The organism is Treponema sp. Marseille-Q3903 (assembly GCF_014334335.1).
Classification (GTDB): Bacteria; Spirochaetota; Spirochaetia; order Treponematales; family Treponemataceae; genus Treponema_D.
Map to the genome: position 1 here is coordinate 2,017,452 of NZ_JACSEU010000001.1, position 187,007 is coordinate 2,204,458.

The following is a 187,007-nucleotide window of genomic DNA, read 5'->3' on the forward strand; positions in this document are numbered from 1 at the left end:
GAGAAAATAAAGTCATAAAAAGGTCATATTCGGGTAAAAAAAAGTCATATTTCAAAGAGAATATTTGTTTGATACGCTCAGGCTGGCAGTATATGATTCAATTACAGATAAAATGTCATTAAATTTATATTCAAAAAATAATAAAAAGAAATGCAGTTTTTTTGTATTGTCGCTATTTTTCTATTATTACTCTCTAACTGCTTTGAGCTAGTAAGGCTGTTCTCAGATGATATCACTATAAATTCTTATACATGTATAAGTGGCATCATAATAAATTCAGCTTCGTGCATTATATTCAGCCTGCTGATAATTATTCCTGCTCGTTTTGGACTGCTTGCACTTGTCTCTGTTACTTACGGACTCTGGTTACTGTATGTTGATTCATCCGGTGTAATTCCTGATAGCAGTTTGATGACTGTTTCGGAGGCGAAATAATAAGTCTTGCAATGGACACAAACATGAAAGAAGAGCTTTGTATTTCTGCTCTGAATGCAGCCTTCGAGATGAGAAAGCCGCATTCAGGAGTGATAATTCACAGTGATGCCGGAAGCCGGTACACAAGTGAGGCATGTAGTAGTAGGAGAGTTGAAGACAAAATCAAGTAAAAATATTTTCAGGAAATTAAACGAGTATTTTAAGAATTTGCAGGATAAACAAGAGGAGATTATGAAGAAACATAATTCATTATCAGTTGAATATGATGAATTGGAACATCTGAAAAACAATATGAATGAGTATATGGGGAGAAATAAAACTAAAAAGGAAAAGGAATCGGTGATTGGTTCAATTAAGAAACATCGGAGTGAAGAAAGAGAAATATCTAAAGAAAAGAATAAAATATCGAAAGAAGCTGAAAGATAGGTCTATTGTCGGTGTGGCCTTAGGACTGCACCGGCTCTTTTTATTTGGGGGATATGTTTAAGAGTTTTGTTTTATTGAGCCTTTGGTAGATAAAAATTTAAAACACAAGAGTAGGATTATATAAAAATAGGGAAATAGGCAAACTATGAGAGGACACAGGAAGTTGAAATATACTTAAATTTTATTGGTAAGTTTGAAATGCCGAAAAAAGAGCCTGTAAAAGAAGAACTTGAGGAATTGGAAAAACTAAGGAAAAAGAGAGAAAAGAAGCGGGAGTACAATTATAGGTATATGAGGAAGCTAAAAGAAAGGTGAGAGAATAATTTATAAAAGCTCTTGACAAAATAACAGATAAAAGATATTTTAAAAAAAACCGAACGGTCGGAATTTAATAAAAAGGTGTATCAGCTATGGCGAAAGAATATAATGCAAAGGCTACCATTGAGGCTATTTTATCCGCATCAGCGAAGCTGTTTTTACAAATGGGATTCGATAAGACCAGCATGATGGATATTGCAACAGCTGCCGGAATATCCAAGGGGGCTATTTATCATCATTTTAAATCGAAGGATGAAATTATCAAATCTGTTATGGAGAAGCAGGAACAAAGTGTAAAGGGTACAATAGAAAACTTTATGGAAGAGACCCGGTTTTTGAGTGGAAAAGAACAGTTGCAACTTATTTTGGAGAAAAATATCGAGAATCAGGAAGCACATTATTTAGATGATGCAATGAGTGTACGCATGAAAAGTGCAGAGTTTGTCCTATCCTACATGCAATCTTGTGTCAATAAGGATTCTAACTTTGTTTCAAAAATTATTAAGAGAGGAATACAAGATGGCTCTATCGTTACAGATTTTCCGGATGAATGTGCGGAAGTTTTTATGCTATTGCTCAATGTGTGGTGTGATCCGGCTGTTTTTGATTGTGATGGTGAGAAGTTATCCTCGAGACTCGGATTTTTACAATATATGATGAAGTCGATAGGCATCGATGTATTCAGTGATGAACTTATTGAAAAATCGTTGGAGCTATTGCAAAAATTATATCCAAAGGAGGATAAGACCGATGAATCATCATTTCATTATAGAAACAAATAACCTGACAAAAACTTTTGGCGGTAAGGAAGTAATTAAAGCTTGTAATATGCATGTAGAAAAAGGTACGATTTATGGTTTTTTAGGTGCGAACGGAGCGGGGAAAACAACGGTATTCAAACTTCTCTCAGGACTTCTTACACCGACTATGGGAAAATTACAAATGTTTGGAATAGATAATCTTTCAACACCGAGTGATATGTTATCACAGATTGGTACTTTGATAGAAACTCCCATTTTTTATGAACATTTGTCGGCAGCAGAAAATTTGCATATGCATCTTGCCTACATGGGCAAGGAAGGTGGGAATGTAGAGGATGTCTTGTCAAAAGTCGGATTAAAGGATATTGGTGTTCAGCCGGTATCTACTTTTTCCTTGGGGATGCGTCAGCGTTTAGCGATTGCAAGAGCAATTATCCATAAACCACAACTATTGATTCTGGATGAGCCGATTAACGGACTGGATCCTATGGGAATTAAGGAAATGAGGGACTTATTTTTGTACCTTGCAAAAACAGAGGGTATGACATTACTGATTTCCAGTCATATTTTGACAGAAATAGAGCATATTGCGGATACAATAGGGGTTATTGTCAACGGAACGATAGTGAGAGAGGTCTCGATGGATAAGGTGAAGGTAGAGTATCCATCAGGTCTGGAAGAGTATTTTATGGATATTATGATAGGGAGAAAAGAAAATGAAAACGCTGATTAGATTGGAATTAAAAAAGAATAACATCAACACTTATATCTTAGCGGATATTATCATAGCGATTACGATGATTGGTTTCCTTTTTCTTTTTGCATATGCCCCTTTGATAGAGCCGGATGATAAAGACATGGCAATTTTTGCAGGATATGATAATCTTATTTCTCTATTTTGTGTTTTTAACATGGCAGTATTTTGTGTGATGTCTGCAGTGATGTATTGCAGGTTTGTTATTGAAGATTATTCGGGTAAGCGACCTATTTTACTTTTTTCCTATCCGGTAAGTCGAAAAAAGGTTGTGTTATCCAAACTTTTGATTGTGTGTGGATTTACGATTATATCAATGGTTGTCTGTAACTTTATTGTTTTTTTGATATTCGGTATCACTGAAAATTTCATTCATCTTGTAGGAAACAACTTTACAGTTTCTATTATCTTGAACATTGTTGAAAATACCATATTGATGTCAGCGATAGCTGCAACTATCGGAGTGATAGCAGTAGGAATCGGATTTATCAAAAAATCAGTGCCGACAACTATTATTTCTGCAGTTTTCCTTGCTTCGTTAATGTGTAATATTGTGGTAAATGCAAACCCTAATCGAGCAGCGATGTATGTGTTAGCAGCGGCAATGGTAATGATTGGTATCTTGTGTTCGATATTTTTGATGAAAAAAATAAATAAGATGGAGGTTTTATAATGGAACAAAAAATAGAAGAAACAGTGGACAATTTTCTTGATGGAATGGCATCAGAATTGTATTTGGGAAGTGTATTGTTTGGATTGTTGCTAATCCTTGTTGGAGCAGTGTTGTTATTCAAAAAAAGAAATTCAAACAATAACAAATTTGTTTGTTATGCTTGTATAGTAATAGGATTTCTCGCTATTGTAAGTGGACTGATGCAGATGTAATCCGCTGAAAAAGGGGTTATTGAATGCGTATCGGCTCTACATGAGACCAGACTATTTGCGCTACAAGACAGGATAAAAGTATGTATATCAAAAATCGAAATTCCTATGCTTACAGTACGAGAAAATACTGAGAGAAGACGAATGCTGAAAACAAAAAAGAATGTAAATTTTTAATATGCTTATGGCAGATATAAGAAAGATACGGATTGATCAAAATAAATGCGTCGGTTGCAGAAAATGTATAAAAATTTGCCATAAGCATGCGCCGGTTTACGTACCGCAAAATGGAATACTGGAAATCAACGGTCACAAGTCCCTTGCAAGCATAATGTAAAATCATGGTATAATAAACACATGATTGAAGTTGCAACAAAAGTAAAAATCCCGTTTCTCTGGGGAAAATCTGTTTTTAGAAAATCAAACTGGTCAAATATAAATCCGTGCTATTATTACCGTATGATTCGCAAACCGTTTTATTTTCTTACTGTTTTTATGCTGATTTTTTCTACGCTCGGCATACATGCTCAAACGCCGAAAATCCATTCTCCGCTGTACGGAATAACGCTTGATGCACTTTCAGCGTCTTCGATAAGCAAAATCATCGATGCCGTAAAGGCACTGCCCGTAAAACCGACAGCCCGAGTTGTCATCGACGCCGGCGCAAACCATGAGGATTTAGCTCCGCTTCTGGCGAAGCTTCACGAAGTTTCTTACATTTTGCTTTGCCCGTGCGATTCATTCGACATGAAACTTTATGAAACCGTCGAATCCTATACGGCGCGCTTTGCGGACTGCGTCGAACACCTTGCGCCTTATACCGATATTTGGGAAGTCGGAAATGAAATTAACGGTGAAGGGTGGCTCGGAGGAACGGATGAGCTGACAGGACGGAAAGCTTATGCGGCATGGAAGTATGTGCACGAGCGCGGCTTTACTGCTGCACTTACAGCCTATATGTTTAAGCCCGGCAGCCAAAGCATGACGATGGAAGAATGGCTTGAAAAGTTTATCCCCTCCGATATGAAAAACGCTCTCGATTACGTATTGGTCAGTTATTACGACAAAGACAACGAAGGCTTGCACGAAGATTGGGACGATATGTTTGACAATTTATATAAGATGTTCCCGAATTCGCTTTTGGGATTCGGCGAATGCGGCTTTGCAAATCCGCACAGCATCGGCAGGTCTTTTAATGCGCAGGCTGACGCTTATTACCGCATGAAGCCGTACAACGACCGGTACATCGGCGGTTATTTTTGGTGGTACTGGCAGGAAGATTGCGTTCCGCACAAGAAAAACCCGCGCTGGCAAAAAATCGCCGATAATTTTTTATGGATGAAAGAGAATTATTAAAGATATGAGCATATAGAATGAGATTGAGGAAGTCTTTCCGTGAGTGCCTGTAATGAAAAGTCATGATATAATAAGCGCATGATTGAAGTTGCGACAAAAGTAAAAATCCCGTTCCTTTGGGGAAAATCTGTTTTTAGAAAATCAAACTGGTCAAATATAAATCTGATAGTGGGACCGAACGGTTCGGGTAAAACTATTCTAGCCTCGAGCCTCGCAGAACAATTTAAATCTGCAGGCTACAGAGTTCGTTTTTTAAAAGCCGACAGACAGTACAACAATCAGATAGTGATTTTACGAAACAGCGAAAAAATCCGCGAAAAAATTGAAAAAGTTCTTTCGAGCATGTTCGCAAAATCTATAAAAATGATAGAGAACATCGACAAAACGATGATTCCGATAGTCGAGAACAAAGCTTGGAACGTTGAATACACTCTTGAAGACGCCGAATGCCACGGGCTTCGAGAAATAATAAGCCTCCTTGTGACACTTTACGATTCAGATTCAGATGACTGCCTTTTTATAGATGAACCTGAACTTCACCTTCACCCTCAATTTGAGACTTTTTTTATGAACGAGATAAAAAAACAAGTTTTACACACAAGCAGACGAATGTTTTTTTTGATATCTCACAGCCCATACTTTATAGACTTGAGAACTCCTGAAGATTTAATCGGAGTTGTATGCTGTCACGTAAACAAAGTCCCGACGAGCATCGAAGAGCTTTCAGAAGATGATGACGCATTGTTCCGCAGGTTTTTACCGAGATTCAACACATATCACAAACAGTTTTTCTTTTCAGACAACCAGATTTTCGTAGAAGGATACACAGACCAGCAGATGTTTTCGTATCTACTTGGCTATATAGAAGATGAGTACAGCGCAGCCGGAACCGGAATCATAGATGTTGGTGGAAAAGACGAACTCGGGGTTTTCTGCAAAGTGTGCTCGCTGATAGGGACGAACGGACGAATTATAACAGATTTAGATTCCCTTTTCAGCGGAAAGTTGAGAGATGTCTTTTGCAAAGATCAACGAGTCGTAGGCTGGCTTGAAAAACAAAAAGAAAAACAGGAAAGTTTTTACAGACAGATTTTCAGCCAGAAGGAAATCGCACAGGAAATCACCCTTGAAAAACTGATATACAGACTTGAACGTTATCTTGTGAACATCGGACAAGAATTGCCGGAGTATGACAAAAACTGTTCGGCAAAACTTCAAACTTTTTTTGAAAAACTATATCTTTTACAAGAAAAGCACGAAAATGCAGAAAATGTAGACACATACAAAACAGTTCTTCTTCAAGGAGTGAATACAGCCGGAGATGAACTTTCAAAATATTTATCTAAGGTAACTGCAAAAACACTTCCATTGATAAAAAACCTCGCCACATTCATACTTGCCGCCGCAGAAGCCGCAAACGTTTACATTCTTCCGAGAGGCTGCATAGAGCACTACTATTCGCAGACAAAATTATTATACATGCCAGTCTCAGGAAAAGACAAATTGTTCAGATATGAACTCGACTTTATACAATCGGCGCACCGAAAATCTGTACGAAAGAATTATAGAGAGCTGATTGAGCTTTTGGAACGAATCACAAATAAATCTTAATTGTCTCATTCAGCTGTTTTGCAACTCTTCCTTTTCTGCTCATAAATTCTCTATTCTTGAAACTCGCAAGTTTATACTTTATAATTGTAAAGGGTATTTGACAGATTCGGAACATTCTGTCTTTTTTTGGGGAAATTCTAAATGGCTTATGTAAAAAATCTATTTGATTCTAACTTTATTCAGTATGCGAGTTACGTAATTCGTGATCGTGCAATTCCTGAAATCACTGACGGTTTAAAACCTGTTCAACGGAGAATAATCCATACACTCATAAAAACTGATGACGGACGTTTTACAAAAGTTGCAAACGTTTGCGGAAAAGTTATGGCATATCACCCTCACGGGGACGCCTCTATTTACGCTGCTCTTGTAAATCTTGCAAATAAAGAGCTTTTCATAGATAAGCAGGGAAACTTCGGAAACTTGTACACAGGAGACGGAGCGTCTGCCCCTCGTTACATTGAATGCAGGCTTCGTTCTATCACACGCGATATATTAAATACAAATCCGAGAATCACAAAATATGTCGACACTTATGACGGCAGAGATGTCGAACCTGTTTTTTTCCAGGCAAAACTGCCTTTAGTTTTGATACTCGGAGCCGAAGGTATTGCGGTCGGCATGAGCACGTACATTTTAAGCCACAATATCCACGAAGTAATCGAAGCAGAAAAAAAGTGCCTGCGTGGCGAAAAATTTAAGCTTTACCCTGACTTTTCAACAGGCGGACTTATAGATGTCAGCGACTATCAGGATGGGCTTGGAAAAATCGTCGCTCGAGCGAAGATGGACACGAGCGATGATAAAAAAATCGTCATCACAGAGCTGCCTTACGGTTCAACTACAGAAAGTTTGTGCGATTCGATTGAAAAAGCCGTAAAAAACGGAAAAATCAAGGCTTCTTCAATTCAGGACTACACTTCAGACAAAGTAAATATAGAAATTAAACTTCAGCGCGGTGTTTACACAAAAGACGTTGTAGACGCCCTTTACGCATTTACTGAATGCGAAAAAACAATTTACTGCAATCTGCTTGTAATAAAAGACAACATGCCTGTTCAGATGACATGCACGCAAGTTATTGAACATCATTCAAAACAGCTTGTAGGAATACTCAAACGAGAGCTCGAAATTGAAAAAGAAGATTTGATGGAAAAACTCCATCTTCGCACACTTGAAAGAATATTTGTCGAAGAACGTATCTACAAAAAAATCGAAACACAAAAGACAGAAGAAGGCGTAAATAAAGCTGTAAAAGACGGATTTAAGCCGTTTAAGGCCGAACTGATTCGTGAAATCAATGATGACGACATTGATCATCTTTTGAGAATCCCAATCAGAAGAATTTCTCTCTACGATATCAGCAAAAACAAGCAAGAAGTGACCGCAATCAACAATCGAATCAAAGAGATAAACAGGCTGCTAAAACACCTTGTAGATTATGCTATCGGCTGGCTCGAAGCGATTGAAAAAAAACTCAACACGGAATATATAAAGCGCCGCACAAAGATTGCGAATATCGATGCAGTTGATGTAAAGGCTGTGACAAAACGCGACCAAGCTCTAAAATACGACGAAAAAACAGGATATCTTGGAATCGGGGTTTCAGGCGGTGCGGAACTGTTCAAAGTCACCCCTTTTGACAAAATCCTCTATGTCCGAAAAAGCGGAATCTATTCAGTTTCCGAGACACCTGACAAACTGTTCGTAGGCCCCGAAATGCGTTACTGCGGATTTGCCGATAAGGAAAGCCTAAATAAAGTACTGTTCACAATCCTATACCGCGACCCTGAAACTAAGTTTGTATACATCAAACGGTGCAAGATTCTTGCATACATAATGAATCGCGACTACTTTTTTGCACCTGAAGGGATGGAAGTTCTCCACATCGATACACGTAAGACTTTCTTATTCCAGTTGAACTACGTAAAAAAAGCACGCGTAAAAATCTTAAAAGAAGTTTTCAAGGCAGGCGATTTTGAAGAAAAATCTCTAAAAGCAAGAGGCGTTCGCATATCTGCAAAAGAAGTTCAAACAGTCGATATTCAGCAAAATAAAGATTGACCAACAGAAAAATAATGCTTGGCAAAAAAACAATTAAAGTAGCGAGTATTGTTTGATGGATATTCTTACAAAACAAATTCAATCTGAAGAAAAAATAAAAGGCTCTCTATTTCTCTCGGAACTTTTTCCGTGCGGCACTCAAGCCGATGCGCGAGAAATAATAAAATCACAAAAAATTAAATATCCGGATGCGTCGCACGTAGTCCACGCTTTTATAATCGGACAAAACGGTGAAGTGATGGGAATGAGCGACGATGGGGAACCTTCAGGCACGGCGGGCAGACCTGTTCTCGACATATTGAAAGGCAGAAAATGCACAAACACGTTGCTCTCTGTTACACGATGGTTCGGAGGAACGCTGCTTGGAACAGGGGGACTTGTAAAAGCATATTCGGGAGGAGCAAAAAAAGTTATTCAGACGGCAGACGAACAAAACGCCTTTGAAGAACTCGTGGAAAAACTTCAGTTTTGCTTTTCAACAGATTATTCTCTCTACAAGGCTATTAAAATTGCGCTTGAACAGTTCCATATCTACAATCTTGCGGAAGATTTTATGACTGACATTTTGATAAAAGGCGAAATCCGCAAAGACGAATTCCTCATCCTTGCGGAAAAATTGAAAGATATGTCGAATGGAAAGATAAAACTTTAGGTAGCAAAAACAAAAGTCACGATGGCAGTCTGCCGAAACGAGCGGGCTCAACGTGTTTCAGCTTTTTTTACAAATATTCTTTCAATTCTTCAAGCGTAGAGGAAATCCTCCAGCACATTTTTTTTATCGCTTCATCAGGCTGAATTTTGTCAGGCACCATGATTGTTTTTAACCCAGCCGAAAAAGCGCTTTTGATACCATTATAGCTGTCTTCAACCGCAGTGCATTCTTCTGGTTCAAGTCCAATCATTTTACATGCGCGCAAATAAATTTCCGGGTCCGGTTTGCTGTGCTCAACGAGGTCTCCAGTTATTCTGATTTTAAAAAAATCAATCAGTCCAACAGCAGTCAACTGTCTTTCCACAGAAGCCCCACGAGTAGAAGACGCAAGCGCAATTTTGTATTTCGGCGAAAGGTATTCGAGGATCTCCCTCGCATAATACATCAGAGGAATGCCGCGCTCCTTTTCAATCTGATGAAAAAAAACAGAAGTGCGTTCAAGAAATTTTTCTGAGTCAAAGTTTTCACCGTAAAAGTTTTTTAGAATTCTGACCGTATCGTTGAGATTAGAGCCACGGCATTTATTGATCTGTTCCTCTGTGACAGTTATACCGAATTCAATAGCCGCTTTACGCCATGTCTTGTCGGAGATTGATTCCGTATCAAGAATAACGCCGTCCATATCAAAAATAATTCCTTTCAATTTATTCATAATTAAATAGATATCACACTTTTTGATTTTTTTATATACAAAATCATTTTTTCATGCGGTGTTTTTTTATCTTTTATTGTGGTATATTTTGCAGCATGAAGCGAATGTTTTTTTTATTTTTTTTGACTTTTGCAGTTGCGTTTGCGCTATATGCTCAGGATAAAACAATTTATCTGTGGCGAAATGTAAAAGGAATGGAGAAAGAGTATTCGGTTATGTTTATGCACAAAGCTCTCAACTCAGATGCACGTGCAGATGCAAAAGTTCCAGTCGTGATTGTATGCCCCGGCGGAAGTTATCATCATCTTGGGCTGTACAACGAAGGATATTGTTCATCAAAATGGTTTAGCGAAAACGGAATAACCGCTTTTACTCTCAAATACAGGACCAACGAAAGCCTATATAATCATCCGGCGCAGCTTGAAGATGTTCAAAGAGCGATTCAGATTATCCGTGAAAATGCTGACGAATTTGGAGTCGATAAAAACAAACTTGGTGTAATCGGATATTCTGCAGGAGGTCACCTTGCGGCGATGAGTGGAGCATTTGCAGAAACTCACAACGAACTCGAAAAAATCGGAATTAAAACTGATGTAAGCCTCAGACCTGATTATATCATGGCAATCTATCCTGTAGTTTCGATGCAAGACGATATTGCACACCGTTGGTCAAGAAACAGTTTGCTCGGATACGGCAAAAAAAAACAGACTCAAAAGCGAAAAGATGAGTTTTCTATTGAACTCAATATTCCTGACAATATGCCACCGTCTTACATAGTAGTCTGCGAAGATGACCACGTAGTTATCCCAGAAAACGCAAAACGCCTGTATGCAGCGTGCAAATCAAAAAACATTCAAAACTGCCGCCTCGCAGTTTATCCATGGGGCAAGCACGGATTTGGAATGCTCAACAACGACTTTATGAAAGAATTCCACTGGAACGATGCTCTCAAAGACTGGCTGATCGAAATCAATGTTTTAGAAAAGTAATTGAGATATTATGCCAAAATCGTTTTTATTTGTTTCAACTGCGGCATTTTTGATATTTTTACACATCATATTGTGCTATTTTATCCCAAGTGCGATTTCCAAAACTTCATGGACATCGCTGACCGGTATAAACTTAATTCCAGCTTTTACGTGTTCAGGAATTTCTGTCAAATCACGTTCATTAGCCTTTGGAATAATGATTGTCTTTATATTGTTTCTCCTTGCAGCGACAGTCTTTTCTCGCAACCCACCGATCGGCAAAACCTGCCCTGTTAAAGAGAGCTCGCCTGTCATTGCAAGATGAGCTTTGATTTTTTTACCGGTAAACAACGATACAAAAGTTGTAGCCATTGTGATTCCGGCGCTTGGACCGTCTTTTGGAGTTGAACCTTCAGGGATGTGAAGATGAACGATGTTTTCATCAAACCACTTTGATTTTTTTTTGCCGTTATCAAGGGCAAACTTACGAGACCAGTTGAAAGCGATCTGACTAGATTCTTTCATCACGTCTCCCATCTGACCTGTGAGGACAAGTCCGCCTTTTCCTGCAAAGTGAGTCGATTCAATTAAAAGAGTGTCGCCTCCCATGCTCGTCCATGCAAGTCCGATTGCAGTTCCCGGCACTTTTGCTTCTTTTAGTTGGCTCTCATCAAAATCGGGTTTTCCAAGATACTTAAAAAGATCTTGAGAATCTACAGTAATCAATATTTTTGAATAGTCTTTATCACCATCAGACGGCTTTGACTCGTTATCTGTCAGCATTTCAGTTACTATTTTGCGGTGAATCTTGTCTACCATTTTTTCGTAATTGCGAACGCCGGCTTCTCTCGCGTATTCTTCTGCAATTTCAAGAAGCGCATTTTTTGTGTATTTCACCTGATTTTTCTTCAAACCGTTTTTTTTCAAGTTTTTTGGAATAATATATTTTTTTGCAATTTCGATTTTTTCCTGATCAATGTAGCCGCTCAGATGAATGATTTCGGCTCGGTCGAGTAAAGGAGCTGGAATGGAATCTAGCGAGTTTGCTGTCAAAATAAAAAATACATTTGAAACATCAAACGGTAAATCAAGATAGTTGTCCCGGAATGAAACATTTTGTTCAGGGTCAAGGACTTCGAGCAATGCAGAAGCAGGGTCTCCATTGTGGCTGGAACCCATCTTGTCTACCTCGTCTATCATAAAAACAGGAGTGTTGCTCTTTGTGATTTTCAATCCTTGAATTATCTTCCCCGGCATTGCCCCAATGTAAGTTCGCCTGTGACCTTTTATTTCAGCTTCATCTCTCATGCCTCCCACAGAAAATCTGTAAAAAGGCTTGTTCATCGCATTTGCAATAGAACGACCGACAGACGTTTTTCCAACACCAGGAGGCCCTACTAAGAGCAGAATTGAACCTTTGCTGTCGCCTTTCATCTTTCTGACTGCAAGATATTCGATGATTCGTTTTTTGACATCATCAAGCCCATAGTGATCATCTTCAAGAACTTTTTTTGCACGAGCAAGCTCGTAATTATCTATGGCAGGCTCTTTCCATGGCAACTGAGTTACGAGCTCCAGAAAATTGCGCGTTCCAATATACTCAGAAGAATTCGGATCCATCAGATTAAATTTTTCAAGTTCGCTGTAAACTGTTTCTTTTATTTCTCCTTCAAAATTAAACGAATCAATCTTCTTTTTATATTTAAGATAATCAGTATCATTTCCATCGGGAGTTTCGCCGAGTTCTTCCTGAATAGCTTTCATTTCTTCGCGGAGAAAATATTCACGTTGATTCTTTTCGATTTTTTCATTCAGCTCGTTCTGAATCTTTTTTTGGACACGCAAAAGTTCCTGTTCCTTTTTGATATAGACAAGCACTTGCTCCATTCGCTGGCGAACGTTTGTAGTCTCCAAAATCTTCTGCTGTTCTGATTTATCTATATTCAAAATTGAAGCAATAAAATCTGCGATTTTTCCGGGATTATCGATATTGACCATGTTTAGCCGCATCTCTTCGCTGAACAACGGATTATTTTCGCTGATTTCTTTCATCTCGCTTATCAGAGCACGGGTGAGCGCTTTTACTTCAAAAGTCGACGCTTCATCATCATCAAGATAATCGACAGCTACAGCCATCGGTGAAGAATTGTGAAGCGATTTTCTGATTCTAAATCTTTTCACAGTAGATATGAAAAGGTTTACTCCGCCATCAGGAAGATTGACCTTTTTTATTATATGAGCGACAGTTCCAACTTTGTACAAGTCTTTGACAGTCAGATTTTCAGAATCATTTTTTGCCATAACGATTCCGACAAACCCGTCTTTCCCGTATGCTTCTTCCGCAACATGCACATCGTCATTTGAACTTATCATCAGCGGCGTAAAAATTCCGGGAAATATCGGACGCCCTTGCAAAGGGATAATCGTGAGTTTATTTGGCAAAATCTGTTCTGCCGGTATTATTGAGTTTTCTTTATTTTCGTTAGTATCGTTCATACAATTAAATATAACAACAAAAGCGGGAAAACGGCAAATATTTAGAATCGCGAAAAAAAATACCTTCGAATTGCTTCAAAGGTATTTCGGCATTTTTTTATGAAATTAAACGGATTTTAGACTTGCGCTTCGGCAATTTCAGCGCGGGTTCAGCTGGTTCAGCGCAATTTATTTAGCAACGTAATTTCCGTGTAATTTCCGTGCAATTTATTTATCGAAGTATTTATCAAAATCTTCGTCCGAATGCATTTTTTTGTCGTTTTTTTTGTTTGTTCTGCTGCGGCTTCCAGATGATTTTGATTCATTTCCCGAATATCGATTCGCTCTCTTAAGTTTATCGATTTCTTCATCGCTCGCATTTTCAAAATCCTGTGCATCAGAATAAGGCATTACAACACATGCGATGATGTATGCAATAACACCAAGTCCATTGATGCAGGCAACAATCACCGCAACAATACGAACAATAGTTGCATCAATATTGAAATATTCAGCGATACCGCCGCATACTCCATCAATCATTTTATTTTTTCTAGATTTGCATAAACGTTTAGCCATTTTCACACTCCTATTTATTAAACCCTATTTTTACAGTTCCCATTCCAACATTTACAGAAAAATGATTTTCTCTTTCAGGCTGACTGATTTTCTGGGCAAAACCACTTCTTTTCTCTCCATCGAATTTAAAATCGCCAAGCCCAATTTTTGCATCAAACGAGTAATCGGAAGCTTTTCCATCAAGTTTTAAGTTGATACTTCCCATCCCGCAGTCAATATTTGAAACACCTTTTATAGTTCCTTTGAATTTCAAGCTGCCCATTCCACATCTAAAATTGACCTTTCCGCCATATAGATTGGAAAGAACCACGCAGCCCGCCCCAACATCGATGTTTGCATACTTACTTTTCAAAACGATGTCTTTTGCAGTAAAATTCCCAGCCCCCACAGAAAGCCTCACGCGTTCCAAGTCTGCATCAGATGGAATTGTCACTAAAATTCTCGGGACAATTCTAAACCTCCTCTGATGGTTCCAAAAATTCAAGTTCAAGCGGCGTGTATTGCTGATAGTTAAAATACCATCTCCACTTAAATAGCAGTTCATAAAATCTTTTGAAATACCGCGCGTCTCAACAGCAAAGACATCACCCGGAATTGCAACGACATCGGCTGCACCAAAATTCATAAAAAGGCTGTTGACATTGTCTTTTGGAAATTCAAAATAAAGCGATTCAAAACCTTCGTAATCATAATCATCTTTATCTTGATTTTCAGATTGCTCTGAGTTCTCTGTTTTATTCTTTACAAGTGCATTCGCAAACTTTTCACTTATTGTCTTTGCAAGTTCCGCAGGCTGCCCAAGCTCCCGAATAACTTTTTCATCATCATTCGCTTCTTCAAAATAATCTGAATAATACTGAATCGCTTCCGCCTGTTCATCGGCGCTCAGTGCAAGCAGATTTTTTTTAAGCTCGCTCAAATATTCTTCCCTATTCATCATAATCTCCAAAAATCGCTTAATTTTTATTTGAATTGACTCCCATAAGAATTTTGTCAATTTCCTTTCTAAAAGTACACCACTCTCTTCTGTATTTATCAAGCAGAATCATTCCATTTGAAGTGATTTTATAATACCTTCTGTTTCGCCCTTGAAACTCCATATCGTAAGTTTCAAGATAACCGTCTTTCTGAAGGCGACGCAAAACAGGGTAAAGCGTACTTTCCGACACATCCATAACTTCTCGGACATCCTGCGTTATTTTATAACCGTAAGTCCCTTCTATACTCACTACAGAAAGAACGACGGCATCTAACAATGCAGAACCCGCAGTAAACATCATTTAAGCCTCCATATCTTCTTCACAATAATATTATTTACATCAACATATTATATATAAAATAGTATTATGTCAATTAAAATATTGTTTTAAAATAAAAAAATATCCCGTAAATTAAACAGGATATTTTTTATAAAACCGGAATATGCTTCGACGAGATTTTATTTCATAGAACCTCGCCAAATTTTGCAATGTTTCGATAAATTTTAAGCGCTACATTCCGTATGTAGAGATGAAAACTCCTGCTGCAATCGCAGTTCCGATTACTCCAGAAACATTTGGACCCATCGCGTGCATCAAAAGGAAGTTCGAAGGATCTTCAGACATTCCTACTTTATTTGAAACGCGGGCTGCCATCGGAACGGCAGAAACTCCGGCAGAACCGATGAGCGGATTTATCTTTTCTTTGAGGAAAAGGTTCATGATTTTTGCCATGATTAAACCGCCCATTGTTGCGATTGAAAATGCAACTAAGCCAAGCAGAATAATGCCGAGCGAGTTCAAATTCATAATTTTTTCAGGAGTCATCTGAGAGCCTACTCCAAGTGACAAAAGAATAGAAACAATATTCATCATTTCGTTTTCAAGTGTCTTAGAAAGACGCTGCACTACTCCGACTTCTTTTATAAAGTTTCCGAATGCAAGCATACCGATTAAAGGAGCTGCAGGCGGAAGCAAGAGAATTGTAACAACAAGCAATACTAACGGGAACAACACTTTTTCAGTTTTAGATACAGGTCTGAGCTGGCTCATTTTAATTCTGCGTTCTTTTTGAGAAGTCAAAAGCTTCATTATCGGCGGCTGAATCATCGGTACAAGAGCCATATATGAATACGCAGCAACAGCAATCACTGCCATCATCTCTGGAGCTAGTTTTCCAGATACGTATATGGAAGTAGGACCGTCTGCACCACCTATGATGGCGATCGCACAAGCTTGCTTCATGTTGTAGTCAATACCCGGGATAAAATTCATCAATGCAACACCGAACAAAGTTGCAAATACTCCAAGCTGAGCAGCACCACCGAGCAATGCAGTCTTAGGATTTGCGATAAGTGGACCGAAGTCTGTCATAGCTCCAATTCCCATAAATATCAGCATTGGGAAGAATTCGTTTCCAACACCGGCAGAATATATTATATGAAGCATTCCGTCAGGACCATCTCCCATGCCGGCTCCAGGAATATTTACAAGGATTGTACCAAATCCAATCGGAATAAGAAGAAGTGGTTCAAATCCTTTTGCGGCTCCAAGGTAAACGATGAGAAAACCGATTGCGAGCATCAACAACCGCTGCCAACCTGGAACTGGATGAGCTGAAAGTTCTCTAGCTGTTTTTAAAGATTGTTCAGCTTTGATTATTTCCATCTGCTCTCGAAGCTCTTTTTCTTCTCGAACTTCTTCAGGAGATGGATTGTGAATCATCTTATAGATGCCGGTATTTTTTGCTACATTAGTAAAAAAACTCATGACATCTATATTTCTTATACCTTCAGAACCCTTGATAATTGTAGAACCGGCAGACTTTGCTCTTCTGCCGTTGTACGTTTTTGAAGCGCCACAACCTGCAAAAGAAAGAACCGCAGCGATTGCTATCACGGCAAACGAAATCTTAAGAGCTTTGTTTACGCTCTTTTTATTGTTATTCAATTCTGTTTCCATTTTTCACCTACTGAATTTCTGCCAAAGTTGAGCCTTGAGCTATCTGAGAGCCTGTAGCAGCAACAAAATGAACTTTTCCGGCAGCACCGGCTTTGATTTCCAGCTCCATTTTCATTGATTCAATGATAATGATTGTCGTATCAGGTTGAACTGAAGCACCTTCAGAAACTGCGTATTTTAACAATGTGCCCGCAACTGGAGCCGAAACTGCTTTACCTTTTCCGCTTGCAACAGGAGAAGCTGACGGAGCGGCAGCAGGAGCCGGTTTTGGAGCAGGCGCAACAGGAGCAGCCTGAACGACAGTTCCGCCGAGGTTAGCCAATGTTTGACCTGCTTGTATTTGAGCTCCCGGCTGTACGGCAAATGAAATTTTTCCATCAGCTGGAGCTTTTACTTCAAGTTCCATTTTCATTGATTCAATGATGATAACTGTGTCGCCTTTGTGAACTTGAGCACCTTCTGCAACAACATGTTTAAGCATCGTTCCGGCAACTGGAGCTTTGATTGCTTCCCCGCCTGATACAGAAACTGTAGTTGAAGGTTGAGCAATTGCAACAGGAGAAGAACCGGCAGCACCGAATGTTACGTTGTAGTTATTTCCGTTTACGTTGACGCTCATGCTGTCGCCGGCAGGACCTGTAGTTACGTTGTAAGCAGTACCGTTTACAGTGATTGTATAAGAACCGCCTTTGTTTTCCTTTGCAGGAGCGGCTTCTTTTTTAGCAAAAGTTGCAGCAGCATCTACCGGACCGTTTGCACGGCTTGCAAAGAATTTTGGAGCAACGTTAGGGAACATAGCATAAGTGAGGACATCTTCATCTGTTCCGTTACCGCCGTTCTTCTTTGATTCTTCAACCATTTTGTCCCATTCTGGAGCAATTTCATCAGCCGGACGACAAGTCACAACTTCTTTCATGCCGTTCTGTTCAAGAGCTTTTTTAACGAGTTCCTGATTAGGTTCAGCCGGTAATTTTCCGAATCTTCCGACAAGAAGATTTCTGAAGTCCTGTGTCATAACTTTGTAAGGTCCCATCAGAACGTTCATAACAGCCTGAGTTCCGACAATCTGTGATGTTGGAGTTACAAGAGGAACATATCCGATATCTTTGTGCACACGCGGGAGCTCTGCGAGAACTTCGTCCATCTTGTCTCCTGCGTTCTGCTGTTTTAGCTGTGATTCGAGGTTTGAAAGCATTCCTCCAGGCACCTGAGAAAGGAGAATACGTGTATCGGCACCGAGGAATTTAGATTCAAGTGAAGAATAGTGAGTACGAATCTCTCTGAAATATGCAGCGAGTTCAAGCAAAGCCTTTGTGTCAAGCCCTGTATCCAAGTCTGTACCTTTCAACATTTCAACAACTGTTTCAGTAGGTGAATGCGATGTTCCCATAGACATAGACGAAATTGCAGTATCGAGCCAATCAGCTCCGGCTTCAGCACCTTTCAACAAAGTTGCAACAGAGAGACCTGTCGTAGCGTGAGAGTGAATCTCAACAGGAAGGTCAACTTTTGCTTTTATTGCTTTTACCAAATCGTAAGCAGCGTAAGGTTTGAGCAATCCCGACATATCTTTTATACAGATTGAATCAGCTCCAAATTCAGCATAAGTTTTTGCAAGTTCTGCATATTTTTCAATTGTGTGATACGGAGTAACAGCGTAAGAAATAGCCATCTGTACGTGTTTTCCGGTTTTTTTTGCAGCTTTTGAAGCGCATTCCATATTGCGAGGATCGTTACATGCATCAAAAATACGAAAACAGTCGATACCGTTTTTAGCAGCAGCTTCAACAAATTTTCTTACAACGTCATCAGCATAGTGACGGTAGCCTAGCAAGTTCTGTGCACGAAGCAACATCATAATTTTTGAGTTAGGCATTGCCGCATGAAGCTTGCGAAGTCTTTCCCACGGATCTTCGTTCAAAAATCTGATACACGAGTCATAAGTCGCTCCGCCCCATCCTTCTACAAATTTATAACCGATTTTATCGAGCATAGGAGCTGCAGGAAGCATATCCGCAGTAGTCATACGTGTTGCGAGAAGACTCTGATGAGCATCTCTGATAACAAGTTCAGTAATTCCAACTTTAGCCATATTATATTCCCCTTAAATTACGAGTTTAATGCCTTGTCATGCACGGCAGCTGCGATTACAGCAACTATTGAACCATCATTTCCAGCACTTGAGACTGGAGCCGAAGCCACCGGTGTGTCTTTTGATTCTTCTTTATCAAGTTTAAATGCGTGTACAAAAATTTTAAGCAAATTCATACAGCAGATAAGAATGATGATAAAACCAAATACAACACCCATACCTAGCAATGTCAGAAGTCCACTCTGACCAAGCATTTCCGTAATTGTCATTTTTTATCCTCAAAAAAAATATTCCAAAAAAATCGGCATTTCCGCCGATTTTAATAATTTGATTATATATAAACATTTTTTTTTATTCAATTCACTTTTGCCGATGTCAAACAAATAGCCGTTTCCTATCAGACTTTTTCCGACACTTTTTTCATTCTATCTTCAAGCACACGTTTCCCTCATACGATTTCGGTTCTCTTTCAGTTTTCATTGTGTTTTGCTGAAAATCGTTTCAATCCATACGCTCCTATTTACCTTTTATTTGAAAAAAATATTTGATATAATAATTTTACGAAAATGTCATAAAAGGTTACGTATGTATATAAAAGATTTCATTTTATTCGGATTGCTGCTTGCAATCATAGGATTATATATTTTTGCATGCATAAAAAAGAATGCATCGATAGAAAAGCTAACTTCAGTGCTTTTAATTCCTTTTTGCAGTTTTCTATGCATTTCGATATTGGTCAATTATCTTCCTGATTCTTTTCATATAATAATCATTTCCGTCTTTGCGCTTTTATTTTCATCTGCGGCGGCTTTCTTTTTTATATTTGAAAAAACTGATGACAATAAAGCGTTTATCTATCGGCTGATTGGAATAGTTTCATTCACAATCTGTATATTATTCTGGCTCAATCTATATTCGACTATTTTCTATATATACAAAGTGCCAGAATGGCTGAACATATCAGCTGCATTTTTTTACTTTGTGACTGCAATAGCAATATGCGTTTTATGCGGAAAACAAAAGATTTCTTATTATGCAATTTTTATTGTGATTTACATGACTGCGCTTTCGCTGAACCACTTTGTTTTTGTAGCGCTGTTCCTTGAACATTCCATCAGGACAGTTCCGCTAGCAGCAGGCTCCTTGTGCACAATTTCATTTGTGATTCTAGAATATATAAAATACACAAAAAAAGAATATAAAATAAGCAGAAAAATAGAATTCGTAATCCTCGCGGCTTCTCAATTTTTGATAGCCGGCTCAAACATCCTGATGATAAAATAATCAAAAAAAATATTTGAATAATTCTCGCTGCCTGATAATGCTAGATTTTTAGTTTGCACTTTTTTTAATTAAAAAGATCGTCCCACCCGTAGAGATTTCCTTTAGAGAGTTTTCCTGTTTTTAACGATGATGACAACTTTACAAGCGATTCTACAGCTCCGACTGCAAAACCTTCTCGGCTTCGTGCCGTGTGCGTAAGTTCAATTGTGTCAGCCGTCCCGTCAAAAAAAACTTTATGAGTTCCGGGAACATTGCCGCAGCGTGTTGAACTTACATGAAGCTGATTTTGAGAAGGACGCTGATGAAAAGAATCTGTCACAATTTCCGATTTTTCAGAATAAGAAAGCTGAATGCGCCGTGCGATTTCCAATGCAGTTCCCGAAGGGCTGTCCGCCTTTTGATTGTGATGCATTTCCCATGTCGCCACATCGTAGTCTTTGTAATCATGCATGATTCTCGCTGCTTCTTCTACGATTTTATAAAACATATTTACACCGATAGAAAAGTTTCCGGCAGTCATCACGGTTCCGCCTACAGATTTTGCGTATTCAGCGATTTCTTTGTATCTGTCATTCCAACCTGTCGTTCCTACGACGAGCGGCAATTGAAGAGGAAGAATAGCTTTTATATTTTCTATCACGGAAGACGGGTGAGTAAATTCAATCACACCTTCTGCTCCGCTCGACTTTACACTTCTGGCAACAGCGCCTGAATCATTTTCAGAAACTTTTACGGAAGCGTCTTGAGCATAAACATCGATCGTTGCGACAACTTCGTGACCGGCTCGTTTTGCACACTGTTCAATCATGTGCCCCATTTTTCCGTATCCGACAAGTGCGATTTTCATTGCAAACTCCTTTAGTTAAAATAAGCAGCGTGGAGAATCTGCACGGTTTTTTCCGCTTCATCATCGTCTACAATCATGCTGATGTTGACTTTGCTTGCCCCTTGAGAAATCATCTGAACGTTGATTCCTTCGTCTGCGAGTGCATCAAAACCGCTTGCCAAAATTGCAGAGCTGTGGGCTGCGTCGCATATAATTGTGACAATTGCTTTGCACTTGCGGACTGCAACCTGACTTGCCTGCTCCAAATCTAAAATCAATCCAGCCGGTAAATCATTTTTTGAATTAACTGTGAGCGAGACAGAGACTTCTGAAGTTGCAATCACATCTATAGAAATATTCCATTTTAAGAAGTTGTTGAAAATATGTGCGAGAAAACCTGCCGCACCGAGCATACGAGAGCTGACAATGTCTATCAGCGTTATATGTTTTACAGTTGTGATTGCACAAACAGGAGGAACTTTTCCAGTGTGCTTTTCAACTATGATAGTTCCGGGACTTTTTATGTTGTAAGAATTTTTTACTCTAACCGGGGTCCCAACTTTACGAACCGGCAACATAGAGCGAGGATGAAGCACTTGTGCCCCAAATATAGCGAGTTCCTGAGCCTCTTCATAAGTCACTTCGGGCACCGGTTTTGCATCTTTTACAACGCGCGGATCTGTCGTCATAATTCCGTCGACGTCTTTCCATGTCTGAACTTCTTCAGCCCGCATTGCGGCCCCTATCATAGTTGCAGTTAAATCAGAACCGCCTCGTCCGAGTGTCGTGATATTTCCCTTAATGTCTTTTGCAATAAACCCTGTCACAATTGGAATTTCGTTATCTTGACCGTTTTTGTAAGCATTCAAATGATGTGGAATATTGTCCCAAACTTCGTCCAAGAGTTCTGCCGCCATAAAGTTGCTGTCAGATTTTATTCCGATATCCCACGCATCATAGAATTTTGCAGGGATTCCTTGAGACTCGAGATAAGCAGCCATCATCCTTACAGACATTCTTTCGCCGAATGAAACAAGATAGTCGCGAGAACGTTTACTGACTTCTTTAAGCATTGAGATTCCTGTGAGAAGCTGTTTTAATTCGACAAGGAGAGCTTGAATGGTATCGATTTTGATGCCGAGTTCTCCGGCAGTTTCTTCGTGAAGTTTTGCAACTCCTCCAACATCTACAACAGATTCAACAGCTTTATCGGCTGCTTCAAGAAGATGATCAGTTGTGTCGCCCATTGCAGACAAAACAACAACAGGACGTTTATCCTGATACGCTTGGATAATAGAAGCAACGTGTTTGATTCTTTCAGCGTTTGCGACACTTGAGCCGCCGAATTTCATTACAATCATAAGATGATTATAATGATTTGCAATGCCCGATGGAAGTATCAGGCATGTACAAAGGATATTCCATTCGCCACCGGTGGAAGTTTGTCACCGGTGAAATTTTGTCGCCTGTGAAAGTTTATCATCTGTGGAACAAAACTTTTTGATTTGGGATATCTACATCTGACACTTTAAGTTCAATCTTATCGTTTAGATTCACATCATCACAATTTTTAATTGTCGCCTGCATGTCGATAGAAGGGATTAAAAACAACGCATCTGTTCCCCTCTTATCTATGCAGTAGCCGTCAAAAACATTGTCGGGATTTTGTAAAAGATAAATCAGCTTCCAGTGTGTTTCGCTGAATCTGCTAGCTTTGCGAGCCGCAACGGACGCTTCATCGCCGGCAGAAACTTTTTCAAGCATTTCGTCTTTTGTCATAAGGCGGTGACCGGCCAGAAAAGCGCGCAACTGTTCGTGAGCAATCAAGTCTCCATAGCGGCGCAACGGGGATGTCACCTGACTATAAAACGAAACTCCAAGCCCTGCATGAGGAGCTGGAGTGATACCAACCGAGCGGCGGCGCATGCATTTCACTCGTGCAAATTGACCTGCCCAGCCGCCGGGAAGATTGTCAGGAAATTCAGGAGATTCCTGACTGACATACGGAAAAGGGATCTGATTTTTAAAGGCAAAACACGCTGCACCTTCGCCTGCAAGAATCATGAGTTCCGCAACCATATCGTTAGAGCTGTATTTTACATCTTCTTGAACTGTGACTTTTTTTGTCTCGCGGTTTACTGTTATTGAAACTTCGGGCATCTGAATAGTCACTGCTCCTGCCTTTTCTCGGCGCTCTTTATTTTTTTCAGCAATTTCAAAAAAAGGCTTTAACTCAGAACTTTCTTTATTTTCTTCAGCATTTTTGTAAGTAAGCCTTTTGACGTTGATTTTAGTTTTGAAAACGGCACAATCTTCTATCTGGCTTTCATCATCTAGTTTAATTCTAAAAGATAACGCACGGCATGCTGTCTTTAAGCCAAGAGCATAATCTTCAAGGCAACTTTCGGAGAGCATTCTGGAAGTGCCTTCAGGAATATACAAAGTCGTACCGCGATTTCTCGCTGCAATATCTATTTTAGAATCAGGAGCAACTGAGGAAGCAGGGTCTGCGATGTGAACCCAAAGATATTCTCCGTCAAAAGCAACTGCATCATCAGGGTCTGCAGAATCTTCACTGTCGATTGCATAAGCCGTTCCGGGAACTTCGAGGCGTTCTTCTTCTGGCATAGAGCCAAGCTGCTCTTTTGCCGAGTCAAAGCTGAACCCAAATCGTGTAGGATACGGATTTTTTGTGATATCCCAGATTCCCGTATCTATAAGAAGTTTATGAGCTTTCTCTATCGTCAAAGAGATTCCCGCTTCTTGCATCACTTTGCATTTATCTGTCTTGCAAAGAGCAAAAGCTTCAACTTCACCCATGTATTTTGCATCGTCAGGAAGGTCGAGTTTTTTATTTTTCAACCGTGTTATAAATGCGGAGTGAATTTCCGCTTCGTGTTCTTTTTCGTAGTTTTTTTTATTTATTGCATCGATTTCAGATTGTGTTCGCGGCGTAAAAATAATTTTGCCGTTTTTAAATTCTTCGGCATTTAAGACAAAATGAGAGTTGCTTAATACAGCCGAATAAAATGCCCAGCTTGAATCTGCATCAAAACTTCCGCGTGCATATTCAGCGAGTTCGCAGATTGACAATGGCGCAGTCGCCGTAGATATGTCACTCTGCAAAAGTTCGTAAGTTTCGTCTATCTGATTTTGAAGTTCACTGTCTGAAAAATCAAGCACAGTTTCCAAAGAAGAACACGGTCCTTGGTGAAGGAGGACGACATCTTTTTCGCGGACTTTTTGCTCTCCGTAAACTGCTTTTTTCCCTGTGGAAGTTGCGCTCTGCGTGCAGAATTTTATGATATATTTTTCACCGTCACGGTCGGCAATGACTGCTGCCTGACTTTTGTAAAGTACAACTGCTAATTTATTCATTTTGCCATTTTATCAGAGATTTTAAGATTTGTCTTTGGGGCGATGTCGGCATGCCGGAAATCAGCGCAACGGAGACTTCGTTTTGTTCAATATCTGAAATCTACATCTGCAGAACAGATTCATTTGTATAAAACTCGTTAATTTGATAAACTCTCTTCTATGGTAATATCTTCTATTGACTTAAAAAACGGACATGTCGTTCAACTCAAAAACGGAAAAGAACTTGTACTTCAGCGAGATGACGCTGATGATTTAATCAGTAAGTTCGACATGTATGGAGAAGTTGCAATAATTGACCTTGATGCAGCTCTCGGAAACGTCGATTCAAAAGGAAATACTGTAAACACTGAGCTCCTAAAGTCTCTTTTACACAAAGGAAATGTTCGCACAGGCGGTGGAATAAGAACGGTAAAACGAGCGCGAGAGCTCATAAGTCTTGGAGCGGAAAAAGTTATAATCGGTTCAAGCGCATGGAAAACAGAGCCAAAGCCGGGCGAATCTGTGATAAATGAAGATTTTTTAAATGAACTTGAAACTGCAATTGGAAAAGACAGAATAATTATTTCCGTTGACTCTATAAACGGGAAAATTGCGGTAAAAGGCTGGACACAAATTGTCGACATCTCTCTTGTTGAAGGCGCAAAACAAGCCGAAAAATTCTGTTCAGAGCTTCTTTTTACTTGCGTTGAAAGAGAAGGCTGCATGCAGGGAACCGACATCGATTACGTTCGTCAGCTTCGAGATGCAGTCAAATGCCGTGTAGTCGTTGCCGGCGGAGTTTCCTCTGTAGAAGAAATCAAGCAGCTCGAAAAAATGAACTGCGACGTCCAGCTTGGAATGGCTCTCTATACAGATAAAGTGGACTTGAAAGATTCATTTATCGCATGTCTTGATTTTGAAAAAATGCCTTTAATTCCGGTGATTGCGCAGAGCGTAAACGGTGAAGTTTTGATGCAGGGATTTGCAAATGAACAAGCCGTTCGGAAATCTTTTGACTGCGGAAAGTTGACGTTTTGGAGCCGTTCACGAAATGAGATTTGGACAAAAGGTGAAACAAGCAAAAACTTTCTCAACATCGTAAGGATGAGAGTTGACTGCGACCGCGATTGTATCCTTGCGACAGTTATTCCTGACGGTCCTTCATGTCACACAGGAAGTTGGACGTGCTTTACGACAGCTCCCGACGAAAAATCAAGCATGGGCAGATTGTACAACATCATCGCCGACAGATTTAAAAATCCAAAACCCGGCAGTTACACAGCAACTTTAGATGCAAAACGCGTGCGTGAAAAAATAGAAGAAGAAGCGGAAGAGCTTTGTGAAGCAGAAGGAAAAAATGAAGTTATATGGGAAGCAGCCGATTTAATGTACTTTGTAAACGTCCTGATGTATAAAGAAGGCGTAACATGGAAAGATGTCTACGACGAACTTGACCGCAGGCACAAGGAACATTAAAAATACAAAAACAATAATTCAATAAAAGAACGGAGATAAAATGATAAAGATACAAAATATAAATGATGTTGAAGAAGATTTTTTTAAGCCCCGCGCTTTTGAAGATTCTAATGAAGTTGTGATGTCGGTTCTTGAAGAAGTTCAAAAAAGAGGAGATGCCGCACTTCGACTTTATGGACAGAAATTTGACGTAGCTGTTCCTGCACAATTTGAAGTTCCGCAGGCTGAATTAAAAGCTGCCGCAGAAAAACTCAAAATAGAAAAACGAGATGTTTACGACGCTATCGTCTATTCCCACGATTTGGCATTGCGTTTTGCAAACTTGCAGCGCAAATCATTTAAAGATTTTGAAGAAGAACTTGCGCCCGGTCTTATCACAGGTCAGAGGATAATTCCAGTAGATACGGCAGGATGTTATGTTCCAGCAGGACGGTTCCCTCTTGTTTCAACCGTTATCATGACAGTAACTCCGGCAGTTGCCGCAGGAGTAAAAAATGTAATCATCTGTACACCGCCTCGCGTTCACCCCGATGATGCAGTTGAAGCCGGAAAAACAGGAAGCGGAATATCTGGAAAAGCTTTCGTCGGAGGAAAACCTTATGCCGATGAAGGAATAATGGCTGCAGCATACATCTGCAAAGTCAATCACCTTTATGCGGTAGGCGGCGCACAAGGAATTGCAGCTATGGCTTACGGCACGGAAAGCATTCCTCAGGCAGACGTAATAGTCGGACCTGGAAATAAATTTGTAGCAGCAGCAAAACGCGCCGTATTTGGCACAGTTGGAATCGATATGGTAGCAGGACCTACAGAAGTATTGATCATCGCAGACAAATCAGCAAATCCTGAATGGGTTGCAGCCGATTTACTTGCACAGGCAGAGCATGACACTGTTGCACAGCCGATACTCGTGACAGACAGCGTAGAGCTCGCTGACAAAGTCAGAGAAGCAATTGAAGCTCAGCTTGAAACCCTCACAACAAAAGCGATCGCTCGCAAAAGCATAGACAACTGCGGACGCATCATAATAGTAAACAATATTGAAAATGCTGTGGAAGTTGCAAACAGAAAAGCACCTGAACATCTTGAAATCGCAATGGAAAAATCAGAGCTTCGGGACAAAATCGAAAGCGAATTGCACAATTATGGCTCTCTTTTCATAGGACATTATTCTGCAGAAGTCTTTGGAGATTACGCAGCAGGACTGAATCACACTCTTCCAACATCAGGAACGGCAAAATACACAGGCGGTTTGAGCGTGCGGATGTTCTTAAAAACTGTTACAACACTTCGTGCCGAAAACGGAAAGGCGGGAATGCTAAAAAGCGCAGCAGCCGCATCTTATCTGGGAGATTGCGAAGGTCTTTCAGGTCATGCGCGTGCCGCTAGAATTAGGATAGAAAAATGATTTTAAAAATAATAAAACTTGGTGAAGATATTTTGAGAGAAAAAGCCGAGCCCGTCTCGGAAATCAATGACGAAATTCGCAAGCTTGCGGACGACATGTTCGAAACAATGCTCGATGCAGATGGAGTTGGACTTGCCTGCCCTCAAGTCGGAAAAAAACTCAGGATGTTCGTTATCATTGCAGACGACGACGTTCGCCGAGTTTTTATCAATCCTCAGATTATCAAAACTTCTGAACAAGTTTGCGACTACGAAGAAGGCTGCCTGAGTATTCCTCAAGTTTATGAAACGATAACTCGGCCACAAAAAGTGACAATTCAAGCTTTCAACGAAAAAGGTCGTCCGTTTACGCTTGATGCCGACGGTTTTCTTGCACGCATAATTCAGCATGAATACGATCACCTTGAAGGAATTATGTATATTGACCGCGGTGACAAAAAATTCGCGGAAAAAACTATTGAACAGTTCAAAAAGCGTGCAGAACGCGCCGCAGAAAAATCAAAATTAAAAGAAGCAAAAGCAAGAAAAATCGCTGCAAAAATTGCGGCAAAGGAAGCAAAAAATAAATAAATGAAAGTGTTGTTTGCAGGAAGTCCGGCCGCAGCCCGCATTACATTGCAATATCTCTACGAAAAACAATCAGAATACGATTTTAGTATCGTAGGCGTTCTTTCAAATCCTCCGACGGCAAAAGGACGCCATAAAACTTTAACCCCGACTCCTGTTGCCGAATTTGCTGAAGAAAAAAATATACCGGTTATCACTCCTGAACACCTTGACGAATCTGCACGCAACGCAATTCAGCCGCTTGGAGCAGATTTTTTAATCAGCTTTGCTTATGGTCATATTTTCGGGCCGAAATTTCTTGAAATGTTTTCACTCGGAGGGATAAATCTACACCCTTCCCTTTTACCAAAATACAGAGGCTGCACGCCGGTAACAGCAGCGATATTAAACCGAGATAAACAGACCGCCGTTACCGTCCAGACTCTTAGCCTAAAAATGGACGAAGGAAATATCCTCGCTCAAACATTGGTGCCTCTGTGCGGGACGGAAACAGGCGAATCGCTTTTGAATTACTGCGCATCAGAAGGCGCCAAATTAATCTGCGAAGTTATAAAAGAAACTTGTAAAGAAAAAAAATTGCCTTTGGGAAAAGTCCAGCACGGAGAGCCGTCCTACACCGGAATTATCACAAAGGAAGATTGCAAAATCAACTGGACAGAATCTGCACAAGTGATCGAAGCAAAAATCAGAGCATTTTATCCCGAACCTGCATGCTGGTGCGTTTATGATGGACAACCGCTCAAGATACTCGCTGCAAAGGCAATTTCAACAGACACGATGTCCTGCTCGTCAGATACAACGACCCCATCAGACTTGTCAAACTCGTCGGGCTCACAAATTGCGGCAAACAATGCAGTTGCAGGAACTGTTTTAAACTACGAAAAAACGACCGGAATAAACATCAAAACAGGCGACGGCGTTCTGTGCGTTCAGCAATTACAAAAACAAGGAAAAAATAAGATGGATTATAAAGACTTTATCAACGGTGCACGCGATTTTATCGGCACTGTTTTACAATAAACACTCTGGAGAAAAAAAATGAAAAAAATCAACTTAAAATTCAGTTTTAAAGATACTTATGAAAAGCTTCAGTCAAATGTATGGGGAATTCTCGCATTTTATGTTTCAGCTTTGATAATCATGGCGGCAATAGCTTTTACGGTGTATTTTGTGAATATAAAAAAGCCTGAAAAAGTGCTTGTTCCAAACGTTCAAGGCAAAAAGCTTGAAGACGCTCTCATCGAAATGCAGGTAAAAGAGCTCTATCCAAAAATCAACATGCGTTATTCTGACACTCCGGGTGATGAAGGCACAATTCTTGAACAATCTCCGAAAGCCGGCGCAATTGTAAAAGGTTACAGCAGAGTTTCTCTTGTCGTAAGCCGCGGCGTAATTGTAGATAAAATTGATGAATACATAGGAATGAACATCGACGAGCTCAAGCTGAAACTTCAGACACTGTTCGCCGGTCAGACTCGCCCTCTGATTGTTCTGGCAGAACCTCAATATAAGCCCGATGCTTCTGAAGCCGGCACGATTATTGAACAGGATCCTCCTGCAGGCACAAGCATCTCAGAACCTGTCACTGTAACTTTAATTGTAAGCCGTGGGCCAAATTACGACAACACAAAAGTCCCTAATCTCATCGGACAGAGCGTAAACGATTTGCTCCAGACAATCACGAGGAGCAAACTCGTATTTGACATCACAGCGCATAAATCCGACGATTCAGAAAAACCCGGCACAGTTGTGAGCCAGCAGCAGTTTGACTCTGAATATGTGCCAAACTATACAAGAATCAGCGTAGAAATGGCGATGCCGTCTAAACCAATTGAAGACAACATCTACGGAATCTTGACGGAAACTCTTGCAAATTATCCGTATCCTGTTCCGATGAAACTAGAAGCAGTCCCTTACGAAGGCGAATCTTATACGATTTTAAGCTTCAACCATCCGGGTGGAAATCTCACAATTCCTTACGCAGTGCCAAAAGGAACAACGCTTGTTCTCTCAGTCGTAGATAAAGTTGTCGCAAAAACGACAGTAAACTGATATTAAAAACGAAGTTAAGCAGGTAGATTATGAACCAGCCGTTGATTTGTATGACGCTTACAGGACGCACTCTTGAAGAAGATGTAAATCTTGTAAAAAAATATGAAAAACAAGTTGATATCGTTGAGCTCCGCGTAGATTGCCTTTCTGAAGACGAACAGTTTTATGCAAGACGATTCCCGACAATGATACAGCTGCCTTGTATTTTGACTATCAGGCGCGATATTGATGGCGGTAAATTTACGGGTGGAGAATTTTCAAGAACAAACCTTTTTGCCCGTGCCCTTGCTTTTGCAAATGAAGACAAATCTCGAAACTTTGCATTTGTAGATTTTGAAGACGACTATCATATCCCAAGCATTCAGGATACGGCGATGGCGTTCGGAATAAAAATAATCAGAAGTACACATGTGATGAATCCTGTTGAAGTGAATATCAAAGGCAGATATGAAAAAATGCGCAAAACAGGATATGAAATTCCAAAGATTGCGTTTACACCTCGTTCGCTCGATGATGTTACAAGCCTCTTTTCGCAATCTAGAGAAATAACTGATTACGAACATATTTTGTGTGCGATGGGTCCGGAAGGGCTTCCGTCAAGGATTTTGGCAGCTTTTTCAAATTCATTTTTGACGTATGTTTCTCCTAACGAGACAATCGACTGCATGAAAGATATCGGGCATATCGACATGCTTACGCTGACCAATATTTATCGTTTTAAAAATATTTCAAAAAAAACTAAATTATTTGGAATAACAGGTTGGCCGCTTATTAAAACTTTAAGTCCCAAAATCCACAATGCGGGCTATCAAAAGCACAACATCGATGCAGTTTACATTCCAATAAGAACACCAGACATTTCAAAGGCTTTGAATTTTTGCGATCGCATGAAAGTAAACGGGCTTTCGGTTACAATTCCGCACAAAGAATCTGTACTTTATTATTTAGGGGAGCAGTCACCCGAAGTTGTACAGATTGGAGCTTGCAACACGATTGTAAAGAACGGCGACAAGTGGTGCGGTTACAACACCGATGCGACAGGATTCCAAAGAGCATTGGAAGAATTTATTGGCTCAGAAAAAATCAAACGTCGCAAAGTCGCAGTGATAGGAGCAGGAGGAGCGGCAAAAGCTGTCGTATATGCACTAAAACAGATGGGGGCAAAAGTCTGCATCTTCAACAGAACAGAAGAGCACGCTCAACAGCTTGCAGATAGATATGGTTTTAATTACTGCAAATTAGACACCCATTGCATTGAAAAACTTGACGAATATTCTTCACTGATAATCCAGACAACTTCAGTCGGAATGAATTCGGAAGATAAATCAAGCAATGAACTCGACCCAATTTTCTTCTACAAATTCCGTGGAGACGAGATGGTTTTTGATTTAATTTACACCCCATCTACGACGCCGCTAATGTTGAGAGCATCAAAGAAAGGATGCAGAACTTGCAACGGATACAAAATGCTTGAATATCAGGCGTACGAACAATTTAAGCTTTTTACAGGAAAAGAATATTAAAAGTATCGATTTGGAAAGCGATTTCGCAATAAATAGTATCAGACAAAATATACAAGCGGGGTAAAAGATGGCACTTTCACAGTCAGAGCAAAAAATATTGGTCGCAAACACGGCGATTGACACATTGATAGAAAAAGGACTTATTTTCAGCGGAATGAAAATTGGGCTTGGGACGGGCTCAACTGCAATGCCGGCGGTAAAAAGACTTGCCGAACACATAAAAGACGGCACTTTAAAAGACATAAAAGCCGTAGTGACAAGTTTTCAGACACAAAACGCATGTCAAGATTACGGCATCCCGGTTTATTCAATGAACGACAGGGCAATCGGCGGAAAACTCGACCTTGCAATCGACGGCGCTGATGAAGTCGACCCTGAATGCAGCTGCATAAAAGGAGGCGGAGCCGCACACGTCCGAGAAAAGATTGTTGAATACAATGCAAAAGTTTTTGTTGTGATTGCAGACTCTTCAAAATCGGTAAAAACAATCGGAACAAAATTTCCGGTTCCTGTCGAAGTGATTGCAGAAGCTAGAATCCCCGTTGAAAATGCTTTGAATGAACTCGGCGCAGTCTGTGTGCTGCGCGAAGGTGTTAGAAAATGCGGACCTGTCATCACAGACAACGGAAACCAGATTCTCGACTGCACGTGGAAAACTCCGATAAATGTCGCTGAAATGGAAACCAAAATCGATGAAATTTGTGGTGTCGTAGAAGTAGGACTTTTTTCAAAAAATAAGCCTATCGTCTTCATTTCAAAAGAAGACGGCTCAGTCGAAATCAGAAACCTAAAATAAATGTTCCCACCGTTTCCGCAGGAAATTGCACATCATTATTGCTGTAATTTGATTTCCCAAATTGAAAAAGGAGAAGCCATGTTGCAGCAAATTGCACAAGAGAGTACGGAACGAGCCGGACAAGGGCTGATGATAGGCTGCCTTGTATGCTGGAATCCAAATACAAAAAGCCGCGTAATCCTCTATGCAGTCAGCGGCAGCAGCAAAATTCCAGTCACTAAAAATCATGCACAAAACGAGATATTCGTTCCCTCACTAGTCTCTCCTGAAAAAATCAACAAAGCGCTTGAGAAAAATGATTTAAAAATCCATCAGCTTACAGACAAAATCAATGAAATTGCAAAAAAACTTCGTAATGAAAAATCACTTGCTGCTGATGAATTGAAAAAACTACAAAAGAAAATAGCCGCAAAACGGACAAAACTGACAACTCAATCGCTAAAAAAAGTTTTCTCGTTATATAATTTTACTCGCTTTGACGGCAAAAAAGTATCGTTGAATCAAATAATAGAAGAGCACAAAAACAAACTTCCGCCGACAGGAACAGGAGACTGCTGCGCTCCAAAACTTTTATCTTATGCATTTGAAAACGGATTAGAACCTGTAAGCATGGACGAAGTTTTTTACGGCAGGAGCGCAAAGTCAAAAATCAATGGACAGTCATATCCGCCATGCGACGAAAGATGCGGTTATATACTGCCGTCAATTTTGGGAGTGGAGATTCTTTACAGAGACAACGACATAATCGTCATAAATAAACAGTCGGGTTTACTTTCAGTTCCGGGAAAAGAAAGCAAAAAATCTGATTGCGCCGAATCGAGAATAAAAAAATTGTTTCCGTATTGCATAACGCAGCCTGCAACACACCGGCTAGACATGGAAACGTCGGGAATATTGATCCTCGCATTCAACAAGGAATCTCATAGAAATCTAAATATGCAGTTTTCGCAGGGCAAAATTAAAAAAAAATATGTTGCATTGCTCGACGGCATTTTGCACGGAAAACAAAATGGTCATCTGGAATTAAAATTTAGACTGGATGCGGACAACAGACCATACCAGATTTATGATGAAGTGAATGGAAAATTGGGAATTACCGACTGGGAAAAAATACGCGTTCAAACGCTGATAAATCCTGAAACAGGACTCAAAAAAAAAGTGACAAGGATAGAGTTTTTCCCACAGACAGGAAAAACACACCAACTCAGGCTTGCAGCAAGCAACAAAAAAGGACTCGGCATGCCAATAGTCGGAGATACACTTTACGGCAGATGCCTAAAAGGCGAGCATTTGATGCTGCATGCAGCCCACATTGAATTCATTCATCCGACGAGCAAAGAGTTGATGACGTTCGACTGCCCTCCAGATTTTTAATACTACATTGATATGGAATAAAAGACAATGAGGATATAAAAAAAGCACGACTATAAAAGCCGTGCTTTTTTTAATTTAACTGATTAAATTACAATTAGAAGTTGATTTTTGATTCAAATCCAACGTTGAATACTTTGCTAGCCAATTCATAAGATGGAGCAATTTTCCATGAAGCAGCACCAACTTTTCCTTCAACATCTACACCAATCTTTGCTTTTTCATCAGAACTCAATTTCATTAAGTTCAATGATACAAAGTATGCTTTGATAGATGCTACATCCATAGTATATTTAACTTCTGCAGCACCACCTACAGCAACTGAAGATGGATCTACTTTGAACTGAACTGGTACACCAACTGCCCAAGACAATGCATCAGCACTACCTTTTGCAGATACGAGAGCATTCAAAGTTGTAACCATTTTTGCACCTGTGTTGTCAAAAACACCCTGTACATCGGCAACAGCTTCGATATCACCGAATTTTCCTTTGTAACCAACACCAGCGCTAAATTTTTTGAAACTTGCTTTAGCACCAGCCAAAACAGCGATTTCACCGAAATCTGCTTTGTATCCAACTTTAGCTCCAAGATCATTAATTTTAGCATCTATCGATTTTGCTTTTATTACAAAGTCATCCTGAAGAGTAACATTGAATGTAAGTGCATCAGCAACATATTCAACACCATATCCACCTGCAAATCCATCGAGATATTTCTCGCCTGTTGCTGGGTCGAACAATCCGAGTCCGTTTTCACGGAAAGAGAGTTTCAAGTTGTCAATTGGTTTGAACCATACTTTGAATTCCTTAAATTTAACTTCACCAGTTGCTGCTCCTATATATTTGATTCCAGCACCAGCTTTGTCAGAAGAAAATTCAAGTTTGAACAAATCTTCAACATTGTCAAGTTTTCCAAGAAGTGTAATTGTTTCTGCACTGTCATATTTGAACAATGATGATTTTACACCTACTGTTGCAGAAACATCTGCTGCAAATACAGAAGCTGTCAAAGTAGCAGCTGCTGCTAAAATTCCTATGATTTTTTTCATCTGAAAAAATCCTCCTTTTTTTTATGGGTTCTACAAGCCAACGACTTTTTTACGTATCACCCTCTTTTTCTAACAATACTAACACGAGCACGCAACGAAGTCAAGATTTTTTGCATTTTTTCCTTACAAATCAAAGCAAATATTGCACTGTAGCGCTCGAATCAATGTTATTTATAACAAGTATTTTACCGTAATATTTTGTTTTCGGCAGAAAAAGATTCAACGATAAGACTTTTTTAGAAAAAATCTATATAATCAGCGGTATGGCTAACAAAAGATTAGATTACAGCGTTGTCTATTGCGATGATGATTTTATTGTGCTGAACAAAAGAAGCGGACTTTTGATTGCGGCAGACCGTTACAATCCCGAAGAACCGCGTCTTGATTTGCTTGCCGAAAAAGAATTTGGTAAGATTTATGCTGTTCACAGAATCGATAAAGATACATCAGGTTTGATTGTCTACGCGCGAAATCTTGAAGCTCAAAAAAATATTTCTATGCAGTTTGAAAAACGCGAAGTTCAAAAAATATATCATGCGCTCGTTTACGGTCACCCGATGTGGCAAACTCTACACGTTGATATGCCTCTCCTACCTGATGGAGATGCCCGTCACCGCACAGTTCCAAGCAAGAAATATGGAAAACCTTCTGTTACAGACTTCAAATTGATTGGCAATTGCGGGCCTTATTCATGGCTCGAAGCAAGGCCTAAAACAGGACGCACGCACCAGATTCGCGTTCACATCGCTTCAAGCGGTTTTTCAATTGTCTGTGATCCTTTATATGGCGGAAACCAAAAACCTGTTCGTTTGAGTGAAATCAAAAAAAAATGGAACGGAGACGAAACTGAAGAACGACCGCTGCTGAAAAGACTTGCACTTCACGCTTATAAAATTGAATTTGCACATCCTTCAACAGGAGAAAAAGTCAGTTTTACTGCTGAATATCCAAAAGATATGGAAGCGACGCGCAAGCAGCTTGCAAATCTCTTTAATGTTGATCCGCTTGCATAACTTGTGTATTTTTCCGGAGAGCTCTTGATGAAACGCTTTTTTTTGATATTTTTTGCTGTTTTCTTCTATATGTATAATTTATCTGCATTTGATGATAAAAAAATCAGGTTTGATTTTTCAACTTCGTATCAGCTGTTAAATGGCTTTATCAATGAATATGTATTTGACAAAAACTGTCTTAATACAGACAACAAAGAAAGTGAACTTGATTGGGATGTAAAAAATATTTCAGCGATCGGGTTTGGCGCCGATATTTTTTTATTTGAGCATGGATTTGCAGGATTATCAGGAAAATTCGCCGTTTCCCAAAAAAGCGGCATCATGCAAGATTATGACTGGCTCAATTCTCTTGCATTGATTGATAAAAATATTCCAGATTCATGGTACAACAACCCTCACACAGAGTTGACAAATTATTCAAAACACGATAATCACCTAGCTCAATATCACTCATTTGAAGCACGAGTTGGATGGAATTTCTATCTTCCATTTGAAATCACGCTTTCTCCGTTTGCCGCTTATCAATACGAGTTTATTCATTTTGATGGCTCTGACGGTTATAGCACGTACAAAGAAGATAATTGGAAACAAAAAGATTTTTATGGAAAAGTGATTTCATATAAACAAGAAGCGAACGCATTTTTATTCGGACTAACGGCAAAGATTGATTTTATTCCGAAAACATCAATAAAATCTACAATCATGATAAGCCCGAATCTTACAAAACTAGATACTCTTGATTTACATTATCTTAGACAAACTGCATTTTTAGACAGGATGAAAAACGTTTTCCAATTGCAGGCAAACATTGAGGCTCAATATCTCTTTACAAAATATATGAAAGTCGGAATTTCTGCCTCTGTCCAGTACATTCCGCTTTCTAAAGGTCTAGACTACACAAGAAGAATAACTTCAAAAGGCAACTACGCGGAGACGAGGTGGAGCGGTCCGCTAAAAAATGTTTTTGGCGGCACATCACGCTTTTTGTGGTCAACCGGAATTACATGCACTTTTTCACTCTGACAAAAGTTATGCGGCGCTGTTCGACATCTTCTGCTGTAAAAATATTTTTATCTTTTATAATAAAGTTTCCTGCCGACGGCAGATAGCCGAACTGTTCGAGCAGCCAGCCTCCGATTGTATTCATATCTTCTGATTCTAGGTTTAATTCTAAAATATCGTTTACATCTTCTATCTTCATATCGCCCGGCACGATAAAAGTATTTGGAGAAATCAACTGAACTTTATCTTCCGGTGCTGTATCGTCGTATGAATTTTCATCGGTCATGTGACCAAACACCAAGTGAAGAATATCTTCTATTGTAATTATTCCTTCAGGCTGCCCTTGCTCATCTAAAACAACTGCAAACTTGTGTTCACTTGTGCGAAAAATTTGCAGAAGTTCAAGAACGTCCATCGTGCCCGGAACAAAACGGACGTCGCTTTTCATTCTGCCGGCATAGCCCTTGCCTTTGTCTTCTGTGTCGGAACCAAACATTATTTTTTTATAATTGAGAACTCCTACAACATGTTCGGGAGTCTTTTTGTAAACTGTCAGCGTCGAAAAATCTGACGATAAAAATTCCTTTATCACTTGCTCATAAGTTGCAGCTTCTTCAATCATGCAGACTCTTGAACGGTGTTTCATCACGTCGTTTACAAGGAGATTGTTGAACCTTATTATTTTGTACAGGAGTTTGCTCTCGTCTTTTTCTATTGTGCCTTCGTTCGAACCGACGTCTATCAGAGTTTTCAGCTCTTCTTCTGTCACAATTGCCCCTGCCGGTTTCATAAACTTTTCGACTAAAACTACAACTTTATGCGACAATTTTTCAAAAAGCCATACAATTGGAAAGAAAATATATTCAATAACAAGAAGAGGAATTGACGAAAACTGTGCAACTTTATCTGGATATAGACCGGCAGCTGTTTTTGGAACAATCTGACCGAATGTCGTGATGAAAAAGGCGGTGACAAAAGGTGCGATTGCAGAGCCTTTGCTGCCAAAAACGTTTATTGCAAGCGCAGTAGCTATCGCCGATGCAAAAGAGTTCAAAAAGTTTGTACCGATCAGCACAGTTGTCAAAAGTCGATCCATATTTGACTTTAATTTTGCAATCACAGCTGCATTTTTTTTACGCTCTTCAATCATGCTGCGCAACTTTAATTTTGGCAGCAAGAGATACGCCGTTTCGGAAGATGTAAAAAAGCCGACACACAGCAGGAGGAAAAACAGCAGCAATAATGTATGTACGTTCACTGTTCCGCCTCCAAAGTTTTTTTGATATTGAGTCTTTCTATTCTGTGTGACTGGATTTTTTTTACAGTAAACGTCCAGCCGCCAAAAGTAAGGGAATCTCCTTGTTCCGGCATTCTATCTATCTGCTCTGCAAACCATCCGCCTATAGTTTCGTTTATACTCGATTCAAGGGCAATGTGCAGGTCTTCGCTTAAATCTCGGAGCAAAACAGAGCCGTTTATTTCAAAATCAGATTTATTTTCTACTTCATCAAAATCAAAAACTTTGCCGCGGAGAGAATCGTCTCCAGGCAGCGCAAAAATCTCTTTTGCAATGTCTTTTTCTGTGATAACTCCGTCTGTACCAGAATATTCATCTACGATGATTGCCATCGACTGGCGGCTGTCAAAAAGGAGCTCTTGGACAGACGTTATTTTTTTTGTTCCAAGTATAAAAAGAGGCGGACGCATAACTTTTTGAATATTAAAGTTTTCTTGATTGTCGCGAAAAGCTATCATATCTTTTAGGTAAATTATTCCGATTATGTCGTCGATAGACTTCCTGTAGACTGGAAAACGCGTGTAGCCAAGCCGCTGGCACATTTCTACAATGTAGCGATAGTTTGCATCACTGGCGACCGCTTTTATTTTTGTGCGAGGGACCATGATATCTTGAGCTTCAAGATCTGAAAATTTGAAAACTTGCGACATCATTCTGTTTTCATTTTTTTTAAGCACTCCGTGCTCAGAACTTATGTCGAAAAAAGTTTTTATCTCAGACTCCGTATACGACGCTTTTTTTGTTTTTGTCTTTATTCCAAAAATACGTAGAACACAACGAGCTATAAATGTCACAATCATGACGACAGGACTCATAACCCAGACAACAACTTGAACAAAAGGAGCAAGCGCATAAGCTATCTTATCAGGGCAGCGTGTAGAAATCGTCTTTGGAGTGATTTCACCGAAAATCAAAAGTAAAATTGTCGCGATAAATGTTGCAATTCCAACTCCTTTTTCGCCGACAAGCTCAAGCGCAATTGAAGTTATGATAGACGAAATCATGATATTTGCTATATCGTTTGAAACTAAAACGGAATTTATAAGCCGTTCTCGGTGATCTAAAAGTTTTCCTGCGATCATCGCTCTTTTATCTTTATTTTTTCTGAGGATTCTGAGACGGAGTTTGTTCATCCCAAGAAACGAACTCTCCGAAACCGAAAAAAGCATAGAAAATATAATCAAAACAATGAGGATTATAATCAGATTTACCGGAATCCCTTGCCCCGAATTTTCCATTTTAATCAGTTTGCTCCTGAGGAGGTGTTTTGACGTAATCTATAAACCTTTGAATCGTAGAAACTTTGTCGCTTTCAGGATTTGCGTCGATAGCTTTTTGAAGAGTCTTTTCGATGACATCATCCTTTGCAGATTTTGTCAAAGCAAAAATAGATGCAGCGGAAAAATAAGCATCTTGCCTGTCATCGGGCGTAAGATATTTGTTGTCGCAGATTGAGATGTATGATTTTGCAGCCCCGACAGCATCGTTTTCAAAAAAACACCTTGTAGATTTTGCATCAGCTTTTGCCATAAGGTATTTGCTCAAATTGCCTGTTGAATTATTTTTGTCGAGAGAGAGCATTTTTTCTGTGATTGGTTCAAAAAGTGGAAGATATTTATCAGGGATTTCGTCAAAAAGAGTCTGAATTGCAGCGATTTTTTCTTTTTTTGAACCTTTTTTTGTCTTTTCAATTTTTTTTACAAAATCTGAAACACGCTCCTCTTGCGAAGTCAAAAGAAACTCTAGTTCTTCAACTGACGAGACTGGAGCTTGTTCATAAAGTTCTGCTATAAAATATTTTTCCTTCGTAAGAAGATAAAAAGACGGGGTTGATGTTACGTCCATGAGGCTTGCAAATATGACATTTTCCTTGAGCAGCTTAAAGTAAGATTCAGCCGCTTTACGTTGCTTTTTTGAACTGTTTTCTTCGACTATAGTTTTCCGATTCGTTTTTGCCGAAAAATCCATGTGGGCTACGGAATACTTTGATGCGATTTTTTCTTTGAAGTTTTTGTCTTCCATCACATTTTTTATAAAATTTTCGCTTTCGTCGTCGTCTCCGTCCATAGTTATGATCAAAAAAATATTCTGATTGTTTTTTAGCGCATTTTGAGAGGCTGTAGCGATATCTGCATAGCAGCCGTTTTCATCAGCTACATTTTTTTTACAGCCTGCAAATAAAACAATTGAGAAGATGGCTATCGTTAAAAGTCTTTCAATATTTTTCATTTTTGTCCTTATTTAATCATTCAAAATTACATTATTTAAAATATGCGACTCCAGCCGCAAAGATATTTTCGCACGTAGTTTCAGATTCGTTTGTAACAGTGTTTCCGACAACGTTTTTGAACAAATCAAAACTTGAACCGTTTGCTTCAAAGCCGATTCCGCGTTCCGAATGCCCCATCTTTCCAAGAACGTGTCCATCGGGAGATGTGATGCCTTCTATTGCAAACGCAGAGCCGTTTGGATTATCAGGTTCTGTCATTGCAGGATTGCCGAATTCGTCGACATACTGTGTGAATACCTGACCGTTTTCAAAAAGTTTTTTTGCAGTCGCTTCTTCGCAGACAAAGCGCCCTTCTCCGTGAGAAACTGCAATCAAATGGTTGCGGCTGTCTATAACGCTTTGATGAAGCGCCCATGGACTTGCAGCAGAAACAATCCTAGTCCGAACAATTCGTGAAATATGGCGGCCAAGACGGTTGTAAGTGAGCGTCGGCATATCTTCTTTCATATCGACTATTTCTCCGTAAACTGCAAGACCTGTTTTTACAAGTGCCTGAAATCCGTTGCATATTCCAAGAACAAGCCCTTTCCGTTTTTTTAGAAGATTCATAACTTCATCTCTGATGCAGCCTGCCCTCAAAACATTTGCGATAAATTTCGCAGAACCGTCAGGTTCGTCGCCGGCAGAAAATCCACCGCTAAGCGCCAAAATCTGTGTATCTTTCAACTCGCGTTCAAGCTCGCTCAGCGATTGCGCAAGCATATCCTGATTTTTGTTGCGGAGAACTAAAATTTTTGTATCTGCTCCTGCAAGATTGAATGCACGTGCCATATCAAATTCGCAGTTTGTGCCGGGGAACACAGGGAGCAAAACTTTTGGGTGCGATGAAGGCTGAACAAATGCAGGGGCTTTTCTTATCTCGCTCAGCGATTGATGAACAGAAGTTGCCCATTTTGGAAGTTCCGTCTGAGGAGTCTCGTTGCTTACTCGCGGAAATACATTTTTAAGTTTATCTTCCCAAGCAAAAACCAAGTCTTCAAGAGGAATTTCTACACAATGATTGGTCTTGCCGCCGAGTTTTGCATTCAAGATTTTTATACTGCGTTCGGAAGTCGTCTTACCGATTAGAGACAAAGTTCCTTCTCTGAAACCTGCCCCGTCAGAAGCGCTTGAAAAATCTTCAGAAGTTTCAATGATGATGTTTCCGTACGTCGGAACAAACAGTGAATTTACATCAGCTCCGTCGATTTCCGCACCTATCATGTTTCCCATCGCCATCTTTGTCACTGCTTCTGCAATGCCGCCAGCCCCAACAGGATACATCGCCTTAATTTTGCCTGCCCGATTCAAATCATAGATGATGTCTGAGTTCGCAAGAAAAGTGTCATAATCTGGGGCAAGAAGCTTTGAATAAGGAACGCTCACCATGTATATTTTGTCACCGGCAGTTTTAAAAGAACCGCTTGCGATATTTTTTGCTTCATCGTGTGTCACCGCAAAACTTACGAGTGTGTGAGGCACGTCGATATCTTCAAAAGTGCCTGACATGGAATCTTTACCGCCGATTGAAGCACATCCTGATTCAATTTGAGCATCTACAGAGCCGAGCAATGCGGCTGCCGGGTATCCCCAAGTTTTTTCATCTACAGCTCGTCCGAAAAATTCCTGAAAACTCAAACGGCTTGTACGAGCTTTTCCGCCAAGACACGTGATCTTAGCAAGCGACGATAAAACAGAAATTTTTGCACCGTGCCATGGCGACCACTGCCCAATGCGTGGGTCAAAACCATAAGACATAATGCTTACAGTAGATGTTTCACGAGGAGACACAACAGGAATCTTTGCTGACATTCCCGCTTCAGGAGTATTTTGATATTTTCCACCGTAAGGGAATAATACAGTTCCAGAACCTATAGAGCCGTCAAAGCGCTCACCAAGCCCGCGCTGTGAGCAGCATGCAAGATCGTTTATATTTGCTTTCCACGCATCTGTAAGATGGTTTTTTACGCAGTTTTCGCATTTTACATGCTTGTTAAGCTCTCGGGCAACACATTCCAAAGGATTCGAAAGAGGTGATGCATCAGGCTCGGAAGGACTTTCTATCAATGCGACTGCCTCGTGACTTGCACCGGCAGAATCTAAAAATTCGCGTTTAATATTAACAATTGTTTTGCCGCGCCACTTCATCACAAGGCGATTCGTATCTGTAACGACAGCGACGACGACTGCATTCAAGTTTTCTTTTTGCGCAGCTTCAATAAATTTTTCAACATCGCTTTCGCGGACAACGACAGCCATTCGCTCCTGTGATTCGGAGATTGCAATTTCAGTGCCGTTAAGACCTTCGTATTTTTTAGGCACTGCATCCAAATTTATATCTAAGCCGGAAGCTAACTCACCTACAGCGACAGAAACACCGCCTGCTCCAAAGTCGTTGCAGCGGCGAATCATCAAACTGACTTCTTTATTGCGGAACAAACGCTGAATCTTACGTTCTTCAACGGCGTTTCCTTTTTGAACTTCGGCGGCAGCAGTTGTAACGGATTTTACAGTATGAACTTTTGAAGAACCTGTTGCGCCTCCAATGCCGTCGCGCCCTGTTCCGCCTCCGAGCAAAATTATGATATCGCCAGGTTCAGGGCGTTCTCTGATAACAAAATTGGCAGGAGCTGCTGCAATCACAGCTCCAAGTTCCATCCTTTTTGCAACGTAGCCGGGATGATAGATTTCTTCGACCAAACCTGTTGTAAGACCTATCTGGTTCCCATAAGAAGAAAATCCCTGCGCGGCTTCTCTACAAAGTTTAATCTGAGGCAGTTTCCCTTTCATCGTATCGCTCAGCGGGACAGTCGGGTCAGAAGCCCCTGTTATGCGCATTGACTGATAAACCCACGAACGCCCCGAAAGCGGGTCTCTGATTGCACCTCCAAGACAAGTAGCAGCACCTCCAAAAGGCTCTATCTCTGTAGGATGGTTGTGTGTTTCGTTTTTAAACATCATAAGCCAGCGCTCAGTAGCTTTAGGGTCTGCCGAATCTAATTTTTTGCCGTTTTCATCTGTCGTATAATGTACGTCGATATAGACAGAGCAAGCGTTGTTTTCTTCCGAAACTTCCATATCTTCAAGTTTTCCGTGCTTTTTAAGATATTTCATTCCAATCACAGCCATGTCCATAAGGCAGACATGTTTATCTTTTCTGCCCACATACAAATCGGTGCGCATTTTGTTGTATTTTTCGAGAGAATTTTTGAACAAGCTAGAATAAGAGCCATCTGCGATTTTTATATCTTTGAGTTCTGTCAAAAAAGTCGTATGGCGGCAGTGGTCAGACCAGTATGTATCAAGCACGCGGATTTCAGTTTCGACAGGATCGCGCTTTTCGCCCTTAAAATAATCCTGAAGAAATTTGATATCCGAAAAATCCATCGCAAGACCCATTTTATTCCGATATTCTTCAAGAGTTTTATCGTCCATTTTGATAAAACCGTCAACGACAGGAATATCGAAAGGCTCTTCGACGTGAAGTTTTAAAGTTTTTGGGATTTCGTCATCGGTTGTGAGACGAGAATCGACCGGATTTATCAAATAATTTTCGATTTTTTTAATTTCAGCATCGGAAATACTTCCGCTTAAAAGCACAACTTTTGCACAGCGAACAGACGGCGATTGAGATAAAGTTTTTATATTTTTTAAACCGGCTCGGAGCAATGACAAACACTGCTCTGCACTGTCTGCACGCTGATCGTACTGACCCGGAAGAAATTCCCACACGATTTCACGGACGCTTTCATTTTTTGGAAGTTTTTCGTAAGTAACGTAATCGCTCTGAGGTTCGGAAAAAATACGAGTAGCGGCAATCTTTGCAATATTTTCACTTACATTTTCAATATCGTAACGATTAAAATAACGAACTGCCGTGACGCTCGAAATCCCTAGAAATCCATTGATTTCAGATAAATAACGCTTTGCCTCGTTTTCAAAACCGGGCTTTCTTTCTACATAGAGTCTGTACATTCTTTAATAATAATGGATTTTAATAGAATATACAATGAATGAAGTTTTGGTCGCACAGACCCCGCCTACAAAGTTTGATTATCGGCGGAGCCCGCTGTTTGCGACCGATTTATAAAAGTTTGTTTATAAAATTAAAATCTATAAGTTCCTGTAGTGATTGTACCGCCGTTGCTGTATATATCGAAATTTACAGACTTTTCAGCTGATGCAAGCTCTTTATAGAATTCTGCAACATTTGTAACTTTTTTACCGTTTACAGCTGTGATGATGTCACCATTTTGGAGACGCATTGAAGCCGCAGGAGATTTTTCCTGAACGTTTGTCACAACAACTCCTTTGAGTTTCTTGTCGTCAATCTTGAGCTGCGTCTTTATGTCATCTGTCAAAGAACCGGCAATAAAACCAGGCCAAAGTTTACTGTTTGTGATATCAGCTTCTTTTGCGCGCTCTTCAACTTTTACTGAAATATCTGCAATGCGTTTACCGCCGCGAATCACTCCGAACTTAGCTGTCGTGCCTGCTTCGAGCATACCGACATCGCGGACAAGCTGATTTGTATCTTTTACAGTTTTGCCGTTAAGGGCAACAATGTAGTCGCCAGGTTTAACTCCGCCTTTGAATGCAGAACCGTTCGTAAACACCTGAAGTGCTAAAGCTCCGTCGATTCCATCTACGCCGAGCTCTTTTTTATATTCATCTGTAACATCGCCGAGAGAAACTCCAACCCAGCCGTAAATCACTTTACCGTTTTTGATAAATGAATCTATTGCGCTTTTGATGTTGTTGATTGGAATTGCAAAACCAAGCCCTACAGAACCGCCTGAAGAAGACGCAATCCAAGTGTTGATTCCGATAACTTCACCGTAAATGTTTACAAGCGGACCACCCGAGTTTCCCTGGTTTATTGCAGTATCTGTCTGAATGTAGTCACTGATTGCAGACATCTGGCTCTCTGAACGGCCGATTGCGCTTACAATACCTTGAGTAACAGACTGGCTGTATCCTAGAGGTGCTCCGAATGCAAGACATATATCACCTGGTTTTACTTCATCTGAATTACCGAGAACTGCGACTGGAATTGAGCTGTCTTTTGCCTCAAATGAAACAAGCGCTATATCCATCCGTGAATCTGCGCCGACGAGCTTTCCATCGAATTTGCGACCATCGTTCATCTTGATGCTGATTTTTGAAGCAGCTCCTGCAACGTGGTTGTTTGTAAGCACATAAAACGTATTGCCTGTTTTACGAACAATTACGCCGGAGCCAAGCCCTTTAGACTCATATTCGCGTTTACCATCATCTTTTTTCTTGCTGTCATCGCCGGAATTCGGACGACCGAAGAAATACTCAAACGGATTTGTCATTCCAGCAAAAGGATCTGTATAAGTTTTTGTTTCTGTGATATCAACTTCTACGACTGCCGGCAACATGCTCTGACTGATAGATCTGAATGAACTTTGGAGAGCTTCAACTACGCTTAGCGAAGCATTGCCAGACTTTTTTGACGGCTGATCAGCGAAAACCGACACAGTAAAAAGCGCAACAATCGCAACAGTTGCAAATAATTTTGTGATTTTTTTCATTTCTGTAAACTCCTGTATCTTATTTAAGAATGAAAACTGTTTTCTGTTCTTTATAAAATATAACTACAAAAATAAAAAAAAGTAACAAAAAATCAATGAGGTTTTTTGAAATTATCAAAATGAATATAAAATCAGGCTGCTCACCTATTTTGCGTAATGAAGGTCTGTCAAAATTTCCGTGTGGTCTTCAAATACAGCAACGGTGTGCTCTTCATGGCAGCTCACTTCGCCGTCTGCGGTGACAACAGTCCAGCCATCATCTTTGTCTGCAATTGCAGCGGTACCTAAGTTTATCATCGGTTCAATTGCGAGAACCATTCCCGGTCTGATTCTTGGGTTTGCACCATGAAACGGACAATTTGGAATACTAGGATCTTCGTGAACTTCAATTCCAACTCCATGACCGCAGTATTCGGAAACTACGCCGTAACCGTGTTTCGTCGCCAAAGAATAAACAGCATTCGATATATCGCTGATTCTGTTTCCTGCAACGCACGCTGCAATCCCCGCATAAAGGCATTCCTCAGTAATCTGCTGAAGTTTTCTAACTTTTGGAGGAACATTACCTATCAAAAGTGAATGAGTTGTATCGCTGATGTAACCGTTTTTATCGATTCCGACGTCGATGCTTACAAGGTCTCCGTCGCAAATTATTCGTTTTTTAGAAGGAAGACCGTGTATGATTTCATCGTTGATGCTTATGCAGATTGCGCCCGGAAAATCTTCACGCCACCAAGCAGCTTTACCACCGTGAGAAAGCATGTATTCTTTAAACATGTCATCTACATCTTTTGTTGAAAGCCCGGCTTTAATTTTTGGTATAAGTTCATTGAACATATCTGCTGTCAGATGACAAACTTCTCTGATACCGTCAATCTGTTCTTTTGTTTTTAAAATAATCATAAAATACCTCTGTATTACGAAAGTACAATATCACTTTTAAGATAAAAATACAATTTTTATGATTTTTTTATTTTATTTTTTTTTGAGTCTGTATGTTATTAAAACATCAGTTTTTCTGCTTCGTTAAAACAGATTTCAGCTGTAGAAAGATCTCCAAGTCTGCTATATTCTTCACCCATCTTGCGAAGAAAAAAAGCGTTTTCTTTCTCTGAAAAGCCAAGTTCTAGCGCACGTTCGTAAACATCAAGGGCAAGCTCATCAGAAATAACGCCGTCAATATTGTTGCGAAGAATTGCCATAGTGAAGTCCATCACTTCTGGAAAAAAAATATAAAAATAATTAAAAGAATATTCCATCTTTATTATCTGTTCCAAAAGTATGATTGCATCGTAATATTCACCGCGGATTACAAGTTCTTCTGCAAGAATGTAGCCGTAATCCATAAAATCTTCCCGTGTAAACCATTTTTTCAGACTAAAGTCCACGTAATTCATCTGCATGCGCTTAAACTCTGCGACAGCTTCATCTTCTCTGTGATGCATCAACGTCCAAAATATGAGTTTTGAACGGCTTTCTTCGTCTTCGCGGGCAACAAGCCAGTCATAATAATTGAAAGATTCAGAATCTTTGTGCTGATTTTTTATCTTGATAAAAAAAGATTCGTCAAAAATGCTTCGTTGGCGGGCATTTGAAAGGACTCTATATGCTTTTACAACTTCGTCAAATTCGTCGCTTCTGGAAACATCTCCGGTTAAATCAGGATGGAGGAGTTTTGCTTTTTCGCGATACGCTCTCTTTATTTCTGCAATTGTCGCATTTTTCCGTACACCGAGTACTTTGTAAAAGTCTTTCATGAGTTTTGTTTTTGTAAAGATGAAAAGTTATATGAAATATTAAAAAATTTTGAACTGTTTTTCAATATCAGGCTGCTGAACAACGAGGACGGGAATTTTTGAATTTGCCAAAAGCTCTATCTGATCAGGTGAAAAAACATTTCTCTGCAGCGAATCTTTATCAACTCCACCGATTAGAATTACATCAGCATTAAAAGCATCGGCAGCTTTGATTATTTCCGTATAAACTCCACCGCAAAGCAACTCCGCTTCCGAGTCGACGCCTTTAGCCTTCGCAAGGCTCGTGATGTAGTTCAATGTATTTTGACCATCCTGATGAAGTTTTTCTTCAAAATCGAGGCGTTCATCAGATACAAGAAGTTTGTTCATTGCAAGATATTTTAAAGTTGCCGTATCAACGACATAAACAAATTTGATTTCAAGGTCATAACTGCGCGCCATCATAATTCCATACATAGCTGTATGAACTGCTGACATTTTGCCATTTACTGCGACCAAGATTTTCTGATAAAAGTTGTTCTTTGCCATAAAATTAAATTATTTTCTGATTTATTCTAACACAGCAAATTATTTTTTGCCATTCTTCTTTTTAAGTGCTTTTAAAACAAAAACATTTTCACGTTCACGCTCTTCCAGCACGTTTTCAATATATTTCCTTGTTTCCTCTGTCTGAGGAATAATCAATTTATCGAGGGCGTTTACGCGGCGCTGAGTTTTTTTGACTTCGCCTGCAAGCCGCCAGACAATTGTCCGTATAGACGCCAACTGAGTCAGCAGTGCAAGAAGCTCAAAAAGTTTGTCGATTGTGGCGTCAGTATTTGCATAAGTTCCCAAAAACGAGTAAAAGAGCTCTTTTCGTGGCATCGTCACATCAAGAGTAGAAAAAGGCATGCCACCGATTGTGACTTTCTTTTCCAAAATCTCAAAATCGTAGTGAATTCCTTGCGAAAGCCTTTCTATCTGGTCGGAACCTTCTGTCAAAAACATCCTGCGGAACGCCGGATATGCTTTTGCAATGACTTCATCGAGTCCTTTTTCAAGGAGTTTTACCTGCTCAACAAGGTGCATGAGTTCACGCACAAGAATTTCTCGTTTTTCTTCAAGAAGCTCGTAGCCGTTTGTAGAAATTGCCAACTGTTCTTTCATAGCGAGAAGATTCGATTTTGTAGGTGCTAAGTTTAACCTTGCCATTTTTATCCTTGATCAGTGTAAATATGAATTTCTCAACTCATATACTTTGCTATGAACTCCGGCTTTATACGAGTCAACTCAGATGATGGAAGCTCTGCAAGAATTTTCCAACCTATGTCCAATGTCTGTTCGATCGTGCGGTCTTCGTATTCGCCCTGACTGAAAAATTCTTCTTCCAGCCGTTTGCCAAATTTAAGATATTGTTTATCCAATTCTGATAGCTCTTCTTCACCGATGATTGCAGCAAGATTTCGAATCGACTTTACTTTAGAGTAAGATGCAAACAACTGACTTGAGACGTTTGCGTGATCTTCACGTGTCATTTCCGGACCGATTCCGTCTTTCATCAAGCGAGAAAGCGATGGAAGCCCTGCAACAGGCGGATACAGACCTTTTTGTGTCATTTCCCTGCCAAGTACAATCTGACCTTCGGTTATATATCCAGTTAAATCCGGGATCGGGTGAGATATATCATCGTTAGGCATTGTAAGAATCGGAATCTGAGTGATTGAACCTTCGCTTCCTGTAACGCGACCTGCACGTTCATAAAGTTCTGCAAGATCCGAATAAAGATATCCCGGATAACCTTTACGACCAGGAACTTCTCCTCGTGTTGTAGAAATTTCACGGAGAGCCTCGCAGTAGTTTGTCATATCTGTCATCACGACAAGTACATGCATTCCTTTTTCAAATGCGAGATATTCTGCCGCTGTCAGTGCACAACGAGGCGTAATTATTCGTTCGATAGAAGGTGCGTCTGCAAGCGACTGAAACATGACCACATTTGAAAGTACACCAGACTCTTCAAAAGTATCTACGAAAAATTTTGCAACGTCATATTTTATACCCATACCGGCAAAAACCATTACAAACTGTTCGTCGCTGTTTCGCAGTTTAGCCTGTCTGATGATTTGTGCGGCGAGTTTATTGTGCGGAAGACCGTTTCCCGAAAAAATAGGAAGTTTTTGTCCGCGAACAAGCGAGTTCATACCATCGATTGCAGAAATCCCAGTCTGAATAAAATCACGCGGATAAATACGAGCATATGGGTTCATCGGGTTTCCGTTTATGTTTCGTTTTTCAGAACTTATGATTGCAGGATACCCGTCGATCGCTTCTCCAAGCCCGTTGAACACTCGCCCAAGAAGTTGCTCTCCTACCCTCAGTTCAAGAGGTTTATCGAGAAACTCAAATGAAGATTCTTCGAGGTCGAGACCTGTAGTAGAGCCGAAACTCTGAACAACTACTGCGTCTTCAGAAATATCAACAATTTTACCGATTCTCTTCTCTCCGCGTCTGTCGCGAATGCAGACTGTTTCATTGTAAAAAACATTTTCCGTGCGTTTCATAACAACGATTGGTCCGTCTACTGAGGTCACACCTCTATATTCTGTTCCTTTCATTCTACATTCCTACTTTATAAAGTCGTTCAACTTCGCCAATCTGCTTATCAAGATTGCCTTTGATATCCTGTATTTTTTCGAGCTTGTCGTTCGGAATTGTCATCTTAATACGGGTGATTTCTTCGCAAACAGGAAGTGTTGATACTTGCTGTAAAGTTGCACCGCCTTTTATGCAGTTCAATGCCCGCTCATAGTATTCCAGAATCAATTCGAGGATTCCAATCTGTTTGTCTGTCGAGCAATATTTATCAACATCGTCAAACGCATTTTGCTGAAGAAAACCGTTCTTTATCATATCAGCAACTTTGAGGACAAGGCGGTCTGTATTTGGCAGAGCATCCGGTCCAATCAGCCGGACAATCTGTTCAAGTTTATTTTCGTTTTTAAGAAGTTCCAATGCTTTTTGACGAAGTGTTCCCCAAAGCGGATTGTGAACTTCCCACCAGTCACGAACTTCATCAGCATATTCCGAATAGGAATCTATCCAACCGATAGCAGGATAATGACGCGCATTTGCAAGTTCTCGGTCGAGAGCCCAGAAACAACGGATAAAACGCTTTGTGTGCTGGGTGACAGGCTCTGAAAAATCACCACCAGGTGGAGAAACAGCTCCAATTACAGAAACAGAACCTTCTTGACCTTCCAGACTTATCACGCGTCCTGCTCGTTCATAAAATGAAGCGAGACGTGTCGGCAAGTATGCAGGAAATCCTTCTTCAGCAGGCATTTCTTCCATACGTCCAGAAAGTTCTCGAAGAGCCTCCGCCCAACGAGAAGTCGAATCTGCCATTATAGCGACTGCCATTCCCATATCGCGGAAATATTCTGCAAGAGTAATCCCTGAATACAGAGAAACTTCGCGAGCCGCAACAGGCATGTTTGAAGTGTTTGCAATGAGAATTGTTCTTTCCATAATAGAACGACCGGTTCTCGGGTCAATCAATTCAGGAAATTCAGTGAGAACTTCTGTCATTTCGTTGCCGCGTTCTCCACAGCCGATATATACGATTAAATCAGCATCACACCATTTTGCAACTGCATGCTGAGTCATTGTCTTTCCGGTTCCAAAACCTCCCGGAATTGCAGCAGTACCACCTTTTGAAAGAGGAAAAAAGACATCGATTACACGCTGTCCTGTAATCAAAGGCTCCGAAACTCCAAGTTTTTGTGTAAATGGACGAGGCTGACGAACAGGCCAATATTGAGAGAGTTTGATATCTTCCCCGAGTTCTGTTGTAGCAATCACGTCATCTACAGTGTAGTCGCCGGTTCCTTTAAAAGAAGCGAGTGAACGCCCACGTATATAAGGAGGAATCATAATTTTTTCTGTAATAGACTCGGTTTCTTTTACAGTTCCGATAGACATTCCGGGCTTTATGGCAGTCCCTTTACAGATTTGTTTTCCTTCAGAATCATCTCCTGCCTCAAAATGCCAAACTTTTTTTACATCAAGAGGGTCTGCTCGCTCTCCCGGAAGCAAAAAAGCACCGGAATTTTCATACATAGCTTGAAGCGGACGCTGAATTCCATCGTAAATGTTTCCCACAACGCCGGGTCCAAGCCTTAAAGAAAGTGGACGTTCTGTACACACAACTTTTTCGCCGATGTGCATACCGGTTCCGTCTTCGTAAACCTGAATCGTAGTGTTCCCTTTATTTTGACGGATGATTTCACCGATAAGTTTTTTTTCGCCTACATCGACAACATCATAAAGTCCGCAACCGTCAAGCCCTTGAGCGTAGATGACAGGACCTGCAATACGAGTGATCTTTCCTTCAATCATAGGTGTCCTCCAAACAAAGTATCAAACAATTCCTCTCTGTTTTCATCAAGAATGTGACTCAAAATTTCGCTCATTGTAAGACTAACCCTAAATGATTTATCTTCTGCTTCTAGAATAATTCCTTCTGGAGTTTTAAGGCCGCAGTCGTCTTCTATTATTATTTTTCCAAACTGCGTCTGCCGGCAGCTCAAAAGTTTTTTTCCAAGCTTAGATTCAAGAAACTTTTTCGCATCTCCAATATCAAATCCGTAAACAAAAGCATTGACTTTTTTATCAGACTTAAAATCGTAGTTTTTGCAGACAAGTCCTAATTTTTTTTCAACCGAAAGCTTTCCAATATATGCATCGATATTTTTTAAAATCTGATCGTTTACAAATGAAACTTCAAAACGTTTCTTTTCAAGAGGAAAAAAAGCTTTTTGGTCTTTTTCAAAATCTGCAAGTTTGTTTGCGTAAAACGATTCTTTTTCTGCCTTTGCTTTTTGAATATTTTCATCAACAGAAGCCAGAAGATTTTCGCAATCCGAATCTGCTTTTCTAAGGATTTTTTCTGCCTTTTTGCGGGCATCTGACTGAATCTCTTTATCCAGTATGTCTGTAGATCTTAATTCCTGCATAAAACTTTCCTACCTACCTAAACCTGTACACCGATTGCTTCGCGAATTGCGTCAAGCAAAGACCTTTTACCTTCAATGTGCCCGTTCAATCCCGGTATTTCAACAATCAGAGGAAAATTACCTGTTTTTTGCCACGCGATTTGTTCATCTTCAATCTGACTGGCAGCATGTTCCGTGAGAATTAGAACACGAGGTATTTCACCTGTGGGAACATTTGAAATTCCGCCTTTGCCTATGACACGGTTAAAAGCATCTAAAACTTCCTGACGGGTTTCTGCAAACGTACCCGATACCCCAATCATCTTGAAAGCGAGAACTAATTCACGCTCTCCGATAATATAATATTTCAATTTATGTCAGCTTTATAGAAAAATCGGACTATCTGAATAAGATAAGAACCCCAACAAGCATTCCCCAAAGACAAATACCTTCAGCGAGCCCTACGAACGGAAGTGCTTTACCTGAGAGTTCAGGATTTTCACTCATCGCACCCATAGCAGCGGCACCGATTTTACCTACAGCCATTCCAGATGCAATACAAGCAAGTCCGACTGCAATAGCAGCAGCGAGATATTTGATTCCGCTTCCGCTAAAACTAGAAGCGCCTTCAGCTTCTTCAGCAAACAAGCATGCACCGCCTGCCAAAACTGTCAAAAACGAAAGAAATTTTTTCATATTAACTCCTTTGCCGGCACTCGCCGGGTTATCTTAATTATCTATTTCTGCTTCAAACACAAACGGTTTGAATTCGCTTCCTGTTTCATGGAAGAATTTGCTAAAAAATTCATAATACTGAAGACGTATCACCTGAATTGCGACAATCATTCCTTCAAGAACAATGATCAATGCATTTCCTAAAATCATGATCAAAATTCCACCTGGAGAAAGGACTCCACCACACATATTTGTCAGCGTCAATATTGTAAAGTTTAACACGGCGTGCGAAAGCGCAAAAGCACCGACACGCACAAAACTTATTGTATTCGATAAATATCCTGAAATAACTTCGATTATTTCAACAATACTCGAAATAAAATAAGCGCCAAAACCGTTTTCAAATAACTCTTTTTTACCTTCAAGTTTGAGCGCAAAAGGTTCAGCAAAAGCTGCAAAAAACAATGATACTGCAATTATAACAATATCATAAACCGCAACTGAATGATGCGCAATCACAATGCGCAAAATCAACGCAATCACATACCAAAAGAAGATTGCACCGGCAAGTCCATTTTTCCCGAACAACGCCTGAGCATATTTTTTTCTGATTATATTGTTGATGATGTTGAGCAAAAGTCCGCACGTGTTTATCACAAAACCGATTGCAACTGCGGCACCAAAAACGCCGAACATAACAAAAATTGAATTAGGGTCAGAAGAAGGCATCAGCTTTAAAATCGGAGCATGTGGAGTTCCAAAGAAGCCTGTCACCCATTCAGCAAAAGGTTCGAGGACTTTTTCAGTACCAAAAAATTCACCTGTCAAAAGTCCCATAATTGAGCTTGAAATACCGATCGACATAAAAATCGGAGCAAATTTGTTCCATCTGCCGACTTTAATCACGTTTCGCATCATCAAAATTCCGAACAAAACAAAGAACATTCCCTGTCCAAAATCTCCGAACATGATTCCAAACAAAATCGTAAAGAAAATAGCTACAAACGGGCTCGGGTCAATTGTCCCATAAACAGGCGAACCATAAGAAAAAATCATTCTTTCAAAACTTTTTACGAATTTGCCGTGTTCGAGTTTTACAGGAACATCTTCTATTCCGTTCATGACGGCAGGAACTTCATAAGGCTCGAATTCACGGATTGCAATTCGCCCTTCGGTAAGATCTTCGAGTTCTTTCATATATGCTTCTGCTTCGCCTGCAGGAATCCAGCCTGTAATTCTGTATACTAATTCCGTAGATTCAAGATTCCGTTTTATACCTTCAATCTGGACTGCAATTGCAAAGCTCGCTGCGAGTTTTATGAAAGACTGTTTGTGAGTTTCTGCAAAATTCTTTTTTTGGATTTCGAGTTCTTCAATCGCACTCTCTGATTCGATTTTACGTTTTTTTAGCCCGTCGAGGACATTCTGAGGAACGCCCTTAAAATCAGGAGGAATCTCCATAGTAACAAAATCGTATTCTTTTAGAATTGAATCGAGGGCAAAACGACCTTTTTTAGAAGATGCAATGAGCAGATGAGATTTATCATCGCCGAGAGGAATTACAACTGCGTTTCCTTCAAGCGCGTTTTTAAGGTCTTCGTATTTTCCGGAAGAAATTTTACCGATTTTGAGTGAGAGAAACGAAAGGTGCTCGAGTTCTGCATACGAAACTTGAAGATTCGAAAAAGCCATCGCTTCTTTATAAGCATCTTGAATTTTTGAAGCCGATTCTTTTGCTTCTGTAAGCTGTTTGGAAAGATTTCGGTACGATTGAATTATATAACCGGCACTTTCTCGGTCTTTTTCAGTCGGAGATGAACTTTTTGCAATAATTTCAGAAACTTCGCTGAGGTCGATTGAAAGATCCGAACATGCCGACTTTATTTCATCATAAAACTGGCTGTCTACATCTACAAATGCGTTTTCATCGCTCTGATTGATAGCATTGCGTGACTTTTCTTTTTTCTGAAACTGAAAACTGCCTTTTTTCCCAATATATTCAATCACCGCTGAAATATCTTCTTTTAGAACCATCAGCTCAAGCAGCTTCATTTCTGCAGTTCTAGCCATAAATTGCTCCTCCATCAGTTGAAATGCCGACAGATGACATCGCTTCACTTGCATTTATATTCAACCTAAGACTTTCAACAGCCGTACGAATACAACGAAGTTCGTATTTTTTAATTTTGTACCAGCCAATCAGCGAACATTCAGTCATCGGGTACTGATGAAAAACTTTTAAAGAAAGTCTATTCAAAACTACCCTATTTCTGTTTTCAATCCATGTAGGATCAATTTCCCAAGGTTCTCCCTCTACGTAAGGATTGATCAGATCTTTGTATTTCCAGTTTGACCATGTTTCGTAGTTATCCAAAGGCATGTCGAGCACGCTCAATGCAGGTCCCGCGATAGGATCATCTGAACTAGGTTTGTCGGTTACATAAATGAGTTTATCAGCTATATCTTCTTTTGCCATCTTGTAGTAAATTCGCAGGCGCAACGCCCAGATTATATTTTTAATTGTATATTCGTTTTCGTAAATTTTCAAAAGAACTTCTCTGATTTCGCCTTTTTTTTGAATCACAGAATTCCAAAGATGGCGGATAACTTGAAGGTCAAGTTTAAATTCCATCTTTTGCTGCTCATGAACATCCGGAACACGGTTATACCATGAGTAAGGTGTGTCTTTTGTAATTTTTGCGATATCAGGCCATGCTGTAAAATCAAGCTTTGTCATCCCCTCAAGGTCTACAAGAGCAGGCGGCGTTTTTTGACCGTTTGAAAGAGCGTCTGAAACTTCTTTGAGATTTTCCGCTTCATAAATACAAAGTTGGTCTATAAGGAGAGGGTCGGGTTTGTCGTAACATTTTACAAAATATTTGTATTCGCTAATGAACTTAGTGAAAGCCTCGCTCTCAATCTGCTCTGCAAGCATGACTTCAGGAATAATCGGAACAGGAGTTTTAAAAATCATTGTCCACAATCCGCTTAAAGATTTTTGTTCAAAAAGAAGGTGCGTGCGAGAACCTATAAAAGAATGTCCTAAAATGCCGCTTGCCTTTGCGTAAACAAAAGCTCCTGCCGACTCTCTGTCCATAAATACTTCCTCAAATTAAGCAAAAAGCAATTTATCGAGCAGAGCAAAAAATTTCTGCTGTTCCTGATTTTTTGATTCAAGCGTTTTCTTGTATGTTTCAATTTCAGATTTGTATTTTGATTTTATTTTTGAATATTCAGACTGATATTTTTTTTCAAGTTCCTGCGCAACTTTGTCGTAAGCGGTTTTAAATTGCTCATTGTATTTTGCACGAGCAGCGGCACGCCTTTTATCGGCTTCTGATGTGGCATCGTTTATGAGTCCAGATGCCTGCTTTTCTATTTTTAGAAGGTGATTTATTGCATCAAGTTCCGGATTATTTTCTGCCATATAAGAACCTCCTGCTTATACTCAAGAAACAATAGAAATTATCAAATCATAAACTTCCTGTGAAGACTTTGAATTGACAACATTTTTTACAAAGTCAGGGTTGTTGATTAATTCGAGGATATCTCGCAGCACTTGCAAGTGAATTTCAGTATCATGCTCTGCAAATAAAATTTCAAACACGATATTTATATCAACATCAGCTCCGCTTATTTTTCCGTTATCTTCGATTGCATCGAACGTCACACCATCGCGGCTTACTCCGATTGCAATTGCTATGTTTTTTATATCGCAAACAGCATGCGGAACAGCCACGCACGGAAATATAGCGGTGCTCATTTTTTCTTCACGTTGAACAAGAGCGTTCATCGCTTCCGTTCTATCTACATCATGATGATTTGCTATGATAACTTCGAGCAACTCTGCAAAGCATTCTTCGTATTCAGAGCTTTTGAGGTCGAGTTTTATGCATGAAGGACTTATAAGACTACCGAGCATAATTATTCAGCATTAGCTCCTTCTGCCCACCAGTTGCTGTCTGCCGCAGGAGCTGTAGATTCTGTCTCAGTTCCAGACTCAGATTCAACAGAAGTTGCAGGAGCGAGATCTTTGTCAAATTTTGGTTTATTGTTCATCAATGCAAGTCCCAAAGTGAGAGCAAAAAACAAAAATACTAATACAAGAGTTGTTTTTGAAAGAACACTTGCAGAATGAGAACCGAATGCAGCCGTACCACGACCACCGAGCAAACCTCCCATTCCGTTTTCGCCATCGTCTTGGATTGAAACCAAAAGAACTAAAAGCAAACTAACGATTACGAAAATTACTAAAAGAACAACACCAATTGTACTCATTTTTTATTTCTCCATATTTCTTTTCAGATAAAAATTAGATTAATTTTATTAAATATTCATTGTTTGGTCAATGGAATTAAAAAGCTTTTATCTATAGGATGACAGCGCATTCAAAACAGATAAACTGTTTCCGACAAAAAAAACGTCACAGAAAAAAAAGTCCATGACGTTTTTACATCGACGTTTTTACATCGGTGTTTATAAAACTGCCGATATCGCTTGATTAAAGCACGCAGATAGGCACAAAAGTTTCAGCTTTCAAAGAAGCTCCGCCAATCAGACCGCCGTCAATATCAGGCTGAGCCAGAAGTTCAGCAGCATTTGACGCTTTCATTGAACCGCCGTACTGAATTATAACTTCATCAGCAACTTTCTGATTGTAGAGCTTTGCGATATATCCACGGATAAATTTATGAATAGCCTGAGCATCTTCGGGAGTAGCTGTTTTTCCTGTTCCAATAGCCCAAACAGGTTCGTATGCGATTGTAACTCTTTTCATCTGATCTTCTGTTACTCCGGCAAGCCCTGCAGAAAGCTGAAAAGCGCAAACTTGTTCAGCTTCGCCTGCTTCACGTTCCGCTAGAAGCTCACCGATACAAAGGTCAACTTCAAGACCGTCGTTCAAAGCCTTGCGAACTTTTTTGTTGATAAGTTCATCAGATTCACCGATTTCGTGGCGGCGTTCAGAGTGACCGAGAATCACACACTGGCAACCAACATCTTTCAACATAGTTGTAGAAATTTCTCCTGTATGAGCGCCATTCGAAGTTGCAGCACAATCTTGAGCCGCAAGGATTATATTTGAACCTTTTACAACTTGAGCAACTGCATCTAGGTATACAAAAGGAACACCAATCATGAATTTATTTGTTTTGCCTTTTAACTGAGCAACCAAATCTTTTGCCAAAGCAACAGCTTCTTCTTTAGAAGTGTTCATCTTCCAGTTTCCTGCAATATAATGTGTACGTGCCATTTAAGAACTCCTTTATAATTGATAAAACTAAAAAAATAAAATTCAGTTGAGCGAGCCTTGATTTTTACAAAACCCGCTGCAACATAAAAAAACTATTTTGTAGCCAAAATAGCGATTCCCGGCAATGTCTTTCCTTCGAGGAATTCAAGAGAAGCGCCTCCACCAGTAGAAACGTGGCTCATCTTATCTGCAAGATTAAACTTGTTTACAGCAGCGACAGAGTCACCACCTCCAACAACAGTCATAGCACCGCGTCCTGTAGCGTCGGCAACAAGTTTGGCAACAGCAGCAGTTCCTTTTGCAAAAGCGTCAAATTCAAAAACCCCAACAGGACCGTTCCATACAACAGATTTTGCAGTAGAGATAACTTCTTTATAAGATTCAATAGTCTTTGGACCTACATCCATAGCCATAAGATTGTCAGGAATATCAACACCGTCTACAGCAACAGGAACAGCGCTTGCATCAAATTTGTCTGCAGCGACGTGGTCAACAGGAAGGACAATTTTTACATTTTTAGCAGCTGCATCAGCGAGCAACTTTTTAGCAGTATCGATAAAATCATCTTCAACAAGAGAAATACCTACTTTATGCCCCTGAGCTTTGAGGAAAGTGTAAGCCATACCGCCGCCGATTATGAGGGCAGACGCATTTTTCAACAAAGATTCCAAAACGGCAATCTTAGAAGAAACTTTTGCACCGCCGATAATTGCAACTTGAGGTTTTGGAGGATTTTCAACCATCGGCTGAATATATTTCACCTCTTTTTCCATAAGGAAACCGCCTACAGACGGAACAGGCATAAATTTGGCGATAGAAGCAGTAGAAGCCTGGTCGCGGTGAGCAGTACCAAAAGCATCGTTTACAAAAATATCACCGTAAGAAGCAAGTTCTTTTGCCATTACATCGCGTTCGGCAGGATCTTTAGAAGTTTCTTCTTTGTGAAAGCGGACATTTTCGAGCATTGCTACAGCCCCATCAGGAAGTGCGTCGATTGCAGCTTTTTGTCCAAGAGCGTCCGGCAAGAAAATAACATTTTTTCCGAGTTTTTCTGCAAAATATTTTACAACAGGTTCCATGCGGTTTTTACCGTTGATAAACTTTTCAGTATCGGCATCAGTCCATGTCTTACCTGCTTTTTCAGCTTTTTCCTGAGCTTTTTTTACATCTTTTTTAGGGTCTCCAAGGTGACTCATAAGAACTAACGAACGCGGGTGCTGTTCAAGAATATATTTAATAGTCGGAAGAGCAGCCATAATGCGAGTATCGTCCTGCACAACTCCGTCTTTCATTGGAACGTTAAAGTCAACACGCATAATAATACGCTTGCCTTTCAAATCAACATCTTTAACTGTTTTAATCATAAAAACTCCTTATAACTTCCGCAATTCCGCATTGCGGCATCACCCCAAATAGAGATGTTTTTACATATTGATAAGTTTAACTATAATGATTTTAATTCGCAATTTCAATCAAAATTCCTTATAATAAAAATATGTTTAATCCGACCGAAATTATTTTTTCCGTGACAACAGCTTGCAACCTACATTGCCCACATTGCTTTGTGAACAAAAATCCGCAAAAATTGAGCATTGAAAAATCTATCACTTTTATACAAAACTGCCTGGACTCGCACAAAACCGACAAAACACTTCCAAAAATAGAAAAAATCGGATTCACAGGCGGCGAACCGTTTTTGTACACCTCATTTATAGAAGAAATCGTTAAGTTTTCAGTCAAAAACGACATGATGTTCGACCAAATCATGACAAACGGCGACTGGTGGAAAACAGAAGAAGAACTGAACACAACGCTCAAAAAAATCTACGACGCCGGCTACGATGGAAAAATCGGAGTCAGTTGGGACTCATTTCACGGACAAGATTCAAACAGAATCGTCACATTCGTAACCGCAGTTCAAAAAATTTTCGGGCAAACTTCAGTCAACATTCAAACAGTAGATAGAACAGAAGAAAGGGAAAGTCTTCCCCTGTCTCCAGCCCACAAGTGGTCTTGCGCCACCCCTTCTAACGGGGTTTCACCCCGTAACGCCCCGGATTTTTCATTGCTGCCAAAAGATATCCCAATCTACCATCTGCCGCAAACATTCCTGTCAAACGATAAAAGGGCATGGAATTCAAAACATTGGTTCAAAGACGACTATTGCGAAGGACCCGGAAACATACTTTTTGTTCACCCAGACGGCAATATCGCGCCGTGCTGCGGATTTGCAAATGAAAATCAAGAACTTTTCATAGGAACAATAAACGACAGCTTGGAAGAAATTATGCAAAACGCAAAAAACAACAAAATGGTAGAGATTTGCTTTAACAAAGGACTCTCAAAATACCGCAAAGAGCTTAAACGACAGTTAAAAAAAGAAGGAACAAAATACCTCGGCAAATGCGGCGATATGTGCTCCTTTTGTGATTTTGTGTGCAAAAAAATGCGCTAGCAAACGCTAGTTGGCGGAGCGAACAAGGCGGAAGCCAAAGTAGTAGTTGCGGCCGTACGTGTAGTAGTAGCCCCGACTAGCAACCTTAGCGTATTTGGCGTTGATGTACCAAGAACCGCCACGATAACAACGGTAGAAACCCGACGACGCTCCTGTGTTTGGTGTGGCGTTCGATATGTCTTCGTACCAGTCCCAGCACAATTCCCACACGTTCCCGCTCATGTCATAAAGTTCATAGCCGTTCTTTTTCTTTGTTTTCACTTCCCTCGTTCCTGTAGCGCTTGTGTTCAATTTATACCATGCGACATCATCGCTGTTGTCGCTTCCGGCGTAGGTGTAGTTCTGTCCGCCGCGGGCAGCCCATTCCCATTCCGCTTCTGTCGGAAGCCTGTAGCCGTCGGCAGTAAAGTCGCATGTAGCGGCGTTCCATGTAGCGTCGTCTGAATTCGGAATTGCGCCCCAGTCATCAGGGTTTGTAGAGCCGTTGATTTTATAGCATGGGGTGAGGCTTTCTTTTATCGAAAGCTTGTTGCAGTACACGAGTGCATCATACCAGCTGACTTGGTTTACAGGATTCTTGCCTGCAGCTTCTCCCGTAAGTTCATGTCCGTCCTTGTCGTGAGCCTTTGCTATACTCGGGTCGCTTCCGATTACCTTTTTGTACTCAGCCCTTGTCACTTCGTGGTCGCTCATGAAAAAGGGTTTTATCTCCAGCATTCGTCCGCTCACAAACACTCTTGAGGATGGTGTCCAAGTCTCATCTCCTCTTATTGAGATGCCGGGGACTCTTACAAAGTTCTCTGGAACTGCTGGCGGAATTGTTGGCTCAGGTGTCTCTGGATTAGGGGTCTCTGGATTAGGGGTCTCTGGCTCAGGTGTCTCTGCACCAGGTTTCTTTGTGTCAGTTTTTTTTGTGTCAGATGCATTTGTGTCAGGTGTTTTACCTCCGTCAGTGGAGATCCAGCATCCTGTAATTCCTATCACCGCGACGACAACCGCCGCAAGTATTCCGATTTTTCTTAAACAGGTTCTCATATTTCCTCCTACGTAAGTTAGTTTTATGTTAAACCGCAAGTTTGCGCACAACTTGTTGGCTTGGAAAACCTATTAAAAACAAAAAAAACGACGTACCGCGAACGCATTTTCTCACGCTCGGACACGACGGTCTTTTTCTTCTATATAAAAATCATTAAAGAAAGATTTATCTGTTCTGTTCAAGATTATGCTCTCCTCAAAACCCTTGTCAACATTTTTTTCAATATTTTCATATTAACACTACCTTTCGAATTTTGCAAATGGTAAAAAAGCGGCTGTTTTCAGTGAATTGGATTTTTTTCACTTACAGGGGCATTTTCTTCAAATCCAAAACGAAAAGAATATGAGTTACAGTTTCATTGTCATTTCCTTTGAAAACTGCATTTCTCGAAAGTGATTTTTTATCATAAATTTCATAAATCAAAAATCTATCTGATTTAGGTGCTGAATTTGGAAACGGCGTCAGATGATTTATGCGTATACGTGCATTTTATTTCTTTCGGTGAAACCGAATCTGATTCTTTCCGCACCTTAGCTGCACATTACCGCAAAAAGTCTCCGAGTCCCAGGCAGAATAAATTACGGGTGTTAGATTTTATTTATATTAAATTATTATAATCTCTTTTTGCGTAAAAAATATGTACATTATAGACCATGTTTTTCCCTTATATGAGCAACCGCATCTTCAACAGAAGAATATCTGCGCTTTTCATGTCCTGCTTTGCTTCTTCAAGTTTACCATAAACATTGGAAAGAAAAAGATTTTTTTCATAGGTTCCCTATGATTCTTTTGTCCAGTCTTCGACTTTCAGTCCGGGTATTCGGGAAAATTCTCTTATATTATTTGTAACTACAGTAAGATTTCTTGCTAACGCTTGGGCGGCAATCTGTGTATCAAAAGGTCCGATCGGAATACCTTTGTTTTCAAGATAGGCTCTAATCATTCCGTATGTTTCCGTGTCTTCTGTAGTAAAATCTATTATGTTAGTAAAATCTGCACAAAAATCCAAAAGCGCCCGGCGATTCTTTTCTCTACATTGACTTTTTGAAACACCGTACTCCAATTCCGCAATCGTGATAGCGGAAAGAAACAATTCTTCTTTTTTACAGTTAAATATTTTTTTTCCAAATACTGATTTTTATTTTTTATGAGGAAAATACAGATATTTGTATCCAGCAAATACATTAAACTTTAAAATTCCCGTTTTTGCATTGCCGGTTGATTTCTTCCTTCCGACATAAAATCATCGGAAAACTCGGAAAGACTTCTTTTAAGATTTTCCCACTTGCTTTCTTTCGGCGTCAGAATTATTGATGAACCGATTTTCTTGATGAATAATTCGGAAAAATCGATATGAAATTCTTTAGGGATTCTTACTGCCTGGCTGTTTCCGCTTGTGAACACTTTTGTACAAACCATATCATCACCACCATATATATTGTAGTATATACGAGGGAAAGCTTATCGTCAAGTTTCGTTTATCACAGTGGAAAAGATCTCTACAACTCCATTTGTTCTGATGTAGGACACAAAAACAAAATGAGGGAACTGATGCAAAACCTGCATAATGCATGGGAACTGCCGGAAGAAAAAGATGAAAAGGGTCAGGAAGATTTAGAAAAATTTAATGCGCTGTTTGAAAATAAAGGAGACTAGTCCAGCCAGGGCTGGTACTTAATGTAATCACCTTTTTTTGTTAAACGAACAGCGATTACTGTTACTGCCACTAAAATAATTAAGTTAAACATATAAGTACCTCATCCTTTCTTTCTGACTTTATTTTAAATAAAAATATCATTATTTGCAATTGTTTTACATCAAAGACAAATCAGACATCTATATATTTCTTTTTTATATAAAACAATTCTTCTTTTGATAAAAACTTATTTCCAGCAAACTCCGTTTTTACGATATAAGGCATAAAATCAATTATTTTCATAAAACTCTCTCCATTAAAACCCGGATCATAATAATTGAATATACTGCTTAATGCCGTCCCATGAGTTCCTATGACAATATTTTTATCCGCATATTTTTGAAGAATTTCATTCAGAGCTTCGATATTCCGTTTTTGCACATCGCCAATAGGTTCGCCGTCAGCTTCTGCAAAAGCAAAATCTTCCCATCTTTTTTTTAAACATTTCGCGGTTATTACTGTTTTTCCCCGCCTTGCGTTCGCTCAATCGCTCATCAATTTCAATGCAGCTTATGTCCGGCGTCGCAACATTCCCACGCTGCAACCTACCGTACTCCCAGTACACCGTCTCACTAGTTACATAGATTCGTTTTCAGATATGAGATAAAATAAATCGAATTGAATTGCAAATCCCTGTTTGCAGAAATTAAAAACCGGAAATCAGGAGGCATTTATGAAAATCGAACACATCGCCATGTATGTAAATGATCTGGAAAAGGCACGAGATTTTTTTACCGGATATTTTAACGGACGAGCGAATGCCGGTTACCACAATAAAACTACAGATTTTCGTTCGTATTTTATAAGTTTTGATGGTGGTGCTCGGCTGGAAATAATGAACAAGCCCGAAATGTCGGATCCAAAAAAACTTCCGACACGCACTGGGTATGCACACATCGCTTTTTCAGTCGGCAGCAAAGAGGCAGTAGATGAACTGACCGAAAAGCTAAGACATGCGGGATTCAGCGTTGCAAGCGGTCCTAGAACAACAGGTGACGGATATTACGAAAGCTGCATCGTTGCGTTCGAAGACAATCAGATTGAAATCACAGTGTAGTGAATAAGAAAAAAAGCTGTATCCGCAAACTGTTTTTCACGGTACCGATGTAAGCATCAATACGACACAACATTGGAACATTTTCTGCAAATTTTTGCGGTTTTCACTGTGTTCTTACAAATGGAAAATCACCGTCAGTTTTTAGATTCTTCCAACAATTCTTTATAGAGGCCTTCTTCTTTTATCAGCTCCCCATGCCTGCCGCGCTGAACAATGTGCCCGTTTTCGAGGACCAGAATTTGGCCGGCGTTGCGGAGGTTTGTCAGCTTGTGAGCAATCATGATGACGGTTTTATCTTTGAGCAATTCCTGTAAGGCGGCTTGTATTTTGGCTTCGTTTTCCGCATCGACATTGGCGGTAACCTCGTCCAAGAGCACAATCGGAGTATTTTTAAGAAAGGCACGGGCAATCGAAATGCGCTGTTTTTCTCCGCCCGAAAGCCGCAAGCCAGCCTCTCCGATAACCGTATCGTAGCCTTTTTCAGTTTGCATAATAAAATCGGTGCAGCCCGCACGCTCAGCCGCCTGATACACTTCCTCCAAAGAAGCATCTTCCCTGCCGAGTTTGATATTATTCAATATCGTGTCGTTAAACAAAAACACATCCTGAAACACAAAGCTGATATTGTGCAAAAGGTTTTCGTAATTGAGTTCTTTAATATCGGTGCCGCCGATACTGATACGCCCCTTTTTTATATCCCAAAAACGGGCAAGCAGATTCACAATAGTCGTCTTGCCGCTTCCCGAAAGACCTGCGAGAGCGGTTACCGTTTTTTCGGGAACTGAAAAGCTGATATTGTGCAGCACCTCTTTTTCGGCGTACGCAAAAGAAACATCTTCAAATTGAATATCGAAAGCGTGCGGTTTTTGAGGATCGAGCAGCAGGTTCCCTGAAAGGTTTTGCATTTCCGGAACAGCTTTGATGGCATTCATACGGTCGATTGACTGCTGAGTCATTTTAGAAAAGATACTGAAAATCCCCATCGCTTCAATACCGCTGAATAAACCGAAAGAGGCGGTCATCATCAAAAAGATGTGTGCAAAAGAAAGCGTTCCCCGTAAAAAAAGCAGGGCGGAAGAAAAAACTATTCCCGCCGTAACAAGCCGTAAGCAAAACTGAAAAAGAGAGCCGACAGGAATATGAGCGAGTTCCGCGCGGACGGAAAAATCCCGTAAATTCTTTACCGCTTCAGCCGTTTTTGAAAACCGCTTTTCCGCCATGTTGTATATTTTAAGCACATGGATCCCGTTGATAAATTCAACAATATCGGCGGTAACTTTTCCGATAAAGTCCTGCCGGTTTATTTTTAATTTGTCCTGCAATGTAGATAATTTTTTATACATGTACCATACTGGAACAAACAAAAAAGCGGTGAGCAAAAAGATGCGGTAATCGAAGGCAAGCAAGACAGTAAGTCCGATAGCAAAAACAGGAATGCCCAGAGCGATTTTTTCGATAACGCCCATGCCTTCAATTTCCAAAAACGCCGCATCGGAAGTAATGGTCGAAACCAAGTCGCCCGTGTTTTTTTTATTGAGAAAGCCGAGCGATACCTTGCGTAATCGTGTCCCTAAGTTTTTACGCTCGCGGCACATTGCCTTATAACCTGCCCCACCGCGGAAATAGAGCGTAAAGTAACGCAGTACAATTCTAATAAAAACCGCTGCCGCCATAACGCCGATGTACCGGTACATACTACGGACATCAAGCGTTCCCAAAGCGTCGGGATTAAAAAGCGGTACGGCGTTTACGATTTCAAAGGCGATGATAAAAGGTATCATTATAAAAAAGCCGTCGATAAAACTTAATACAACGGAAAAAACAATTTCCTTTTTTTGGTTTTGCATAAGGGCCAAAAAAGCCTTCACCGTTTTTAGCATGGAATCTCCTACAGGTTACTCCGATTTTAATTATTCTCCCGCCCGGCGTCCATGAAATAAACGAAACATTGTCTACCGGCGATATATTTTGGCTGAAAACGAATGTGAGGGACAATAAGCAGAATTATATTTTTTAATTATGATATTATGATTATGGGCGTGCCGGTTTACGCCGTATAATTATGTACCGGCGGCGCAAACCGTCGGGCTTTTCGCTTGTAGCTTTTTGCCATTACTGCATTATAGAGGCAGTGTTTCTCCTCACGTCGAAAACTGCTTTTGCCATGTATCAACGGCAAAAAGGCTACCGCTGCAATCCCTCACGCTGTCCAAGAATTGACACCCTTGTCAATTCTTGGACGCGAGTTTTTTGAGAAGTAAAAAACATCGCTGCTGTGTGGAACCACAGACATCCTTGTCCGTTTGGGAAGGGGATATCTGCGACCTCGCTGAACATGAGGTTGCTTGGAACCAGCGGTATCCGTGACAAAAATCTGCACAACAGACGAGTTTATGTCAGAACCGCCATCTTCTGTGAAATCTGTATAATCTTAGTTTTGATCTCGTATGAGCAATATACGTATACAATAAGTTCTATTTTTCTTCGTTATAATACACTTTGTTGAATTTACCTTTTGTATCCGTACCTTGTTCGATGTTTTGAGTGTTATTTTCTTCTAAGTTTTGGTGTTTCAGAATCAGGTCTGTTTTTAGGCTCATCGATTTTTAGTAGTAGAGGCATAGGAAAATCGACCCCAACAAGTAATGCTTCGCCTTCGCCAAGTATGGGTAAAAATGATAGAACATTTCTATTTGCAGAAGAAGCGGCATTCTCTACTGCTTTTTTATCCAAATCATTAATTAGGCGATGAACAATAAAAGTTCCCATTTGGCTTAATGTTCCAACAGGAATATCTCTCGGCATTTGTGTAGATAAACAGAGAAATAAGCCGTATTTACGAGCCTCTTTAGCAATCAAATCAAATGCATCAAGTGAGTGTATCTCAAAAAATTCATCTTTCACACCTTTATTTAAAAATTGGTGAGCCTCATCTAAAAATAATACAACAGGATTTTTTACGAAGTCTTTACTTCTTGCTTTCTGTAACAGATATGTTGCCAAGGCATTCGAAACAATCTCTTTAGCAGAAAAAGATGATGGAATATCTTCAAAGCTGATCCGTAATATTGCACCTGTTGATGAAGATAAAAAGTCATCTATAGTTTTAATTATTGAAGAAATATTTCCTGGTATATTATTAAATCCGAGTAATTTTTTAAAAATATCTGTATTCAGAAGATCTGTTATGCGTGCAATAAGAGAAGTTTGATAATCGTATGTCTTTTTATCTTCCCCTCCAAATATTGTTATATCCTGATAACCGTTAGGATAAATACACTCTTCATGAATTTGTCTTACTAAGAGATGTATGTCAAAGTTGCAGTAATTGTCTTCAATAATATTTATATTCTCATCATACAAATTCCTATAAATAGATTTTTTGGTACCTGCTTTTACATATACGTTATTTTCTCCTTGTAACTGTTTTATCTTTAATGATCGAATCGCTTCTAATAGAATAGGTCGTTGTGATTGCCCTGTCGGTCTTAATAAATAGAATAAATCAGGAATAGACAGTTTTTGATATGGAAAATAAGAATTCACACCTAAAATATATGAATTATTTGTTAGATTTTTATATTCTCCTGTTGCATCGATCAAAATGACTTTATTCTTTGTATACTCAGTTATTCCTTCTATTAGTTTTGCTACTGTCCAGCTCTTTCCTCCACCTGTAGTACCGATAACAGCGCAATGACGTCCAAATAAAGAATCCAAAGAGACATTACAGAGAGCATCATTTGCAGTGAGTTTTCCTATTGGTGCATATGCGACATCTATATTGTTCTCTTTTTTACCGAATTCCTTAATATATTTTGAAATCTGCTCATCAGAACAGGCATATACTTTTGCTCCTATATGAGGATAATTGGAGACGGTTTTCTGTGTTTTATTTGGTTCAAATAGATTAAATGTTAAAAGCAATTCCGCCTTACCGGATGGATGAAATAATGTTGTATCATCGTATATTGCTTTTTCGTTTATTTCTTTTCGTTCACTATCCGGTAAATTTAATTCGATAATACGTGCAAGGAAGCCATATTCTTCTCCTTCAATTACGATAAACTTACCGACATTTCCACCTGTAAAATTTAATCCTTCATGATAGAATGTATGTAATAAATTAGAAGAAGGAAAATGAATCTTTACATATTGAGCTGTAATTTCATTGATATATCCTAGAAAATAGTTATGGTTAAATGGTTTCATTTTTATCACCTTCGTATTTTTCGGAATATGTTTCATTTTCTGGATAATTATTAGAAAAATTTTTAAATGAATCAAATATAATTGTCACATTTCTTTTAATTATTTTATGTTTATCGTCCTCAAAAAAATCTTTTAGACCTTCTCTATCAATTGAACCATCTTCAGTACCGCTATAATTAATGATCACTAATTGAAAACTGGGGTTTTGATTTACTGCTTCTAAAATTACATTTTTGATATGTTTATCTTTAAAGCCGAAACCAATAACGATTAATAAAATATTTTCTTTCCGTAGCGCTTGTTGGAATCTTGACATCATTTCAAAATAAGGTTGTTCGTAGGAACTCTCATACTTATTTGAGGCCGGATAAATAATTAAAGGCTGCTCTGGGTTTGCAGTTTGTATAATTTTTTCCCCTGTTTTCTCCCAATTCAAGGAACCGTGTAATTTATATAAATGAAAAACTCTTGAAACAAAACTGTCTTCTTGTTTTAATCTTGTTCTTTCCCTATTTACAATATCATAATCAAAATATCGTCCTGAAAATTCTCTTGGTTCGGTAAATGAAAAACCGTCTATAATTACAAAGCCTCCGGTTTGAGCGGCTTGTTCAAATAGGGTATCATAATTCGTAGTAAATAGTTGAATCCGTGAATCACTTGATTTCCGTGCAGTAATTTTATCAAGAAATAGTTTATGAGGAGCCCCTTCCTGTAACGTTAATGTACAAGCTTCCGCTATTTTCTTTTCAAGAGCAGTAATTTTATCTGAAAATGCTTCATTTGAGCTATTAAGTTTTTTATGTAAGATAATATGAGATAATAAATTTTCAATATCTTTATGCTTATAGAAATCTCTTTCCTTTAAATCCGTTATATCATTTATAAAAGCATCAATTTCAGACAAACAATATTCCCAAAGTCCGTCACGTATTTTGCCACGCTTCGTTTCATCAGCTCCATTATCCAAAGATGTCCCTGCTGCAGATAATATGACAATATTCTGAAAATGCCTTTTAAAAAAATTATTGTAAAACTTGAGTTTTTCTTTATTAGCCGCCTGTTCGATTGGAGTGGAGATATTGGTTGCCAATTCAAATGCATCAGTTTTATTATCTGTAGAAGAGATAATTTGACCGTCCACATAACAATGTGTATCATCATACGCTATTGTTTTATCTTTTCTAATGACTATTTCTTTCATTTGTTTTCTCCAAACTAAAATCTTATGATTTTACCTTCAATAACATCGTCCATCATCTTAATGGCTTCTTGTTCTTTTAAGTAAGCCTGATAACGAAGATCATTTGCTTGTAGTACCATATTGTTTATCTCTTGTTGTTTTAATTCATTTTTGAGTAGAGGAATTTCTACATCCCCAACATGATGTATATCAATTTCATCTACAACAGCTCCATATGTATGCTTTTGAATAAATTGCAAACCATAATCAGTACTTAACCAGCAATACAAATAACCGGCGATTTCTTTATTTGCAGGAAATACTCTTATCATATGCTCATTTGCAGCCCAGTTTTCCCAATGCTTAGGTACAATAGATACTTTACCAATTGTACCGCTTCGAGTTATAAGAATAGTATTTTCTTTTAAGAGGAGTTCTCTTCCCAATCTTGTTCCATGTAATGTTGTAGACAAATATTTTTCTGAGGTAGGATTTAATTCATTTATATGTTTGCCTCCTATGAATTTTGTACCATATTCATGCCCCTCAACATATGTTCTTTTAAATCTCATTGGTAAAATAATTGAATCTGAAATAGCTTTATCCTTACATAGAAGAATATTTTTCGCTGTTTTTTTTAAAGTATCTATTATTGAATTACATATTGGTACATGATACGAACAATCCAATCTCAAATCCAAACTGCTCAGCCGAGTAGTATAATTACGCAGGTCAACGGTTTTATCAAAATATGTTGGCTTTAGATCTTCTATTGGCGGTAGTTGTAATTCTTGATAAAGTATTTTTTCTGCATTTTCAATAAGGTCATTTGATTGATCTCGTAAATTATACGAAGTAATAATTAACTCGTGTATATTCTGTTTTATACTTTCGGGAGCATCGGGAATAATGATATTCTTTAAGTGTTCGGGTTCTATTTCATCAATCACAGCACCAAAGGTATTTGCTTTAATAAGTGTTTTACCAATTGTTGTTTTCAAATAAGAATAAATATAGCCTCCAAAAGCAATAGGTTCAATTCTTATTGCATGTTCGCTAACTAATAGTTTTGATAATGTTTTATTAACAAATGTAACATTACCTATAGTACCTGAGCGAGAAAGCAGTATGCACCCCTCTTTAACAGAGAATTGAGAAGATTCAGTTTTTATTAGAAACTTGAGCGGTCTAGGATTAATATCTAACATTTCTGAACTTCCAATAAAGCCTTGCGAACCTATTACAGTTTTGTCAACATAATTACGTTTTTTACGATTCCCGTAAAAGGCTTCTTTCACTAATCCACCATCTCCCCAAAGGTGTACATATCCGTATAGACAATGCTTTACTTTTGATTTTGCTGCTTTAGCATTAAGGTTAAAAGCACTTGCTTCAAGACGGAGTTTGTTGTATTGAACTTCAGATAGAGAAACGGAAGTATATTGTAATGGTGTAGGAGATAAAGGATTTTCAATCGGTTTTTCTTCATGAAACCTGTTTAAAGCTAAGTTATCGGCTACCATGTAATGCCTTCCTGCTTTTTCCATTTAGCAAAAACATCGGCAACCAAAACAGTTTGGTCATTTACGCCTTTTACCTGATGTGTTTCTCTGCGGTAAACTACATTTCCGTCCGAATCTTTTTCGGCAATGTTTTCTTCTTTCTCTACCATAATAAGATTACCTTTTTCATCCCGCTTAAAAATAGTATTGCCGCGTTTGTCGTGTCCGATATGGTCTATCATGGTCATAAATATGTTGTAATCAATTATTTGGCCGCTTTTTTCTTCTTCGTCCATTTCTTTTTGTGTTTTCTTTTGAAGAAAGAGAATCGAACATTGAGTTCCGTTACGCGGCTGGAATGCATCGGCGTGTAGGTCTATACTGGCAATGATGCGAGTTTTACAAATCAACCACTGGCGGATATACTCCAATCCGGGAGCGCCGAGAATGCTGTCGGGCAGCACGATTGCACAACGCCCTCCCTCTTTGAGCAATTGCAATATGCGTTCGATAAATAACTGCTCGGGCGGTACGCTACTTTGCAAGCGTGCGGTTTTATGCCAGTTACCTTTTTCATCTTTTTGCCAGATATGTCCTAAATCAAATTGCTCCAATATCTGGGTGTCTTGTATGGGAATCTTGGAACCGAAGGGCGGATTTGTAACAATCACATCGAAAAGACCGATTGTTTTATGATTTAGAATGGTTTTAGAATCTACTTCGAGCGCTGTTGCCAGATATTTTTTTGTTTCTTCTGCCCATTCTTGCGGCGGAAGCAAGGTATTGAGTTGTACAATATTACCACTGCCGTCATTATTCATCACCATATTCATTTTAGTAGCTTTTACAAGGTCAGGATTAATATCAAAGCCGAAGAAGTTTTTTGCAGCTGTTTCTGAAATCTTCTCATTGTAAGCCTTTAGAATATCATGATTCCATTTTGCCTTTTCGCCATACTGTTCTATAAACCGTTTTTGCAGGCGTTCAATTACTTTATTCATTGCTGTAACTACAAACCCGCCCGTACCGCAGCTGCTATCCAAAACTTTTTCGGTATCTTGAGGGTTAATCATGTCAACTGCCATTTTCATTACATTGCGCGGAGTAAAAAACTCTCCGCGGTCTCCCCGTAAGTTTGCTCCCACAATTTCTTCATACGCTTTTCCTTTAATATCGATGTTCGTATTGAGTAAGGCGTATTTTTGGAGTTCTGCTACAAGAAAAGTAAGGGTACGCGGTGTAAGTTTTATGCTGTCATTCTGATCAAATATCTGAGCATGTTTCTTTTTTACTGCTTCAAATATTTTCGTAATTCGTTTATATACCGTTGCTTGACCGTCTTTATAATTGCGTTCTGTTGAAGTTGTATAGAATTCAATTGGATCAAGAACATTGTGTTCATCATGAATTTTACAAAAAATAACTTTTAAGAATTCAAAAAAAGCAGGCTGCTTTTGCAGCCCTTCATATACATAAATAATATTATGACAAGTGCGGAAAGTAAACAGCAGATTATCATCAAAAGCTTTCTTTAACGTGTTGCGGTTGGGTCTTTCATTTTCATCAGCACTTCCATCTGCTGAAGGAATATCATTATATTCATCCCATACAAACATACCTTTTTCGTCAATAGTTTTTCGGAAAACGGTCTTGTGCAGCCCATTTGTCCACATACCCCATTCGCAGTTACTACATGATGACATATAGGTTTTCAGCTGTTCCGTGCCGTTATCCTTGTCAGTCGGTTTTATGGCTTCTTTTTTGCATTCGATGATAAGAGAAACACGCTGTTGATCTTTTTTTTCATCTTCAGTTGTGCCATCAGGAAAAATAACGATATCAGCTCGTTTCCTGCCTGACCCCATTTGTATACTATATTCAATAGCTATGCGTTCTTTAGCATATTTATGCTCATTTACTAACCGCTTTTCAACTGTTTGACGTACATACTCTTCAGGGGTCTCGTTTCGAATTGTCCCATCTACATAGTCACGTATTTTTCCTTCAGGAATGATTATTATCTTTTCCATAAATATATCAAATCTTACCCTAGAATAAAATGCCCAATTTTAGTGCATTATACCCATTTTATACAAAAAAACAAAGAAGGTATAAGGCAAGTTTCAAAGATTTCGCATTATAGAGAGGTAAAAATGCTTCAAGACCGTTTTATCATTCATTAAAAAGTCTTTTTTATGATTTATACCGTATTTTTTGATAGTCAACACTATAAAATCCCTTTTACCGTCCTTTACTCTCCCCTTTCCAGCTTCCAGTTCCGGCTCTGCACCTGCGTTTCCCACAGCTTTGCATACAGCGGTGATTGCTTCAACAGTTCGCCGTGTGTTCCCGTTGCAGCGACCGTTACGTTATTCATCACGATAATTTGATCGCAGTCGGTAACTGCTGATAACCGGTATGCAATTACAATGAATATTTAACCAGACCTCTCAAATTATGCGGTCTGGTTAAACGCCGAGTTTGCGCAAAGCGCAAACATCGCTTATTAACGTATGCGCTATCGCGCATGAATTCGTCCGCCTCCAAAATTGATATTTTGTTCGGCTATCGAATTTTAAGGATTGTTTTGTCTTTACATAATTCTTCGAGCGACTTTTGAATTTTGTGCTGATTTTCCATATCAGCATAAGCGGTTGCTTCGTCAAGAATCAGTATCAGTGCGTTCCGCAACAGAGCACGGGCAATGATAATCCACTGCCGCTGCCCTCCCGACAATTTTGCACCATCGTCTCCTGCACTCGTATTGTAGCTATCCAACGGCTTAATGTTGCCGTTATTTTCTTAGATGAAAGACCCTTAAAGGTGAAGACTCGCAAATTATTTTTGAAACGCTCAATTCTTTAGGAAAACCGCTCACTCTATCCGATTTAATCAGAAATTATGTCTTGCTCAATATGGACTGTACGCATCAATCGATCATGTATGAAACAATTTGGTATCCAAAAATTGAACTACAATTAACCGGCAGTACGTCGGACTTTTTTCGAGATTTTTTACAGTATAAAAAATCTACTTCTATAAAAGTTGTAGGTGATAATAACACAAAAGAAGTTTATGCAAACTTCAAAAACTTTGTCGAAGAATCGTATGCTAATCATAAAGCTTTTATTGACGACATCGTAAAGTATGTAAAACTTCATACTTGTATTATACAAGCAGAAATCACTGATACTATTTCACCAGATAAAATAGAAGACAGTCAAATAAAGGAACTGTTGAGGAATTTTTTTCATGATATAAAAACTGAAGCATTCAAACCGTTTATCCTTGGGCTGCTTTATTATCATCAAAATCAAACAAGCACTATAATATTTAGTGATGATAATTTTATAGCGATATTGCAAATCATTAGAACGTATCTAATACGGAGACGAATAGCACGGCTAACGCAAGGAGAAAATAAAAATATCGTACTTCTCTGCAATCGAATACATGATCTCGTGCAAAAGAAAATTTAAATGATCGATTTATTATCAAGTATGTTTTATAAAATGAGACTTCCGAATGATGATGAAATGCGGCAAGTCTTGATGATTTCAAAATTTTATGAAGATTTTAAAACCTATGGAAAATTTATTCTGGGGAAAATAGAAGAACACAATGCAAAAGTCCCGGTTGATTTTAGAAATGCTAAAATCACGATAGCACACATTATGCCGCAGACGCTCAATGATGAGTGGAAAACAATGCTTGGAAAAATTATGAAAAAATACATAAAAAATATTTGCATAATATTGGAAATCTCATTCTAATTCTAACAGAGTTTAATAGTGAAATGGGGAACAATCCCTTCAAAGATAAAAAAATACAATTACACACCTCTTCTTTATATTATAGACTGGAAATGCTTAACAATGATGCTTGGAATGAGGATAGTATAAAACAACACCAATCAAATATGATTAATTGGTTCTTGGAGACATTCCCATTACCTCAACAATATCAAGCAGCTTCTAACTATGATAGAAAAAAAACTGATGTCACAACCTTTTCTCCTATAGATGACGATGCCGGTGATTGGGCAGAGGGAAATAAACCGGCAAAAATGATAATCAACGAGAGCGTTTTTAATGTCTCGACTTGGCAAGATGTTTTCATAAAGTTTATTACATTTATGAAAGAAGATAGCAGATATGATTTTCAATTTATCCTTGATAATCAAACTGACTTATTCAATCGCGAAGGTGTAATTCTACACTGGGGTTTATTAAAAACGATCATAGACAAGAATTTAGATCTAACCACCCGATATAAATAATTTGATGGGCTATTCCCGGATAAAATCTCAAACCTTAAAGGTGATATGCTGTTTATTCATACCAATATATCTGCAGCAACATGTATGAATCGTATCGCAAGCATTATGACCAAGTTTGATATGCCGAGAGAATTTGTGATTATTACTCTAAAGTAATATAGGTTTGCAACGGATTTTGACGACCTTAAATATTTCTTGTTTTGATACCGCTTAAGTGATATGTATGTAACTATTGATAGTCGGTGTGCAATTACAACCCAAACGATGTATGTTTTGAAAAAAATAATTATGCACGTTATGATTATACAGAGCAAATATTCTTCTAAAATAGCTATCGAAAAACCTTCATTGCTAAAATTTTTCTGTATGAAAATATGAATGCGAAATCGATACTTGGTTCGTTGCTGATTCCTGCAGGAATCCTTTGTATGGTGCTGTAAAGATGGTACACTGTTTGCATATCAAGATTGTGGTAGCATAATCCAATCGATCATTTCCGCTTTTAGTTGGTGTATCAAAATCGAGACGGTAATTATAATTTTTCAATGGTGATTATATCTTTTTTTAGCACTGGTCAAAAATATAAGGGGTATAGGACTCCGTATCTGCTCTGCAAATACTCTGTTTAGGCAGGGAAATCCGTTTTTGACCGCAGCACAGTAGACAGGCTGTATACTTCCAAAAGTGTCAGCCAGACTTGACAAATATTTGAGTTCCTTTTAATATTAAATTATAATTCAGTATTGACAAAAAAGATAACGTTTCAAATGCGCAGGTAGTATGCAGGTATTAAAAGAAGAAGTCAAGGATAGAATTCTGACGGCTGCGGAAAAAATATTTTATGAACAAGATTATAGAAGCGCCAAGCTGACGGATATTGCAGAACAGGCTGATATTCCCGTTGCGCTTATTTATACCTACTTCAAAAACAAAGAAGGATTATTTGATGAAGTAGTCGCAGGTATGTTGGATAAAATCATTAAGATGATGGAAGATGAGGAAAAGATGGAGACCGGAAGTCCCTATGAAAGATTTAATCGGGGCGGAGCATCTCAACTTCCCAAACTGTTAAAGAGTAGAATAAAACTCATCATTTTGATCGACAAGAGCTCGGGAACGAAACATGAGAATGCAAAAGATATGTGGGTTAAACGATTGGAACAGCATATAAAAGACGGTTTAAAGAGATATTCAAAAACCAAGCACGATCCCATGCTTGCTCATATTCTGGCAAATAATTATGTTGAGGGACTTATGGAAATTGCACGGCACTATAAAAATGAAAAATGGGCAGAAGATATGCTCTTTGTTCTTAATACGTGTTATTTTAACGGCGTGGAATCACTTTAATATAGAAGAGCATTTATTTTAGGAGCGTTCAACCGCTCCTTATTTTATCTATCAATATTGAATAAATATTCAATATTATTCGGTTTTGAAGGTAAACGAATATACATGCGCACTATAGATGTAGAGAGGAGTAGATATGACTGAAAAGGAATTAAAAAAACAGGTAACGGGTAAAACCTTTTTGTCCAATGTGCTGCTTGCACTTAAAATAGTGTTTGACTTACTACCGCAGATTTTATTGGTATTGGTGATAAGCAGCCTATTTTCGGGCAAAGCGGAAAGGGAATATTTTAAAATGATTGCCGGAGGTATTTTCATCTCGTTTATGCTGAAGGCGTGTTGTAATTATCTTGCCGTAAAGACAGCTCATGACAGGGCTTTTAGTACATTGACGGAATTACGGCTTGCCATAATTGAACACCTAAAAAAATTGAATTTAGGCTTTTTTAAAAAGCATACTACCGGCGAGCTTACAAGCATCGTTGAACACGATGTAGAGCAGGTTGAAATATATCTGGCGCATGGTCTTCCGGAAATTATGGCGGCAACTCTGCTTCCTGTTCTGGTTTTTATTACAATGCTTTTTATAGATTACCGGCTCGCATTAATAATGATTGCAGGGGTACCGCTCATGTTCCTTGTACAACAATTATCTGCAAAGACCATGCAAAAAAGATTCCAAATATATTTTGAACGAGAAATGCAGATGAGGGAAGATATGATGGAATATGTAAAAAATATTGCCGTCATAAAGGCATTTGCAAAAGAAGAGTGTTTTAGCGGCAAGACTTTGGATTCCGCACGCTCTTATGTGCAAGATGTAAAAAAGAGTATGGGTGCCGTTACGGGTCCGATGGTGCTTATAGATATTTTTATGGAAGCCGGAGCGGTATCGGTTATGATGTTAGGAAGTATACTGCTATTACATAACAATATTTCTACCGCTCAGTTTATACTGTCCGTTATCTTATCTTCGGTGTTTGTGTCAGCAATAAGTAAAACCGCAACGCTCCATCATTTTTCCATCGTGTTTACTGAAAAGCTCAAAAGCATAGCGGTAATTCTCTGTGCTCCTCTTGCAAAAGAAAAGATCAGCGAAAAACTGAAAATGGGGGATATAGAATGTAAGAACGTACATTTTAAGTATGAAAAAGACGGCTTTGCGTTAAAAGATATTACGGTACAGTGTAAAGAAAACACTTTAAATGCGCTTGTCGGGCCGAGCGGTTGCGGTAAAAGCACTCTTGCGAATCTTATCATGGGTTTTTGGGATGTTGATTCAGGCGTGCTCACAATTTCGGGCAAAGATATTTCACGCTATGATACGGACAGCATTTCCGCTCTTATCGGAAGTGTTCAGCAGGAAGTAATTCTTTTTAATATGAGCATCTTTGAAAATATCGCGATCGGTAAGGCGGGCGCTTCCCAAGCGGAAGTGATAGAAGCCGCTCAAAAAGCACGATGTCATGATTTTATTTCCGCCCTGCCTCACGGCTACAACACACGGGTCGGAGAGATGGGCGTAAAACTTTCGGGAGGAGAAAAGCAAAGAATATCCATTGCTCGGATGATTCTTAAAAACGCTCCAATTCTTATTTTAGATGAAGCGATGGCGGCGGTTGACAGCGAAAACGAAAAACTCATAAACGAGGCTATCGAAGAATTAAGAAAAAATAAAACGGTTATCACGATTGCGCATCACCTGAACACCGTACAAAACGCGGACAAAATAATCGTTATGGATAAAGGCCGCATACTGGATTCCGGCACACATGAAGAATTGATTTTGCGATGCACCTTTTATAAAGAAATGGTCGAAGCCCAAAACAAAGTCGACAACTGGAAAGTGTCGGGATAATTCATAATTAGGAATTAGGAATGCTGATGAGGAATTAAAGAGATAGCTAATTTAAGAATTAATTTTGAGCTGAATATCTCTATAAATTCCCATTAACTGTTTCAATATAAAAATAAACCTAGCCATAAAAGGCAGGGTTCTTAGGGGCGGCAGCCCTAAGCGGTTCTTTTGAAAATAGGAGGGGTTATAGGGGAGGCAACAACCAACGAAGTTTCGAGGTGAAGAAATCTTTTATCCGAAAAAGTGTCTTTCCTCCCCTAAAAAGGAGTATTTATGTATAAAGAATTATTTGTATTTTTGAGTAAGAGGGGAAAAATCGATGTATGTATTTCTTCTCTGTTTTTTACCTTGTACGGATTGAGTTCCGTAGGGATGTTACTTACGGTGTTTTCGATTTTGTTTAAGATTGCTGCCGGGACTAATGTGCAGGGACTCTACGGGGCTTTTGCAATGCTGATAGGCTTGGTCGTTTTTAAGGGCATTTGCAATATGATTGCCGACTTAAAAAAACACGGAGCCGGCTTTGATGTGGTGCAGCAAATACGGGAGCGGATGATTGTCAAATTAAAGCTGTTTAGTTTGGGATTTTATACGAATGAACGGCTGGGAGAATTAAATACAATTCTTCATAAAGATGTGGACAATATGTCGATGGTGGTAGGGCACATGTGGCCGCGGATGTTCGGTGATTTTCTCATTGCTCTTGCGGTATTTATAGGCCTTTGCTTTATCAACCTTAGTGCAGCCATTGTTATGGCCGCGTCGATTCCGATTTCGCTTGCCTATCTTTTTTACACAATTAAGGGAGCAGAAAAAACGGAACATAACAATAATTCCGCACTTGCCGATATGGTGAGTTTATTTGTCGAATATGTACGCGGTATTCCGGTGCTCAAAAGTTTTTCGCATAATAAAAGTCTGGATAATGAACTTTTTGAAAAGACTAAAAAATTCGGAGAAACAAGTAAGGCTGCGTCCCGTTTTAAGGCAAGACAGCTTTCGGTTTTTTCGTTTTTAATTGATGCTGGGTATTTTGTTCTTTTTATTTATTCCGGTCTTGCCGCATTACGCGGAAGCATTGATGTACTCAGCTTTATGATTATCGCAGTCATTTCAAAAGAATTTTATAAACCTTTTGCAGCGATGGAAACGCACTATATGTATTATGTGTCTGCCGTAGATAGCTATCACCGCTTGGGAAAAATTCTTCATGCCGAGGTAATAGCCGATAAAACAGATGGGGTTACTCCTGCACAAAACGATATTGTTTTTAAAGATGTAGAGTTTTCTTATGAAGAAGATGAGTTCAAAATGAATGGAGTAAATTTTTCTGTTCCGGAAAAAACGATGACCGCGCTTGTAGGAGAATCGGGAAGCGGTAAGACGACGGTTACGAATTTGCTGTTGCGCTTTTACGATGTGCAAGGCGGAAGTATTACGCTCGGCGGAATTGATATACGAGATATTCCCTACGATGAACTTTTGGATCGCATCAGTATTGTTATGCAAAACGTGCAGCTTTTCGATAACACCATCGAGGAAAATATCCGAGTAGGAAAAAAAGGAGCAACGAAAGAAGAAATCATCGAAGCTGCAAAAAAGGCAAGGATTCACGATTTTATTATGAGCTTGCCGAAAGGCTATGAAACGGATATAGGCGAAAACGGAGGTCTCTTATCCGGCGGACAAAGACAGCGGATTTCCATTGCACGAGCATTTCTAAAAGACGCTCCGATTTTAATCCTTGATGAGATGACCAGCAATGTCGATCCCGTAAATGAGTCTTTAATACAGAATGCCATTACCGAACTTGCAAAAAATAGAACGGTCATAGTGATCGCTCATCATTTAAGGACTATTCAAAAGGCAGATCAAATCCTTGTCTTTCAAAAAGGCTGTCTTATCGAAAAAGGAAAACACGATGAACTTTTGGAAAAAGATGGGTACTATGCTCGGCTGTGGAAAACACAATACGGGAGCGGAATGTGCTCTCGCTAAAAGATATTTCGTATAAAACAAGGACAGGTCTTCTCATTCTCGACAATATAAACCTCGAAATAAAAAAAGGAGAATTTGTTGTCATTACCGGAAAAAGCGGAAGCGGGAAGAGCACACTCGGCTCTGTTATCAACGGCCTTATCTCGCATTACTATGACGGAGTATTAACGGGCGAAGCTTATCTAAACGGAAAAGATATACGCACTATGGAGCTTTCACAAATAGGCAAGAAGGTAGGAACTGTATTCCAAGACCCAAGAAGTCAGTTTTTTATGTTAGATCCATTTAACGAAGTTGCTTTTGGTTTATGCAATATGCGTTTGAACAAAGATGAGATAAAACAGCGCGTCACAAACAGCTTACGGATTTTCGGGATAGAAAACTTAAAAGAAAAAAGTATTTTTAAACTATCCAGTGGAGAAAAACAGAAAGTGGCGATTGCATCGTGCTATGCTATGGATCCGGATGTCTATTTATTTGATGAACCTACTGCAAATTTAGATATACAGTCTATTTTTGATTTAAAAGACATTTTAAGAGAATTGAAAAATAATGGAAAAACCATAATCGTATTGGAACACAGATTGTTTTATCTTACAGAGTTATTGGATCGTATCATTGTGCTTAATGATGGAAAAATTGAAGGAGAATATTCATCCCAATCCCTCATAGATATACAGCGAAAACATCGGGATATTAGAAGATTGTATTTGAATGATTTGAAAGTGGTCAACCACAATGAGCAAAAGATTATGAAAACTCCGATCTTGGAAGTTAAGAATCTTTCATATTTTCATTCAAAAAAAGAAAATACCGGTATCTTAAAAGACATATCAATTACTGCATTCGGTAATGAGATTATAGGAATTATAGGTGAGAACGGAGTCGGCAAAACAACTTTTGCAGGAATTTGTGCGGGTTTATTAAAGGAAACAAGCGGCACTGTCTTTATCCAAGGTAAAAAATATGTCTATAAAAAAAGATTAGGGAAGGTCTATTTTGTTATGCAAGATTCCGATTTTCAGCTTTTTGCGGAAAGTGTAAATAAAGAACTCAGTATTGGAAAATCCGGTGCAATGCTTACAGACGAAGAAAAAGCCGCTATTTTGTCAAGGTTTGAAATTCTTGATTTTAAGAATAGACACCCGATGACCCTATCAAGAGGTCAGAAACAAAGATTGACTATTGCAACTGCGGTAAGCAGTGAAAGTAATGTAATATTTTTTGACGAGCCGACGAGCGGCTTAGATAAAAATTCAATGGACTTAGTATCAAATAGCATTTTAGAAATTTCCGATACCAATAAAACTCTTTTTATAATCTCGCATGATTATGAATTTTTATTATCCGTTTGTAATCGAATTGTTTATTTCAAAGATGGAAGTATACAAGCTGATTTTAAGCTCAATAATGATACTAAGAAGAAACTTTGGGAACTTTTAAGTAAAGGTAGGTGATGAAAATGAATGTAAAAAAAGAGTTGGATCCAAGAACGGTTCTTGGAATTGTATTTATTCTCGTTATGCTGGGACTCGCTATAAATAAACCTTTACCGTCACATGTTTTACTGATTATTTGCAATATATATTTGCTAACTGCAAAAGCATATTGTGAATGTATTTTGTATAGCGTGATTTATATAATAATTGCAGGATTGATGTTTTATATTCACCATATTCCCAACACGACAGTAGCATTAACAATTGTTTCGATAAGCTATTTTGTTCATAAGTTTATCATTGCTATAATGATGATTGAATTTTTGAAGAGAAAGACTTCAATGCCGTATGTTATATCTGCTATGCAAACAATGAAGTTTCCCAATGCTATTGCAATCCCGTTTATTGTCATATTGAGATATATGCCAACGCTGAAAGAGGATTATAGACACTTAAAAGATAGTTTAAAAATAAGAGGACTTCGGACTTCAGGAGTGCAGTTTTTTATTCATCCTATCCGCTCACTGGAGTTTATGATTGTTCCAATTTTATTCAGGAGCATTCGAGTAGCGGAAGAACTATCAACTTCGGTTTTGCTGAGAGGAATTGAAAATTATAAAAACAGAACAAATATCTATCCGCTCAAATTTACAAAAACGGATTTTGCATACGGATTATGTACGGCTATTGCTGTAGGTGCGGTATCGTACTTACAGTTTAGTAATAGGGTGGAGTTTATGTTTTAATGCGACAAGGATTGAAGGGGCGGCTTTGCCGTTCCGCAGGAATGGAGCGATAGCGGAACCCCGAAAAGCCTGTTTTTTGCGATGTGTCGCAAAAAGTCGCCCTAAAAATACAGTATGATAAAACAAAATATTCAAAGCAAATATAAATGTAAGGAGAATGTCATGGAAACAACGACAAACAAACTAAACGCCAAAGATTTTATTTTTATCGGAATCTTCGCTGCGGTTGCACTATTAATTTTCTTTATTACGGGAGCACTCGCTGCATTAACGCTTTTCGGAACGATAGCCAATATCCCGATTACGCTGTTTTTTGTATCGATAGCATTTATGCTGGCGGCATCAAAGGTAAGAAAAACGGGCGTCTTTTTTATTATGGGGATAATTATCGTTTTACCGGGATTTATGGCGGCAAACGGAATAGGCGTCGGCCTTTCAATTATCGGCTGGTTCATTGCGGAGATTCTTGCGTCAACGATGAAGTACAAAGATAAAAAAGCAATCATATTGCCCTATGTGCTGGGCTCCACATTGCAGACAGCCTTGTTCACCCTGCCTATGTATATTTCGCATGGAGAATATTTTATGCAAAGAAAGGAGATTTTACATTTAACGGATGAAGCTTTACAACAGTATTTGCAGGTTGTGGGTTCATGGCAGATGTACGGTTCAATGATTGCATTGACGATTATAACAAGTTTCGCGGGAGCGTGGATTTCTATGCGGATATTAAAAAAGCATTTTGAAAAAGCGGGAGTTATTTAAAAAGTAATATTTTAATTGTTTAAGTAGAAGACCACTCATACATACTATCTTTGCCGCTCGCCACCGCATAAAGGCAGCGGCTTCATTAATTTTCCCGTTGGTGGGAAAAATAGAAAAAATTTTAGATGAACGTTCTATTGACCAAAATGTAAAGATTTGATAATCTAATTATCAAAAATATCATGATTATCATTTTTAAGGCTATGGGGAATCTAGATGTCTTACTGTTCGGATATAACAAAAAATAGAATTTTAGAGTGTGCTAAAAAAGAATTCCTGAAGAAAGGCTTTGATAAGGCTCAGGTAGGTGAAATTGCAAAAGCGGCAAATGTAACTACAGGTGCGATATATCGTCATTTTAAGAACAAAGAAGATTTATTTTTCACACTGATTGAAGATGTATACAAATATACTTTAGAAGTTGTGGTTGAGGTTGAAACCAAGAATGAGAGTGAAGATTATAAGACGCTGTTAGCGCAAGATGAACACATTGTTATTGAGGCCATGTTTTCCGAGGCAATGAACTTTGTAAATTATATGTATGAACATTTCGAGGAGTTTAAGCTTATTTTTGAATGCAGCAAAGGCTCAATGGTTGAAAATTTTGTTGAAGAAATTGTCAACAGATACACGAAAAAAAACATGCGGTTAATACACTCTTCCGGAAATAAGAAATTGGGAATTGATAAGATTGAGGAATTTGAAGTTTATATGCTTACGAGAGGATATATCATTTCTTTGTGTGGATGTATCATACATAACATTCCACACAATTATGCAAACAGATATATAAAAAGTATTGTTGCTTTTCAATATTATGGTTGGAACGGCTTGCTAAATTTCAACACCCGAAAATAACCTTTCTCGTGTCAAGGTTAGTAGGAACTAAGTATCTAAGTATAGAGAGGAATGTTTGTGAAAAATAAAAAAAATAATGCAATCGCGTTACTGATGAAGTATGCAGCGGATAATAAAAGAGCATTATACAAATCAATATTTTCTGCAACTATAGGTGAGTTGTTCGGAATGATACCATTTCTTGCGATAGCTCAATTAATAGAAAAAATATATGTATCTGAGGCTTCTGTTAGAACTGCTTTGCAAATAACTGTAATAGCCTTATCTGGACAGATTTTAAAAGGAGTATTTACATTATATTCAACGCTGACTTCGCATAAAGCAACCTATCATATTTTGAAAAATATAAGAAGTAAGGTCGCAGAAAAAATGCTAAAGGTACCGATGGGCGTGATGATTGATACACCGACAGGGAAGTTTAAGAATTTAATGGTAGATACTATATCGAAACTTGAAGATTCTATGGCTCATTTTATGCCTGAGATAACATCAAGCATAGTTTCGCCTATATTTTTTTTGATTTTAATTTTTACTCTGGATTACCGAATGGGCTTTGCATCTTTACTTACGATTCCGTTAGGTATGCTCGGCTATATAGGCATGATGAAAGATTACAAAGTGAAAAGTAAAACGTATACGGATGCTCAAAATAATATGAACAGTACATTAGTCGAATATGTAAACGGCATTGAAGTGATAAAAGCATTTAATCAAAGTGCGGTCTCCTATGGAAAATTTACCGACGCGATTAATTTTTTTCATGATAGTACACTGAGCTGGTGGAAGCAGAGTTGGTTATGGTCAGCTTTTGTTCAGGCCGTTATGCCGTCAACTTTACTTGGAACGTTACCGGTCGGCGCATATTTATATATGGAATCAGAAATATCCTTATCAAATTTTATTGTATGTATTATTTTACCTATCGGCTTTATTGCTCATTTGATGAAAATCGGAAAATATTCCGAACAATTTAATATGGTTAAAGCAAGTTTAGAAATTATAGAAGATTTTTTATCGAAAGACGAGCTTGTCAGACCAAAAGAGAAAGTGAATTTTGATGATACTTTATATCGATTTGAAGATGTGTCTTTTGCTTATGATAATACGGAACTAGTACTGAAAAATATCAATTTTGGAATAAAACCTCATACAGTTACGGCAATCGTAGGAAGCTCAGGTTCCGGTAAATCAACAATTGCTAAGTTGATGGCTGGTTTTTGGGATTCAACAAAAGGAACGATATATTATGGCGGAAAAAAAATATCAGAGATTCCCTTTGAACAACTGAGTGGTGAAATAAGTTATGTCTCTCAGGATAATTTTTTGTTTAATACAAGTGTAAAAGAAAATATCAGAATAGGAAAGCCGGATGCAAATGATGAAGAAATCATGGAAGCAGCGAAAGCTGCAGCGTGCCATGATTTTATTATCGGATTGAAAGATGGCTATAATACAATCGTCGGTGATGCCGGAGGTGCCCTTTCCGGCGGAGAAAGACAGAGAATTACAATTGCACGAGCAATATTAAAGCAGTCAAAAGTGATAATTTTAGATGAAGCGACTGCCTTCGCAGATCCTGAAAATGAATATTTGATTCAGAAAGCGATAAATAATCTCATAAAAGGTAAAACACTGATTGTTGTTGCTCACAGACTTTCTACAATTATAAATGCAGATAACATTTTAGTGATGAAGAACGGTGAGATTGTAGAAAGAGGAGTTCATAGAAGTCTGTTAAATAAAAATGGAGAATATGCATCATTGTGGACAAATTATATCAGCGGCATAGATGAAGATATGGAGGCATAAATGTTCAATATTGTAAAACGAATATTTCAAATAGCAGGTAAGTATCGCTCCAGTATCATTATAGGTCTTATCTTCGGCGCATTAAAGTCTTTTTTTGCTTCTTTTATGTTACTTGCGGTTTTACTGATAATGATCAATCTTGAAAAATTAAACATGACTATTATTATGCAAGCAATGTTAATAGTGGGAATAAGTATATTAGGGAGATTTATATTTCAATATCTTTGCGATAGAAAATTAAGTGCATCTGGGTATGAGATTTTCAGAGACAAGAGAATTGAAATAGGAGAAAAATTAAAGAAAGCACCCATGGGTTATTTTTCGAAAAATAATTTAGGGACGATTCAAACTATTCTAACAACAACAATTTCCGATTTGGAAGGAATGGCAATGCTTGCGCTGAACTTTATTGTAGGTGGATTTTTTCATGCTTTCGGTATGACAGTTATGCTATTGATATTTTGTATTCCAGTAGGAATAATTTCTTTGATAACAATTATTCTCGGAGCATTTTTACTTGGAATAATGGCACAGAAAGCTGAAAAATATTCATCCGTTATGCAGAAAGCAGGAGAAGAACTGGTTATTGACTCTATCGAATATATCAGAGGTATTTCCATTCTTCGTGCATTTAAAAGTGGCAAAGAAGGTAAAAACAAAATCGAAGAAGCTTTTAGTAAAAAATGTAAAGTTGACATAGAAGTAACAGAAGCTACCGCCTTGGTAATGAAACTTTACGAAATGGTTTTTAAGGTAGCAAGCTGCGTGTTGGTTTTTGTTTCTGTGATTTTATATTTAAATCACACTATCCCGCTTTCTTATTCACTGATGTTTATCGTATCGGCATTTTTAATATTTATGGAACTGGAACTGGTGAATAATGGTGCATTTCTAAGTAAATTGCTAGCAACTTGGCTGGATAGGCTCGACTATATTTCGAATATCCCTTTATTAGATAAGGACGGCAAGGATATAAGCTTATCGTCTTACACTATAGAGTTTAAGGATGTTAGCTTCGGATACAATGAAAGGAAAATTTTAAAGGATATACATTTAAAAATAGATTCAAAAAGCTCTTTGGCAATCGTCGGTGTTTCGGGCTCAGGGAAGACAACCCTTTGCAATCTGATAGCACGGTTTTGGGATGTTCAGAAAGGTGAAGTTCTTATAGATGGAAAGAATGTTAAAGAGTTTACTTCTGAAAGTTTATTAAAAAACATCAGTATGGTTTTTCAAAAGGTGTATTTATTTAATGACACAATAGAAAATAATATAAAATTCGGTAACCCTAATGCTTCACGCGCTGAGGTTATAGAAGCTTGCAAAAAAGCACAGTGTTATGATTTTATTATGAGCCTTGCGGACGGATATAATACGGTTGTCGGAGAAGGCGGCTCCACATTATCAGGCGGAGAAAAACAGAGAATATCTATTGCAAGAGCAATTCTTAAAGATGCTCCTATTGTTATTCTTGATGAAGCAACCTCGAGTGTTGATCCTGAAAATGAATATATGCTAATCAGTGCGATAAAGGAATTAACCAAAAATAAAACGCTTATCAGCATTGCGCATAGATTATCTACGGTAAGAGAAGCCGATAAGATTATTGTTATTGATAAGGGGAGAATTGTGCAACAGGGAAATCATAACGAATTGATTAACCGAGAGGGAATATACAGACATTTCATTGAGATAAGAAAAAAATCAATCGGTTGGAAAATATAAGTGATAAAATGAAAGATACTATTATTGATTTTAATAATGTGAGTTTTAGTTACGGAGCAAAGACAGAAGGTTGCCTAAAAAATATAAATCTTAAAATAAGAATGGGTGAATTTGTGCTATTTACGGGAGCGTCGGGTTCCGGGAAGACAACTGTTATGAGGTTAATAAACGGTTTGATTCCTCATTTTTTTGAAGGAAACTTATCAGGGCAGGTGAAGGTCTTGGGGAGAAGGATAAAAACAAGTTCTCCCGGTGTACTTGGCAGAAATGTCGCATCCATATTTCAAAATCCGCGGAATCAGTTTTTTACAACAAATAGCACTCATGAAGCTGCATTTGCCTGTGAAAATTATGGAATCGACAGAAACGAGATAATAAAGCGAGTAGAAGCTGCTTTTAGTGATTTTAAGGCTGAAAATCTTATGAACAGGGATATGTTTTCTTTATCAAGCGGGGAGAAACAAAAAATAGCGATTATTGCAGCAAAAACTCTCAATCCTAACATTTATGTATTCGATGAACCATCAGCAAACTTAGATATTCGTTCAATTATACAATTAAAAGAGTTTATGAAGAAACTAAAAGAAGCGGGACATACGGTAGTTGTTTCGGAACACAGGTTGTTTTATTTGACAGATTTATGCGACAGATGTCTGATAGTGAATGACGGGAAGATAGTTAAAGACATTCCCGGAAATGATATAAAAAATATGGATAACGGTGATTTAGAAAAATGCAATCTAAGAACATTTGATTTAAATACAATCGAATTTTCTTTGGAACAGAGAGAAAGCGGAAATAAAGAACACGCTGATTTTGAAATTGACAATGTATCATTTTCATATAAAAGCTCCTTATCCATTCTTCAAAAGTGCAGTTTGAAGGCTAATTATGGAGATACCGTGGCTATTATCGGGCATAACGGTGAAGGCAAAACAACCTTAGGAAAAATTATTGCAGGCCTGCTTAGAAGTGAAACAGGACAATTCTTTCTTGATGGTAAACAAATAAAACAAAAGGAACTGTATAAAAGTGTGTATTTCGTAATGCAGGATGCCGACTATCAATTATATTCCGATTCTGTGGTGTCGGAATTAAGATTAAGCGGAGAAGTTCATGGTAATATAGATGATGACGAAATTGAAAATACAATGAAATTATTAAATATTTTTGAATTTAAAGACTATCACCCTCAGGCACTTTCAGGCGGACAAAAACAGAGAGTAATTATCGCAGCAGCTATGACTTCAAATAAACGGATTATTGTTTTTGATGAGCCGACTTCGGGACTTGATTATAGTAATATGAGAGCCGTTGCAAAAGCAATAAATACTCTTCGCGAACATAAAATATTGAATTTTGTCATTTCACATGATTTGGAATTTTTAAGCAAGGTCGCTACAAAAGCAGTATTTGTTGAGGAGGGAAAAATAAATAACACTATTCGACTAACTGATAATTCTGATTTTAAGATAATAAAAAATTTTTTGCTGCAAAAAGAGGTTGAAAACTATGCTTAAATCTTGTAAACAGCACGGGGTAAGATATGATCCCAGGATTAAGCTGTTGCAGGTGTTGTTAGTAGGGATTCTGGTTTTTGTATTAACAGGGAAAAAATATGAAATATCATTATTCCTTTCGGTTTTTACTTTTGCAATGTTGAGCGGTCTTTTTAAGACCGGTATAAAATTCCTAGTTATATACAGCGGGCTGTTTCTTGCAGCTGAAATCAGTCCGTTGTTTATTGCCACAACTATACATTATTTTGTTTTATGTTTTATTACGATAGCATTTGCGGCTTTGAATTTGGCTAAAACTACCGATATTTCAGAAATACTGGCTGCACTTCATAATATGAAAATTCCGTATTATATCAACATTCCTTTGGCGGTAATCCTGCGATTTTTTCCTACCATAAAGCAGGATGTCATTTGTATTAGGCAGGGCACTAAAACAAGAGGGATAGACATCTCAGTATTAGGTGTATTAAAGCATCCGTTTAAAATATACGAAATGATGATAATACCACTCTTGATGAGAATATTGTCTACTGCAACAGAATTGGCAGCCTCTGTTGAAACAAGAGGACTTGGTATCTCATGTAAAAAAACAAGCTATACTGAAATTCATTTCAGTATATTTGATGCATTGTTATTAATAGCAATGGTAACATTTTATACAGTCATTATTGTTATGAAAATGAAAAATTATTAAACTCCAAGGAGGACTGAATAATGAAAGAAAAAAGAAGGTTTCAACTCAAAGATTTGATTGTTACCGCATTAATGGTTTTATGCTCACAGATTTTGTATAGAGTATTATCATTTCTGTTTATATCACCATATACCTTGCTTTTTGCTATTCCTATCTGGGCAATCATAGGAGCAATCGCTTATTTCCTAGTACCTACTAAAACAAAAAATCCATGGATGATATTACTGTTTTGTGTACTTACCAGCCTGATAGGCTTTTATCCGCCATATATAATCAGCTGTATTACCGGTGGAATTGCTGCAATGCTGATCGCAAAAATAAAAGGCATAGGGGATTATATAGGTTTAACCGTAGGATATATGATATTTTGTGTACTTGCAGGATTTGGTGGAATGTATGTACCGTTCTTATTTTATGCGGAACAGACAATTACTTCTTATAAGGAACTATTTGGAGATGAATACTTAGATATTTTAACTAAAATAGTTTCACCAATCACAACAGTAATAATGCTTATTGTTATAGCAATCTGCGCGATTATTGGTGCAATGATTTCAAAAAAGCTTCTAAAAAAGCATTTTGAAAAAGCAGGGGTTATTTAAAAAGTAATATTTTAATTGTTTAGGTATGAGTAATCTCTAAAAACCGTAACCCCCATTTGCCTGTTCTGTAAGGAATGATTATTATAGGCAATCTCTAAAAAACGAAGTTTTTAGAGGTTCCTTGAATATCCCACAGCCGCCGGTATAGTCCCTCTTGTGCAATCAGCTCTGCATGAGAGCCGCGCTGACTGATTGTTCCGTTTTCCAGCACGAGAATCTGATCGGCGTTCTGTATAGTAGAAAGTTTATGTGCAATCATAATCACTGTTTTGTTTTTTAAAAGTTCCTGTAAAGCCGTTTGAATCAGCGTTCCTTAAAATGCAACAGTTGAACAAAGTTTGAACTTTGGAAACTGTTGCATTCGTGCGCGATAAGCGCACATATAATACTGCGATGTTTCGGCTTCGCCCGAAACTCGTCGTTTAACAAGGCGGTGCTATTTTAACCGCCGAAGTTAAACATTCGTCTTCCGCATCGACATTTGCCGTTACCTCGTCCAAAAGGATAATCGGCGCATCCTTGATAAGAGAACGCGCAATGGAAATACGCTGCTTTTCTCCGCCGGAAAGTCGTGCTCCCGCCTCACCGATAACCGTGTTGTAGCCATCTTCCATCGCTTCAATAAATTCCGCACAGCCTGCACGCCGTGCTGCTTCACGGACTTCTTCAATCGTTGCTTCCGGCCGGCCGATGCGGATATTGTTCAGCACGGTATCATTAAACAAAAACACATCCTGAAATACAAAACTGATATTCTTTAACAAGTGTTCGTACGAGAGCATTTTTACCGCCTTGCCGCCGATGCTGATCTCCCCGTGCCCGGGCAGGATATCCCAAAAGCGGGCAATCAAATTCGTAACCGTCGTTTTGCCGCTCCCCGAAAGTCCGACAAGAGCCGTCGTCGTTCCTTCCGGTACGCAAAAACTAACATCTCGCAATACCGGCGTTTTATTGTATGCAAAATTCACATGCTCAAAACAAATATCGTACCGCTCAAGTTTTTCCGTGCCGGAAATATCTTCTAATTTAGGAATCGTCTTAATTTGATTCATCCGGTCGATGGACTGTTGCGTCATCTTCGCAAAGATACTGAATATACCCATCGCTTCGGCGCCGGTAAAAAGACTGAACGAGGCAAGCATCAATAAAAAGGCTTGCGGAAATACGAAGTCCTTGTGCAATAGAAACAGTCCGGAAAGAAATACAATTCCCGTCGTAATCAGCCGAAAACATAATTGATACATGCCCATCGGCGGGATATGAACAAATTCTCCCCGCACGGAAAATGCGCGCAATCTTTCATAAGCGTCTTGTGTTTTGGAAAATTGTTTTTCCGTCATATTGTAGGATTTCAATACGGGCAGTCCCTTGATAAATTCAATCGTATCCTCCGTTACCTGTCCGATCAATTTTTGCCGATTTAGCTTGAGCGCATCCTGCCGTGTTGCAAGATATCGGTAGGCAAACCATGTCGGGATGAGCAAGACAAGCACGAGCAAAAAAATACGGTAATCAAATGAGAGGCAGATCATAAGCGCGATGACAAATACCGGAATGCCGACTGCAACTTTTTCAATGACACCTATGCCTTCTATTTCTAAAAACGCTGCGTCCGAGGTAATCGTTGAAACCACATCGCCCAAATTCTTTTCGTTAAAAAAACCGAGCGGAACCTTCCGCAATTCCTTCCCCAACGTTTTGCGCTCTTCCGCCATACACTTATACCCCGCGCCCGACCGCAGATACGAAACAAGGTAGCGCAACACAATGCGGGCAAAAATACTCGCCAGCATAATCAGCGAATACCGGATCATTACCGGCATCGTCAAAGCCTCCGCAACGTCATGATTAAATTCCGGCATCTGCGCGGTAATATGGAACGCTGCCAGCAAAGGAACTACAATCAGCCAGCCGTCAAAAAAGCTCAACACAAGCGAAGCATACAGTTCCCTTTTTTGCCCGCTCATCAATTTGATAAAATCCCGCACCGTTTTTAACATATTGCCTCCCCGATTCCCCTCTCCAGCTTCCAGTTCCGGCTCTGTACCTGCGTACTCCACAGCTTTGCATACAGCGGTGATTGCTTCAACAGTTCGCCGTGTGTTCCCGTAGCGGCGATCGTTCCGTTATTCATCACGATAATTTGATCGCAGCCGGTAACCGTTGATAACCGGTGTGCAATTACAATGAGCGTTTTGTCTTTACACAATTCTTCGAGTGACTTTTGAATTTTGTGCTGATTTTCCATATCAGCATAAGCGGTTGCTTCGTCAAGAATCAGTATCGGTGCGTTCCGCAAAATCGCACGTGCAATAATAATCCGCTGCCGCTGACCTCCCGACAATTTTGCACCATCATCTCCCGCACTTGTGTTGTAGCCATTTTCAAACGCAATGATAAACTCGTGGCAATATGCTTTTTTCGCCGCTTCAATCACTTCCTCATCGGATGCATCGGGATTCCCAAGCCGTATATTTTCCATAATCGTCATGTTGAATAAAAAGGTGTCCTGCGTTACATAGTTGACCCGCTGCATCAGCTGATCCAAAGATAAATCTCGATAAGCAACACCGCCTATTGTTATACTTCCTTCCTGTACATCCCAAAAGCGTGCAATAAGATTAGCGACGGTCGTTTTACCGGAACCTGAATGTCCGACAATCGCGGTCTTTGTTTTTTCAGGGAACACAAGCGAAATATCATGCAGCACCTGCACATCTTCATACGCAAAAGAAACATGATGCAGCGCAATTTCGTTATTCGGTATTTCACCGGCGGCTGTATCGGGTTCTTGTAATTCGGGAGCAGCGAGAACTTCGTTGATGAGACGTTCGCCGTTTTTAATGTAATAAAAGTTATCCATAAATTCCGTGAACTTTAAAAGCGAAGTGCCGATCCCGACAGATACTAACACGGAAAACAAATACAAGTGTGCACTCAAACTGCCGGCGCAATATAAAAAGCCTCCGACACTCAGTACGCTTGCCAAAAGCGAGGAGAGTAAAACAATCGAAGGAGATGCTGCAACGTACATTCTGTTATAAAGCCGCAGCGTCGCCGTTTTGTATTCGTCGATGGATGTTTCATAGTGGGAAAGCGCCGCATCTTCGCGCCCGAAGATTTTGATTTCCTTATTTCCGCGGATATATTCGATAACCCTCCCGTTCATATTTTCGAGCATGGTATAATAGGTGTCCGCAAATTCATTCATAATGCCGATATACATCGGAAGATAAAACAGCAGCGTCAGCGCCGCGGGAACCAACACCGAAAGCCCCATCCGCCAGTCAAAACTGAAAAGCAGCGCGATAACACTGACAGGCAGTAGTACGTTTGAAGTCGTTTCGGGGATTGCGTGCGCAAGCGGATATTCGAGGTGTTCGAGGGTGTCAATCAAGAGGCTGTGAAAGTAGCCGCTCCCTTTTGCTTGCATGTAGCCGAGCGGCATACGCATCATTTTTTCCGTAATGGAAAGCCGCACTTTTTTCAAAATAGAAAACGCAGTCTTATGCGAAAGAGCGGTTGAAAGACAGTGCATCAGGATTTCGAGCGCAAGCGACAGCAAAATCAACAGCGCATACCACAACACTGTCTGTCCATTGCAGCCCTGCACAATACGCAGCAGCAGCCGGTACACCGCATAATACGGCAACAACCCGAAAAACACGGAAGCAATCGCCATGGCCACAGAAACACTATAAACCGGAATATGCTCTCTTATAAAATCCTTAAACTGCATGGTTGGCAATCCTCTACTCCATATCCTTAAAATGCCGTTTTAAGATGAGCTTTCCGATATAGATACCTGCAATACCTAAAACGATAGCGGATACTATGCCGATAACGGCGAAGGTTCCGGTAAAATAGTGTACATACTCAAGTATCTCTTCCCGGCTCATTCCCATTTCCTGCCACTTTGCCAGTTCCCGTTCCAAAAAGAAAAGAAAAGGGAACACGCCTCCGGTAAAATATGCAGCCTGCGTAAGTCCGTGACCGATACCGACCGAAAGCGTTTTGAACCTTGTTTTTGTAATAATCACATCGGCTATCAAACCTGCAATGACAACAAAAATCAGACAGTTAATACTTCCCATTCCGGTCAGCGTAAAGAGCGCGACACCCAGTCCTGCCAGCAGCGTCAACACGCCGAATCTCCGCACAGTCTTTACAACAAAAAGCACGATAGGCCCCATCAAAAGTCCCGTCATACCGGGCGCAAACACATGCATAACGGGGATAGTAACGGCTGTCAGCATTCCGACCCCATAAATAACGGCTGCATAAATTGCGGCCATTAAACCGATTAAAACAAAGTGTTCCATAAAATTAAACAGCCGAAGAAAGTATGAACTTTTGAGGCTGTTTAATTTATGCACTTTTGTAAGGCGCCAGCCTGAAAAAGCGCAGACAATAGAGCCGTTTTGTGAAAACAAAACGGTTAGTGTTTTTAAGCGGCGCTATTTAAGCCGCTTAAAATAAACGATGATTTTCCAGTGATTGGTTTTTGTTTCCATACCTTTATAACCTCTCTTTAAGAACAAACCTGTTCAGAAACTTCAGTTTCGGAACAGGTTACCCTGTAATGCGATGTTCTAAATCGTGCTATTTGTGCGATTTAGAACTCGTCGACCTGTTCGACAACAAAGTTATCGAACAGGTCGAATATATTCCAACTGCATCGAACCGTTCAATTGAAAATCTTCCTTACGATGCAACGGCTGAACAAAATGTGAATTTTTGAGGCCGTTGCATTCATGCGCGTCAGCGCATACGTTTAATAAGCGATGTTTGCGATAAGCAAACTCGTCATTTAACTTTGGTTGCGCTATTTTAGCAACCAAAGTTAAATCTTCGGTTATTTGTCCGTCTTCCAAAAGAACCGCTCTATTGCAGGTGTTTAAAATGAATTCATAATCATGCGTGATAATAACGGAGGCGTTTGTCTTGCCCGTTATCGAATCGATTAACGCACAGACATTTTGCATACTACCGTAATCCAAACCGCTTGTCGGTTCGTCAAAAATAGTGAGCCGCTTATTTTGTAAAAATGATGCAGCGACTACCAAGCGCTGTTTTTGTCCCATCGACAGTGTTGTCGGATGCTGTTCTTGCAGCGTCGAAAGATCAAGCGCTGTAAGAACGCTTTGTATCCGGTTTTCCCGATCGGGCAGCGCTTCGTTACCGAGCAATAGATCATCATATACGCTGCACCCGAAAAGCTGAAAGTCTACATTTTGCATCACATACCCGGCGGTCTTACTGCGTACCCTAGCAGGGAACGCTCTTCCGTCCAACAAAACGGTACCGCTCTGTTCCTTTTTTAATCCGCACAGGATTTTCCCAAGCGTTGTTTTTCCGCATCCGTTTTTACCGATTAAAGCAATCTTGTCTCCGGGATATATCGAAAGATGTATTCCTTTTAAAACCTCAGCATTTTTCCGATATCCAAAATGAATATCGTGCAGTACAACCAAGGCTTCGTCTTCATGCTGACGCCGCGGAGCGGGCAGCGTATTGCGGTGATTTTGAAATACATGCAAGCCTCGAAGTCCTCGTTTGTGGAACTCATCATTACCGATAGTGCGTAACGAATCTTTTTCATATTCCCGTACTATGGTTCCGTTTTCCATTACGATGAGCCGGTCGCAGAGTTCCGCCAAATAATGCAGCCGGTGTTCGATGATGAGTATCGTGTAACCTTTTGATTTTAGCTGTGCAAGTATTTGTGTAAGCAATTCAACGGATCGATAGTCAAGATTGGAAGACGGCTCGTCCATCAATACAACGCGCGTATCCAACATTAAAACCGAAGCGATTGCAATTTTTTGTTTTTCACCTCCGGAGAGTTCCGAAAGCTTTCTGTTCAAAAGCGGTTCCAGCGATAGCAGTTTTGTAACACGGTGCAGCCGCTCTTGTATTTCCTCTTTTTCTATACCGTAATTTTCGCACGGATATACAAGATCGGAAAGCACATCGGTGGTAAAAAACTGGCTTTCGGGATTTTGAAAAACGGAAGCTGCAATGTTCGATATATCGCATATGCGCATCGACGAAAGAACTTTGCCGTTTAATGTAAGCGTTCCGTTTATTTCTCCTTCATAAAAATAAGGACACAGCCCGTTCATACAGCGAAACACGGTCGTTTTTCCGCAGCCGCTTTTTCCGGTAATAACAACCAGTTCTCCTTTTTTGATAGACAAGGATACGTGTCGAATTGCCTGCGCCGCGGCACCGTTATATTTGTAGCTTACATCATTCAGGTTGATCATACGCGAGGCTCTCATTCAAAATAGTTTTGCGTACATACTTGCCGTCAACACTGTGATTACAGCGAGCGAAAACACGGCATCTACCGGCCGGAGTTTGACATCAAAGTACGAGGTTTTTTTACCGGTGTTTTCAATACCCTTAACCAACGCCGCACAGGAAAGTTCTTCCGCAGTCTTTAGGCTTTTAAACAACATCGGCACGATTATAAATTCCATCGTCCGTATCGGATGAAGCATAGCCGAACGTTTTGAGGTGTACAAACCTTTCAGTTTCATCGCATCGATAATAACCAGAAAATCATCTTTTATTGCAGGAAAATAACGAAACATCACCGCTATGCTGAGGATAACGCCTCGCGGAAGCCGCATACGGTCGAGAGCCATTGTAATTTCCGAAATATTTTTTTGTTTTTGAATTACCGTTCCCAGCAGCATAAATGGAATAATCCTCTGCACGATAAAAGCGACTATTCCGATAACGGAAAAAACTGCGGATTGAAACATCGGAACATGCACATGCAAAATCAGTTGATAATAGGAAAAAAGTACTGCAAACAAAACAGTGTAGCACAACAAGACACCGTATCGCATTTTAAGACAGCCTGTTCTAAAACTGAAGTTTCCGAACAGGTTTAATTCTGTTATGACCGGCACTGCCGCCGCAACGATAAAAGAGCAAAGAGTTACCTCCGCCTTTCCTGAAATCAGCATAAAAACCATAATCACTATGTCTAAAAAAAGAAGCGTTCTAACATCGAATAGAGAGGTTTTGTTTTCTTTCATACTAAGCTTTTCCGCATATAGCAATTTTTTATACATCATAGCCATACAAGTTAGATATGACTATCAGGATATCGAAACATTGTCTTTTTGCCATATTTTTTGGCTGTGAGCAAAAGCAAGTGGGAGGGAGATTTGTTTTACCGTCATTATACAGATTATTAATGGATGCCTCGCACATAGCATTATTCGGCTATTTATTGTATAATATAAGAGGTAGGAGGTTATTATGAATCGTAAAAGTTTTTGTGAAAAAGATGGAATTGTAATTACATATACCGATAACGATGTATGTTTTGAAGATTCTAAAACAGCCGAAGCTATCTTGCTTACAAATAAAGGGGAAATAATCCATTCTAATTTTGATGTAGAAAAAAATGAATATTTTAAAAACTATCTAACACAGATTTATCAGTCGATAACGGCATTCCGCAATCTTGACGCACTGGAGAGCGCCTGATACCCATAGCGTAGAAGTACAATTTTATAATTGATTATATTAGGAAACCCTAAAATTGACTAAAAGCTATCAAAGTTTTATAGAACATACCGGCAGCACACTTACCAAAAAAGGCGCGCTGCTGAACAAGTGTTTTGACACATACCAATTTTCATCCGAGTACGGCAAGGGGTATACTGCCTTATATCAACTCGATTCCTATGCGAGTATATGCATTGCGGAGCATTCATACACCAGAGATTTTGAATATTCCGTGACAACAGAGGATTCTATCGTCATACAGCAGTACGATTCTATCGATTCTGACCGACGTTATTCGCATGGAAATGTTTCATCGGGAATGCAGTATATCGATTATGCACCGGGTAACCAAACCTATCAATATGTCATCAAAAAAAACGTTCCGGCAAAGGTGATCAGTGTTCAGCTGTTGCCGGATTATTACGAAACATATCTCAAAAAAGAGTTCGGTATAAAAGGTATCGATTTGAAAAAAGACCTACAGGTGTTTCCGCACGGTGTTGTAATTCCTGAAATTGCAGCGATATTTAGCAAGATACGCAGCTTTAACGGGACTGAACTCAGCACACGGCTATTTTTCAAAAGCAAGATCGATGAACTTACTGCAATCCTTATTCAAAAAGCGGAAGAATTCAGTTTGCCGGAAAACAGGAAAATTATAGCTTCAGACAGGCGTACCGTTACAAGGATTACGGAATATGTGAATACTCATTTGTCAAAAAACTTTTTATTGTCCGAACTGGCAGCCGAGGCATATATGAGCGTTTCAAAATTCAAATATGTGTTCAAGGCAGTCACAGGGCAAACGTTTTCCGACTACATAAGGCAAAAAAAGATAGAAAAGGCCTGTGAACTTTTAACGCAAAGCAATCTCTATGTTGCGGAAATTGCTTATCGACTCGGCTATAAAAACGCAGGAAGTTTTTCTGTTCAATTCAAAGAATACACAGGTGTGCTGCCGTCTGATTACCGTATCTTGGGAATCAAATAGTAAAAAATACAGCTATAAATGCGTTTGAAAATCCCTTTCACATCACAGCTTTAAGTACACAATCAATTCAACGGGTTCGCGAGCGGAATATATGAAGATACATTTCCGCCGTATTTCACACAGGCTTTGAATTCAAGTTTTTTTATTTATTTTTCCCATTTAACAAATTTTCGTTGTATAATACAGAAGTGAGACTGTTCATCTATTCATTGCAGCGGGAAATAACTCAAATAATTTCTGATCATCTTTCAAATGAAGGGCATTTGTGTTTGACGTTTGACGAGCAATCTCATTTATATTCAACAATCAAAGACTTAAAAAAACACCCTGACTTATTGATTTTGGATTTCCGCGTCTTCAATCATGATACATTCAATATATTTTCATATTTTGAGAGATTCGAAATAAAACTTCCCGTGCTGTTTTACAATGATCCATGCCTCACGAGGACAACACTTGCGGAACACTGGAAATCTCAGATTGATTTTTTGCAAGGCTGTTACATAGATTTTGACGAAGAAAAATATATGCCGCTTTTTAAAAGCCTTCAAAAACTGATAGAATCAAAGGAATTCAAACCGTACATCGCCTTGCTTCAAGAGCCTCAGCCTGTCCCGCAAGAATTTATCCGCGATAAATATACGCTAGATTATTTACAATACAACAAAGATGACTCGATACTGAATTTTAAAGAAAGAAACAATCTTTCAAACAGCCTTTTTTATCTTTTATCGATATTGCAAAAAAATAAAGGGATTTCTCTGTCGTTGAAAGATATCGCAGAATTATACAAAAAAGATGATAAAAAAATAACGGTTGAATCACTTAGAGTTTTAATTTCAAAATTGAAAAAGGCAATAAGAACTGATAGAGACTGCAATTTTCTTATAAACAAAGAACTCGATAGATATAGATTTGTAAAATATAAAAATTAAACAAAAAAGTTGCCGGAAATTATTTCGGGAGCCATCATAAAATCAGCTTAACTTGCAAACGTGCAAAGGCATGTCAGTGCTAGAGACGGGAGTTATGTGATTAATATTTCAGGGTCTTTTTGAACCATTTCTTAAAACAAACCTTGCATCTGCTATCTTCAAAATCGCAATCATTATAATTAATTTTAAGCTCAATCAAGCTTGGGTATCACTTCTTGGATAAATATCATTAGAAGACAATGAATTAGCGGGAATGAAAAACAAATGAATTCCTTTTTTATCACTATCATTTAGAATTAGCTACCAATCATTGTGCAAGAAATCTATATTGGGGTTAGCCCAGAATTTTCGCCCATATGAATTATTTTCTGATGAAAATGTTATATTCCTATATTCTTTACTTTATTAAAATAGCCAGATTCCTTTTGGAAGTTTTGAATCTTTTGAATTCGTTTTTTTCTTCTTCAGTGCCCTTTGTTTTAAGTCTTATAAATCTTCAAAAGATTTTGATGTTTTTGCTGAATTTGTTGTTTTTGTGGTGGCAATTATATCTCCATACAAATATCTAAGTCCTCTTTTAAAAATCCCTCAAGCAAATCGCTTATATCACTGAACATACATCGTACAAAAATATTTGCCGCATCGCCCGGATTTGTTCTTTTTATTGTACCAGCCATATTCAGAATCTACTTATTGAATATTTATCCAATTGTAACCACAAGAATAAAATATTTTTACCTTATTTGCGATAAGCAACCTCTGTGTGCATTTCTGCCACACCCATTCAGCGACTGAAATATGACGGAAAATACAAGTTTCCCCTATTTACAATTTATTTTTGTACTACTGTAAGATTTACAAGCCAGCGTTCTTTTTTCAGCCAGAAATATGCGATGACAGCTTTTACAAAGTCGGAAAGTTTTACGATTGCGTACATTGCAACTGGTCCAAGCGACGTAAGTCCGACCAACAAAAACATCCCACCGACAAACAAGATATTTGCAACAGTGTCACATACAACTCCCATCACTGTATCTCCGCCTGTTCTGGAAATTGCATATTGTCCGTTTAAGTAAGCCCATAAAGGAAGATATGCCGCTGCGGTTATTATCAGGCCTCGTGCAATTCCTTGAGAATTCGAACTTAAATTCTTAAATACAAAAGGAACTAAAAAAACTGTAGAAAATCCGATAAACATAAAAACAATACCGAAAACTGAAGAACCAGATAATATCCAGTTTTTGTATCTTCTTGCTTCTTTCAGTTTGCCCGCACCTAGTTCCTGTCCCAGTATGACTGACGTTGCTGTTACTGTTCCAGCGAAACAGATAAAAAACAGATTGGCTATTGCAAATCCTGCCGACATTCCTGAAACGACTTCTGCACCGCCGCGTGTGTTGTATAAAGCGTTTGATACGGCTTCCGAAACCGCCCATGTCAGTTCCGAATACAAAATCATAATTGATTTTTTAATTATCGTTCCGAACAAATGAATTTTTATTTCAAACAATTTGAATATGTTGAATAAAAACGGAGGCTTTTTGATAAGCACATACACGATAAACAAAACAAGTTCCACTGCGCGAGCGATAACCGTTGCTATTCCAGCCCCTTCAACTTCAAGGCGAGGCGCACCGAGATTCCCGTAAATGAATATCCAGTTAAAAAATGTGTTGACGAGCGTTGCTATAATGGAAATGATTAAAGGCGGACATACAATTTCTATTTCGCGCAAAGAAGACGCTATTGACTGTGAAAAAACGGTAAACAAGCCTGAAAATGCTACTGCGCGTGAATATTTTACAGCCTGGTCGATAATCACGTCAGCATCTTTGTTTACGGTAAGCATTATGCCAAAAAGATTTCGCGGCGCAATCAATCCGACTATCACAAATACGATTCCTGCAAATCCTGTGAGCAAAAGTTTAAATCGTAGGCTCTGCTGCATTCCCTCTTTGTCTTTTGCGCCGTTAAATTGCGACATAAATATTCCGCCGGCTGAACAAATCGTAGTCGAAAGAATCAAGAAGACGAAGATCAGCATACCGGCAACGTTTACGCCCGCCATTTTTACGTCTCCGAGTCCAGCTACCATAAAATTATCAATCAGAGAAACGAAGTTTTGGATTAAAAGCTGAGCCATCACTGGAAGAGCGATAGAAAGGGCACGTATATAAAATTGCATCGTACCGAAATATTTATTCTTTACCATAGAACCTCGTTGATGTTGCCGCATTATATCGGCAAAAAATGAAAAAGTCAATTTTAGCCAAGTCGGGGAAAACTCTAAATTTAAGCTGAAACTTTATTGCATATTATGCGTTTATGATATTTTTTTCAAAAAAATCGATTGCGTTTTTAAAATCGTTTTCGTTCGGGCAGCCTTTGTTTAAGCCGCCGATGAGCTTGAATGGTCCGAAAGTGTCAAAGCCTTTGCATCCGAATACACCAATGCAGATTTTTCCACTTTGCTCGGTTCTTTTTTGCAGCGTTTTATCAAATCCCGCATTTGGAGCGCCGGCGGTGTAAATAAAAAACAGTTTTTGAACGCTGCTTTTTAAAGCTTGTTCAAACAGAGCATTGATAGGTTTTGCAAATTTAGAGTAAAAAATTCCTGAAGCAAAGCCGATTGCTTCATAACGCGTAAAATCAGCGGGGCTAAAATCGGCAGCTTTGATAAGCACTGTTTCGGGGTATTTTTCCTTTATTTTATTCAAAACCTTTTCAGTATTTTTATGATGCGTTGAACTGTATACGATGCATACGTCGCTCATGTCATAATTCTCCTTCACCCGAATATAAAAGAAAATCACTAATTAAGTCAATAAATATCTTATTTGCACAAAAGTCCATAATCGAAATAAAAGTTTTCGTCGACTGAAAGAGAAGATTCATCATGCATTAAAAGCTGGAGCCGCTATCTGTCTACAAAAGCTCTAACCCCCGTCTCTAGCACTGACGTAGCCCTTGCACGTTTGCATGCTGTGCGGATTTATGGTGGCTCCCGAAATAATTTCTGGCATTTTTTTGTTTAATTTTTATATTTTACAAATCTATATCTATTGAGTTCTTTGTTTATAAGAAAATTGCAGTCTCTATCAGTTCTTATTGCCTTTTTCAATTTTGAGATTAAAACTCTAAGCGATTCAACCGTTATTTTTTTATCATCTTTTTTGTATAATTCTGCGATATCTTTCAACGACAGAGAAATCCCTTTATTTTTTTGCAATATCGATAAAAGATAAAAAAGGCTGTTTGAAAGATTGTTTCTTTCTTTAAAATTCAGTATCGAATCATCTTTGTTGTATTGTAAATAATCTAGCGTATATTTATCGCGGATAAATTCTTGTGGGACAGGCTGAGGCTCTTGAAGCAAAGCGATGTACGGTTTGAATTCCTTTGATTCTATCAGTTTTTGAAGGCTTTTAAAAAGAGGCATATATTTTTCTTCGTCAAAATCTATGTAACAGCCTTGCAAAAAATCAATCTGAGATTTCCAGTGTTCCACAAGTGTTGTCCTCGTGAGGCATGGATCATTGTAGAACAGCACGGGAAGTTTTATTTCGGATCTCTCAAAATATGAAAATATATTGAATGTATCATGATTGAAGACGCGGAAATCCAAAATCAATAAGTCAGGGTGTTTTTTTAAGTCTTTGATTGTTGAATATAAATGAGATTGCTCGTCAAACGTCAAACACAAATGTCCTTCATTTGAAAGATGATCAGAAATTATTTGAGTTATTTCCCGCTGCAATGAATAGATGAACAGTCTCACTTCTGTATTATACAACGAAAATTTGTTAAATGGGAAAAATAAATAAAAAAACTTGAATTCAATGCCTGTGTGAAATACGGCTGACATGTATCTTCATGTCGGAGAAAACGCAATCACATGCTGCCAGAGCTTTCAAAAAAAAGCCAAGTCATACATGTTGGACGATTTGTTCCTTAAACTTCAAAACTATAATCGTCCATCAGGCTAGTTGTTGAAGACTCGTACATATCTTCGTTACAGTCTCTGCAACCTTCGCTTCCGGTATATTGCTTAATTTACCACACGAGGAATCTATTGTAAACTTCAAGTCATTCAAAAGATTGATAACTTCATCGGGAATACCGGTGTCCTTTCTATTGCCAAAAATGATTATATAGTTTTTCTTTCCTGTATGCTGAATATCCATATAAAAAGTATATGCAGCATACATAAAGCCATCCAATACAGCGCAAGGCTCGTCGTAGGATGTTGATTCATAATACAATAAAACCGATGTTTTTCCATCTAAATTGACGCGGATCAAAAAATCACATCTTTCTACTATAATGCGAATCGAAAAAATCAGCAGCAGCCAGATTAGGTCCATCTTCACTAAATGCGATAAAGACAAATCAATGTTAAAGAAAAATATACCCCATCGGGTACTCCGCTTAATATTCGCTTAACCTATGACGGGCGTACCACCGTTGCCCGGTTAAAGTGGTTAGATGAACTTCTCTATGTATATTTTTCCGCACGTCGGGGTATTTTGATTTTTTTCCAAGTTATATAATCTTTTTTGACCTTCATATCTTTTAGCTTATTCCATGAGTCCAAAGCATCTCCCCTTGTTGCATTTTTTTCATTTGCAAGATATTCACTTATAAAATTGTTAAATTTGCAGGATGGAATTTGCGGAAGCTTTCCTTGAGTTTCGTTTAACCGAATATACTCACGAACGATATCATCATAAGTTATTTTTTCACCATGAGAAAGTTTATTTTCAATCCAGCGATTAAGCCAATACTTTGCACCCAATTTCGGTTTTAGTTCAGGAACACGTTTATCCATTTCACTATATATGAATTCCCATGTTTCTTTTGTGTTGCTAAAATCTTCAACATAACTATGATTATTCAATATGTCTCTGTGCCGGCTTTTACTCCGATAACTATTCTTTTTATTTACTGTTCCGGTTTCAAGAAAATGAATAATCATCTCTTCAAGCTGATCTTTTCGTGTTTTTGAATCAAAAGGAATTCCAAGCGATTTTGCTAACGCTTTGAGTTCGCTCATGTACCAATATTTATTTTCGAATTCTTTTATTGTCATAGAGCTTTTTTCTTATGTGCCGTGATTATTGTATCACTGTATGCATTAACAGTTATCATAATATCCTCGATACTTATATACCAATTTTTTACTTTTCTGATTATTGAACTTCTCTTATCAAGAATTTTATTTTTACACCGCTCAATAACATCTTTGGTATCTAAATCAAGATTACGTTTTATTCGCTCAATACCCATTCCAGTTGTATGATTTTTTTCTTAATTTTTATACAGAATTTCAGAAATGTGTTCAATAATGATTGTATATCCGCATATTATTTTATTTTGCATGCGACAGCATGTCCATCTAACAACTGGTTGTACCGCAACGGGCTTGACCCGTTGTCGGCTACGAACCTTTGTTATGTGATTATTTCTTATAATTCCTACAAGCTTCTTCTACTTTCTTAAAATCAATTACAATTTTTCCTACAGGAAACTCTTCTTCAGAAGAACTACATTTTTTTTCATAAAGATTCTTTGCAGTTTTCTCAATTTTATCTCGGTTCTCTTTACAGAAATTATATTCAGCAAGCATAAGAAGTTTATAACTAAAATCACCTTCATCATTGATTTTGTAAAGTGAAAGCTCGGATTCAGGAACCGGTATCATGCTGTTAAAGCGTAGTGTACCGTACAGCTTTTCCTTGCTTCGAAGATATATCGTTGTAAGATTATTCTTTTTGATTTTTCCATTCTCATAATCCTTGTCTTTTGGCGATGACATTGGAACGAAATATTTAAATCCGTTTATTTCCGTAAGAATTCCAACATATTTTCTGTGATAAGTTCGTTCCTGAGGTTTTTTCTGCATTACATGTCTTTCTATTTTCAAAAGATACTCAACATATTCATCGCTTACAATGTAAAAAATATTGTCTTCTGTCATGCGTTACTCCAATAAAAAAAGGCGACTATTAAAGTCGCCCGTTAAGTTCTCCAGTTAGGGTCGGAGCGTACCCAGTTTAAGTTTTCCGCTCAGAGTCGGAACGTACTCAGTTTAAGTTTTCCACTTAGGGCAGGAATGCTCCCAACAGTTTTAATATAACATTACAAGTTTATGCCGTCAAGTATTATCTCATTCAACTGTAGGCATTCAGCTTATTCAACTTTCCTCGAAATATTTTTATTTGCCATGCTGAATTCCTTTTATGCTGAAAATTAAGTCGAACTGCGGTACAACTTGAACTCCTGCAGAGACAGAAGTGTACTCAAATGTACCTGTGTACCTCAAGAAAACATCGTTCGCATATTTTTCTATTGCAGTCAAATCGTAAACACTGCGAATATATATCATATCTCCATGGAAATTTTGAGCAAGGAAGGTTTCGTTGCCTGTCCATTGGTGGACAGAAACATCATTTGCAAGATATATACAGTTTCTGTCAAGACCATAAGGATTTAAAATTGCAGGCAATTCTTTTAACTGAATATTGTTGTTTTTAGCAAGCAATTTCGCAATCTCATTGTATGCTGATTCGTTAAAATATGGTTGGTCATAATTTTCTTTTATATAATCAGCAATTACATTTACGTTTTTTGAGGCAACGACCGCTTTGAATATTTTTGCTTGTTTTTCTTTTTCCAAACGGTCATTCTGTGCAGCCCGCTTTTTTAATTCTTGCATAACATTATATTCTTGTAAGATTTCATTAAGTGCCAGCAACTTTTCTTCTTCCGTAGAAATATTTAAAACAATTTCTTCTTTATTTATTGAATCGGATTTATTTGCTCCAAATTTATGCGATGTAAGAATTATTTCTTCTGCAGCTTCTGTATTTTCTCTTGTTTTATAACCCTTTACTATAATCGGAATCTCAAAAATACTATCATCAACTTCTGAATTGATTTTCTTTATCATCTGTCTGAAATAATCAATGTCTCCGAGTTTTTGTTTTTTCTGAAAACTATGATTTTTTATCCACTCGTTTTGGTTTTGAACTGCTTTTTCTTCAAAAAGTTTGTTGTAAGTTTTGTTTCTGATATCAAGTCTGAAATTCCAGGCAAACAAGACTTCCCAAAGAGCTTTTATGTCATTATCAAAATAAATATTCGTTCTAAGTCCGGCTGTTATTTTTTCGCCCATATAACCGACAAAGTCTTCAAAAATTAGATTATTATTAATTGGCTATAAAGAAGCCCTGCTTCCATTACTATTGGAATCATCGGGAATGCACCATGAATTCCACCTCCCAAACTTATATCAAAAAATTGTCTCTTTGTTAGGGCAACTGCTGAATATGAATTTTTTAAATAGAATCCAAATACATTATTTTTTTCAATGGTAGAGCCGTATCCATAAATAAAATTTGCTAATTTAAAATTTATTAAAAGATTTCCATTCGCACCACCACCAAACTGTGATTCAATGTCTGTACCAGAATATTTTTCTTCAAAAGCAAGAAAAATCTCGGGACTGACTGTAAAATCAATAGACGGCTTATTTCCGAGATATTCCGCAAAAAGCGAAACAGTTACAAAAATTTCAATTACTTCAAGAATTAATTTCTTTTTCATAAAACGCACCTACCTTATCTTAAGACTTTTTTGTATATGGTTTGTCGATTTTTCAATTAATTTATTAAATTCACAGATTGCAATTTGATTTTTTTCTTTGAATGAATCATAAGATTCTTGCAAAAAAATAGCTGATATTAAATCTCCATCTATGATTTCATCTTCATTAGGATCTTTATTTTTCAAAAAATCATTATGAAGTTTTCTGATTTTATCCAAGATATTACAATAATCTTTCCGACATTTCTTGCTTGCATAAATGCTGAATTCCGATTGCATATTTTCCAGAACCGACAACATCTTGCCGCTGAATTGTTGATACGGTTCTCTTTTCAATAAAAACAGAATATTTAGAAATTTCAAATACAATTCTTTTTGACGGTCAAATACTTTTTTATGCTTATAATCTCTTAATGCAAATTTTACAGTTGCATAAGCAATTATAATAGGAAAAATAAAATCTTTGAGGAGAAAGCAAACTATTTCCATGAGCAAATCCCAGCTTTGTCGCAAATCCACAAGGTTCAGAATGAACGAGAGGATTTGCGGCAAAGGGCTTTTTCAAGTCCTTTGCCTAGTGTACACTAGGCAATTTTTTCGCATGAATGTGCTAACTTTATTCTATTATAGGTACTATTAGCATGTTTATCAAGTAATAGATAGTACATTCGTGCTATTTTTGTTTTATGTTAGACTTTTGGTTAAGAGTAAAAGACAAGTTAGATTTTCAAGACTCAACACAAAGAGATTTAGCTCAAAATATAAATGAAAGTTACAATACATTGCAATCATGGATAAATCGCGATAGACTTCCAAACGCAGAGCAAGCCGTTAAAATTGCAGAAGCCCTTAATACTTCTGTAGAATTTTTAGTAACCGGAAAATCTAATAACAGAAAAAATGACCATTCAAAAACTGTAAAACTACTTGAACAAGCTATAGAAAATTTACAAAAAGAAATGCAGTAAAACTACGATAAGCGCCCCAGTGTGGGCGTCCACATAACATTCGCTTATCCTGCATTTGCGCCTTTACCGATGCGTATAGCAGCGGCAAAGTTGGCGCGAAAGTTGCGGTGCCGTATAGGCACTTTAAGCAACTTTCGTGACAAAACAAATGTCAGCGTTGAAGTGGGTGTTAGGCGTTTTTTATAATCTCCTCCAGTTTATTTTCACTTACAAAACCTTTTGCTCCACCTGATTCTCCAATTTTATATGATGCAAAATATACGGCTTTTTCAAGACACTGATGAGGTTTTAGTCCTTTTAAATAATAATGAACAAAACTGGAAAAAAGAGCATCTCCTGCTCCAACGGTATTTACTACAGGACGCGTGTATACACTTTTTACAAAATAAAACTGTTCTGTTGTTCCGTCAAAAAGCAAGGCTCCTTTTTCTCCTTGCCCTAAAACAATAACGTTATTTTTATATTCATTATAAATGGATATAACAAAATCTTCAGGACAACACGGCAATCCCTCATCGCTCAAAAAAACGACATCTGACTGTTCTAAAAATCTTTTATTATAAGAATCGTGAATGTCTGTTAAAATATGCACATCTGTAAAAACTGGTTTTCCAATTTTTTTTGCATTTTTTATTAACTCATCGTTAAAATTAATATTGCAAATAACTATTCCATCACAATTTGAAATATCATGTTCGATATTTTTCAAAGAAATGCATCGTTCCTGAATATTTTTCAAATCACAATATACTTTCCGCTTTCCCTGATCGTCAAACATAACGACGGATGTACATGTAGCATCAAGCTCTTGAACAATATTTTTTGTAGAAAGGCATATTTTTTCTAAATTTTCTTTTATGAAATTTCCAAAAGGGTCTTTTCCAATAATTGAAACCGGAATAATTTCATCTCCTAATACCGAAAGGGCGTTCATTACATTATAAGCAACTCCGCTTATGTCAAAATTGACTTTATTGAATGAATACTCAATCGGACAATAATGGATAGGGAAATTCCCAATAGCAATGTTCGTTTCTATGTTGATTAATCCGCTTACTAAAATTTTCAATGTATTATTCCTTTTGTATGTCTTTTGCATATCCGCCGCCATTGCTTATCCTGCATTTGTGACTTTGCCGATGCGCATAGCAGCGGCAAAGTTGGCGCGAAAGTTCATAAAAACGGACACGGATGTTCATTCTTAATAAGGCGACCGCTCAAGCAACTTTCGCGCAAAAACAAATGTCATGTTGAAGCGAGTGTTAGACGTTATCCATTTCTTCAATCTGTCGTATTAATTTTTTACTTGAATCTTTAGAACTTGTATCATAAATCCAGTTTTTATCAAATGTAGAAATTACTTCATTATTTCCACCACTTGTTACTGCAAGACTAAAGAAACGGCATTTCTGTTCCTGTTGTACTTTTATTTTTCCTTCCAATTCGACACCTAATTTCCCCATCACAAAGTCTGAAATCATTAGAACATCGGCATTTTTCCATTCTTTTTCTTCAAGCAGTTTTACAGAATGATTAAGTGCAGGATTTGCGTCTGTACCGCCGTTAAAACTCATACGAAGAAATTTTACAAGATTTGTTATGCCATCTGTAGAATTAAAAGAACTTAAATCCATTGTTTCAATTCCCGTAGAAAAAGAAATTAAATAACACCCCCGTTCTTCTTCAAGCGATTTTTGTGCTAATGCAAAAGCTACTGTTTTTGCAACTCTTTCCGGAGTCCCTTGCATAGAGCCGGATGTGTCAACGCAAATAATCATCGGTCCTTTATGCTCTATTGTTTCTCCAACTTCAACTTCTTCAAGTTCCTCATGTGTTTTTTTATATTCAATATTTCTGGTATAAGAATATGATAAAAGTTGTTTTTGAGCATATTTCATTTTAAATATTTGACGTGTTGAGGGATTATTGTATAATGCCAGTTCCGATGGTAATGCATCCAACAAAGAATCGGAAAGTCTTAGCCCTGCAATTTCTCCTTTATAGGCCGGTTCAGGATTATAAACAGTTTCTACCACAATTTTAGCACGTAATTCCTTATGAAATTCCTGTTCCTCCTGATGGTGACGACCAATCATTTCAGCAAGTGCAGTCAATTCTTCATCATCTTGTAAAAGTTCCGCATACTTCTCAAGAATATCAAAACCATTGTCATTTAATTCTCCTTGTGCTAAGTCCCAAAGTCGTCCGAAATTCTTTGTAAATGATTTTAACCGCTCAAAAATCTTCTTAAATTTTTCGATTTTTTCATAAAGTTCTTTCAACAATATTTTTCGTTGCTTTTCAATTTGTGCAAGCTCCCAATCGGTTTTTCTACGAATAAGTTCTTTTTGCATTTCCGCTTTTAAATTACGGGAAAGAATTTGATTTTCTTCTGCAATCGCTTTTTCCGACTTTTTCTTTTTTTCAGTAGATATATTTTCTTCAAATGAATTTTGGTAAAAATCTAAATCAATATTCGGTTTATAAGTTTTTACCGATTGAATTTTATTGTAGCCAGAAATATATTTTTTGATTCCTATTTGTAAATCTTTAGGAAAAACAGGATCAATTTGCTGATTAAAAACAGTTTCGTCGACAAAAGGATTTTCTTTTTCCAGAATTTTATTTGTCTTTTCCGTCCATTCAACAATATCTTTTTTTATTGATTCTTCTAGTGAAGTTTGAGATTTTGCAAAATTAAGCAACTCTTGTTGTAAAGAGTCAGTGGGATTTAATACGGAAAGAGCGGCTTTACTCAAAGCATTTTCTTTTGAATCTGTAAAACTAGGGTGAAACTGTCCATTGTGATATGAACTTTGAACGGAATCGACAAAACTTTTTCTCTTTTCTTCCGTGCTGAATGCAGTTCCGAATTTTTCTTCTCTGCGAATATCCTTATTTTGCGAATATGATTTTTCAATGTTTTCAGAAAGCTCTTTTTTAGCACTATGTAACCAGCTAAATACGTTCTTATATATTTCATTAATAGCAGCCGGATTATTTTTTGTAGAATGTGCAGTATCATTTCTTGCGTATTTTACCGCATCACTATAGAAAGAAAATTTCTTGTAATTTGTCGCTGCAACTGCGTTCCCAAGTTGAATTATATTGAAGAGAAGCGCATCATTTTCTTCTTTTGTGAGTTTTTCATATACAGGACAAGACTTATATTTTGATTGAATTTCTTCAATGCGTTGCAAAGCTTCCTGTGAAAACTCGCGAGAACGATCAGAAATTTTATTTTTCATAACGATTCTTCTGCTTAGCCAATTCAAGTTTTAAATCTTCAAGTTTTTTCTTTTCGTCTTCAATTTTTGAAGTAATAATTTCTTTAAACGATTGCTGAGCAAAAAGGTTTTCATTGTAAGGTTTTTCGATCTCTGCCCGAAAATCTTGCAAAGAGCTTAGTTCCTTTTCAATAGAATTGGCAATCGGAGCATATTTTTCCAAATCAAACTTTTCTTTTGTGGCGGTATATGCAACATTATTATTGAAGATAACATCATCTTTTACAATCCCCTCTTTTTGATCAATAACGGTATTTGTTTTTATTTTTATCGAGTTATTTGGATAATTTCTATTCTTCATAATAAAGTTTTTATCAATGTCTTCGTAATAATCAATAGTCCTTTCATTCCTTAAATTTGGATCATTTACATCATAATAATAACGTCGTTGATAATTTTGTGCATAATAGTCATTATCAATTAACTCCTTCGATATAAAAGCAATATTTTGTTTGTCTATTTCTGCTGCATAAAAATTCCTATTTCCGATTCTTTTTTCAACAGGTTCTTCATGTGTAGTCTGCTTAAGTTTCTTATACCAAGTAGAATCAACATCATTCTTAAAAATTTTTATCTGTTCTTCAATATCATCAATAGCAGTCGTACATTCCAAACCGTGTGCCTGTACGATTTCTTTTACAATCGACTTCACCTCTTCTCGTTGTTTTGGTGTATTCCAAATACAGTAGGTAATAAGTTGCATATCCATCAAGTCAACTTCCGTGCGATCACACAGGAATGCCGATGTTTTAAGAAGATGAATTATTTTTTTCCATCTTCGATCAGAAACATAAAATTTTTCTTTTTCTTCGCGATTCTTTTCATGATTCTTTACTTCAAGTTCACGACGGATTTCCGTGATCACATCTTTTATTTTATCGGTAAGAATTATGCCATTGATTTTTTCAGACCAAGTTTGCAGTTCTTCAATTGTTAAAAAACTAGACCTCATATTTTCGGGAATAACAAGTTCTTTCCCCGATTTTTCACACAAGTCAAAAAAAGATTTCTCATTTTCTAAAGAAACCGGATTTACCATAGTGCGAATAATAAATCTATCGTAAAGCGCTTCAAGGCCTGCCTTTTCTTTCGGCAGTTCATTCGATGCTGCAAGCAAAATCTGTAGCGGAACTTTCTCGACGTTGTTTCCATTACGGAATTTCTTTTCATTTATAATCGTTAAGAGAGTGTTTAAGATTGCAGGTCCGCTTTTCCAAATCTCGTCAAGAAATGCAATATTAGCCTCCGGTAAATATCCGTTCGTGTTCTTTTCGTAAATGCCTTCGTCGAGACCTTTGAGTTTTACCGAACCGAAAATCTCGTCTGGAGTTGAAAATTCGTTCATCAAATATTCAAAATATTTTGTTCCTTCTTTAAATGCGTGATGAATTCTTGAGCTAATCATACTCTTTGCGGTTCCCGGAGGACCGAGAAAAAAGATACTTTCGCCGGCAACTGCACTAAGCAATGCAAGACGAATAGCTTCTTCTTTTTCATAAAGACCTGTATTAAGAAAATCAAGGAGCTTTTTTATTCTTTGCCGAACCGATTTTAATGTTGATTCGGAATGCACTTTTTGTAAATCATTAGATTCCATATTATCCTCTTTTTTATTTAAAATTTGCGGCTCACAGAGCCGCCCATTGTACGGACGCTCAGCGTCCGTACAATGGGTGTTTATCCTGCATTGCGTGCTAGTATAGGGTCTGTCCGCAATGTCATGTTGAAGCTAGTTTAGGTATTTTTTTTTATTGATGATAATGTGTACCGCACTGAACAATATACAATTTATTATCTTCAACTTTATATACAAGTCTATTTACCGTATCTATTCTTCTGCTCCAATACCCTGATAATTCATGCTTTAATGGTTCAGGTTGTCCTTTTCCCTTGTCGATACCATTTCTTTCAATATCTTTAATTAAATCATGCGTGCTTTTTATCAATTTTTGTTGGTGCTTGTTAAAAAGTTCGCAATAATCTTTCCATGCAATATCAGACCAAACTTTTACCATCACTAGAGTTCCTTCAATTCATGGATTTGACATCTCCCGGTTTCAATCTGATTTATGCTTTTACGCAAATATCTCATATTTTCTTCTGAATAAATATACGGATCTTCGGATGCTTTCAGCGCAAAGGGCAGTCCGTTTTCTCGAATTGTAGCCTTTACAAAAGAATTTATAGCCGAAGAAATATTGATTCCCATAGAATCACATATTCGCTCAAAAGTTATTTTATCATCATTTGTAATTTTTGCCGATATTGTAGTCATGATTAATACCTCTTACTACAATATACTACATAAGTTTCTAGATATCAACTATTAAACCTTTTAATAATCAAATTTTCGGTATTCCATTTTTCCGGTCGGTGTTACACAGCGAAGCAAAGCTATCATTTTATGACCTTTATGTTTTTCTTTCTTCTTCTGTATTTTTATTGCATATTTTTCTTTTTCATTTTTCTTACTTAATATCCTTATTTACATAATAGCCTCCCGGACGTAATTCCTCGCACGCCGAATGCACCATTCCCCACCCTTGCCCTCTAATCAGCATTTCCGTAAAATAAAGTCATGGATTTTGACAATAAAACAGTTTATATTCTTGACAGCTACGGACTGATTTTCCGCTGCTACTTTGCTTTTATAAATCGCCCGCTGACTAACTCAAAAGGCGAAAATATCTCTGCGCTTTTTGGATTTTTTAGAAACCTTCATTATATTTTTCAGCATTACAAACCGGCGTATCTTATTGCAGCGATGGACAGCAAAACTAAAACCTTCCGTCATCAAATGTACTCCGAATACAAAGCTACAAGAAATAAAACTCCTGATGATTTGCACGCTCAGATTCCGTGGATTTCTGAAATTTTAAAAGCGCTCGGAGTTCCTGTGATTCAGTGTGACGGTTACGAGGCCGACGACATAATTGCAACTGTTGCAAAAAAATGTCAGGAACAAGGAAGATCATGCCGCATTCTATCCGGCGATAAAGATCTCATGCAGCTTGTAACGGAGACGACTCAAATTCTGAAACCAGAATCGGGAGCAAACACGTGGAAAGTTACAGGAATTGAAGGCGTTCAAGCTGAATGGGGAGTTAAACCTGCTCAACTTTTAGACTTGCTCTCTCTTTATGGGGATTCCGCAGACAACATTCCTGGAGTTCACGGAGTTGGTATAAAAACTGCGGCTAAGCTGATTGAAGATTACGGCACTCTCGACGGCATATACGCTCATATCGATGAAATTAAAGGCGCAATGCAAAAAAAACTTATCGATGGAAAAGAAAATGCATATTTCAGCCAAAAGCTTGTCAGGCTTTGCGATCAGGTGCCCTGTTCAGAAATTGACGCTCTTATAAATTCAAAAGAATTTAAATACGATTATAACGCAGCCGCAAAACTTCTAAAAGATTTTGAAGCTTTCGTCGTTTCAAAAAGCTATGCGGAGATTGCTATCGGTGAAAATGATGATTTTGCAATAAAATCGGAAGAAAGGGGGTCTAAAACGGCGCACGAACAGCCGAAAATCGAAAGCGAGCACAAATTTCTTGAAATTCATCAGAACGACACATCGGGATACAAAGCGCTCACAGAACTCACCGAACTTAAAAAATATGTTGACGAAGCGATAAAATCAGGCACAGTTGCGTATGACTCTGAAACGGACAGCCTTGACACTCTCAACTGCAATTTAATCGGTTTTAGTCTTTGTTATCAAAAAGGAAAAGCAGTTTACGTTCCGATTCAGCAGAAATCAGGCGACTTGTTCACACAGGCAAATCATAACTATATAGAAGAAAAAGACGCATTAGATGAGCTCATCAGATTGTTCGGCACTGAAAATATAAAAATCATAATGCACAACGCCAAATTCGATATAAAAGTCCTGGCGACACGCGCAAAAAAATTGCAAAAAACTGTAAATATCGCAAAAGATTCTCTAGCCGACACAATGATTCTCGCATGGCTTATAAATCCCGAACGTCTTGGCAAAAACGGTTATTCTCTCGAATATCTTGGCGAGACAGTCCTTGGCTTGAGGGGAATAGAATATTCAGATATTGTTCAAAAAGGGCAGACATTTGCGCAAGTTCCTCTTGAGTCTGCGTACAAATACGCCGCGGAAGATGCCGATTTTACATTTCAGCTTTACGAAAAACTAAACGAGCTGAAAAAAAGCAATTCTCATATAGAAGAACTTTTTAAACTCGAAATGAAGATTCTCCCGATTTTGACAAAAATGGAATTAACCGGCATTCACCTTGACACTGCGACTCTTCACGCATACAACAAAGAGCTGTCGCAGGGAATTTCTGATGCCGAAAAAGCAATCTACAAAGAAGTCGGTCACGAGTTCAATATCGCATCTCCAAAACAACTTCAGACTGTTTTGTTTGAAGAGCGAGGTCTAAAGCCAGGCAAAAAGACAAAAACCGGTTACTCAACAGACACTTCTGTACTCGAAGAGTTGGCATATTCAGATACTGTTCCGAAAATGATTCTTGAATATCGCGAGATGGCAAAGCTCCAGTCAACTTATGTTGAAACTCTTCCAAAACTCACAGACTGCTACGGACGTATTCATACAGACTTTGTTCAAACAGGCACTGCGACAGGCAGGCTTTCATGCCGCGACCCGAACCTTCAAAATATTCCGGTGAGAAACGACGCCGGTCGCCGCATCAGGAGCGCTTTTACAGCCCCAGAAGGAAAGGTTTTAATTTCCGCAGATTATTCACAGATTGAACTTGTTGTGCTCGCCCACTTAAGCGGTGATAAAAATATGTGCCAATCATTCAAAGATGGAACAGATGTTCATAAATCAACTGCTGCACTGATTTACGGAGTTCCGGCGGAACAAGTTACGCCTGATATGCGGCGCACTGCAAAAACAATCAATTTCGGTGTAATTTATGGAATGAGCGCTTTTAGGCTTGCAAACGACCTCGGAATAAGCAGAACACAAGCGAATCAGTTTATCGAAAGTTACTTCAGGATGTACTCCAGCGTAAACGATTTTATAAACAGCACTGTGCAAAAAGCGGAACAAACTGGGTATGTAAAAACAATTCTCGGTCGCCGCCGTCCAATCATGAATATAAACAGCAGGAACAAAGTTGAAAAATCGGCTGCCGAACGAATTGCTGTAAACACTCCTGTTCAAGGAAGCGCCGCAGACATTGTAAAACTCGCAATGATAAACGTTTCAGAAGCACTCTCCCAATCAAAGTCGCAGGCTAAACTTTTGCTGCAAGTTCACGATGAACTTATATTTGAATGCCCTGACGATAAACCGACGATTGAAAAAACAATTTCCCTCATCAAGGACAAGATGGAAAACGCTATAAAACTTTCTGTGCCGCTTAGGGTGAGCATTGAATACGGAAAAAACTGGGGTGAATTTCATTGATAATCAATAATCATGGTTTGGAGGTGCGGGCTCGAACTGCGAGAAAGCGAGCGTGCACTGATTCGGGTTTAAGTGCGGGCTTGTATTTATGTTTGGACTCGGGCTGCAAGGGAGCGTGCTGATAAAAAAAATGAACGAAAAGCTGCTGAAAAAAATTGAAAATGTAAACAAAGAGCTCATCAAATCTCACTCGGTGATTGCAATAACTGGACAGATTGCTTCGGGGAAGAACTTCGTCTGTTCCCAATTTGAAAAATTCGGCTGGAATTGTGTAGATGCGGACTCTCTTACCCACGAAGCAATAAATATTGCAGCTCCAAAAATCATAGAAGAATTTAAGCGATACGAAGAGCAATTCAATGTAAAAATCACAAACGAAGACGGCTCAATAAACAGGCGTGCGATTGGCAATATTGTCTTTGCCCGCCCGGAGCTTTTAGCAAAACAAGAAGAAATCGTATATCCTATCATCACAAAAATGGCGGAAGATTTTATCTCTGCACACGGCAAAGTCATCATAAACGCAACTGTTTTGTACAAAACGCCAATTTTATTAGACAGATGTCAGGCAATCGTATACATAAAATCTCCGGTTTTTAAACGGATTTTCCGAATCAGACGCCGCGACAACCTTCCATATAACCAGATATTTAAACGCCTAAAATCTCAAAGGAATCTTTTGAGCAAATATAAGATAACGGGAAAGCAAATAATTGTCATAAAAAACTAAAGTAAAATTTTGAAGTTCCGATAAGTTTAATAAGGTGGCCGGTTTAATATCGGTGCAAAGAGGAAATTTATGGAACAGAAAAAAACTTTATGGATTATCGCCGCTGCAGGTGCTTTTTTATTAGTTGTTTTAGGTGTACCGGCTATCATTTACAACCCTTCAAGAAATCCGACACCTGCATATACAAGCATTTCTCCTGTAGAAAAAAGAAATACTAACAGCGGTTGGACAAATAGTGCTGAACAAGTGCCTGTTGCTCCTCCTCAGGCAGAAAAAGTAAGCGACCTCGTAGTTCTTGCCGATAACGCAACAGTTTTAAGTAAATCTCCTATCACAACTGCGGAAACTGACTCTGCAACAAACAGCGGAACGACGATTGACTTAAATGCTCTTAAAAGTGAATTGACAAACGAAGTTTCAAAACCGCAGAATATCAACATCACTGTAAATATCCCAGAGACGAATTCAGCGACAGTAAAAAGATCTACAGAGACATCGGAAAATAATAAGGCGATTAAAGACACAAAAGACGTATATGTAAAATCAGAACCTGTAAAAGTTCAAAAAGCAGAAACGAAAAGCACAGCGAAGACTGCAACAAAAAACCCGGCAGTAAAATCTGCCAGTCCAGATACGACAAAAACTCCTGAAAAGAAAATCACTCAGTTTTGGGTGCAAGTTGCCGCTTACAGCAATAAAAAAGGTGCGGAAGCAGCTCGTTCAGCTTTAGATGCAAATAAAATTCCGTCAGATATATTTACGTATCGAGACAACAAAGACAAACTTTTTTACCGTGTCCGCGTCGGTCCATACACTACAAAAAGTGAAGCTGAATACTGGCGAACAAGAATCTATGCGATTTCCGAATTTGCAAAAGCCGAAAGCTACATCACAAGCACGGTAAAATAACACTTCTGATTATTTTCGATTTTTTTTCTGAATAAACTTCCTATTTTCGCATATCGCGGCAAATTATATAGTATGAAGAAAACTATAAAAGCCGCGTTCTTTTTTTTTACGCTGATGTGCTTTTTCGGCAATGCTGTGACTATGTTCTGCGAAGATTCTGAGCAAAACTTATTTGACCGATACACGCATTTTTTGTTTTATGGCGACAGCAATTTAAATTTCGGTTCAAAAATATCTCTTCCATTCGGCTCTTTTTTACTTGCCGAGAATCTAAATGAAATGAATTTCGGCTGCGAGTTTAACACATTCAAAATTGAAAAAACTTTTCCAATCACGATGAAATGTGGAAACTTAAGTTCGGGAGGAATTATTTCAAAAATGAAAAATCCGCTTCCGTCGTCTTCAGTTTCACCATTTTCTTCAGGGATATCGGAACCTTGCTGCGCTACTTCGTCTCTTCCAAGTTTTACAAATTTCAGTAATCCTGTAAGCTCGTTTTTTCAATTAGGTTTTGAAAACAAAAATCTATTCGTAAAATCAGCTCGGGTAAACTGTTTTTATTCGCCGGATAAAGAAGTCATTGTATTTTCATCTTTGATTAAAACAGATTTTCTCAACGATTTATTAAAACTCTCCGCATCTACAGCCTGCGGAATATCTTCATACAATGAAAACAACGATTCTTCATGGTTTTCGGACGAAATGCGTTATCATTCGGGAAAACACGCCTCTTCAATGCTCCAACTTTCAGCTCAGATTCCAAATCTTTTATTTGGCTTTCAACTTTCTGTTTTTGAAAATCAATTTGGAGTATTAGATATTGCGTACCGCGCAGACGTAAAAACAAATATAAAAAAACTCAATTTATTCGCGACCGCATTTTACAATCCGAATCAAAAACTGCTCACTTTATCCGACAAAAAAATCGACAAATGCTTTATTTTAAAAAATGGAATTCAATATAAATTCATGCTCAAAAATAAAATTCCGCTGTTTGTAAAAACCGGACTCAGTTCTCATCTTGATTTAAAACTTCTCAAAGAGGAACATCAATTAAAAATCGGGGCAGGAGTTCAGATTACATCTTTTCTTTTTTCGGCAGGATTGAATATTTTGTGCGACACGAATTTGAACACGAAAAACTCATCTTCGCCATCGATGAACTTAAAAAGCACATCTGTCTCAACTCAAGCGTCATTTTATATAAATGACGCCATTACAGGATTGTCTTTTTCTATTGATTTCAATCCGTCAAAAAACTTTGATTCTCTGACAATAAAATATAAAGCGTTGATAAAAGCCTCTTATTCAAAGTTTTCTAAAACATATGGAAATGCCTGTTATTCATGGCAAACAAAAGACGGAACTTTTATTTCAAAAAAACTCTCTTTATCATTAAATACAAAGCACTCGTACAAAAAGTCGGAGCTTCAGCTCAAATTATCAGCCGATTTTGAACTGTAAGTGTTTTGCGAGATTTCAACATTTTTAGCTTCTTTAAGTTCTCTAAAGAATAAGGTTTTTCAACATTTTGACCTTTCAGCAGTTGAATTTAAGGTGTTTTTTCATTATGATGTGTTGAATATTATATTTTTATAATTTTGTGATTATTTTATTTTTATAAGAGGTAACAATATGGCTTTGGATATTTCAAAAGTAAGAAATATCGGTATCAGTGCCCACATTGACTCAGGAAAAACAACAACTTCAGAACGTATCTTATTTTATTGTAATAAGATTCATACAATTCATGAAGTTCGTGGTAAAGATGGTGTTGGTGCTGTTATGGATAACATGGAACTGGAGCGTGAACGTGGTATTACAATCCAGTCGGCAGCTACACAAGTTCAGTGGAAAGACTACACTATCAACCTTATCGACACACCGGGTCACGTTGACTTCACTGTAGAAGTTGAACGCTCACTGCGCGTACTTGATGGTGCTATTATGATTCTTTGTGCTGTTGCAGGCGTTCAGTCGCAGTCAATTACTGTAGACCGCCAGCTTAAACGTTACCATGTACCACGTGTAGCATTCGTAAATAAGTGTGACCGTCAGGGAGCTAATCCTCTACGTGTTTGCGGACAGCTTCGCGATAAACTCGGTCTCAATGCACACATGATGGAACTGCCAATCGGACTCGAAGACAAACTTGAAGGTGTTGTTGACCTTGTTGGAATGAAAGCTATTTATTTTGACGGACAGAGCGGAGAAGATCTCCGTATCGCAGAAATTCCGGCTCATTTAGTTGATGATGCTAAAAAATATCGTCAGGAAATGATTGAAGAAGCTTGTAACTTTGACGACGCTTTGATGGAAAAAGTTCTCAATGGTGATGAACCGACTGAGGCAGAAATCATCTCTGCTCTCCGAAAAGGTACACTCGCTGAGCAGTACGTTGGTGTATTCCTCGGTTCTGCACACGTAAACAAAGGAATTCAGCCGTTGCTCGATGCTGTTGTTCGCTATCTTCCATCTCCTGATGAAATAAACAACGTTGCTTTAGACCTCGACAACAACGAAGCTGAAGTAAAACTTAAGTCTGATGACACGCTTCCAACTGTTGCCTTAGCATTTAAGCTTGACGACGGACAATACGGACAGTTGACATACACTCGCGTTTATCAAGGAAAAATCAAAAAAGGCGAAGAGCTCTACAACACTCGTACACGCAAAAAATTCAAGGTTGGACGACTTGTCCGCATGAACTCTGCTCAAATGGAAGATATCAGTGAAGGCTGTGCCGGTGATATCGTGGCTTTGTTCGGAGTTGATTGTGCTTCCGGCGATACATTCGTAGACAGCGGAATCAACTACTCTATGGCTTCTATGTACGTTCCTGCTCCTGTAATCTCTTTGTCTATCACACCAAAAGATAAACAAGCTGCTATGCAGATGTCTAAAGCTCTCAACCGCTTTACAAAAGAAGATCCTACATTCCAAACTTATACAGATGCAGAATCCGGTGAAACAATCATCAAAGGTATGGGTGAATTGCACCTTGCAGTATATGTTGAACGAATGAAGCGCGAATACAACTGTGAAGTTACGACAGGCGCTCCTCAGGTTGCTTACCGTGAATCTATCACAGGACACGGCGACTTCAACTACACTCATAAGAAGCAGACTGGTGGTTCCGGTCAGTACGGTCGTGTTGCAGGATTTATGGAACCTGATTCAGACAAAGACTACGAATTTATAGACGCAATCAAAGGTGGTGCTATTCCTAATGAATATATCCCTTCTTGTGATAAAGGGTTCCAAAAAGCTATGAAAGAAGGCTCTCTGATTGGAGCTCCTATCGTAGGTGTAAAAATAACAATCAATGATGGACAGTATCACCCGGTTGACTCAAATGATAACGCATTCCAGATTGCAGCTATCGGAGCTTTCCGTGAAGGTTACATGAAAGCTAATCCTGTTATTCTCGAACCGATCATGAAAGTTCAGATGACTGCTCCTACTGAATTCCAGGGAAACTTGTTTGGTCTTATCAACCAGCGTCGTGGTGTAATCATTGATACGACTGATGAAAACAACACTTCAACGGTAAATGCCGAAGTTCCTCTTTCTGAAATGTTTGGGTTCTCAACTATTCTCCGTTCTTCAACTCAGGGTAAGGGCGAATTCACTATGGAATTTGAAAAATACGGTAAAGTTCCAAATGCTGTATCAGATGAACTCCAGAAGAAATACAAAGAAGAAAAGGCAGCAGGTAAAAAATAACTTGATTATATAAAGTTGCAGTTCATTTTACTGCACTTCAGGAGACATTATTTATGGATAAAAAAGATTTAATCGCTCACAGCCCTGTTCGATATTTTGACGCCACAAACGCCGGCTTGAAAGCTGGAGAAATGGGACTTATAACTGCTAAAAAAGGTCTTGGAAAGACTTCAGTTCTTGTTCAATTCGGAATTGATAATCTTTTGAATGACAAAGCTCTCGTTCACGTTTCATTCGATCAGCAGTCCTCAAATGTCATAGCATGGTACTCAAGCGTTCTTTCAGAAATCTCTAAAAAGAGAAATGTAAACATTGCAGATATCAACGAAGACATCGTGCGCAATCGTATGATTTTCAACTTCAACCAGGAGACTTTCAAGTTGCCAAAAGTTGTAAATCAGCTAAAAGCGCTGAAAGGAGGCGGATTCAACATCGCTTGTGTTGTTGTTGATGGGCTCGACCTTGCAAAAGCATCTAAGGAAGATCTCGATTGTTTCGCAGATTTTATCAAGTCTGAAAAGATGACTGCATGGTTCAGCTATACAAACGAAGCTCCAACACTCAAAGCGACGCTTGATAGCGATAAACTCGATGATTTTGCTACAGTTGCTCACATTGAAGCAGAAAGCAAAAACATCAGCCTTACACTTCTTAAAAATGGTGATGGCAAAGTAAACCTTGACGCTAAGACTTTGTTGATGACTAAATAACATTGTCAGAATAAGGACTAAAACAAAAATCCGATTCTTTTGTGGACTTTATTGTTCCATCGAAGATCGGATTTTTTTTATCTATCGCATATCTGCAAACTTAATGGCAGACTTCATGTGCGAACATCATCTGCCGGCAGCGAGTTTTATAGCTTTATAGCGTGATTTTACTCTTCTTTCCAAGGAAATAAAAAACTTTTCCATTTTCTTGGGCCTAATGCCTGACGGTCATCATAAATCAACTCTTCCCACGGAATCTGTTTTCTTTCGTGTTTTGTTTTTAATTCAGGATGTTCTTCAAGGTAATCATATTTATACAGGCGCAAACGCAACGCATTTGTATCTGCAATCAAAATTCCTGCCATCGACGGAAAGAACCCGATGAACACAATTGAAAGCGCAAACAAAACGATATTGTATAAAGCCATAGCGATTGAATAGCCTGTGTTGTCAAACATTATGATAAATGATTTCTTAAGGCATTTCTTAAAATTGTTGTGCATGATAGAACGTATCGGTATAAACCACTGTAAAGCGAGGAAAATAAAGATATCTATCCAAATCAGCAAAATCCCAACGCAAAATCCGACAAGCGACTGAGTTTGAATGACATAATAATGAATCGAGAATCCCGAAATTATGAGTATCAGAGATATCATCAATCCGAACAAAGTCGCATCTTTTAAAACACCAGGAATTGCCTTAAAATAATCAAGCAGATGAATACCGTTAAAATCAGCTATTTTGGCAGCAGTCTCTCCATACGCAAATGTAAAAATCGACATTATGATAAAACTTAAAATAACCGGAATTACAATAAGATATGAAAGATTTTGAGGTATTTTTGCAGCAAAATAATTTAGAAAAACAACGCCAAAACCTACAAAAAGGAAAGTAACATTTGCGGTCAGCACTGAAAAAAGATTATCCCAGCCATCGCAAAAATTTTTTTTAATCAAAAACCCAAACATATTTAAATTTAACAATTATTCTAATTTAATACAAGGATTTTTGATGCTAAAATATGACTATGGATATAAAATCTTCTATTTCACTTTTATCACATATTCATTCTATAACAGCAGATTTTCTCATTGAAAAGTTAAAAGAAAAAGGATTCCCAGAGTTCGCTTCTTCGCACGGAAATATTTTGTTTCAGCTGAGCATAAAAAGTGAAATGACAATGGGTGAACTTTCTGAAAAGATCAATCGCGACAAGTCTACTACAACTGTGCTTGTGCGTAAACTTGAAAGAGATGGGCTTGTTTGTAGAAATAATGATGAAAATGATAAGCGCAACAGGCTGATCAGCCTCACTGAAAAAGGAAAAGAGTTTAATTCTGCGATAAATGCAATTTCAAAAGAGTTGATAGAGACTTTTTACAAAGGTTTTTCCGAAGAAGAAAAAAAACAGTTTTTTGAATTTTTAAAACGAATTGACAATAATTTCAGCTCATAAGCCGAGCAGTCCCTTTCAACATTTTTATGAAAAATTATTGACATTCTCTGATAGTTACACTATTATGACATTAGCTTATAAACAAGCTGATAAACTCTCTCCGATGTTCAGCAACGCTGAACGGCAAGATTCCCTTTTAGTGTTACTATCTGGGAATCTTGTTTTTTTAACACAATTTTCTTTCAGATTTTAAATTTATTGATATGACATCTCCATATATGTGTTATACTGTTAACTATGAATGAAAATAAATTAACAGGAATATCAGTTCCTCTCGGTGCACTGTACACGAAGGACAATCAGGTTATTGGAGAATTTCCTGATTTGCAGCCTTTTTGTGATTATTGTAAATCTTGCGGAGTGTCTATCATTCAGCTTTTGCCTGTAAACGACACTGGAACTCAAAGTTCACCTTACAGCGGACTTTCAGCTTTTGCTCTTCACCCAATCTATATCCGAATAAAGGATATCCCTGAATTTGCAGAAGTTTACAAAAAAAATGAAAAGTTCAAAAATAAATACGACAGTTTTATCGCTGAGAATAAATACTCGCTTCGTTACAATTACGACGCAATTTCAAACAGAAAGACGGAACTTCTCAAATTACTCTATGAAGAAACGGAAACCGGCAAAACAGGAAAACCGAGCGACAAGCTTTCAAAGTGGATAAAGTCAAATCAATGGGTAAAGACATACGCTGTCTACAAAAACCTAAAATGGAATTACATGCAAGCTTCATGGAAAAGCTGGCACGAAAATGATCAGCATAAATCTGAAGAGCAAATACTTGAATTGTGGAATACAAAGGCCTTCAAAAAGGAGCATTTGTTTTTTGTATGGGTTCAAGAGATTGCCGATTCCCAATTTGAAAAATCTGTTTCATATATAAAAAAAGCCGGCATCTTGCTCAAAGGCGATATGCCTATTTTGATGAATGAAGATTCCTGCGACGTCTGGGCATCGCCGCTTTACTTTAATCAAGCTCTGCGCGCCGGCTCCCCTTGCGATGGTGAAAATCCTAAAGGTCAAAACTGGGGCTTCCCGATATACAATTGGAAAAACCTCAAGACTGATGATTACTGCTGGTGGAAAGAAAGACTTTTAAATGCTTCAAAATATTACGATGCATACAGGCTCGACCACATTTTAGGATTTTTTAGAATCTGGGCAATTCCGGAAAGCGATTCAAATGCATTAAACGGTCACACTGAGCCATATTCTGCAATCAAGAGAGAAACTCTCTATGAACTTGGCTTCGACGATGACAGAATTCGTTGGTTAAGCCAACCTCACATTCCAACTTCTGCAATAGAAAGAATTACGAACAACTATGACGTTGCAATTCGGATTCTTTCGACTCTGTGTGATAGGATTGGCTCTGAAGAATTGTGGCGCTTTACGCCTGCTGTAGAAGGCTCAAAATATATTCAAGGCGCAGATTTGACAGAACTTTGCAGAGCAGAGCAAGTTCAATCTGTAAAAGAAAAGCTGATTGAATATTGGTCGAACAGGACACTGATCGAAATAAGTAAAAACAAATTTGTTCCTCTTTGGACATATTATAACTCGACTTCATGGAGCACGCTGAACGATAAGGAAAAAAATGATTTGCAGGCATGTTTTTGCGAGCTAAATTCTAAAAATGAAAAACTTTGGCAAAAACAGGCGGACGGAATATTTTCTGCTCTGACTAAATCGGTAAAAGGGGTATTTTGCGGCGAAGACTTAGGTGTAAATATAGATTGCGTTCCGACGACAATGGAAAAACACAAAATTCTTGGATTGAGAGTAATTCGCTGGTGTCGAGAATGGGCAAAAGATGGGCAACCGTATATCCCGCTCTCTGATTACACCCCACTTTCTGTGGCGACAACATCCGTTCACGACTCCTCCACAATCCGTCAATGGTGGGCTGACGAACACAGAGAAGAATTTACGCCGGAAATCGCAGAAAAAATCATGAAAGAAGCAGCTTCATCCGCAAGCATGTGGTTTATTCCGCCGATTCAAGATTTTCTATATATGAACAAAAAATACTGGCTTTCAAATACTACAGATGAGCGAATCAACGTGCCGGGAACTGTTTCCTATTTCAATTGGACTTACAGGCTTCCTGTTTCACTTGAAGATTTGCTCGAAGATAAAGATTTGATAAATAAAATAAAAAATATATCAAAAAGATAAGGTTAGGTAAAAGAATGCGACTCTCGTACAATGAATTTCATGTCTCAAAAAAAATCCGTGATTTGTGCAGTTTTGATGAAGGACTTTTTGCTTCTTCAGGAAACGTTGTTTTTGCAAATTTGAAAAACGTCCGCGAATTCCAACTTTTGATAAACAATGTATTTAAATCGCGTGGAGAAGAAAACAAAAAGCTTTCTGCTGGTCAACTCAATGCAATGGGGCTTATTGACGAAATTCTTCACATGGTTTGTATGATTTATCGCCGCGACAAAGTTCCTTCATTTATGAAAGACTTGCTTTCAAACCTCGATAAAGAATTCGGGCGAGAAAATATGGATGCATTCTTTCTCGATTTTATGAAGGAATTTCCGCCTGTTGAAGTTTACAAAGGAAAATGCACTTCGGAACAATATCTAAACAGAGTTGCAGTTGAGCCTAACACAGGAGCTGAACGCACAAACCGTGAACAGACTCTCGAAGAACTTATTCTTCTTCACCTTGCAAACGAAAACCCTGCATTCAAACCTTTCATAATCATGTTTGATGAAGTGGAAGTTGCAAAAAATAAGCTATATGCAAAAACTTGGGCGAGCATTCAAAAGTTTTCCAAGACAAAACCTTTTTTTGGTCCGTTCAACAACGACATAATAAATGTTTTGCGCGAGCCTTATATGTTCGCTCCGTACAGCCTGAAAGGTCAGCTTGAATACATCTTGAAATACTGGACTTCGATTTTCCCTGAAGGTTGGCTAAAAAAACTTCTTGCAGGAATGGATACAATTTCCGAAGAAGAAAAAGCTTCATGGCGCGGATTTGGAAGCGGAGAGTTGCCTGACATGTTGCCTTATTCTTTTGAGAACTTGATGAACGAATATGAGCGCTTCAGTGCAGACGCTTCATGGATGCCGAACGTAATTTTGATGGCAAAAACCGTCCTTGTCTGGCTAGACCAACTCACAAAGCAATACGGTTATCAAATCACAAGGCTCGACCAGATTCCCGACGCAGAGCTCGATCGATTACGTGACGAAGGTTTTACAGGATTATGGCTGATTGGGTTGTGGGAACGAAGCAAAGCCAGCAAACGGATCAAACAGATTTGCGGAAATCCTGAAGCTGCAGCGTCTGCATATTCCCTTTATGACTACAATATTGCGCAAAATATAGGTGGCTGGGACGCTCTTTCAAATTTGCGTCAGCGGCTTTGGCAGAGAGGAATAAGACTTGCTTCCGACATGGTTCCGAATCACACAGGAATGGACGGAGAATGGGTGATAAATCATCCTGACCGCTTTATTCAAAGGCGAGACAATCCTTTCCCTCAGTATACATACAACGGAGAAAATCTTTCGCAGGACTCAAGAGTTGGAGTTTACCTTGAAGACCATTATTACTCCCGAGAAGACTGCTCTGTAGTTTTTAAGCGAGTAGACAATCAAACAGGCGACACACGCTATATTTACCACGGAAACGACGGAACAGGACTGCCGTGGAACGACACAGCTCAGATTGATTTTTTGAATCCTGAAGCTCGAGAAGCTGTCATGCAGGAGATTCTCCACGTTGCAAGAAATTTCCCAATAATCCGTTTTGACGCTGCAATGGTTCTTGCCAAAAAGTCTATCCGCCGACTCTGGTATCCTGAACCGGGACATGGAGGAGACATCGCAACACGCTCCGAAACAGGTTTGAGCACGCAGCAGTTTAATGCGGCAATTCCGAACGAATTCTGGCGTGAAGTTGTAGATAGAGTCGCAAAAGAGTGCCCAGATACTTTGCTGCTCGCAGAAGCATTCTGGATGATGGAAGGCTACTTTGTTAGAACTTTAGGAATGCACCGCGTTTACAACTCGGCATTCATGAACATGCTGAAAAAAGAAGAGAACCAAAAATATCGCGATACCGTAAAAAATACAATCACTTTTGATCCACAAATTCTTAAGCGTTACGTAAACTTTATGAACAACCCTGATGAAGAAACGGCGATTGCACAGTTTGGTGACAACGACAAGTATTTTGGCGTATGTACATTGATGATAACTATGCCGGGTCTTCCGATGTTTGGTCATGGTCAGATTGAAGGTTTCACTGAAAAATACGGTATGGAATATACAAAAGCATACAAAGACGAAAAACCAAACCAATATCTTGTAGACCGCCACTGGCATGACATCTTCCCACTTATGAAAAAGCGTTATCTTTTCAGTGGGGTTGAAAATTTCTTGTTTTTCGATTTGTGGGAAGACGGTCATGTAAACGAAAACGTCTTTGCATATTCAAATGGAGCCGGAAACGAACGCTCAGTTGTATTCTACAACAATAAGTACGAACAGGCACACGGATGGATAAAACAGTCAGACCCATACGCAGTAAAAACCGGAAAAGGCGACGAAATTGTGATGATGACAAAATCGATTTCCGAAGGTCTCAACCTAACAGCTGAAGAAGACAAATATTGTATTTTCCAGGAACACAAAAGCCGTCGGTGGTTTATCAGAAAGAGCAGAGATATCTGTGAAAAAGGTTTGTTCATAATGCTCAACGGTTTTGAATACCAAGTATTTATCAACGTTCAGCAGATACAAGACACTCCTGACCACAGATATAAAACTTTGTGCGATTTTTTGAATGGAACAGGATGTGAAGATATTGAAACCGCTATGCAGGAATTGCTCTACAAGGATTTGTATTACGCGCTTAATGCATTTGCAAAAAATGCGCTCATTCCGATTGTAAAGGAATTCAATCTCACTGATAAAACTGAAGTTTCTGAAGAAAATAAAGATTCTTCAAAAAAAGCAAAAAAGACACTTCCTCACAAAGTAAACGTAAAGGAAATCTCTGAAATTCTTAAAGATTCAGAACAAAGCGCTATCGATTTCTTTGATACCGCTCAAAGATTTTCTTCATACAAAACAGATTCAAAAAAGCAGTACACATTGTTCAAAAACAGGGTAACTATGCTTGCAAAAGTTCACAATGCAGATTTACTCAAAAATCCTACGGATATACAAAAAGCGCTTTTGAAAGCCGCAGATGTACAGACATTTACAAAGCTCATAATTCAATCTGATTGTACGATTGAACTTCCTCTTTTGTTGTGGGCATTCATTGGAGATTATGCGGAAAATGGCTGTGCTATTGAGTGGAATTTTGCGCGCAAGTTCAACGAATATCTTGGCAGTGAAAAACTTACATCAAAAGACAATCGATATGCTTTTCAAAAATTATTCATGATTGCAGATGTGGCAAAAAGAGCGAGCGCATTGAAAAGTGAAAAAGAAAAATCATTTGAAATCGCAAGAACTCTTGTTCAGGGCAGATACGCTGGAATATTGAGCGGCGCTAACAATTTCAACAATGTATGTTGGTTCAATAAAGAAATTCTTGAAATCAGCCTGAATGTTACAACAATGTTTTTAGCTCTAAATGCAAAGGAATCTGATTTTGCTGATGTGCTTAAGCTCTACAAATCGTTGTGTGCTGCAAAATTAAAAGCGGCATACAAGTGTGAGCTGTTCGTAAAAGAATTTGATCATATTGAGAAAAAGGCTTCAGATAAAAAAAGCGTAAAAAAGACAACCGCCAAAAAGCCAACTGTCAAAAAGGCAGCTGCCAAAAAGCAAAATACAAAAAACTCAAAGGACGAAAAAGCAAAGGATAAAAAAGCAAAAGTAAAAAAGACAAAATAATTTATTTGCCGCCGCAAATTTAAACTTTTTTTGCAGGCGGCAAATAAACTCGACTGATGAACTTATTGCATTTATCAAAGTGATTTAATGATTTCTTTTAGTTTATTGCTGTCGGTTGCCGATGGCTTGTTTAGTGCAAAAGGCTTCATTGCAGATGCAATCTCCGGGGTAGCTTCAGGAGATTCGCCAATCACGTGGCGGCAATAGTCAGCAGAAAGAGACGGATGATTGTATGCCATCAAGACAAATGTACCTTCATCCTCATACATGTTATGCTCATTTTCTTTTATAACAGCATACGCAGAAGCTGTTCCAGGATCCGCAAAAACTCCGTACTTCATGTACAATTCTTTTGCAGCTTTTTCACGTTTGCGTTCGTCTATTTCTGTCGGGAATACAAAGTTTCGCATCATCAATTCATTGTGTCCAAAGAATGATTCAAGGCGCTCGAGGTTTGCAGGAATTGCAGGATTCGCATCACCGCGTTTATTCATATCTACGACAGAGTCAAGCACAACAGGCATTCCGGCAGGATTGCGACAAAATTCGATTGTGCTCGGAACATAAAACCCGTTTACAGGAAGTGCAAATCGCCAGCTGTAAAGACCTGCCATCAGAGTTCCGTAGTTTCCTGCATCCATTGCATAGAAAATATCGCCATTGACTTTACTTTTAATTTGAGCGAATGAATACGGAAAGAAAAAAATCTGGCTTAGCAGACGACATACGTTAGTTGTATTTGCAACTGTAAGTCCGTATTTTTCAACAAACTCTTTATCTGCAAAAACTTTACTGATTTCAGCTTTTATCTCGGCTTCAGTTCCTTCCATTTCTATCGGATAAATATTTCCACCGTTCCATGCAAGGCTCTCTTGATCAAGTCCACGAACAGTTCCCTTTTTGTATACAAGAACAGCCTTGATATTTTTCTTTCCCTTAAGAATTCTTGAAAGAAGCGCTCCAATGCCGCCGTGTGTAAAATTAAGAAAGATTGCTTTTCCGCCGTTGAGCTGAAGTGTCGCTTCAAGATAAGAACAGAGATATGAAACGCCATAATCACGGTGATATCCGGTAAATCCGTGATAGAGCTCCATCAGAAATAACTTATCATCAAGCTGGCGAACTTTTGGCTCTACAGGGAACGCTTTTGTCGCAATAGTTTCACAAATAATTGGAGAAAATTCATCTTTAATCAACGCAGAAGTAAGAGCACCTGCAATAGAAGTAAAAGGTGTATTCTCATTGATATAGTAGATCCAGCGACGAAGATCTTCTATCATGCTCGGGACAAAAACTCCGCCGTCATCGGGAATACAGTCTCTGACTGCCTTAGAAAAACTTACTGTTAAATCACTATTTCGAGTACTAGTAAATTGCATATTATAACCCTACCCTAAAAAAATAAATATAACAATATTTTATACTAAAAAAACTAATTTTAACTGTAAAAACTCATCGAAAATCAATCTTCAAGACCTGGGATATGTTTTTTTAGCTTTTTCATAAACTCGTCACCTGAAACGCCTTCTTTGATACAAGCAAACATGCAGTTATCACCGGCAACAGTTCCGAGCACTTCATCCATATTTAAATTGTCGAGGGCATTACAAACTGTGTTTGCATGACCGGAGAACGTTTTAATCACTACGATATTACCACTAAAATCGATGCTGACATAACCGCGCAAAAAATCCTGTACGTAAATCGCTTCGCTTTCAGCATTTTCTCCTTCTCCAGGAAGAGCATACATGTACCCGTTTTGTCCGTCTGGCACTTTTGCAACTTTTAGCAACTTCAGATCTCGGCTTAAAGTTGCCTGCGTTACATCGTAACCTTCTTTAAGCAATAAGGACTGAAGATCATCTTGGCTTTCAATTGTGTTATTTTTGATAAGATTTTTGATTGCCTTAAGACGTGACTGTCGTTCTTTCATTTTCCTCTATCATCCTCTGTTAAATTGCATAAATATACTATAAATATACTTTTTTTTGTATAAAATTGCAAGAAATAAAGACTTTTTGAAGTGTAAATGAAAATCGGTTTCAGATTAAAGACTATCAATAACCGTCCGACATCTCTCGGTTAGCGTCTTTTTTGCAAAGCTCATCATAGACAAGCGAACGCCTGCGCAAATCTTCTTTAAGCGTCTTTGGGAATGGCATGTTGCGCCAGAAAATTCCACGAACATCTTTATCAAGACGCTGAACACCTGAAGACTCCTTTGTCATCCATAAGATGTAGTCTTCTATAAAGAATTCTTTTAAATCGCCTTTAAGCTTGAGTTGTTCAACATGCTGATAATACTGCCCGGTAAGACCTTCTTCCATCCAGTAGTATGATGCCTTTTCCTTTGCAACTTGCCATCGCAAATCGGCAACAGCAGTAAGGACAGCAATCTTCAAATCTTTTGGATACATTGGAACTACAATACGTCCGCGGCTCGTTACACGGTTGTACCTGTCGAACGGTTCCCAGCAAAACCCTCTGTCACCGTATGTAGGAACAAGAAGAACATAAGGCACAATCCTGTTAGGAATATTTTTATGTATACGCTGAAAAGCACCTGGGTCTAGCGATTCAACCCAACGAAGCACATCTATTACATTTTCACGAGAACCGGTGCCGCGTTCCGTACAATGATAAAATTCGCGTGTAAAAATCGGGAACTGATTACCGCGTCGCCCGATTGTCATTTTTGCCATCTGTCGGACAGTTTCAAACTCAATTTTGACAGCTTCAGTATCATTTGTAGCAGCTACAGTGGTGCCGCTCGCATTTATCTTGTTTTCAAGGCTGTTGAACGTTTCTTTAGATTCCTTAAACTCCTCGAACACTTTTGAAAGTTCTTTGTCATTTTTAGAGAGCCTGTGAAGAAGCGCTGTTATATCTGACAGAGACCTTCGTTGCATTTCGGAATAACCTTGTCTGTGAGGTTCAAGCCCAAGAATTGTCTGATGGTCACAAAGATCGTCAATCTTATTTTTGAGTTCAGCTTCGAGCATGCTTCTTTCATTTTCTTTTATGCTCAAAAGATTTTCAGCGCTCTGCAATTTACCGGAATTTTTAGACTGAAGCTGCATAAGCCTAATCTGCTCTGCTGATGCAGCCTGATCCGGAGTCATGTTTACAGTTTTTGTCTGGCGCTTTTCATCTGTTGCAGAATTTCCCATTCTCCCTGATGCAATCTCATTAAACCATTCATCGACATAAAGAATCGGTTCTCTTTCAATGTTCTCTACAAATATTTTTGAAAAAAATTCTTTTGATTCTTGTTTAAACAAAGACGGCAAAAGAACTCCAAAACGCACAAGCATTCTCTTAGGCATCGGGACGTTCGGATTGTTCATTTTTCCAACCATGCCGCGCAAAAGTTCCCAGTAAGCTGTCACAATCTGCTGACGGTAAACAGCACGGTCTTTAGGATCCTGACACGTAAGATACTTTGATAAAACTTGATGGACGCGCTGCGCAGACTGATTTTCACCGGTAAGTGCAATTTTATAATATTTTGTATCATTGAATACATCAGATGGAGTATCATTTGTAAACTTAGTTATCGGCGCAAATTCTTTTACAGACAAATCTACATTGTGAATCGATTTTTTCTTAGAGCTTTGCTCATCATCCATAGGTTCAGAATTTTTACTAAAAGAAAGTTCTAATGCTGACTGATTTGTATAATTTTCAGCAGATGACAAAATTGCTGCGATATCCGGATCTAATTCTTCACTCATCAATAATCTCCCAATATGTAGTACATTGAATTATATTCCATAAACCCCTTATTCGCAATAACGAAGAGAATTTTAATTTGCCGTATTTTAAATTACTTTTCGGGATTCCGTTTTTTGATAATATATTGATTGTAGCCGTTTGCATTTAGTTTTTCTTCGATTTTAGGAACATCTTCTGCTCGCACGCCTTTTATGACAACACGATATATAGATTTTTTTGTGTTTTTTTGAAATATGATGTTTGAAAATCCTTGTCTCGCCAATTTTTTTGCAAATTCTACTGCATTTTCACGGGTAGAAAATGATGCTATTTGAAAATCCCAGTAAGTGCCTGCCTCTAGTTTTTCAGATGGAACCTTTTTCAATGTTTCAAATGTTTCAGCTGATATTTTTGGGACTTTTACTCCAAATCTTTTCTGCATGATTTTATCCGCTTTAGATGCAGTCTGACGGCTGAGATTTGTATCAGGGCCAAGTTTTACAATCTCTATCTTTACATGAATTGTCCCGGCTTTTATCATATCTAGTTTTTTTGCGGCAGCTAAAGAAAGGTCAAGTTCGCGGTTTGGGACAAATGGTCCACGGTCATTGACACGAACTTGCACAGATTTTGCGTTTGCAAGATTTGTTACCTTTAAGATTGAATCAAACGGAAAGTTTTTGCTCGCACAAGTCATGGCATTCATGTCGAAATATTCGCCGTTAGATGTTCTTTTCCCATGAAAATCTCCGGCATAAAAAGAAACAATTGCATCTGATTTATAGACTTGTGCCGCGACGTTTGACGAAAATACAATAAAAATAAAGCAAAGAAAAATCTTCAAAAAAAAACGCATATTTTATTATCGGCATGTTGATTAAAAACCAAAAAAAATATATATTATGACTAGCTTCTGGGGAATTAGCTCAGCTGGCTAGAGCATCGGCTTTGCAAGCCGAGGGTCAAGGGTTCGAATCCCTTATTCTCCACTTTTAAACTGAAAGACTTTTTGGCTTTCAGTTTTTTTTTATTTAAAGTTTGCGATAGATTAAAGGCAGATATAGACTTAAACAGACGAATCTGCTTGTTTAAGCACTAAACGCCTTGCCGAATCGTTTTTGTAATCTTTTGTGCACTGCGGGAATAATCTTATTTTCCAATTAAAAATATTGCAGGGATTTTAGCAAAGTCGGGGAGTTTTTCCTGTTTCCATTTTGCGATTGTCATTGTTTTTATGTATTCTTGCGGGCAGGTGATGCCGGCAGCGACGCATAACTTTGTCTGCGGTCTCAACGCACTTACAATCGTCTCAAACATTTTTGCATTTCTATATGGCGTTTCAATAAAAAGCTGCGTTTGGTCTTCATTCCAAACTTTGTTTTCAAGTTTTTTAAGAGTTTTGATTTTCTGCCCGTCTTCGACAGGAAGATATCCGTTGAAAGCAAAACTTTGCCCGTTTAATCCGCTTCCCATCACAGACATGATTATCGAAGAAGGACCAACAAGAGGAACTACTTTATAACCTCTGCTCTGAGCAATCGCAACTACATCTGCACCCGGGTCAGCGATTGCAGGGCACCCTGCCTCCGATATTATTCCGACAGGTTTGTTATTTTTTAACGGTTCAAGGTATTCTGCAATGAATTTTCGGTCTGTGTGACGGTTTAATTCGTAAAACGTCAGCTCATCGATGTCTATCGATTTTTCAACTTTTTTTAAAAAGCGGCGTGCAGAACGTATATTTTCAACTATAAAGTGTTTTACGTTGACTATGACGTCTCTATTGTATGACGGCAAAACTCTAGTGATTTCAGTTTCTCCCAACGTGACAGGGATGAGATACAGTGCAGTTTCTATTTTTGATTCCGTCTCCATTTCTACTCCAGTTTCTCTGAGGCTTCTTCCCAAACTGCTGTCAATTCTTCTATTTTTGAGGACAGCTCCGATATTTTATGCTGAACAGCTTTTGCCTTTTCGTTGTTGCTGTAGACTTCCGGTTCAGCCAATTTTGCTTCAAGTTCCGCTCTTTGCTCTTCTAAGCTATCTATTTCTTTTTCAAGTTTTTCAATTTCACGTTCGATTTTACGTCTTTCCGAATCCCGTTTTTTCTGTTCTTCCCATGAAAGCTTTGTGTGCGATTTTGGAGAGTCTGTCGCTATTGTGGACTTTTTTGCGGCTGATACTGAATCATTTTGCCCTGAACATTCTTGTTTTGCAATCTGTTCCTGATAAAATTCATAATTGCCCGGAAATGTTTTAAACTCGCCCGGCTTTAATTCAAGAACATGCGTAGCAAGCTGCTCGATAAAACCTCTATCATGGCTGACAAAAACAACTGTGCCACCAAAATCACGAAGGGCATTTAAAAGGACATCTTTTGAATGAATATCGAGGTGGTTTGTCGGCTCATCTAAAACAAGAAGGTTCACAGGGCTCAAAAGAAGCTGGAGAAGTGCGATTCTCGATTTTTCGCCTCCGCTCAACATGTCGAGCGACTTGTAGACATCATCGCCTCGGAACAAAAAAGCACCGAGCATATCGCGGATTTTTGGAATCAAGTCTAAAGGAGCGCGAGATTCAATATATTGGAGTATATTTTCATTGCCTCGAATTGTCTCTGCACTATCTTGACTAAAATAACCAATCTGAACACCGGCGCCCGGAATAATTTCACCGGAAAAGTTTTTGTCTTCGCCGGCAATTATCCTGAGCAATGTCGATTTTCCAACTCCGTTTCTTCCGACAACAACAAGACGCTGCCCATTTTCCAATGTCAGTTCAAGATTATCTATGACATTTTTATTTCCATCGTATGATTTACAAATATCTTTCATGCGCAGAACAAGGCGCCCGCTGTGAGGAGCCGGTGGAAAATTGAAATGGATTTTTTTTAGCGATTCTGGGATTTCAATCCTCACCATTTTATCAAGTCGTTTTTGATATTCCTGAGCTTGAGCTGCCTTTGTCGCTTTATATCCAAAGCGAGTGATAAAATCTTCGAGTTTGCTGATTTCTTGCTGTTGCTGTTCGTATTCTGCGATCAAAGTTTTTAGTTCAACTTCACGGACTTTTTCATAATGTGAAAAATTACCAGGATAACGTTTTAACTCGCCGTTGAACAATTCGTAAACTTCGTTGATTGTCACATCGAGAAAATATCTGTCGTGGCTGACAAGCAAAAATCCGCCTTTGTAATTTTGAAGAAATTGTTCAAGCCAACTGCGCGCTTCAATATCAAGATAGTTTGTCGGTTCATCAAGAAGGAGAATATCGGGATTCTGCATAAGAACTTTTGCAAGGGCGATGCGCATCTGCCATCCGCCGGAAAACTCTTCTGTTTTGCGATTAAAATCTGAGCGAGAAAACCCAAGCCCTAACAGAACAGACTCAGCTGCCGCCTCACGACGATACCATCCGCTGTCTTCGAGAGCTTGAATCAACTCAGACTGCTGAAAGACAAGCGCATCAGTATTGCCATTTCCTTTTGCAAGTTCTTCACCTATTTTATCAATCCGATGTTGCATTTCATAACCGAATACAAATGCTTTATCAGCTTCTTCTTTAAGGGTACATCCGGTATGCATAAGACCGTTTTGAGGCAGATAAGCGATTCTCGAATCTTTTTGAACGGCACGATTACCGCTGTCGGGTTTAATCAATCCCGCAAGAATTTTAATAAAAGTAGACTTTCCGGCTCCATTTGCACCAGTAAGGGCGGCCTTTGAACCGGATTGAAGATTGATAGTAACGTTTTTTAGGATGTCTCTATCACCGAATGCGAAAGAAAGTTGCGAAAACTGAACAAATGCCATAAAAACCCTGTAAAATGTAAATTCTGATGCTTAATTTTTCTTAAAATAGATGACAATAGGACTCGAGCCGCGCTCTTTCACCTGATTTCCTTTGAATACGGCTGATGATGTATCTTCAAGCCTGAGAGCTCCGTCTTCAATTTTATACAAAAAGTTTACTTCTTTTTGCATTCCGTCAAATTTAAGAGTGAGGACGCCGTCAAAAGAAGATGAAAGGCTCTTTGAAAGAGAATATTTTACACTTGCAGAGCCGCTGTTTTTTGTGCCACCCGCAATGATAAAAGGAACGAGAAGTTTAAATCCTGTCCATTTGAATGAACCATCATCATTGAACGTAAGTTTACCGTAACTTGAACTTACAAACTCAGGACCGTGCATAAAAATCTTGTGATAAGATTGTGAGCGACGTTCTTTCTCCTCAGCTATAATATCGTTGATATTTTCACCGATTGGGACGAAGTTCAAATCCTGAGGTTTTCCGCTATCATCTGTATAACGTATAATTATAAAATTTTGATTTTTGTAAATGATTTTTACAGGAACATCGTTAAGAGAATATTCATTTTCTCCTGTTTTTAAATAACCGTTGAAGTCCCAAACTTGATGAACTTTGCTCGTGTTGAGATTTATTTTTTTGTTAATGACATCAATCTGAAATTTGTAAGAAAGATGGAACAATGAAAGATCTATTATTTTAGTATCTATCATGCTCCTAAAATAATCAGGATACCATATCTGACTACAGATTACGTCCCAGCTATCATCTACGCTTTCTTCCTCTGTAATCTGATTGCTGCCGATTCGCTCGCCTTTTTCATCAGTTTCATATAGATTTAGGTTATATGAAAAACACCAGCCTGAAGTCCCGTCATCTGTAAGAATTTTGTACCAGTCGCCTTTAAGAGCCTCATTTCCAACCATAGGAGCTTGCCCTTTGCCTTTGTACAAAATTTTTATTATTTCACCTTTGCGAAGACGGTAAACTTGTTTTGCAGTATTTACAGCTTCTGCACGGCAAGGAAGACCGTCGAGTTTGACAGACGCATAAGTGTGCGCATTCTCCGAATATTTATTTAAGACAGCTTTGACCTTTCTTTTTTTTACAGGTTCAGTTAGCCGCCACAAAGGGACTTCAACTTTTTCTCCGTCATGATTTCCGATAACATAAACATGGGAAATATTCGATTTGATGTAAACAGGGACAATGTCTCCGCTCTGAATATTTTGTTCAGGAATATTCCATAAAACAACAGAATATCCCATCACTCTTTCAGAACAGCTTGTAATAAAAAATACAGTAATTAAAGAAAATAAAAGCGATAAAAATTTTAGATTTCGTTTCATAACAGTAAAAAATCAGTCAATAAGTTACTGGCAGTATTTGGAACCGATCCTTTTTGACTTACTGACTGATTTTACCTGAAAACAACTTATCTTTCAATCAGTCGGATTCAAATCGCTTTTTTCACCTTTTGACACTTTTTCAACATCGTTGCTTTTGAAAGAAAAGATGTCGTACAAAGCAAGAGCAATTCCCGCAATAATATTAATAATTCCTATAATCCTTATAATCGCCTGACCTAGAGTTTTTGGAGAGAGGATGATGAGAATTACGGCAGAACCAATAAGGGCAAGGTTTTCGAGATAATATTTTTTACGGTCGATTCCTGAATCTTTAAGAAGAGAAGCGGCGTAAAAACCTGCAATTGCAGCGAGAAAAAGATAAATGATAAGAAGCCAGAAAACCGCCGTCCATGCTGAAAATCCAAATGCAAGTGGAAAAATCACTGCCATCAACCCGACAATGATACTGACAATGCTCTTTACGAGGATTATAGTTTTATAAAAACTTGAACCGTCAAAATCGCTTCCATCGAGGATATTTCTTGTAAAGCGAATCATGTATACGCCATACGCACATGAAGCAAGCCCGAACATCCATACGACAAGCCTAACCCAAAATACAGGAAAAACTACAATAAGAATACCAATAACAGCAAGAAAAATTCCTGCATACAAATACCATCGTTTCATTATCTTCTCCCATAACTTTAAAGTATATGATATATATAATATAACTGTCCCCATACATAAATTCAAGTTTTTAAAATATTTTTCTTTTTATATTGACACAAACAGTTAAAGAATATATTCTAGTATTCACTATGGAGCGATACCAAAGCGGTCGTACTGGGGCGGTCTTGAAAACCGTTGATCTTCACGGGTCCGGGGGTTCGAATCCCTCTCGCTCCGTTTCTGCTGGAGGTGTGGTAGAGCGGTAATACAACGGATTGCTAATCCGTCGGTTCCCCAAAGGGCCGGGCAGGTTCAACTCCTGTCGCCTCCGAGAACTTCTGCCACGCTACACATCAATAGTTGAAGTTTAGTTTAATAAGAGATTGTAGCTCAGTTGGATTAGAGCACCACCCTGCGGAGGTGGGGGTCGCACGTTCGAATCGTGTCAGTCTCAAAGAGAAAGCTCGTCTGTGGATGAGCTTTTTTTTATGTCTAAATCATTGGGTTATTAGGATTTAAGGCATTTGGTACATAGATTTCAGTGCTCCCTACCATTTTGGAACGGGCACTAAAAACCACATAAAAGACGATTTCAGTAAAAACTTCAGAAATCAGTTCAGAAAGGTCAGCCTTTTGTGGTTCTACATAATTACGATGCAGGAGTTTTTTATTTGCCCTTTTTATCTCTACTAGAATAGTTCCGGTTATTACAATGCGGTTTTCGTTGACCCAATCAGCGGAAAGAAAGGCACAGACAAAAGCACCCACACAAAAGACAAAATTTAGGCAACAGTCATTGCAACTGTCTTTGTTGAACGTGGATGCCCAGAGCTAGAGGAAACTCCAGAGATTTTACACAAGACGTATCTTCAACAAGATTAAACCTTAAAGACATTTGCGAACGCGTGAATCAGACAGAAGCTCTGGAACTCATTAACATGCTTACTGCAAAATACAACCTTCTAATTCCATCTGCAGCAAATCCAGAAATTAAATCGCAAATCACCACTCCCACAAAAGCAGAAGAACCGGCACAAAAGAAGCGTATTGTTGTTGTTAGGAAAAAGCCTGCTGAAATTACAGAACCTGTTCTTTCCCCAGCTCCTGTTTCAAAAACAAAAACAGAGGGCATCCCGCTTTCAGACTTCCTGCTCAACTTCTGGGATTTTGAAAAATCAGAATTTATCAAACGCTATATAGCACACGGCCATAACATGACAAAACGCCATACAGACAATATGCTCAGCCTTGTTAGAAATTACTGGCAGGCATATTTTGGTGATGAAATAACAGTACAGGAACTGGACCGCGCAACCTTGGACGATTTTTTTTACCTGAACACATAAAAGGGGCTGAAAGGCGGCACTGTAAACAAAGCTATAAACTGCGAAAGCCGTGCTTTAAGATACCTCTTTGAAAACAAAAAGATTGACTCAAATCCAATGGCTGGAATCGAGCGCTTTAATCCAGAAGAAGCAGAACGCGGTATTCCAACAGAATCTGAAGTACGACAACTTCTTAATGCAGACTGGTCAAACGAAGCATACTTCCTTGCGTTTAAGCTTGGTGCATTCTGCGGTTTACGTGCCGGAGAAATCAGCGGACTTCGTGTCTGTGACCTGGATCTGGATGCAGACCTCATACATGTACGCCATAGTTGGAATGATACAGACGGTTTGAAATGCCCTAAAAATTCGGATGTTCGAGACTTGCCAATCGACCATCGAACATTAATGCAGCTTACAAGCCTTGCAAAAGAAAATCCAAATTATAGCGATTTAAGCTATGTATTCTTCTCACCTGTAAAACCCGAACAGCCATACTGGCCGTCATATTACGTTGACGGACTTTACGAAGCCCTTGAAAAAATCGGCATAAGTGAAGAACAGCGCAAAGAAAGAAAAATCGTATTTCACAGTTTACGACATTTCTGTGCAACAGTTCTCAGCCAGAAAACAGACTTAAAAACCGTACAGGCAGTAATGGGACACAGAACCGAATCCACAAAAGTTCCAACCACATCCATATCCATACGGTATTCATTATTAGCCTCGCGAACAGCTTTAGGCTCCTCTCCAAGACCTTCCTTTCTCCACATCGCATAGCCCTGAATCAGCCAGTTCAAAATTCCTGAGTTTTCAGCAATTAGTTTTTCAGTAAGCTTTTTATCTCTTTGTTCCGGCGGAATAGTCACAGTAAATGGAATCATTTTGATACGCCGCCAGATACCGTTATCAGCACCACGGATTTTCGGCTTATGGTTAGTCGCCATAAAAATCTTGAACGTCGGCTTAAAGCTGAAATACTCACCATAAAGAAATCTTGCCGTCAAATCATCTTCACCGGTAACTGTCTTTATCAGACTTTCGCTCATCTGCTTTCCCAGTTCAATCTCGCTGGTAGTAACAAGCCGAGCACCTTTTAATCGTGCAAGGTCATTGCTCTGTTCAGAGTTCTTTTTCATAAATGTCTCAATCATTGTGCTGCAGGCGTAGTCACCAAATAGATATTGAAGCACATTCAGGAATGTAGATTTACCATTTGCACCAGTTCCCCACAGAATAAAAAGACACTGCTCACTAACATCACCGCTAAGAGCATAGCCCATAGCTTTTTGAAAAAGTCAATTTTCGTATAGTTTAAAAACACCCTGAATTTAAGCAGCTGTACAAGCAACTGCTGATTTTTCCCTGTAAACTGTTGGTGGTCAGCCGCCTGGATTTACAGTTAAAATTCTTTTTCTGTTGCAATATGTCATCACGTATCTGAAGATGATTTTCTTTACCTGTTCCAGCGTCAGTTTTGCTGTATTGATTCTGTACAGCTTTTCTTTTTTCAGCGTCGCAAAGAACGATTCCATTCGTGCGTTGCCAGGAAGCTCACCCCTGATTTGCAGCTTTCGGGCAAAGGATGCTAGAAGAGCTGTATTCAGAATTACAACTTAAATAATTCAAAATTTGAACAACTTGTACGTTTCCATTTTATGCTATATAATAGAAATACTATATAAAATTAGGAAGAATGTGTGTGAAAAAGGTTCTTATTACTGGTGCTAATTCTTATATCGGAACAAGTTTTGAAAAATATGCATCCGAAAAATATAAAGATGAACTCGCTGTTGAAACCATAGATATGATTGATGGCAGCTGGAGACAGAAGTTTTTTTCTGCTTATGATGTTGTTTTTCATGTAGCCGGACTTGCTCATGCGGATGTTGGAAATGTTTCTGAAGAAGTAAAAGCAAAATACTATAAAATAAATACAGACCTTGCTATTGAAACATGTAAAAAAGCAAAAAAGGATGGTGTTAAGCAGTTTGTTTTTATGTCTTCAGCAATTATCTATGGTGAATCTGCACCTTACGGAAAAACAAAACTCATAACAAAAGATACAGAACCTGCTCCTGCAAATTTTTATGGTGATAGTAAGTGGCAGGCAGATAAGGGAGTTCGAGAACTCGCATCTGATAGATTTGCTGTAACAGTTTTACGTCCACCAATGATTTATGGAAAAGAAAGTAAAGGAAATTACCCTGTTCTTTCTAAAATGGCAAAAAAACTGCCGATATTCCCAAACGTACATAATGAGCGTTCTATGTTATACATAGAAAATCTTTGTGAATTTCTATGTCAGGTTATGATTTTGGGAAAAGATGGTGTTTTTTTGCCACAGAATGCAGAGTACAGTAGCACCAGTGAAATTGTAAAAATAATAGCTAATGTACGAGGACATAAAATTATTGTAAGTAGAGCCTTTAGCTGGATTATTTCAATTACTTCACATATTCCTGGAAAAATAAGAAACCTTACAAATAAAGCATTTGGAAATTTGTCCTATGATTTAGAAATGAGTAAATATGACTTTAATTACCAACTTGTAAGCATTGAAGAATCCATAAAAAGGACGGAATCATAATGAAAAAGGCTCTAATGCTTGCATCGGTTGCATCAATGATAGATCAATTTAATATCCCGAATATTAAGCTTCTTCAGGAGCTTGGCTATAATGTTGATGTTGTTGCAGATTATACTAATCCTGGAAATATTTCTAAGGAACGCTCGGAAGATTTAAAGCATCGACTTAATGGAATGGGTGCAAAGTCAATTGATATTCCAGTACCTCGTTCTATAAATCCTTTTGTTGTAGGTAAAGCTTACAAGCTTGTAAAGAAATTAATTACTACAGAGCATTACGATTTAATTCATTGTCATAGCCCGATTGGTGGTGCTATAACTCGAATAGCTGCAAAAAAAGAAAGAAAAAATGGAACTAAAGTTATTTATACTGCACATGGATTCCATTTTTATTCAGGAGCACCTCTCAAAAATTGGCTTGTTTACTATCCTATAGAAAAAGTTTTAAGTAAATATACAGATATTCTTATTACTATCAATAAAGAAGATTACAAAAGAGCAACTGATAAGTTTAGGGCGAAAAAAACGGTATATGTACCAGGTATCGGAGTTAATACAGAGAAATTTGAGACTACATATAATGGAAAGAAAGTACGAGAAGAACTTGGGATTTCCAATTCTGATACAATGCTTCTTTCTGTCGGTGAGTTAAATGGTAATAAAAATCATGAAATTGTTATAAAAGCTTTGGCAAAACTTCTGGAAAAGCCATATTACGTTATTGTTGGTAAAGGAATAAAAGAAACTTATCTTAAAAAATTAATAAAAGAACTTGGCTTAGAAAAGTATGTAATTTTAGCTGGCTTTCATGAAAATGTTCCAGATTTTTATGATGCAGCAGACGCATATGTTTTTCCTTCTTTTAGGGAAGGATTATCTGTTGCTCTTATGGAAGCAATGGCAAGCGGCTTGCCTGTAGCATGCAGTAAGATTAGAGGAAATACAGACCTCATTGATGAAAACGGCGGTTTCTTTTTTGAACCTGGAAATGTCGATTCAGTTTCAGAAAGTTTGGAAAAGATATTAAAGGCTGATAAAAAAGCAATGGGAAATTATAATCTTGAAAAGATTAAAAACTTTGACTTGTCAGTTGTAAGTAATGCAATGAATGAAATATATTGGTGAGGGGGACATAACTAAAGAAAATTGTCAGCAGAGCATTAAAAAGAGGTGAACTTGGTATACCAATAAACGCTAAAGTAATACTTTCTTTTGGAGACCTATCTGTAAGAAAAAATCATAAGTTTGTTATTAAAGATTTTAATGAGATAAATACACCTGATGTTTATTATATTATTGTGGGGAAAGGAATATTAAAAGAATAACTTGAGGAAATGATGCAACTAATAGATTAATATTACCAGGATGCAGAACTGATATTGCAGAGATTTTGCAGGCATCAGATTTATTTATTTTTCCAAGCATATAGGAAAGTTTACCAGTTGCCTTATTATGGGGGCAATGACCAGAGTGTTGCCTTATGCTTGCAGCAGAATACGAGGGAATTCTGATTTTATTGAAGATGTAATTTGGATGTTTACTTATAATTCAGAGAACAATGCAAAGAAATTAGTAGGGAGATATATTAAAATTAACGATTTGTTTGATATAAGCAGAAAAAATATAAATAAGATGAGAGATTTTAGTATTAGTACAGTAAATGAACAGATGAAAGCTATTTATAGACTAATGACTTAGGAGATTACCTTGAATAATAATGAAATTTGTATAATTCGAGCAAAATTAAAGAAGGATTACGTTTATGATGCCATATCTCATTATGGCTATTGTATTCACACCCCATACAGGGGAAATAGATTGTTCTTTCGTATTATTAGAGAAATCTGGTTCAGAGCAAATTTACCTGGAAAGAGTATTTGGTTTAAATACAAAAAAGCAGATATGCCATTTAAGTTTATAATTCTTTTTGATCCTCTTATAAGACAAGATTATATTGAATGGGTACATAAGAAATATCCAGAAAGTAAAATGGTTCTTTCTTATGAAAACCGTGCTGACAAGACTATAAACCCAGAAACAGTTCCTTTATATGTTGAAAAATGGTCATATGACAAAGATGATTGCAACAGATACGGAATGAAATGGAGTGGACCATTATTCTTTATGGAATATAAAAGAAAAAGGAGTCAAACCCCTAAATATGATGTTCTTTATGTTGGAAGAGATAAAGGGCGAGCGGAAAAACTTTTAGAATTAGAAAAAGAATTTAATAAACAAGGTCTTAAAACATGCTTTCATATTTGTGCAGACAGACAGTATTTACGTTTTAAGAAGAGATTCTATAAACCTGTCTTAGATTATGATGATTACCTGGATTTACTTGTGGAATCTAAGGCTATTCTTAATATAATACCTGATGGACAAACAAGTGTAACACAAAGAGAAATGGAAGCCGCTTTTGATGGAATAAAATGCATAACAAATAATAAAGGAATAAAACAATTTTCTTTATATGATAAGAGTATATTTTTTATACTAGGTGAAGATAGCATTAGTAATTTAGCAAAATTTATTAATTCAGAAATAAAAATTTTTGATAACGAATCTTTAGCAAAATATGATTTTACTCAAATAATAAAACAATTTATAAAAGGTGTTTGCTAAAATGGCAGTATTATTCTTAATCATATTATTTCTAACAGCCCTTTTATTCCCAAAATCTAAATTTGTTTATATAACAATGCTTATTTATATGTGGATTGTATTTTCTTTTAATATTGGTGCCCCAGATCGAAATATGTATGAATGGATTTACAATGAAAATATTGCCAGTGCATTTGAACCTGTTTTTACATTTTTAATGTTTATATCTAGAACGTTTAATTTTGGGTATGTAGGGTTTCGCATGCTTGTGGCTGCAATATATTTATTATTTTTACATTTAACATATAAAAATGTTGAACAGTATAAGACTATGGCATTATCAATTTACATGATTTCACCTTTTCCTTGGCAAGTCTCAGGAATTAGAGCTGCATTAGCTTGTACTATCGTTATGTATGCTATTTCTTTTTTGGTAATAAATCCTAAAGAAAACAGACTTAAATTTTTGTTTTTTTTAATAATGGGAACTCTTGTACATTATTCTTCTATACTTTTCATTATTTTATTATTTCCGAAGAAGAGGTCTTCAACAACAAGAATTATAATATTTACTATTATCGCAATTTTGGTGACATTTTTATTCTTAAACTCAACAATTTTATTCACAATAGTATCTATGGTAACAGATAGAGAAAAAATTATAGTATGGCTAAAAGGTGGTAAAAATATTGAAGGATTTCCTAATTGGAAAGGTTTTACAGCCGAATTAATTTTATTGATTGGAAATTTATATTTTACAAAAAGAGCTAAAGATATTATTGCCAGATATGATATTAATGGAGCAAAGACAATAATTGCTAAATATATATTTGACATAAATATAATTTCAATTTTATTTATACCTTTTCTAAGGATCAATGATACTTATACAAGATTACTTTTGATAATGCATGGAATCAATATTTTTTCATATACAATGGCAGCTTTTGCTTTACAAGAAAAAAAACTTCAAAATATCGAAAGGAAACAGCCTTTTGTTTCTAAACCAAGAGTTGTATTTAATAAATTCGCATTAATTATACCGCTTTGGTCATATTTTATTGCAATTTACCAAAATCTTCCTTTTAGGGGGACTTCAATGTCAGTGCTTGAATTTTTAAATAAAGTACAGTTTTGATAAATTTAAAAGGTTAATACAACAATGGATAAACAAACTTTTGCATCAAGTGCAATTTGGAAAATAGCTGAGGCTTTTTCAACAAAAGGTATTTCTCTTATAGTTTCAATTGTTTTGGCAAGAATGCTTCTTCCAGAGGATTATGGAATTGTGACATTAACAGCTGTTTTTATTAGTTTGTCTACAATTCTTGTACAGAGTGGTTTAAGCACAGCATTAATACGAAAAGAAAAGGTAGATGATATTGATTATAATAATGGATTTTTAATGGGATTTGCTATAGCCATTATATGCTATGTTTTGTTCTTTTTTATATCTATTCCTATTTCTAACTTTTATAAAGAACCTTTACTTATTCCTGTTTTAAGAATTCAGATGATTTCCCTATTTTTTGTTGCATTTGGAAATATACAAACAGTTATTATTACACGGGAATTTAGGTTTCGAGAACTATGTATTGCAAACATCATCGCAAATACTATTAGTGGAATAACAGGTTTATTTTTAGCTTATAAAGGATTTGGAGTATGGGCACTTGTAATTTATTCTTTACTTCGTGATTGCATTTCAAATCTTGTAATTTTTATAAAAATAAAATGGCTGCTAGGTCTTAAATTTGATTTTTCGAGGTTACCAAGCCTGTTGAATTTTAGTTTTTGGGTCTTAAATGCTACTTTAATTGATTTCATAGGTAATAATTATTCAAATACATTAATGGGGAAAAAATATTCTTTATCTGAATTAGGTTTATATGGTAAAGGAAATCAAATTCCAGAGATGATATGTTTATATACTTTTGGAGCTATCAGTAGTGTTCTGTTACCTACTTTGTCACAATATCAAAATGATACTGAAAAACTTAAATATGTCTGTAAAAGATTGGTTGAAATGACAAGTTTTATTATTTTTCCAATGATGTTTGGGTTAGGACTTGTTGCATCAAAATTAGTTCCATTTTTGTTTACAGAAAAATGGATTGCAAGCGTACCAATTTTCATTTTTGCCTGTGTTTATTATGGAGTAAATCCGTTAAGATCAATAAACATGCAACTAATTTATGCATTAGGCAAGTCTAAAAAAGGATTACTTATTGAAACTATACGTGCAGTTTTACTCATTCTTGGAGTAACAATGTGTATTTTTGTATTCAAAACCAGCATTTATGGTATTTCTTGTATAGCAGCGCTTGTTGCATTAATAAATGCAGTGATTACACAATATTTTGCTAAGAAATATATTGGATATGGCTATTTAGAATGGATTAAAGACATGCTTTCGTCTTTTTTGTTATGCATGGGTATGTCAATTGTTGTTTTTGCTACAGGATTCCTACCAATTAACAAATATTTCCTTATGTTCATACAAATAATTACCGGTATGCTTTCATATATACTTTTATCATTTATTACAAGAAATCGAAATTATTATGAAGTTAAAAATATTATAACTGACAAGATATTTCATAGAAAATCAACATAATTGTTGAAAGGAGTATTATATATGCGAACGTTGCAAATATTAAAGACATTATGGGACTGTAGAAAAGAAATCCTTTTAGATTTTAAAATTAAAATAGATTTGATAGCATTCCAAAAAGAATGGAGAAAAAATAATCCAAACAATTCCACTGTTGCAGGATGTAAATTTAATTCTGATAAAGTTGAAATAGGAGAATACACATACGGAACTTTAAACATACATTGCTGGGATAATCCTGCAGAGCATTTAAAGATTGGTAATTTCTGTTCTATCGCAGAAAATGTTCATTTCCTTTTAGGAGGAATGCATCCTACAGGTAAAATTACTACCTATCCGTATAGGGGGGGGGGTAATGAATATGCCATCAATTGAACCGACACATACGAAAGGTCAAATTATTATTGAAGATGATGTTTGGCTATGTTATGGAGTTACAATTCTTTCTGGAGTTACAATAGGAAAAGGAAGTATAATAGCTGCAAAAAGTATTGTTGCAAAAGATATTCCACCGTATTCAATTGTAATTAATGGAGATGTAAAAAAACGAAGATTTTCAGATGAAGTAATACAAAAATTACAAAATATAGATCTTCGAAAAATAAAGAAAAAAAAAGAATTGCAGGAAATATCTTTTATACTTGATACAGATATAACTGAAACAAATATAGATACAATAATTTATAAAATTCAACAGGAATAATATGGCTAATATACTGTTTATTTATCCAAGAAAGATGGTAACTGCTGAAGATATGTACAATATCTTTACATCAGAAGATGCTATAAAATATGGAATGAAAGCTCGTTTTGTAAAAACTTGGGAAGTGAATAATGAGTTGCTTGCTTGGGCAAATGTACTTATTTTTGTTCGAAACCTTGATTTATTGGCACAATGGATTCTGGTAAAAGCATGTAAAAAGGGTTTATTTATTATTCAATTTTTTGATGATGATCTTTTAGGTCTACCTCGTTCTTCTGTTAATAGAGTCCAATTTCTTTCATGGAGAAAAAAAGCAGTAAAAGAAGGTTTTAATTGTACAGATTTAATTTTATCGTCAAATAATCTGCTCGCAGAAAAATATTCAAAAATGATTCCATCTGGTAGATTTGTGAATATTGATACTGTAGTAAATCCTAAGAAAATGATTCCATTAGCCAAAAGAGAACAACACTATACTGAAAAGGAAGTTAGACTCGTATTTGCAGCAGGTGCTAATCATGAAAAAGTTTTTGAAAAATTAATAACACCTATTCTCCCAAAATTAACAAAGGAATGCGGTAAAAAAATCTCATTTACATTTTTTGGTGTACATCCAGAAGTAACAGATTCGCTAGCTGAAATAAATATAGAATACATTGGTGCTATGCCTTTATTACAATATAGAAAAAGAATACAAGAAGGTTATTATGATATTGGAGTTGCACCTCTAGAACATAATGATTTTACTCAATATAAATATTTTAACAAATTTATTGAATACACCATAGCAGGTTGTGTTGGCATATACAGCAAAGTACCACCCTATACATTAGTTATAAATGATAAAGAAAATGGTTTTTTTGCAGAAAACACTTCAAAAAGTTGGTATGCAGCACTAAAACTGGCGATTGAGGATGAACTGTTAAGAAGAGAATGTTATAAAAACGCATATACTCAAATAATAACTCATATGAATGCTAATTCAATATTTTCAAAATTTTATCATGATATACCTGAACTTACTTCTGTAAATCAAAATAAGATAAAAATAAAAATAACTGGTACAAAACTGAAGTTTATGTTTGTCAGATTTTTGGAGTGTATATACCTTGTTTTAGAATATATTAGATTAACAGGTATAAAAGGTGCTGTTAATAAAATTATTAGTTATCAAAAAGATATGAAAAATGCCAGGAAAGAAAATCTTGGTTAACAATTTCTTTATAAGGAATAGAATATGAGTAAATTATTATTTATATATGAACGCGACATGCCTACCGTTAGTATAACAAGAGATGTATTTACGCATTTAAAAAATTATCCTCAGATTTCATCAGATTTTATATATTTATCCGATGTAAAGAAAACAGATATCGATGTACATGATGTAATCATATTTATAAGACCAGACAATGCTTATAGTTGGAAAATTGCAGGAAAAGCGAGACTCTCTGGTCACGTAACTGTGACATTTTGTGATGATGATCTTTTGAATCTACCTAAAACTAATCCTGCCATACCATGGAGAAAAAAAGGTTTATTAAAGGCTTTGGCAAATTCTGATGTTATCTGGTCTTCAAGTAAATATATTCTTGAAAAGTATTGTAATCTTACAGCAGGAAAAAGAACTGCGATAACAGATACAATTATTCAGCCAGAAGAAATAGAGGGAATTACAACACATAAAAATGAAAAAATCAAAATAGTTTATGCCGCAGCACCAAGCCATGCAGAATTATTTGAAAAATACATTACACCCATTGTTCCAAAACTTTCCAAAGAGTTTGGCAATAAAATATCCTTTACGTTTATAAGCGTACATCCAAAGGTAGAAGGGATTGATTGTGAATATCTTCCGGGAATGCCACTTTTAGAATACCGAAAATATATGGCAGAGCATAGGTTTGATATAGGTTTAGCACCTTTGCCAGAAACAGAATTTTCAAAATGTAAATATTTCAATAAATTTCTTGAATATACAACACAAGGGGTATTAGGTATTTATTCAAAAACAGAGCCTTATACATATGTTGTAAAGAATGAAGGAAACGGATTATTGGCAGAGAATAATCCGGAGAGTTGGTACAATGCGTTTTATAAAGCAATAAATGATGCACAATTAAGAGAGCAATGTGTTAATAATGCAATCCAATACATAAAAGATAATCATTCTGAAAGAGCGTGTATTGAAAGAATATGTCAAGGATTACCTGAATTTTTAGAAGGCAATAAAGAATATTCAAAATGTAAGATATTTGGAATAAATAAATACTTATATTATTTAACAAGACCCTTTGACTGGTTTTATTTGTTGATTTTTTATTTGAAAAACACAGGATTAAAAGCTGTTATAAAACGTATAAAGGTCCATTTTGTTGAGATAAAAGCATATGCAAGAAGAAAATAATAATACCAACCTAGTACATACTATTTAGGAATTTAAAGTTATTGAGAAAAACGGAATAATTTGGATAGATAACTTAAAGTTATTTGTGTGCTATGGAGTTCTTTTAGGACATTGTTATTCACTTTTCATTGGGCAAAACTTATATGGAAAAAAACATATATCATCAACATTGAGTGCAATTTTAAAAGTATTAAATTTTATTTATAACAGAGATATGTGGGTTATAGTATTTCGCATGATATCTGGTTATTTTATTTCATCAAAAAAATTTTCAAATTTTAGCAAATTATTAAAATCTATCTTTTAAAGGTACATAAGATTCGTTGGATCTTTAATTCTATTGGCATTTTTTATTGTAATTTTAAATAATACTATAGGTTTTGAAATACGAAGTACTCTGCTCGCTAATAATTGGGTTTGATTACCTATGACTGTAAATGAAAAAGTCAATTTTCGTACAGTTTAAAAACACCCTAAATTTAAGCAGCTGTACAAGCAACTGCTGATTTTTCGCTGTAAACAGTTGGTGGCCAGCCGCCTGGATTTACAGTTGAAATTCTTTTTCTGTTGTAATAAATCATCACGTATCTGAAGATGATTTTCTTTACCTGTTTTACCGTCAGTTTTGCTGTATTGATTCTGTACAACTTTTCTTTTTTCAGTGTTGCGAAGAACGATTCCATTCTTGCATTGTCATAGCACTTGCCGACGTCGCTCATGCTCTGAACTGCATGATGTTTTCCAATCATAAGTTTATATGCATCACTTGTGTACCGGCTTCCGGCATCACTGTGGACAAGAACTCCTGAACATGGATTTCTGAGCTTGAATGCAGCTTCTACAGCCGAAATGCATAGTTCTTTTTTCATGTTTGTGTCCATTGCAAGACTTATTATTTCGCCTCCGAAACAGTCAAAGACCTGTGCAATATAAAGCTTTCCGTCCTTGCACTGAACCTGACTGATATCCGTCAGCCATTTTTCATTCGGTGCTTTAGCCGTAAAGTTCCGTTTAAGAAGATTCTGAGGACGCATAGACTTTTTATCTGCCTTTGTAAGACCGTCAGGATTTCTTCTGTTTGGCTTCAGAAGATTACCTTTCCTCATAGCCCGTCTTACAGAGCTTAATGAGGTCATTATTCCTCGCTGAGTCAGTGCTATAAGAATTCTGTCAGCTCCGTAGTTATCGTTGTCAGGCTCCTCGTCCAAAATCCTGTGGATTTCAGCAAGCAGCGGTTGCCACTTTTTGGGACGCCCGCCGTTGTTCAGCCATTTGTAATAACCGCGTTCATTAACCGAAAGAGCCCTGCACATCCTGTTCACATGAAATTTCGTCCTGTGATCGATCATAAATAAACCGGCAGATACTCCGTACGCTTACCTCTTCCGGTCGTTTACGAAAAAACGGAAGGCCTCCTTGAGAATTTCATTGGTTTCATGCAGCTCTGCATTCTCTTTCATCAGTTTTTTTTCGCGTTCTGTAAGAGGTTCATCGCCGGTTTCTTTTGGTTTTGAAATTCTCTCACGGTTATAACTCTTGCGCCAGTCGGCAAGAGTTCCATAGGCAATTCCAAGTTGCAAGCAGGCTTGTTTCAACCCGATTTCATCGGAAAGATTTATAGCCTGTTCCTTGAATTCTTTACCGTACTTCATATATGCCCTCTTTTGATTTTCGGGTATTTTCAGACTGTACTTTTATGATAACCTTTCAGAATAATAATAGGGGTATGTATTGTTTTGGTTGGTGGTGGACAAAATCCTGTATGTTCTTTGATTGGAATTACAAGTCACTTTATTGTAGATAGAAAGTGGTATGTTTTTTATTGGTTTATAATAATGTTTATAATGTTATCAAACGAAGATTTTACAGAATAAAAGATGGGAAAGAAATCAATTACAGTGGATACAAAGCATTCATTTTACGTTTATATTTTATTATACTGAAAAGTATAATTGTTAATTTTTTTCATTTTTTAATTCAAAAAATACTTTTTTTGTTCTATACTATTTGCTACTATCTTATGTATGTTAATAACATTTATCTTTGCAAAAAATCTTTTCTTTATGCTTTATGTTTGCTAAGAAAGGTATCAAAAGATTATCTACTGGAGGAAAAAGAATATGATAATATCTAGAATTCGAAACTTAATTGTTTTTATTCAGGATAAGATTAAAAAAAAGTTATTAGGCGATTATCAGTATTGAAAAAAAAAGGGGTTAAAAGTTGGAAGCAATACAAGCTGGAGTGGGAACAACTTTTGGTGCTGAACTTTTCCTTGTAACACTACACGACAATGTATTAATTTCATCAAATGTCTGTTTCCTAACGCATGATAGAAGTGTGCATACATTAAAATGTGGAGGGTATGACGAAGGAAAGGTTATCCAAAAATATGGAAAAATAGAAATTGATGATAATTGATTTATTGGTGCAAATTGTATAATTTTACCAAATGTTTATTTGGTAAAAATTTGTATTGTAGGCGCAGGAAGTGTTGTTACAAAAACATTTCCTGATAATTCAGTTATTGCGGGGATTCCGGCAAGAAAAATAAAGAATACAAAGGAATATTCACTAAAAGTACTGTCTGAACAGCCTAAAGGTTGGAATATGGAAAGATTAAAAAATGATTTTAGAAATTATTTAGAAGAAGTCTTAATTCCTCCCATGATAAGAGAATAAAATAATGGACACCGAAAAAGTAGGAAAAGCAATAGCCTATCTTCGCAAACGAGCCGGCTATACTCAGAAAGACCTGGCAGATAGAATTGGGGTTAGTGATAAAGCTGTGTCTAAATGGGAAAGAGGAATTGGTTTACCTGAAATAGGTTTCTTAAGAAAGCTGTCTATATTATTGGATACAAATACTGACAGTTTACTAGCCGGAGATGTTATTTATCATGATTCTACATGGTCTGGAATTATTGTGCTTGATGATAATCAATATGGAATAAATGCGGGAACAATAATTTATGATAAACCATTAATTAATTTTCTTTTAAGTTATTTCCTTCTTGTTGGTATTAAAGATATTACAATTGTCTGTTCTGATTATGAGAAAATTTATTTAGATACAACTTTATCTGATGGTCATGAATATGGAATTAACTTAACAACAATAGCAGGAACTTTAAATGAGGCATTAAAATCCAGAAAATGGACAGACAATATTATGATGGTTTATGACCGATGTCTTTTATATGGTGTTGATTTAACACGCTTTCTTCAAAAGGCAATGATTGATAAGAATCATTTTACAATGCTTGTCTTACCCAAAAAGCTGCATGATCAAAAAAATCATATTACTTTTGATCAAAATAAAAAGATTAATAATACAAATGAAGATGGTGCTATTAAGACACAATATGATTTTTCTGATATTCCAATTGTTTTTTTTCCAGGCAAAATATTAAGTGCAATGGCACAATCAGCAGACATTTCAAGTTTTATTTCTGAATATGCTGTAAGCAATGAGCTTTATGTAAGTATGCTGGATCGTGGTTTTGTTGAGATTGAAGTTGATGACTGGGATGCGTTACAAGATGCTTCTATGTTTTTAAGAATTGTACAGGATAAATGTGGAATGAATGTTTACTGTATAGAAGAAGTTGCCTGGAGAAGAGGTTTTATTTCTCTTAAGCAATTGAATGATTTTGCTGAAAAGTATTCTGGTACTGAATACGGAGATTATATTCTAAGCTTATATAATAGATTAAAAGATGTGCACTCAAATGAATAAAAAATTCTACGCTTCGTTTACTCTGTATGATATTTTTATTTAAAAAACACCATTTATTTAATAATATCCCAAATAATAAACAAAGTATGTAAACGAAAAGTCGTTTGTAAAATAACAATTTTACATATAAAATTAATCTGCAATAATTGTAATTGATATAATAAGGAGACCATAATGGCAATACAAGTTCTTAAACCAAAATTTCATGTAGAAGAATGTCTTGAAGGCATAAGAGAATGTCTGGAAAAAGGCTGGACAGGAATGGGCTTTAAGACCGTTGAAATGGAAGAAGAATGGAAAAAATACACAGGTCATAAATATGCTTATTACCTGAACTCTAATACTGTAGGACTTCATCTTGCAGTAAAAATTCTTAAAATGAACAACGGTTGGGCTAATGGAGATGAAATTATTTCTACACCTGTTACATTTGTTTCTACAAACCTTGCAATTGCATATGAGAATATGAAACCGGTTTTTGCAGATGTTGATGATTATCTTTGCATGGATCCTGTTGATATTGAAAAGAAGATAACATCAAAAACTCGAGCAGTAATTTTCGTAGGTTACGGCGGAAGAGTTGGACAGCTTGATAAAGTAATTGAAATATGTAAGAAACATAATCTTAAACTGATTCTTGATGCAGCTCATATGTCTGGAACAAAAGTTAATGGTGTTTGTCCTGGAACTTGGGATGGAATTGATGTTACTGTTTATTCTTTCCAGGCTGTCAAAAACCTTGCTACTGGTGACAGTGGTATGATTTGCTGGGCTGATGAAAAGTCTGCAGAAATGACAAGAATGCTTGCCTGGTGTGGAATTAACAAAGACACATATGCACGATCTAATAAAGGAACTTATGCATGGAAGTACGATGTAGATTACATTGGCTATAAATACAATGGGAATGCAATTATGGCGGCCATTGCTTTAACTCAGCTTAAGTATCTTGATGAAGAAAATGCACGCCGTCGCCAGATTGTAAAAATGTATGATGAGGGATTTAAAAATAATCCAAAAATAAAGATTGTTCCTGCTCCTCATGCTGATGAATGCAGTTATCATCTTTACGAATTGATTGTTCCAAATCGTGAAGATCTTTTGAATAAACTTTCTGATGATGGAATTAACTGTGGTGTTCACTATCGTGATAATACAGAATACAGTGTATTTGCATTTGGTGATGGTCAGGCACCTAAAGCTCGTGAAGTTAGCCAGCACTTGATTACAATGCCATTACATATGTGGCTTACAGATGATGATGTTAAGACAATCATCGAAAAAGTTAATCAGTATGTTTAATTGGCAGGATGCTTTATGGTTTATGATGGTGTTTTAGAAGGTAAATATGTCGATTTACGTTCTTGTACAGAAGATGATGCAGAATTTACAAGAGAAATCAGAAAAGACCCTGAATTTGTAAAATTTTTGCCAGCAATTGACAATACCCTGGAACAACAAAAAAACTGGATAAGACATCAAAGGGAAAAAGAAGGCGATTACTTCTTTGTTGTTTGGGATAAAGAAGGAAATCGTATTGGTACAATAAGTATCTATGATGTGAATGGGCAACATGCAGAGAGCGGAAGGCTTGCTATTAAAAGCAAGAATCCATTCCAGGCTCTTGAGGCTCAAATTCTTTCATTCCGTTTTGCATTTGGTGTTCTTGGACTTGAATGCATAGATGGTTTTATTTTTGCAGATAATGACAGGGCTATCAGATTTAATCAACAATTTGGAGGAAGACACTACCCTCCTGCTGCTGATGAAGAAGGCCGTGAAATAATCAGAATAGAAAACTGGCGAGAAGATTTTGAAGCAGTTGATAAAAAACTAAGTTCAATTCTTTATCGTAAAAGGAAATAAGGAGATAACAGTTATGAGTAATTTGGAAAAATACAATAGTGTATTTATTGAAACATTTAAGATTAATGAAAGCGACCTTGCTAATCTTAAGTATCAGGACATTTCAGCCTGGGATTCTGTCGGTCACATGGGACTTGTTGCTGCACTTGAAGATGCTTTTGATATTATGTTAGATACAACTGATATTATTGATTTAAGTTCTTATGCAAAAGGTAAAGAAATTTTGTCTAAACCTGATTACGGAGTAGAATTCTAATGCAAAAGATTTGGAATCTTGAACAATTTAAAGAAAAAATAGCCATCAAAGATGAATTTGGAAAGACTGTAACCTATAATGAGTTAAACTCTGAATCCAAAAAACTGGCAGAAAAAGTTAGTTCTCGCTGTCTGGTATTTTCTCTTTGCAGAAATGAGATAGGTTCCATTCTTGGGTACGTTTCTTTTATTCAAAATGAAATTGTACCTATTCTATTAAACAGTCATTTAGAGGAAAACTTGCTTAACAGTCTTTTGGAAACTTACAAACCTGCATATTTATGGATTCCGAAAGACCAGAAAGAGCAATTCTCTACAATGACAGTTATTTATGAAGCTTTCAATTATATACTTATCGATACTGGATATGGTATAAAATATAAGCTTTACGATGAACTGGCATTGCTTCTTACTACGTCTGGTTCAACAGGTTCTCCAAAATTAGTACGACAATCTTATGAAAACATTCTTGATAACGCAAAATCTATCATACAATACCTGGAACTTGATGAAACAGAACGCCCAATCACAACTTTACCAATGAACTATACTTATGGGTTATCTATTATAAACAGTCATTTACTGGTTGGAGCAACTATTCTTGTAACAGATAAAGGTATTATGCAAAAAGAGTTTTGGGAATTCTTTAAGGCATCAGAAGCAACATCATTTGGTGGTGTGCCTTATACTTATGAAATGTTAGATCGGCTTCGTTTTTACAGGATGAATTTACCAAGTCTTCGTACAATTACACAAGCTGGAGGAAAAATTCTTCCTGAGCTTCACGAAAAATTTGCTAATTATGCAAAAGACAATGGTAAAAAATTTGTTGTAATGTACGGGCAGTGTGAGGCAACTGCACGCATGGGATATCTTCCTCCTGAAAAAGCAGTTGAAAAGAAAGGTGCGATGGGAATTGTAATACCGGGCGGAAAGTTTAAGTTAATTGCTGCTGATGGCAGTGAAATTACAGCGCCTCATACAACTGGCGAACTTGTTTATGAAGGAAAGAATGTAACGCTTGGTTATGCAGAATGCTCAGAGGATCTTTCTAAAGGTGATGAACGCAATGGAATTCTTGAAACCGGGGATATGGCTCAGTTTGATGAAGACGGCTATTACTATGTTGTAGGCCGAAAGAAAAGATTTTTGAAAATATACGGAAATCGTGTAAATCTTGATGAAGTTGATAGACTTATAAAGGAATCATTTAATGCTGATGCAGCAAGCACTGGTGTTGATGATCATATGTACATTTTTGTTACAGATAATAATTTAGCAGAACCTGTAAAAGATTTTATTGTAAATAAGACAAAACTTAATCCTGCAGCTTTTAAGGTTTTTGTAATTGATAATATTCCAAAAAATGATTCTGGTAAGATTCTATATAATGAATTGAAAAAATACTATGCAGAATAAAACACAGTTATTTTGTTTTACATATGCAGGTGGTACTGCATCTTTTTTTGATAGTATAGAAAAATATCTAGATAATGTGGAAGTAATTCCACTTGAATATGCAGGTCATGGCAATAGATTTAAAGAACCTTTTTACAAGAATTTTAATGAACTTGCTGATGATTTATATAATAATTTAATAAATAACTACAAAGGGGGTACGTACGCATTATTTGGATACAGCATGGGAACAATAAGTGTTGTTGAAGTTTTAAAGAGAATAATTGACAGAGAAAATATTAAACTTCCTGATTTTATTTTTCTTGCTGCACATGAACCTTATACAAAAACTGTTATAAAGAACTTTTCTGAATCTGAAATGGATGATTTCGTAAAAGAACGGACTATCAGTTTTGGTGGTGTACCAGAAAAATTAATTAACAATAAGAGTTTTTGGCGAATGTACTTACCTATATACAGAGCCGATTATTATATTATTCATAAATACAATTTTGAAGATTTAAAACTTAAATCTCTTATTCCTGCTGTAGTTTTTTATTCAGAAAATGATACACCTTTTGATAAAATGAAATATTGGAATAAATATTTTACAGAAAAGTGTGAGTATCATGAATTTGATGGTACTCATTTTTTTATGAAAGAACACTATTGCGATATAGCAAATATAATAAAGGAAAAGATAGGGGCAATAAATGACGTTTGATGAAATTCTAAATATTCCTCCTTATTCATTAGATGAAGAGGAAAAAGCTAAACTGCTGACAGAAAGACTCACCGGATTGACAAGATTGCATCAGGAAAAATGTCCTGAATACAAAAAAATGTTGAATGCAATTAATTATGATGAGAAAAATGTTAAATCTTACAAAGATCTGCCATTTTTACCAGTAAGATTGTTCAAGGATATGGAACTAAAGTCTGTAAACAATGATGAAATTGTAAAAACAATGACTTCATCAGGAACTACGGGACAAGCTGTAAGTAAGATTTACCTTGACAGGACAACTTCTGCTAATCAACAGAAAACTATGGTAAAGATTGTTTCTGAATTTACTGGCTCTGCAAGAATGCCAATGATTATCATTGACTGCCCTGGTGTTATAAAAGACAGAGCTATGTTTTCTGCACGAGGTGCCGGAATCTTAGGTTTTTCTATTTTTGGTGCTAAAAAGATTTATGCTCTTAATGATGAAATGAAGCTTGATGTAGAAGCATTAAAAGATTTTTTGGAAACATACAAAGGACAAAAAATTCTTTTATTTGGTTTTACTTTCATGATTTGGCAGCATTTTTACAAAGAATTATTACGGCTCAAAGATGAAAGTATAACTTTTGACCTTTCTAATGGAGTCTTAATTCATGGAGGTGGCTGGAAAAAGTTAATCTCTGAGGCTGTAAGTCATGATGAATTTCATAAGAGACTTAACGATGTATGTGGACTTCATGATATTCATGATTATTACGGCATGGTTGAACAGACTGGCTGTATTTATATGGAATGTGAATGCGGGCATTTACATTCCTCTAATTTTTCTGATGTTATAATAAGAAGACCTATAGATTATTCTGAAGCAGATATTGGCGAAACAGGAGTAATTCAAGTTGTCTCAACAATCCCAGAATCGTATCCGGGACACAGTTTGCTTACAGAAGATGAAGGTCTAATTGAAGGAATTGATGATTGTCCATGTGGTCGAAAAGGAAAATACTTTAAGATTCACGGAAGATTAAAAAATGCTGAAATAAGGGGATGCAGTGATACCTATGCAACTAAGTTTTAATGAATTACAGTATGTAGTTGGTTCGCCAGAAGTGGTTGAACAGATGAATAATGCAAAAGTGCTTCGTCCATTTGATGATGAAGTTATTGCTTTTTTAAATGATTTATCAGCTATCCTTAGAGTAAATAGAGAATATTCTGATGTTGCAACTTTTGGATTTTGGTGTAGAAAAGCTGCTCTTTTGAAAGAAAAAGAAAAATATGATGACGTAATGGAAAGATTCGGAAAAGGAATTGTTTTTCATAGTACACCATCAAATGTACCTGTTAATTTTGCATTCAGTTTTGCTGCTGGTTTACTTGCTGGAAATGCCAATCTTGTACGCTTACCAGGAAAGCCATTTGAACAGGTTACAATTATTTGCAATGCTATTAATGAACTTCTTGCTGATAAACACAAGAATATGATTCCATACATTGTGTTTGTAAAGTTTCCACCTGTAAAAGAAATAACAGATACATTTTCAGCACTTTGTAATGTAAGAGTTATCTGGGGGGGTGATATGACTGTTGCGGAATTAAGGCAGTCTAAAATACCTGCAAGAACAACAGAAATAACTTTTGCTGATCGACATTCAATTGCTGTTGTAAATGCAGATGCATTCTTAACCGCTGATAATAAAGATGATGTTATTCAGAATTTCTATAATGATACTTATTTCTCTGACCAGAATGCATGTACATCGCCAAGAATTATTTTCTGGATTGGTGAAAAAAAAGCAGAAGCTAAAACTGATTTCTGGAACCGTGTTCATGAACTAGTAAAGAGTAAATATTCATTGGCATCAGTGCAGTCTGTAGGTAAACTTACTGCTATGTATTCTGTTGCGGCAAAGAAAGATGTAAAAGTAGTAGAAAGTAATGATATGTTCATTACAAGAATTAATGTTGATTCTATTGACAAGGACTTGATGAACTATAAGTACAATAGCGGTTTTTATTTTGAGAAGGATATTAATTCTCTTAATGAAATTGTTAATGTTTGTGATGTCAGATGTCAGACCTTAACATACTTTGGTGTAAAAGAAGAAGAGTTTAGAAAATTCCTTGAAGAAGCCAGACCTTTTGGAATTGATAGAATTGTACCAATGGGAAAGTCTATGGACTTTACTTTGATTTGGGATGGTTATGACTTGATAAGACAGATGTCAAGGAGAGTTAATATAATATGATGGATATCTTAAAAGGTAAAAATGCAGTTATTACAGGTTCAAGACGCGGTATTGGTAGAGCTATTGTTGAAGCTTTTGCTAATCAAGGAGCAAATATTTGGGCTTGTGCTAGAAAGCAGGATGAAGCATTTATTAAAGACATGAAGAATATCGCTGAAAAGAATAATGTACAAATTTGGCCTATTTTCTTTGATGTTACAAATGAAACTGAATTAAAAAACGCAATTCAATCAATACGCTCTCATAAATTACCAGTTGATGTTCTTGTTAATGTCGCAGGAATTGCAGATGACAGCACAAGTTTTCAGATGACACAAATGGATAAAATGAAACATGTGTTTGATGTAAACTTTTTTGCAGTAACCATGCTAACCCAATATGTATCTAGAATTATGACCAGACAAAATGGAGGAAGTATTATCAATATTTCTTCTATAGCTGGACTTGATGGAACACCCGCTCAATATGAATATGCTGCAAGTAAAGCTGCTATTTTGGGAGGAACAAAGAATCTGGCACGTGAATTTGCCCCTTTTAATATTCGTGTAAATTGCATTGCTCCTGGAATTATTGAAACAGATATGGGAGCACAAATTGATGAACAATTAAAAACAGAGATATTATCAAAAGTTATAATGAAAAGAATGGGAAAACCGGAAGAAGTTGCAAATGTTTCTGCGTTCCTTGCAAGTGATATGGCAAGTTATATGACAGGTCAAATAATTAGAGTCGATGGAGGTATCTAAATGGCAAATAAAGATTTGATTTCTAAATGCACAAATGCTTCTAAGCGTATACGACGCCAGATAATAGAAATGACTTATGCTACAGGAAATACCGGTGCACATCTGGGAGGAAGTCTTTCGATTGTTGAACTTCTTGCTGGATTATACGCTGGTATTATTAAATTTAAGCCTGATGAACCTAATTGGGAAGGTAGAGATAGAGTTATCTTAAGCAAGGGACATGCAGCCATGGCTCTTTATCCGGCTATGGTCGAAGCTAATATAATTTCTGAATCAGAATTATCAACTTTTAAGCAAGACGGAAGTAAACTTGGTGGTCATCCATCTCTTAACGGTTTGCCAGGAATAGAGTTTGCAAGTGGCAGTCTGGGACAGGGGCTTTCATTAGGAACTGGAACTTGTTTAGCCTTAAAAAGAAAGGATAATAATGATTCCCGTTCTTTTGTTTTCCTTGGTGATGGAGAATGTGACGAAGGCTCTGTATGGGAAGCTGCCGCTAGTGCTGCCCATTACAAGTTAGACAACCTTGTTGCAATAGTAGATATGAATGCTATTCAATATGATGGTTATACAACAGAAGTCTTAGATATGTCTCCTTTTGAAAAAAAATGGAAAGATTTTGGATGGGATGTACTTTCAATTGACGGGCATAATATTGAAGAAATCCTTGATGCTTATACTCATAGAACAGATAAACCTTTAGCAATTCTTGCGCATACAATAAAAGGCAAGGGTATTTCTTTTATGGAAAATAACTGGAAATACCATAATTCAAATCTTTCAAAAGAGTTGTATGAAAAAGCTGTATCTGAACTGGAGGCTGCTGTATGATTGAATTTGATAAAAGAAATATTAGAACATGGTCTCTTCTTGGCCCAAGTGGAGCGCATGGTACTGCAGCAATGGAACTCGCAGAAACAAATCCAAATGTTTTAATGCTTACAGCAGATTTATGTTTTTTTTCTGGACTTGAACGTTTTAAAAATGCATACCCAGATAGAATTTATAATACAGGTATTGCAGAACAGAATATGATTGGTATTGCAGCAGGTTTAGCAAAAGAAGGTTTTATTCCATTCGCAAATACATACGCAAGTTTCTGTGCTTCAAGATGTGCAGATCAAGTTCGTGTAAATATGTCATATATGAAACTACCAATCAAGTTAATTGGACTTACAGCGGGATATGGTGCAGGAATCCTTGGAGCAACACATGTTAGTATTGAGGATATTGCACTCATGCGTGCACTACCAAATATCACAGTAATCTCGCCTGCAGATTGTACCGAAATAATAAAGGCGATTATTGCATCTTCAAAAACTCCAGATCCAACATATATCAGACTTACTGGACCTATGAATACTCCAATTGTCTATAAAGAAGATTATAATTTTGAAATTGGAAAGGCAGTAACATTGAAAGAAGGCGAAGATGTTGCAATCATAGCAACAGGTTCTATGGTGGCACAGTCTCTTATAGTGGCAAAACTTTTAGAAGATGATGATATTTCATGTTCTGTAATTAACATGCATACTATTAAGCCTTTGGATGTTGATGCAATTATGCATGCAAATAAAAAGCATAAATTAATTGTAACTGCAGAGGAACATAGTGTAATTGGTGGATTATACAGTGCAGTTGCTGAATGCCTTTGCAAGGAAGGTTTACATAAACCTATTATTTCTATTGGAATTAATGATATATTTGTGCATGCCGGAAGTTATAAATATCAAATGAACGAAAGTGGCTTAGAACCAAACATAATTAAGGAGAAAATTATGAACAACTTGTCAAACGTACAGTCAGGGGGGGGCAATAGAATAGTATATATTTCTTGCCTTTCAAATTCAGTGCAGGAGGGATATAACTATGCTGCATAAAGGTTTATTGGAAGGCAAGGTTGCTCTTGTGACAGGAGCTGGAAAAGGAATTGGTAATAAAACTGTAGAACGTTTTGCAGAAGAAGGTGCTGTTGTTTATGCTACAGATATTGCAGAAAGCAGTCTTGATTCTTTTGCACAAGAAACAGGAAAACGTTTTGATACTCAGATAATCCCAATTTATTTTGATATCACTGATGAGAGCGAAGCAAAGAAAGCAATACTTAAAATAAAGAATGAATCTGGACACCTTGATATACTTGTTAATAATGCTGGAATCATGCGTGATAATGTTATAGGTATGATTGGACAGCAACTTATAGAAGATGTTTTCAAAATTAATGTTTTTTCAGTTATTAATATGATACAACTTGCAAATAAGTTAATGGGAAGACAGAAATCTGGTTCTATTATAAACATTTCAAGTATTGTTGGAGTTGAAGGAGCTGCTGGACAACTTGTATATTCCGCTTCAAAAGGTGCTGTTGCTTCATTAACTAAGGCAGCAGCTAAAGAATTAGCTCCAAACGGCATTAGAGTAAATGCTGTCGCCCCGGGTCTTATAAACACAGGTTTGTTACAAGCAATTGGTGATATAAAAATCCAGGAAAACCTCAAAAATGTAAAAATTGGCAGACTTGGCGAACCTTTAGATGTAGCAAATGTTATTCTGTTTCTTGCTTCAGATTTATCATCTTATGTAACCGGAGAAGTAATTGGAATAGACGGTGAGATGCAAGTATAAAGAAAGCGTTATACTTGATAAAAAATATTTCATAAAGTAAAATCTTCATATAATGAGTATTTATAAATAGTAAATACTCATTGTAAATTTAAGAATGAAAAAATTAGGAGGAAAGTGTATGCGTATTGTTTTGAGACCCATAAAGCTAGAAGATGGTGCAAAAATTGTAAAATGGCGAAATACACCAAGCGTAAGAGCACATTGTCTTAATCAAAATCCTATTACACTTGAGTCTAACGAAGAATTCTTTCACAAAAATATAGAAACAGGAATATACCAGCAGTTTATTGTTGAACGCGATATGGAAGATTATGGAGTTGCGTTTTATCCAATTGCTACTGTGTACCTAAAAGATATTGACCATACAAACAATCGCTGTGAATTATGTATTTTTACAAGTGACGATGAAGAGTGGAATACTGAAAGTCAGGCAATTGCTATAAGAATGCTTTTGGATAAGGTGTTCAACGAATTAAATATGCATAAAGTTTATTCTTATGTTTTTTATAAATTCCTTGATGAAGCAAGTTTACTGGAAAAAGCAGGATTTACTAAAGAAACAATTTTAGGCAAAGAAGCTGTAAATGCTGATGGTGAATATGAAGATATTGTACGATTTGCCATTACATATGAAGAATGGAGAAAACAAAAATAACGATGTCTAGAAAATTTCACAATATTTTAATCACTGGAGGAGCCGGATTCATCGGGTCCAATTTTATCCATTATCTTTTTGGTATGTCTTCTGTAGAAAGCAATCTTTTTAATGACGCAAACTTTGACGGAATCGTTGTAAACGCAGACTGTCTTACATATGCAGGAAATCTTGAAAGTCTTAAGGATGTAGATGAAAAGTATGGAAGTGGGGTAGTTTCGACAGGCTCAACCACTGCAAAACAGAGATATTTCTTTGAAAAAGTTGACATTTGCGACCGCCCTCAGGTTGAGCGGATATTTAAACAGTATGATATTGACACTGTAATTCACTTTGCTGCAGAAAGTCACGTAGACCGCTCTATTCTTGGTCCTGAAGCATTTATGAAGACTAATGTAATGGGAACATTTACTCTTCTTGATGTTGCAAAAAACTACTGGAAGAAAGAAGACGATTCAATCCGCGATGACGTGCTTTTCCATCATATTTCAACTGATGAGGTTTATGGTTCTTTGGACGAGACAGGTTATTTCCGCGAGGACACACCTTATGATCCTCGTTCACCCTATTCTTCATCAAAAGCTTCGTCAGACCACGTTGTAATGGCTTATTTCCATACATACGGACTTCCAATTACTTTGAGTAACTGTACAAACAACTATGGTCCGTATCAGTTCCCTGAAAAACTGCTTCCTTTGATGATTTCTAACATCCGCGACGGAAAGAGCCTTCCTGTTTATGGTAAGGGCGAAAACATCCGTGACTGGATTTATGTTGAAGACCACAACCGAGCTGTATGGCTCATTGTAAATAAGGGTGTTACAGGAGAAAAATACAACATCGGTGGTGAAAATGAATGGCAGAATATCAAACTGCTGCATAAGGTAATTGAACTCACTGCCACTCAGATCGGAAAATCAATTGAAGATGTTGAAAAGACAATTACTTACGTAAAAGACCGTCCTGGACACGACAAGCGTTACGCCATCGACTGTACAAAGATTAAAACTCATCTCGGCTGGGAACGCAAAATGACTTTTGAAGAAGGCTTGCAGGAAACTGTAAAGTGGTATTTGAAGAACAGCGATTGGATCAACCACATTTTAAGTGGCGATTACAAAAACTGGATCAGCAAAAATTATACAGAACAGGGAAGATAATATGAAAGGAATTATACTTGCCGGTGGAGCTGGCACCCGTCTTTATCCTATAACAAAAGCAGTCTCAAAGCAGATTCTTCCGCTTTATGACAAGCCGATGATTTATTATCCTCTTTCATGTCTCATGCTTGCAGGAATCCGCGAGATTTTGATTATTTCGACTCCGCGTGACATCAGCTGTTTTAAGGAACTTTTTGGCGACGGCGCATGGATTGGAATGAAGTTTGAATATGCTGTTCAGGATAAGCCTCGTGGACTTGCAGATGCCTTTATAATTGGAAAAGAGTTCATTGGAAATGACAGTGTTGCCCTCGTTCTTGGCGATAATATTTTCTACGGTCAGAGGTTTACTTCTACCTTGCGCAGTACTCGTGAAAAAGTAGAAAGAGGAAACGGCAGCGTAATTTTTGGTTACTTTGTAAAAGAACCTGCAGCATACGGTGTAGTAGAGTTTGACAAGGACGGAAAAGTTCTTGGAATTGAAGAAAAACCTGCAAATCCAAAATCAAATTACGCAGTTCCTGGTCTTTACTTTTACAGCAATGCAGTAGTTGATATTGCAGCAAACGTAAAACCAAGTGCACGCGGTGAAATCGAAATTACTTCAATCAATAACGAATATCTGAACCGTGGTGAACTTTCTGTAGAGCTTCTTGGTCGTGGTATGGCATGGCTTGATACAGGAACTTATGATGGTCTTCTTGAAGCAAGCAACTTTATTGCAACTATTCAGAAGCGTCAGGGAATGTATGTAAGCTGTATAGAAGAAATTGCATTCCACAACGGCTGGCTTACAAAAGAACAGCTTCTTGAGATTGCAAAGGGCTATAAAACTGATTATGGTCGATATCTTGAATATATTTCAGAAAACTAGGAGTTATAGGAAAATGGCATTTAAATTCAAAAAATGCGAACTTGCAAATGGAACAGAAATAAAAGGTCTTTATGAAATACAGCCAAAGCTTTTTGGTGATGCAAGAGGTTATTTTTTGGAAACATATAGTGAACATGAGTTTTTTACAAATGGATTAACAATGAGATTTATACAAGATAATCAATCAAAATCGTCAAAAGGTGTTTTAAGAGGTCTGCACTTTCAGACTAAACATCCACAGGGAAAGCTTGTACGTGCTTTGGAAGGAAAGGTATACGACGTTGCCGTAGACCTTCGAAAAGGTTCAGAAACTTTTGGAAAATATTATGGCGTTATCTTGGATTCAGAGAAACAGAATATGTTTTATATTCCGGAAGGCTTTGCTCATGGCTTTTATGTACTTTCTGATGAAGCTATATTTGCCTATAAATGCACTGACTTTTATGACCCATCTGGAGAAGGTGGATTGATGTGGAATGATCCAATAATTGGAATTGACTGGAAGGCTGTTGCTCCTGATGCAAATCCATTGTTAAGTGATAAGGATGGTAAACATCCGAAATTTAATCCAGAAGGAAAGTATTTTGATATTAATGGAGAATGGAATGAATAAATCATTCTATAACAGGAAGGTATGACACGTTTTTTTGATATTTTATTTTCTGGATTAGCAATAATTATTCTCTTACCGTTTATGATTCCAATTATGATTGGATTAAAATTAACTGGTGAGCATGACATTTTTTATGGCCAGACACGTATTGGTAAAGGTGGTAAAGAATTTAAAGTAATAAAGTTTGCAACCATGTTGCGTAATTCACCTAATATGACCGGTGGTTTATATACTACAAAAGATGACCCTCGTATTTTGCCTATGGGAAAGTTCCTTCGTAAAACAAAGATAAATGAACTTCCTCAGTTGATAAATATTTTTATCGGTCAAATGAGTGTTGTTGGATATCGTCCTACAGTAAAGGCTCATTATATGGCTTACCCTGAGTGGTGCAGAGATAAATTTAAGAATGCAAGACCAGGTTTAACAGGTTTGGCTTCCATTGCTTTCCGCGATGAGGAGAATATACTTTCTTCTATGCAAGATCCTGACACCTTCCATCAGAATATAATTCAACCATATAAGGGGCAGTTGGAAAGCTGGTACATTGATCACAAAAACATCTTTTTGTATTTCAAAATAATTTTTATGACAGCAGAGGCTGTGCTACACCCAAGTTCTAAAAAATGGCATATTGCTTTTAAAGGTTTACCAGAAATACCTGCTGAATTGAAAACATATATTTAATTAAGGATAAGAATATGTACGATAATATACTTTCACTTATTGGACGTTCAAAACCACTATTTGAATTTGACATTTTGAAAAATGATAACTTTTTACGAGAAGAAATAAAAAAATCTAATTTTCTTGTTATTGGTGGTGCTGGAACAATTGGTTCTGCAATCTGTCGTGAGCTTTTTGCTCGAAATCCAAAGGTACTCCATGTTGTTGATATAAATGAGAACAATATGGTAGAACTTGTACGCGATATCCGTTCATCAGTTGGGTACGGCGATGGAGAGTTCGCAACTTTCGCACTAGATTGTGGCAGTGAGATTTTCCGTGCGTTTATAAATGAGCAGAAAAAGCGTATCGGTGGCTATGATTATGTGTTCAATACCTCTGCATTGAAACATGTGCGTTCTGAAAAAGATCCTTATACGCTTATGCGTATGATAGACACAAATATCTTAAACACCGATTCCGCAATGCTTATGGCAAAAGAATGTGGCGCAAAAAAGTATTTCTGTGTTTCTACAGATAAGGCTGCAAATCCTGTTAATATGATGGGAGCCAGCAAACGAATTATGGAGTTCTTTTTGAACCGCCGCTCGGTAGAAATGCCGGTTAGCACTGCACGTTTTGCGAATGTTGCCTTCAGTGATGGTTCTCTGCTTTACGGCTTCAACCGCCGTCTGGACAAAAATCAGCCACTTTCGGCTCCGAATGATGTGCGTCGCTATTTCGTTACCCCAAAAGAAGCCGGTCAGCTTTGTGTTATGTCTTGTCTGCTCGGTGAAAACCGCGATGTGTTCTTCCCAAAGCTCGATTATGATTTGAATCTTGTTACTTTCAGCAGCATTGCAGAAAAATATCTGAAAAATCTTGGCTATGAGCCTGTGCAGTGTGCTACAGAAGATGAAGCAAGAAGCCGTGTTAACGAACTTAAGGCTCAGCACAAGTATCCAGTTTACTTCTTTAAGAGTGATACAACTGGAGAAAAGGACTTTGAAGAGTTCTATACAGATAAAGAAAGATTGGTAATGGATAAGTTTGAGTCGCTTGGAATTATTAAAAATCCGGTGGATTACGATGAAGAAAAGCTTGAGAGATTTACACAAACTATCGCCAGTCTTAAGCAAAAAGGTTCGTGGTCTCGTGGGGATCTTATTGACCTTTTCAACTGGATGATTCCAAACTTCAACCATAAGGAAACTGGTAAATTCCTTGATGGCAGGATGTGAACTAGAATAAAACTACTTGATAGATTGATGTTTACTAAGTTTATAAAACTCCGTTAGAAATGACGGAGTTCTTTTAATTTGAAAACAAATTCAGGCAACTATAATTTTTATCTTACTTATCTTCAATAATCCATTGTTGAAAATAAGTAAGAATACATCTTGATACAAAGTGTGATTTGAGCAGCTACCAGGAACTTTGGATTGTAGCCTAAAGCCTGATGGACTAGAGCTGATTTTTATGCCGTTGTGAAAGATGTTGAAAACTAACTTATTTTTTATGATGTACAAACTGAGGCTGAAATTGACCAGAGCGGCTTGGTGGAGATTCCAGGCAGAAGTCATATTTGATGATACCCGAACAGCCTGCGAGCATGCTGTTCGGATGTTTGTTTATAAAGCCGGAAGATAACGATATTCCGATGGATATTTGCCGAGAAGATAAAAACTTTATAGAAGATATTTCAGATGATGTGGATATTTTTAATCAGTGCAAAAGCTTTAATAATCTAGAGATTTGAGAAGAAGCTTTGAGGTTTGCGGTCTGTTGGGGAATTAAGAGGCGTATGAGTAACAGCATCCGATTCTAGGTGGGACTTGGTATAAAAGAGGAATAGCTTAAATAAGTTTAGAGAGTTTTTCCGGCGTTGATTACATTCAAAAGATTGAGGCAGCCTTTTGCTTCCAAAGACTTAATTACTTCTTCATCATTTAGTTCGCCGACTGCGCAGAAAGCATTCTGATCTATTGGCTCATCTATGCCTTTTTCCAGGAAGGTAATGTTGAGAATCTGACAGGCATAAACTAAAAGGAACTTGATGTAGCTTTTGCCATAAAGACAGAATGTGTTTTTGCCTTCGTCCTTAGCATCTGAAATCATTTTGCAAAGTTCATCTTTATAAATATTAGCAAGCTCGAAAGCGCATCTTGCAAACTGCTGTCTGTGGGCTGTGAGTTCTGCAATTCCTTCTGGTGTTATTGCATATGAAAGTTTTCTGAGGTTTACGTTACTAAGCATTATCCAGCCACGTTCTACGAATCGTTTGAGTACGGCGTTCATAAGACCTATGGACATTCCGGCATTTTCTGCAAGAAGTCTCTGGCTTGCAAGTGGTTCTTCTTCCAGAGTGTTTGCAATGTTTTGTAATGTTGCTACATCACTATTCATACTATTAATAACAATATCATTTTTCATATTTTTTTGCAAAGTTTAAGCAGATCCTTACATATTGAATATGTCTATTTTTCCTTTCTTTAATGATGGATATACTGTAAAGCAGAAATCATCTGATCTGCTCAGCTAGCTATCATCATAATCGTAGTCTACAAAATTGAGGTCTACGTCGTAAATGACATGAACATCTAGGATTCCATTCTTTTCGTCTTTTTCGAAAATGGTTTTTGAAATTTATTTTTCACTTAGCCGGAGCTTTTGTTTCAAATCCTGTGTGGCATAGGTTGTACAAATATAAAAAGGATTTTTTTTCTGCACCACAGAAGTCTAAGGTTTTCTTAAGTAACTTTTCTTCCAGACTTGAAGGAAGTAGTATAATCTGATCTTCTGTGTAATTGCCACATTGTGGTGTCTGGAGGAAGTCTGCCATTTCTTTGAGTTTGGGCTGGATTTTATCTTATGGAGCTGAACCTAATAGAATTCCTGCTTTTGATTGCTCAGACGTTTCTGTGTTGTTCATATCGTGAATATTATAGCACATTTTGCCTGGTATTGCAAAGAACTCATGTTTCCCCATGCCCCAAGTGTGCTTTAAGTAAAGATGTGTACTTAAGTACATAAAAAGTACACTTAATTATGTAACCCCCGAACTAGATTTGATAACAATAGAAATGCTCTGAATATATTTGATTGATTTTAAAAGAGCCTTTTATATTTTAAATTTTCTTTAGTACACTTCTTTAAAGAAAAAAAATATATTCATATAAGTATATTATAATATATAAACAGTAAATTAGTGTACTAAGTGTATTTTTGAACAAATGTAATTTTGCAATTTGTTATTTGAAATGAAACTTTCTTGATTGCCACACACTCCCCAGTGACTTTTGTAAATATGGCAGGTCAAGGCATGCTTCGTGGAGTCTGGACAAGATGATGTATACGAAAAAAAGTGACAGTTAAAAAAATGACTGGTGCCGATTTGGTGACACTTTTTATTTTAAAATTAGCTGTAACACATACATGAAACAGTTAAGGTGACAGATTTATTTTTCTATGCCCAGAACGGTTACAGATATTATAATTTCAAATAAGCTGATTCCTGTCAATCTTTTATGACCATCAGATATGTTCTTTTCAATTCTGTTCCAGAAACTGCACCGGTGACAATCTGCCGAGAGATTGCTTTGTTCTTTCATTGTTATAATATTCAATGAACGGAGCAATCTCAGCCATAACATCATCAATGGAAATCTGACTGCTTTTGAACTTTGATTTCCCGAACTTGTTGTAAGGGCATTCAGTCTTTATTACTCCGTTTTCACTTACCATGGCTGTATGAAAGACCGCTCTTTCTGGATTTATTTGAGCTGCGGAAAGATCCAATGTTTTTGCACAGCTCCTCGCCAAGATGTCCGGAAATTTCCGACGCTACGACTTCTCCGTCGAACAAGTCCTCAGTCAGGCTCAGGTACTTAACACATGCCTTGCCGTAAAGATATGTAATGTCCGAGACTTACTTTCCGTTGCTTGCTAAGGCGAAAAAATTGCGTCTCAGAATGTTTTCTGGGACTTTCTCCATTCGGCTAATATACCATGATAATTCCAGGCTGTCTGCATTCTTCATGAACTCAGGTTTCATCGGAAAGCTTTATTGCCTGTTGTCTAAACTCTTTGTCGTACTTCATCTTATACCCCCGCTTTATTTTCGGGTATTTTCAGACTGTACTTTTATGATAACCGTTCAAAGTCAAATACCCCACCCTCTTTCTCCACTTCAAAAAATATTTTATATTAACTTTGAGGAAAATCATGGTAAAACACATTATCTTATGGACATTAAAATCTGACTTGTCTGACAAAGAAAAAGAAAACGTAAAAAAAGACATTAAAGACGGACTTGAAAGTTTGAAAGGAAAAATACCGGGGCTTGTTGATATTAAAGTAACCACGATCGGGCGCCTGTCATCATCTACCGCCGATTTTATGCTCGACTCCACTTTTGAAAATGAAGAAGCTTTGAGATTTTATTCAAAACACCCGGCTCATGTAGCTGTGGCAGATTCCAAAGTACGCCCTTTCACATCTGCACGTAGCTGCCTTGATTTTGAAATTTAACCACCAATGCTTTTTACTTGGCTAAAAGTAGTTTTTTTTAATTCGGGTGGCTTTTTGCTCATCTAGCGAGTTTTGCGAAGTAAAACTCGGAGGCGACACAAAACCAGTAACACGATTATGGAAACGCAGAAGTGTCGCCCTCCCTGCCACATTTTAAAACTCAAAACGGAACCTACCGACTTTATTCATAACCTTCTGTAAATTTTTTATGATTTTTTCAAGACATCAAATCTTTTTATACATCATCGATGGGCGGCCGCCTGTTTCGTAATTTATATCTTCTTCTATTTTTCCTGTCTGCACAAGATAATTCATGTAATGTCTTACAGTCACTATTGAAACTCCGGTTTTCTCCGCAACGCTATCACCTGTTGTCCAATTTGTGTTTTCCTTAAAATAATCTAATATCATTTCAAGTGTGTGTTTTTGTATCCCTTTTGGAAGATTTGATGCCCCACCCGCTCCTGCATTTACCGGCACGGCTTCCCCATGCTTACCGCCGCTCGAAATAATGCTGTCGACAAAATCCTGGTCCAGGACATCGTTTTCTTTCAGTGCAGAAACTTTTGATGCAAATTTTTGGAGCGCGATCTGAAATCGCTCAAAAGCGAACGGCTTTATCAGATAATCTATTACGCCCAGATGCATTGTCTCTTCAAGAGTTGCCGTATCGTTAGCCGCTGTAACCATAATCACTTCGGAATTTATTTTTTTTTCGCGTATCTTTTTTAGAGTTTCAATTCCGTCCATGTACGGCATAAAGACATCAAGCACTATGAGATCTGCTTTATTTTCTGCCAGAAAATCGAGAGCTTCCTGACCGTTGCGACAAGAGCCTGCAATTGAAAATTGTTTATTTTTGAGTACATACTGTTCGTTTATCATTGCGACCATCGGGTCATCTTCAACTATAAGAACTGAAAAACTCATTGTGATTTCCAATTTACCATAAAACAGGTGCCTTTTCCAGATTGCGTCTCAAAAGAAATTGTACCGCCGAGGCTTTCAATCAGCTGCTTTGTATGATATAGCCCAACTCCACGACCGCTTCCTTTTGTTGAAAATCCGTTTTCAAATATTTTATCTTGTATTTCAGCTTTTATGCCGCCGCCTGTATCTTGAACAGTCAGAAGAAGCTCGCCCGGTTTTGTAAAAACTCCAAAAGAAAGTTCGTTTTGCTCTACGCTTTGTCCGTTTTTCAGAGAATGCATATTCATTGCGTCAAGTGCGTTTTCAATCAAATTTCCAGTTATTGTGACAAGCGCTTCTGAAGGGACACCCACATCTGAAGACTTAAAATAGCTTCCTTGCTGTAAAAAAAACTTTACATTGCATTCGGAAGCACGCGCTATTTTTCCAATCAGAAGAGCTGCAAACGACGGATTATCGATCGCTTTCATAACTGTGCTGACAGTTTCTCTTTGGATGATAGAAATATTTTCAATATATGAAACAGCCTTGTCGTATTCTCCAATCTGCACCAACCCTAAAATCACGTGAAGTTTATTTATAAAATCGTGATTATTAGCTCGCATCGAATCGACTAGAAATTTTGTGCCTTCAAAATCTTCCGTAAATTCGAGAAACTCTTTTTTTATCTTGCGCGATAAAGTTTTTGATATTACAACTTCAAAGAAAATTGCTAAAAGCGTCACGACAATAAAAAGTCCGACTGTCCTCATTATTCCGGTCATGATTGAAGTGCGGAGGCAGATTGTCATGATAAATCCGATGTAAGCGCCATCTGAGTTATAGATTGCAGAATATGTTCTCCGCTGGGAGCCTGAAGGTCCTGTATCGTTTTCGGTGTAGTAACCTTTTTTGTGAACTGCAAAATCAGGAATAGTACCATCATACTGTGTGTTTATCAGCGAATGATTTGTGTGATAAATGCGGTTGTTGTTTTTATCTACTATGGAAACTATGTCGACATCATCAAGCTCTTCTACAATGTTGTCCATATACCTGCACAAGTCTTCTCTGTCGTAATACCGCGTAAAATCATAGAGCCTTGTGATCAAAGCTGATGTATTTTGCAAATTTTCATTAAACGCTTTGCTGCTTGAGTTGATGTTTATAAAAACTCCGCCGACAGCCATAAAAATCGTAGTCATGATGATGATGACAAGCTGAACGAGCTGAATATACTGACTTATCGAAGTCAGCCGCCCTTTTGCATTACTTTTTCTGATTTTTTTAGTTTTATTTTGCTCATTTATAGAAGATTTAGTTTTCATAATGTAAATATACAGCATATAAAAAAATAAAAACACACTTTAGAAAGTAAAAAAAGTCGGCAACTTTAAAAAGAATTTTTTAATCTTTCTAAAAATTGTTTATTTTCTGCATTGCGTTATTATAGTTACAGAAACAACGAAGAAGACAAAAAGATTGCTTAAAGCAAAATGAAAGTTTTCTTAGGAGATTAGAATCATGAATTATGCACATTTATTTGAAGCAGCAATGCTTATTTGTTTTGGTTTTTCATGGCCTTTGAATGTAATAAAGGCTTACAAGGCTCGCACTGCAAAAGGAACAAGCCTTGCATTTATCATCCTGATTATTACAGGATATATCGCAGGTATTTCTGCAAAGATAATCAACAATCAACTTAATTATGTGCTGGCTGTTTACTTTTTGAATCTCGCAATAGTGATGGTAAACGTATTCGTGTTTATAAGAAATGTCCGACTCGACAACCAGAAATCAGCTATAGTAACTAAGCAGAAAATCAGAGAACTTCAGAAAAAATATAAAAATGTAGACTATACTTTTTCATCGGAGGAAAATATGAACTTTAAAGAATTAAACAAAATTGCTGAAAAGAATTCAGTGATTCTTCTTGGTAGCTCAATGGCTAAAGACATTCCTGTTACCGAATTGGTTGATTCATTTGGTTTTGACTTTAAGCTCTACAACAGAAGTGAAGAAAATCTCTCTGTAAAAAATGCAAAAGAGTTCTTTGAAGCTAATATCAGCCCTCTTGAGCCTGAAGCTGTTATAATCCACATCGGTGAAAAAGACTTAAAACTCTTTGGAACAAGTGCCTCTGATTTCGACAATTACTACATGGAACTCCTCAACTCTGTTACATCAAATCAGTCACGTCGTGTAGCGCTTGTCTCTGTGAACAACAAAACAGGAGATGCAAAAATCTCAGAAATGAACAAGCATATCAAAGCGCTCGCAGATTCGTTCCATGCCGATTTTATCAACCTCGATAACGCAAAACTCTGGAATCCTAAAGCAACAAAAGCAGCTGTTGACTTTGCAGCAAGCATGGGATTGAGGACAAAGAAACCTCTCAAGAATATCGCAGAGATATTATACAGTTACGCTTGCCTTGAAATGCAAGAAGATATTGCCCACAACGAAGCTGTATAAACAACGGGAAAATGACAGTAAATAAGTCATTCATCATATAGTTACCCTGGTATTTTACAAAACACACCTTGTAAAATATCAGGGTTTCCTTTTTAAAGAAAAATTTCAAAGATTTTCAAGTAATATTTGATTTTATTACAAGAATATAATATAATATAATTATGAATGTTATCGCCGTTGATGACGAGCAGCTTTCATTGTCGTGTCTGGAATTGATTTTAGAGCAGATAGATGATATCACCAGTATAAAATCATTTACAGAATCGGCAGATGCCTTAGAATGGTGTCACAATAATTGCCCTGACGTAGCGTTTCTTGATATTGTAATGGAGAGTGATAGACGAGGAATACAACTAGGGGAAGAAATACAACAGATTTGTCCTACCTGCTACATAATTTTTGTAACTGCATACGAGAAATTTGCACTTGATGCAATCCGCCTTAACGCTTCGGGATTTATTGTAAAGCCTGCAACTAAGGAAGCTGTTCAAAAAGAAATTGATTATTTGAAGAAATTCATTAGTTTCTCAAGGAAAGCTGAAAAGCCTTTTGTCCAGTGCTTTGGAAATTTTGACTGTTTTTTCAAAGGAACGCCTCTTAAGTTCAAAAACACAAAGACAAAAGAACTCCTTGCATATCTTGTTTATCGAAAAGGTTCTTCATGTTCTGTACATGAGCTTTCGGAAATTCTGTTTGAAGACATTCGCAACCACAAAAATAAACAAAGCCGATTGCGCACATTGCTCGCAGATTTATCTAAAGTTTTGTCAGAAAACGGCATTTTGAATATCATCTACAAAACGCGAGGATTTGTTTCAATCATTCCTGAAAATGTTATCTGTGATTATTACGACTATCTCAAAAAAGGGGAAGATTCTGAATACAAATTCCAAGAAGAATTCATGGCTCAGTACAGTTGGGGAGAAGACGTAAACGGGCTTTTGAGTACGAGTCTCCAGTGAAACAAGGATTTTTTTGGATAATCTTAAAAAAAAAGGTAAAAAATTCTCATTTTTTTTTCTTTTTTATGCACTTTTTCTGCACTCATTATCATAGAATCTTAGCAGCGTACAGAAGGGATGAGCTTAATGACAATTGATGAAGTATACAAAAGTATTCTTGCAGATTATGACGAAGTACTTCACAGACTCAAAAAGCCCGAAAGGATTTTGAGATTCATAAAAGCATTTCCTGAAGAAAAAACGATGGAAAAGCTAGAAAAGGCGATTGAAGCTCACGATTGTGAAGAAGCATTTCTTGCTGTCCATAACATGAAAGGGATTTCCCTGAACCTCGGTTTTTCTAATCTGTCAAAATATTGTGAAGCGCTCACAGAAGAACTTAGGGACAAAGATGAACTTCCTAAAAAAGAAGTTCTTGAACCTTTAATCGATGCTCTAAAAAAGGAGTATGAAAAAGCAGTCGAAATAATAAAAAAACTAGACTGAAAGTCTTCAAAATTTAAAAACAAGTTAAAACAGATAAATAAATAAAATATTCAAATCGATATTTTTTTATAACACTCTCCACCTGTCGCAACCGAAATTCTCCTCACGGTTGCGACTTTTTTTTGGTACCTTTTTTTATCTACCTTTTTTTTGAATTCAAAAAAAAGGATCAGATAATCCTAAGCACAGCTCTGATCGCATACCGTTGCTGGATTCCTCCTCTGGCGGGGTTTTGCGATAGACACTTGAAAGGCATCTGATCCAATAGTTAAAAAGTACAATATAAATCGAATCAAGTCAAGTTGAAGCTTTCTGCCGACATAAAATGCAAGACATTCGTACAACAAACATAGAATTATCACACTATCTTCTTTTTTAGTTTGATTTTATAATTAAAAGTATGACAACATTATTTAACGATGACTGGAGTTTTTGTGAAATTCCAATCGATGAAAAATCGATGTACGATAATGAAAAACCCGTTCTTCTCTGTCCCGACAGTTTTTTTGCTCATGCAGATTCGCTAAATTACGTTCCTGTAAGAGTTCCGCATGACTGGCTTATCACCGATGCAAAAGCACTTTACAGAAACAGCGTCGGTTTTTATAAAAAAGTTTTTACACTTGACGAAAAATCAGCTGGTAAAAGAACTGCAATTCGTTTTGAAGGCGTCTATATGAATTGCGTAGTCTGGATAAATGGTAAGAAAGCCGGCGAATGGAAATACGGCTACTCGACTTTTGAATTCGATATTTCAAAATTAGTTCATTCCGGTGAAAACACAATTCAAGTTATCGCAGTCTATCAAAATTGCAACACGAGATGGTATTCAGGAGCAGGCATCTTCCGCGATGTAACTCTTATAACAAGCGATTTCACACATATCCCGACAGATGGGATTTATTTTTCTGCGCGCCCCGTAACTCCTTCAAAATTAAATGAAAACTGGACTGTGGAAATTGAAACAGAGATATGCAGCAAAGGAGATTTTTCAGGGCTAACTGTAATCAATCAGCTCATCGACAGAGACAAAAACTTATTTGCACAAAGCAAAACAGACATCCTAAAAGCTATTCCGGAAGACGAATCACTTTACCGCAAAAAAAATATTCAGGCTTTGGACGGATACAATCTTGCCGTTGCGTGCGATTCACTAGTTGTAAAATCTCCTAATCTTTGGGATACGGAAAAACCTTATATTTACACTTTGAAAACTCAACTCGTAGATATAAACGGCACAATAATAGAAGAATCAGCTCAAAACTGCGGATTCAAGTTTGCTGTTTTTGACAAAGATGACGGATTTTTCTTAAATGGTCGCCATCTAAAGATAAACGGCGCTTGCCATCATCATGACCACGGAGCTTTCGGGTCTGCATTCAATGTAGAAGCATTGCGCCGTCAGTTTGTAAAACTTCAGGAAATGGGGATAAATTCTATACGTTGCTCTCACAATCCTCCCCCAAAAGCATGGATGAATCTCGCTGATGAGATGGGACTTTTGATTGACGACGAATGCTTTGACATGTGGGAAAAAACTAAAACACCGTTTGATTACGGAAATTATTTCAACGAGTGGCATGAAAAAGATACAATCAGCTGGGTTAGAAAAGACAGAAATCACCCATGCCTTATAATGTGGAGCATTGGAAACGAAATATACGACACTCATGTTGGGAATGGCTTTGAAATCACAAAACGGCTTTCAAAAATTGTAGAGCATTTTGATCCGAAGAAAAACGGACTGATTACAATCGCTTCAAACTACATGATGACTGACGGTGCTCAAAATTGCGCCAAGGAAATCGACGTTGTCGGTTATAATTATCTTGAGCGGCTCTACGACGAACACCACAAAAAGTACGGTTGGAAAATCTATGGCTCGGAGACATCCTCAACAGTTCAAAGTCGAGGAATCTATCATTTTCCTCAAAATCTGACCCTTGTCACATACGATGATTTACAGTGTTCCTCTCTTGGAAACTGCACGACGACTTGGGGCGCTCGCAGCACAGAAGCTGTAATCACAGGAGACCGTGACAAAAAATTCAGTGCAGGGCAATATCTGTGGACAGGTTGGGATTATATTGGCGAGCCGACTCCTTATCACACAAAAAACTCATATTTCGGTCAGATTGACACTGCCGGCTTTCCGAAAGACTCGTTTTTCCTCTACAAATCTGCGTGGACAAGCGTAGAAAAAGCGCCATTCGTCCACCTTCTTCCTTATTGGGATTGGAATATCGGTCAAAAAATCACGGTCAGAGCGTACACAAATGCTTCATCGATTGAATTGTTTGTAAATGGAAAATCTCGCGGCTTGACAAAAATCGACCATAAATCAGGACTTAAACCTTTCGGTCAATGGGACGTCATCTACGAAAAAGGCGAAATAAAAGCTGTCGGATACGATGAAAATGGCAAAGTTATTGCCGAAGACTTAAAACGCTCGTTCGGAGATCCTGCAAAAATCATCATTCAGCCGGAAAAAAATTATGATGAAAATGGAAAGCTGTTTTTTGTTGATTTGATGGCAGCCGACAAAGACGGAATTCTTGTTGAAAATGCGCGAAATTACATCACCTTAAACGTCACCGGAGATGCGGAACTTGTCGGGATGGATAACGGAGATTCTACCGATTACGACCAATATGTTCCCGAAAACGGCAACTCTCACAGCCGTAAATTGTTTGGAAACAGACTTGTCGCAATAATAAGAAAAAAAGGCTCTTCAACACTTGCAGGCTCTTTTATAATCACAGCTGCAAGCAAAGAGCTTCCTACAGTTTCTTTAAAATGGGACGGTCACAAATGGCTTGAAGTACCACCTTATTACGCAATTCGCCCCGAAAAAGATTTTATTCCTGTTCGTAAAATCGAAATTGAAACAACGTGCTGCACAGAGCTTACAAATAAAAACAGGGAAATCAGCGTATCTGCACGTGTGCTTCCTGAAAATGCCTCTATAGAAGAAATCAAATGGATGCCGGTTTTAAAAGAATGCGTAAAAAGCGATTATGTTGAGATAGTTGAGCAAAAAAATAGCGCGCAAAATGATGTGCGAAAAATCAGAGCAGTTGCAGATGGAGAATGCATTTTGAGATGCACTTCAGACAATGGCAAAGACCATGTTGAAGTGATAAGCGATTTGAACATCACAGTGAGCGGAGTCGGAAACCCGATGTTGAATCCGTATAAATTGATTGAAGCGTGCAGGATGAGCAGATGGAATGAAGAGAGAAGCCAACCGCCTGTCAGCCTTGAAAGCGGAATAAGCAATCGAGGAATCGGTGAAACATGGATCAGTTTTGACAAAGTTGATTTTGGAAAAGACGGCGCAGATGTGATTCACTATCCTGTGTTTTCATTTGCGGTAGAAGAACCTGTAGAAATTTGGGACGGCATTCCGAATCGAAAAGACAGCGTCTGCATTCTAAAAGATATTTACCGCGCAAAATCAGTTTACAACACTTTTACAGAAAATACTTTTACATTGAATCGACGTCTATTCGGCGTTCACACAATCAGCATTGTTTTAAAAACAGAGCTTGTAATTCACGGATTTTATTTTGATAAAACTCCAAAAGCGTTTGCAAAACTAAATGCGCTCGACGCAGATGACATAGTTGGCGACACATTCAAAAAAGGAGTCGATTGTGTAGAAGGGATTGGAAACAATGTAAACCTCGATTTTTCAAACATGAATTTTGGCTATAAAAAAGCGACAAAGCTGACTGTTTGCGGAAAATCAAATACCGACAACAACACGATAAATGTTAAGTTTTTTGATGAAGCGGGAAATGCAATTACTCAAGTGATCGATTTTGTGCACACAGACGAATACGAGATAAAAACTTTTGACATTTCGCCGATCACGGGAAATCAGAAAGTGAGCTTTGTGTTCCTGCCTGGCTGCAACTTCGACTTTAAGTGGTTTAAGTTCGAAGAAAATTGATTTAAATATTCGGTTTGTTAAAACTTATATCGCTTTGTTTATAGATTTTATACAACTCTTCGGCTGCAATTCGAGCTTTTGCGACAATATCTCCAGCATTTTTTGGAAAGCAATAATAAAGTTTTTTCATATCACCGATACAAATCATATCGCCGATTTCATACCAAAAATAATCTGAATAAAGGCTGTGACTCGCTCTCGGACTTTGTCTATAATGAAGCAGCCCGTTGCACCCGTCTAAGACAAATCCGTCTTTAGTATGAGTCAGATGCCCGCTTCCGACTTTGTAAATCGCTTTTGTGTTTACAAGCATAAATATGTCTACATCAGCTTCAATCTTATACTTTCCTGCTTGAATTTCTTTTCTGACTTCTTCTCTTTCCCATTTGAACCAATCTGGAACATGTGTAAAAACGGAAGGTGAGTTTGTTGCAGGACTTTCTAAAAAATCACCTTTCCCTGGCAAAATATTATCCATCTCACCATATTCCGATAAAACCCATTTTGCGCCGCATTGTTTACATTCAAGTTCAATTCCGCTGCCGTTCATTTTTCCTTCAGTTCGGCAAAAAGGACACTTGTAAAGAACTCTATTTAAACTGTCGGCGCGGAACGGTTCATCTATTTTTATGTGATTTTCCTGTTGCCACTTCCAATTGTCAAATTCAAACTCTTTGTTCAAGATATCGTTCAATTCTTCAGTAGATTTATTTTTTATATCGTCTTTCGAAAACAGATATTTTATATCGGCAGAAACTTTCACTTTTCTAACTTGAAGATTGTTGTAAAGCGGACTTCTTGCAAACGCACCGTAAGTTTTTATCATCACGACAGGTACATTTAAAATTTTCAAGCATTTTGGAAGACTTCCGGAAAGTTTTGTCGCAGTTCCATCAAAACTGTAACTCGCCTCCGGGAACATCAAGATAGAAGACTGAAGTTTTTCAACAGCATATTTTAAATTTCTGACAAGCACAAAATCTTTTACGAATTTATTTGTAGGGATGCAACCAATATGGCGCATAAGCCAATTTTTGCCGACAAAACCGTCGCTTGTGCAGACGATGTTATAAGGGCGTGGATAAAGTACAACTGAGGCAATCTTGAGGTCTATAAAACTCGAATGATTCATGATGACAAAACAAGGCTCGTCTTTGCTAAGCTTTTCCATTCCAATTTTGTTGCAGGTGAATTTTACAGCTTTAAGTTCTTTTTTGCTCAAGTTTTTAAAAAGCCAACGCCAGAAAAATGGCTGTTTGAGCGGTCTTTTTAGATTCGGTTCAGGAAGCTTTATCACTTTTTCATAATCAAGTTTTTTTACGACTGTTCTCATACAAAATATTGTATATTAGCAATTGGATTTTTGCAAAAAAAAAGACTGCCCATTTAAAAGTTTGACAACTTTAGGACAGACTTTTTGAAGATTATAAGATAAGGTTTATACAAGCCCCTGAGCAATCATAGCGGTTGCGACTTTTACAAATCCCGCGATATTTGCACCGGCAACGTAGTTGACAAACTTACCGTCTGTAGCACCGAATTTAATCGCTGTATCGTAAGCGTTGTTGTGGATATTCACCATGATGCTGTGGAGTTTTTCATCAACTTCTTCAGAAGACCATGAGAGTCGTTCAGAGTTCTGTGACATTTCAAGACCTGATGTCGCAACACCACCGGCATTTGAAGCTTTTCCCGGAGCGTATAAAATCTTAGCGTCAAGGAATGCGTTTACAGCGTCCAAGTCAGATGGCATGTTTGCGCCTTCTGCAACAAGTTTTACTCCGTTGCTCAAAAGAGTTTTTGCATCTGAGCCGAGCAATTCGTTTTGTGTAGCACATGGGAACGCACAATCGCATTTAACTTCCCAAACTTTTTTGCCTTCAAAATATTTGCTTGAAGGAAATTTCTTTGCATATTCAGATATACGGCCGCGGCGAACACCTTTTAATTCCTTAACCCAATCGAGTTTTTCCTGAGTGATTCCGTCAGCATCGTATATATATCCGTTTGAATCTGACAAAGTGACAACTTTTGCGCCAAGCTGAATGAGTTTTTGTGCAGCATAAGTAGCAACGTTTCCTGACCCGGAAACGACACAGACTTTTCCTTTGAAGTTGTCACCAACTTTCTTGAGCATTTCTTGAGCAAAATATATAAGACCATAACCTGTCGCTTCTGTACGGATCAATGAACCGCCAAATGTAAGACCTTTGCCGGTAAAAACACCTGTATATTCATCACGAATCCTCTTGTACTGACCGAACATATAACCTATCTCTCGTCCACCAACGTTTTTATCGCCGGCAGGAACGTCAACATCAGCACCTATATGACGATAAAGTTCTGTCATAAATGACTGGCAGAAACGCATAACTTCTTTGTCGGATTTTCCATGCGGATCAAAGTCAGAACCACCTTTACCGCCACCCATCGGAAGAGTTGTAAGAGAGTTTTTCAAAACTTGTTCAAACCCCAAGAATTTCAAAACAGAAAGGTTAACTTCTTTAGAAAAACGTAACCCACCTTTATAAGGTCCAATAGCACTGTTGAACTGAACACGATAACCGCGATTTACATGATAGTTACCGGCATCGTCCATCCAAGGAACACGGAACATAATTACGCGCTCAGGTTCCACCATTCTTTCAAGAATTGCATTCGGTTCAAGTTCCGGCATCTGGTCTACAACAGGTTCAAGGGTTGTTAGAACTTCCTGAACTGCCTGAAGGTATTCCGGCTCATTTGCATTTTTCGCCTGCACATATTCCCAAACTCTTTTTACGTATGCATTTTTCATTTTTATCATCCTTGCCGAAAAAAAACATTGTTAAAACTCGGCCACGTTGAAATATATCACAAACACAGATTTGTATAAAGT

At 37.7% G+C, this 187,007-nt stretch carries 172 protein-coding genes, 4 tRNA genes, 1 other RNA gene and 5 pseudogenes; 94 read left to right on the forward strand and 88 right to left on the reverse strand.

The features are described 5' to 3' along the window. The first annotated feature begins 458 nt into the window (after positions 1-458). The 11 genes from H9I37_RS11660 to H9I37_RS09175 all read left to right on the forward strand — a co-directional run bounded on the left by H9I37_RS11660 (position 459) and on the right by H9I37_RS09175 (position 9,259). The gene (locus H9I37_RS11660) at positions 459-605 is read left to right on the forward strand and encodes a hypothetical protein (RefSeq protein WP_370586918.1); all 147 of its coding nucleotides are present in this window, start codon (positions 459-461) and stop codon (positions 603-605) included. Continuing rightward, a complete protein-coding gene (locus tag H9I37_RS09130) occupies positions 541-861 on the forward strand; it encodes a hypothetical protein (RefSeq protein WP_222864199.1) in 321 nt (106 codons plus the stop codon). Before H9I37_RS11660 ends, H9I37_RS09130 begins: the two co-directional genes overlap by 65 nt. Before the next feature lie 410 nt (positions 862-1,271). Next, complete coding sequence (locus H9I37_RS09135; protein WP_187382323.1) at positions 1,272-1,961, forward strand: TetR/AcrR family transcriptional regulator; 690 nt, start codon at positions 1,272-1,274, stop codon at positions 1,959-1,961. Continuing rightward, positions 1,930-2,673, forward strand: coding sequence for an ATP-binding cassette domain-containing protein (locus H9I37_RS09140; RefSeq protein WP_187382324.1), 744 nt, complete (start codon positions 1,930-1,932; stop codon positions 2,671-2,673). The genes H9I37_RS09135 and H9I37_RS09140 overlap by 32 nt, the downstream gene beginning before the upstream one ends. Beyond that, positions 2,657-3,367, forward strand: a complete 711-nt coding sequence (locus H9I37_RS09145; RefSeq protein ID WP_187382325.1) for an ABC transporter permease — start codon at positions 2,657-2,659, stop codon at positions 3,365-3,367. The genes H9I37_RS09140 and H9I37_RS09145 overlap by 17 nt, the downstream gene beginning before the upstream one ends. Further along, positions 3,367-3,579, forward strand: coding sequence for an LPXTG cell wall anchor domain-containing protein (locus H9I37_RS09150; protein ID WP_187382326.1), 213 nt, complete (start codon positions 3,367-3,369; stop codon positions 3,577-3,579). The genes H9I37_RS09145 and H9I37_RS09150 overlap by 1 nt, the downstream gene beginning before the upstream one ends. Before the next feature lie 181 nt (positions 3,580-3,760). Further along, on the forward strand, positions 3,761-3,913 hold the full coding sequence (locus tag H9I37_RS11665; protein WP_187382327.1) for a 4Fe-4S binding protein: 153 nt from the start codon (positions 3,761-3,763) through the stop codon (positions 3,911-3,913). 20 nt (positions 3,914-3,933) lie between these two features. Then, positions 3,934-4,932 (forward strand): glycoside hydrolase family 113 protein, encoded by a 999-nt coding sequence (locus H9I37_RS09160; protein ID WP_255422529.1) that lies wholly within the window; start codon positions 3,934-3,936, stop codon positions 4,930-4,932. Positions 4,933-5,010: 78 nt separating this feature from the next. Then, complete coding sequence (locus H9I37_RS09165; RefSeq protein WP_187382328.1) at positions 5,011-6,543, forward strand: ATP-dependent nuclease; 1,533 nt, start codon at positions 5,011-5,013, stop codon at positions 6,541-6,543. Positions 6,544-6,684: 141 nt separating this feature from the next. Then, positions 6,685-8,607, forward strand: a complete 1,923-nt coding sequence (locus H9I37_RS09170) for a DNA topoisomerase IV subunit A (RefSeq protein ID WP_187382329.1) — start codon at positions 6,685-6,687, stop codon at positions 8,605-8,607. A 55-nt stretch (positions 8,608-8,662) separates the two neighbouring features. Next, complete coding sequence (locus H9I37_RS09175) at positions 8,663-9,259, forward strand: IMPACT family protein (RefSeq protein WP_187382330.1); 597 nt, start codon at positions 8,663-8,665, stop codon at positions 9,257-9,259. Between the two features lie 67 nt (positions 9,260-9,326). Here H9I37_RS09175 and H9I37_RS09180 read toward each other — a convergent pair whose 3' ends face one another. Then, a complete protein-coding gene (locus H9I37_RS09180; RefSeq protein WP_187382331.1) occupies positions 9,327-9,971 on the reverse strand; it encodes an HAD family hydrolase in 645 nt (214 codons plus the stop codon). Between the two features lie 95 nt (positions 9,972-10,066). On the opposite strand from H9I37_RS09180, the gene H9I37_RS09185 reads away from it, so the two are divergent. Next, entirely contained in the window at positions 10,067-10,960 is an 894-nt protein-coding gene (locus H9I37_RS09185; RefSeq protein ID WP_187382332.1) for an alpha/beta hydrolase, read from the forward strand. A 75-nt stretch (positions 10,961-11,035) separates the two neighbouring features. Here the strand turns inward: H9I37_RS09185 and lon are convergent, their stop codons facing one another. The 7 genes from lon to H9I37_RS09220 form a co-directional block, all read right to left on the reverse strand. Beyond that, entirely contained in the window at positions 11,036-13,435 is a 2,400-nt protein-coding gene (lon, locus tag H9I37_RS09190; protein ID WP_187382333.1) for an endopeptidase La, read from the reverse strand. A 207-nt stretch (positions 13,436-13,642) separates the two neighbouring features. Further along, positions 13,643-13,993 carry a PspC domain-containing protein gene (locus tag H9I37_RS09195; RefSeq protein WP_187382334.1) on the reverse strand — a complete coding sequence of 117 codons (351 nt, stop codon included), beginning with the start codon at positions 13,991-13,993 and terminating at the stop codon, positions 13,643-13,645. Positions 13,994-14,003: 10 nt separating this feature from the next. Then, positions 14,004-14,933, reverse strand: a complete 930-nt coding sequence (locus H9I37_RS09200; RefSeq protein ID WP_187382335.1) for a DUF1700 domain-containing protein — start codon at positions 14,931-14,933, stop codon at positions 14,004-14,006. A 16-nt stretch (positions 14,934-14,949) separates the two neighbouring features. Next, a complete protein-coding gene (locus H9I37_RS09205; protein ID WP_187382336.1) occupies positions 14,950-15,273 on the reverse strand; it encodes a PadR family transcriptional regulator in 324 nt (107 codons plus the stop codon). 210 nt (positions 15,274-15,483) lie between these two features. Beyond that, positions 15,484-16,932, reverse strand: coding sequence for a sodium ion-translocating decarboxylase subunit beta (locus tag H9I37_RS09210; RefSeq protein WP_222864200.1), 1,449 nt, complete (start codon positions 16,930-16,932; stop codon positions 15,484-15,486). 7 nt (positions 16,933-16,939) lie between these two features. Then, complete coding sequence (gene oadA, locus H9I37_RS09215; protein WP_187382337.1) at positions 16,940-19,024, reverse strand: sodium-extruding oxaloacetate decarboxylase subunit alpha; 2,085 nt, start codon at positions 19,022-19,024, stop codon at positions 16,940-16,942. Positions 19,025-19,041: 17 nt separating this feature from the next. Continuing rightward, positions 19,042-19,293, reverse strand: coding sequence for an OadG family protein (locus H9I37_RS09220; RefSeq protein WP_187382338.1), 252 nt, complete (start codon positions 19,291-19,293; stop codon positions 19,042-19,044). 316 nt (positions 19,294-19,609) lie between these two features. Here H9I37_RS09220 and H9I37_RS09225 point away from each other — a divergent pair, with 316 nt between their 5' ends. Beyond that, positions 19,610-20,308 (forward strand): hypothetical protein, encoded by a 699-nt coding sequence (locus tag H9I37_RS09225; RefSeq protein WP_187382339.1) that lies wholly within the window; start codon positions 19,610-19,612, stop codon positions 20,306-20,308. Between the two features lie 64 nt (positions 20,309-20,372). On the opposite strand, the gene dapB is transcribed toward H9I37_RS09225, so the two are convergent. The 3 genes from dapB to H9I37_RS09240 all read right to left on the reverse strand — a co-directional run bounded on the left by dapB (position 20,373) and on the right by H9I37_RS09240 (position 24,512). Further along, entirely contained in the window at positions 20,373-21,155 is a 783-nt protein-coding gene (dapB, locus tag H9I37_RS09230; protein WP_187382340.1) for a 4-hydroxy-tetrahydrodipicolinate reductase, read from the reverse strand. 11 nt (positions 21,156-21,166) lie between these two features. Then, on the reverse strand, positions 21,167-22,495 hold the full coding sequence (locus tag H9I37_RS09235) for an aspartate kinase (protein ID WP_187382341.1): 1,329 nt from the start codon (positions 22,493-22,495) through the stop codon (positions 21,167-21,169). Between the two features lie 118 nt (positions 22,496-22,613). Continuing rightward, complete coding sequence (locus H9I37_RS09240; RefSeq protein ID WP_187382342.1) at positions 22,614-24,512, reverse strand: ribonuclease catalytic domain-containing protein; 1,899 nt, start codon at positions 24,510-24,512, stop codon at positions 22,614-22,616. 159 nt (positions 24,513-24,671) lie between these two features. On the opposite strand from H9I37_RS09240, the gene hisIE reads away from it, so the two are divergent. The 8 genes from hisIE to H9I37_RS09280 all read left to right on the forward strand — a co-directional run bounded on the left by hisIE (position 24,672) and on the right by H9I37_RS09280 (position 33,686). Further along, complete coding sequence (gene hisIE, locus H9I37_RS09245; RefSeq protein ID WP_187382343.1) at positions 24,672-25,967, forward strand: bifunctional phosphoribosyl-AMP cyclohydrolase/phosphoribosyl-ATP diphosphatase HisIE; 1,296 nt, start codon at positions 24,672-24,674, stop codon at positions 25,965-25,967. Positions 25,968-26,007: 40 nt separating this feature from the next. Next, positions 26,008-27,375 carry a histidinol dehydrogenase gene (gene hisD / locus H9I37_RS09250; protein WP_187382344.1) on the forward strand — a complete coding sequence of 456 codons (1,368 nt, stop codon included), beginning with the start codon at positions 26,008-26,010 and terminating at the stop codon, positions 27,373-27,375. Then, complete coding sequence (gene def / locus H9I37_RS09255) at positions 27,372-27,944, forward strand: peptide deformylase (protein WP_187382345.1); 573 nt, start codon at positions 27,372-27,374, stop codon at positions 27,942-27,944. The genes hisD and def overlap by 4 nt, the downstream gene beginning before the upstream one ends. Beyond that, on the forward strand, positions 27,945-28,961 hold the full coding sequence (gene fmt / locus H9I37_RS09260) for a methionyl-tRNA formyltransferase (protein WP_187382346.1): 1,017 nt from the start codon (positions 27,945-27,947) through the stop codon (positions 28,959-28,961). It abuts the gene before it with no gap. Between the two features lie 18 nt (positions 28,962-28,979). After that, positions 28,980-29,993 carry a PASTA domain-containing protein gene (locus H9I37_RS09265; protein WP_187382347.1) on the forward strand — a complete coding sequence of 338 codons (1,014 nt, stop codon included), beginning with the start codon at positions 28,980-28,982 and terminating at the stop codon, positions 29,991-29,993. A gap of 29 nt (positions 29,994-30,022) precedes the next feature. Continuing rightward, positions 30,023-31,516, forward strand: coding sequence for a shikimate dehydrogenase (gene aroE, locus H9I37_RS09270; RefSeq protein ID WP_187382348.1), 1,494 nt, complete (start codon positions 30,023-30,025; stop codon positions 31,514-31,516). 67 nt (positions 31,517-31,583) lie between these two features. Further along, a complete protein-coding gene (gene rpiA, locus H9I37_RS09275) occupies positions 31,584-32,312 on the forward strand; it encodes a ribose-5-phosphate isomerase RpiA (protein WP_187382349.1) in 729 nt (242 codons plus the stop codon). 78 nt (positions 32,313-32,390) lie between these two features. Beyond that, positions 32,391-33,686, forward strand: a complete 1,296-nt coding sequence (locus tag H9I37_RS09280) for an RluA family pseudouridine synthase (protein ID WP_255422530.1) — start codon at positions 32,391-32,393, stop codon at positions 33,684-33,686. Between the two features lie 94 nt (positions 33,687-33,780). Here the strand turns inward: H9I37_RS09280 and H9I37_RS09285 are convergent, their stop codons facing one another. Continuing rightward, positions 33,781-34,734: a hypothetical protein gene (locus tag H9I37_RS09285; protein ID WP_187382351.1), complete on the reverse strand. Its 954-nt coding sequence runs from the start codon at positions 34,732-34,734 to the stop codon at positions 33,781-33,783. 263 nt (positions 34,735-34,997) lie between these two features. Here H9I37_RS09285 and H9I37_RS09290 point away from each other — a divergent pair, with 263 nt between their 5' ends. Next, complete coding sequence (locus H9I37_RS09290) at positions 34,998-35,747, forward strand: RluA family pseudouridine synthase (protein WP_187382352.1); 750 nt, start codon at positions 34,998-35,000, stop codon at positions 35,745-35,747. Positions 35,748-35,774: 27 nt separating this feature from the next. After that, on the forward strand, positions 35,775-36,770 hold the full coding sequence (locus H9I37_RS09295; protein WP_187382353.1) for an omptin family outer membrane protease: 996 nt from the start codon (positions 35,775-35,777) through the stop codon (positions 36,768-36,770). Here H9I37_RS09295 and H9I37_RS09300 read toward each other — a convergent pair. The 21 genes from H9I37_RS09300 to H9I37_RS09400 all read right to left on the reverse strand — a co-directional run bounded on the left by H9I37_RS09300 (position 36,748) and on the right by H9I37_RS09400 (position 59,893). After that, positions 36,748-38,007: a hemolysin family protein gene (locus tag H9I37_RS09300; protein WP_187382354.1), complete on the reverse strand. Its 1,260-nt coding sequence runs from the start codon at positions 38,005-38,007 to the stop codon at positions 36,748-36,750. The two genes, H9I37_RS09295 and H9I37_RS09300, sit on opposite strands and share 23 nt — an antisense overlap. Beyond that, the gene (locus tag H9I37_RS09305; protein WP_187382355.1) at positions 38,004-39,284 is read right to left on the reverse strand and encodes a hemolysin family protein; all 1,281 of its coding nucleotides are present in this window, start codon (positions 39,282-39,284) and stop codon (positions 38,004-38,006) included. Before H9I37_RS09305 ends, H9I37_RS09300 begins: the two co-directional genes overlap by 4 nt. A gap of 1 nt (position 39,285) precedes the next feature. Continuing rightward, positions 39,286-40,275 (reverse strand): hypothetical protein, encoded by a 990-nt coding sequence (locus H9I37_RS09310; protein ID WP_187382356.1) that lies wholly within the window; start codon positions 40,273-40,275, stop codon positions 39,286-39,288. Between the two features lie 31 nt (positions 40,276-40,306). Next, a complete protein-coding gene (locus H9I37_RS09315) occupies positions 40,307-44,290 on the reverse strand; it encodes a phosphoribosylformylglycinamidine synthase (protein WP_187382357.1) in 3,984 nt (1,327 codons plus the stop codon). 131 nt (positions 44,291-44,421) lie between these two features. Next, positions 44,422-45,873, reverse strand: coding sequence for a Do family serine endopeptidase (locus H9I37_RS09320; RefSeq protein ID WP_187382358.1), 1,452 nt, complete (start codon positions 45,871-45,873; stop codon positions 44,422-44,424). A gap of 144 nt (positions 45,874-46,017) precedes the next feature. Continuing rightward, positions 46,018-46,776: a type I methionyl aminopeptidase gene (map, locus tag H9I37_RS09325; protein WP_187382359.1), complete on the reverse strand. Its 759-nt coding sequence runs from the start codon at positions 46,774-46,776 to the stop codon at positions 46,018-46,020. 98 nt (positions 46,777-46,874) lie between these two features. Beyond that, a complete protein-coding gene (locus H9I37_RS09330; RefSeq protein WP_187382360.1) occupies positions 46,875-47,630 on the reverse strand; it encodes a J domain-containing protein in 756 nt (251 codons plus the stop codon). A gap of 39 nt (positions 47,631-47,669) precedes the next feature. Continuing rightward, the gene (locus H9I37_RS09335; protein ID WP_187382361.1) at positions 47,670-48,158 is read right to left on the reverse strand and encodes a universal stress protein; all 489 of its coding nucleotides are present in this window, start codon (positions 48,156-48,158) and stop codon (positions 47,670-47,672) included. 39 nt (positions 48,159-48,197) lie between these two features. Continuing rightward, a complete protein-coding gene (locus H9I37_RS09340) occupies positions 48,198-48,821 on the reverse strand; it encodes a V-type ATP synthase subunit D (protein ID WP_187382362.1) in 624 nt (207 codons plus the stop codon). 32 nt (positions 48,822-48,853) lie between these two features. After that, positions 48,854-50,224 carry a V-type ATP synthase subunit B gene (locus tag H9I37_RS09345; RefSeq protein WP_187382363.1) on the reverse strand — a complete coding sequence of 457 codons (1,371 nt, stop codon included), beginning with the start codon at positions 50,222-50,224 and terminating at the stop codon, positions 48,854-48,856. Position 50,225: 1 nt separating this feature from the next. Further along, entirely contained in the window at positions 50,226-52,007 is a 1,782-nt protein-coding gene (locus tag H9I37_RS09350; RefSeq protein ID WP_187382364.1) for a V-type ATP synthase subunit A, read from the reverse strand. Continuing rightward, entirely contained in the window at positions 52,004-52,624 is a 621-nt protein-coding gene (locus H9I37_RS09355) for a V-type ATP synthase subunit E family protein (protein ID WP_187382365.1), read from the reverse strand. The genes H9I37_RS09350 and H9I37_RS09355 overlap by 4 nt, the downstream gene beginning before the upstream one ends. 17 nt (positions 52,625-52,641) lie before the next feature. Beyond that, on the reverse strand, positions 52,642-52,974 hold the full coding sequence (locus H9I37_RS09360; RefSeq protein ID WP_187382366.1) for a V-type ATP synthase subunit F: 333 nt from the start codon (positions 52,972-52,974) through the stop codon (positions 52,642-52,644). 28 nt (positions 52,975-53,002) lie between these two features. After that, entirely contained in the window at positions 53,003-53,299 is a 297-nt protein-coding gene (locus H9I37_RS09365; RefSeq protein WP_187382367.1) for an ATP synthase subunit C, read from the reverse strand. Positions 53,300-53,332: 33 nt separating this feature from the next. Further along, positions 53,333-55,348 carry a V-type ATP synthase subunit I gene (locus H9I37_RS09370; protein WP_187382368.1) on the reverse strand — a complete coding sequence of 672 codons (2,016 nt, stop codon included), beginning with the start codon at positions 55,346-55,348 and terminating at the stop codon, positions 53,333-53,335. Further along, entirely contained in the window at positions 55,341-56,375 is a 1,035-nt protein-coding gene (locus H9I37_RS09375) for a V0D/AC39 family V-type ATPase subunit (protein WP_187382369.1), read from the reverse strand. The genes H9I37_RS09370 and H9I37_RS09375 overlap by 8 nt, the downstream gene beginning before the upstream one ends. A 15-nt stretch (positions 56,376-56,390) precedes the next feature. Further along, entirely contained in the window at positions 56,391-56,705 is a 315-nt protein-coding gene (locus H9I37_RS09380; protein WP_187382370.1) for a hypothetical protein, read from the reverse strand. 21 nt (positions 56,706-56,726) lie between these two features. Continuing rightward, positions 56,727-57,200, reverse strand: a complete 474-nt coding sequence (locus H9I37_RS09385) for a PTS sugar transporter subunit IIA (RefSeq protein ID WP_187382371.1) — start codon at positions 57,198-57,200, stop codon at positions 56,727-56,729. A gap of 2 nt (positions 57,201-57,202) precedes the next feature. Next, the gene (secG, locus tag H9I37_RS09390) at positions 57,203-57,556 is read right to left on the reverse strand and encodes a preprotein translocase subunit SecG (RefSeq protein ID WP_187382372.1); all 354 of its coding nucleotides are present in this window, start codon (positions 57,554-57,556) and stop codon (positions 57,203-57,205) included. A gap of 223 nt (positions 57,557-57,779) precedes the next feature. Continuing rightward, entirely contained in the window at positions 57,780-58,529 is a 750-nt protein-coding gene (gene tpiA, locus H9I37_RS09395) for a triose-phosphate isomerase (protein WP_187382373.1), read from the reverse strand. Positions 58,530-58,621: 92 nt separating this feature from the next. Then, positions 58,622-59,893, reverse strand: coding sequence for a phosphoglycerate kinase (locus H9I37_RS09400; RefSeq protein ID WP_187382374.1), 1,272 nt, complete (start codon positions 59,891-59,893; stop codon positions 58,622-58,624). Between the two features lie 131 nt (positions 59,894-60,024). On the opposite strand from H9I37_RS09400, the gene H9I37_RS09405 reads away from it, so the two are divergent. After that, the gene (locus H9I37_RS09405; protein WP_255422531.1) at positions 60,025-60,984 is read left to right on the forward strand and encodes a radical SAM protein; all 960 of its coding nucleotides are present in this window, start codon (positions 60,025-60,027) and stop codon (positions 60,982-60,984) included. A gap of 6 nt (positions 60,985-60,990) precedes the next feature. Here H9I37_RS09405 and H9I37_RS09410 read toward each other — a convergent pair whose 3' ends face one another. The 4 genes from H9I37_RS09410 to H9I37_RS09425 all read right to left on the reverse strand — a co-directional run bounded on the left by H9I37_RS09410 (position 60,991) and on the right by H9I37_RS09425 (position 64,097). Then, positions 60,991-61,701: a formylglycine-generating enzyme family protein gene (locus tag H9I37_RS09410; protein ID WP_187382376.1), complete on the reverse strand. Its 711-nt coding sequence runs from the start codon at positions 61,699-61,701 to the stop codon at positions 60,991-60,993. A 1,097-nt stretch (positions 61,702-62,798) separates the two neighbouring features. Then, entirely contained in the window at positions 62,799-63,113 is a 315-nt protein-coding gene (locus tag H9I37_RS09415; RefSeq protein WP_255422532.1) for a type II toxin-antitoxin system VapC family toxin, read from the reverse strand. Positions 63,114-63,211: 98 nt separating this feature from the next. After that, entirely contained in the window at positions 63,212-63,439 is a 228-nt protein-coding gene (gene vapB / locus H9I37_RS09420) for a type II toxin-antitoxin system antitoxin VapB (RefSeq protein WP_040846134.1), read from the reverse strand. Between the two features lie 409 nt (positions 63,440-63,848). After that, positions 63,849-64,097: a hypothetical protein gene (locus H9I37_RS09425; protein ID WP_370586906.1), complete on the reverse strand. Its 249-nt coding sequence runs from the start codon at positions 64,095-64,097 to the stop codon at positions 63,849-63,851. Between the two features lie 292 nt (positions 64,098-64,389). On the opposite strand from H9I37_RS09425, the gene H9I37_RS09430 reads away from it, so the two are divergent. Beyond that, positions 64,390-64,773 carry a VOC family protein gene (locus tag H9I37_RS09430; protein WP_187382377.1) on the forward strand — a complete coding sequence of 128 codons (384 nt, stop codon included), beginning with the start codon at positions 64,390-64,392 and terminating at the stop codon, positions 64,771-64,773. A 134-nt stretch (positions 64,774-64,907) separates the two neighbouring features. On the opposite strand, the gene H9I37_RS09435 is transcribed toward H9I37_RS09430, so the two are convergent. The 7 genes and pseudogenes from H9I37_RS09435 to H9I37_RS09465 form a co-directional block, all read right to left on the reverse strand. After that, positions 64,908-66,653 carry an ABC transporter ATP-binding protein gene (locus tag H9I37_RS09435; protein ID WP_187382378.1) on the reverse strand — a complete coding sequence of 582 codons (1,746 nt, stop codon included), beginning with the start codon at positions 66,651-66,653 and terminating at the stop codon, positions 64,908-64,910. 667 nt (positions 66,654-67,320) lie between these two features. Further along, entirely contained in the window at positions 67,321-68,985 is a 1,665-nt protein-coding gene (locus tag H9I37_RS09440; RefSeq protein ID WP_187382379.1) for an ATP-binding protein, read from the reverse strand. Then, positions 68,972-70,189, reverse strand: coding sequence for an SIR2 family protein (locus tag H9I37_RS09445; protein ID WP_187382380.1), 1,218 nt, complete (start codon positions 70,187-70,189; stop codon positions 68,972-68,974). The genes H9I37_RS09440 and H9I37_RS09445 overlap by 14 nt, the downstream gene beginning before the upstream one ends. A 14-nt stretch (positions 70,190-70,203) precedes the next feature. Continuing rightward, entirely contained in the window at positions 70,204-71,715 is a 1,512-nt protein-coding gene (locus H9I37_RS09450) for a restriction endonuclease subunit S (RefSeq protein ID WP_255422533.1), read from the reverse strand. Beyond that, positions 71,685-73,700: a type I restriction-modification system subunit M gene (locus H9I37_RS09455; RefSeq protein WP_187382381.1), complete on the reverse strand. Its 2,016-nt coding sequence runs from the start codon at positions 73,698-73,700 to the stop codon at positions 71,685-71,687. The genes H9I37_RS09450 and H9I37_RS09455 overlap by 31 nt, the downstream gene beginning before the upstream one ends. Before the next feature lie 221 nt (positions 73,701-73,921). Next, positions 73,922-74,047, reverse strand: coding sequence for an ABC transporter ATP-binding protein (locus H9I37_RS11535; RefSeq protein WP_187382382.1), 126 nt, complete (start codon positions 74,045-74,047; stop codon positions 73,922-73,924). A 194-nt stretch (positions 74,048-74,241) separates the two neighbouring features. Then, a pseudogene (locus H9I37_RS09465) lies at positions 74,242-74,439 on the reverse strand (ATP-binding cassette domain-containing protein); the annotation flags it as partial. Between the two features lie 170 nt (positions 74,440-74,609). Between H9I37_RS09465 and H9I37_RS09470 the strand changes: the two are divergent. The 15 genes from H9I37_RS09470 to H9I37_RS09540 all read left to right on the forward strand — a co-directional run bounded on the left by H9I37_RS09470 (position 74,610) and on the right by H9I37_RS09540 (position 91,313). After that, on the forward strand, positions 74,610-75,149 hold the full coding sequence (locus H9I37_RS09470) for a hypothetical protein (protein ID WP_187382383.1): 540 nt from the start codon (positions 74,610-74,612) through the stop codon (positions 75,147-75,149). Between the two features lie 21 nt (positions 75,150-75,170). Continuing rightward, positions 75,171-75,443 carry a GmrSD restriction endonuclease domain-containing protein gene (locus tag H9I37_RS09475; protein WP_222864201.1) on the forward strand — a complete coding sequence of 91 codons (273 nt, stop codon included), beginning with the start codon at positions 75,171-75,173 and terminating at the stop codon, positions 75,441-75,443. Next, positions 75,368-75,949, forward strand: a complete 582-nt coding sequence (locus H9I37_RS09480) for an HNH endonuclease family protein (RefSeq protein WP_187382385.1) — start codon at positions 75,368-75,370, stop codon at positions 75,947-75,949. The genes H9I37_RS09475 and H9I37_RS09480 overlap by 76 nt, the downstream gene beginning before the upstream one ends. Positions 75,950-76,729: 780 nt before the next feature. Next, a complete protein-coding gene (locus H9I37_RS09485) occupies positions 76,730-77,299 on the forward strand; it encodes a TetR/AcrR family transcriptional regulator (RefSeq protein ID WP_187382386.1) in 570 nt (189 codons plus the stop codon). Between the two features lie 136 nt (positions 77,300-77,435). Then, positions 77,436-79,157 carry an ABC transporter ATP-binding protein gene (locus tag H9I37_RS09490; protein WP_187382387.1) on the forward strand — a complete coding sequence of 574 codons (1,722 nt, stop codon included), beginning with the start codon at positions 77,436-77,438 and terminating at the stop codon, positions 79,155-79,157. A gap of 273 nt (positions 79,158-79,430) precedes the next feature. Beyond that, the gene (locus H9I37_RS09495) at positions 79,431-81,155 is read left to right on the forward strand and encodes an ABC transporter ATP-binding protein (protein ID WP_187382388.1); all 1,725 of its coding nucleotides are present in this window, start codon (positions 79,431-79,433) and stop codon (positions 81,153-81,155) included. Then, positions 81,143-82,612, forward strand: a complete 1,470-nt coding sequence (locus H9I37_RS11670; protein WP_187382389.1) for an ABC transporter ATP-binding protein — start codon at positions 81,143-81,145, stop codon at positions 82,610-82,612. Before H9I37_RS09495 ends, H9I37_RS11670 begins: the two co-directional genes overlap by 13 nt. 5 nt (positions 82,613-82,617) lie before the next feature. Beyond that, entirely contained in the window at positions 82,618-83,340 is a 723-nt protein-coding gene (locus H9I37_RS09505; protein WP_187382390.1) for an energy-coupling factor transporter transmembrane component T family protein, read from the forward strand. A gap of 162 nt (positions 83,341-83,502) precedes the next feature. Beyond that, positions 83,503-84,105 carry an MptD family putative ECF transporter S component gene (locus tag H9I37_RS09510; protein WP_187382391.1) on the forward strand — a complete coding sequence of 201 codons (603 nt, stop codon included), beginning with the start codon at positions 83,503-83,505 and terminating at the stop codon, positions 84,103-84,105. Positions 84,106-84,321: 216 nt separating this feature from the next. Then, entirely contained in the window at positions 84,322-84,963 is a 642-nt protein-coding gene (locus H9I37_RS09515; RefSeq protein ID WP_187382392.1) for a TetR/AcrR family transcriptional regulator, read from the forward strand. A 57-nt stretch (positions 84,964-85,020) separates the two neighbouring features. Then, positions 85,021-86,772 (forward strand): ABC transporter ATP-binding protein, encoded by a 1,752-nt coding sequence (locus tag H9I37_RS09520; protein ID WP_187382393.1) that lies wholly within the window; start codon positions 85,021-85,023, stop codon positions 86,770-86,772. Beyond that, positions 86,773-88,497, forward strand: coding sequence for an ABC transporter ATP-binding protein (locus H9I37_RS09525; protein WP_187382394.1), 1,725 nt, complete (start codon positions 86,773-86,775; stop codon positions 88,495-88,497). Continuing rightward, the gene (locus H9I37_RS09530) at positions 88,485-90,017 is read left to right on the forward strand and encodes an ABC transporter ATP-binding protein (RefSeq protein WP_255422535.1); all 1,533 of its coding nucleotides are present in this window, start codon (positions 88,485-88,487) and stop codon (positions 90,015-90,017) included. Before H9I37_RS09525 ends, H9I37_RS09530 begins: the two co-directional genes overlap by 13 nt. Continuing rightward, positions 90,010-90,711 carry an energy-coupling factor transporter transmembrane component T family protein gene (locus H9I37_RS09535; protein WP_187382395.1) on the forward strand — a complete coding sequence of 234 codons (702 nt, stop codon included), beginning with the start codon at positions 90,010-90,012 and terminating at the stop codon, positions 90,709-90,711. The genes H9I37_RS09530 and H9I37_RS09535 overlap by 8 nt, the downstream gene beginning before the upstream one ends. A gap of 20 nt (positions 90,712-90,731) precedes the next feature. Beyond that, entirely contained in the window at positions 90,732-91,313 is a 582-nt protein-coding gene (locus H9I37_RS09540; protein WP_187382396.1) for an MptD family putative ECF transporter S component, read from the forward strand. Between the two features lie 94 nt (positions 91,314-91,407). Here H9I37_RS09540 and H9I37_RS09545 read toward each other — a convergent pair. The 6 genes and pseudogenes from H9I37_RS09545 to H9I37_RS09570 all read right to left on the reverse strand — a co-directional run. After that, positions 91,408-91,621 (reverse strand): annotated as a pseudogene (locus H9I37_RS09545) (ABC transporter ATP-binding protein); the annotation flags it as partial. A 114-nt stretch (positions 91,622-91,735) separates the two neighbouring features. Continuing rightward, positions 91,736-93,313, reverse strand: a complete 1,578-nt coding sequence (locus H9I37_RS09550) for an ABC transporter ATP-binding protein (protein ID WP_255422536.1) — start codon at positions 93,311-93,313, stop codon at positions 91,736-91,738. Further along, the gene (locus H9I37_RS09555) at positions 93,307-95,052 is read right to left on the reverse strand and encodes an ABC transporter ATP-binding protein (protein WP_187382397.1); all 1,746 of its coding nucleotides are present in this window, start codon (positions 95,050-95,052) and stop codon (positions 93,307-93,309) included. Before H9I37_RS09555 ends, H9I37_RS09550 begins: the two co-directional genes overlap by 7 nt. Positions 95,053-95,065: 13 nt before the next feature. Next, entirely contained in the window at positions 95,066-95,635 is a 570-nt protein-coding gene (locus tag H9I37_RS09560) for an MptD family putative ECF transporter S component (protein ID WP_187382398.1), read from the reverse strand. Between the two features lie 525 nt (positions 95,636-96,160). Next, positions 96,161-97,582 (reverse strand): annotated as a pseudogene (locus tag H9I37_RS09565) (ABC transporter ATP-binding protein); the annotation flags it as partial. Between the two features lie 15 nt (positions 97,583-97,597). Continuing rightward, entirely contained in the window at positions 97,598-98,365 is a 768-nt protein-coding gene (locus tag H9I37_RS09570) for an energy-coupling factor transporter transmembrane component T (protein ID WP_187382399.1), read from the reverse strand. A gap of 226 nt (positions 98,366-98,591) precedes the next feature. Between H9I37_RS09570 and H9I37_RS09575 the strand changes: the two genes are divergently transcribed. The 3 genes from H9I37_RS09575 to H9I37_RS09585 all read left to right on the forward strand — a co-directional run bounded on the left by H9I37_RS09575 (position 98,592) and on the right by H9I37_RS09585 (position 100,769). Continuing rightward, the gene (locus tag H9I37_RS09575) at positions 98,592-98,822 is read left to right on the forward strand and encodes a hypothetical protein (protein WP_187382400.1); all 231 of its coding nucleotides are present in this window, start codon (positions 98,592-98,594) and stop codon (positions 98,820-98,822) included. A 253-nt stretch (positions 98,823-99,075) separates the two neighbouring features. After that, positions 99,076-99,834 (forward strand): helix-turn-helix domain-containing protein, encoded by a 759-nt coding sequence (locus H9I37_RS09580; RefSeq protein WP_370586907.1) that lies wholly within the window; start codon positions 99,076-99,078, stop codon positions 99,832-99,834. A gap of 188 nt (positions 99,835-100,022) precedes the next feature. After that, positions 100,023-100,769 (forward strand): hypothetical protein, encoded by a 747-nt coding sequence (locus H9I37_RS09585; protein ID WP_187382402.1) that lies wholly within the window; start codon positions 100,023-100,025, stop codon positions 100,767-100,769. Between the two features lie 545 nt (positions 100,770-101,314). On the opposite strand, the gene H9I37_RS11550 is transcribed toward H9I37_RS09585, so the two are convergent. From H9I37_RS11550 to H9I37_RS09635, 11 genes and pseudogenes are all read right to left on the reverse strand, one after another. Continuing rightward, entirely contained in the window at positions 101,315-101,446 is a 132-nt protein-coding gene (locus H9I37_RS11550) for a hypothetical protein (protein WP_255422537.1), read from the reverse strand. A 155-nt stretch (positions 101,447-101,601) separates the two neighbouring features. Then, a complete protein-coding gene (locus H9I37_RS09590; RefSeq protein WP_187382403.1) occupies positions 101,602-102,981 on the reverse strand; it encodes an MATE family efflux transporter in 1,380 nt (459 codons plus the stop codon). A 103-nt stretch (positions 102,982-103,084) separates the two neighbouring features. After that, on the reverse strand, positions 103,085-103,543 hold the full coding sequence (locus tag H9I37_RS09595) for a flavodoxin family protein (protein ID WP_187382404.1): 459 nt from the start codon (positions 103,541-103,543) through the stop codon (positions 103,085-103,087). A gap of 257 nt (positions 103,544-103,800) precedes the next feature. Then, positions 103,801-104,547, reverse strand: coding sequence for a hypothetical protein (locus H9I37_RS09600; RefSeq protein WP_187382405.1), 747 nt, complete (start codon positions 104,545-104,547; stop codon positions 103,801-103,803). Positions 104,548-104,746: 199 nt separating this feature from the next. After that, the gene (locus H9I37_RS09605) at positions 104,747-104,953 is read right to left on the reverse strand and encodes a hypothetical protein (RefSeq protein ID WP_187382406.1); all 207 of its coding nucleotides are present in this window, start codon (positions 104,951-104,953) and stop codon (positions 104,747-104,749) included. Between the two features lie 311 nt (positions 104,954-105,264). Further along, positions 105,265-105,858 (reverse strand): SAP domain-containing protein, encoded by a 594-nt coding sequence (locus H9I37_RS09610; protein ID WP_187382407.1) that lies wholly within the window; start codon positions 105,856-105,858, stop codon positions 105,265-105,267. Further along, positions 105,855-106,061 (reverse strand): annotated as a pseudogene (locus H9I37_RS09615) (DUF3781 domain-containing protein); the annotation flags it as partial. The gene H9I37_RS09610 and the pseudogene H9I37_RS09615, both read right to left, overlap by 4 nt. A gap of 166 nt (positions 106,062-106,227) precedes the next feature. Beyond that, complete coding sequence (locus H9I37_RS09620) at positions 106,228-106,746, reverse strand: type III toxin-antitoxin system ToxN/AbiQ family toxin (RefSeq protein WP_187382409.1); 519 nt, start codon at positions 106,744-106,746, stop codon at positions 106,228-106,230. A 237-nt stretch (positions 106,747-106,983) separates the two neighbouring features. Further along, complete coding sequence (locus H9I37_RS09625) at positions 106,984-107,943, reverse strand: hypothetical protein (protein WP_187382410.1); 960 nt, start codon at positions 107,941-107,943, stop codon at positions 106,984-106,986. Positions 107,944-107,966: 23 nt separating this feature from the next. Beyond that, positions 107,967-108,374, reverse strand: a complete 408-nt coding sequence (locus H9I37_RS09630) for a hypothetical protein (RefSeq protein ID WP_187382411.1) — start codon at positions 108,372-108,374, stop codon at positions 107,967-107,969. Positions 108,375-108,383: 9 nt separating this feature from the next. Next, positions 108,384-108,863: a hypothetical protein gene (locus tag H9I37_RS09635; protein WP_187382412.1), complete on the reverse strand. Its 480-nt coding sequence runs from the start codon at positions 108,861-108,863 to the stop codon at positions 108,384-108,386. Between the two features lie 197 nt (positions 108,864-109,060). Between H9I37_RS09635 and H9I37_RS09640 the strand changes: the two genes are divergently transcribed. After that, a complete protein-coding gene (locus H9I37_RS09640) occupies positions 109,061-109,342 on the forward strand; it encodes a helix-turn-helix domain-containing protein (protein ID WP_187382413.1) in 282 nt (93 codons plus the stop codon). A gap of 169 nt (positions 109,343-109,511) precedes the next feature. On the opposite strand, the gene H9I37_RS09645 is transcribed toward H9I37_RS09640, so the two are convergent. The 5 genes from H9I37_RS09645 to H9I37_RS09665 form a co-directional block, all read right to left on the reverse strand. Then, complete coding sequence (locus H9I37_RS09645) at positions 109,512-110,411, reverse strand: carbohydrate kinase family protein (RefSeq protein ID WP_187382414.1); 900 nt, start codon at positions 110,409-110,411, stop codon at positions 109,512-109,514. 193 nt (positions 110,412-110,604) lie between these two features. After that, complete coding sequence (locus H9I37_RS09650; protein WP_187382415.1) at positions 110,605-112,590, reverse strand: VWA domain-containing protein; 1,986 nt, start codon at positions 112,588-112,590, stop codon at positions 110,605-110,607. Further along, complete coding sequence (locus tag H9I37_RS09655; protein WP_187382416.1) at positions 112,580-114,226, reverse strand: AAA family ATPase; 1,647 nt, start codon at positions 114,224-114,226, stop codon at positions 112,580-112,582. The genes H9I37_RS09650 and H9I37_RS09655 overlap by 11 nt, the downstream gene beginning before the upstream one ends. Before the next feature lie 151 nt (positions 114,227-114,377). Then, positions 114,378-114,644: a Txe/YoeB family addiction module toxin gene (locus H9I37_RS09660; RefSeq protein WP_187382417.1), complete on the reverse strand. Its 267-nt coding sequence runs from the start codon at positions 114,642-114,644 to the stop codon at positions 114,378-114,380. A 2-nt stretch (positions 114,645-114,646) separates the two neighbouring features. After that, a complete protein-coding gene (locus tag H9I37_RS09665) occupies positions 114,647-114,904 on the reverse strand; it encodes a type II toxin-antitoxin system RelB/DinJ family antitoxin (RefSeq protein WP_187382418.1) in 258 nt (85 codons plus the stop codon). A gap of 303 nt (positions 114,905-115,207) precedes the next feature. On the opposite strand from H9I37_RS09665, the gene polA reads away from it, so the two are divergent. The 6 genes from polA (at position 115,208) to H9I37_RS09695 (ending at position 124,123) form a co-directional block, all read left to right on the forward strand. After that, positions 115,208-118,048, forward strand: coding sequence for a DNA polymerase I (gene polA, locus H9I37_RS09670; protein WP_187382419.1), 2,841 nt, complete (start codon positions 115,208-115,210; stop codon positions 118,046-118,048). A 130-nt stretch (positions 118,049-118,178) separates the two neighbouring features. After that, positions 118,179-118,778, forward strand: a complete 600-nt coding sequence (gene coaE / locus H9I37_RS09675) for a dephospho-CoA kinase (protein WP_187382420.1) — start codon at positions 118,179-118,181, stop codon at positions 118,776-118,778. Positions 118,779-118,847: 69 nt separating this feature from the next. Then, positions 118,848-119,687: an SPOR domain-containing protein gene (locus H9I37_RS09680; protein WP_187382421.1), complete on the forward strand. Its 840-nt coding sequence runs from the start codon at positions 118,848-118,850 to the stop codon at positions 119,685-119,687. A 72-nt stretch (positions 119,688-119,759) separates the two neighbouring features. After that, positions 119,760-121,151: a hypothetical protein gene (locus H9I37_RS09685; protein ID WP_187382422.1), complete on the forward strand. Its 1,392-nt coding sequence runs from the start codon at positions 119,760-119,762 to the stop codon at positions 121,149-121,151. A gap of 171 nt (positions 121,152-121,322) precedes the next feature. Then, positions 121,323-123,413: an elongation factor G gene (gene fusA, locus H9I37_RS09690; protein ID WP_187382423.1), complete on the forward strand. Its 2,091-nt coding sequence runs from the start codon at positions 121,323-121,325 to the stop codon at positions 123,411-123,413. 53 nt (positions 123,414-123,466) lie between these two features. Beyond that, complete coding sequence (locus tag H9I37_RS09695) at positions 123,467-124,123, forward strand: hypothetical protein (protein WP_187382424.1); 657 nt, start codon at positions 123,467-123,469, stop codon at positions 124,121-124,123. A 167-nt stretch (positions 124,124-124,290) separates the two neighbouring features. On the opposite strand, the gene H9I37_RS09700 is transcribed toward H9I37_RS09695, so the two are convergent. Next, on the reverse strand, positions 124,291-125,082 hold the full coding sequence (locus H9I37_RS09700) for a hypothetical protein (RefSeq protein WP_255422538.1): 792 nt from the start codon (positions 125,080-125,082) through the stop codon (positions 124,291-124,293). 71 nt (positions 125,083-125,153) lie between these two features. On the opposite strand from H9I37_RS09700, the gene H9I37_RS09705 reads away from it, so the two are divergent. From H9I37_RS09705 to H9I37_RS09715, 3 genes are all read left to right on the forward strand, one after another. Continuing rightward, entirely contained in the window at positions 125,154-125,582 is a 429-nt protein-coding gene (locus tag H9I37_RS09705; RefSeq protein WP_255422539.1) for a MarR family winged helix-turn-helix transcriptional regulator, read from the forward strand. Positions 125,583-125,819: 237 nt separating this feature from the next. After that, positions 125,820-127,766 carry a 4-alpha-glucanotransferase gene (locus H9I37_RS09710; RefSeq protein WP_187382426.1) on the forward strand — a complete coding sequence of 649 codons (1,947 nt, stop codon included), beginning with the start codon at positions 125,820-125,822 and terminating at the stop codon, positions 127,764-127,766. Between the two features lie 14 nt (positions 127,767-127,780). Next, on the forward strand, positions 127,781-131,458 hold the full coding sequence (locus tag H9I37_RS09715) for an alpha-amylase family glycosyl hydrolase (protein ID WP_187382427.1): 3,678 nt from the start codon (positions 127,781-127,783) through the stop codon (positions 131,456-131,458). A 74-nt stretch (positions 131,459-131,532) separates the two neighbouring features. On the opposite strand, the gene H9I37_RS09720 is transcribed toward H9I37_RS09715, so the two are convergent. The 4 genes from H9I37_RS09720 to H9I37_RS09735 all read right to left on the reverse strand — a co-directional run bounded on the left by H9I37_RS09720 (position 131,533) and on the right by H9I37_RS09735 (position 136,028). Then, a complete protein-coding gene (locus H9I37_RS09720) occupies positions 131,533-132,837 on the reverse strand; it encodes a PALP domain-containing protein (protein WP_187382428.1) in 1,305 nt (434 codons plus the stop codon). Between the two features lie 83 nt (positions 132,838-132,920). Continuing rightward, the gene (gene argR, locus H9I37_RS09725) at positions 132,921-133,391 is read right to left on the reverse strand and encodes an arginine repressor (RefSeq protein ID WP_187382429.1); all 471 of its coding nucleotides are present in this window, start codon (positions 133,389-133,391) and stop codon (positions 132,921-132,923) included. A 124-nt stretch (positions 133,392-133,515) separates the two neighbouring features. Next, entirely contained in the window at positions 133,516-135,192 is a 1,677-nt protein-coding gene (locus H9I37_RS09730) for a hypothetical protein (protein ID WP_187382430.1), read from the reverse strand. A 92-nt stretch (positions 135,193-135,284) separates the two neighbouring features. Further along, positions 135,285-136,028 carry a septal ring lytic transglycosylase RlpA family protein gene (locus H9I37_RS09735; RefSeq protein ID WP_187382431.1) on the reverse strand — a complete coding sequence of 248 codons (744 nt, stop codon included), beginning with the start codon at positions 136,026-136,028 and terminating at the stop codon, positions 135,285-135,287. A gap of 59 nt (positions 136,029-136,087) precedes the next feature. Between H9I37_RS09735 and H9I37_RS09740 the strand changes: the two genes are divergently transcribed. After that, a tRNA-Ala gene (locus H9I37_RS09740) sits at positions 136,088-136,161 on the forward strand. A gap of 160 nt (positions 136,162-136,321) precedes the next feature. Here the strand turns inward: H9I37_RS09740 and H9I37_RS09745 are convergent. From H9I37_RS09745 to H9I37_RS09760, 4 genes are all read right to left on the reverse strand, one after another. After that, positions 136,322-137,047: an SAM-dependent methyltransferase gene (locus H9I37_RS09745; protein ID WP_187382432.1), complete on the reverse strand. Its 726-nt coding sequence runs from the start codon at positions 137,045-137,047 to the stop codon at positions 136,322-136,324. Between the two features lie 2 nt (positions 137,048-137,049). After that, positions 137,050-138,984, reverse strand: coding sequence for an ABC-F family ATP-binding cassette domain-containing protein (locus H9I37_RS09750; RefSeq protein ID WP_187382433.1), 1,935 nt, complete (start codon positions 138,982-138,984; stop codon positions 137,050-137,052). Between the two features lie 30 nt (positions 138,985-139,014). Next, entirely contained in the window at positions 139,015-140,328 is a 1,314-nt protein-coding gene (locus H9I37_RS09755) for an SH3 domain-containing protein (protein ID WP_187382434.1), read from the reverse strand. Positions 140,329-140,421: 93 nt separating this feature from the next. Then, positions 140,422-141,018: a DUF308 domain-containing protein gene (locus H9I37_RS09760; protein WP_187382435.1), complete on the reverse strand. Its 597-nt coding sequence runs from the start codon at positions 141,016-141,018 to the stop codon at positions 140,422-140,424. Positions 141,019-141,151: 133 nt separating this feature from the next. Between H9I37_RS09760 and H9I37_RS09765 the strand changes: the two genes are divergently transcribed. From H9I37_RS09765 to H9I37_RS09775, 3 genes are all read left to right on the forward strand, one after another. Beyond that, positions 141,152-141,237, forward strand: a tRNA-Ser gene (locus tag H9I37_RS09765). An 8-nt stretch (positions 141,238-141,245) separates the two neighbouring features. Next, a tRNA-Ser gene (locus H9I37_RS09770) sits at positions 141,246-141,331 on the forward strand. Between the two features lie 48 nt (positions 141,332-141,379). Further along, positions 141,380-141,454: transfer RNA gene (locus H9I37_RS09775), tRNA-Arg, on the forward strand. A 38-nt stretch (positions 141,455-141,492) separates the two neighbouring features. On the opposite strand, the gene H9I37_RS09780 is transcribed toward H9I37_RS09775, so the two are convergent. Continuing rightward, on the reverse strand, positions 141,493-141,768 hold the full coding sequence (locus H9I37_RS09780) for a hypothetical protein (RefSeq protein ID WP_187382436.1): 276 nt from the start codon (positions 141,766-141,768) through the stop codon (positions 141,493-141,495). 53 nt (positions 141,769-141,821) lie between these two features. On the opposite strand from H9I37_RS09780, the gene H9I37_RS09785 reads away from it, so the two are divergent. Further along, positions 141,822-142,346, forward strand: coding sequence for a hypothetical protein (locus tag H9I37_RS09785; RefSeq protein WP_187382437.1), 525 nt, complete (start codon positions 141,822-141,824; stop codon positions 142,344-142,346). Between the two features lie 96 nt (positions 142,347-142,442). Beyond that, positions 142,443-142,946: pseudogene (locus H9I37_RS11675) on the forward strand (tyrosine-type recombinase/integrase); the annotation flags it as partial. Here the strand turns inward: H9I37_RS11675 and H9I37_RS09790 are convergent. Then, positions 142,913-143,608: a DNA primase family protein gene (locus H9I37_RS09790; RefSeq protein WP_187382438.1), complete on the reverse strand. Its 696-nt coding sequence runs from the start codon at positions 143,606-143,608 to the stop codon at positions 142,913-142,915. The pseudogene H9I37_RS11675 and the gene H9I37_RS09790 sit on opposite strands and share 34 nt — an antisense overlap. 99 nt (positions 143,609-143,707) lie before the next feature. Then, entirely contained in the window at positions 143,708-143,860 is a 153-nt protein-coding gene (locus H9I37_RS09795) for an IS3 family transposase (RefSeq protein WP_187382439.1), read from the reverse strand. A gap of 167 nt (positions 143,861-144,027) precedes the next feature. Between H9I37_RS09795 and H9I37_RS09800 the strand changes: the two genes are divergently transcribed. The 9 genes from H9I37_RS09800 (at position 144,028) to H9I37_RS09840 (ending at position 153,242) form a co-directional block, all read left to right on the forward strand. Next, a complete protein-coding gene (locus H9I37_RS09800) occupies positions 144,028-144,915 on the forward strand; it encodes an NAD-dependent epimerase/dehydratase family protein (RefSeq protein WP_187382440.1) in 888 nt (295 codons plus the stop codon). After that, a complete protein-coding gene (locus H9I37_RS09805) occupies positions 144,915-146,039 on the forward strand; it encodes a glycosyltransferase family 4 protein (RefSeq protein WP_187382441.1) in 1,125 nt (374 codons plus the stop codon). Before H9I37_RS09800 ends, H9I37_RS09805 begins: the two co-directional genes overlap by 1 nt. 582 nt (positions 146,040-146,621) lie before the next feature. Continuing rightward, on the forward strand, positions 146,622-147,539 hold the full coding sequence (locus tag H9I37_RS09810; protein ID WP_187382442.1) for a WaaS/CpsH family glycosyltransferase: 918 nt from the start codon (positions 146,622-146,624) through the stop codon (positions 147,537-147,539). A gap of 1 nt (position 147,540) precedes the next feature. Next, on the forward strand, positions 147,541-148,656 hold the full coding sequence (locus H9I37_RS09815) for an EpsG family protein (protein ID WP_187382443.1): 1,116 nt from the start codon (positions 147,541-147,543) through the stop codon (positions 148,654-148,656). A gap of 24 nt (positions 148,657-148,680) precedes the next feature. Further along, complete coding sequence (locus H9I37_RS09820) at positions 148,681-150,135, forward strand: lipopolysaccharide biosynthesis protein (protein ID WP_187382444.1); 1,455 nt, start codon at positions 148,681-148,683, stop codon at positions 150,133-150,135. Between the two features lie 21 nt (positions 150,136-150,156). Next, entirely contained in the window at positions 150,157-150,507 is a 351-nt protein-coding gene (locus H9I37_RS09825) for an LbetaH domain-containing protein (protein ID WP_187382445.1), read from the forward strand. Then, complete coding sequence (locus H9I37_RS09830; RefSeq protein WP_187382446.1) at positions 150,494-150,835, forward strand: LbetaH domain-containing protein; 342 nt, start codon at positions 150,494-150,496, stop codon at positions 150,833-150,835. Before H9I37_RS09825 ends, H9I37_RS09830 begins: the two co-directional genes overlap by 14 nt. Position 150,836: 1 nt before the next feature. Next, the gene (locus H9I37_RS09835; protein WP_187382447.1) at positions 150,837-152,048 is read left to right on the forward strand and encodes a glycosyltransferase family protein; all 1,212 of its coding nucleotides are present in this window, start codon (positions 150,837-150,839) and stop codon (positions 152,046-152,048) included. Between the two features lie 24 nt (positions 152,049-152,072). Further along, positions 152,073-153,242: a glycosyltransferase family protein gene (locus H9I37_RS09840; protein WP_187382448.1), complete on the forward strand. Its 1,170-nt coding sequence runs from the start codon at positions 152,073-152,075 to the stop codon at positions 153,240-153,242. A gap of 479 nt (positions 153,243-153,721) precedes the next feature. Here H9I37_RS09840 and H9I37_RS09845 read toward each other — a convergent pair whose 3' ends face one another. Both H9I37_RS09845 and H9I37_RS09850 read right to left on the reverse strand, forming a co-directional pair. Next, entirely contained in the window at positions 153,722-154,591 is an 870-nt protein-coding gene (locus tag H9I37_RS09845; protein WP_187382449.1) for an IS3 family transposase, read from the reverse strand. A 27-nt stretch (positions 154,592-154,618) separates the two neighbouring features. Next, positions 154,619-154,894 carry a transposase gene (locus H9I37_RS09850; protein ID WP_187382450.1) on the reverse strand — a complete coding sequence of 92 codons (276 nt, stop codon included), beginning with the start codon at positions 154,892-154,894 and terminating at the stop codon, positions 154,619-154,621. Positions 154,895-155,465: 571 nt separating this feature from the next. Here H9I37_RS09850 and H9I37_RS09855 point away from each other — a divergent pair. The 21 genes from H9I37_RS09855 to H9I37_RS09955 all read left to right on the forward strand — a co-directional run bounded on the left by H9I37_RS09855 (position 155,466) and on the right by H9I37_RS09955 (position 172,571). After that, positions 155,466-155,663, forward strand: a complete 198-nt coding sequence (locus H9I37_RS09855; RefSeq protein ID WP_187382451.1) for a hypothetical protein — start codon at positions 155,466-155,468, stop codon at positions 155,661-155,663. A 39-nt stretch (positions 155,664-155,702) separates the two neighbouring features. Then, complete coding sequence (locus tag H9I37_RS09860; RefSeq protein WP_187382452.1) at positions 155,703-155,924, forward strand: acyltransferase; 222 nt, start codon at positions 155,703-155,705, stop codon at positions 155,922-155,924. Positions 155,925-155,928: 4 nt separating this feature from the next. Continuing rightward, positions 155,929-156,981 (forward strand): XRE family transcriptional regulator, encoded by a 1,053-nt coding sequence (locus H9I37_RS09865; RefSeq protein WP_187382453.1) that lies wholly within the window; start codon positions 155,929-155,931, stop codon positions 156,979-156,981. A gap of 174 nt (positions 156,982-157,155) precedes the next feature. Then, positions 157,156-158,283, forward strand: a complete 1,128-nt coding sequence (locus H9I37_RS09870; protein ID WP_187382454.1) for a DegT/DnrJ/EryC1/StrS family aminotransferase — start codon at positions 157,156-157,158, stop codon at positions 158,281-158,283. Between the two features lie 15 nt (positions 158,284-158,298). After that, positions 158,299-158,847 carry a GNAT family N-acetyltransferase gene (locus H9I37_RS09875; RefSeq protein WP_187382455.1) on the forward strand — a complete coding sequence of 183 codons (549 nt, stop codon included), beginning with the start codon at positions 158,299-158,301 and terminating at the stop codon, positions 158,845-158,847. Between the two features lie 13 nt (positions 158,848-158,860). Continuing rightward, positions 158,861-159,103 (forward strand): acyl carrier protein, encoded by a 243-nt coding sequence (locus H9I37_RS09880; RefSeq protein ID WP_187382456.1) that lies wholly within the window; start codon positions 158,861-158,863, stop codon positions 159,101-159,103. Next, complete coding sequence (locus H9I37_RS09885; RefSeq protein ID WP_222864205.1) at positions 159,103-160,521, forward strand: AMP-binding protein; 1,419 nt, start codon at positions 159,103-159,105, stop codon at positions 160,519-160,521. Before H9I37_RS09880 ends, H9I37_RS09885 begins: the two co-directional genes overlap by 1 nt. Next, entirely contained in the window at positions 160,511-161,224 is a 714-nt protein-coding gene (locus H9I37_RS09890) for a thioesterase II family protein (RefSeq protein WP_187382457.1), read from the forward strand. The genes H9I37_RS09885 and H9I37_RS09890 overlap by 11 nt, the downstream gene beginning before the upstream one ends. Beyond that, positions 161,214-162,302 carry a LuxE/PaaK family acyltransferase gene (locus H9I37_RS09895; protein ID WP_187382458.1) on the forward strand — a complete coding sequence of 363 codons (1,089 nt, stop codon included), beginning with the start codon at positions 161,214-161,216 and terminating at the stop codon, positions 162,300-162,302. Before H9I37_RS09890 ends, H9I37_RS09895 begins: the two co-directional genes overlap by 11 nt. After that, positions 162,286-163,473 (forward strand): acyl-CoA reductase, encoded by a 1,188-nt coding sequence (locus H9I37_RS09900; protein WP_187382459.1) that lies wholly within the window; start codon positions 162,286-162,288, stop codon positions 163,471-163,473. The genes H9I37_RS09895 and H9I37_RS09900 overlap by 17 nt, the downstream gene beginning before the upstream one ends. Beyond that, complete coding sequence (locus H9I37_RS09905) at positions 163,470-164,219, forward strand: SDR family NAD(P)-dependent oxidoreductase (RefSeq protein ID WP_222864206.1); 750 nt, start codon at positions 163,470-163,472, stop codon at positions 164,217-164,219. Before H9I37_RS09900 ends, H9I37_RS09905 begins: the two co-directional genes overlap by 4 nt. After that, positions 164,220-165,050, forward strand: a complete 831-nt coding sequence (locus H9I37_RS09910; RefSeq protein ID WP_187382460.1) for a transketolase — start codon at positions 164,220-164,222, stop codon at positions 165,048-165,050. Further along, entirely contained in the window at positions 165,047-166,099 is a 1,053-nt protein-coding gene (locus tag H9I37_RS09915; RefSeq protein ID WP_187382461.1) for a transketolase family protein, read from the forward strand. The genes H9I37_RS09910 and H9I37_RS09915 overlap by 4 nt, the downstream gene beginning before the upstream one ends. Then, entirely contained in the window at positions 166,089-166,844 is a 756-nt protein-coding gene (locus tag H9I37_RS09920) for an SDR family NAD(P)-dependent oxidoreductase (RefSeq protein ID WP_187382462.1), read from the forward strand. Before H9I37_RS09915 ends, H9I37_RS09920 begins: the two co-directional genes overlap by 11 nt. A gap of 118 nt (positions 166,845-166,962) precedes the next feature. Next, positions 166,963-167,499: a GNAT family N-acetyltransferase gene (locus tag H9I37_RS09925; RefSeq protein ID WP_187382463.1), complete on the forward strand. Its 537-nt coding sequence runs from the start codon at positions 166,963-166,965 to the stop codon at positions 167,497-167,499. Between the two features lie 2 nt (positions 167,500-167,501). Next, on the forward strand, positions 167,502-168,659 hold the full coding sequence (rfbB, locus tag H9I37_RS09930) for a dTDP-glucose 4,6-dehydratase (protein ID WP_187382464.1): 1,158 nt from the start codon (positions 167,502-167,504) through the stop codon (positions 168,657-168,659). A gap of 1 nt (position 168,660) precedes the next feature. Then, positions 168,661-169,533 (forward strand): glucose-1-phosphate thymidylyltransferase RfbA, encoded by an 873-nt coding sequence (gene rfbA / locus H9I37_RS09935; protein ID WP_187382465.1) that lies wholly within the window; start codon positions 168,661-168,663, stop codon positions 169,531-169,533. Positions 169,534-169,546: 13 nt separating this feature from the next. Next, positions 169,547-170,146 (forward strand): dTDP-4-dehydrorhamnose 3,5-epimerase, encoded by a 600-nt coding sequence (gene rfbC / locus H9I37_RS09940; protein ID WP_187382466.1) that lies wholly within the window; start codon positions 169,547-169,549, stop codon positions 170,144-170,146. Positions 170,147-170,167: 21 nt separating this feature from the next. Continuing rightward, on the forward strand, positions 170,168-170,833 hold the full coding sequence (locus tag H9I37_RS09945) for a sugar transferase (RefSeq protein ID WP_187382467.1): 666 nt from the start codon (positions 170,168-170,170) through the stop codon (positions 170,831-170,833). 14 nt (positions 170,834-170,847) lie between these two features. Then, on the forward strand, positions 170,848-172,053 hold the full coding sequence (locus H9I37_RS09950) for a UDP-N-acetylglucosamine 4,6-dehydratase (protein WP_187382468.1): 1,206 nt from the start codon (positions 170,848-170,850) through the stop codon (positions 172,051-172,053). A 344-nt stretch (positions 172,054-172,397) separates the two neighbouring features. Beyond that, positions 172,398-172,571: a hypothetical protein gene (locus H9I37_RS09955; RefSeq protein WP_187382469.1), complete on the forward strand. Its 174-nt coding sequence runs from the start codon at positions 172,398-172,400 to the stop codon at positions 172,569-172,571. Positions 172,572-172,678: 107 nt separating this feature from the next. On the opposite strand, the gene H9I37_RS09960 is transcribed toward H9I37_RS09955, so the two are convergent. The 3 genes from H9I37_RS09960 to H9I37_RS09970 form a co-directional block, all read right to left on the reverse strand. After that, positions 172,679-173,218 carry a winged helix-turn-helix transcriptional regulator gene (locus H9I37_RS09960; protein ID WP_187382470.1) on the reverse strand — a complete coding sequence of 180 codons (540 nt, stop codon included), beginning with the start codon at positions 173,216-173,218 and terminating at the stop codon, positions 172,679-172,681. Between the two features lie 463 nt (positions 173,219-173,681). Then, positions 173,682-173,843, reverse strand: coding sequence for a hypothetical protein (locus H9I37_RS09965; protein WP_187382471.1), 162 nt, complete (start codon positions 173,841-173,843; stop codon positions 173,682-173,684). A gap of 518 nt (positions 173,844-174,361) precedes the next feature. Continuing rightward, entirely contained in the window at positions 174,362-174,556 is a 195-nt protein-coding gene (locus tag H9I37_RS09970) for an IS3 family transposase (protein ID WP_187382472.1), read from the reverse strand. 480 nt (positions 174,557-175,036) lie between these two features. Between H9I37_RS09970 and H9I37_RS09975 the strand changes: the two genes are divergently transcribed. Continuing rightward, positions 175,037-175,342 carry a Dabb family protein gene (locus tag H9I37_RS09975; protein WP_187382473.1) on the forward strand — a complete coding sequence of 102 codons (306 nt, stop codon included), beginning with the start codon at positions 175,037-175,039 and terminating at the stop codon, positions 175,340-175,342. 225 nt (positions 175,343-175,567) lie between these two features. On the opposite strand, the gene H9I37_RS09980 is transcribed toward H9I37_RS09975, so the two are convergent. Both H9I37_RS09980 and H9I37_RS09985 read right to left on the reverse strand, forming a co-directional pair. After that, complete coding sequence (locus H9I37_RS09980; RefSeq protein ID WP_187382474.1) at positions 175,568-176,272, reverse strand: response regulator; 705 nt, start codon at positions 176,270-176,272, stop codon at positions 175,568-175,570. Continuing rightward, positions 176,269-177,579, reverse strand: coding sequence for a sensor histidine kinase (locus H9I37_RS09985; protein ID WP_187382475.1), 1,311 nt, complete (start codon positions 177,577-177,579; stop codon positions 176,269-176,271). Before H9I37_RS09985 ends, H9I37_RS09980 begins: the two co-directional genes overlap by 4 nt. Before the next feature lie 196 nt (positions 177,580-177,775). Here H9I37_RS09985 and H9I37_RS11395 point away from each other — a divergent pair, with 196 nt between their 5' ends. The 3 genes from H9I37_RS11395 (at position 177,776) to H9I37_RS10000 (ending at position 180,174) form a co-directional block, all read left to right on the forward strand. After that, entirely contained in the window at positions 177,776-178,726 is a 951-nt protein-coding gene (locus H9I37_RS11395; RefSeq protein ID WP_222864207.1) for an SGNH/GDSL hydrolase family protein, read from the forward strand. Between the two features lie 161 nt (positions 178,727-178,887). Beyond that, positions 178,888-179,688, forward strand: coding sequence for a LytR/AlgR family response regulator transcription factor (locus H9I37_RS09995; RefSeq protein ID WP_187382476.1), 801 nt, complete (start codon positions 178,888-178,890; stop codon positions 179,686-179,688). 126 nt (positions 179,689-179,814) lie between these two features. Continuing rightward, positions 179,815-180,174 carry an Hpt domain-containing protein gene (locus H9I37_RS10000; protein ID WP_187382477.1) on the forward strand — a complete coding sequence of 120 codons (360 nt, stop codon included), beginning with the start codon at positions 179,815-179,817 and terminating at the stop codon, positions 180,172-180,174. 164 nt (positions 180,175-180,338) lie between these two features. On the opposite strand, the gene ffs is transcribed toward H9I37_RS10000, so the two are convergent. After that, positions 180,339-180,436, reverse strand: an RNA gene (gene ffs, locus H9I37_RS10005) — signal recognition particle sRNA small type. 138 nt (positions 180,437-180,574) lie between these two features. Here ffs and H9I37_RS10010 point away from each other — a divergent pair. Then, positions 180,575-184,129: a glycoside hydrolase family 2 TIM barrel-domain containing protein gene (locus H9I37_RS10010; RefSeq protein WP_187382478.1), complete on the forward strand. Its 3,555-nt coding sequence runs from the start codon at positions 180,575-180,577 to the stop codon at positions 184,127-184,129. A gap of 1 nt (position 184,130) precedes the next feature. Here the strand turns inward: H9I37_RS10010 and H9I37_RS10015 are convergent, their stop codons facing one another. Both H9I37_RS10015 and gdhA read right to left on the reverse strand, forming a co-directional pair. Further along, on the reverse strand, positions 184,131-185,462 hold the full coding sequence (locus tag H9I37_RS10015; protein WP_187382479.1) for a 1-acyl-sn-glycerol-3-phosphate acyltransferase: 1,332 nt from the start codon (positions 185,460-185,462) through the stop codon (positions 184,131-184,133). A gap of 105 nt (positions 185,463-185,567) precedes the next feature. Further along, positions 185,568-186,926: an NADP-specific glutamate dehydrogenase gene (gdhA, locus tag H9I37_RS10020; protein WP_187382480.1), complete on the reverse strand. Its 1,359-nt coding sequence runs from the start codon at positions 186,924-186,926 to the stop codon at positions 185,568-185,570. Positions 186,927-187,007: the final 81 nt, after the last annotated feature.

Bases quoted from the DNA above. Each gene is read 5' to 3' on its own strand.
- H9I37_RS09525 (WP_187382394.1), top strand. From the start codon at position 86,773: ATGTTCAATATTGTAAAACGAATATTTCAAATAGCAGGTAAGTATCGC.
- H9I37_RS09235 (WP_187382341.1), bottom strand. From the start codon at position 22,495: ATGATTGTAATGAAATTCGGCGGCTCAAGTGTCGCAAACGCTGAAAGA.
- H9I37_RS09660 (WP_187382417.1), bottom strand. From the start codon at position 114,644: ATGGTAAAAGTTTGGTCTGATATTGCATGGAAAGATTATTGCGAACTT.
- lon (WP_187382333.1), bottom strand. From the start codon at position 13,435: ATGAACGATACTAACGAAAATAAAGAAAACTCAATAATACCGGCAGAA.
- H9I37_RS09880 (WP_187382456.1), top strand. From the start codon at position 158,861: ATGAGTAATTTGGAAAAATACAATAGTGTATTTATTGAAACATTTAAG.
- H9I37_RS09890 (WP_187382457.1), top strand. From the start codon at position 160,511: ATGCAGAATAAAACACAGTTATTTTGTTTTACATATGCAGGTGGTACT.
- H9I37_RS09365 (WP_187382367.1), bottom strand. From the start codon at position 53,299: ATGAAAAAATTTCTTTCGTTTTTGACAGTTTTGGCAGGCGGTGCATGC.
- H9I37_RS09485 (WP_187382386.1), top strand. From the start codon at position 76,730: ATGCAGGTATTAAAAGAAGAAGTCAAGGATAGAATTCTGACGGCTGCG.
- H9I37_RS09450 (WP_255422533.1), bottom strand. From the start codon at position 71,715: ATGGAAAAAGCAGGAAGGCATTACATGGTAGCCGATAACTTAGCTTTA.
- H9I37_RS09265 (WP_187382347.1), top strand. From the start codon at position 28,980: ATGAAAAAAATCAACTTAAAATTCAGTTTTAAAGATACTTATGAAAAG.
- H9I37_RS09975 (WP_187382473.1), top strand. From the start codon at position 175,037: ATGGTAAAACACATTATCTTATGGACATTAAAATCTGACTTGTCTGAC.
- H9I37_RS09220 (WP_187382338.1), bottom strand. From the start codon at position 19,293: ATGACAATTACGGAAATGCTTGGTCAGAGTGGACTTCTGACATTGCTA.
- H9I37_RS09815 (WP_187382443.1), top strand. From the start codon at position 147,541: ATGGCAGTATTATTCTTAATCATATTATTTCTAACAGCCCTTTTATTC.
- H9I37_RS09885 (WP_222864205.1), top strand. From the start codon at position 159,103: ATGCAAAAGATTTGGAATCTTGAACAATTTAAAGAAAAAATAGCCATC.
- H9I37_RS11395 (WP_222864207.1), top strand. From the start codon at position 177,776: ATGAATTATGCACATTTATTTGAAGCAGCAATGCTTATTTGTTTTGGT.
- H9I37_RS09755 (WP_187382434.1), bottom strand. From the start codon at position 140,328: ATGAAACGAAATCTAAAATTTTTATCGCTTTTATTTTCTTTAATTACT.
- H9I37_RS09185 (WP_187382332.1), top strand. From the start codon at position 10,067: ATGAAGCGAATGTTTTTTTTATTTTTTTTGACTTTTGCAGTTGCGTTT.
- H9I37_RS09240 (WP_187382342.1), bottom strand. From the start codon at position 24,512: ATGAATAAATTAGCAGTTGTACTTTACAAAAGTCAGGCAGCAGTCATT.
- H9I37_RS09375 (WP_187382369.1), bottom strand. From the start codon at position 56,375: ATGGACAGAGAGTCGGCAGGAGCTTTTGTTTACGCAAAGGCAAGCGGC.
- H9I37_RS09490 (WP_187382387.1), top strand. From the start codon at position 77,436: ATGACTGAAAAGGAATTAAAAAAACAGGTAACGGGTAAAACCTTTTTG.
- fmt (WP_187382346.1), top strand. From the start codon at position 27,945: ATGAAAGTGTTGTTTGCAGGAAGTCCGGCCGCAGCCCGCATTACATTG.
- H9I37_RS09620 (WP_187382409.1), bottom strand. From the start codon at position 106,746: ATGACAGAAGACAATATTTTTTACATTGTAAGCGATGAATATGTTGAG.
- H9I37_RS09335 (WP_187382361.1), bottom strand. From the start codon at position 48,158: ATGGCAAAGAACAACTTTTATCAGAAAATCTTGGTCGCAGTAAATGGC.
- H9I37_RS09635 (WP_187382412.1), bottom strand. From the start codon at position 108,863: ATGGAAATAGTTTGCTTTCTCCTCAAAGATTTTATTTTTCCTATTATA.
- H9I37_RS09535 (WP_187382395.1), top strand. From the start codon at position 90,010: ATGCTTAAATCTTGTAAACAGCACGGGGTAAGATATGATCCCAGGATT.
- H9I37_RS09435 (WP_187382378.1), bottom strand. From the start codon at position 66,653: ATGCTAAAAACGGTGAAGGCTTTTTTGGCCCTTATGCAAAACCAAAAA.
- H9I37_RS09315 (WP_187382357.1), bottom strand. From the start codon at position 44,290: ATGTACAGACTCTATGTAGAAAGAAAGCCCGGTTTTGAAAACGAGGCA.
- H9I37_RS09850 (WP_187382450.1), bottom strand. From the start codon at position 154,894: ATGAAGTACGGTAAAGAATTCAAGGAACAGGCTATAAATCTTTCCGAT.
- H9I37_RS09130 (WP_222864199.1), top strand. From the start codon at position 541: ATGCCGGAAGCCGGTACACAAGTGAGGCATGTAGTAGTAGGAGAGTTG.
- H9I37_RS09495 (WP_187382388.1), top strand. From the start codon at position 79,431: ATGTATAAAGAATTATTTGTATTTTTGAGTAAGAGGGGAAAAATCGAT.
- H9I37_RS11665 (WP_187382327.1), top strand. From the start codon at position 3,761: ATGGCAGATATAAGAAAGATACGGATTGATCAAAATAAATGCGTCGGT.
- H9I37_RS09915 (WP_187382461.1), top strand. From the start codon at position 165,047: ATGATTGAATTTGATAAAAGAAATATTAGAACATGGTCTCTTCTTGGC.
- H9I37_RS10000 (WP_187382477.1), top strand. From the start codon at position 179,815: ATGACAATTGATGAAGTATACAAAAGTATTCTTGCAGATTATGACGAA.
- H9I37_RS09920 (WP_187382462.1), top strand. From the start codon at position 166,089: ATGCTGCATAAAGGTTTATTGGAAGGCAAGGTTGCTCTTGTGACAGGA.
- argR (WP_187382429.1), bottom strand. From the start codon at position 133,391: ATGAAAGAACGACAGTCACGTCTTAAGGCAATCAAAAATCTTATCAAA.
- H9I37_RS09540 (WP_187382396.1), top strand. From the start codon at position 90,732: ATGAAAGAAAAAAGAAGGTTTCAACTCAAAGATTTGATTGTTACCGCA.
- hisD (WP_187382344.1), top strand. From the start codon at position 26,008: ATGATAAAGATACAAAATATAAATGATGTTGAAGAAGATTTTTTTAAG.
- H9I37_RS09840 (WP_187382448.1), top strand. From the start codon at position 152,073: ATGAGTAAATTATTATTTATATATGAACGCGACATGCCTACCGTTAGT.
- H9I37_RS09830 (WP_187382446.1), top strand. From the start codon at position 150,494: ATGCCATCAATTGAACCGACACATACGAAAGGTCAAATTATTATTGAA.
- H9I37_RS09905 (WP_222864206.1), top strand. From the start codon at position 163,470: ATGATGGATATCTTAAAAGGTAAAAATGCAGTTATTACAGGTTCAAGA.
- H9I37_RS09760 (WP_187382435.1), bottom strand. From the start codon at position 141,018: ATGAAACGATGGTATTTGTATGCAGGAATTTTTCTTGCTGTTATTGGT.
- H9I37_RS09290 (WP_187382352.1), top strand. From the start codon at position 34,998: ATGGCTAACAAAAGATTAGATTACAGCGTTGTCTATTGCGATGATGAT.
- H9I37_RS09160 (WP_255422529.1), top strand. From the start codon at position 3,934: ATGATTGAAGTTGCAACAAAAGTAAAAATCCCGTTTCTCTGGGGAAAA.
- H9I37_RS09865 (WP_187382453.1), top strand. From the start codon at position 155,929: ATGGACACCGAAAAAGTAGGAAAAGCAATAGCCTATCTTCGCAAACGA.
- H9I37_RS09170 (WP_187382329.1), top strand. From the start codon at position 6,685: ATGGCTTATGTAAAAAATCTATTTGATTCTAACTTTATTCAGTATGCG.
- H9I37_RS09785 (WP_187382437.1), top strand. From the start codon at position 141,822: ATGCCCAGAGCTAGAGGAAACTCCAGAGATTTTACACAAGACGTATCT.
- H9I37_RS11550 (WP_255422537.1), bottom strand. From the start codon at position 101,446: ATGGCTGGTACAATAAAAAGAACAAATCCGGGCGATGCGGCAAATATT.
- H9I37_RS09900 (WP_187382459.1), top strand. From the start codon at position 162,286: ATGCAACTAAGTTTTAATGAATTACAGTATGTAGTTGGTTCGCCAGAA.
- H9I37_RS09945 (WP_187382467.1), top strand. From the start codon at position 170,168: ATGACACGTTTTTTTGATATTTTATTTTCTGGATTAGCAATAATTATT.
- polA (WP_187382419.1), top strand. From the start codon at position 115,208: ATGGATTTTGACAATAAAACAGTTTATATTCTTGACAGCTACGGACTG.
- H9I37_RS09205 (WP_187382336.1), bottom strand. From the start codon at position 15,273: ATGATGTTTACTGCGGGTTCTGCATTGTTAGATGCCGTCGTTCTTTCT.
- H9I37_RS09875 (WP_187382455.1), top strand. From the start codon at position 158,299: ATGGTTTATGATGGTGTTTTAGAAGGTAAATATGTCGATTTACGTTCT.
- H9I37_RS09590 (WP_187382403.1), bottom strand. From the start codon at position 102,981: ATGGTAAAGAATAAATATTTCGGTACGATGCAATTTTATATACGTGCC.
- H9I37_RS09985 (WP_187382475.1), bottom strand. From the start codon at position 177,579: ATGAAAACTAAATCTTCTATAAATGAGCAAAATAAAACTAAAAAAATC.
- H9I37_RS09715 (WP_187382427.1), top strand. From the start codon at position 127,781: ATGCGACTCTCGTACAATGAATTTCATGTCTCAAAAAAAATCCGTGAT.
- H9I37_RS10010 (WP_187382478.1), top strand. From the start codon at position 180,575: ATGACAACATTATTTAACGATGACTGGAGTTTTTGTGAAATTCCAATC.
- secG (WP_187382372.1), bottom strand. From the start codon at position 57,556: ATGAGTACAATTGGTGTTGTTCTTTTAGTAATTTTCGTAATCGTTAGT.
- H9I37_RS09685 (WP_187382422.1), top strand. From the start codon at position 119,760: ATGAAGAAAACTATAAAAGCCGCGTTCTTTTTTTTTACGCTGATGTGC.
- coaE (WP_187382420.1), top strand. From the start codon at position 118,179: ATGAACGAAAAGCTGCTGAAAAAAATTGAAAATGTAAACAAAGAGCTC.
- H9I37_RS09665 (WP_187382418.1), bottom strand. From the start codon at position 114,904: ATGACTACAATATCGGCAAAAATTACAAATGATGATAAAATAACTTTT.
- H9I37_RS09455 (WP_187382381.1), bottom strand. From the start codon at position 73,700: ATGGAAAAGATAATAATCATTCCTGAAGGAAAAATACGTGACTATGTA.
- rpiA (WP_187382349.1), top strand. From the start codon at position 31,584: ATGGCACTTTCACAGTCAGAGCAAAAAATATTGGTCGCAAACACGGCG.
- H9I37_RS09835 (WP_187382447.1), top strand. From the start codon at position 150,837: ATGGCTAATATACTGTTTATTTATCCAAGAAAGATGGTAACTGCTGAA.
- gdhA (WP_187382480.1), bottom strand. From the start codon at position 186,926: ATGAAAAATGCATACGTAAAAAGAGTTTGGGAATATGTGCAGGCGAAA.
- H9I37_RS09445 (WP_187382380.1), bottom strand. From the start codon at position 70,189: ATGAAAGAAATAGTCATTAGAAAAGATAAAACAATAGCGTATGATGAT.
- H9I37_RS09285 (WP_187382351.1), bottom strand. From the start codon at position 34,734: ATGAAAAAAATCATAGGAATTTTAGCAGCAGCTGCTACTTTGACAGCT.
- H9I37_RS09515 (WP_187382392.1), top strand. From the start codon at position 84,322: ATGTCTTACTGTTCGGATATAACAAAAAATAGAATTTTAGAGTGTGCT.
- H9I37_RS09995 (WP_187382476.1), top strand. From the start codon at position 178,888: ATGAATGTTATCGCCGTTGATGACGAGCAGCTTTCATTGTCGTGTCTG.
- H9I37_RS09350 (WP_187382364.1), bottom strand. From the start codon at position 52,007: ATGATTGAAGGAAAGATCACTCGTATTGCAGGTCCTGTCATCTACGCT.
- H9I37_RS09380 (WP_187382370.1), bottom strand. From the start codon at position 56,705: ATGGCAGAAAATAATCCGGAACTTGATGCAATAAATCACCTTCTAAAA.
- H9I37_RS09510 (WP_187382391.1), top strand. From the start codon at position 83,503: ATGGAAACAACGACAAACAAACTAAACGCCAAAGATTTTATTTTTATC.
- H9I37_RS10015 (WP_187382479.1), bottom strand. From the start codon at position 185,462: ATGAGAACAGTCGTAAAAAAACTTGATTATGAAAAAGTGATAAAGCTT.
- vapB (WP_040846134.1), bottom strand. From the start codon at position 63,439: ATGGTTTGTACAAAAGTGTTCACAAGCGGAAACAGCCAGGCAGTAAGA.
- H9I37_RS09195 (WP_187382334.1), bottom strand. From the start codon at position 13,993: ATGGCTAAACGTTTATGCAAATCTAGAAAAAATAAAATGATTGATGGA.
- H9I37_RS09970 (WP_187382472.1), bottom strand. From the start codon at position 174,556: ATGGTAAGTGAAAACGGAGTAATAAAGACTGAATGCCCTTACAACAAG.
- H9I37_RS09845 (WP_187382449.1), bottom strand. From the start codon at position 154,591: ATGATCGATCACAGGACGAAATTTCATGTGAACAGGATGTGCAGGGCT.
- hisIE (WP_187382343.1), top strand. From the start codon at position 24,672: ATGGTAATATCTTCTATTGACTTAAAAAACGGACATGTCGTTCAACTC.
- H9I37_RS09370 (WP_187382368.1), bottom strand. From the start codon at position 55,348: ATGGCTAGAACTGCAGAAATGAAGCTGCTTGAGCTGATGGTTCTAAAA.
- H9I37_RS09330 (WP_187382360.1), bottom strand. From the start codon at position 47,630: ATGAAAGACTTTTACAAAGTACTCGGTGTACGGAAAAATGCGACAATT.
- H9I37_RS09745 (WP_187382432.1), bottom strand. From the start codon at position 137,047: ATGGAGACGGAATCAAAAATAGAAACTGCACTGTATCTCATCCCTGTC.
- H9I37_RS09630 (WP_187382411.1), bottom strand. From the start codon at position 108,374: ATGAAAAAGAAATTAATTCTTGAAGTAATTGAAATTTTTGTAACTGTT.
- H9I37_RS09595 (WP_187382404.1), bottom strand. From the start codon at position 103,543: ATGAGCGACGTATGCATCGTATACAGTTCAACGCATCATAAAAATACT.
- H9I37_RS09470 (WP_187382383.1), top strand. From the start codon at position 74,610: ATGTATGAAACAATTTGGTATCCAAAAATTGAACTACAATTAACCGGC.
- H9I37_RS09475 (WP_222864201.1), top strand. From the start codon at position 75,171: ATGTTTTATAAAATGAGACTTCCGAATGATGATGAAATGCGGCAAGTC.
- H9I37_RS09805 (WP_187382441.1), top strand. From the start codon at position 144,915: ATGAAAAAGGCTCTAATGCTTGCATCGGTTGCATCAATGATAGATCAA.
- H9I37_RS09950 (WP_187382468.1), top strand. From the start codon at position 170,848: ATGTACGATAATATACTTTCACTTATTGGACGTTCAAAACCACTATTT.
- H9I37_RS09440 (WP_187382379.1), bottom strand. From the start codon at position 68,985: ATGAAACCATTTAACCATAACTATTTTCTAGGATATATCAATGAAATT.
- H9I37_RS09570 (WP_187382399.1), bottom strand. From the start codon at position 98,365: ATGAAAGAAAACAAAACCTCTCTATTCGATGTTAGAACGCTTCTTTTT.
- H9I37_RS09680 (WP_187382421.1), top strand. From the start codon at position 118,848: ATGGAACAGAAAAAAACTTTATGGATTATCGCCGCTGCAGGTGCTTTT.
- H9I37_RS09910 (WP_187382460.1), top strand. From the start codon at position 164,220: ATGGCAAATAAAGATTTGATTTCTAAATGCACAAATGCTTCTAAGCGT.
- H9I37_RS09965 (WP_187382471.1), bottom strand. From the start codon at position 173,843: ATGTACTTAAGTACACATCTTTACTTAAAGCACACTTGGGGCATGGGG.
- oadA (WP_187382337.1), bottom strand. From the start codon at position 19,024: ATGGCTAAAGTTGGAATTACTGAACTTGTTATCAGAGATGCTCATCAG.
- H9I37_RS09140 (WP_187382324.1), top strand. From the start codon at position 1,930: ATGAATCATCATTTCATTATAGAAACAAATAACCTGACAAAAACTTTT.
- H9I37_RS09145 (WP_187382325.1), top strand. From the start codon at position 2,657: ATGAAAACGCTGATTAGATTGGAATTAAAAAAGAATAACATCAACACT.
- H9I37_RS09310 (WP_187382356.1), bottom strand. From the start codon at position 40,275: ATGAAAAATATTGAAAGACTTTTAACGATAGCCATCTTCTCAATTGTT.
- H9I37_RS09135 (WP_187382323.1), top strand. From the start codon at position 1,272: ATGGCGAAAGAATATAATGCAAAGGCTACCATTGAGGCTATTTTATCC.
- H9I37_RS09200 (WP_187382335.1), bottom strand. From the start codon at position 14,933: ATGATGAATAGGGAAGAATATTTGAGCGAGCTTAAAAAAAATCTGCTT.
- H9I37_RS09560 (WP_187382398.1), bottom strand. From the start codon at position 95,635: ATGGAACACTTTGTTTTAATCGGTTTAATGGCCGCAATTTATGCAGCC.
- H9I37_RS09720 (WP_187382428.1), bottom strand. From the start codon at position 132,837: ATGCAATTTACTAGTACTCGAAATAGTGATTTAACAGTAAGTTTTTCT.
- H9I37_RS09430 (WP_187382377.1), top strand. From the start codon at position 64,390: ATGAAAATCGAACACATCGCCATGTATGTAAATGATCTGGAAAAGGCA.
- H9I37_RS09825 (WP_187382445.1), top strand. From the start codon at position 150,157: ATGCGAACGTTGCAAATATTAAAGACATTATGGGACTGTAGAAAAGAA.
- H9I37_RS09705 (WP_255422539.1), top strand. From the start codon at position 125,154: ATGGATATAAAATCTTCTATTTCACTTTTATCACATATTCATTCTATA.
- H9I37_RS11660 (WP_370586918.1), top strand. From the start codon at position 459: ATGAAAGAAGAGCTTTGTATTTCTGCTCTGAATGCAGCCTTCGAGATG.
- H9I37_RS09640 (WP_187382413.1), top strand. From the start codon at position 109,061: ATGTTAGACTTTTGGTTAAGAGTAAAAGACAAGTTAGATTTTCAAGAC.
- H9I37_RS09575 (WP_187382400.1), top strand. From the start codon at position 98,592: ATGAATCGTAAAAGTTTTTGTGAAAAAGATGGAATTGTAATTACATAT.
- H9I37_RS09225 (WP_187382339.1), top strand. From the start codon at position 19,610: ATGTATATAAAAGATTTCATTTTATTCGGATTGCTGCTTGCAATCATA.
- H9I37_RS09710 (WP_187382426.1), top strand. From the start codon at position 125,820: ATGAATGAAAATAAATTAACAGGAATATCAGTTCCTCTCGGTGCACTG.
- H9I37_RS09355 (WP_187382365.1), bottom strand. From the start codon at position 52,624: ATGCAGGAATTAAGATCTACAGACATACTGGATAAAGAGATTCAGTCA.
- fusA (WP_187382423.1), top strand. From the start codon at position 121,323: ATGGCTTTGGATATTTCAAAAGTAAGAAATATCGGTATCAGTGCCCAC.
- H9I37_RS09820 (WP_187382444.1), top strand. From the start codon at position 148,681: ATGGATAAACAAACTTTTGCATCAAGTGCAATTTGGAAAATAGCTGAG.
- dapB (WP_187382340.1), bottom strand. From the start codon at position 21,155: ATGAAAATCGCACTTGTCGGATACGGAAAAATGGGGCACATGATTGAA.
- H9I37_RS09695 (WP_187382424.1), top strand. From the start codon at position 123,467: ATGGATAAAAAAGATTTAATCGCTCACAGCCCTGTTCGATATTTTGAC.
- rfbA (WP_187382465.1), top strand. From the start codon at position 168,661: ATGAAAGGAATTATACTTGCCGGTGGAGCTGGCACCCGTCTTTATCCT.
- H9I37_RS09730 (WP_187382430.1), bottom strand. From the start codon at position 135,192: ATGAGTGAAGAATTAGATCCGGATATCGCAGCAATTTTGTCATCTGCT.
- H9I37_RS09400 (WP_187382374.1), bottom strand. From the start codon at position 59,893: ATGATTAAAACAGTTAAAGATGTTGATTTGAAAGGCAAGCGTATTATT.
- H9I37_RS09320 (WP_187382358.1), bottom strand. From the start codon at position 45,873: ATGAAAAAAATCACAAAATTATTTGCAACTGTTGCGATTGTTGCGCTT.
- H9I37_RS09750 (WP_187382433.1), bottom strand. From the start codon at position 138,984: ATGGCATTTGTTCAGTTTTCGCAACTTTCTTTCGCATTCGGTGATAGA.
- H9I37_RS09385 (WP_187382371.1), bottom strand. From the start codon at position 57,200: ATGCTCGGTAGTCTTATAAGTCCTTCATGCATAAAACTCGACCTCAAA.
- H9I37_RS09870 (WP_187382454.1), top strand. From the start codon at position 157,156: ATGGCAATACAAGTTCTTAAACCAAAATTTCATGTAGAAGAATGTCTT.
- H9I37_RS09340 (WP_187382362.1), bottom strand. From the start codon at position 48,821: ATGGCAAGGTTAAACTTAGCACCTACAAAATCGAATCTTCTCGCTATG.
- rfbB (WP_187382464.1), top strand. From the start codon at position 167,502: ATGTCTAGAAAATTTCACAATATTTTAATCACTGGAGGAGCCGGATTC.
- H9I37_RS09980 (WP_187382474.1), bottom strand. From the start codon at position 176,272: ATGAGTTTTTCAGTTCTTATAGTTGAAGATGACCCGATGGTCGCAATG.
- H9I37_RS09175 (WP_187382330.1), top strand. From the start codon at position 8,663: ATGGATATTCTTACAAAACAAATTCAATCTGAAGAAAAAATAAAAGGC.
- H9I37_RS09410 (WP_187382376.1), bottom strand. From the start codon at position 61,701: ATGCTGGAGATAAAACCCTTTTTCATGAGCGACCACGAAGTGACAAGG.
- H9I37_RS09960 (WP_187382470.1), bottom strand. From the start codon at position 173,218: ATGAATAGTGATGTAGCAACATTACAAAACATTGCAAACACTCTGGAA.
- H9I37_RS09295 (WP_187382353.1), top strand. From the start codon at position 35,775: ATGAAACGCTTTTTTTTGATATTTTTTGCTGTTTTCTTCTATATGTAT.
- H9I37_RS09150 (WP_187382326.1), top strand. From the start codon at position 3,367: ATGGAACAAAAAATAGAAGAAACAGTGGACAATTTTCTTGATGGAATG.
- H9I37_RS09550 (WP_255422536.1), bottom strand. From the start codon at position 93,313: ATGTTAAAAACGGTGCGGGATTTTATCAAATTGATGAGCGGGCAAAAA.
- H9I37_RS09305 (WP_187382355.1), bottom strand. From the start codon at position 39,284: ATGGAAAATTCGGGGCAAGGGATTCCGGTAAATCTGATTATAATCCTC.
- H9I37_RS09605 (WP_187382406.1), bottom strand. From the start codon at position 104,953: ATGGATATTCAGCATACAGGAAAGAAAAACTATATAATCATTTTTGGC.
- H9I37_RS09925 (WP_187382463.1), top strand. From the start codon at position 166,963: ATGCGTATTGTTTTGAGACCCATAAAGCTAGAAGATGGTGCAAAAATT.
- rfbC (WP_187382466.1), top strand. From the start codon at position 169,547: ATGGCATTTAAATTCAAAAAATGCGAACTTGCAAATGGAACAGAAATA.
- H9I37_RS09625 (WP_187382410.1), bottom strand. From the start codon at position 107,943: ATGGGCGAAAAAATAACAGCCGGACTTAGAACGAATATTTATTTTGAT.
- H9I37_RS09735 (WP_187382431.1), bottom strand. From the start codon at position 136,028: ATGCGTTTTTTTTTGAAGATTTTTCTTTGCTTTATTTTTATTGTATTT.
- H9I37_RS09795 (WP_187382439.1), bottom strand. From the start codon at position 143,860: ATGGAATCGTTCTTTGCGACGCTGAAAAAAGAAAAGCTGTACAGAATC.
- H9I37_RS11535 (WP_187382382.1), bottom strand. From the start codon at position 74,047: ATGAATAACGTAACGGTCGCTGCAACGGGAACACACGGCGAACTGTTG.
- H9I37_RS09505 (WP_187382390.1), top strand. From the start codon at position 82,618: ATGAATGTAAAAAAAGAGTTGGATCCAAGAACGGTTCTTGGAATTGTA.
- H9I37_RS09655 (WP_187382416.1), bottom strand. From the start codon at position 114,226: ATGGAATCTAATGATTTACAAAAAGTGCATTCCGAATCAACATTAAAA.
- H9I37_RS09790 (WP_187382438.1), bottom strand. From the start codon at position 143,608: ATGGGCTATGCTCTTAGCGGTGATGTTAGTGAGCAGTGTCTTTTTATT.
- H9I37_RS09555 (WP_187382397.1), bottom strand. From the start codon at position 95,052: ATGCAGTTTAAGGATTTTATAAGAGAGCATATTCCGGTTTATAGTGTT.
- H9I37_RS09180 (WP_187382331.1), bottom strand. From the start codon at position 9,971: ATGAATAAATTGAAAGGAATTATTTTTGATATGGACGGCGTTATTCTT.
- def (WP_187382345.1), top strand. From the start codon at position 27,372: ATGATTTTAAAAATAATAAAACTTGGTGAAGATATTTTGAGAGAAAAA.
- H9I37_RS09610 (WP_187382407.1), bottom strand. From the start codon at position 105,858: ATGACAATAAAAGAATTCGAAAATAAATATTGGTACATGAGCGAACTC.
- aroE (WP_187382348.1), top strand. From the start codon at position 30,023: ATGAACCAGCCGTTGATTTGTATGACGCTTACAGGACGCACTCTTGAA.
- H9I37_RS09650 (WP_187382415.1), bottom strand. From the start codon at position 112,590: ATGAAAAATAAAATTTCTGATCGTTCTCGCGAGTTTTCACAGGAAGCT.
- map (WP_187382359.1), bottom strand. From the start codon at position 46,776: ATGATTATTTTAAAAACAAAAGAACAGATTGACGGTATCAGAGAAGTT.
- H9I37_RS09405 (WP_255422531.1), top strand. From the start codon at position 60,025: ATGTTTAATCCGACCGAAATTATTTTTTCCGTGACAACAGCTTGCAAC.
- H9I37_RS09345 (WP_187382363.1), bottom strand. From the start codon at position 50,224: ATGAAAGGAACAGAATATAGAGGTGTGACCTCAGTAGACGGACCAATC.
- H9I37_RS09895 (WP_187382458.1), top strand. From the start codon at position 161,214: ATGACGTTTGATGAAATTCTAAATATTCCTCCTTATTCATTAGATGAA.
- H9I37_RS09165 (WP_187382328.1), top strand. From the start codon at position 5,011: ATGATTGAAGTTGCGACAAAAGTAAAAATCCCGTTCCTTTGGGGAAAA.
- tpiA (WP_187382373.1), bottom strand. From the start codon at position 58,529: ATGGCACGTACACATTATATTGCAGGAAACTGGAAGATGAACACTTCT.
- H9I37_RS09210 (WP_222864200.1), bottom strand. From the start codon at position 16,932: ATGGAAACAGAATTGAATAACAATAAAAAGAGCGTAAACAAAGCTCTT.
- H9I37_RS09280 (WP_255422530.1), top strand. From the start codon at position 32,391: ATGTTGCAGCAAATTGCACAAGAGAGTACGGAACGAGCCGGACAAGGG.